Here is a 230,686-nt window from a genome sequence, read left to right as displayed (position 1 = left end):
GGTGACGTCCACTTCGTCGTGGTGGGTGACGTGTGGGGCCGTGTACTTCGAGCGCTCCATCGCCTTCGCGATCGTCCGACGGACGCCCTTGAACGGTTCGCGCGTTTCCCGGGGGCCGGTTTCTCCGCTCGCGAGCGCCGCAGCGTCGGCTTCCTGGGCGCGTTTCTGGGCTTCGGCGTACTCCATCACGGCTTCGGGCGTCACGAACGCTTCGCCCTCTCGTTGTTCGGTAGCAGGAACGGCGTTCAGGTCGACACCTTGCTCTTCGGCGAGCTTTCGGGTGGCCGGGGCAGCGAGGGTTCGGTCACGGTCGGCGGACTCGACGGGCGCGGGTGCCTGACCTGACGGGCTCGAGGCCGACGATCCAGCGTCTTCGGCCGGGGCCGTCTCGGTTGCCTCGGCCGACTCCGTCGTCGACTCGGTTACCGCTTCGCCCGCACCTGCGGCCGCCGTTACGTCGCCTTCGGTGATTCGGCCGCCGGGACCGCTGCCCTCGACGGTCGCAATGTCGACACCCTTCTCGCGTGCGAGCCTGCGCACGCGTGGGGGCGCAAAGACACGTCCTTCGGGCGTCTCGACCGCCTCGGAGTCGGGTGTCTCGGTTTCCTCACCCGAGGCTGCCGCCTCGCCCGTCTGGTCGGCCGAACTCGAGGCGTCGGTTCCCCCGTCATCCGTCTCACCGTCCACGTTGAACGTGATGATGACGTCCCCGACGGGCACCATTTCGCCTTCCTCGGCGAGCAGTTCGGCAACCGTGCCGTTGTACGGCGAGGGGACCTCGACGAGTGCCTTGTCCGTCTCGACCTCGGCGACTGGCTGGTCTTCCGTGACGGTGTCACCGGGTTCGACGAGCCACGAAACCAGTTCACCTTCGGCGACTCCTTCACCGACGTCGGGTAGTTTGAATTCCTCGACCATGTTAGAACTCCATCGTCTCTCGGATTCCCGTCTCGATGCGAGCCGGTTCTGGCAGGTAGTAGTCCTCGAGGGCGTACAGGGGGAACGGGGTATCGAAGCCACTGATTCGGTTGATCGGGGCTTCCTGGTACATCAGCGCCTCCTCCTGGATGGTGCTGGCGATTTCAGCCCCCATCCCGCCCGTCTTCGGGGCCTCGTGGACGACCGCACCGCGGCCGGTCTTTTTGAACGATTCGACGATCGTGTCGATGTCGAGCGGCGACAGGGTTCGCAGGTCGACGACCTCGACGTCGATTTCGCCCGCGAGGTTCTCCGCGGCCTCGAGCGTTGGCCGGGTCATCGCGCCGTACGTATAGACCGAGATATCGGACCCTTCGCGACGGACCGCCGCTTCACCGAGCGGGATCTCGTAGGGTTCGTTGGGTACTTCTTCGCGGAACGCCCGGTAGATGAGTTTCGGCTCGAGGAAGATGACCGGGTCGGGACTGCGAATCGCGCTGGTGAGCAGTCCCTTGGTCTCATACGGCGTCGAAGGGATGACGACGTTGAGGCCGGGTTGGTGGACGAACATCGCCTCGCTCGATTCGGAGTGGTGTTCGGGGGCGCGGATACCGCCACCGTAGGGGGCACGGATCACCATCGGGCAGGTGAACCGGCCGCGCGAGCGCGTCCGAAGGCGGGCGACGTGTGAGACGATCTGATCGTAGGCGGGATAGATGAATCCCAGGAACTGCATCTCCGGGACCGGGCGAAGGCCGTAGGCAGCCATTCCGACGGCCGTGCCGACGATACCCGATTCGGCCAGCGGTGTGTCGATGACGCGATCCTCGCCGAACTCCTCGTAGAGTCCTTCCGTGGCGCGGAAGACACCGCCGTTTTTCCCGACGTCTTCGCCCATGACGATGACGTCTTCGTCGCGTTCCATCTCCTGATGCAGTCCGTCACGGACTGCCTGTACGAGCGTGAGGTTTTCAGATTCTGCTGCCATAGTTAGTGCTCCAGTAGTGCGTCGTCGCCGTGTTGTTCGCGAATCCGTTCGAACCACTCGAGTTGCTCTTCGAGCCGTCGGGGCATCCCGTCGTAGACGTGTGCGAAGATTTCCTCGGGGTCCGGACGCGTGACCTGTTCTGCGGCATCGATAGCGTCTGCGACCTGTTCGGAGATCCGGTCTTCGATCGCATCGACGCGCTCGTCGTCGAGCATGCCGTTGTTGCGCAAGAACGTCTCCATGCGTGGAATCGGGTCCTTCTGTTTCCAGCGTTCGACTTCGTCGTCCTCCCGGTACACCGAGGGGTCGTCAGCCGTCGTGTGTGCGCCGAAACGATACTGAACCGCCTCGATGAGCGTCGGTCGTAATTCGTCCTCGCCGGGGTTTTTCGCCTTATCGAGTGCGTCTCGAGTGACCTGATACACGGCAAGCGGGTCCATCCCGTCGACCTGTACGCCTTCGAAGCCGTAGGCAGTCGCCTTCTGGGCGATGGTGTCACTCGCGGTCTGGCGCTCTCGCGGCACCGAAATCGCCCACTGGTTGTTGTTACAGAAGAAGATCGCGGGGACGTCGAAGACGCCGGCGAAGTTGAGCCCCTCGTGGAAGTCTCCCTCGCTGGTCGCACCGTCGCCGAAGTAACAGAGGAACGCCCTGTTCTCGCCTTTGAGTTTCGACGCCCACGCGGCTCCCGTAGCGTGTGGAACCTGGGTCGCGATCGGCACCGCGACGGTGAAGATGTTCGCGTCCTCGGGGATGGCGTTACCCGATTCGTGGCCCATCCAGTACAGTAGCGTCCGTTTTAGCGAGAGGCCGCGAACGAGTGCCGCCCCGTGTTCGCGGTAACTCGGGAACAGCCAGTCGTCGTCGGCGAGGGCGTGGGCACTCCCGATCTGGGCTGCCTCCTGGCCCGAGAGTGGCGGGTACGTCCCCATCCGACCCTGGCGCTGGAGGCTAACCGCTCGCTGATCGAAGTGGCGAGCGAGTTTCATCTGTTCGTATATTTCGACGAACTCGGCTTCGGACAGGTCCGGGACCGTCGCGCCCTCGAGGACCCGACCGTCGTCGTCGAGTACCTGTACTCGCTCTCTTGGGTCGTGTTGTAGCGTACTCACGGATATACCCACCTTGGCATATCCTAATGGTCTATCGCTCACGTTAAAGGAGTTTCGTAAATACGTTACTATCAGCATGATTCTTGCCATGCAGTAGCAAAGAGAACGGATGATTTCGGCAAAATGTGACCAAATGTCCGAATAAACTCGAGGATGTGCGAGAAGGGTTGCAATCATCACGAATTATGTGAAGGTTACTGGACGGACGGTCGTGCCGAAACGACGTGTCCGTTGCAAACCGTCGAGAAGTGTGTCAGAAGGAAAACTCGATTGGACGCTCTGAGTGGTTCGTCAAGCCTGCGCATGGAAGCCGAACCGATGGGTTCGGTTTACACGGCAACGTGTGACGGAGTACTGAGTGACTCGAGCGAAGGGCGTGTACTCTCGGATACGAACGTGATCGACCGGCAGACGATCGACCAGCCGTGAGCAGACCCACGACCGGACTCGAGCAGCGACTAACATTCTTCGGGCGGTTCGACGGTGAACGACTCGCCAAAGGAGTGGAGTCTCGAGGTCGATTCGATCGTCATCCCATCCTCTGCGGCCCGATAATCGGAACCGAGCAAAAACCCGGTATCGACGGCGATGTACACCTTCGTCTCGAGTTCGACGTCGTCATCGGCCTCGGCGAAGTCACTCCAGGCCATATCCTCGGTGTAGTCGAACTCGTAGACGTAGGCGTCGTAACCGTTGATCGTCGTTCGGCCGTCAGCGTTAGAGCCAGCCATTCGTGCCTGGTACTCGTCGTAGGATTGGAACGCGCCGTACGGTGAATGGGTGCGTTGCTGGCCGGTCACCGACGAACACTGCCCGTCGCTGCGAACGTAGGTCGTGTCGCCGATGTAGAACAGTTCTATCTCGCTCGAGGACTCCCCACTCGTCTCGGAGACGGCGTAGTAGGCGTCGCCGGATTCGGTCACGAAGCCGTGCATCGAGAACGAGTAGTTCATCCCGTCGTCGCTCTGGTGGGTCGATTCGGCTTCGAACGCGTAGGACATCGGTTCCGACGGTGTGACCGAATCAGTACTGTCGTCTCCCCCCATAGAGCCACGTTCAGACGAGTCCTCACCGTCGATTTCCGATTCGACACCACCACTGTCGCCCCCATCGTCACTCGGAACCTCACTCGACTCCGTATCGTCGTCACCACCCAGACAGCCTGCCACCATACTTCCGACAGCCAAGCCACACAGCCCGAGTAGCTGGCGACGGTTCGTTTGCCGCTGCATGCATTGCTGACGTCACACACCATCTTGAGTGCACGCTAAGGTTGAGGTATTCGCATAGGTTACCCAAAAGTAAGTCTTCACACCACCGGGACACCGCCAACCAGCTACGAGCGTTCTATGGTATCCTGGAGTTCCGCCGGCGTCTCGAGTTGCTCTTCGAGCGTCTCGATCTGGGTACCCATCGCCAAATACCGATCGTTCGACTCGAGGCGCTCCGTCGCGTACACCGACTGAAACAGCGAGCGTTTCGACTGCAGTGCGGCCAGTTCCCGATACGCTGGGGGCTCGCCCTGTCGCTCGAGCTGGAGATCGATCGCTTTGGACGCAGTCTCTTGCACGATCGGTTTTCGACGAACGTCATCACACGGTATCTCGAGGACGTCGAACCCTGGTCGACTCTCGACGAGGAGGATGGTGCGCCACGTCGATCCCGAGAGCTGTGAGCGGTCAACGTCGGCAAGTCCCGGCAGGTCGGCATCGATCACCATGACGTCGATTCGTTCTTCCTCAAGGATTTCGACGAGTTCCTCGCCGGTGTGAGCTCGGGTGAGTGTGTACTGGCCGTCGAGCCACTGGCGGTACATATCGGTGATCCGCCGGTCGCCATCGGCGAGCAGCACGCTCGGAATAGCCGTCTCGAGGTGAGCCTCACCCCAGCCCGAAAGCGCATCGAAGACGGCCTCGAACTCCGTTCCCGCCGTCGTCAGTTCGTATCGTACACGAAGCGGCGACTCGTTCAATACGGTTCGCTCGACGAGGCCGGCGTCCTGTAGCTTCCCCAGCGTGTCGGTCAACACCTTTCCGGAGATGTCGGGAATCGAGTTCAACAGCTCGTTAAAACCCATCGGTCCCCGGTCGTGTAAGACGGCGAGGACCACCGGATGCCACTTGTTCGAAAGAACTGCCAGCGCATCGAGCGCCGTCCGTGTCGACGTGGAAAGATCGACACCATCGTGGGCCATACCACCCGTTGGGAAGACGCTCCTATAGCTGTTCGGTCCAGTCGCCGACTGGGAGTGGAACTATCGAGGGGTTCGGGCGGTACCGTCTCAATTCGAGTGGCTCAAGGCTTCCACAAATCGCTATAACTCGAGCGGAATTCGGTGGGACGGTCCAGTTCGTCCCTCTCCTCTGATACGGTTTACTGTCGTCTCTTCCCGGTGATTTCCCATACCGGGTCGGCAATCACCGGTAAACAGTTACAGCAGACCGTATGAATGCCGTTTTCAGGCGACGGAAACAGTCACCTCGTCGCGAGTGAAAGAAACCGAAACACATAGTGTGAGTTACCAAAATATACCGATATGGATACCCCGGCCGGTGTGTCGCTTTTGCTCGTCGAAGACAACCCGGACGACGCCAGATACGTCAGGCGGTTGCTCCACGAGTACCAGGCAGACGTCGGATTGGAAGATACCGAGCCACTGCTCGATATCGAGGACGTCGTCCACGTCGACCGGCTGACCGCGGCTCTCGAGGAAAGTCGCACGGGCGACGTGGACGTTATTTTGCTCGATCTAATGCTCCCCGACAGCACCGGCCTCGAGACCGTCGACGCGATGGTCGAGGTCGCGCCTGCCACGCCGGTCGTCGTTCTCACCGGACAGAACGATGGCAACGTCGGCGTCGAAGCGATTCGGCGGGGTGCACAGGACTATCTGGTCAAAGGATCGATTACGGGCGAGTTGATCCACCGTGCGGTTCGCTACGCCATCGAGCGGGCGGAAACCTACCGACAGCTCCGAGACCGAAACGATCGGCTCGCGCTGCTCAACCGCCTCATCAGAACCGACATCCGAACCGACGTCAACATGATCGTCGGCTGGGGCGACCAGCTCAAAGGACGCGTCGGGGATGACGAGGAGCCAATCGTCGACGCCATCCTCCAGGCAGCTCACCACGGGCTCGAGTTGACCGACACTGCGGGGGAGCTCATGGACGCCATCGATGGCGAGGACGGCGTCGCCAGTTCCCCCTGTGACGTCACGTCAGTTCTCGAGCGCGAACTCGATCGAGTCGAAACCGAGTTCGACGGCCAACTCGAGCTGTCTCGCGACGGCGTCGACACCGACGAGGCAGTCCTCGTCTCGGGAACCCAGATGCTCGACTCCGTGTTCCGCCATCTGCTCACGAACGCCGCAACCCACACCGACCGGGACCCCCCGCGGATTGCCGTGGGCCTCGAAGAACGCCCCGAAACCGTCTCCGTGACCATCGCCGACGAAGGTGTTGGCCTCTCTGCCTCCCAGCGAGACACGCTCGCCGATCCCGAGCGCTCGCCCGAGGACCGAATCGGGATGGGCGTCGGCCTCTACCTGGTTACCACCGTCCTCGACGAAATCGGCGGTGATCTCACCCTCGAGGAGAACCGTCCGCAGGGTACGGTCGCGACAGTGACGCTAGACCGGACGACACCACTCGAGTAACGGGAAACGTGACGACACCACTCGAGTAACGGGAAACGTGACGACACCACTCGAGTAACGGGAAACGTGACGACACCGCTCGAGCGAACCCCGGACCGGCTGCTTTCGCTTCAACGGCCCCTGTCAAATAGGTCCCATTTCTATAGCATATGCTATGAAAAGCAAAGTAATGCGGTTCGGCACGGACCGTATCGATTCCGACCAGGTATCCAATCGCCTCGAGTGACGGAAGGCTACCCGGCTCGAGCCGCTGTCCGGGCTTCCTCCGGGCTCTTACCCTCCCGAAGGAGTGCGTCGACGAACAGTTCGCCGGCTTTGTAGGAAGAACGAACCATCGGACCGCTCGCACAGTACAGGAACTCGAGTTCCTCTTCGGCCACGCGACGCCAGGTGTCGTACTTGTCGGGGTGGTCGTAGCGTTTCACGTCGAGGTGGCTCAACGATGGCTGGAGGTACTGGCCGAGCGTGACGATATCGACGCCACGCTCGCGGAGGTCGGCCAGCGTCTGGTAGATTTCGTGGTCGTACTCGCCGTGTCCCAGCATGATCGACGATTTCGTGTAAATGTCCGACTCCCGGTCGACCTGCTCGAGTACGCTCAGACTCTGTTCGTAGCCCGCTCGACGGTCACGGACGGGGAACTGGAGGCGTTCGACCGTCTCGATGTTGTGGGCGATGACGTCCGGGCCCGCGTCGATAATCTTGCGCACGAGGTCGGGTTCGCCCTGGAAGTCGGGGATGAGGACTTCGACCAGAATTCCGGGATGGCGGCGCTTGATCTCTCGAATCGTCTGGGCGAAGTGTCCTGCCCCCTGGTCGGGGAGGTCGTCCCGGTCGACGCTCGTCAGGACCACGTAATCGAGACCGATCTCCGCGATGGCACGGCCGACGTTTTCCGGTTCCTCGGGGTCAAGCGGCTCCATTCCACCCGTTTCGACGTCACAGAAGTTACAGCCCCTCGAGCAGCGATGGCCCATCAACATGAACGTGGCCGTGCCGCCACCGTCGGCGCCGCGGCCGCTCCAGCACTCGCCCAGGTTCGGGCAGTTAGCCTCCTCACAGACGGTGTTGAGGTCGTAGCCGCGAAGCGTCTCCTTGATTCCCGTAAACTCCCGACCCGACGGTGGCCGCATCTTCAACCAGTCGGGCTTGCGCGAGCGGCTCATACCTGTATCGAGGGCCGGCGAGGTGAAAAATCGTGGTGGTTTCGGCGGGCCCGTATAGTAGCCAGTGAAAGTCATTGCACACCCTATCGCAAGACTGCATCGCGGTAGGTGTGTAAATCGTTTCACTGGCTACTATAGCAGTGTCCCCTGGCACACCGTCCGATAGCATCCATCAGTTCAGGCGTGAAGACTCACTCGCTCGAGCGAGTGGCCCAACACCACCACGGCTCGAGCGAGTGGCCAACGGCGGACGCGATCGGTTCAAAGGTTGGATTCGGAGCACAAACAATTATAACGACCCCGGATAGCTATGGGAGTAACTCACTCACAATGGTTGACGTGTCTCGCGAACAGATGACGGCCGGATCGATCCCGAAGGCCTTGCTCTTGCTGGCCGCGCCGCTCGTTGCCCAGAACCTCGTCCACGTCGCCAACCAGTTGATCGACGTCTTCTGGCTCGGCCGCCTCGGCGGCACCGAAGTCGCAGCCGTCGGCCTGAATTTCCCGATTATCGGCCTGCTGTTCACCGTCGCAATCGGCCTCTCCGTCGGAACCCAGGTGCTCGTCTCCCAGCGCGTCGGCGCGGAGAACCTCGAGGGTGCCCGTCGAACCATCGTCACTGGCGTCGGCCTGGGTCTCCTGGGTGGCACGGTACTCGGCCTCATAACCTTCGTGTTCGCTCGAGATGTCATGGGCCTGTTCGCGACCGATCCACAGGTGACGACGCTGGCGGGCGCGTACCTCGCCGTCATCGCCATCGGCCTCCCGCTGGCGACCGCGAGCGATTCCCTCGAGGCCGGCTTCGTCGGCTGGGGGGACGCCCGTGGCGCGCTGTACATCAATCTCGCGACGGTGCTGACGAACATCGCGCTCGACCCGTTTCTCATCTTCGGCTGGTGGCACTTCCCGGCACTGGGTGTCGAGGGTGCCGCCTACGCGACGATTCTGGGCTACACCGCCGGCTTCCTGCTCGCTGTCGGGCTCGCCGTTCGCGGACGAGGGGACTGTCGCCTCGGTCTCGAGCACCTCGAGGTGAGCCGGGAGGACGCACGCGAAATCGTCGACGTCGGCTGGCCCAACGCCGGCCAGTTCGTGGCGAGTCAGTCCGTTCGCGTCGCCATCGTCGGGATCGTCGCCGTCGCCGGTGGGGCCGCAGCAGTCGCCGCCTACACCATCGGCGCTCGAGTTGCCTCCGTCGCGTTCATCCCTGCACAGGGGCTTCAACAGGCCGCCCAGAGCGTCATCGGGCAAAACCTCGGTGCCGAAAACCCCGCTCGAGCGACCCGAACGACCTGGGTCGGCGTCGCCATCGCCGCCGGCGCACTCACCCTCATCGGGGCGATACAGTGGCTCATCCCGGAAACCCTGACGACACTGTTCGTCCCCGACGTGACCGCACTCGAACTCGAGTACACGGTGGCCTACCTCGAAATTCTGGCCTACGGCTACTGGGCTATCGGCGCGAGCTACCTGTTGATGGCCGGCTTCAACGGCGCTCGTCGGACCCGCACCAGTTTCGTCGCCACCGTCTGTCAGTACTGGGCCGTCAGGCTCCCAATCGCGATCCTCGGCGTCTACGCACTCAGGATGGGGCCCGAGGCCGTCTTCTGGGCGATCACCCTCTCGAACGTCGCGGTGGCCATCGGACTCGGGGCGTACTACCGGCAGGAAACCGGTTCAGGCATGAATCGCCGGGCCGTCGAGGTGGCGACCTCGAGTGCCGATTGACGGCCTCGAGAACTGGAAATCGCCGCACCATCCGTTCGCAAAAGTGGGCAAGATGTCGCCCCTAGCCAACCCCGATCAGCTATCGATCACGACGGTCGAACGATCGATTCGTGTCGCTCGTGTTCGATCTCCGTCGCCACCGCGGTCGCCACCGACTCGCCGAACGCTCGCTCGAGGTACCACAGCGCCAGGTCGATCCCCGAGGTGACCCCGCCCGCAGTGAGGATGTCTCCGTCATCGACGACCCGCGCGTCGGTCACGTCGGCGTAATCGGCCAGGTCCTCCAGGGCGACCTGATGGGTGATCGCCGGCCGTCCCTCGAGCACGCCCGCAGTAGCGAGCACCATCGCCCCCGTACAGACCGCCGCGAGCGTCCCACCGCGTTCGTGGTGGGCAGCGACGGCGTCGGCCAGTCGACCCTCGTTGACGACCCGTCGAACGCCGCCGTCCGCGCTCGTCCAGCCGCCGCCGGGAACGACCAGCAGGTCCGGTTCGTCGAGCACGCCGTCCGGTTCGACTCGCAGGCCGTGACTCGCCGTCACCGTCTCGGTCGGCTCGAGGGTTACCAACCGGGTTTCGAGGTCAGCCCCCGCTCGAGCGCCGTTTTTGAAGACCTCGAACGGGCCGATCGCGTCGAGTTCGTCGAAGCCGTCGAACAGTACGATTTCTGCGACCGTCGTGTCCATGCACGAGCCTTCGCCGGAGCGGCCAAACCTGTTTCGACGGAAGATCGGGACCCAGGTGAGCGGTGGCGAGGCACGACCGGGCACCTCGAGCGACGGGAGACACGCCGCCCGAAGCGCAAGCCAGTCGTCCCGTTTATTACCACTCGGGCGTGAACGTCGGGTATGTCTCAGGCGAAGGGTGACCGTCGGGAGCGCGAACTCGTCAACGCGCTCGACGAAGCCGGATTTGCCGTCATGCGAGCGCCCGCCAGCGGGTCGGCGACCGAACGCGAACTGCCCGACGTGCTCGCCGGCGACGGCGAGACGTTCTATGCGATCGAAGCCAAATCCAGCGCTGGGAACCCGATCTATCTCACCGGCGAAGAGGTCGAAGCGCTCATCTACTTCGCCCAGAACTTCGGCGCGAAACCCCGAATCGGGGTCCGGTTCGACCGCGAGGACTGGTACTTTTTCCATCCCGGCGACCTCCACGTGACCGACGGCGGGAACTACCGCGTCAAAAAGGAAACGGCAATCGCCGAGGGAACCGACTTCGAAGAGTTCGTCGGTATTTCGAAAAAAGTCACCCTCGAGGAAATCGGCGACGAGGACCCGGGTCCGGACCCCGAAATCGTGCGGATTCTGCAGGCCGTCGAGCAGGGCGTGATGGACGTCGAGGAAGCCGCCGAAATGCTCGAGTAGCGAGTTGCTCCCCCCTCGTGCCCCCGAATGCACAGTTCGGGCCAACGTCTTTTGCCTTGGTGTCGAACAACACGTATGGGAAACTACGTCGTTCCCGGACCGGACGGCCCGCCGATGGTCGGTGTCCTCCCCCGCTATGCTCGCGATCCGTTCGCGTTCGTGCGTGAGGTTCGTGAAGCCTACGGCGAGATTGCGGCCTTCGACCTCGGTCCGAACCGGACCTATTTCGTCACGACACCGGCGTTGATCGAGCAAGTACTCGTCAGCGACGCGGCTCACTTCTCGAAACCCGACTTCCAGGCTGACGCACTCGGACAACTGCTCGGCGAGGGACTCCTTACCAGCGAGGGCGACCACTGGCGCGACCGACGAGAGCTAGCGACGCCAGCGTTTGCACCTGGAAGAATCGCCAGTATGGCACCCATGATGGCACAGCGAGCACAGGCGATGGTCGACCGCTGGAGCGACGGGGCCACGCGAAACATCGAGTGGGAAATGACCCGAACCACCCTCGAGATTATCGTCGAAGCGATGTTCGGCGTCGACCTGCCGGTGGCGACGGCAAAGAAGACCGCCCACCTGCTCGAGCCAGTCGGTCGCCGTTTCGAACCGGACCCGGTTCGTGCCGTGATGCCGGAGTGGGTGCCGACACCGGAAAACCGGACGTTCGAACGTTCCGTCGAGAAACTCGAGGGGGTCGTCGACGACCTCGTCGAGATGCGGAAACGAACAGGAATCGACGACGAGGACGATGACCTGCTCGCGTTGCTCCTGGAAGCGAAGGCCGAGGCCAAGATCGATCAACAGGGAATCCGAGACGAACTCATGACGATGTTGCTCGCTGGACACGACACGACGGCGCTCGTACTCACCTACACCTTTGCCCTCCTTTCAGCACACCGCGCTATCGAACAGCGCGTTCACGAAGAAGTCGACACCGTCCTCGAGGGTGCACCGCCAACGGCTGCCGACGCCAGACGGCTCACCACGCTGCGAAACGTCTTGCAGGAGTCGATGCGACTGTATCCGCCGGTGTACGTGATGTTCAGACAGGCCGACCGAGACGTCACGATGGGCGGCTACGACGTCCCAGCAGACTCGCTTATCATGTGTTCTCAGTGGGCGACACACCGCGACCCCCGCTACTTCGAGAACCCGGATACCTTCGATCCGGACCGCTGGCTCGAGCCAACCCATCCCACCTACGCGTACTTCCCGTTCGGTGCGGGCCCCCGCAGTTGCATCGGCAAGGGGTTCACGATGCTCGAGGCACCGATCATCGCCGCCACGGTTGCACAACAGTATCGTCTCCGCCGGGTCGACGACGGCCCCATCGACCTCCGCGGTTCGCTGACGGCCCATCCCGAAGACGGGATGGAAATGCGACTCGAGCGTCGGTGAGCCGACGACAAGGGAGCTGAAACTCGAGCGCGGTACGCCTACGACGAAGCGGGCTCGAACTCGAGCGAAGATGGTTCGACTCGGGCGTAGCGAACGATCGGATCGAAATACTCGATGGCGAAGCGGTCGCCACTCGTAATCCCGCGAGCGGGCCGGTGGTCGAACTGCCGGTCGATAAACCGACGCGCGACGAGCGCGAGTCGTGCATCCGGTTGCCCCGTGTCACCCTCGAGCGCCCGCTGGGCGTCCTCGAGCAACACCGCAGCGGTAAACACGTCGAAGATGTAGTGGGTTAGCTCCTTGGCCTGCAACTGAGCGTACTCGGTGTCTTCGGTCGCGAGCGTCGCGAGCGCGTCCGTCAACTCGTGGAACTCGGCTTCGACCGTTTCGGCAGGCCCCTCGAGCAGCGGATGGGAAATCCTCTCGAGACGTGTCTGGACGGCCTCGATGAACGGCTCGTGGGCAGCTTCGCGCTCGAGGGCGCGCAAGACGTCGAGCGAGAGGATGTTCTCGGTGCCTTCCCAGATCGGTAACACCTGTGCGTCCCGAAGCAGTCGGTTGGTGACGAAGTCGTTGACGTAGCCGTTGCCACCCTGAATCTCCATCGCGTAGGAGGCAGTTTCGACGGCCATCCGCCCCGTTCGCGCCTTCGAGATGGGAATGAGCAATCGCATGAGCCGGTACGCGTCTTCGGCCTCGTCCTCGAGGGTCTCCCTATCCGTCCCGCTCTCGAGGGTCGCCCCGTCGGCCCCGACCTCGAGAAGGTTTCGATCAACTCCGTCTTCGAGCGAAATGTCCCCACGGGCAACGCGTTCGGCCCGCTCGCGAACCGAAAACAGCCGGGCGGCTTCCATCGTGAAGGCGGTCGCAGCCTCGTGGTCGACCGCCATATCAACCAGGTCCCGGCGCATGAGCGGGTACCGGTCGATGGTGTCCCCGAACGCCTCCCGGTTCGCGGCTTTGACCTTGCTCTCGAGGAGTGCCCGACCGATGAGGCCACACGAAGCCGCGGCGTTCGACAGGCGCTCGAGGTTGAGCATCTCGGCCATCTGCTTGAAGCCGGCTTCTTCCTCCCCGACGAGAAACGCCTTCGCCCCCTGCAGTTCGACCTCGCCCGTCGGCACCGCAATCGTCCCGAGTTTGTCCTTGAGCCGTCGGTACAGTTGGTCGTTCACCCCGTCCTCGAGTTCGTGAGGCACCAGAAACATCGAGAGTCCCTTCGTACCCTCGGGTGCGTCAGGCGTTCGGGCCAGTGCAAGCGTGCCCTGTGCGTCGATGTTCGAACAGAACCACTTCTCGCCCTCGAGGCGATAACAATCGGCGTCGTCGTCCCACCTGGCAATCGTTTCGGTTGCCCCGACGTCACTCCCACCTTGCTTTTCGGTGAGAAACATCGCTCCCTCGATGAGGTCGCCGTACTCACGGCTGGTGAGCCCCTCGTAGTAGGCCTCGAGGTCTTCGTCGCCGAACTTCTCGAGGACGAGTGCAGCCCCCGCCGTCATCGCGACGGGACAGTCAAAGCCCACGTCGGCGTACGAGAGCAGGTATTGCATCACGAGATTGTGGCTGAGCGGCATCGGCCGGTCCCGGCCCGGTGGCGCTTCGAAGGAATCCGCGACGATACCCCGCTCGTAGACCAGTCGCTCGTTCTCGAGTTGTTCGGCGGGATAGCGAACGCGGTTGACCACCTCGCCGTCTTTGTCGTAGGTCTCGAGTTCCGGGCCGTGGTCGTCGATGACGTCGGCGTTGTCGGCGATTGTGTGGCCGATTACGTCGCCGAACTCCTCGAGAATCGGGGCCGCCCACCTACATTCGTCGGGGGCGTAGATGCGCCGCACATTTCGCTGGAGCGTCCGGTCGAACGACCAGTAGTTGACGTGACGACCCTCCTCGAGATCGCCGTAATCGAATCCATCGCTCATGATCGCCTAGTCGGATTCGGAGCGGCTTAAAATGGCGCGAGAGCAACACGTAGTCGGTTCCCTCGAGTTTCTTCGAGCCTGGTTTTGATACCCGGCTTCGAAAGAATCAGGCCCGTCGATCACATATTGTCCGTCGTGAGTAGTCCCCCGTCGGTGCTCGTCTACGATGGCCGGAAACAGGTGTTTCACACGGCGGTCGACGCCTTTACCTACGGAATGGACGACCTCGTCGCCGTTCCCTGGGAGTCAGCACCGATACAGGCGTTTCTCGAGGCCCAGTTCGGCGGCCGCCCGTTCGTGTTCTTGCTCATCGAAGACGACACCGTGCACGCGGGGGAAGCGGCCGTCAAACGGGCGCTAACCGCCCGCGGCATCGGCCGACCGGCCGCCAGTGCGTTCGAGCGACTGTACGCCACCATCGGCGACCCGTTCGGGAAAGTCGTACACGGAGAAGCACCCGCCGACATTCATGGCACCTACGCACTCGAGCCGGGTGCCCGGGAACATCTCGAGGCGGTTCGAGCGGAGAAATCCGACGCGGATTGTGAAAAATGATGGTATCAGAACCGGCTTCAGACTTCCTCGAGCGCCGTCCGTACGGCCGACTCGATGGGCGTCCGTTCGATCGGGATAACGCGTTGTAAATCGTCCGCTTCGCTAACGGTCACCGGATTTCGCATGCTTTCGGCGAGCGCTCGAGCGACTGCATACTCTACTTCGGTCGTCAGCCGGAGCCAGTGTGAGGACAGTTCCGGCGTCATCACGGGGACCGCGATGATGTAGATGCGTTTGCCCTTCTGGTTCGCTGTCAGTCGAAGCAGTGATTCGTACGACCAGACCGTTGGGCCGCCGATGTCGTACGTTCGACTTCGCGTTTCCTCAGCGCCCAGGAGTTCGACCAGATAGGTGATGGTGTCCCGAATCGCGATCGGTTGACACGGCGTTCGGACCCACTGTGGAACCACCATCACCGGCAGCCGTTCGGTCAGGTCGTTGAGAATTCGAAAACTGGCGCTTTCGGCCCCGATAATCACGGCCGCCCGAAGAACAGTCAAATCGTACGACCCGTTCCCCAGAATCTCCTCGACCTCCCGGCGAGAGGCGAGGTGTGGCGAAAGGTCGCGTCCATCACCGCTAATCCCGCTGAGGTAGATTACGCGGTCGACACCGGCCTCGGTGGCCATATCACGAAACCGGGTTGCGTATCGCCGGTCGCGCTCGGCGAAATCAGCCGCCGTCAGCGAGTGAATCAGGTAGTAGGCCACATCGACGTCCGTACACAGATCCGTGAGCGTTTCGGGGTCGTCGAGGTTCCCGTCGAACGGTTCGACGCCATCCGGAAACGACGCGGTACTCGCGCTTCGGGAGAAGGCGACGACCTCGTGGCCTCGCTCCACGAGCGCGTGCACCAACCGAGTCCCGACGAATCCCGTCGCACCGACCACCAGAATGCGCATCGATAGCACGTACGTTCGATGGCGGCAAAACCGTTTGGTCGTGGGGGTGGCTCCTCGAGGGGACATCGACGGCTATCGGAGTGGATCGACACCGATCACGAGACGTTCGACTCCCCCAGCGGATTTCGAAGTTTCTCGAGGCGCGTCCGCGGGAAGACGTACACTCGCAGCGACTCGGGAGTCGGTCCCGTGGCATCGATTGTGGCGTGGGGATAGATCGCTCCCACGACGGGAACGGTTGGACTGTAGCGCCGGTTCGTGGGGTACCCTGCGACCGTCGTATCAGCCGCGTCGATCCGAACCGTCTCGGCCGGCCGCCGCGACTGCCCGACGACGACGAGTTCATCGTCGGTTTCTCGGTCGCGAACCCGATCACCCGGTCGAAGCCGGTGGCCCGGACAGTACGCTGGTTCCTCGGTCGGCGCTCGAGTTTCGTCGATAAAAGCCGGCTCCCCACAGTCGAAACAGGGGACTGCAACCTGCCCCGGTGGCGGGGTTCGACCCTCGGTAATCTCGATGGCAACCCGTCGAACGTGTTTACAACGTGCGTCCCGGAACGCGTGATCCGGACACGTACAGCGGCCAGCCTCGAGGTCGACCAGATACGTCGTCTCGTCGTCGGTTTCGACCTCGTAGAGGCCGCCGCCGAGTGCGAGGACGGACATGGGTTCGACTCGAGCGCGCCGGGACCGGTCCGGAAGCGAGGGGCCAGCAGGCAGCGAAAGCGAGGTTTTCGGGGAGGCGATGGTGTGCATGGTCGTGGTCGAATGGTATGGGTCGGATGGCCTGCAGTGAGTAACGGAAAATAGGGCCTCGAGAACCCTAAGGGGCTCGCCGATCAGAACGAGAAGTGATACGAAACGCTGGTGACAAGCGGTGTCAGGGAGTCACGACGACCAGTAGCAGACAGTGACCACGCCAGCCGTCAGTTCTTCGATCACGCAGTGACCACGCCAGCCGTCAGTTCTTCGAGAGTCGCCTCGAGTTCGTACTCCGGTGCCTCGAGGGCTAACACGGTATCGCGGTCGATTCCGGAAAACCGGACGGTGAGTTCGTAGGAGCCATCGGCTTGCACCTGGGTGATCTCACGCTGGGCACCGTCGACCGTCGACAGCCAGACGTACTCGTCGGCGTAGTCGGGACTCGAGCGGCCGACGATTTCGTAGGCATCGATCGAATCGGTCCCCTCCTCAGTCACGACGGAATGGCCGGCGTCCCGCCACGCTGGAAACCCATCATCGAGGGCGTAGACGTTCTCGAAGCCCGCCTGTCGCAGGCGACTCGCTCGCATCGCTGCAAGTGAGTGTGGACAGTCACAATAGGTAACGATTCGCGTGTCAAGATCCCAATCCTCAGTCGGGTCGTCTTCCTCGCCGTCAGGAGCCGAACTCAACACCGCCCCAGAAATGTGGGCACTGGCGTACTGGCCAGGTCCTCGAGTGTCCACGTACCGGGTGTCGTCGGCTTCGTACCACTCGAACGCGTCCTCGAGGGGAACCAGCGGGACGGTTACGTCCTCGTAGTCCATCGTGTCGTAACTCGAGGGCCAGTAGTTCGACGACTCGTCGTCACCGAGTGTACCCAGACACCCGGCGAGACTCCCGAGCGACAGCGAGCCAGCCACAGCCACCAGTTCGCGCCGGTTCATACCGATGACACGGGCCTCGAGCGTCTAAAGTTTCTGGTGTGGCAAGTGCTGTGAGAATGGGACGAGTGTACCACAAACCCCTTCATTTCCACTGGAGATCAGGAGACGTAGGTCTGGATTCGTTCGAGTTGAAATGTAAGAAGTAGACCCACCAGGATTCGAACCTGGGTCGAAGCCCCCAGAAGGCTTCAGGATTGGCCGCTACCCCATGGGTCTGCGTGCAGCGTGAGTTTGTTCGGGGTGTATTTATGATTGTCGGGTTCGGACCACTGCTCCGCCGGAGAGCGAAACGCTCGTGCTCGTTGGCCAGTCCCCGCCATAGCTACCCGTTCGCTGCTATTCCATCCGAATCGGCGGGTGTTCGAACTCACTCTCACAGCTTTCACACCTGACGACGGTCGCTCCGTCCCCACCTCGAGTGACGCGAAGTTCGTCGTGTCCACACTGGGGGCAGTCATCCGGAATGAACTCCCCGTCACACTCGGCACAGCGAAAGTCCACCTCCTGTCCACCGATTCGTAACTGGAGATTGCCGTGCCCACAGGCGGGACAGTCGACCGGAATCCGGATATCGTCCGTCTCACGAGGGGCACCGATCGCCAGGACGAGGAGGTCACGATCCCCCTCGTTTTTCCCGGACTGGTACTCGCCACGGCCGAATCGGATGGCCTCGCCTTCCTCGAGCGTGACCGTTCCCCCCATTGTTTCGAAGGTAACCGTCCCCGCGAGGACGTAGAACACCTCTTCCTGGTCCATGTGGGTGTGGAGCCCCCCGGGGAGGCCGTCCCCCGGAGCGATTCGGTACCGGTTGATCGCCACGTCCGTCGCCCCAAGGATCCCTGTGAGAGTGTGGCGTTGGCTGCCGTCCCCGAACTCGAGCGATTCCGGATCGCCGGCCCTGACCGTTTTCATGGCAAGTAATGACAACTAGACGCTATAAATCCCATGATGCCTTCGGCCCGCTCCATCGGAAGCCAGCGCCACAAGGGACAGACATGCATAGATCGATACCTATTTTCCCTCGAGATACGCACGAACGCGTATGTACATCGGACGCTTCGTCGTCGTCGGCCCGGACGTCGGTGCCTACCGCGTTTCCTCGAGATCGTTCCCCAACCGCCGGATTACCGCCCGTGAAGACGCCCTCACCGTCGGCCCGACCGAAGACGCCCCCGAGACGGACAACCCCTACGTCGCCTACAACTGTCTGCGCGTCGTCGACACGCCGACGAGCGAGACGGTCGCCTTCGGTAACGGCTCACACGTTGACCCCATCGCCGAAAAACTCGAGATGGGCTACCCGGCTCGAGACGCCCTGGCAACTGCGCTTCTCGCGCTCGATTTCGAGAAGGACGACTACGACACCCCCCGAATTGCCGCCACCATCGACGCCGACGGCGAGGCCCTGATCGCCACCGTCCGCCGCGACGCTCTGCTGGTCGAGACCGTCGACGAACCGACCCTCGTTGCGACCTACGAGAAAGACACCCCAGAGGCGTTCGACTTCGACGCCCCGAGTGCCGACGTCGCCGCCAGCGAAGCTCTCGAGAGCGAGTTCGAACACGCGGTCTGTGCTGCTGGGGTCGTTCGAACCGAGGACGGCTTCGAGACCGCTATCGACAACGGCGGTCAGTAGTCGACACTGCTTTCGCCCCGCGAGATTTCGCTCACCGCTAGATCCAATTCATCAGCGCCGTCAGTTACAAACATCTTGCAGCCGTCACCTCGAGCCATGCAGGTCGGACTCATTTCGGACATCCACGGGAACCTTCCCGCCCTCGAGGCCGTCCTCGAGGACTGTCCAGCGGTCGATGCAATCGTCTGTGCGGGCGACGTCGTCGGCTACAATCCCTGGCCGGGCGAGTGCGTGGATACGCTCCGGGAACTCGACGTACCGACAGTAATGGGCAATCACGACAGAGCCGTCGTCCGCGAAACCGGCTTCCGGTTCAATCGGATGGCGCAGGCCGGCGTCGAGTACGCGCTCGAGCACCTCGAGACGCCCCAGCGGGAGTGGCTGGCCGCGCTGCCGGACGAACGGACGTGTTTCGACGAGCGGATCAAACTGGTCCACGGTCATCCGGACGACCCCGACCGCTACACCTATCCGAAGGATTTCTCGCCGCGACTCCTCGAGGACGAATCGGTACTGGTGCTCGGCCACACCCACGTACAGCACGTCGAACGCTACGGGGGTGGCGTCGTCGTCAACCCAGGCAGCGTCGGCCAACCCCGCGACGGCGATTCGCGTGCCGCATATGCCGTGCTCGATCTCGCGGAACGGGACGTGACAACCAACCGTGTCGAATACGACATCGACCGCGTACAGACCGCCGTCACGACCGCCGGATTACCAGAACGAATCGGGACACGACTGGCTCGAGGCGAGTGAGAGTTGGTTTTTGCCACCAATCGACGGGATACGGACGCACTCGAGACTATATCGAGATGTTAACCTATTTTCACCCCTTTGATATGGTCCATATCCTTTAGTTTAAATAAAATACCGAGTGAAACAACTACCAATGGAGCGAAGCGACGTTCCCGATCCCGAACGCTGTCCCGAATGTGCTGGCCGTATTCGCGAGAAGAACGCCGAGCGACTCTGTGAACAATGCGGACTCATCTGTAGCGAAGACCGAATCGATCCCGGACCCGAATGGCGTTCGTTCGACGACTCGAACGGATCACAACGTCGTACCGGTGCCCCGCTCACCCGTTCTCGGCACGACCGTGGACTCTCCACCGAAATCGGGTACGGCTCGAGCAGTCGACTCACCGGGCGAAAACGTCGACAAATGCATCGACTCCGCCGAGAACACAACCGGGCTCGAATCCCGACGAAAGCCGATCGAAACCGCGTATACGGGTTCACCGAGATTCGGTCGCTCATCGGGCACCTCTCGTTACCCCGTTCGGTTCAGGAGCAGGCGTGCTCATTATATACATCCGCGCAGAAAGAAAATCTCTTTCAGGGCCGCTCACTCGAGGGCTTTGCCGCCGCAGCCATCTATGCAGTCTGTCGAATTCTCTCGATTCCACGAACAGTCGAAGAGATTGTCAGTGAGGCGAAAGCGACGACGGACGAACTCAAAGCCGCCTACGACGCCCTCAACAGGGAGCTCGGTCTCCCTGTGGGTCCAATAGACCCGAGCCAGTATCTCCCGCGATTTGCCTCCAAACTCGACCTCGATACGAGTATCGAACGACACGCCAAACAGTCGGTCCAAAGCCTGCTCGAGAACCGGCTCATCGGCGGCCGAAACCCCTGTGGCGTCGCCGCAGGCTGCCTGTACGCAGCCGCCCAGCATCTCGAGAGTTCGGTTTCGATCACGCAGGCTGAGGCTGCCAGCGTCGCAGACGTCACGCCAGCTACCGTTCGATCGACCGTCGAACTGCTTGGCGAGTGTTCGATGAAGTGAACTGCAATATACCCAACAGATCACTCGAGTAAGTATGAAGGATACGCTTCGAAGACGACGGCCGCTGAAAATACGCCCTCTTCACGTCGTCCGCAGATTGTTCGTACTCGGCTCGTACACCTCACCCTTCTGTTTGAGTTTCTCGATTTCGTGTTCGGCCTTCGACTCGTCCATCCCGATCTCCTCGGCCCGCTCTAACACCACGTCGATTGGGGCACCGTCGTCGTACTCCTCTTCGACGTCACTGATGAGTTGTTTGATGTTCTTGATCCGGTCACGCTGGGACTTTGACGTCCCCGCTTCGACGATATCCGCGTCGAACTCACCCGTCTCGGGATCGACACCGATATCCTGCAGACAGGACCGGACGATATCGATCACCCGCTCTGCGTCTTCGATTTCGACCGTATCGGAAATCCGAACGCGGGCGCTCGCCTCCGACAACCGGACCAGTCCCTCGAGTTTCCGGGCCGTCACCGGCACCGGGGCGTCCTCGTCGGCCCCCTTCGATCGCAAGTCCACGTAGAAATCCCGAATCGCCTCGCGGGCTTCCTCGGTCATCCGTGGATGACAGTTCTGTTTGGAGTAGGCGATGTACTTGCGTAACAGGTCGGCGTCGATCACCGGATCGACCTTCTCGGTCATCGCCTCGATTTCATCCGTCGAAACCTCGACCGACGACATCTGCTGCCGTTGGGTCGTCAACTCCCCCGCGTAGTTCGTATTCAGGATGTGCTCGGCCAGATTGCGGTCTTTCTCCTCGTCCGGTTGGTCGGTCACCGTAAAGATGAGGTCGAATCGCGAAATCAGCGCCGGCTCGAGTTCGATCTGCTCGCCGATCGGTTCGTACTGGTCGAACCGACCGTACTTGGGGTTCGCCGCGCCGAGCAGCGAACATCGGGACTTGAGCGTCGCGTTGATTCCCGCCTTGGAAACCGAGATTTTCTGTTGCTCGAGGGCTTCGTGCATAGCACTGCGGTCCTCTGAGTTGTGGACGACCATCCCGTTCGCGATGAAATTGTGCGTGCCCTCGACCGTGAGGTCATACACCTTCGGTTCGCTACGACGCTCAATCTCACTATAGAGCAGTTGAATTTGAGTACACTTCTCTTCGATAAGGTCGTCACAAACGGCGTGGACCGAGTCGAAGTTACCGATGTCGACTTTCCCCGAGAACCATCGAGAAATAGTGGAGCTATCGACGGCTAATTCTGTTGCGATATCTTGAAACGTGATTCCGTATCGATCTATTTCCTGTCGGAGTTTGCACCAATTCTCGATAGACTCATCGCGCTCGTTGAGAAGCGAGCTTGCAGCTTCGAGTGCGCAATCTGGGTCAGCCGTTCCAGTAACCTCAGCAAGTCGTTCTTTGAGAACCGAAATACGACCGTCAACGTGTTCTTGAGATTCGACTGGTGTCACGGAAGCGACACGCCGCCACTTGACATCACCCTCGATCAACTCTTCGAGCGGAGTGAGGTCGACAGTAGATGGTATCTTGAGCAGGGAACGGAGACGATTTCGAACACGTTCGCGAAGTTCGATCTGAGTTCCCCAACGAGCAGACAGTTGCTGTTGTGATATTGCCATTTCTGCAGCAAGTTCGGACTGCGAAATGTGGTATCGGTTCCGTAGTTCCTCGAGTCGGTCCCAGCTCGTCTCCGTTTTCAGTTCGTCAAAATCGGACTGTGCGTTTCGTTTGCGCCGTTTGAATGTCTCGATGATCGTCTTTGCAAGACGGAGCGACGTGTTGGCGTCCCCATTCTCAAAATTACAGTACGTCGCACTATTCCTGAGACCACACTCCGATTGATAGAGTCGAAGGCCACCTCGTGCTTGCTCGAATAGCGGACCGCATTCTGGCAGCACATCGAGTATCGTTCTCGTTCCAGCCGTTCGGTCGCACGCCTCTTCGAGTGCCTTCTGTTTTCGGTGGAGTGTGAATCCGATATCTCTGTTGAAGGCCTTGAGTGATATTTTGGATGTGATTGCGAGGACGTACAGATCGCGACCTCGAGGCCGTTCCCTTGTCTGAATCTGACTCGACACGCCGAATTCGAGGAGAAGCATCTTCGTCCCGAGTAACAACTCATAACTTGACGAGTAGATTTTCACCGCGCGTTTACCAACGGTAGCTTCAGAATCTGCAAGTGCCCGGATAAAAGCAGCTTTCGTCTCTTTCGATGATGCGCTTACCGCATCGGGTAATCGCTTACCGTCGTAAGTCTCGAGATTTGCCCCTGAATTGAGGAGTTTGTCAACATACGGTTTTCCGTGTAATCGAACCGTTTTGACCCCATCAGCACGCTGTTCACTTGGATGCCTTACAGGGGATTTACCGAGAGCTTCAACACATACTTCTTCAAAATGGCCGAGTAGCTGTTCTTCTTTATTGGTAAACCTGAAACCGTAGCACCCTTCTTGTCGGTTATAGAAGATGTTTCCGTCGCCAGCGAGATATCCGAGGATCGCGCCGAATGCAGGCTCAAGAGGGGACACTGATGATCGAGGTGACGAATTTTGTACTGGTAGCGTCGTCACTCCCCCGTCTGTTATCTCTGTGGGGATCGAATTCGGGACGTAGACCCAGTCACCCGTCGTAAGATTCTCTGCACTGACCTCCGTCCGTGATCCCTTCTCCAAAACAAAGAAGGGGTGATCAGCAGTTGTCATAATTTGCTCGCCACTCTCTAATTCGACCTGCCAGAGTTCATCCGGTGCCTCGTACTCGTGAACGGCAAGCACGTCCCGTTTGACGAGAGAACCGTCGTCGGTCATCGTCCAGACATTCGTATCAACATCCCTGATTGTCCGGCCGTTCTCGAGGTGCTCTACCGCCCCATTTAGGGCTGCTTCATGAGCAATCTCCCGTATCGGCTTGATTCCGTCCCCAGCCTGTACTAACGTATCACCGGTCACACACCGCATTTTATCGAGTTCGTCAACTGCCGCGATTCCCTGGTCAGCGAGAACGAGCGCTCCAGCCTCGAGCGTCCACTGCTGGCCGTCGCCGAAGTCATCTCTCACCGCGGCAGCAGTATTGTGAGTCACGATACCGTTTGCGACGAAGTTGTGCGTCTCCGGGACAGTAAGGTCGAATACTTCCTTCTCACCCGTGTCGACGGCAGCGGCAACCTCGTCCCAATAAAGCTGGGCGGTAGCGGCTTCCTCGACGAGCGGTTCGAGTGGCCCGAGATCAAGATCATCGACTATCCGCTTTGCACGACCTCGCCCTGGATGATCGCCGCGGTGGCAGTTCATATAGTACTCACCAGTCGCTCCTTCGACGGCGGCAAGTGCGCCGCCGATTGGGATCGAGGCGTCACGCCGCGCTGCATCCTCGGTGATTTCCTCGAGAGCAGCCTGCTTTCGCGGACAACCAAAGCCAACCATCGCTGCGAATCGATCGATGTCTTTCCCGTAACACTCGAGGTGGTACTGCACGTGTTTGGACTCGATTTCGTACCCGTTTTCGAGGACCGATACACCGCGCCGGTCCCGTTCTCGAACCCGTGCGTTGACGCCGTAGGTCTCGAGCATTAGCTGAACCTGTTTTGCTAACGGCTCGCTTATCGTCGAAAAGTGGATGCTTGACCCACCATTGGAGCGGTTCGAAACGGATCCGTCCGCATCTAAGAGCCCACGTAAGAATGCGTCGGCGTGCTCGCACGTAGTCAATCGTGAATCGATTTCGAGGTCGTTCTTCGGACATTCCATCCCGAGGTTCGCGAACAGACGGGCGACCGTGGCGCTGTTGAGTCGAATACAGGGGACGCGGTCGTCATGGTATTCGACTTCCACCTGCTTGTCAAATTTGGCATCGATGATGTCGGCGGCTCGCTCTAGGAGCAACTCGTCGCTGTTCGAAATCCGGACGAGTCCTCGATTGCCACCACGTCGTGAGACACTAATATCGCCATCGCCAACCACGAAACCAAAGAGGTAACAGAGATCCTCGTCAAATTCGTCCGGAATCCGAATGCTATCTCCGTGGCGAAGCATCGCTCGATCGATCGAGAGATCGGCCAGATCGGTATCGATCACCTCCAAAATCCGCTCGAGTCGCTCCAGCGGAACGTGCCGGTTTCGGATCGTGTCGTACACGAAATCCTCTGGCAACTCGAGTGTGGCAGCTGCCTCTCGAAGCGTTCCGAACTCCTCACAGAGGCGTTTTCGTATGTGAGCGATGGATTCCGGAGTCAGTTTGAGCTTTTCGTTGGTGAACTCGAGGAAATCCGCGATGGAGAGTGTGTCTCGCTCGATCGTGGTGTTGCCGGTTTCGTCTCCAACGGTGTTCTCGTTGTACGCCGGCATCGCCACGTGATCTCCCGGCTCAATGTCAGCAATTCGTATCCATTCGATGCCGTCGTCACCACAGGTCAGTACCGGCGTGTTCCTAGATGCCTCGAGTTCTTTGCCCCGCATCGTTTCGATCCGACGACACGGCTTTTTCGGCATCCGCCAGACGTGCGAGGAGGGTCGCATCTCGAGCGAACCCGAATCACGGTCGAAGGTATAGAGGTCGATCGCTCGTTCGGCACTAGTTTCGTCCGTAACTGGCTCGGGATGGGATTCGGTTGCGACGTCTCGAATCCGTCGAAAGCCCTCCGATGTGTGGACGAGTGTATCACCAGTGACACAGAGACCGGCCGAGGACGAACCCTTCCCGGACGTGTATACGGAGCGGGGGGCGATGTTCTGGATATACCCCAGCATCTGGGAATTGTGGGAGATGACTCCGTTCGAAACGTAATTGTGCGTACCTTCGATTTCCAGATCGTAGACCCAGTCATCGTCAGGTGTTACGGAATCGATCGATTCGATCTGGGCAGTTGTGGTGTATCGCACACCGCCGTCCGGAACCGTTGCTTCGACTCGTTTTCCGTTCGTGTCCGGTCGAGGGTTCGGGGCGGTTACGATCGTTTGACCAGGTTTCAGTTCCTCGGCTCGACGTGGAGAAAATCCGTTTGTAGACGGGACGAACAACGGATGCGACGGCGTCACCTCGAGTTCGCGACCGCTCGAGGTTCGAATTCGATACAGTTGGTCGGGTGCTTCGCGTTTCCAAACCTTGGTAGCTTGTTGATTCGAGATGGTACCGTCCTGTTGCAGTGAGGGGACCTCGAAATCGACATGGTCCCACCAGCCGTCATCGATCGGTTTTGGCTCATCAAGGTTTGACTCGACGAGGTCCTTGATAGGAACTTCACACCCGTCTCCGAGTAATACTCGAGTGTTGCCCGCTACACATTTACCCGTACCCGGATCCCCGATCAGCAGCATATGCAGGTCACCACGGATCCTCGAGCCGTCCGGAAGGTGCTTTGTCACCCCTGAGAACAGCTGTAACATCATCGCGAGTTTCTCCTCCTCGTAGCCGTAGATGGCGGGCGCGATCGAGCCGATCATCTGCTCGTAGACGTCGGGCTGTTGGGAGATTTCGTAGATTTTCTTTTTGTCCTCGTCGGTGATGTCCATGTCCTCGAACTGCTCTTCGTCGACCTGAACGGACATTCCCTCCATGTAGAAGTCAAAGATCGGTGACTTTTCTTGCTGGTTGCCCTGTTGCTCGAGGCGAAGCACACCCACCGCCGAAACGTGGTCCCCGGGGGTCACTTCCCCGGTAATGTCGTCTTCGATGTTGACGTCGATTGCCTGTGGCGTTTCCCCGCCACGCAGGCCTTCGGGGCTCTCCTGAATGCGCAGTTTCTGGGCGTCCACGAATTCGGACTGGTCGAAGTTGACCCGGAATGGACCCTGTCGTTCACAGCCCTGGCACTCATGTGGTTCCTGAAAGTCACCAGTCGATTGGGGGATTCGGTTGAGTGTCCCACAGAGCTGGCACTCGAAGGCAGCTTCCTCGATTTTGGGCCGAACGTCGGTTGCCTTCCGGACGATGCCGCGCACCTGCACGAGCGTGTTCATGTGTCGTGCGCGGATTTCTCGGATCTCCGGCGATTCGGTATCCGGCAGGTTCTGAATTCGGACGTGTGCCTGCCCGAGGCTGACGTCGATCGGTAAATCATACAGCCGGAGCGCTTCCTCGGCATATCGCTGGAGCTGTTCAGGCTGGCTCAGGTAGTCATCAGCGAGGTTCGGGTCGAATCGATAGAGATCCTGCCAGTCGATGTACAGCGAGCGCTGTTCGTTAGGGTAGCGCTGGGCGAGCTGTTTGATTTCGTTATCGTAGTAGTTGCGGAAGAACTGCTCGAACGCGTCGACGAGTTCGGAATTGCCCGCTTGCGCCATTGCACTGGTATACGGTCGTCATGGGGTATAAATGGTAGCAAACTGGCCCGAAAGTGAAGCCGACAACCTCTCGAGTTCACGATCGCCACGAGAGATTTCCACGAACAGCGCTCTGGACATCTGTTCGTCACTTAAGATGTGACGACAATAAGTGGGACCGCCCGGATTTGAACCGGGGTCACGGGCACCCAAGGCCCGAAGTATACCAGGCTAACCCACGGTCCCGCAAACACTCCTTTCGTGTGGAGCGGATAAAGGGTTTCGTTTGTCGTTTGCTATGTGCAACGCCACCGAGCCAGTCGCTCACAGGGTAGGGTTCTAGTCGGAATCGAAGCCACAGTGGACCAAACGATCAATCCTCGAGAACGCGGGCGACGTCATCGTCGGTGGCCTCCTGACCCACGGTTGGCTCAATAGTTGCCCACTCGGTTGGGTCATCCCACTCGCCAAGTAGTGCAGCGATATCTTCATCCGTTGCTTGCGGGACGTCGCTGTGGACGCTGTCGTCGACGACCACCTCGTCGAAAATCGACCCGAACGTGGAGACAATGCGATCTTCGTGTGCACCTGGGTCGAGGTGGAAGTGCGCGAGTGCGTCGACACTCGAGAGTCGGTTCGTGAGTACGTGGATGAATTGAAACACCGTCTTTGGCGGTGCGTGGTTCAAGAGCGCATCCAGTGATTGAAAACAGACTGTTAGTTGGTATTCACTTCCCCACTGTTCGCAAAATCGACTGACAGAGACGCCAATCGCGGAGAGATCGGTCGGATCAGTGATCGCATCGAAGACGACATCGCCGGTGAAATCCGGTTCTCCGTGTGTCCCACCCGTTGACCGTGCAGTCGTTGCACCACGAAGGACATCGCCAACCGAAATAGCACCTATTTTTGTCGGGTTGGCGGTTCCGTGTGGTGAGTTCTCGAGTGTATCACTCGAAAACGTCACCCTGAGTGCTGCCGTCTGAGAGCCTTTTTCGTGGTGACAGAGAGTCTGACAGGCGTCTGCAGTAGTGCTCGATCGATGGACGAGCAACACGTTCGACGGTGGCGAAACTGACTCGGGGATACTTTGGTCCATACACACGTGCGTCGCGTGACGCTACGTGAAATAACACGGTCACGTTTCTTTACTGTTCTGGCCCTTTTCGCCACTAGAGACGTTGGTCACGCAGTTCGATGTCGGCAACCAAATCGTACGGATGAGCGCCTTTTCGAATTCCGTCGATGATAGCGAACGCCTGGCCGGGCGAGAGGAAGTGTTCGGTCACCACGCGCCCGAGCGGCGTCGGGGTGAATCCGTCGATGAACTCGTACTCGAGGAGTTTACCGATAGCGTGGGTCGTCGGCACCTCGCCGAGCATTCGATCGTTGAGGGATTTGGCAGCTTTGCCGCTGACAGTGATGTTGGCCAGGGTTTCCTCGATGGCACCCGCTTCGTCGTACTGAGTCATCACCGGTTCCATCTCCCCTTTGAGGAGTTTGAACGCGACCTCGTCTTCGGTCATCTCCATCGAGTTGTGATAGCTACAGTCGGGTTCGACCAGGACGTACACGGTTCCTTTGTCGTGGTAGTCAGGTCGCCCGGCTCGGCCGAGCATTTGATGGAACTCCTGGACCGAAAGCCACTCGATACCCATCGCCAGTGAGTCGAAAATGACCTGTGAGGCCGGGAAGTCCACCCCCGCAGCGAGCGCTGCCGTGGTGACGACTGCCGCCAGTTCCTGGTCGGCAAACATCTGTTCGACCCGTTTGCGCCGCTTGTAATCGAGCCCCGCGTGATACGGAGCCGCGTTATACTCGAGTTTGCGCGAAATCTCGTGACAGCGTCGTCGAGAGTTAGTGAAGATAATCGTCTGTCCGCGATATCCCTTGGAAGATTCCGTATCGAACGCACGCCTGACGAGTTTGTTCTCGACGTTCACCTTCTCCCGGCCGTCAGCAAACGTGACGTGGCGTTCGATGGGGACCGGACGCTCTTCGAACTCGATGAGCGTCGCCTCGAGTGCGGCTCCCAGCTGTTCGGCGTTTCCGACGGTCGCCGAGAGATAGATCCACTGCGCTCCACCGTAGCTATCCCGCGCTTGCTGGCGTTTCTCGCAGGTGTATTTAAGCCTCGAGATGAGTCCATCGAGCCGGTGGCCTCGCTCGGGTTCTTTCAAGGTGTGGACTTCGTCGATGACGACGGTGCCGATGTCACCAAGGTCCTTTCCGGTCCGGAGGGCGTGGTCGATTCCCTCGTAGGTGCCCACGATGACGTCCGCGTTAGGGTCAAACTGGTTACCGGAGTCGGCAATCCGACTCGCCCCTACGCGAATCGAGACATTGACGAGGTGGCCGTATTCGTCCTGAAAGTCGTCGTATTTCTGGTTGGCCAGCGCGACGAGCGGGACGAGAAAGAGGAGTTTCCCCTTCCCGTTGAGGACGCGATTGAGTCCGGCGAGTTCCCCCACGAGCGTTTTCCCGGTCGCCGTTGCACTCACGACGAGTTGGTCGTCCCCGTCAAACAATCCGTTTTCGACCGACAGGCTCTGAACCGGAAGCAAGGTATCGAATCGATCCTCGAGGAGGTTCTGGAGACCGGGATGCAGGTTCAGGGTGTCGACGCCGACCGGGTCCACCTCGTCGGTGGTCGCCGAGATAGTGTCGAACTTGGTAAGATCGGGATCGAGGCGGCCCTTGAGTAGATTTGTGATTCGCTCGAGGTCTTGTACCTCGAGCATGAGTTCCTCGAGTCGATCCTTGGCGGCACCGGTGACGTTGCCGACGTAGGAGAGTTCACGCTCGAGTTCGCGAGAAGCACAGTCGGTACAGATCCAGTCGTCGTCGCTCTTGATCGCCGTCTCGGTCGTGATCGGTGAGTACCGGCCCGAGGACGCACAGTAGCGGCAGGTCCGGACGGCTTTTGCTTTGTCATCGAGTTGGTATCCCGCGAACATTTCCAGGAGAGCCTCTCGCCCGCTTTTTGAGGTCTGTTCGGAGATACGGATCCGGGAGGCGCGACGAGCCAGGTCGACGAACTCGTCGGGTTGGCGTGGTTCCTCGCTCGAGCCGCGTTTGACGCGGAATTTGGCCGGTCGCGGGCCCGCTGAGGTCTCCGAGAGGCCGAGTTTGGCGCGAAAGAGTCGTTTGCCATCTCGAGTGACGACGACGAGGTAGTCACTCCCAGTTTCGTGGCAAAAGAGCGTCTCGACCTCGGGGACCTGCTTTGACACGGGCGTGGATAACAGCGTGGGTTACTTGAGCGGTTCGAACTTCGACGCGTCAGGGAATACGGAATCTATGGGGAAGTATCAGCTGTCAGTCGGCGCTGTACTCTCGTTTCCGCGGTCGCTCCGTCGATCGTCGCTCATCGACTCGCCGACCCCGTCACCGACGATCTCCTGGGCGGTGTCTGCGATATCTGAGCCGCCGCGTTCTCCAGCCCGCTCTCGAAGCGATTCGATAGCATCAGTATCGACACCCGCTTCGGACAGGACATCCGCTGGAACTCCCCCAGCCACAGTGTCGGCAATTTCGGCCCGTCGCTCGATCGATCCCATCTCAGCGACGACCGTTGCGACCTCGGCGCGGTAGCGACCCTCGCTGATTGTCCCCTCGTCTCTGTCGTCCTGTAGCTCTTCGAGGCGGGTTTCGAGTTCTTCGAGACGAGTCTCGTCCGTTGCAACCCGTTCAGCGATGAGCGTGGCTTTGGCCTCGTCGGTTTCGGCATTGGCGACAGTGAGACCAAACGCTCGTTGGCTGACTTCGCCCTCGATTTCGGCGTTCTGCGCGCCGATAGTTGCTGCGAGCTGTTCACCCGGCGCGACCGATTCAGCCGCGACATCGGATTCAGACTCCACGGAGTCATCAGAAATAACACTCGCGGCAGCGAGCGGAACCGCCACCGCCACCACGAGCACCGCGATCATCAGCGTGATCGAGGAAGCATATCGGTTCATTAGTTCCCCATTGTACACGATCGGTGATATACCTTCGAGACGTTGTGACCGATTCAACGATCATCAACGCGGTTCAACGCTGTTTTCAATCACCGCTCAGTCTGTCGATTTTACGGTGCTACTCCTGCTCGCCGCCCTCGCCGCCCTCGCCGCCGACGTCGACATCCTCGGACGATCCACTCGCCTCGTCTGACTCCGGCAGCGACAGAACGTTTTCTCGACCGAGGCGGAACGACTCGAGTTCTCCAGACTCACGGAGCCCAGTAACCACCTTGCTCGTTTTGGCGTCGGTCCAGCCGAGTTCTTCGACCACAGTCTGTTGTTTCAGCCGTCCACCGCGTTCCTCGAGCAACCGGATAACTTGCTCTTCGTTACTGAGCAGGGTCGTATCAACTGCTGCAGCGTTGGGTGGTTCTGACCGATCTGTACCGGCTTCGGATTCACTTGTCGGTTTCTCGGCGTGATCCACTGATGGCTCCGCCTCGGTATCTGCTCGTGACGGATCGGACGCAGATTGCGTGCCTGAGTCCGTTCCAGGCACCTCACTGGGATCAACGCTCCGGTCGCGTCGACTGTACCACCAGACTCCGTAAACCCCGGCACCCACGACCGCGAGCGCGATGGCGACGAGGGGAGCCATTCCGAGCCAGCCAGTCCCCGTAGTGAGAACAACGCGAGGCTCTCCGGAGACGAAATCGGTGTCGCCACCCCGCCAGATAACCACTTGATCGCGTTCGTCGTCGGGTTCGGGAGCGGCCGTCTCGAGGTCGTATTCCTCGGGCCACTCGAAGAGCAACCGCGTGCCTTCGTCCAGGTAGATGCCCTCGATAGCGTCGCCCGCTCGGATCGTCTCATCGTCGACCACGGCGAACCCGTGCCAGTCGAAGGTGTACCGAACGATACCGTACTCGCGAGCGAGCGACTGGCGCTGTGTTTCCACCTCGAAGCTGTCGACACTCATCTCTCGATCCGTCGCGTCACTCGCAGTTGCGGCCGTCTCTCTCATCCGATCGGCCATCGTGGCGGTGTAGTTGTCAGGATCCGCCTGAATATCCGACTGCAACGATTCGAACGCCGTCTCGCTCTCGTCGTCGTCGAGACGAACCCAGAACTCGAGTGTCCACTCCGCAGTTCCATCGGCCCGGACGAAGACGTCCATCCGGACCTCGTCCGCGTCGATCTGGTCCTGCTGGAACGTGAACGATTCCGGCTGTGAAACGCCAGTTTCGGTCGCACCGTGAACGCCGGCAACCGGACCGATACTGGCGAAAACAAACAGCGTGACCAGCACTGTTACACCGACACGACCGTTCATACGCACTGGTACTTGCCACCTCGCTTAAAATGCACGGAACGGGTGATAAGGATCGAAATCGATTGAATCGGTAACTGACAACCGATTCGTCGAAGCCGGTGCAGCGACCGAACCATTTGTCTGCCGTCAACACCGTCAGCACTCGAGGCTAACGGATCGTCGGTAGGGGAAGGAGGAAGCGCCAGCGGGTGGTTATTCAGTCCCCTGATGGGGACGGGCGTGTGTCAGTGGCCAAAGCCGTTTGACGGTGCCTACGTGTCGGGTCCGTTCGACTGCTGATGGTCATCAGCAACATCGTCGCTGTTTTCGTGTGCATCTTCGCTGTTTTCGTGTGCGTCGTCACCGTTCTCGTCCGCACCCTCACCCGGCGTTACGTCGCTTACTGCATCACCGAGCGAGCCCTCGAGGCTTCCATCCAGGAAGGACATGATCGTGTCATGGATGGCCGAGACGTGATCGGGAACCTGCGAAGGGAGCTCAGCGTTTGGTCCCTGTGTCTGGACGTCAGCGGGGGAACCGTTTGCGTGAGCGTTCTGGGCACGGTCATCAGCGTTGCCAGCGTGGTCCTCTGCTGAAACCGGGGTGCTATTATCATCTGCGTCCACGGTTGGCGACGCGTTTCCGGGTGTTGCGGCGACGAAGCCGGTCGTTACGACAAGCACTGCCATGACGGCTGCGATGAGCGTTAGTCGTTTCATGATTCGCATCCGACCCTGGCCGTCGAACTCACTTGAAGGGGGTATTTGATAACTCCGGTTTGCGAGAATTTGAAGCCATTTGATGGACGTTTTCGTCGATTTGTCGCCGGATCAACGCGGTTCGAATCCAGTCGCTCGAGCGATTTCGGTTTCGGTACCCGAGCGAGGAGGAAACCGCGAGATCACTTGGGGTGCGCGGCTGAGATGGAGAACCAATCACCTGGTTGTTTGCCAGAGACTGATAGGGATTATCGTAGGAGTTCATAGTTTCCCAACGAAGAACCGAGATATAACGCCGAAGCCCGGACTTCGGGATCCCCGGATGGCTACGATAATCCCTATGAACGTTATTCGACCAGTTCGATGGCATCGTCACCGTTGGGAACGGCACAGAGGAACGCCCCCTGGTCGTCACCCTCGTTTCGATACCAGTGGGGGACGCCGGCCGGAATCAGGAGGCTATCCCCGGCTTCGACCGTGTGTTCGTCGTCGCCGATTCCGACCACGTACGATCCCTCGAGGACGTACTGTTCGTGTTCGACCGCGTTGGTGTGTTTGGGTACTTCCGAACCGGCTTCGAGGGTAAACCGGCGGATGGCGAAATTGGGGGCACCGTGTTCATCCGCGATAAGGACCCCTTTTTCGAGTCCATCGGCTGCCTCGACGGTTTCGTATTCGATTTCGTCTCCGCGGCGAATAACCGCTTCAGTTGGTGTCGAATGGGACATACTCGAGTCACTGTTGCGCGTGGAGGAAGGTAAATCCCATCCGGATTCGTTCGCCATCCCATTCACGTCCTCAATCTCGTCGACGGCCTCTTTCGAAATACACCGGTCTCTCGAGGGGAATCTCGAGTGGAACTCACTGGAAAGTTAGGGTTCGGGTTTCTCGAGGGTGGCCCAAACCGGGGTGTGAAGGGGCATAGTCGTGGTATGCGGGAACGGCCCCCTGTTTCAACTCGAGAGGAAATGGGGTCGAACCCAGAGCGAAGAGAGGAGAGTGGTTACTCGAGCGGTGGGGAAGTTGCCACTCGAGGGCGAGAATTAGTTTGAAAATCAATACCTCAGCGAATTCGCCTTACAGGCGCTCGACGTTCGTCGCGCGTGGGCCTTTGGGGGCCTGCTCGATGTCGAACTCGATCTCCTGTCCTTCTTCCAGGTCCGGGCCGCCAACGTCTTCCATGTGGAAGAAAACGTCGTCGTCCGCATCCTCAGTCTCGATGAATCCGTAGCCGCCAGTGTCGTTGAAGAAATCAACGGTTCCTTTCGCCATTGCCTTTGAATCGAGCGGCCCTGTACGGATAACCGTTCCGGTATTGGATTTCGCTGGTTTGTAGCCAGTCACTAGCAGTCATTCTTCGTCCTCGAGTTGCTGCGCGTAAATCGAGACGAAAAAGACCAGCATAAACAGTCCGAATCCGATCACGATACCGAGAAAACCACCCTGACCGATCTCGACAGGGGTCACCATAGTGACAGCAACGAGCGCGACGATGAAGACGATGATAGTGAGAATTCCCATCGCATAGTAGAAACCGGTGTCACTCTCGAGAACTCCCCAGAGTGAATCCCACAGTGGCGGTCGAGGCATGCTCGGGGGTTCGAACTGGATGAGCATAACGTCTGTCGGTGGCTCTGTACTCTTTTGTCGGTGGATCTGTTGTCTCCGAGAGCCGAGATACCACTCGAGTTTTGACAATGAGTAAATCAGTACAGGTGAGTAGATCAGTAGAGGAGACTTCGTGTGACGCCCGCGTGACCGTCGGGGAGCATCGCTTCGATTGCAGACGGCTTCGTCTCACCGTTGTAGTTGACGAGATACGCACGGCCCTGTCCATCACCGTACACACCGTGGAAATCGTAGACGAAGCCGAACGTGTCGACACCTTCTGGTACATCGTCTGATTCGGTTACAAACGAAATCTGATAGTCGACGTTGTACTCGACGAGCTGATTGATGATTTCGAACTCTTCGAGAGAGTCACCCGTGGTTTCGTCTTCGGTATCGACGAGATCACTCTCGAGCCCTTCTTCGATGACAGGGACGAGCATGTCGACCCACTTGCCAACACCGACCGGTTCCGGGAGATTGCCTCCAGTTGCAGCCTGATAGGCTGCGGTTACTGCGCCACAGCCAGTGTGGCCGACGACGGCAATCGCCTCCGTTCCCGCATAGTGGACGGGATAGAGGAGGCTCCCGTCGACGATTCGTTCGCCTTCGTGATCGTCCCATGCCTGATTGCCGATGTTACTGGGGGTGAACACTGCTCCCGGTCGATCGAGCGCCCACATCCCTTCCTGTGAGACTCTCGAATCCGAACAGCAGATCGACACCACATCAGGGCGTTGTTTCGACTGCAAACCGTCGAAGTAATCATCCTCGAGGCCCGCAACGTGTTGGTCGTTCCCTTCGAGCAACTCGAGCAGTGTCGAACTGACTTCGTCAGTCGAATCGTCCGCTGTAGAATCCTTCGGTGGACACATAGCTGCGCGTACGTACACAATCGGACCCAATGGGTGTACCGGATGTGGCTGATTTTCTCGAGCGAGAGCCGACGGTCAATGTACGTTCAATGGCTCACGAGTTCAGTTGTGGGCTCCTCCTTGCATCTCTGTGAGTACAAGAGGTGAGATATTACGAGAACCGGTGAGAGGATACGAGAACCGATGAGAGAATACGAGAGTCGCGTGACCGAAAACCAGCCGAACACGATGTCCAGGGATTGATAAAAAGAAGTGTACTGGGTGGTGAATGATGGATGTGGCTTGTTACCATAGAGGTTGCGAAGCCCCCCACCCCTTTGTTTCGAGTGGAGAGCAGTACGAAGGTGGGGGTGGGAGGGGGTGTTTGGAACTGGAAGGTTTTATTATAGATAAGAACAAATTGGTCCGTAGCCTCAACAAAAACAAGAAGTTACTAGGTGAACTGATTGTTGTTACTAGAGAGTACTAGAAAACTCTCTATAGACGCTTCCTGTTACTAGCGGTCTCTTACCGCCCGAATTCTCCCGTTATCCTCTTTCTCTCGGCCTCTCGAGCCCAAATCATCCCCTGATATCTCCCAATCCCCCTCTCTAACCACCAACACCCCACCCACCCTTGTTCCCTTCTCCACCCGAAACGAAGGGGTGGGGGTGTTTACAAATCTCAAAATCTAGGGGTTTTTCCTCCTTCCACTCTAGTAAATAGACGAAAATATCTAGTAACTCCTTCGAACACCCCTTCGTTTCCACTGGAACACATACGGAGATAGTTGCCGGTTCCTCGAGGGACTAGCACGATAGTGACCATGGTGGTTCACAGGAATGTAAGGAGGAAGCCCACGACTTTAGTCGTGAGTCGATGACATCATCTCTCTGGGGTCGGGCGTCCGACTCTCGGACGGTACATCTTTGCCGTCGGCCCGCAAAGCGCCGACTATACCATGAACGACGAACGCTCACGTGCGCTGTACGACCGGGCACTTTCCGTGATGCCCGGCGGCGTCAACTCTGCCGTTCGCGCCGCTATCGAGCCGTATCCGTTTTTCGTCCAGAAGGGTGATGGTGGTCATGTCATCGATGCGGACGGGAACCGACTCATCGACTGGGTGATGGGCCTCGGACCGCTCCTTCTCGGTCACGACCTCCCAGACACCGTCCAGGCAGCCATCCAGCGGACTGCCAGTGAGGGACCAATGTACGGCACCCCAACGGAAGTCGAAGTCGACCTCGCTGAGTTCGTCGCCCGCCACGTCCCCAGCGTCGAGAAGATTCGATTCGTCAACTCGGGAACCGAAGCCACGGTCTCCGCCGTCCGCCTCGCTCGAGGCGCCACCGGACGGAACAAAATCGTCATCATGCAGGGTGGATATCACGGGGCTCAGGAGTCGACGCTGGTCGAAGGCGACGCCGATACTCCTGCTCCGTCTTCTGCCGGGATTCCGACCGATTTCGCTAAACATACCCTGCCAGTCCCGTTCAATGACGAGGCGGCCGTCCAGTCCGTGTTCGACGAACATGGCGACGATATCGCTGGCGTCCTCGTCGAACCTATCCTCGCGAATTACGGCATCGTTCACCCTGTCGACGGCTACCTCGAGACGCTTCGCGAACTCACCGACGCACACGGCTCACTGCTGATCTTCGACGAAGTCATCACTGGCTTCCGTGTGGGTGGATTAGGCTGTGCCCAGAGTCGGTTCGGCATCACGCCGGATCTCACCACCTTCGGAAAGATCATCGGCGGTGGGTTTCCGGTGGGAGCAATCGGCGGCCGTGCCGACCTGATCGAACACTTCGCCCCAACTGGAGATGTCTTCCAGGCGGGAACCTTCTCCGGACATCCCGTGACAATGGCTGCGGGTCTGGAGACGCTCACGTTCGCGGCCGAAAACGATGTCTACGATCACGTTAACGGCCTCGGGGAACAGCTCCGTGGCGGACTGACGGATATTCTCGCCGACCAGGCACCGAACTACACCGTGGTCGGGACCGACAGCATGTTCAAAGTGGTCTTCACGCGCGATGGTCCCTCTCGAGAGGGCCTCGAGGGCCAGTGTGAGGCTGGCTGTACACAGAACCCGGAGTGTCCTCGATTCGATACCTGTCCGAAAAACGCGGGGGACGTCAAACGGGCCGAAACCGAGCGCTGGCGACGGATCTTCTGGGGCGAGATGCGAGAACAGGGCGTGTTCCTCTCACAGAATCAGTTCGAGAGCCAGTTCATCAGCTACGGACACACGACCGAAGACGTCGAGCGGACGCTCGAGGCGTATAAACATGCCCTCTAACGGTCACTCACACCACTTTTAAGCGAAATCGGTTCGGTTTTCTTCTCCCGTTTCATCGGCGGCCGAGGCGGATACCCCGACCCTTGCGGTCGGAGTTATTGACGCTGTCATCTCAGAACGTGCAATTTACCCATACATTCATATCTCGAGACACAACGATAGTACATGGCCACTGGGGTGGCCACAAGGGAATACAGGGACACGGCTGACCAGTGCGGTCAGTTCGTGACCGCTTCGAACAGTCCTCGAAGTTCGTGGGTTCTGGATGTACCGTGGCAGTCTGTTGTCGGTTCACTTCTCGAGTGCCATCCCACCCAGTACTTTACGAATGAAAGCGCGACAAGATCGGTCCGTCAACGCTATGGAGGACCGACAATGAGTACGGGCACGATGACGGACTGGCGTGCGGTGTTCGGTCACGACGAACCCTACGACGAGCAAGTCGACGGGATCGAAACCGCGATTGAGACTGCCAAAGAGGGTGGCTACACGGTTATCGAAGGAGCCTGCGGGACTGGCAAGACGATGATCGCGCTGACCGCAGGTATCGACCTCGTGCGGAATCCTGACACCGACTACGACCGGGTGTTCGTCCTGACGAGCGTGAAACAGCAACTGCGTCAGTTCGAAACCGATCTCGAGACGATCAACGCGAACCTCGCTGACGAATGGAATCCGGTATCTGGACTCACTCTCGTCGGAAAAGCTGACGTCTGTCCGTACAACCGGGAAAACCGCGGCGGTGTCACCGACGACAACGTCTACGACCGGTGTGAAACCCTGCGCGAGCGCACGCGAGACCTGACCGGAGAGAGTGGGTCGACGACCGCTGGCGCTCTCGTTGCCAACGCGAAAAGTCAACAGATCGGACTGGCCGATAGCGCCAACGCCTCATCTCCCGCTGGTTCCACTGGAAATGCACGGGGTGCCAGCTATCTCGAGACGGCTGACGAACCGACACCGTATCCACCCGACATGCCCGAGTACAATACGGGTGGACCGGCCGGCAGCGAGGTCGAGTACTGTCCGTTCTATGCGCAGTATCTCGAGGACCTCCCGGAGGAAGCGAGCGACGCGAGTCCACTCGAAGCAGTCCCGTTCGACGTCACTGAAACCGGCTTACTCACGCCAGAGGACCTGGTTGCACAGTCGGTTCGACACGGGACCTGCCCGCACTCGGTGATGGGGGCTGTCCTGGGAGATGTCGAGGTGGTGATCGGCAACTACTACCACGCGTTCGATCCGACGACGACGGCCGCATTCACCGGCGCACTGCTCGACTCGTCGACCTTCGTGGTCTGTGATGAAGCACACATGCTAGAGCCCCGCGTTCGCGACCTCGTAAGCGATGGGGTCGCCGATTCGACCCTCCGTGACGCGGAAACCGAACTGTCGCGGGTCCTCCAGCCGGTTCGATTCGAACAGGAGGGTCGGTCGACGCAGGGTGGGTCCAAAACTGCTGATGCCGACCTCGTTCGGGCCGAACTGAACGACACCGACGTTTCTATCGAGGAACTCGAGCGAACACTCGAGTTCGTACAGGATCTTCGTGGTGAACTCGATAGACGGATTCGGGCGCATCTGGAGCGAACCCACCGTGGGTGGCAGTCGGATCTGACTGACTTGACGGACGACGAAATCCCGTTGAGAGAGCCGACCGAACCGGCTGAAGACGAGCTGTCAGTGTGGGCCAGCGAAGCAGGCTACACCGATGCTGTCTGGGTGCGTGCCGAGTCGGTTGGCGCTATCGTCGAGCGGATCCTGAACGAGGCCGAAGACGAGGAGAAATCCCGGGCTATGCCCGCTGTCGGCCGGTTGCTGGGTGAGTGGTACCGTCGGGACCACACGACCAACTTTCGGGAGATCGAACTCGAGCGAACCTGGGACGAGATGGAGCCGGCCGATTCCTGGCGTCGGGCCTACACGGCTCGACTCGCCGTACACAACTGCGTGCCGAGCGATGCCATTGGGTCCAGGCTGTCGGCGTTCGGTGGGGGGATTTTGATGAGTGCGACTCTCGAACCCATGGACGCGTTTACCGAAGTGACGGGGCTCGAATATCTCGAGCGGGAAGAAAACCGACCGGTAGTCGAACGACAGTACGGGCTGCACTTTCCAGAACGAAACCGAGAGAGCTTCGCGGTCTCGCTGCCGAAATTCACGTATCAAAACCGTGGCAGTCCGGCCGAGGAGTCGCCGACGCGAACTGCCTACGCGGAGGCGCTCGCCCAGATTGCACGGCTTCCGGGAAACGTCCTGGTCGGGATGCCGAGTTACGGCGAGGCCGAATGGGCTGCCAGCACGCTCGAGGCACGACTCACTGAGAAGCCAGTTTTGCTCGATTCCTCGAGCAGCGACGACGCGACCCAATCGCTCAAAGACGAGTTCTTCGCCGGCGACGGGAAGATTCTCGTGACGAGTCTACGGGGGACGCTCACTGAGGGTGTCGATTATCACGGTGACCGGTTGAGTGCGGCCGCCGTCTGTGGCGTCCCGATCGTCAACACCTCGAGTCCGCGCACGAAAGCCGTTCGTCGAGCGTACGACGAGACGTTCGGTGACGGTTTTACCTACGCGCTCACTGTCCCGGCGGTTCGAAAGGCCAGACAGGCCATCGGGCGAGTTATCCGCAGTCCCGATGACGTGGGCGTCCGTATCCTCCTGGACGAACGGTACGCTCGCGATAGCTGGGATTCGGTACGCTCGTTTTTCCCCGATAATTCAGCGTTTCAACCGGTCAGCCCCGATATGCTCGAGTTCGGCCTCGAGCGGTTTCGGAAACGGCTCGAGGAAGATAGCTGAGAAGAGAAGGGACGGTAGTGGTGCTACCTGACTCAAGGAGAGAGTCCCGCCGTTCACCGCGAGGGGGATGTCATAGGCTTTCGAAGCAAATCGTTTTACTCAGAGGCTTCCCGGGTCGAACTCGAGCGCCCAGTCTTCGATCAACTCGGGGAGGTCGTCTCGTCGGGTTTCGTAGGAGAGCGTCACGATGTCTGCGGGTTCAATCGCGTGTTCGGCAAACACCCGTTGTCGCCGTTCGAGGTCGGTTTCCTCCGTTTCGTCAGTGTCTTCAGCATCATCGTCGACATCTACGGTATCATCATCAGTGTCCTGCGTGTCGTCCGAAGCACCGTCGTCCGTCTCATCGGTATCGTTGTCAGTGTCTGAACTGTCGTCCCCGGTTTGGTCGCCACTCGTGTCGTCCGTTTGGCTACCGTCATCGGTGTCGTCGCCGGTCGGTTCCGTCTCGTCGTCGGACCCTGTACTGTCGTCACCGTCGGTATCCTCATCATCGTCTGGAGCGACGTCGAGGCCCTCGAGTGGCAGTGCGGGGTACTGTCCGATTCGGGGTGCGATAGCGGCCTGAACGTCGGGTTCGAGAACGAACGAGACAAATTCGTAGGCCAGGTCGACCTGGATCGCCCCTTCGAAGATTCCGACCAGCCGCGGTTCGGCGTACCCGACGTTGCCCGGGTAGGAAATGCGATTGCGCTCGGGCGCATTCCCCTCGAGGATTCTGTCGAGTGCATCGGTGGCGAACGCCGGTAGTATCGCTCGTCCGTCGTCGTAGCTGGCGAGTGCATCGGCCCAGGTTTGTTCGACTGCGAGATCGTTTTCTCTGAGGGCTTGCCATTGCTCGAGATATCGATCTGGCCCGACGTCGTCGATGAGCCAGCTCAGGAAGCCACGGCCGCGGGGGTTGTACCGCGGTGAGGTCGTGACGACCGCGGATTCGTAGTCCGGCTCGGTGAGTGCTTCGATGGATGTGGGTGGGGAAACAGCGGTTTCGTCGACCAGTAAGGACACGTACTGGGTACTGACTGGGAGGATTCGGTCGGTCGGATCTTGGAGGTCGAGGCCGTCCCGAATCTCATCGATGGTGTCGATCCGGTCGCGGTTGAGTGACCGAAACAGGGGTCTGTTCTCGAGTTCGATGTCGGCCAGGGCGAGATCGGATGCCGTGAATCCGAGATAGACGTCGACATCGGGGAGGAAATCTCGACGGTCACGTTCGACGTAGTGTGCCATGCCTGCTTCGGGGAGAACCCAGTCGATTTCTGCGTCCTCGAAGCGTTCTTCAAAGGTCTTTTTGAGCCAGATCGCTGCTGACGCTTCGCCCTCGACGAACGGTTTCGTCGTTGCGATGCGTAGCGTCCCCTCTTCGACCGGTTCGTCCGGTTCGGCGTCTCCGTCCGCTGCAGGTGGCTCGGGTTCTGGATCGTCTTCTCGCCTCGCACAGCCGCTCAGTGCAGGGAGCGCTAGGGCTGTCGAACCCGCCAGTGCGTGGACGAACGTTCGCCGGTCCATCGTCTCGATATCGGGGCGAGGCGGCTTAAGGGCCACGTCGATTCGCAACGAGAACTCCTCGGCCAGTCGTATTTCCAACTCGCTAAGGATGTCACAGAACTAGTACGTATCAGACTCGAGGAACGGCCAGACAGGCGAACAGTTTTGCTGGTCGGGAACTACCATCCCGTGTGTCACCGGATCGTCGCTACGTGCTCGGGGGGATCGTCGTCTTACTCGGGTTCGTTACGGGTGCGATTTTACTCGAGGTGCTCGGAACAATCCTGTTCGCCTTGACTGTGGCGTACGTCCTGGTACCGGTGAGCAACTGGCTCGAGCGCCGAGGATTGACGCCGTGGTTTGCGGCTGTTGGGGCGACTATCGTTGGGTTTCTCGGTGCTTTTGCTGTTTTTGCACCAATCTTTGTGACCTTGTATCTGCGACGAGGCGAGTTGCTGGCGTTTATTCAAACGATTCCGGATGAAATTCTGATCGCCGTCCCCCTCCTCGATTCGACGATAACGCTCGAGTCGGCGGAGGTACAGCGACTGATCACCGCACAGGTACAGGATATCGCACTGAGTATGGGCGCAGCAGCGCCGGAACTCGCGATTAAATTAGCACTGTTCGTCTTGTTGTTGTTCGGCCTGTTGCTCAAAGGTGATGCCGCCGGGCAGGCGGCTATCGCTCCGGTTCCACACGAGTATCGAGACATCGTCGGCGCGCTCGACAAACGGGCACGCGAAACGCTGTACGCAATTTACGTCCTCCAGGCCGGGACGTCGGTGGCGACGTTGCTCATCGGCTATCCGCTCTTTTTGTTGCTCGGTTACGAGTCGGCTTTTACTATGGCGTTTATAGCAGCACTCTTGCAGTTCGTCCCGATTATCGGTCCGAGTTTGTTGATCGTTCCGCTGGCGGCGTTTCACGTGACGATGGGTGAAATCGGTGCGGCTATCCTTCTGACAGTGCTCGGTATCGGGTTAGTCGCCTGGTTCCCGGACGTAGCCGTCCGTCCACGCCTCGCGCGTCGTTCGGTTGGCCTTCCAGGGAGCCTCTATTTCGTCGGATTTACGGGCGGCCTGTTTACGCTCGGTGCAATTGGCATCGTCGTCGGGCCGCTGATCGTAGCGGTTTTCGTCGAGTCGGTCAATCTCCTTTCTGAAGAGGTCAACGCCGATGTCACTCTCAGCGATTTCCACGCTGTTGACGACGAGGGACCGGATACACTGACCGAACGAGGAGACGACACACTGGCCTACGAAGACGACGACTCCAGAGGCGTGGATTCGCCCTCGAGTGGAAGCGACGGCCTCTCGGCCAGCGTGACCGAAAGCGAACGAGCAGACGGTTATTCCGACGAGAACCGTACAGGCACGCCATCAACCGACAGCGACCGCTGAGGGAGGTCTGCCTTCGACTCGAGCGACTGAACGGTCATGAGAGGATAGGACTCGAGCGACTGAACAGTCATGTGAGGATAGGACTCGAGTGTCTGGGTGGTCAACCGTTGTCGGTATTGCAGACAACGACTCGAGAGTCACCGGAAGCCTGGTCTGTCCAAACGCGTCGCTACTCCTTCGTATTGAACTGTAAATGAAGCTTCGGGCGTCGCAGTTTTGCTAACCCACTGACTTTTTCCGTTTGCTATCGTAGTGCCGATATGAACAAGTCGACAGCAATACACGCGCTCATCGGTGCACTGGTTGGAGCGATCATCTCGTTTATCCCGTTTTCGACCGTGATAGGCGGTGCACTTGCTGGCTTCCTCGAGGGACCGGATAACACAGAAGGCTTTTTAGCTGGGCTGCTCGCCGGAATCTTCCTGTTTATACCAGGGCTCGGGTCGTTGCTGTTCGTTTTCGGATTCCTTGGATTCGGCTTCGGACTGGGTGGCCTCCCCTTCGAAGGTCTGGCGCTGTCTTTCGTCATCCTCAGCTTCATCGGGTTCGTCGTCGCCCTCTATACGATCGGGGCCGCCGCAGTCGGCGGATTTATGGGTGCGTGGGCCGCTCGAGAGTATCCAGAACAGCGCTATCGACTCAGGGATACGCTTGGTTTTTCGACCGACTCGATTTCGACCGACTCGACTGTCACCAGCGCGCCCGTGGACGCAGATCCTGCAGTCGATCCAATTGACTCGAGGAAGGCGGGGGACGTTCGAACTGAGACTCCGCGTTCGGAAACCGAAACGTCCGATTCACCCGACGAGCGCTGACGGCCTCGAGTGGAAACATCTCTCGACCGTCATCGGGTTCTCGGCCGTCATCGGGTGATCAACTCGGTCACTCATATCGGAGCGCGTCGATCGGGTCGGTCCGGGCCGCCCGCCAGGCGGGGTACAGGCCGGATACGACGCCGACACCGATGCCAGCACCGATCGCCAGGACGACGTACTCGTAGGGGTAGATCAGCGGCAGGTCGATGTACCATGCACCGAGATAGCCGACGGCTAATCCGAGCGCGGTGCCGAGTACCGCGCCGATCACGCCCAGGATGACGGCTTCGCTCAAAAAGAGCGTGAGAATATCTCGGTTCTGTGCACCGACAGCTTTCATGATCCCGATCTCGCGGGTTCGTTCGGTTACGGAGACGAGCATGATGTTGGCGATACCGATCGAGCCAACGACGAGCGAAATCGCGGCGATGCCGACGATAAAGTTCTGGAGCAAGCCGAGGATGTCCTCGAGTTGCTGGAGGAGTTCGGTGCTCGTCTGTAAGATGACGGCGAGATCGTCCCCGAGGAACTCGCTGGCGTCTGATTCGTCGCTCTCGAAGTACGTGATAGCTGCGTCTCGAGTGCGGTCGACGTCGTCCTGGTCGGCACTGCGTGCTTCGACGACGATGGCAAGGAATCTGACGCCACTGCCACCGTTATCTTCGCCCGCATTGCCGTTCCCTGCTGCGGGCCCAACGGCCTGTTCGACGTAGAACGGGTCGGTCGGGACGTAGATCCGTGGGGCGGCTTCGAACCCTTCGAACGGGCTCTGTCCTTCGGAAGAATCGGTGATCCCGACGACGGTGATCGTTTCCGTTCCACCAGTGATGATCGTTACCTCGAGTTCGTCGCCGACGCTCACGTTCTCCTCGAACTGGCCTGCAGCAGCGGGATTGATGACGGCTTCGCGTTCACCCATCTCGAACTGGCGACCCTCATCGAGTGAGTCATCGCGGATATACGAGGGCCCGGCGGCTATCAGTCCATCACCCTGTAACCGTGTCTCACCACCGTACGTTATCGACTGGGCGTCGATGGTCGCATAGCCGTAGGCGGCGTCAACTTCCTCGAGTTCGCTGACGCTATCTAGGTCGTTCTGACTGAAGATGAACTGGGCACCTGCCAGTGGTCCACCTTCTGTCTCGGGGTCGGCCGCCCAGCCGTAGAGGTTTCGTTGATCGTCGGGGCTGATATCGCCGATGATTCCTGCCTGAAGACTCGCGCCGAGACTGACGAAGGCGATGACGGCAGCGATACCGATGATCACGCCGAGGGTCGTCAGTGCCGACCGGAGGCGGTGCCCGCGGATCGACCGCCAGGACAGTCGCAGAGACTCGAGTGGCCGCATCATCGACCCCCGTTCTCGTCGGTAACGTTCGCACCGTTCTCGCGGTTTCTGTTCGCATCAACATCGTCGGTCGAACCCGCATCATCACCGTCGGTCGCATCCGCATCACAACCGTCGATCGCACCCGCATCACCACCCGTCTCAGACCCCTCCGTTTCACCTCGAGAATCGCTAGCAGAGACCGAGTCGTCATCGAGTGTTTCGATCCACTCGATTTCCCCGTCGAGCAAGTGAATAATTCGTTCGGCTCGCTCGGCCACGTGTCGTTCGTGGGTGACGACGATCATGGTGGTGCCGGCGTCGTGGAACTCCTCGAACAGATCGAGCACGTCGGCTTCGGTCTCGCTGTCGAGATTCCCGGTCGGTTCGTCGGCCAGGATAATCGCCGGGTCGTTCACCAGGGCTCGAGCCAGGGCGACGCGCTGGCGCTGGCCACCTGAGAGTTCGTTCGGTTGGTGGTCGATTCGGTCGCCGAGGCCCACGCGCTCGAGCAAGTCACGGGCACGGTCGTGACGGTCTTCGCGGTTGACGCCACGGAATAGTTGTGGGAGGGCGACGTTCTCGAGGGCGTTCAGTCGGGGCATGAGGTTGAACGTCTGGAACACGAACCCGACAGTGGTTCCCCGGAGCGTCGTTCGTTCGCGATCTGATAGCGCAGAAATCTCCTGTCCGTCGACGGAGACGGTGCCCGAGGTTGGCGTGTCGAGACAGCCAAGTAGATTCATCAGCGTCGACTTCCCGGACCCGCTCGGTCCCATGATTGCGGTGTACGAACCGCGCGGAATCGAGAGCGTGACTCCATCGAGTGCGTGTACCGGTTCACCGATGTGGTAGGTCTTGCGTACGTCCACCATCTCCACGGCGTCACCGACAGTTCCCATTACTGGGTTTACAGGTTCCCACGGGCAAAAACGTTCGTGAGGGGGTATGCTTTTCCCATCGGCCCGCGCTCGTGAACGTATGTGTGCGAAAACGACGGGTGGCTCCGCGGAAGCCAAACGCCGTGCGGGGGAACGGGCAGCGAAGGCGGTCGAAGACGGCATGGTCGTCGGTCTCGGTACGGGGTCGACCACCGCGTACGCCATCGAGGCCATCGGTCGGGCGGTCGCTGACGGGCTCGAGGTGCAGGGGGTTCCGACCTCGTTTCAGTCTCGCCAGCTCGCACTCGAGTGTGAGATACCCCTGACGGACCTCGATGCCGTCTCTGGGGTAGACCTGGCAATCGACGGGGCCGATCAGGTTGTCGATGGCGGCGACGACAGGGACGGGACAGCCCCCGGGCACGCTGGGCCCGATAGTGAGCACACCGACGATGAAGGTGAGCACACCGGAGCCGATGGCGACCTGATCAAGGGTGGGGGCGGGGCACACACACGCGAGAAACTGATCGCCGCGGCGGCCGACCGCTTTCTCGTCGTGGCCGACCCCACAAAGTGTACCCCCGTCCTCGAGCGCCCGGTTCCAGTCGAAGCGATCCCCGCCGCACACACCGTCGTTGCCGATCGCGTTCGCGACCTCGGTGGCGAACCAACCCTCCGGCTCGCCAGCCACAAAGACGGTCCGGTCGTCACCGACAACGGGAATTTCGTGCTCGACTGCGCGTTCGGCCCGATCGACGACGCGAAACCGCTCGAGCAGGCGCTATCCTCGACGCCGGGCGTCCTCGAGCACGGGCTGTTCCTCGAGATGGCCGACACCGTCTACATCGGGACCGAGGACGGTGTCGACGTGCGTCAGTACTAAGTTGTAACTCACTACCAAATTGGTTCTGTTATAATAGTATATTGATAACACAATTATAGTATGTTAATCCATCTACGATAGTAAATTAATCACTGGTTGGTAGTAAGGATGAATGGTTCAAACGATCTATTGGTCCTCGAGTGCCGCCTCCTCGTCACCACCGACCACTACCCACACGATGTAGGCAACACCAAGCACTCGAGTTAACGGGATGACCCACGGTTTCACCTCGATGTCGTCCGGATTCTCGTAGGCGGTGGCGAGTGCCAGACGGAGAACCACTCGAGGCGCTGTGAGCGCGACCAATCCACACACCGAAAGCGTTCGGGTGACGATGGGCATGCGCCACCGATTTCCGATCGCAAACCAGGCACAGACGAGTCCCTCGAGTCGGGCCATCGGAATCGTCCAGGGTCGTAACTCGGCCGTTTCGGGGTTTTCGAACGCCTGGCGCTCTCCCCAGTCGATGAGCCGGTCGGGAAAGAGGCTTTCGAGGATAGCAAGGGTGACGACGATTGGTCTGAACATACGTCTCGAGTCCACGAGTGTGCACAAATACCTGGGGCTTCGCTGCCGACGCGGGGGAATTGGGCGACAACCGCCCAAACCGTGGCCGGCCCGTCAGTCCATCCGTGCCAGCACCGAGATGCTGTTCACGCCGTACTTTTCACAGGCACCTGCTGCCTGGTCGGAGATGAACGCGTACTCGTCGTTTCGCCGTTTGGTCGCAACCTCGAGTCCCGACTCCTCGAGGGCGTCAGTATAGTTATCGACCTGCATCGCACCGCCGATGCAGGCTGCCCAGAGGTCTGCGCTGGTTTTGATCGATTCGGGCATCTGTTCCTCGCTGATGATATCGGACAGCGCTAACCGACCGTCAGATCCGAGAACCCGTCGAATCTCTTCGAAGACGCGCTCTTTCTCGGGAGAGAGGTTGATCACGCCGTTCGAGATGACGATATCGAACGTGCCGTCGTCGAACGGTAACGATTCGATGTACCCGTGTTCGAATCTGACGTTCTCGAAGCCGCCGTCATCGCGGAGTTGACGCGCCTTTTTTAGTTGTTCGTCGGTCATATCGAGGCCGACGACCTCGCCGGTTTCACCCGCGTGTATCGAAGCGACGAAGACGTCCATCCCGGAACCGCTACCGAGATCGAGCACTCGCTCACCGGGTTCGATAGCCGCGAGGTCGAAGTGATAGCCGACACCGGCAAAGGAATCGACGGCGGCCTGCGGTACCTGATCGAGGTTCGCGGGGTCGTATCCGAGTCGCTCTGCGAGCGGTCGCCCCATCTCGAAGTGAAAGTCCTCGTCGGGCGATTGCGCAACGTCCTGATACACCGCCTTGACTTTTGCCTCGAGTTTGTTCGTATCGAGTTGGTCTGTGTAGCTCATTTTTCGTATTCTCGTTTCGGTGTTGAGGGGTCCTCGTTTCAGTGTTCAGTGCCGACTGGCGAGGACCATGTTCGTCTCGAGAGGTACCGTGTTTCGGATCGAGTCGATCAGCGGTGAGGTGGCTTCGACCCGTTCGCGGAGTTCGGCCAGGTCCTCCTCTGAGGCGTTCGCGTCGACGTACGCGGTGCAGGTGATGCCCTCGTAGCCGGGTCGGACGTCTTCGTCGATGCCGAGGAAGCCCCTGAGGTCAACGTCGCCTTCCATCTCGAATTGGAGTTCCTCGAGTTCGATGCCCATCGCGGCGGCATTGGCGGCGTAGCCGACGCTGAGACAGGACCCAAGCGCTGCCAGCAGCAACTCGACGGCGTTCGGTGCGGTCCGTTCGCCCAGGATCTCTTCGGGTTCGTCGCCTTCGATGTGGAACTCGCGCGTCGAAACCCGTTCGCCCGCCTGATCGAACTCGTCGATCGTGGTCACACACCGGAGTGCGTCCTCCCACTCTGTCTCGGCCCGAAACGTGAATTCACCGGCGGCCGGTTCGGCACTGATCGCGTCTATCGCCTCACCTAAGGCTTCGACGTCGACTCCGTTCGTGGCGCTCATCGGTGGTCACCTCGAGTGCATCCGCTGTTGTATTGCATGTGGTATGACACCCTGCAACAGAGGGTACATGATACAACCAGTTGTAGGCATCTCATGGGAGTCGTGCACGGGATGACACCGTTGCAGGGTGTGCAATCAACGCCGAACTGCGGATATCCCGAATAATGGCGGATACGTCTCTCGAGACACGACAGACGCTACCAGTGGGGGTTCTGTGGGTACACGCTCACCAGGGAGGTGGCGGCGACCACGTCGGGACCTCGCCAGCTGCAGCCTCGAGTGGACGCAGCTCTCCATCTTCGAATGTCACTGGCTCTGCGTTGTCCCGAATCGTTTCGTAGGTCGATTCGACCCACTGGTAGACCGCGGGATTGTCGGTATCGAGCAGCGTCCGCACGGTTCCGGTATCGGGGACGTAAAAACAGAGTGCGGCTCGATGGTCGAACAGACTCAGGCCACACTGTGGTAACTTCTCCTGTAGAAAGACGGTGATGTTCCCGCTCTCGAGCGTTCGCCGTGAGAGGACCGGATACGTCGATCGGATATAGCTGGCGACAGCCGGTTGGTCGATGATGACGGCATCCATGCCGTCGATTATCTGTTCACAGAGGTCTTCGATACAGGGTTCGACTAAACCGAGTTCGAAGCCGACAAATCGGAGCGTCGTCGTCTCCTCGAGTAACGTGGCGAACCGGCTAATGGGTCGATACGGGTCGTCCACTGTGGCGCAGGTGATCGTTGCATCTACGACAGCCTCGAGTGAGATGGCGTCGTCCGGCAGACACCGCCACTCGGATCGAAGTTTTTGCTCCGTTTCGAGTCGGCCCAGGGTTTCCCTGATGGTGTCTGCGACGAACGAACCCAGTTCTGTGGCTTGGTAGCGATGGTCGATTCGTTCGACCCAGTGTCGGTCCTCGAATGCCCGCAACGTCCGGCTGATGGTGGAGGCTGACGCCCCGGTCTCTGTTTTGAGCTTCGACCGATCACGCGGCCCGGTAGCGAGTGCTGTCAGTATGTCGACCCGGTGAGGGGACCGAGTCAGAAACTCCACTTCCTCGAGCACCTCGGCCATGTATTTTGGTACCACATACCACGGCATAAAGCGTTCCCTTCGCTTCGAAGGGATACCTTTTCAACAGCGCCACCCAACGAGTGACCAGAGACGAAGCGATGCCCGAGACATCCGACCGAAAAGACGACCACATTCGTATCATCGAAGAAGAAGACGTCGAAACCTCGGGGACCGGGTTCGGCGATATCGACCTCGTGCACGAGGCACTCCCGGAGATTCACCGGGACGAAATCGACACGAGTATCGAGTTCCTTGGCGACGAGCTGGCAGCTCCAATCGTCATCGAGAGTATGACGGGGGGCCACCCGAACACGACCAAAATCAACCGGTCGCTCGCCGGAGCGGCCCAGGAAGTCGGCGTGGCCATGGGCGTCGGTAGCCAACGGGCTGGCCTCGAACTCGAGGACGATGGCGTGCTCGAGTCCTACACCGTCGTCCGCGAAGCGGCCCCGGACGCGTTCCTCTACGGTAACGTTGGTGCGGCCCAATTGCTCGAGTACGACGTCGACGCGGTCGAACGCGCCGTCGACATGATCGAGGCCGACGCGATGGCGATCCACCTCAACTTCCTGCAAGAAGCCGTCCAGCCCGAAGGCGACGTTGACGCTCGAGGCTGTCTCGAAGCGATCGAACGGGTTGCGAGTGCGCTCTCGGTACCGGTCATCGTCAAAGAGACCGGCAACGGGATCTCCCGGTCGACGGCCGAACGGCTGACCGACGCGGGTGTCGACGCCATCGACGTCGCCGGCAAGGGCGGAACCACGTGGTCGGGCATCGAATCCTATCGCGCGGCGGCTGTCGGCGCGCGACGACAGGAACAGGTCGGCCAACTGTTTCGTGCCTGGGGGGTCCCCACGGCCGTCAGCACGCTCGAGTCGAGTGGCGTCCACGAGACGGTGATCGCCAGCGGCGGCGTCCGGTCGGGGCTCGATATCGCGAAGGCGATTGCCCTGGGTGCGACCGCTGGCGGCCTCGCAAAACCGTTCCTCTCGCCCGCGGGACAGGGGCAGGATGCCGTCGTCGACACCCTCGAAACCCTGCTGCTCGAGCTCAAAACGGCGATGTTTGTCACGGGATCGGCCACGGTCGAGGAGCTACAGGAGACCGAGTACGTCGTGCTCGGACGGACGCGTGAGTACCTCGAAGGGTAGTACGAACGGTAGGTGTGATGCACTCGAGGGGTAGTGAGCTACTGTCGTTCATCGAGCAACCGGACCGCAAAACCGTAATCCCCCGGGTACGTAGCCACGGGTAATGCACCGGATCGCACTCGGAAACACGGTCTTCGAGGGAGCGAACAACGCCTATCTCCACGACGGCGAGTCGACGGTCTTGCTCGACACCGGCGTCGCTGTCGGGGAGACTCGAAACGAACTCGAGGCCGGTCTCGAGTCTCAGGGCGTGGAGTTTGCGGATATCGACGCCATCGTTTTGACCCACTATCACGCCGACCACACCGGGTTGGCGGGCGAGATTCAGGCGGCGAGCGGAGCGACCGTCTACGCCCACGCGGCTGACGCACCCCTGATTGCTGGCGAGCAAGCCGCCTGGGAGGAACTTGAGTCGATCCAACGTCGACTGTTCGACCAGTGGGGAATGCCCCCGGAATCACAGGACGAACTCGTCACCTTTCTCGAGGCAGGCGAAGGCGCGGGTATCTACGGCGATCCGGTCGACGTGACCCCGATCGAAGACGGACAGACGCTCAGGCTCGGCGATCTCACACTCGAGGTCGTACACGCGCCCGGCCACACATCCGGGCTGTGTTGTTTCGTCCCACTCGAGGGCGACGGCGAGCCTGGGACGGACGGTGAACGTGCAACGAGTGGCGAGGATGGCGAACGTGCAACGAGCCATCAGGTCTACACCGGCGATGCCCTCTTGCCTGAGTACACGCCCAACGTCGGCGGGGCTGACGTCCGACTCGACGGTGCGCTCGCGGCGTACGTTCGCACGCTCGAGTGGTTCATCGAACGCGATTTCGTCCGTGCCTGGCCCGGCCATCGAATGCCGATTGCAGAACCCGCGACGCGCGCTCGAGACATCCTCCTCCATCACGAGCAACGAGCCTACCGGGTGGCAGACGCGCTGGCGAAACCCGAAACGCGGGTCGAGGAAGATCTGTACTCCGAGCACGGGCCGGCCGACGCCTGGACGGTCAGTGCCCGACTGTTCGGCGACCTCTCGAATATCCACATCCTGCACGGCCCTGGTGAAGCGTACGCCCACCTCGAGCACTTGCGGGATGAGGGCGCGGTCCGGATGGACGACGGCGGACGCTATTCGCTGACCGAAACTGGGCGAGAACAGTTAGCGGCGTGTACCGATGGGCGGTGGCCGCTCTCGGAGTTACTGCGAGCATGAGCACTCCGCCCCGCGTCGACATGTGAGTCGAACCTAACAACTGCTATCGATTCGACTTGCCGGTTCAGGTTCGAGAACCCACTGAACGTCATCGTGGTGGGTTTGCACTGCTGTAGTGGATGTTGCCATCGTCGAGTAGTCGCTACTTCCACCGCTGGTTTGCCAGCTGATATGGATTTCACTCGAGGGTGTAGCGTCCGATAAAATGGGGGATCTACGCCTGCTTACAGGTCGCGAGGCTGGACCGTCTTCCGGTCGTTGGCCTCGGCGCGTCGGGCGGCGTCCTCGAGCAGTTCCGAAACTTCCTCGTCGAGTGCTTCGTAGAAGTCCGAAGCGACGTTTTTGTCATCGAGTGCTTCCTTTACGGCTGCTTTGACGATAAGATCTGCCATACAGGCTACTCGTTCCCGTTTCCATCTTATAAAGGTTCTGTTTACAACCCTCGAATTCGGCTCACAGCGGGCCGATACGGCGTGTTTACGGGCCTTCCCCACCGGAAAGTATATGTCGAATGACCTGCCGAGCGTGAATATTCCGGTCTGTATGGCCGGATCACCGCTCGCGCGCGCTCTCGACCGGGTTCCCGGGATTCTCCTTTTTCGGAATCTTTTTTATACGGAACTCAGCGCTCGGGCCCGAACTATAGTAGCCAGTGAAAGTCATTGCACACCCTCTCCCAAGCGGGCGTCCCGTTAGGTGTGTCCGTCGTTTCACTGGCTACTATACCAGATGGATGCTCGAGTGTTCGGCGAACTCGTCGGTAACCAACAGAATCCTATAGCCTCGAGACCGACTCCTCTGGTATGCGTGAACTGCTCGAGGCCGTGGCGGCCGGAGAAATCTCACCCGCCGAGGCCGAGGGACGACTCAACGGCTACGTGACCGAGGAGGCCGGCCGATTCGACGCGGCCAGACCTGCCCGACGCGGCATTCCCGAAGCCATTCTGGCCGAGGGTAAGTCGGTGTCGCAGGTACAGAGTTTGACTGTCACCTCACTCGAGACGACCGGTCGGGCACTACTGACGCGATTACGCGACGAACAGGTATCGCCACTGGAGACACACCTCGAACGGGAAGCCCCCGAGGCAACGGTCGACCGCCGTGGCTCGACGATGCTCGTCACCGCCGAGACGGACGACCGTCCGAGCGTTCCGGCGACGGTCGCTATCGTGACGGCCGGAACCGTCGATGGCCCGGTTGCTGACGAGGCGGAACTCGTCTGTGTCGACGGCGGCCTCGAGGTGGACCGGCTGGAGGACGTCGGCGTCGCGGCACTGGATCGGCTGCTAGATCAGGTCGAGCGGTTGCGAGCGGCCGACGTCTGCATCGTCGTTGCTGGCCGCGAGGGTGCGCTGGCGACCGTCGTCGCGGGGCTGGTGAACACTCCGGTGATCGGGGTGCCAGTCTCGAGCGGCTATGGCCACGGTGGCGATGGTGAGGCCGCACTTGCCGGAATGTTACAGTCCTGTACGGTACTCTCGGTCGTCAATATCGACGCAGGATTCGTCGCTGGCGCTCAGGCGACGTTGATCGGTCGGGCAGTGGCGGACGTTTCGTGAAGCAGATGACAGCCGTTTTCACTTCGTTCAACGTCGGGTTCAAAAGGCGAAGAAAATCTTCCTAACGACCAAAAGTTAACAGCGTTTGGCTAAGCCTATTTAACCATGTAGCGGTTACGATGTATTGCCGGACGAGAGCCGGCGTTACCATGCCCACGTGTAACCATTGCGGCGCGCATGTGTCCGAACGCTTTGCACGCGTCTTTGCGGACGCGAACGGCGAGATTCACGCGTGCATCAGCTGTTCGGCCAACGCAGGAATCGCCGAAGTCGCCAGAGAGCGCGCCAGAGGCACCTGATAGGGAACGGTCCCTACACCCCGCTGTATCGCTTGCAAGGAATAACTTGGCCCCGGTCAGGACGCTTTTTAAACCACCGTCCGTACGTCGAGACGATGGCCGCCCACGTCGTCTACGTGCTCGAGTGTGCTGATGGGTCACTGTATACGGGCTACACCACCGACCTCGAGCGACGGGTCGACGAACATAACCGCGGCGTCGGTGCGAAGTATACCCGCGGGCGAACACCCGTCGAGGTCGTCTACAGCGAGCGCTACGAGAGCAAATCTGCGGCGATGTCACGGGAGTACGCTATCAAGCAACTCACGCGCGTCCAGAAGGAACGGCTGGTCGGTCTCGAGGGAGGATAATCGCCTGCAGCGTGTTTTTTGGGAGCGTCTCGAACTCGAGGAAACCACCTCTCTACTCGAACCCGGGGTGGGAAACCACCTCTCTACTCGAACCCGGGGTGGGAAACCACCTCTCTACTCGAACCCGGGGTGGGAAACCACCTCTCTACTCGATCATGAGGATGTTCAGGTCTTCGTGGTTGTTGGGGCCTGTACTTTCACCCTCGAGGGTGTACCGATACTGATCGACATGCTTCGCGACCTTTCAACTCAAGGTTCGGTACATCCTGATCGACGAACGGCCCTTCACGGACTCGCTTTTTTGCTTGCGTCGACCCTCGTTCCGGGGACGGTCACCGCACAGGACGACACGGAGGAGGACGAAACGCAGGACGAACCCGACGAGGATCCGGAGGACGATGAACCTGTAGAGGAAGACGATGCTGCCCAGCCCGCCGACTCCGTCATCGTCGAACTGGTCGACTTCGCCTACGAGCCGGGGACAGCGAGCGACCTCGAGATCCCGCCCGGAACGCGGGTCGAGTTCGTGTGGATCACCGACAACCACAATATCGTCGTCGACGCTCAACCCGAAGCGGCTGACTGGGACGGGCACGAACCGATCGAGGACACCGGCTTCGAGTACGAGTACACGTTCGAAGTCGAGGGTACCTACGACTTTCACTGTACCCCACATATCGGGCTGGGCATGATCGCGACGATCGTGGTCGATCCCGAGGCAACACCCGACGACGATACCGTAATTCCGGAGGTCGTCCCGTTTTCGGCGTGGACGCTGGCGATCGCGACCGTCGTCTCGCTGATTGCGGTGCTGGCACTCACGTACATGTTCATGCGCTTTGGCGGGCCATCGGCGGAGTGATGCAGTTTGATGCGCTCTGTTTCGCGACCTCGAATCGATCTGAAATCAGATGCAGAGACTGGAGTCGATAGCGGGCCACCGATCTCGAGGAACAGCAGACCGTCTCAGTAGCCTCCCAAGCGTCGACCGATGCGTGAAACCGGACAACGCCCATCGGTTTCACGCATCCGTAAAGAGTGGGGAAGCCACCCAGACCCTCTCAGTCGTCCGTGGTCGGGATCTCTGGAGGCTGCCGGTCGTCGATGAAGGCGTACTCCACGAGCTGACGGCCGAGTTTCTCTACTCTGTCTTCGAGACTCGAGTCGATGAACGCGCGCTCGTCGATGGCGGCGGGGTCGTACTCGAACTTGTCAGAGGCGTTTCGAATCCCAACCTGGTGGGGTAACACCCAGGCGTGGACGCCTCGCATCGTACTTCGCAGGTGATCGAGGGTCGGGCCGTAGGAGCCGCCGCCGGCGGTCGCCAGCAGGCCGACGGTGGTGTCCTCGAACTCGTCCCAGCCACAGTAATCGTGGAAGTTCTTGAACGCACCCGAGAACGTGCCATGGTAGACCGGCGTGCCGATGGCGATTGCGTCGGCCTCACGGGCAAGCTTCAGTACTGCAGCGCCATCGCCTTGATCGTCAATATCGGGGTTGTACACCGGAAGATCGTACGCACCCAGGTCGAGTAACGTCGTCTCGGCTCCGGCATCTTCAGCTGCCTCGAGGACGTATTTCAGGGCTGTGCGCGTGTAACTCTCCGCCCGGAGGCTCGAGGAGACAGCGAGGACCTGTGGGGGACGGCTCATACAGGAGTCACGGGCGAGGCAGATAAAACAATCTCGACTTCTGGACTGTCGACGCCGTAGCATTTCCGAGCGTTCGGGCCGCTGACAGTTCTCTCGTTGGCGCTCGTGTTGGATGATCAGCGGTTTTTTCGGGACCGGCCTCGAGGGACGCGTATGGAGCAGATCGCGTTCGGAACTGACGGCTGGCGAGCGCCGCTCGAGACGTTCACGCCGGTTCGTGTTCGGATGGTCGCCCAGGGTATCGCATCGACGCTTCAGGCGGAGGGACACGACCAACCGGTCGTCGTCGGCTACGACGCTCGAGAGGGATCTCGAGGGTTTGCCGAAGAGGTGTCGCGGGTCCTCTGTGCGAACGGATTCGACGTCCTGCTCAGCGAGCGTGACCGACCGACGCCGCTGTATGCGTACACGGTCGTCGACCGCGAGTGTGCTGGGGCCGTCGTAATCACGGCATCGCACAACCCGCCATCGGACAACGGTATCAAGTTCATTCCGAGCGACGGCGCACCGGCGCTGCCGCCGGTGATGGACGCGATTGCCGACTCGCTAGGCGAACCAATAGCGCTCCCTGCTGATGAACACGGATCGGTCCGGGAGTTCGACCCGCTCGAGGATCACGCCAGCCACTGTCTCGAACTCGCGGAATCGATCCTCGAGGATGCTTCCGGGTCCGAGGACGCGGACGTTCACGCACACCTCGAGGGTCTCACCGTCGCCTACGACGCGATGCACGGCAGCGGTCGGGAGGCCACGGACGCACTTCTCGAACGGGCCGGTGCCGGGGTCGAACGACTGCGGTGTACGCGCGACCCCGAGTTCGGCGGTGGCGCGCCAGAACCGGCGGCGGAGACGCTCGAGGAACTGGTCGAGGTCGTCACCTCGGGGGCGGCCGACCTGGGTATCGCGAACGACGGGGACGCCGACCGTATCGCCGTCGTCACGCCCGAACGCGGATATCTGGACGAAAACCTACTCTTTGGGGCGCTTTTCGACTGGCTGCTCGAGTCCCGCTCGGGCCCGGCAATCAGAACGGTATCGACCACCTCGCTGCTCGACCGCATCGGCGAGGCACACGGCGAGTCTGTCCACGAAGTTCCCGTCGGATTCAAGTGGATTGCCCGGGGGATGGCCGAGCACGACGCCCTCGTCGGCGGCGAGGAATCGGGCGGGTTCAGCGTCCGTGGGCACGTCCGCGAGAAAGACGGTGTGCTCATGGGACTGCTCACCGCGTGCATGCACGCGGCCGAACCGATCGACGACCGGGTCGACCGGCTGCTCGAGACCCACGGGCACATCGTCCAGCGAAAGACGAGCGTTCCCTGTCCCGACGAGGAGAAAGTGGCCCGCCTCGAGGCGCTCGCTGACGACGTTCCGGACGTCGTCGCGGGGGCCGCCGTCGACTCGGTGAATACGGCTGACGGCTACAAACTGGCTCTCGAGGACGGCTCGTGGTTGCTCGTTCGGCCGAGCGGAACCGAACCCGTGTTGCGAGTGTACGCCGAAGCCGGGACGCTCGAGCGAGTGGAGACACTGCTCGAGGCGGGTGAACGATTGCTCGAGTCGGTGGCGTGACGCCGGATTCTGGTAGCCAGATCCTACAGTATGGTACCGACGCCAATATTTTTGCTCCTGGTCGGTGGCGGTGGCCTATGGGCGACAAAACCACCGCTAGTGAGCAACACTCGAGAGAAGAAACGGCTGACCTTCTGCAAGCGCTGGCAAGCCAACTCCGCGGGGAGGGAACGGCCGACGTCACCGTCGGCAACAAAGTCGTGACGCTGACGCCGAGTGAAACGGTCGAGTACGAAATTACCGTCGAGGAACGGTCACCGATGCTCGGCCGACGTCGGGAAGAGATTTCGATCTCACTCGAGTGGGGTGTCGAGACGGAATCGTAGTGGCTGTTTCCTCGAGTTGGGGCCCCAAACTGGTCTTGCTATCGGGTGTCGACGTCACCGACTTCCGTCACCGGAGGGATCCGGCGTTGGCTGGGTGACGAACTCGAGGAGGTCCTCGTCGTCGATCTCGAGACCCTGTCGTCGGAAAAAGGAGGCGACGTTGTGACAATCACGCTCGAGGAACCCTCGGCTGTTGGGATGGTGAACGGTGACGGCCTGTCCGAGATCGATAACCACGAGGTGGCCGTCGTGAAAGACGACGTTGTACTCGCTGAGGTCGCCGTGAATGAGGCCCGCCGAATACAGCCGACGCATGTACTCTCGCAGCACTTCGTAGGCCGTCTGTGGGTTCTCGACGTGGACTTCCCCAAGCCGTTTAGCTCGGCCGTCTTCGTCACCGAAGTACTCCATGACGAGGACGTTGCGTTCGGTGGCGATCGCCTCCGGAACCCTGACACCCGCACGTCTCGCTCGTTGGAGGTTGGCGAACTCCTTTTTCACCCAGGCGAGGACGACGTCTTTTTTCTTCCCGCCGAGTCCCTCGAACCGAGGGTCACCCTCGAGATAGTCACGCATCTGGCGGAAGTTGGAGGCGTTGATGCGGTAGACTTTGACGGCGACTTCGCGGTCGTCACCCAGGGCGTGGTAGACGTTGGCCTCTTTGCCCGTCGATATCGGCCCACCGAAGGCCTCGACGTGGCCGTCCTGTACGAGCTTGTACAGCGCGGCGAAGGTGGCGTCGTCGAACACTGACTGTTCGACTTTGAACTGGTCTGCGTCCTTGATTCGTTTCTCGAATTGCTCGAACGACCGATCCCGTTTCCGGGCGATACGGTCCGCTTCGGTGTCGGTGACGTCGATTTCTTCCCACTCGTCACCGGGGGTGTCCGTCTCCTCGAGGTCGACCAGTTCGAACTCCGTTGGCATCTACAATCACCTAGCGGTCCAGACGGGTAAAACCGCGGGTCCAGCACTACGAACAGACAGTTCGCACTCGGGGTTCCGAAACTGGGCTTCCAGGCGCGAACGTGCAGGTTTAACGGGGTGGATTCCCAACCCACGGCCAATGACTGACGCCATCGAAGACAACCCGTATCTTCGTGATCCGCCGACGGAGTTCGAGCCCGTTGACTCGCTCGAACCTGAGCGAGCCGAACGCCAGGTCGAGGCGCTCCGGGCGGCTATTCGCGAACACGACCGACGCTACTACGTCGAGAACGACCCGATAATTGCTGACCGGGCCTACGACCGGCTGTTCTCCCGCTTGCAGGAACTCGAGGACGCGTTCGACCTGGCCCATCTGGACAGCCCGACCCGCGGGGTGGGCGGCGAACCACTCGAGGCGTTCGAGACCGTCGAACACGTCGCCCCGATGCTCTCGATCGACCAGAGCGGCGAGGCCGACGACGTTCGCGCGTTCGACGACCGCGTTCGACGCGAACTCGAGGCGGCGGGCTACGACGGGGAAATCGCCTACGTCTGTGAGCCGAAATTCGACGGCGTTTCGATGGCCTTTACGTACAACGAGGGGAGCCTCGAGCGGGCGGTTACCCGCGGAGACGGTCGCGAGGGTGACGATGTGACGCGAAACGCCCGAACAATCGGTTCTGTTCCACAGCGGTTACACGACGACCCGCCCGAGTTTCTGGCGGTCCGGGGTGAGGTCTACATGCCCAAAGACGCCTTCCGGGAACACAACCGCGAGCGAATCGAACGCGGGGAGGAGCCGTTTGCCAACCCGCGAAACGCGACGGCCGGGACGATTCGCCAACTGGACCCGTCGGTCGTCGCCAACCGCCCCCTCGAGGTCTTTTACTTCGACGTACTCGAGGCGAGTTCCCTCGAAGATACCCATCTCGAAGCACTCGAGGCGTTTCCCGACTACGGGTTGCGGGTCAACGACCGGGTCGAACGCGTCGAGGACATCGATGGAGCCATCGAGTATCGGGACCGGTTGCTCGAGGAACGCGACGGGTTGGACTACGAAATCGACGGCGTCGTGATCAAGGTCGATTCCCGGGAAGCCCGTGAGGAACTCGGACAGACCGCCCGCCACGACCGCTGGGCCTTCGCCTACAAGTTCCCCGCGCGAGCGGAGGTGACGACCATCGGTGACGTGGCGGTACAGGTGGGTCGAACCGGCCGCGTCACGCCCGTCGCGTTGCTCGACCCCGTCGACGTCGGCGGCGTCACCGTCTCGCGAGCGAGTCTGCACAACCCCGAGGAGATCGCCGAAAAGAACGTCAACGTCGGCGATACGGTTCGCGTCCAGCGCGCTGGCGACGTTATTCCCTACGTCGAGGAAGTCGTCGAGAAAGGGAGCGAGGGCCACTACGAACTCCCCGAGCACTGCCCGATCTGTGACAGTGTTATCGAACGAGACGGCCCGCTCGCGTACTGTACCGGTGGGTTGGCCTGTGACGCCCAGCTTCGGCGCTCCATCGAGTACTACGCGGGCGACGACGGTCTCGACCTCGAGGGCCTGGGCGAGAAGACGGTCCGCCAACTGCTCGAGGCTGGGCTCCTCGAGAGCGTCGCCGACCTCTATGCGTTGCCCGAACGACGCGAGAAACTGCTCGCCCTCGAGGGCTGGGGTGAAACGAGCGTGGAGAATCTCGTGGCCGAAATCGAGGCGAGTTGCGAACCCGCCTTGGCTGACTTTCTCTCGGCGCTCGGCATTCCACACGTCGGCCCGACGACCGCACGAGAACTGGCCCGAGAGTTCGGCACCTTCGAGGCGTTCCGTACGACGGCCGAGGATACTCCAGCGGAACTCGAGGGTGTTGACGACGTCGGTGAGACGGTCGCACAGACCATCCACGAGTTCTTCGCCAGCGACGCGAACGCGGCTGCCGTTGACGCTATCCTCGAGGCCGTCGACCCACAGGAGTCGGCCCTCGAGTCTGGTGGCGACGCCCTCGAGGGACTGACGTTCGTGTTCACGGGGGCACTCGAGGACGTCACTCGCGATGAAGCCCAGGCGTTCGTCGAAACCCATGGTGCGAACGCAACGAGCAGCGTCTCGGGCAACACCGACTATCTGGTCGTCGGCTCGCGACCCGGGTCGACGAAACTCGAGGACGCCGAGGCGAACGACGTTCCGGTGCTCGAGGAGGACGACTTTTTCGCGTTGCTCGAGTCAGAAGGGCTGGCCCTCGAGTAGAGACACAGCCCTTATGCCCACGTCGCCTGTACTGGCAGGCGATGTACGTCATCGGAACCGTCGGACTGCCGGGAAGCGGCAAAGGCGAAGCCGCGACCGTGGCTCGAGAGCAGGGCATCCCGGTCGTCACGATGGGCGACGTTGTTCGTCAGGAGACCGCCGACCGCGGCCTCGACCCAACCAAGGACCACGGGACGGTCGCCAAAGCGCTTCGGGAAGAGAACGGTCCGGCCGCCATCGCCGAGCGCTCGCTGCCGATGCTCGAGGACCGACTCGAGAATCACGAGGGCGTCCTCGTCGATGGCATCCGGTCGGGTACCGAAGTCGACGTCTTCGAGGAGCGATTCGAGGATGCGTTCACCCTCATCTGTATCGACGCCCCGTTCGATGTTCGCAACGAGCGCATCACCGTTCGCGGGCGCGATGCGGGCGCTGGTGACGGTGGTGAACCCCTCGAGGCGCGAGACGAGCGCGAACGATCGTTCGGGATGGACGAGGCGATTGACCGGGCCGACGTCACCATCGACAACACCGATACGCTCGAGGCGTTCCGCGAGCGCATCGAAACGGTGCTCGAGGCGGCCAGAGACGGACGAATCGGTGCCATCGATACCGCGAGCATTACGCTCGAGTCAGAACCATGAGTGTCTACCGCGTTACCGCAGAGATCACCGCCCCCGTCTACGATACGGAGGTGACCAGTCGCGTCGAAGATGCGATTACGAACCTGTTCCCCAACGCCGACCTCGAATCACGGTTTGGCGAGGTTACTGGCACGGTTCACTCGCTCGAGCACTTCTCGGAGTGTCTCCATCGCCAGGAAATTCTCGACACCGCTCGCGGGGAGTTTTTCGAAAACCGTGAGGGACAGACGTTCGAGTTCGCCTTGAAAAAGCAAGCAGCGTTCGAAGGCCGGGTGAACTTCGCGGTCGGCGAACCGGACGAACTCGGCGAGATTTCCGTCCGCGTGCGAGTGGACGAGCCGGGCCTCGAGGAGTACGTGGATACCATCGCGCCACCGACCGAGGACGGTCGCCCGCTCGAGTCCTGATACGGTCTGTTGGAAGGTTTTATCCGCGACAGTTTTCGGCCCGCTCGAGTGCATCCTCGGCGTCGGCTTCGGCCGCTTCGGCCCCGTCGGGGTCGTCGTCTCTGGCGGCACTCGCGGCTTCGGCGAACGCGAGTGCGGCGTCCTCGAGGTTGGTCGCCTGACAGCCGAGCGTTTCGAAGTACGTCAGGAGGCCGTCTGGGGCCGTTGACTCGCCTTCCGCGAGTACCACTGCCGTCTCGTCGTACGTGTCGGCTGCCCCTTCGAACGCGTCTATCGCGTCGTCGTAGGCTTCGGCTTCGAGGTGGTCGCGGCCTGCTTCGAGCGCGGAGTGTGCGTCGACGAAGGTGACCGTCGACGCCGAAAGCGTCGCGAGCGAGTCCACGACATCCTCGAGGATGGCGGCCCCCTCTTCGACGTCCTCGAGAGCGGTGATCGCGAGGGAATCGAGCCGGTCGGCGTCGAGTTCCTCGAGCGTATCACGGGCGTCCTCGAGGCGGTCGCTGGCAGCACCGAACGTCTCGGAAAGGTCCGTCGCGACGGCACGTGCGGCCTCGAAGTCCGTCTCGTCGACGGCGTCGTTGATTTCGTCGATTCGACCCTCGAGCGTGTCGTCGGTAACGGTCGACGTGACGGCGATCAGTTCCTCGAGCACCGAGGCGTAGGCGGCGAGTTCCTCGATATCGGCTTCCTGTTCGGCCGTCGGATCCGCGTCCCGAGCGGTTTCGAGTGCCTCGATTCCCGTCTCGAGGAACTCCTTGGGTTCGTCCGGATCGTAGTCGCTATTTTCGGGGTCCTCGAGTTCACCCTGGGACTCCCTGAGGGAGGCACCGGAACGGTTGAGTTGCCCGGCCGCAGTGCGTATCTGACGGTCTGCCTCGCGGCTTTCTTCGGTTTCCTCGCCGTTTTCGCTCGAGCCGTTTCCGTCACTGTCTCCGTTCCCGTCACCCGTCCCGTTCCCCAGATCGGTCGTCTCCGAGAGGTCGCTCAGACAGCCGGCGAGGGCCGAGGCCGAAAGCCCCGTGCCGAGCGTCAGAAGATAGTGACGTCTGTTCATACAGACTGTCAGTTACTCGTGACGCTTGAACGTGGCGGCCAATTCTCTGGAGGGTTGCCCGTACCCGCAAACTCCCGTCCACAGGAGTTCATACGGTTTACTGTAACTCTTCACCGGTATTTGGCCTCACGACGCCGGCAATCATCGACAAGAGACTACAGTAAACCGTATCAGTCGTGGGTCGATGACAGAGCTATCGCGTTCGCTCGAGGTTCGAAAAAAGACGCGAGGGATCAACGAGTACGCGGATTCAGAACGGGCCGCCGCCACCGCCCATTCCGCCCATACCGCCACCGCCTTGCTGTTGCATCTGTTGCATCATACGCTGCATCTCCTTGTCCGACCCCATCCCCTGGAACTGCTTGAGGGTCTTTTCCATCATCTTGTACTGCTGGAGCAGTTCACGGACGCTCTCCTCGCTGGTGCCCGACCCGCGAGCGATACGGCGAATCTGGCTCGCACCGATTGCACGCGGATACTCCTTTTCGGCTTCGGTCATCGAATCCATAATGAACTCGAAGGTGCGCATCCGATCCTGGGTGACGTCCATCGCGTCGTCGGGCAACTGGTCTTTGATCCCGCCGCCGAAGCCGGGGATCATGTCCAGCACCTGATCGAGCGGCCCCATGTTGTTCATCGCCTCCATCTGCTTTTGCATGTCCTTCAGCGTGAACTGGCCCTCGAGCATGTCCTCGGGGTCCCAGTCTTCGTCCTCGACGCCCGTCTGCTCCATCGCACGTTCGACGCGTTCGGTGAGTTGGGCGAGGTCGCCCATCCCGAGCAGTCGGGAGATGAAGCCGTTGGGTTCGAAGCGCTCGATGTCCTGGACTTCCTCGCCAGTACCGAGGAACGCGATTGAGGAGTCGGTCTGGTCGACGGCTGTCAGCGCGCCACCACCCTTTGCAGTCCCGTCGAGTTTCGTGATGACGACACCGTCGATGCCCACTGACTCGTCGAACTGCTGTGCCTGGTCTTTGGCTCCCTGACCGATGGCAGCGTCGAGAACCAGCAAGCCCACGTCTGGATCGACGACCGACTCGATGTCTTCGATCTCGTCGATCAGGTCCTCCTCGAGCGCGTGACGACCGGCCGTGTCCACGATGTGGACGTCGGCCTCGCTCGTGGCCTCGAGGCCGTCGCGGGCGATCTGGACGGGGTCGTCCGCGTCGGGGTCGCCGTAGAAGTCGACCTCTGCACGGCGACACATCTCTTTGGCCTGGTCGTAGGCACCGGGTCGGAAGGTGTCGGTTTGGATGACTGCGGGTCGCAGTCCTTTGGTCGAGAACCACCAGGCCATCTTCGCGGACGTGGTCGTCTTCCCCGACCCCTGTAGGCCGGCGAGCAGGATTGTCTGTTCTTCGAGCGGGAGCTCTGTCGACTCGCCGATGAGGCCCACCAGTTCCTCGTAGACGATGTGGAGAACGAAATCCCGTGCGGGGGTTCCGGCCGGTGGCTCTTCCTCGAGCGAGCGGGTTTTGATGTTGTCTGAGAGCTCCATCACGAGCGAGACGTCGACGTCAGCAGAGAGCAGCGAGCGCTGAATCTCTTTGACGACTTCCTCGACGTCCTCCTCGGAGATGCGTGACTTGCCGCGGAGTTTGTCGAGGGTGCCTCGGAGGGAGCTTCCGAGATCGTCGAGTACCATTTGGGTGTCGATAGGCGACGATACGGTTAAAGCCTTGTCCGTTAGGTTCTTCCAAACGGCATCCAATCGCTCGAGGCCGAACTCCACCGCTCGAGGCAGGACTTTATCGCTCGAGAGGGCGAACTCCATCGCTCGAGTTGACTGCCCGAGAGGCCACCAGCTGTCCGGGCGTTGTGCTGTGCGGACTGCTCTTTGCATCGTTCGGAACCGTCAAATGGGCCAATCTTCTGGAACTCCATATGGAGGTACTGCTCCGGTTGCTGGCGCTGCTTGGACTCTTGCTCGTCGGCACGGGGCTTCGGAGCGTTGGGATTCTCGACGCTACCCGAACGAAACGACTGAACGCCGCTGCCTACTACGTCGCGCTGCCAGCCCTCGTCTTCGTCGCAACCTACGACCAGGCGATTTCCTCGATCGTCTCACTCGAGCTGTTCGTCGGGGTGATCGCCGTCCTGCTCGGGACCGCGGCGGTAGCCTGGTTTATCCATCGAAACCGGGCCTCGAGCGCCCGTCGCAGCGTTGCTGTCGTGCAGTCCTATCACTCGAATCTGGGCTACCTCGGCGTCCCGCTCATCGCTGCGACGTTCGACGATGGGGTAACCGCCATCGCCAGCGTGATCCTCGGTCTCGGGGCGCTGATCCAGGTGCCACTGACCGTGTCAATTCTCGTGTTGGTCAACGGGACCTCGACCCGAATCCGCGACCAGGTTCACAACCTGGCGACGAACCCAGTGTTACTCGCCCTGATTGCAGGGATGGCTATCGGTTCAGTCGGTGTTCCCGTCCACGGAACAGTCGTCGTCGGCCTCGATGCCCTCGCTGGGCTGGCGCTCCCGCTCGCACTGCTCTGTGTCGGTGCCTCACTCGACCTCGATCTTCCCGACCTCGACCCGTTTGCGACCGGTTCGGTGACGGCGGTCAAAATCGCCGCCATGCCGGTGCTCGCCTGGCTGGTCTTCTCGCTGCTGGCGGTCGATTCGGACACGTTCACCGCAGCCGTAATCATGCTCGCGATGCCGACGGCCGTCTCGACGTACGTGTTCTCGAGTGAACTCGGCGGCGACGAACGCTTTGCCTCCCTGAACGTGTTTGTGACGACGGTGGCGTCGGTCGCGTCGCTGTTCGTGCTGATTGCTCTCCTTGGCTAGTCCTCCGCCAACGCGTGACGAAGCGCTCGTCCACGCCCGGAGCGCCGACAGCGTCGCACACACCACCGTTTCACCTCGAGCCCGCCGCGCCCGAACGTTCTTGTACGTTCCGGGAGCCAACACGGGTATGCAAGTTGGCATCATCGCCGATACCCACGACAACGTCGAGGCAGCCGAACGGGCAACCGATCTCTTCGCCGAGGAAGGCGTCGAGCTGATTATCCACTGCGGCGACTTCATCGCTCCGCCGTTGCTCTCGAGTTTCGAGGGATTCGAACTGCACGGCGTGCTCGGCAACAACGACGGGGAAATATCGGGTCTCGAGGCCACCTTCGAGAGTCTCGGTAACGAGAGCGAACTCCACGGTCGGTTCGGTACGCTCGAACTCGACGGCCTCTCGGTCGCGGTGCTTCACGGCGAATCGCTCGCGGAAGTCGACGCCATCGCCGAAAGCGAGACGTTCGACCTGGTCTGTCACGGCCATCACCACGAGCGTAAACTCACGGAGGTGGGTCGGACGATGGTTCTCAACCCCGGTGCCCACTTTCCGACGGTGCCCGAGGAACACCGCACGGTCGCCATCGTCGACACGCTCTCGGAAACAGTTCGCTTTCGGTCGGTCCTCGAGTGAATCACGCGACGTGGAGATCGAAAGCAGGGCCACACGCTCGAACACTCTCGGCCGGAGAAACCGATAACGGCTGAATCTCGGCGGGGGAAAACCACAACGGCTGAATCCCTCCAGAGAATAGGTCGGATATGCTCTCTCGAGAGAACCGCGTCCTGATGGGGGCGATGGCACTCGTCGTCATCGTCTTTCTAGTCCTCGAGTGGCTGTCGACCTCGGTGGGAATCGAGGGATTGGCGGGTCCACTCGCTGGCTTCTTCCTCATCGTCGGACTCGGCGTCGCCGCTCCACAGCTGTACCTCGCGAAAACGGACTCGAGTCGGGAGCCAGTGACGCGGCTCCGAATCGTCGTCTTTCTCACCGTCGTCTTCGCGTTCGTGTTCGTGTTGGGCGCGAGTTCGTTCGAACAGCTAGTCATTCTGGGGTTGACTGGCCTGCTCGTCGTCGGCTGGTTCGGTTACGAACTGAAGCTGGCACTTGAGGCCGCTCGCGAGCGCGGTGATTTGCCGGAACTCGACGCCGAATAAGCAAGCATACCCGTCCGGAGACCGAAACCCGACTATGAGCGAGCCGACCGATTCGACGACTGCGGGCGACTCCACCTCGGACGACCCGCTCGAGGACCCGGACGCCTACCGAAACGCACTCCAGGCGAAACGCGAGGAGAAAGACCGCTTCTTTGCCGACCACCCACAGTCACCGATTCCACCCGAGGAACGCGAGGACTTTTCGGGGCTGACGTACTTCCCGCCTGACCCTACGTATCGGGTGACAGCGACGGTATCACTCGAGGACGACCCCGATTCGAACCCGGTGGCGATGGATACCTCGAGCGGTCGGGAAGTACGCTATCTCCGCATCGCGACGCTCACGTTCGATCTCGAGCGCGACGACCCGGATCTCGAAGATGGAACCTACGAACTGACGGCCTACAGCCAGGACGGTTCCTCGGACACGCTGTTCGTTCCGTTCCGGGACAAGACGACGGGCCAGCAGAGTTACCGCGGGGGGCGATATATGGAACTCGACGTGGCCGGCGACCTCGAGGACGGCCAGGAACTCATCGTGGATTTCAATCTGGCGTACTCGCCGTTCTGTGCCTTCAGTGAAACGTTCGACTGTCCGCTCCCGCCAGAGGAGAACTGGCTCGAGGTGGCGATTGCGGCGGGCGAGCAAGAGTATTGACTGACAACCTCAGGGCGCGACGCCCACGGTCAACAGTGTCCCGAACGTGCGATAGCGCTCGACCATCGCCTCGCGGGTTTCCCAGTTGTCGGTCGGGAACGCTTCGGCGTCGGGAATCTCGGTTTCGCGATCCGGAATGCTGTCCTGTTCGGCGACGTACAACCCGGCGTCTCGGAAGGCTTCTCGGTACTCGTCTCGAGACCAGCGGGTCATCTCGACGCTGATGTTGTCCTGCCAGTCGTGGGAGTGGACGTTCTCCTCATAGTAGTTGACCGCACAGTAGAAGGTGCCGCCGGGCCGCAGGACGCGTCGGACCTCCTCGAGGGCGGCGTGGGGATCACTCGCGTAGTAAAACGCCTCCATCGTCCAGACGTGGTCGATACTGTCGTCGGCGAATGGAAGTGAGCCGAAATCGCCGATGACGTAGCCGACTCGGGGGTCGTCGGTGTAGCCCGCGGCGTTGTGTGCCATCTCGGGTGCGCCATCCAGTCCGTACACCCTTCCGGCGTCGTTCGTCTCTCGGATTGCGCGGCCTGCGTAGCCGCTGCCACAGCCGAGGTCGAGGACGGTGTCGCCGGCCTCGACGGGCATCCGTGCCAGGGCGTGTTTCGCCGTGTGCCAGTGGCGCGTTTCCATCCCTTTGTCGCGGCCGTCGGCCGCCCACGCGTCGAACTCTTCGCGAACGCTCATACACGTTCACTCGAGCGCATCGGGAAAGGAAGTTTCGTTCGCTACGGCCGGGGACCGGTAGTTATTTTAGGTCTGCCTAAAAAGTGATGAGTGGAGGCCAGCACGCATCCGTGGGCATCGGAGCATCTGGCCCCATAGCACTCCATAGCTTTTCGGCGTCGACATCCTCGAGAGTTCCACGAGGTAACCGTGTCTCGGGCGTCGATCGTCTCAACTGACGTCGTACCCTTCCTGTCGAAGGAGCAGCAACATCGAGAGTCCCGAGATGAGGATCAACAACAGCGCGGGAATAGCGGCGAACCGGTAGGCGAGGGAGCGTTGTGCGCCCCAGATAATAATGACCAGCGTGTCCAATCCGGCCGGCTGTAACATCAGCGTCATCGGCAACTCCTTCATCGTGGTCAGAAACACGAGTGCCGCACCGACGACGACGCCGGGGGCGATCAGTGGGAGGGTGACGCGTCGAAACGTCTCGAGTCGGCCGGCGTTGAGCGTTCGGGCGGCCTCGAGGGTCCGTGCGTCGATCTGTAAAACCGAGGAGCGAACCGCGCCGACCGCCTGGGGGAGAAACCGGACGACGTAGGCGAAGACGAGCAGCCAGACGCCCTGTCGGTACAGCGAGGGGAGGGTTCTGGTTCCGAGAAACACCAGTGCGAGCCCGATAACGACACCCGGAACGGCAAAGCCCAGGTAGGTCGCTCGCTCGAACAGCCGCGAGAGCAGCGAGTGACGCCGGCCGGAGTAGTAGGCGACGGGAAGGGCGAACGCGCTGGCGGCGAGTGCGGCGAGCACGGCGAGGTAGACGGAGTTGTAGGCGAACTCCCACTGGAACTCGAGGGAGGGGATGGGGTCACCCTGGCTGATGAGCAGCCACCGTGTGAAGATGGCCACGGGGACGACGAGTGCAAGTGTTCCGATGAGGGTGATTGCGCCCATCGCGGGCCACTTCCAGCCGCCGAGACGGATGGTCGTTCCCTGACCGGTTGCACCGCTCGCGTCTTCGTCTCGACCGATACCGGCCTCGATGACGAGGATCACGGCGACGAGGGCGATCAACTGTAAGGCGAGTAAGGCCGAATATTCGACGTTGTAGCTGCGAAATTCAGTATAAATCGTACTCGTAAAGACGTTCACTTGCATGAACGCGGGGGTACCGAAATCGGAGACCGCATACAGGGCTGCGAGCAGCGCACCCGCAGCGATACCCGGTCTGATCTGGGGTAAGGTTACCCGACGAAACGCGCTCAGCCGGCTGTGGTTGAGCGTCCGGGCGGCGTCGACCAGTGAGCTGTCCATCGACAACAGGGCCGCTCGAGTCGTCAGGAAGACGTAGGGGTAGGTGTATAACGTGATGATGAACGCCGCCCCACGAAGGCCGTCGACTCGAGGGATAGTCACGCCAAGGAGGCTGTCGATTTCGCCACCGGAACCGAACATCGCAACGAACGCTATCGCGCCGATGTAGCTCGGAATAACGAGCGGGAGCGCGGCGACGATGGTCCAAAACCGGGGATAGGGGAGGTCCGTTCGCGTCGTCAACACGGCCAGTGGAACGCCGAGTCCGATCGAGGCGACGGTCACTCCCAGCATCAACAGGAGACTGTTGAACGTCACCGACGCCGTCTGACTCGAGGTAAACATATCGAAGGCCCGAGACGGGTCGACGGTCCATGCTTGCCAGAGCAACCAGAACATCGGCGAGACCACGAGGAAGGCGACGATCGCGCTGAGCAGCGCCAGGGCCGCCGTCGACTGGGTGGCGTTGCTCGGTGACAGTCGACTCGTGTCAAGATCGTCGAGATAGGTGGTCGGTGATTTCATCGGTGCTCGGGGTGTACCGCTGTGTCGTTAGGGCTGTTTTGCGCTCAGTTCGCTTGAACCCACTGATAGCGCGCTCACCGCCAGGTCGGTCAATCGCAGCCGGTTGGTCACAGCCGACGTCACTCGAGTGTCTCGACAGGTCCACGATGCACAGACACGCAAGGCGGAAGCCCCGACTGGAGTCGTGGGTGAGTGACTACCGGTTCGTTGAAATCGTTTCGGCCGGTCACATCCGAAAATGCAAAAAACGTCCCGCCATGGCGATATTTTGGTTGAAACTGCTCCTGTCTAGACCGTCATGCCCTCTTCGTTGAGGAGGTCCTGTGCTTCGCGCAGGTCCATGTCGAAGTTACTGAGATCGAAGGTCGGTGGGTTGATATCCTCGAGGTTGGGTAGGTCATCGACGTAGTCGACGCCTTCGACGACCGGATATTCGCCGTTGGCATCCATCATGAACTCCTGCCCCTCTGCGGCCAGCAGGTGACGGATGAACTCGGCGACGAGTTCGGGGTCGTCGACGTCGTTCATGACGCCGACGCCAGCAACGCTGAACAGACAGCCGGGGTCGTTTTCGGTGAACGCGACGCTGATTGGTGCGTCGGGATCCTCGTTGAGGATGCGCGCTGCGTAGTAGCTGTTGCCCAGGCCGACGATCGGGTCGTCGTCGCCCCCGCGGTTGACCGCTTCTGCCTGGCTGGAACCGCCCGAGAACAGTTGTGCGTTCTGGTCGTTGACCATCCCACGCACCCATTCCCGAGTTTCGTCCTCGCCCTCGAGTTCGACCATCGCCTGGATGAACCCGCGGAACGTCCCGGAGTTCGGGCGGGTCGAAATGATGTCCTGGAAGCGATCGTCGGTTGCGTACGAGAAGATGTCTGTCGGCAGCTCATCCCAGCTGTCGAAGTCGGTCTCGCCCAGTCGGTCACTGTTGTACATAATCGACCGAACGCGGCCCGTGACGCCAGTCCAGAAACCGTCGGGATCGCGGTAGCTTTCGGGTACGGCATCGACGACGTCCTGGGGAAGCGCCTGCAGCGCACCGTTTCGCTCGAGTTCTCCGAGTGCACCAGGGTCCTGTGAGTACATCAGGTCGGCTGGAGCTGCATCACCCTCCTGGAGAATCTGGTTGACGTACACGTCGTTATCGTCGTAGAAGACGTTGAGATCGAGGTCGTCGTAGCGTTCGTCGATGGCGACGAACACGGGGTCGATCTGATCTCGAGTTCGACCGGAGTAAATCGTCAGTTCACCCTCGAGGTCACCGAGATCGTCCCACTGTAGTGCCTGTCCGTCGACGGGTGAGCCGAGCGGTTCGGCGTCGGCGACGGCAGTGTCCGATCCCTCGCCGTTGCCGCCATTATCGCCGACATCGCCGAGACAGCCAGCGAGGCCGACCAGTCCAGCAGCGGTGAAACCAGTCGTTGCGAGCAACCGTCGCCGTGTCTGTTTCGTCATCTATCTAGTTTTAGGCTGCCCTAAATGACTTATACCTTCCGAATTTGGTAGACCAAAAACCCTCGATTTCTCCATCTATGGGCACTACACGCGCGCAATCCGCTCACATCTTTCGTTTGCACTGCCGCGTGGAGACCGTCACGAGATGGGGTCACGTGGTTGCTCGAGTCCTCGAGCGTTTCACTATGTTTTAGGAAGGCCTAAATCCTAGGCGCCCATACTCCTGTGCAACTCGTGGTACCGACGTTGATACGAGAACGGACGATGACACGGAGACAGAACGCTCGACGGAGCGGATTCGCCGCTCACGGAGCGCCATCTCACCTGTCGTCTCGCAGTTTCGCCCGCTCAGCCGTCGATCACCCACTGGAGGCTACCTATGTCTGCTGAACAGGAACGAACGATCACACAGGCGCCACAGTCCGTCGTCGAACACTCCGAATCGTCGGTCTCGGAGACGCCGATTCTCGAGATCGAAGGCGTCTCTAAACACTTTGCAAACGAATGTGCCGTCGAAACGCTATCACTCGAGGTGCAGGAAGGAGAACTCCTGACCCTGCTCGGCCCCTCCGGCTGTGGCAAAACCACCACATTGAGGCTTCTCGCCGGCCTCGAGCGCCCAACGACGGGGACGATTCGAATCGACGGGGAGCCCGTCTCGGTCGCTGATGACGACACCTTCGTCCCCGCCGAAAAGCGAGACGTCGGCGTCGTCTTTCAGGACTTTGCCCTGTTCCCACACATGACGGCCGCCGAAAACGTCGCGTTCGGGATCAGCGACTGGCCCGCTGGCGAGCGCAAACGTCGAGTCACGAACTTACTCGAGTTAGTCGGCCTCGGCGACCAGGGCGAGTCCTCGCCCGAACAGCTCTCCGGTGGACAAAAGCAACGAGTCGCCCTCGCGCGCTCTCTCGCACCGGAACCCGAAATCCTGCTGCTCGACGAACCCTTCTCGAACCTCGACGTCGACCTCCGGGTCGAGATGCGCGAGGAGGTTCGTCGCATCCTGAAAGAGACGGGTGTCACCGCGATTTCGGTCACCCACGATCAGGAGGAAGCACTCTCGATCAGCGACCGCGTTGCGGTGATGGCCGACGGCCAACTCAAACAGGTCGACACGCCCGAACAGATCTTCCAGCAGCCGAAATCACGGTTCGTCGCGGGCTTTCTGGGCCACGCGAGTTTCATCTCGGGGCGTGTCCGGGGCGACATCGTCCACACCCAACTCGGTCCAATCGGCAGAGACCGCATCCACGGACTCGCCCTCGAGTACGACCAAACCGACATCGACGTCTTGCTTCGTCCCGACGACGTCCTCGCGAGGCAGACGACCGAGAGAGACGCCAACGGCCGTGTGACCTACCGTCGATATCTCGGTCCGACGATTTTGTACCGTATCGAACTCGAGTCAGGCGACGTCGTCGAAGCGATGCACAACCACTCCGATCAGATCGAACTGAACGAACCCGTGTCGGTCGAACTGGCCGCAACCCACGACCTGGCCTGGTTCCCGACGACTGACGACCGGCCAACGGGCTGAGTGGTTCATCAAGCTTGAACGGGTGAGCCGAACCGATAGCGGATGTCGCGTTCGATTTACACGTCGACGTGTGACGGAGTACTGCGTCGCTTCCCAAACTGCAGTTATGCGTGAAATCCCGCAGTACGTTTCGATTTCATCGGCGGTCGAGGCGGATACCCCGAGGCTTGACCTCGGGGAGGAAGCCGACACTTGGGAATATAACCACGCATCACAGCACGGCCAACTCTCCCATGCTGCCAAACACTATCTATTACTACCACTTCTTATGAAGTATGGCAGAGGTGGTCAGGAACATCCAAGTCAAACTCAACATCCCCGAGTCACAACACTCGGCTGTTGACCAGACTTTTGAAGAGTTCCGTCAAGCCGCCCAACACGTCGCAGACCACGGATGGAGCGACGACCCAGACCACCTTGTCAAAGCCAAAAACAAACTCCACAAAGCCACGTACACCGACGTCCGCGAACAGACCAATCTCCAAGCCAGTCTCGTCCAATCCGCGAGAAACCTCGCCGCCGACGCCTTGTCGAACTGCCACGACTTGCTCGAAGATGATACGAACACGAGCAAACCAGAGTTCCGGGGTACTGTCATCGTGTACAACGGGCGCACCATCACGTACAACGACGACCACGTGACACTCTCCACCGTGGAAGGTCGCGTGAAAGCCGAGTACGTCTTCCCATACCACGACGAGGGAACACCGTTCGAGGAGTACTGGAACGAGGACAAGTGGGAGAAGCGAGAAGCCACGCTCCACAAGCGCAACGGAGAATACTACCTCCACGTTGCCGTTGAGAATGACGTTGACCCAGTTTCTACCGACGAGAAGACCGAGAACGGAGTGGTTCTCGGTGTCGATTTGAACGTGGACGGCTACCTCGCCGTTACCAGCACCGGAGCGTTTCTTGGAAACGCGGACGAACTCAACCACAAACGCGACGAGTACGAACGTTGTCGTGGACACTTGCAACAGACTGGGACGCGCTCGGCACACCTCACCATCCAATCACTCGGAGGCAGGTTTGCCGAGTGGAGTCGCCATCGCCTGCACGATGTGTCGAACGGTGTCGTTCGAGAGGCCGTTGAGAACGAGTGCACGCATATCGCGTTCGAGCGATTGACGTGGATTTGGACGCGCATCTCGAACGCGTCTAAGTTCCAGCAGTGGGCGTTCCGAGAGATTCAGCGACAGGTCGAGTATAAGGCCGAAGCGCACGGTATCGAAGTGGATACCGTGGCTCCACAGTACACGTCACAGCGGTGTAGCCACGGTGAGTGTGGGTTTACGCACGAGGATAATCGTGATGGTGACGAGTTCGAGTGTCTAAAGTGCGGGAAGGAACTGCACGCTGATTACAATGCTGCCCGGAACGTGGCGTGGCGTCTTGTCCAGAACTGGCTCAAGTCTGGGTCTGGACGGGCTACCAGTCAACTAGCCCTGAAGTCAGGAACGGTGAACGCGAACGGCGATTTCAACGCCTCCGCTGTCTAGCGGCAGAGCGGGAGTTCACTGACAAGCCCCGACCCTTGAGGTCGGGGTTGTTGACTAACGGGTCGACGTCTGGGAGGTGGCGAGCGGAGACTCGAGGCTGCCAGATATCCGCATACTTAAGTCGATGCCGAAAGTTGTTCCCGCTAATCATGACACTCGAGTACGCCCTCGAAATCGAGGGAACACCAGAAACCGTACCCGGTGGCACCGGTATTCTCCTGTTGCACCCCTCCACGGGCGAAACCGACCGAATCGACACCGACTTTCTGAAAACTGACACCGACTCTTTCCTCGTGGTTTCGACGCGAACGACCGCCCGCGAAGTCTCCCAGAAACTCGAGTACTACGACGTCGACGAATCTCGCGCCGTCATCCTCGACACCCTGAGCATCGAACGTGGCTACTCCCGACGCTCGGGTGAGGGCGTCCACTACGTCGCTGCCCCCGACGACGTCGACGGCATCGTCGCCCAGGTCGAGCGCTTCCTCGAAAACCACGACGGAAAGGTTCGCCTGAGTTTCGACTCGGTGACCGAACTGGCCTACTACGCTGGCGACGACGCAGCCCTCGAGACGGTCGAGCGACTGGTCACCCTGCTCGAAGAACACGACGCGGTCGGCCTCTTTCACCTATCCGAAGAAGTTCACGACGACGATGTCGTCGAGCAGTTCCGCGCGCTGTTCGATGGCGTCGTCGACCTCGACGAAGACGGAAACGTGAGCACGGCGTTCTGAAACTTCTTGGCGGTCCTATTCGAGCGGGACGACACTACTCCTCTGCCAGAGCTGCGAACGTCTTTTCGGCCCATCGAACCGCGTACGACGAGCCGTGCTCGCGGTAGGCGTCCGTATCGAGGGCCGCGAACGGGGCCGGCAACTCGAGCCCGTGTTTGACGGCAGCACAGGCGAGTTCGGTTCCATCCCCGAAGCTCGTCTCCCCGCGGGCGACCGCCCCTGGGAGTCCGCTGACGCGTCCCTCGAGGCGATTGCCGGCGTCTTCCCACGCGTCGAACAGCGCTGGGTGTGTCGACTCCCAGGCTTCGAACACGGGTCGGGTCCGAATGCCAACCCAGGCGTCGTACAGCGCGGCGGCGATCTGGTAGGTGTCGGCCGGGTCGAGGGGAACGGCCTCGTCGAGCGCACGATAGTCCGCTTCGAAAAACCCCAGGAAGTGTTCGGGGACCTCGAGCGAACAGGTAACGATCGCTTCGGCAAGCAAGAAGTCAATGAACGACTCGGGTGAGCCCTGTACGCGCGGTTTGACGAGGACGACGGGCGGCTCCGTCTGACGAGTCCAGACCACGCTCCCGTCACCGGGCATCCCGATCGTGAAGTCACTGCCGGCGTACCGGACCAGGAGCTGGGGGGCGTCCACTGGCAGCCAGTCGTCGGGGTAGCTCGCTGGCTCGAGGCCCTCGACGAAGAGGCCGAGATCGGTGGCCTGGGCTGGCGGGAGCGTTTCGAAGTCCTGTCCGACGTCGAAAACGCGGACGTCGGGTGCATAGGTCTCTCGAACGGCGTCGACCGCCGAAGAGAGCTGGCGTTCCTCGAACATCAGGCAGCGACGATCGATTGGGCGATAAGCAACAGCGCCAGCAATGCCGAGACAACGATCGTACTTACGACGACCTTCGTTGCAGTGCTCATACCCGCACGTCGTCGGTCAGGTCGCTTAAATCCATCTGTATCGACTATCGGCCTGGCTGACGACTGCGGTGTGAAAACTGTCTCGGGCCCCTCGAGTCGTTCTCTCGGGTTCAAGGATCATGTGCCGCGGGCCAACCTCTATTTCCACTGGAACACTTATCCCAAAGTAAAACCACATATTTGTTCATGAATGGGTGTCTGCACTCGAAACACAGGGGTATGTGAACAACTCTCGTTAACGGGGTAAATCGTGTTCTTCTACTCGTCCCGCCAGGAATCCGGGACGTCGATGACGTAGCGACCGTCTTCCTGCAAGGAGACGATGTACTCCTCGCGGTTGTACAGCTCCATCAGGTTCAGTTCGTACTCGCCCGGGCGGACGATTTTAATGCTCTCGAACTGCTCGTTGAGTTCCTCGCGCAACTCCTCGAGCGACGGTCGCTCATCGTTCGAGTCGGGTTCGCTGACGACGCGGCCGTCGCTCGAGTCCGGTTCACTCGGTGTGTCGGTCACTGGTGGGAGTTCGTCACTCGAGACGATATCGCTCCGGGCACTGGCCTGCGCCGTGTCTTCTTGTTCGGGCTGGTCGTGTTCGCGTCCAACAGGCCCATCGAGAACTGACTGATCGCTCGATGACTCTGGTCGCCGATCCTTCGATTCACGTTCACGCTGGTCCCCTGGCTCACGTGCTCGTTGGTCGCCCGAATCCGGTTCCTGAATCCGATCGGGTGCTGCGTGTTCAGCTACCGTCTTCTCCCGGTCAGGTGCCCGCCCATCGGCCCCGCTTCGGTCTTCCGGACGCCTGGCCGAATCCGGCCATTCTGGAAACGCAGTCTCGCTCTGACTGGAATCAGCCCCCGCCGCCGTCGACTCCGCTGGGGGCCCGTCGGTGATTCCACGCGAACGCTCGTCGGTACTCGATTTCGGTTGTGACTGTGTCGTCACTCCGCCTGCACTCGAGGACTGGGCTGGCGCGAACTGGAACTTGTTCCCGCCGCAGTCGGGACAGCCCGACAGCATCTCCTTGGAGCCGTCGGGAAACGTTCGGTCGCAGTTGGTACACTGGTGTGGCATTCGTCTGACTAACTCCGCGAGACAAGCGCACTGATGAGGTTCTCGTCTTTGTGCAAGGTTTCGATCTGGTTTGCCGGCCCGATCACGGTCAGCTTTTTCGGCGTCTCGTCGTTGCCCATGATCCGACCCAGCAACGAGGAATCTCGCGTGCTCGATTTCGGGTACGTCTCGATTTCGATGCCGTTGAACTCGTCCGGGCTGATCTCGGCCATCGTCACCTCGATCAGTTTGCTCTCTTCGTCCGGCGTCAGTCCCTCCTCGAGGATCACGATGTTGCCGTCGTGAACGCCGTCGAGGATCATCCGAATCTTTTCCATACTGGCCATGCCGTCCATTCGCTCCCCGCTGATGAGGTCGATCTGGACGCCGTCACGGCGGTCGTCGTCTGCGTTAGTAGCTTCAGGCATGGTTCACCCGAAGTACTCCGCGATGTTTTCGTACACTTCGTCCATGTTGTCTCCCTCTTTGGCCGATAGCGGCACCGTCTTGTGCTGGGGGAAGGCGTCTTCGATTCGCTTGACGCTCGACCCCTCGAGGTCGATCTTGTTCGCGAAGATCAACACGGGCAGGTCCCGCGATTCGATGATGCCGATTAGCATGGTGTTGACCTGCGTGATCGGGTCCTCAGCGCTGTCGAGTACGTAGATCACGCCGTCGACGTCCTCGCGGAGCCAGTGCATGGCCTCGGCAACCCCTTCGGTCGCCTCTCGAGAGCGTCTGATTGCGTCGTCTTTGTCCATCTCGTCGGTGAACTCCTCGTAGTCGACTTTGGTCGTCACACCGGGGGTGTCGACGATGTCGATGGTCACCGATTTGCCGTTGCGTTCGATTTCGACGTTTTCCTTCCGGCGCGCCCGTCGTGTTTCGTGGGGAATGTGACTTTCCGTCCCGATGGCGTCGCCCGTCCAGTCACGTGCGATTCGATTGGCTAACGTCGTGTTGTGGACGACCAGTCCCTCACTCGAGGCGAACGTGTGGTTGTCCGCAACCGTCAGATCGTAAATGTAGCCGTCGTAGTCGACCGTCTCGATGGACACGACTTCGTCCCACTCGAGCGTCGAGTCGGCGATGTGATGTACGAGTTCGGTTTCATCGACAGCCGGGAGTGTTTCGGCCATCGTTTCGAGTCGATCGACCGAGATGCTGTTCCGGCGTCGCATTCTGGCAACGTGTTTATTGTCGCCGTAAAACGCTCCCTGGGTCATTCCGAGGGCGTCGCGTGCGTCCTCGAGTTCCTCCATCAGTGGGAGGGTATGGACGTTTGGACTCGAACCGGCCGCACACAGTTTCTCGAGTCGATCCGCTTTCGCTTCCGAATCGAAGCCGATCGTCTCCTGGAACCGCCGGTGCTGGTCACTGCGTCCGATACAGAATTCGTAGTAGTCCGTTCCGTCGTGACGTTTCTCGCGGATTTTGCCAACGATACCAAAGCGCAACAGCAGGATCTGGATCCCGACGATGAGCTCACGGCTCGCACTCGAGATGGTAACATACCGGCCTCGGGCATCCGTCTCTGCTCCTTGGACGCTTCCTTCACAGTCGAACATGGCTCGCAAGAACGCCGCGACGGTTTCGTCGTCGGCCAGGAGGATCGACTGTGGAACCCGTTTTTCGGCCGAACAAGCCGGTTCACAGTCGAGTTTTTTGAGATACTCGACGAGCGAACGGCTGTTGGCTTTGACGATGGGTGTTTTGTCGTCGTACTCGTAGGCCGTCGTTTCGATGCCGAACCGCTGAGCGGTTGCTTCGAACTCGGCTCTGAGTTCCGGGTCATCGTTCGCAAAGGCGATCGACCGGGCATCGTGTTGTGCTTCCGCAATCGTCAGTGCGAGGAATCGCCCGACTGCCGGGTCGAGTTCCAGCGGTGTGACCGGTTTGGGATTGTGGTAGGTCGATTCGTAGACGACGGCTCCGCCATCTGCGTACAGAGCGTCGTTCGGTTTGAGCGAATAGTTCGCGCTCGTTGGCGTGTACTCGCCGAGCGTCGCCACCGCCGTCCCCTCGGAGAGGTCCTCGGCAGGGAGTTCGGTTACTCCCTCCGCGGTCATCGAGATGAACGGATGCTCGGGGCTAACGGTGAGTTCACGGCCGAGGCGGGTCTTGATTCGGTACATCGGGCCGGTGTACCGCTGTCTGAAGACGTGTGACACTTCCTTCGGCTCGACTGTAAGGTCATCGCGCACAGACGGGACGGTAATCGTCGTCTCGTTGCACTCGAGCCAGCGTTCGTGAGGTTCGTCGCTGACGTCGACTGGGTCGCTTTCTTCTCGTGCAACCCGCTCGTAGAGCGATTCGATCGGTTCGTACGTCCCGTCAGCGAGGAGCACGTCCTCGCCTTCTGCCAGACATTTTCCCGCGTTTGGCGGCCCGTAGATGCCGATTCGCTTTGGCTCCTGATCCGAAAACAGCCGGTCCGTGACGCGAGAGATACTATCTTTGAGTCCTGTAAACAATCCCATCCTGGGGTCCTCCGCACACCAGTGAGTGTGTCTGCGCGTACTACTGAACCGGATTCACTTAAGTCTACGTCAGACAGTGTGTTTGTCTCACACGTTGATCGGTTTCGTCTCCCGATTTTCACTCGAACAATCACGATTCTTTCCTCGAGTATCGGTGCTCCTTTTCTCGAGTATCAGTACCGCTTTCCTCGAGTTTCAGCGACCGCTCATACCCGTGAATACGAATGTACTATCAAATACTACGAAAGCAATACTATGACTTCGTTTTCCATCTTTCGAGTACTACTCACACGGAACCGGCTTGCTCGAGACCGATATTTGTGAGTCATATCGTCGAACAGTCTCGCCGATTCGTCGGGTAAACCGGGACACCTATTCAGGTTGGCACCAACCACTCGAGGGAACCCTTCGATGGTCAACCGAGACGAGTCCCAGAATAGTGAAAACGGGTCCCCGGCTGACGAAAACGAATCCTCGGTAGGCGAAACGATGTCGTCGGAAGCGGAGACGAGCGTCATCCAGCGAGAGTCGCCGGTCACGTTCTCTCTCGAGGGACTGCGCGTCGGCTTTCTGACGTGCATCCCCGTCGCTCTCGGCGTCGCCGGCTACGGCATCGCCTTCGGCGTCATCGCCAACCAGGCTGGGCTGAGCGTTGCGGAGGCGACACTGATGAGCGCCACGGTCGTCGCCGGCGCCTCACAGCTGATCGCGGTCGAACTCTGGGCAGATCCGATCCCGATCGCTGCCATCCTCTTTGCGACCGTCGCCGTCAACCTGCGATACTCGTTGATGGGGGCGGCACTCGAGCCCTGGTTTCGACACCTGTCGCCGACGAAGGTGTACGGCAGCCTGTTCGTGATGGCCGACGAAAACTGGGCGCTCACGATTCGCGACCTCCAGGCGGGCACCGGCCGGGGTGCGTTCTTGCTGGGAAGTGGTATTGCCATCTGGTCGTTCTGGGTCCTCTCGACGGTCGTCGGTGCACTTGCGGGTGACGCTGTCGGCGACCCTGCCCGTTTTGGCTTCGATTTCATCCTCGCGGCCGTCTTCCTCGCGCTGGCGGTCGACCTCTGGGACGGCCGCTCGACGCTGGTCCCGTGGCTGGTCGCGCTCGCGACGGCGCTGGTTGCCTCGGCATACGTCCCCGGTCGGTGGTACATCCTGCTCGGCGGGCTGACGGCCGCACTGCTCGAGGTGATCCGCTTTGATTCCTGAGGATGCTTTCGCCCTCGACGGACTGGTCGTCGCCGTCATCCTCGGGATGGCCGTCCTGACCTACCTGACCAAGGTTGGCGGCCTCTGGATTCTGAGCCGTCTCGAGGTGAGTGAGCGTCTCGAGGCCGGCCTTTCGGTGTTGCCGGGAGCCATCGTCATCGCGATTCTCGGACCGGAACTCGCAGCAGGGGGTCCCGCCGAGTGGGGAGCTGCTGCGGTCGTCGTGGTGATCGCCTGGCGAACCGATAACATCTTGCTGGCGCTCTGTGGTGGGGTGCTCGCCGTTGTGGTGTTTCGGGGTTTCTGACTCGAGGGCTTGCTGGCCTGCCCTGGGGGTTTGCCGTTGCCTATCGCTCTCTCGCTACAGCACGCCGAATCCGCCGAGAAGCAACCGAACACCGATGATCGTGAGCAAACCGAACACGAAGCGGCGGCGATACCCCTCGGAGAGACGATGTCGAAGCTGCGAACCGAGCACCACACCACCCACTGCTGGCACGGTGGCTGCCAGTGAGAGCGAGGCGACTTGCACTTCGTACAGCCCGAGCGCCGCGGCGGCGACGACCCGAATACCGTTGAGTCCGACGAACACCATCGCGATCACGCCGACGAACAACCCGTGTGAGAGGTTGCAACTGCGCAGGTAGGCGACCAGCTGGACGCCGACGTTGGTCGCTCCAAACACCAGTCCCGAGAGCCCGCCGACGACCGTCATCCATCGAGTCGACTCGACGAAACAGCGGTCTTTCACCCCGGCGACTCCCGGCATCGCCACGACTCGCTGGTTCGTCGCGACGAACGCCAGCGTCACCAGGCCGAGGCCGACCCGCAACGGCGAGGCGGGCAGCCACTCGAGCGCCCACATCCCGACGAGCGTCCCGGCGGTTGCGGCCAGCAGCAGGGGTCCAAACCGTCGCCCACACGTGCGTACCTCCGAGGCCGAGAGCTCGCGCACCAGCGAGAGGTTCACCGCGAGGATGGGAGCGATCATGAACACGACGGCTGTCGCTGGCTCGAGGACGGTCGACAGCGCCATGGTTCCGACGAGGGCAAAGCCGAAGCCAGCGACTCCGTTGACCGCTCCCGCGAGGAGCACGACGAGTGCGATCACGACGAGGGTGGACGCGCTAAATGGCTCGCGCGGAGACCAGTGATGCATACATGCTCTGTATTCATCACGAGGAGCGAAAAGTATCACCGCTTGAGGGTTTCAACAAGACCAGCTATCCCTTACTCTTCGACGGCCGCGGCCTCGAGGTCGGACTCACCGACGGTTTCGTCCTCGAGTGGGTCCTCCTCAATGTACTTCTCTTTCCAGGTGCCGCGGGTGAACCAGGCGACGCCGACGATGGCGCCGAGGACGTTCCCCAGCGCCATCCCGATCCAGACGCCGGTCGCGCCTAGGCCGAACGTCGACAGCGTGAGGCCCACGCCGGGTACCGTGACCGACCAGGAGAAGGCCAATACGAGCACGCTCCCGACGCGACCGATCCAGAGGGTGAGCATCGAGATGACCATCGCCGTCTTCGTGTTTCCAGCGCCGCGGAACGCACCCAGTATCACCTGGGAGACGCCGATAAAGGCGAACTCGACCGACCGAATCCTGACGTACTCGACCCCGTAGGCGATGGTCGCCGGCGCGTCGGGGACGTCCCCGAGGAAGACGCTCACGATGGGCTCGGTGAAGGCGACGGCGATGACCGCGACGACGAGCATGACGCCCGCTCCGGTCGAGGCGGCCAGCCAGACCGACCGCGCGGCACGGTCGGCCCGGTCGGCACCCAGGTTCTGGCCAACCATCGTATCGATAGCCCGCCCCAGCCCCATCGCGGGTAAGAACACGAGCGATATCAGGCGATTGCCGAGGCCGTAGGCGGCGACGACGGGCGGGGAGAACGTAACTACCATCGCCGTCAGGGTGATCATCGCCATCGCGCTCGTGGTCTGTTCGACGGTGCTCGGAACGCCGAGGCGAACGATATCCTCGATAAACTCGAAATCGGGCCACAGATGCGAAACCGTGACGTCGGGCCCACGGTCAGTCGCGAACAGCAGCCAGATGCCGAGCCCCGTTGCAACCCCTCGAGCGAGGATAGTCGCCAGTGCAGCTCCCTGGATACCGTAGCCGTCGAAGCTCACTCCAGCGTGGAGGGTTGCCTCGAGTCCCTCGAGGCCGAGCCAGACGAACAGCGGATTGTTCGAAAAGCCGAAGATGAGGAACGGGTCGAGAACGACGTTGAGCACGACCGAGACGATCATGACGACCATAGGGGTGCGGGTGTCGCCGTAGCCGCGCATCAGCGCTGAAAAGACGAAAAAGCCGAACATCAGGGGGATGCCGAGAAAGATAATCTCCATGTAGTCGGCCGCCAGCGGGATGACGGTCGCGGCCGTGTCTGGGTCGCTCGGGAGCAACTCGAGGGCTGGCCGGGTGTAAAAGTAGCCTCCGACGGCGATAAACACCGAGAGGATGGCGACGAACGAGAGCGTCTGACCGGCGACCAGTCCCGCCGAGCGATCGCCTTCGGCACCGGTGTACTGGGCGACTAAGATTGCGCCGGCCGTCGTAAATCCGCCTGCCACGGCTATCAGGAGAAAAATCAGGGGAAAGGCGAGGCTGATCGCGCCGACGGCTTCAGCCGATAGGCGGCCGAGATACAGCGTGTCGACGACGTTGTACGTTACCTGCAACAGCTGAATAACGACGATCGGCCAGGCGAGATGAAAGAGCGGACGAACCAGGCTGCCTTCCGTGATCGAATCGCGCGTATCAGTATCGGAGTCACTCTCGGCCCCATGATTGACAGTGTCGCTCTCCTCCTCTGGGTTGCCCTCGTCCTTTGGCACTCTCGAGTCGCCCGAATCGTCGCTCACTGCCCTCGACAATGCGTGTCTGCTCAATCAACCTTCTGAAACCGGGCCGCGTTTGCTGATTCTGAGAAACGTCGTGCTGTGGATTTCAGGCGTGTCGAAAAAGGGTCGATCGTCACCAGGCCAGCTGTCGAATCGCTATTGACGCTTTTCGTCGATGAACGACTGAATCTCGTCTTCGTATTCGACGTAGACGAAGTAGCCGACGCCAGCGAGCACTGCCAACAGGATGAGGACGAGCACTATCGTCAGCCACGAAGTGCCGTCATCCTCTTCGACGGTGGCGAGCTCTGTCGATATCGCCACGTCCTGGCCATCGACGGTGATGTCCTGGGTCATCTCTTCATAGCCATCTGCGGTGATCGTCGCGGTGTACTCGCCGTCTTCGAGTTCGACGGTGATGACGCCGTTCTCGTCGGTGGTGTACGTCTCGCCGTCGATCTCGACGGTGGCACCGGCGATCGGCTCGCCGTCACTGTCGGTGACGACGATCTCGGTCTCGTAGGTTTCATCTTCCGGTGGATCCACTGGTGGATCGTCATCTTCTTCTTCGACGGTCAGCGTTTCAGTCACCGTGTCACTGTTGCCAGCGTCGTTCGTGACCGTCAGTTCGACCTCGTAGGTGCCTTCCTCGAGGGTCTGTTCGACCTCGGGTTCGTCGCTCAGGTACTCGCCGTCGAGTCGCCACTCGTACTCGTCGATCTCACCACTCCCTGGGTCGGAGTAGGTTGCGGACAACGTCTGGGTTTCTCCCGCTTCGACCGTGGTGTCCGGCGAGACGTCGATGACGGCAGTCGGTGAACGCGTTTCAGCGACGGCAAAGTACGAGAACCGTGGCGTGTCGGCTTCGACCGTCACACGGTCGTCAGTTACCTCGAGCACGGTCGTCTCGAGTGGTTCCCACGTCTGGGTGTCCTCGTCGAATCGGTAGGCAGTCAGTGCCTCCTCCTCGAGGGCGGCGCTACTGAACGCATCAGCGGGTTGGGTGAACCTGATCGTTCCTTCGGTCAGTTCGTATCCCGGCGAGAGGGCGATTCGCTGCAGTGAGATCTGAGCGCCCGGCGTTCGTGGCAGCTCCTTTGGTGGGTTCTGCGCATCGAACTCCTGGACGAGGACCTCGACCGGGTCGGCTGTGTCGAGCGTGACGTCGCTCACTGGCGAGTCCTGGATGAACGTGACGACCATCCGCTCGGCTTTCTCATCGAATTCGGCTACCGCACGCTCGCTGTAGACATCACCGGGGACTTCTTCTGGTGGACCCGGTTCTGGTGGGTCATCCGGTGGGCCCGGTGGAGCAGGTGGTCCTATCGGTGGCGGCGATGGATCGTCCACCGTCAGCGTTATGGAATCGGACGCCTCGGCGGCAGTAACCGTCACCGTGTACTCGCCTTCATCCGAACGCGTGACATCGAATTCGACGGTCTCGGTTTCATCGACGTCGAGGTCGACAGTCGTGTCCGATTCGAAGTCACCGTCGACGGTCAACTCGACAGGGGTTTCGGCGGGCAGATCGCCGACGTTGGTCACGTTCGCGACGATCGTTGCCGTTTCGTCGGTCTCGACTTCGGTCGTCGAGGCGTCCTCGTCGATCTTCACGTCGAAGGCCGTCTCGCCGAGCGAGATCGTTCCCGTACTCGTCTGGAACTCGTCGCTCGAGTCACCGCTGGCGACGTGAACCCAGCGATACTCACCAGGCGTCCAGTTCCCGTACGTTTCGACGTCGATGGTCGCCGACGGTCCGACGTTTGCCAGCGCGGTCGAGGACGCGTTCAACACGACGTCGTCAGTAGCGATCGAGGTTGGGCCCTCGAGGTCTTCGCCGGCGGCGTCACCGGCCTCGCTGGTGACGAAATCGATGACGTCACCGAGGTGTGTCTGTCCGGAAACCGACTGTGCACCGAGCGTCTGCCCCATGACAGTCACATCGCTCTCGAGTTCGTGGACGCCGTTGACGGTCGCGATGTCGTGTTCGATCTGGATATCCGATTCGGAGAAGTCCTCGTCGATCTCTTCGGTGATGTTGATCACGAGGTCGTTGTCGACGGAGGTGAGCGTCTCTTCGTCGTACAGGACGACGGCGTGGTCGATGTCGCCATCGAGTTCACCTGCGGTGGCATTGAAGCTCACGGTGTCACCCGGCAGGAGGTCGTCGTCGTCGACGGTCACGTCGGATGGCTTTTCCTGGGCGGCCAGCGATTCGGCGCCGACGATGGTCGTGTCACCGACGATTTCGAGGTTGCCGTTATCTTCGTCGAGCCCGTCGCCGGTTGCAACGACGACCGTGTATAGTCCAGCACGATCGGCCGTGAACTCGTGTTCGAGTTCGCCGTTCGAATCGAGTGTTGCGTCCTCGAGTGAGAAGGTAACGTTCTCGTTGAGGTTGTCGAGGTTCTCCTGGGTCAGCTCGTCTGCCAGGTCGTCAGCCGACGTCGGCAGCATGCTCAGGTTGACGTCGTCGGCCGTGACGTCCTCATTGAGTTCGGCGGTGAGTATCTGCACCTCCTCACCGGCGAGGTCACCCGTGTCGGTCTGGGCCCCGAAGTTGACCGTTACAGTTTCGCCCGCTTTGTAGACGGACAGTTCCTCTCGGAATTCTGTAACTGTCCTGTCATCCGGGTCGTTCAGGTCGACGAAGAAGTCGACGCTGACAGGGTCTCCTGTCGTGGGGTCCGCTCGCAGGGTCAGTGCAGAGCGTTCCCAGACGGAGATGTTATCGGTTACCGAATACAGTTCATCGTCATCCAAACTGGTTGTTTGGGACGATTGTGTTCCAGTGTTCGCCCCAGCTGTTGCACCGGCGATGCCAGCGATCGGCGCAAGCGTCACCATTGCAACAACGGTGAGGAGAACAATCAGACGACAGCGACACTTCATACGCTACGATTAAACTCTCTATTCTTAGTCTTTCCGGACATTTCATTCTACTCGGAGGAATCGTGCGTATCGAGCCCTCCGGTCTCGGTTCTATGGTACAGGAACCCAGGGAGTGAACGGCTATGCTCGTGGGGGCGACCACTCGAGGCTATGACCTTCGGGAAAACCCTCTCTTTCCAGACACAAATGTGAGTCACCGAGTGCGTGTCCGATTCACTCGAGCGAGCAGGACTGCTCCCAGAACGCCGAGTGCGCCGAGCACGCCGAGTGCAGGGCTTGCGAGGGCGTCGTCACTTTCGTCAGCCGTCGTCTCGTTACGGTCGATAACCGTCGGTCCATCGTCCTCGGAATCGGTTTCCCCACTCGAGTCATCGGCTGGCCCCTCGTCGTCATCGCTTTCGGTGGCGTCGTCCGTCCCGTCATCGACATCGTCAGCGTCGTCGCTATCGTCCGTGGTTCCGTCAGACTCGGTGTCATCAGTATCGTCTTCCCGCTCTTCGCCGTCGCTTTCATCGCCGTTATCGACATCGTCATCCGCGTCGTCGCTTGAGTCGTCCTCAGTGTCCGATTCGTCGCCGGACCCGTCATCATCACTCTCTTCACTCTCATCGCTCGAGTCGTCACCGTCTGCGTCGTCACCCGCTTCATCGTCACTCGAGTCGTCGTCAGCTGCATCATCGTCGTCCGAGCCATCCGGATCGTCACCGTTTGCGTCGTCGTCATCTGCGTCATCGTCGCTCGAGTCGTCGTCATCCGCCGGTTCCTCGACCGTTAGCGCCCCGCCGTTCGCTACGGCCTGTGCCGTCCGGTAGTCGCCGCCCGAATCCTCGGAGACGCCACCGTAGACGTTGTAGGAGCCGGGTTCGAGCGAACCTGACTCGAGAATTGCGCTGTAGTGACCGTCACCATCGTGGTCCAGTTGCACTTCGGTGACGTCTGTCCCATCCCAGATGGCGACCTGGACGGTCTCGGGCTCGTCCAACTCGGCGATCGGCTCGACGGTTGCCGTGATCTCGATGTTCTCGTCTGCCTCCACCGTTGTCGGATACGACAGGGTCAGATCATAGCCCATGACGACGATCGGATACACGGCCTGTCGTCCCTCGCCACGGGGCTCGAGTGAGAGCAAATACGTTCCAGCCTCGAGTTCGTCCGTATCGAGATCGTCGTCATCGGTACCGATCGTGACGCGTTCGGTATCGCTCGTCCAGCCCGCGTTGAACTCGCTTTCTTCATCCTGATTGTACAGGAACAGCCGGTAATCCTCGCTCGAGTCGACGGTGATCGAGATCGAGTCCCCAGGCTCGACGACACCGATGCCGTCGATTTCGTAGCTCGAGCCCTCGATCTCGACCGTCTGTTCCGGAACCGCAATCGAATCGTCGACGGCGAGTCCGTAACTGCCGCTTGCGAGTACCGTCGCGGCGAACAGTACGCCGACGACAGCGACAGTGAGTCCGAACGCGTACCCGCGGTGCATACATCGAAGTGTCCGACACAGCGTAAAAAACCTCCGTTGCGATGAATGTCAACGGAACTCAGGTGTTGCCGACTGCGACCCTCTTGACGATCGATTGATTCGCATCCGAGGAGTGGCCCTCGCTCGAGGCTGCGATGGAGGTGTACCAATCACAACGCTGGAGGGACTTTTCGCGGCTTGTTCCCGCTGACTTCTAAATAAAAATATATTATATATCCCGGTGCCGTATACTCGTTGGAAACCGATATAGCAAGCCGAAAGAATAAGGTCTGTTGAATGGATTCCTGTGCGTATGCACACATCTTCGGCTATCGTTCTCGCGGCTGGGGAGGGTCGCCGACTGCGACCGCTGACGAAGTATCGGCCGAAACCGATGCTTCCCGCCGCGAACAAGCCGATTCTCGCCCACGTATTCGACGCACTGATCGAAGCCGGCATCAGGGACATCACCGTCGTCGTTGGCTACCGCCAAAATCGGGTACAATCGCACTTCGGCCCACGCTACCGAAACGTGCCGATCACCTACGTGACACAGTCGAAACAACTCGGCAGCGGCCACGCTCTACTGGCTGCGGAGTCCACGTTCGACGAACCCACACTCGTCGTCTACGGGGACCAACTCGTCGACAGCAATATCATTTCTGACGTTCTCGAGGGCCACGACCCAGAGACGACCCTCGCAACCCTCGGCCTGATTCCGACCACCGACGTCACGGAGTACGGTGGCGTCATCTGTCGCGATGGAACGGTGACCGAAATCGTCGAAAACCCGGTCGATGACCGAGATTACTACCTCAACGCCGGTGTGTACGTGTTTTCGCCTGCTATCTTCGAGACGATTCGGGCGGTCGATCCCCGGGCCGGCGAGCACTCGCTCATCGACGCCCTCTCGAGCGTGATCGAGGGCGATGACACCGTCGGGGGTGTCATCTCTGACGGCGTCTGGGTGGACGCAACCTACCCGTGGGACTTACTCGCCATCGCCGACGACTTGCTCGAGGCTGACGCCGAAAACGGGACGATCGCGGAGACGGCACAGATTCACGAGACGGCAACCGTCGTCGAACCGGTGGCTATCGCTGACGACTGCGTCGTCGGCCCCGGTGCGGTCGTCGGGCCGAACGTCTGTCTCGGTGAGAACGTCACGGTCGGTGCAAACGGGACCATCACGCGGTCCGTCATCGATGCCGATACCCGGCTCGGCGATGGGGTAACCCTCCGTGAGTGTGTCTCCGGCCGCGGCGTCAACATGGGTCCAGGCTCGACCGTCGTTGGCGGGCCCGGCGACGTCATCGTCGACGATAGCGTCCATCGGGACGTTGCGTTCGGTGCCCTCCTCGCCGACCAGACGCGAGACGAAGGTGGCGTCACGTACTGTCCGGGGACGATCGTCGGCGCGGACGCACACGTCCAGGCAGGCTCGACCGTCCGTGGGACCGTCGACAACGACGTGGAGGTGCGTGGCTAATGTGTGGCATCATCGGCTACGTCGGCAACGGTGACGGAAGTGACGCTCTAGACGTACTGCTCTCGGGCCTCTCCGGGCTCGAGTACCGGGGCTACGATTCGGCCGGCATTGCCCTGAGCAACGGCGAACTCGACGTCCACAAACGAGAGGGTGAACTGTCCGCGCTGGAATCGGCGCTCGAGTCTGCCGATCCAGTGTCGGGGGCCGACGCAGTCGGCATCGGCCACACGCGCTGGAGTACACACGGCCCACCGTCGGATGCCAACGCCCACCCACACACGGACGCGGACAGTCACGTCGCGGTCGTTCACAACGGCATCATCGAGAACTACCAGTCGCTTCGCAGCTCCCTCGCCGAGGACGGCGTCTCCTTCGAGAGCGATACCGACACCGAAGTGGTCCCACACCTGATCGCCAGCTATCTCGAGGCCGGCCTCGAGCACGAAGGGGCGTTTCGTCGCGCCGTGAGGCAACTCGAAGGGAGCTACGCGATCGCCGCAGTCTTCGAAGGCAGTGACACCATCTACGCTGCCAGACACGAATCCCCGCTCGTGCTCGGCATCGGCGACGACGGTCACTACCTCGCCAGCGACGTCCCTGCCTTCATCGAACACACAGACCGCGTCATCTACCTCGAGGATGGCGAATTCGCTACTCTGACACCCGAGACGGTGACGGTCACGGACCATGATGGAACGAGCGTCGAAACCTCGATCGAGACGATCGAGTGGGACGCCGAGGACGCAGGCAAAAGCGGCTACGACCACTACATGCTCAAAGAGATTCACGAGCAGCCATCCGGCATTCGTGAGTGTCTGCGCGGCCGACTCAGCGAACTCACCGGCCGAGTCACCCTCGACCTCCTCGAAGGGACGGACTGGGACGAACCGGTGACGCTCGTCGCCTGTGGAACGTCCTATCACGCCGCGCTGTTCGGTGCGGCGTTGTTGCGACGCTGGGGCATCAACGCACAGGCCATCCTGGCGAGTCAGTTCCACGCCGACCAGCTCCCGCTCACGTCGTCTTCGCTCGTCCTCGGCGTCACCCAGAGCGGCGAAACCGCCGACACGCTCCGTGCGCTCAGAGAGGCACAGCGTGCCGGCGCAACCACGCTCGCACTGACGAACGTCGTCGGCAGTTCGGCCGCCAGAGAGTGTGACCACGTCTGTTACATCCGTGCCGGCCCCGAGATCAGCGTCGCCGCGACGAAGAGCTTTGCCAGCCAGCAAGTCGCGCTCACCATGGTCGCCGCCCTGCTGAGCGATCACCGGTCTCGAGAGCTGATCGAATCGCTTCGGTCGATCCCCGACGCCATCCAACAGGTCCTCGACACTACCCAGGCACGAACCGTCGCCGAAACCTACCGCGACGCCGAATCGTACTTCTTCATCGGTCGCGACCTGCACTACCCGGTCGCCCTCGAGGGCGCCCTCAAGATGAAAGAGATCACCTACAAACACGCCGAGGGATTCGCCGCCGGCGAACTCAAACACGGCCCGCTGGCACTCGTCGGCGAACAGACCCCCGTTTTCGCCCTGGTTACCGGCGAGGGCCGCGCCGCCAACAAAACGATCGGCAACATCAAAGAGGTCGAAGCCCGCGGCGTCCCGATCGTCGCCATCACCGACGGCCGCGCCGATGTCGAACGCTACGCCGACCACGTCCTCTCGGTCCCCGACCTCGAGCCGATCGCGAGCAGCGTGGTCGCGAACGTCCAGTTACAGCTGGTCGCATACTGGGTCGCCAACGAACTCGGTCGCTCGATCGACAAACCTCGACACCTTGCCAAAAGCGTTACCGTCGAGTGAGGTGACTCGAGCAGGGATGTCGGCTTTTGAAATCTGATTCACGTTTTCTCGTTATTCACTTCGTCTTCTATTTCGCCGTCATGGGCCGATTCGTGAGGAGCCACTACTCCGAACCTTCGGCCACGGCGCGTTTCCCGCGACGTAACAGCGCTTCGTGTGCATTAACTGGACCTGCTTCTCTAACCCGTGCCATCGCGTTTTCGAACGAGACCGATTCGTGTCGCGCGTATGCCGCTGCTGTTACACAGGTCGACCGACTCCGTCCTGCCGAACAGTGAACTAACACAGTATATTCCTGTTCGAGCAATTCGACCGCTTTGGACACTGCGCCGCAAAATACAGTTTCGTCGTTCCGCGGTCCATCCATCATCGAAAACGTATGTACCGAAACGTCGTCCGGATACCCGGCTTCCGGGCTCTCGTACGTGAGCTGAATCACGTGATCGATGTCCCGACGTAGATCTGTCCCTGCTGCCTCAAGGCCACCGTAGTACAGCCTCTCGCTGACTTCGTACATATATCCAAATGAAATGCGGGGGATACACTAACTTAATGATACGAACGATGTGATCTCCTCGAGTGCCCCGATAGTTCCAAGAACCATCACACTCCATTTTCACCAGCATGGCGCGCTATCTCGTCTCCGACCTCCATCTCGACCACGCAAACATCATCGAGCACTGCGATCGGCCGTTCGATAGCGTCACCGAAATGAATCGGGCCCTCATCGATAACTGGAATACGACCGTTTCTGCCGATGATATCGTCTTCTTTCTCGGTGATCTGGGCCATTTTGCAGACGAGGCTGCCCTTCGGGCGTGGTTTGACGAACTCAATGGTCGCATCGTCTTTATCGAGGGAAATCACGATTCACCGAGCAGATATGTCGATGGCGTTCACACCCACCAGTACTATTTTCTCACCCAGGGCGATCGGGAATTTTGTTGTACACACCGTCCGGAAAACGCTCCTCGATTCTGGGATGGGTGGGTAATCCATGGACACCACCACAACACCCATCCGGAAGCGTATCCACTGGTGAACCCAGCGACCAATTGTGTCAACGTTTCTGTCGAGTTACTGGATTACAAACCGGTTCTCGTCGACACCGTCGTTGAGCTAATTGAACGGGATGAACGGATCACCACCCTACGTTCGGTGGTTTGAACGACATGCGGAATTATCGTATCCTTCGAATTGAGTGGTGGATTTTTCGCTTGTGTATTGCCTATGAAATCGAAGCGAGTAGTTCTCGTAAGTCGGACACTCGTTCACGCAACGTTCTGGGTGAGAGTTCACTCGGTTCAAGCACGATCGCTATCTCGTGATCGATGGCATACTCGAGAACAGCTTCGAATATCGGGGAGGGCTTGTGGCCGGTCGGGTCAGGAACGGCGTCGGTCAGTGGATCGTTGAGGTGAATCTCTTTTGTTCGATCACCGCTCAGACAGAGGGTACGCAACACTGGCCCATACGGCATGTCAGTGCTGTCTTCGAGTTCGTCCTGTCCTGGCAGGTACGACTCGAGTGCCTGCAGTCGTCGATCGATTCGCTCTCGAAAGTCTGTCGGTACTTCGAGTCCGTCCGCTGCTAAGCGAGCTTCGAGGGTGGAAATGGCGTCATGATCAGCCGATTGTACCGAAGCCGTCGTTCCATCTGTGGGGAGGTGAGCGCTATCGATCGTGAGGTACAACCCGGAAAGTCGTTCGTAGCGTTCGCCGACGTACCCAAAGAAGGCGATCGTTTCCGGCGCATACCAGTCTGAGGGCACCGATGTATTCTCGACGGCGATCTCTCGACCAGTAAGTTCGAGAACGGTTGCAATCAACTCCAGTTGGTCGCTGTATACGAACTGCTTCGGCGGATGCACGACCAGATGGGCATTCGGGACGACACCGAGTTGTTCGTGGACGAACGCGCTAATCGTTCCTCGATTGTGTGTCGTCAGTGCCATCTCGAGGTCGGTCCGACCTCGGCCTATCCCCGGTGGAAGATGGATGCTACAAATCCGTTCGGGATCGACATCGACACTTTGCAGATGGGTCTCGAGATTGACCTCGCCACGTAAGAGTGCCGTATGCTCCCAGTCAAATTTCAGCTCGATACTCACGTCCAAACCCCGTATTGACTCGAGTTCGTCAGGGCCTCGAGAGACTACGATGTCGCCATCCATCCCGAAATCACCACTCTCCTATGAACATGCACCTAATCATATTATCTTTCTGGAAAATCGCTGTCCGTTCACGCCGTGATCTTGGCTTCTAGAACCAACATATTAGTCTGTCTACTGACTGGTATCGCGTATGTACGTCGGTATTCTCTCAGACGTCCACGGGAACTTGCCCGCACTCGAGGCGGTACTCGAGGACATGCCAGCGGTCGATTCGGTAGTGTGCGTCGGTGACGTTGTCGGGTACAACCCGTGGCCGGCGGCCTGTGTCGACCGTGTGATGAACATAGCCGATGATATCGTGCAGGGGAACCACGATCGGATGGTGCACACTCCCCACGTCTACTCCAACCCGTTGGCCAGAGCCGGACTCGAGTTTGCAAAGCGTCAGCTCTCTCACGAGCAACTTCGGTGGTTGGAACAGCTCCCTCGAAAATCGACGGTTGCCGAGGACCAGTTTTTACTCGTGCATGACCACCCAAACATCCAAGACAGATACGTTTTCCCGCCCGAATTCGAGACGCTCACGAAGTATCTCGAGGATCGACGTGGACTCATCCTCGGTCACACGCACGTCCAACACGCGGCGACGATCGATGACAAATTACTCATCAATCCGGGTAGCGTCGGACAACCTCGAGATGACGATCCGCGAGCAGCGTACGCAGTACTCGACACTGATGAACAATCTGTGGAACTTAGACGCACGCGATATGATGTCGACGCCGTCATTTCGAAAGTAGAGAACACGGAGTTGCCAATCGAAATTGGGACGCGGCTTTTGGACGGGTCGTAGGTACTTTCGTTGGGACTGGATACGGGTCTGGTGACTCGAGTCGAGAGGAAAGTCCGTGATTTGGTTCGCTGCTACCCAGCAAATTTTGGTACGTGGTTTTATACATTTCGACTGAAAAGAAATCGTATGACGACGCCGACGATTACGACTGATGCGACAGGGACTGCTGAAGCCCTTCCGACGAAAGCTACCGTGGACCTCGAGGCCCGAGGAACGGCGACAGTCCCGAGTGTGGCCACCGCTACTGCTGAAGATTGTGCCGAAACGATCAGGCAGGCGTTAGTAGATGCAGGAATATCGGACGATCATATTCGACTTGTGAAAGTACGACTTGCCGACCCTAGCAACCAGTTCGGTTCAGAGGGAGACGACACGTTTCGCGCAACGAGACGGCTGCAAGTCGATTGTGCACCGGCAACTGCTTCTAAAATCGCGGAAACAGCTATCGATGCCGGAGCAACGACTGTCGACGTCCGATTTGCTTTAGGTGAGGAGAAAACACAGCAACTGCGCAGCCAAGCGGTGGCGACCGCAACCGAGAGGGCCCGTTCCCTCGCTGCACATATTGCAGAATGTGAGGGTGTCTCTATCGGACCCGTGCGTACCGTTACGACAACCACATCGGAGCAAGGGTTTCAGAGTCTCGTTGACGAGGCCCTGGAATTTGATCCCGAGAGTGATTTCCAGCCATCACCGATTCGTATTAGCGAGCGCGTCGAGGCCGTGTTCGAAATTAGTGATGAGTGATTCGGGGATTGAAATGAACCCGGGAAGAGTGGAAACGTATTTCTATATCTATTGACAATTGGCGACCGGAGGAACCATGATTTGTGACCGGTGTGAGAACCGACAGTCTCAGACGCATCAACTTTGGCACCGCGACGCCGAATACCCACAAGAAAAACCGGCGTATATCGGTCTCTGTGACGAGTGTTACACGAAATTCAGACGCTTCCTCGAGGGGAAAAACCCCGACAAGGCAGTCCCCATCGAAGATTTTCGGTCAAAAAAAGGTGAAGCCGGACTCGACCGGGTCGGGTAACGACAGAAGGCGACTCACTCGATTGGTACTGATTCGGTGATGAAGGTACCGTTCGCGTCCACTTCGAGGGTGGCCACTCCCGGAGCGCCAGGGTTGTAGAGATACGTATATCCGTTCGACGTTTCCGTTCCGGTTAATCCCTCCTGATGCGTATGTCCTGAGATTACGCCAAGTGGTGCCGTCTCGAGAATCGCCAGTTTGAGTGCCAGCGACCCGAAGTGATACTGTCCATCGTGTGCGTGTTTGGATCGTTTGTCGAACGGGACGCCGTACGGTGAGACGTGAGAGCAAAGCACCACTCGATTTTGGGCCTGATTCATGATCTCACACACCGTTTCAAACCGTTCCTCGAGCAGTTCGATGCGCTCGGTGAATAGCTGGAGAGTGGTCGAGTTGCCAGTTGGTGTCTCGATGAATGCCGCCTCGAGCGTTTCGAAATCGTCGATTCCAGCGAGATACCTGGCCGTTCTCGTCTCGATATAGGTGGCGATCTCCCCTGGGGTAACCTCATGCGAATCGAACTGTGCCGGTGCTATCGTTGGATACTCCGGTGCTGGAATTGCTGGTGTGAAATCGAACGTCTCACAGCCCCAACCTGCTATTGTGAGTCTGTCCTCGGTACCGGTTATCGTTTCGGGCACCTCGTAGGTCGTCTTGTGTAACACTTCGATGTTGGACAATCCCTCAGTGAGTCGTTCAGTACATGCGAGCGGGTCGTGATTGCCGGGCACAGCAACAACCGGTTTCCCTCGTTCGTTTAATGCCTCGAAGAAGGCTCGCCCTTTCGTTTCGTACCTCTCGCCTGCTTCAGCTGATTTGGCATGATCGATGTTTTCGTCGATAACGTCTCCAATCGCGATCACGATATCGTAGCCGTCGACTGGAAGGTCATCAACCACAATATTACGGCCAGTCGTCCGAAGGTGAATATCACCGATGATGAGTGCTTTCATTGTTAAATATACTCGAGGGAGATCTTGCTCGTAACAGTCTACCGAGCATCGCTACCATGCTTCTCCAGTGACCGTTCCTCAACAACGGTCGCCTGTATGATTTTCACCCGATACTATACTATAATTCTATTCAACTGATAAAATAATGCCGGCACGTAGCTCCCGTCTTTCCCACTCCGCGCACCAATCATTCATATACGTTGCTCGATTTTTCTCCTTAATGGGTGAACCCTCACTTCCCGCCCTACAGACAGCCGTCCTTGACATCCTCGAGGATTCAATCAAAACGCCAGGTGTCATCTACGAGGAGACAGCAGCAAGGATATGCCGAGGAGTCTTCTCGGTCCGATATCGTTGCACTGTTGGAGTTAATGCGCCAGCGTGGCTACGTGGAACTGGCACATGGTGAATGGCGCGAATACACCGCCTCTACAGACGAACAAGTCGAGTACCTCGGGGCGTGACCCCAAGTAATTCACTCTTCTCCAAATATCACCAACAGTACGCTAAACTCCTCGAGAAACAATTCATCAGATGTGCCTGTCACCACCCAGCGGTTTTTCGGTATCGTTTGTGAGGCGTACTGGTCTTTCAGATGCTCTTCGACTATTTCGAATTCGCGGAGTTCGAACGGTGAGCCGAACCGAACGAAACCAAACGCTCCGTCTGCACGCTCCAGCCGACCGTCTGAAAGCCAGCCACTGGTCTCACCGTCAATGACTGTCGCTGGTAACTCACCGCGATGTCCGGCCCCGTAATACAGCCGACAGTGTCCTCGGTCAGTGAACAGTTCGTGCAGGGCAGCGAGATCAGTCCCGATGGGAAGCGGTCCGTGGAGTGTTCTTACGAACGCGTCGATTAGTGCGACCATGACCTGCTCACCTGGATCCAAAGGGGACGATCGTTTCGTTTCCAGCAACCGGTTGGGATTGCAAATCTCGGTCGCATGCGATTCATCGATTGGGATGATGTTTTCTGCAGCCTCGTTCAACCCGGGGTACTGTTCGATAGAGTTTGTCTCCGGGCGAAGTACGATTACAACCGATTGCTGATCCTCGTCGATTTTCTCGCACACCTGTTTTGCGAGTTCGGTGCTGGCTGGCGTCTCCGAACAAGCGGTTACGATGACGAAATCGGCAGGTTCGAGCACACCCTCGAGCTGGATCTCTGCATCCCGGTCTAAACTGGCCACATGTGTGTTACCTACGTTTTCAATCGTGTGGTCGACATCTACCGATTCCACTGTGTCTACTGACCCAACCGCTACGGTCATTGGTTCAGTCTCGAGCCTCGAGAGCGGAGTACTTCCTTTGGGTCCACACCCGATAACCACACACTCGGGTTGACCAAACTCACTCGCTGAATCTGGTTCGGGAGTGTCTTTCGTCTCCGCATACTCCAAGGCTGCTTCGACCAGATCGTCCATATGGAAACGTTTCAGTCCAGTCGTAGAAAACTATCGAACAAACGGATAATCTACCGTCTTACACGATAGTAGCTTACGCCGAGAAGCGCCAACACCGCACCAAACACTGTGAAGCCTGTCGCGAGTCCATCAACTCCTGTCATTGATTGTGGTACGTCGTCGCCGTCGCCATCGTTCGTCGTCTCGTCAGCGTCGTCCCCATGTTCCGAGGAGATGCCGTTAATATCTGCTCCGGTATCATCGTCACCTGAGCCAGTCTCGGTATCATTGTCTCCTTCGTCTGCTTCATCGTCTGCAACCGAGATCGTCATTTTGTGCTCATCGTCAAACGTGGATAGGGTGAGATTCTGGTCACCAATCGTCATATCCGAAAGCTCGACCGAGAAATCAACCGTCGCTGTTTCTCCAGGCTCAATGCTAACCGCTTCAGTTTTAAGTGTGGTTTCGTTGTCGCGCAAGTCAACTCTGAGGTTACCTGAACCACCTTGATTAACTAACTTTGCCGAAATCACAATCTCCTCGCCCTGAACCGCGTTCGACTCTTTAATTGTGGCGTCATCGATGACAGCTACTGGTGGCAGGTATTGTTCGAAGGGCTCTTCAGTACTCCAGTAGAGATCAGGGCTCAAGTTCTCCCAGTTACCCGCCGTATCGATGAACACTGAGTCTCGATCAGGAACCGTTCCTTCAAACACCGGTTCCTCGGCATCGATAACGTTGACCGAGTCGAGAGTTCGGTCGTCTAAATCATTTATTTCAGGTATTAGTGGACTGTTGGTCCCGACGATTGTCGTTTCTCGGATCTCGAGGCTGTGGTAAGGATTGAACGTATCAATAACGTCAAGATTTGTAAGCGTCGATCCGACGATTATAATCGATCCACGAGGTGCGCTTCCACCAACCGTCTCGACATCATGAACCAGTGTGTTTTGAATGATTAGTTCTCTACTCGCGCTAAGTCCACCAGTGTGGCGAATCTCGCTGTCAGTGACCGTCAATTCCCGTGCATCAAAGGCATAGTCTTGTGTGTGATCCACGAATACATTCGTAGCCGTAATCGTTTCGGCTCGAACGGTTTCAACATTGACCAGATGGGAACGTTTCAGGGTTGCCGACGCATCGGCGTAGCCAGCCAGACTCGGCTGCAATGCATCTGCCTCCTTGAGTGTGGAGTTGACGACCGTCAGTTCGTCGTAGCCATAAATCGAATTCGACTGACTTGACGTTGCCTCAGTAATTTGGGTGTCCTCGATTCGGAGGTGGCTCCCGGCAACCACGGCACCACCGTTGTACCTAGCATGGGCATTATTGATAATGCTGTCTCGAATTGTGGCGTCTTCACTGGCACTGATCGCTCCCCCGCTTGAAGCCCGGACATCGGTGATCGTAACTTGATCAGCAACGACGTTTTCACCGGCGAGTCCACTATCACCAGTGATGTCGCTTAGCGTTACATCTTGGGCGTCGACTGTGCCACCGGCCTTGATTCCCCCACTGCTCGCGTTCTTGATAACCGACGAGCGGATGGTCACGTCACCTGCCGCTTCGATTGGTCGCTCTGCTAGAATAAACTCGCTATCTTCAACTTCGACATCATCGCCCGAATCAATCAGCGAGACGCGGTACGTCTCCTCGAAGACATCAGTCGGGTAGGCAGCGGTGTGAATTGTATCCCTAATTGTCACATTCTGCAACTTTACTGCTCCCTCGCTCTCGATCAACGCAGTATCGGGGCCGTCCGCAGCGGCACCTTCCAGAGTGAGCTCGTCCAGCATTAAATTGGCTTCCTCCTCGCTGACGTCGACTGTGGGCGCTTGAAGTCCCTCGAGAGTCACATCTCCCTTGAGAATTAACGGTACTGAGTTATCGTAAACGATCGTATCGTCTCGTGCTTCTGTGAGGTTGAGGTCAGTGTTGAAGACGACCACTACGTGACCACTGCCTGTTTGATCCTCCCAGCCGCGGCTGTTATAGTAGTCAAACTCATCCATGGAATCAATCTCGTAGTCTGCCTCAGATGAATACTCGAGGGTGTGTTGTTCACTGACTTCTTGGGATATCGCCCCTGACGCACCTGAAAATAGGAATAACCCACCTACCACACATACGAGTAAAACAGCCCAGTATATCTCTCGCATAGTATAGTTAGTATGTGCAAGTATAGATATTTATGATATTTGGGTTGAGTGGTGTCTCTCTGACAATGGCTGCAATAGACCTGTTCATTAATTACCAGCACACAACCCACCACCAGGCCGATCGACTGTGGTTCCGTGTTCGGTTTGAGATGTAGTCCCTCTCTCGAGAGTGGTTTGGTGAGTGTTGTGAATAGTTACGCGAGAACGCCAACTGTCTCTGATTTGCTTGAAATAGCGTTCTATATATAGTCTTCTCCCGGGATGAGTAGTCACGTTCAGTACATGAGGCGATCCCTTTTGTAATGCAACGAACCGTCACCAGACCTCTCGCATAAAGACGTAGTAACTCCGCAAATACGTTTGTGCCACCCTCGAGCGGTAGAACTAGGCTTGGGGGGAGTGGATGGGAGACCTCTCGAGTCGAGGGAAGCGTTGAGCGGTCGTATGGGTGTGAGATGTGGTCGGGTGAGTTTGGGAGACTCGAGTGGGGGTGCAAAAGCGGTTGTTGCGGAGTTCATAATCGGCCTTCGGCTATCGGTTTTGGGTGGCTCTTCGTGAGAATGTCTCGAGGAAGCGAACCTCAAGCTTGACCGGAGTGGACTCCTCGAGAAACGACGTCTCGACTCTTCTACGGTGTGATTAGAGTGTACTAATAATCGAAACTATTGAGTCCTCAATAGACTGTCTTGTTTTCCATAATCGGCCTCTGTCTATCGATTTTATGGTTCGAAAGTGAATTTGTTTCCTAAATTCGGGGGTGATATTTGGTCAAATGGAGGTTTCATCGATGAATGGGATTGCTCGAGTCTGTTTGTGCCTCCAACTGAGTACTCGAATTCTGGAGTTTCTCCCTAACTGAATTGTTTCTCGTGCCTCGAGCGAGTTTTCAGGCCTCTCGACACCCCATATACGGCCTCACACGTCCTTTGTGGCTCTGAGGGATTTGGTCGAGGCTCCTGGTCATCTCGATATCGATGGAACGACGCGTTCAGAATGCGGCCTCGAGTTTCTCGAGTGTCTCCAATAGGTTGTACACCAGAGACAGTAGCTACAAGTTCACCAGAAAGAGCAACCCGATCAGGATGACTGTGACTCTGGGCCCCCATTCTACCGATGGGGACCACGACCAGGACGAGTATAATTATTGGAATCTTGTACGGTGCCTCACGAGTTTTCGATGATCAGGTACTTTGCTCGAGGTATCGATTCCGACTCTCGAGTGTGACTCGAGACGTTGATACACTGATTGAAGCAGCACTCGAGATGTTTTTCCTTACCCTTGAGAGTCCTAGTTTACCCTGACACAAATTTTCACACACTACTTGCGGCCGCGGTCGACGATTATGCATTCCGGAGACAAACCCTTGTCAATTCAGGACCTCCCTCGAGGGGTGTTTGTAGAATAGTTGTGTGTTGGTATGTGGTCCAGTCGACTTTGTTGAAATCTTCGCTAGATGAAAAGTGTTGGCTGCTGGATATAGAGCTTGGATGATGCAAATAGACTTCGCTTGCTCCGAGTGATCTGCGTCGGATTGGCAGACCTATCTCTCACTGACTAGGTTTCTTTCAACCTCTGCAAATCCGTCATCAGTTGCACCTATGTGATTAGTTCGCATAGTGCTCTATTGGGTGAGAAGCCACATGACTGAAGTAACAGAGTCCGATGAAGGCAAAGAGATAGCGACAGTGACGTCCACAGATGGGACTGAAATCGTGTACGAGCGGTCGGGGAGTGGGCCGCCGTCCGTCCTTGTTCATGGGTCCGTCACTGATCGTGCGGTCTGGGAAGTCGGCGATGTCCGTTCGAAGTTCGCAGAACACACTACGGTCCATGCCATGGACCGACGGTATCACGGTGACAGCGGCTCCCCTGACGAGTACAGTGGGACAGCAGAACCACAGTTCGACGACGTGGTCGCGGTTGTCGAGTCGATCGACAACGCAGTGACGCTCATCGGCCATTCCTATGGCGCTCTCGTTGCACTGGGTGCGGCCCCGCGAATCGACAATCTACGGAGTGTGATCCTATACGAGCCTCCCATCATCTCCGAGGAGCGTTTAGCCCGCATAGAGGAGACGGTCGGAGAGATGATGGCGTTGTTAGAGGCGGGGCAGAACGAGCAGGCACTCATACTCTTCCTCGACGATATAGCCAAATTCGAGTCGGACGAACTCGACGCGATTCGCTCGGGACCGATGTGGGGCCGGTACGTGGAGACATTCCAACAAACACTCTTGCCCGAGTTAGAAGCGGGTGCGGAGAGGCGGGAGTATGATCTCACACCGTTCGAAGACTTATCCACGCCGACGTTACTTCCCACAGGGAGCGAGAGCGGGTGGCTCAAAGAGAGCGCTGAGGAACTCCACGACACGTTACCGAACAGTCGCCTCGCTACCTTCGATGGGCACGGACACGCGGCACATTTCGTCGCACCAGACCGCTTCACCGACGAGGTGCTGTCCTTCATCAGCGACGCGGACTAAGCGGCAATTTTTCACACTATCCCTGTGATGCATTCGAATCGCCCGAAAAGCGAAGCGCCATTTTTTAGAGATGGCTGATAGCTCGATTGCAGTTCCGGTAACTACGTTCCCCCATTCTGAGCGATCACCACTTTCGTCGATCGAGCCGAATCTTGTGCTGTATACGCGCTGTGTATCTTCCATACCTCGTTCTATCTGTCCGGTAGCTGGCAGAAAACACGTGCAACATCCAGAGGAAGGACTCACCACCAGTACTCCCTTTAATTGTAACTGTAACTGGTGAGAACCGAACGACAGTCCGGAACACACGTGTGAAAATCGACGAACAATTGTTTGTAAATTGGTGGCGTTTGCCAATCCATGGTGTTATCATTTCGTCAAGAGTCAGATGAAACGGATCGATTACTCGCGTTGAGCGACGGCGTCATCGCTATCGCCATCACGTTGTTGGTGCTCGAAATCACTGTTCCGGACATTCCGGTGGGAAGCCAGATTTCGGTTCTCCCTGATCTCATCCTCGAGCAATGGCACGAGTTCTTCGGCTTCGTCCTGAGCTTCCTTGTCATTGCGTCATACTGGGTCAACCACCGTCGCGTCTTCGTCCACATCGTGAAACACGACAGGGGAGTAGTGTGGCTCAATCTCTTGTTTCTCCTCATGGTCGCGTTCGTCCCGTTCGCCTCGAGCGTCTTTGCGACGTACCCAGGTCAGCTCGGAATCATGTTTCTGTCGGGCACGCTCGCACTTACCGGGTTCACTCTTGCACTCCTCTGGTCGTACGCGTCGTGGAAACAACTCGTTGAAGAAGGACTTGCGTCTCGAGCTGTGAAGATTCAAGCAGCTAGGTATCTCGCGTCCCCGTTTGTGTTTCTCCTGGCGATAATCGTCGCGGCGTTCGATCCCAGCTTCGGGATTCTGACGTGGCTCCTTTTGATTCCGATAAACGCCGCGCTCCAGTCACGACTTGCGGCGAATCTCGAAGAAGATGGCGTTTAATTGGACTTGGGCGCTACGCCCCTGCCTAAGGAGCGAACGGAGCAAGCCGTGGGCGAGTACGGTGAGGTAGTTCGTTGCCTCCAACGAGGTCGGTCAGCCTCGAGAATGTAGCCAGATGACTACACTGTTCAGTACTGGTCTCTGAGCCACTCAGCCGGATAGACCGCAGTCAACCCAGGTGTGTCAATGCGGAACTGCTGGGGTGGTGTCGTTTTCGCATACGTTTTGGTGACTCGAGGCGGCCCCTCGGGTGGATTGTTAAGCGCAGAGAGGACTTTGTGTCCATCGGCCTGCTTCATAACGATCCAGATGGCTTCTTCGGGTTCACAGGCAGCCATCTTATCGAAATCGGCGGGGACGGCACGGTGGACGTCGTTGTTGATCCGTTCGACTTCTGCTGTGATGACGATCTCTCCATCGCCATCAACACCAGCGAGGTCGAGACGATGGTTGCCATCGATGTCATAATAGGGGATAATCTCAGTCACCGTCGAATCAGGGTCATCAACGTAGGTGGCCTCGAGGTACTGTCGGGTAACTTCGATGCCGAAGACGTGTTGTGAGGACTCTTCGAGGTCGCCTTCTCCATGCCCGTAATCGACGCCCTGTCGGTAGCTCTCGCCAATGACTGTTCGTCCTTCAGGCGAGACGGAGTAGAGGCGATGAGGGTGATCTGCATCGTGGCGAAGGACGTCTGCTTCCAGCAGTGGGGCAATCGCTTCGGTATCGATTCCGACGTACTCCTGGAGGCGGATCATCGAGTCACGAAGCAAGTCGTACTCGAGTGGGTCACATCGGAGTTGCTGGGCGTTGTAGACCGTCTGTAAGAACAGTAGCTGTCGGTCGGTCCACGGGGATTCTTCTCGCTCTTCGGTCGTGAGTTTGAGGTTGATTTCACAGACGGGGATATCTGCAGGGTCGACTTCCTCGAGGGTGTGACAACAGGTAATTGCGCGTTTTATTCCCTCGATTGTGGGATCATAGCGGTTCCGACAGGATCGACAACAAAGGGCATGAATCTCCTCGTTGTAGTATACACACTCAGGCAATCGCTTTGAGTGTGGTAATAACGAGTCAACGCGCAGAGACTGGTCTTCTTCGGGCGTTTCATCATCGGTTGCAGTACCATCGGTCTGGTCGGCGAGAACCGGGTCTGATTCGTATGCCAGCCCTGCGTTGTCCCAGGTCTCGATAGACATGAGGTCGAACGCCGCTTTGAACGACTGGTACTGTTTGCCTTCAAGGGGTTGATCGCTTACTGGGTGGCCGGCCGGTGGGGTGAGTGAGCGTCCGAGGAATGGACGAGGTGCAGGTTCCCCGAACTCGGCGGCTGGGCGGACCAGCCACTCACCGTGACGCATTGCTGCAAGCCGTCGAGCAACTTTTTCGGGTGGCACATCGTCGGTAGCCAGCGCCTTTGGGAGGTCTGCTTCAATACTCACGTTGCCGACGACGAACGTGCCGATCTCGTTGAGCGCCTCTTCGTACGTCTGATTCGATGGATCGGCCGAACGGAGTTGGCCCGGAAACTGCACGCCCAACATGAGAGAGAGGCCGAACGAACGCCCCTGTGACAACAGTGTATCGACCAACTGTGTCGTTGCGACGTCTTTCGCTTCCTCGAGATACAGGTTGACTTGTGGTGATTCTCGAGTTTCGTCGCCGTCGCTTTCCTCAGTGCGTGCTTTAAGCGCAATCCAGAGATTCGAGAGCAACACCATCGTCAGGGCACGCTTTACTCGCTCTTCCATCCCACCAAAATCGAAGACGATTATGACATCTTCGTCGATAATCTCGGTAAAATCGAAGTAGGGGTCACGCTCTTCATCAGACTTGCCGATATCTTCGATCGAGATTTCACGCCCCACCCGAGGCTCCAGTTCGTTGGTCTCTCGAGCGTCGCCCGTGTGTTCTCCGTTTGTGACGTCTGTTTGTACAGACTCGTGGCCTCTGTGGTCTTCGTCGTCCCGGTCTGTTTGTGTGGTTTCTCGAGTAGCGTCTGTTTGGTTTTGAGGAGCGTCTCGGTCTGCGATTTGTGCGTCTGCCGTTTCCTCCTCTTCGGGAACGTAGACGTGATCGAACAACGGTGCGAGTCGGTCATCGGTGGCAATGGTCTCGACTCGAGCGACAGCCCCACCCAATACCATATTGAAGACGTCTCGATCACGCTCGAGTAAGCCCGCAAAATACGCGCTAAGGCGCTCATCGGATGTCGATGGTGGTGTCCGGTCACTCAGCGTCAGTTGCAATGCATCGTAGAGGTCTTTGTGAGAGACCGTCTCTGTGCCGTGAATCGGGTCGAATAACGCCCGGAGGTGATTTCGAATCGCCTTCGTGGACTCCGTTGCGCTATAATACTGTTCTTCACCCATCAACCCCGACAGAATCTCTTCATAATGGCCGGCGATGCGTGACCGCGCTTCCTCACGAGAGAGCCCTGCCTCGAGCAATGGTCTGATGGTGAATATCGAGAGTGCAGGAAGGGTCTTTGTCAGGTCGAAATACTGGACGTCACCGAGGCCCCCACGCCGCGCGTAGTGGGCCTCGAGCAATTCAGTGGCCGTTCCCCCACCTTTGTAATCGAACAGGATCTCTGGGCCTGTTGTGGCCTCGACGTTCGAAAGGAGGGCAGTCGTTGTGAGGACGGACTTTCCAGAGCCCGTATCGCCGATGACGATCAGATGTCGATCCTGGAGCGCAGGTGGCAACACAAACGGTTGTGAGTGGGGCTGGCGATCATCGGTCAACGGAACGCACAGTGCTTGCCCAACTCCAGAATAGCGGTCCAATATCTGTGGTGGTGGCAATGGAAGTCCCGTCCGCTCTGAGTGTCGTGCCTCGAGTGCCCGTTGGCCATGGCCAGTCAATCCAACGCCATCGAGTAAGCAAACAGTAGGGAGTTCTGCAGTCGACATAACCAATCCCCGGCTCTCGTATGCTCTCCATGGTGGTCGGTTTTTGAGTGTATCGTAGGTTATCTCGTTACAAACCCGGTCAGTGAGTTGCTTGTATATCGTGCTGCCAGGTGGCAGAGATTGGTTGTGGAGATCATCATCAGTAACGACGTGGCCGTAAATCTCGTGAAACGCCCCACTGAGGTGATCGAACGCCCCGGAGAGTTGGTGGGCGGTTTCTTTTGCTCTCTGTGGATTCTCCCTCGAGAGTGTAACCGCTCGAATTGATACCTGAAACGGATGTCGGTGATCCCGACGCGTGAGTGACTCGAGTCGATCTCGATAGGCCGGTGTGGGTTCGACTGTCTCAGGGTCTTTTGGCTCCGTACCCGAAAACATGAAATCGGCTATCTTGTCCCCTGTCGTGACTATCCCGCCCTCGAGTTCGATCTGATAGGAATCGGCCGTTGACTGAACAGAGCCTGCAGGACGACAGATAACCTGATACATAACCGGCACAGCCGCCTCACACAACGTCTCTATGAGCGTCGCCAGTGGCACCCGTCGCGACTCGTGTGTATGTTGTTCAGGCTGGGCTGTCTCCATCCCTGTGGGCAATACCTCTTCGAACGTCTTGAACGAAGTCAGCCAATCTCGACCCAGGTGGGCATGCCCGCGATATTCGACGCCAGCTACGTATGGTGGATCTTCGTCTCTATCTGGGTCTATCGTGGGTTCGCTACTGGAACGTGAGCTCGAGGCCGGCCTCGATTTTGGTTGGTCCAATGTTGCTTCCAGGGCGTCTTCGAGACACCGTGGATGCCACTGCACCTGCATGAGTTCATACGAATTCGGCAGGCACGTCCGACAAATCGCCTCGAGATCATCGAGAAACGCTTCGTCTGTCGTCCCGACAAGATAGCGAATACTCGTATCTGATCTCCCATCAGCAACGAGCAGCCACTCGACAAGCGGTGCCTTAGCCCTCCCTCGAAGTGTATTCCAGAGCCCGCTCTTTGTGGCTGCTTCCAATCGACTGTAAAGCAACTCCATCGCCTGTGCCACCGCCGATACATTGAGCGCCTTCGTCGACGGCCGTATCTCGAGATACGTTCGCAACTCTGTGTCGGATTTGGACGTCGATTCTGGCGTATCCAGTAGTTCGGGATCGCTTTCGGCCTGCTTTGTTTGGCTCTTTGAATTGTCCTCAGTCAACAACGTATCCGTCGTCTTCGAGTCTGTCTCTCCTTTCGAGACCGATTTTCTCGCTACAGCTACATTTGCATCTGTCTCGATCTCTGTATCCGCAGACGGAGAAGTCGATTCACTATCTGGTGGCGGTGTGTGTTTTTCTGTCGCCATTGATACTCAAATACGGAGACCCAAAGCGACTGCATCACCACTCACGAGAGCGAGATCGCCTCACTCGAGGAACTCCAATATACCGTAACTAGAGTCCTTCGTAATAAGTGTCTATTCGACTCCATTGAACTGTCTTAACTCTCGACAGACGCGCTGAAGCGTGTGCTATGTGGGCATGCTATGAGGTTTATTATTTGATGGATTGTCGGGTAGAGTTACAGGCTTGCTCGAGTCAATTCGTTTGAAAGCCCTCGACCGCTCAACTCGCGCGGCCCACGCTGTGCGCTTCGTCTCACTTCGTTCGACTGCAGTGCTTCCGGAGCCGGGCTTCGCCCACCGGTCGGCCCCTTTCGATCCCACAGTTGACATTCTGGCCAATTCTTTGATTTCAGACGTATCTACTTGTTTTTCTCGCTGATGCTGAGTTATGGGTAAGAGACAGGACTTCAGGCGCGGGAGGAGGTCAACTGCCTGTAGAATACGACGAAAGCCCCTGGTACCCTCGAGCCCCGCGACTCGCCCCCATCTATGCACAAGCTATGTGCATGAGTCGAAAACGTTATTGGCCTGTGTGCAGAACTTGCACATACAATGAGCACAAGTGACGGGCCTCGACGTGTCCATTTCCAGTCTCCGGAGTACCTCGTTGAGCGATTGGATGCTGTCGCTAGCCTTTTCGATAAAGACCGAACGGACCTACTCGTGGAAGCCATCCGCGAGTATCTGGAGGATACAGCGGAGAGTGAAACGTTCCAAGATCTAGTTGCCGAGCGGTACTACGACGACCAACTTGAGTTCGAGACAGTCAAACAGCTAGTCGGCGCAGAAACCGCACAGCGCCTTCGCCTCCTCAAAGCAGACTTAGAGAGTGAACCGTTCGATCTTGCGCCACCGGATGATTTCGACATCTATGCTGGTGATACCACAACAGTAGATCCTACGAGCGCGTCTGACACGTCTAGTGAGCAATGAGCGGCGGGTTACGACTTCGAACAGTAGTCGCCGATACCAGCACCCTTGTGAGTCTCGCTGTTCCTCGTGCCGATGAACGATACGATACAGATACGTCACCGGATCCACTCCAGTATCTGCTTACCTCGTGTGAGGTTCTCGTTCCACCAGAAGTCGTTTCAGAACTCCGTGATCTCGCTCAGTACCACGATATTCACGGAGCGGCAGCGACGAACGTTCTCGCTGCTCGAGACTATTACACTGTCGAGGACCCGTACGAACGATCGGACACGCCTGAGTCACGTCCAACGTTTGGGCTCGATGATGGCGAAACGGACGGTATTGTGCTTGCGAACGCGGTTGCGGCCGATGGCTTCCTGACTGACGAGTTCGGCGGGACGAACTTCGCGCTCGTGCACGCCGTACTCACCGGCCCACGAATCATCCCTACACCCCGGCTCATCTGTGACTATGCCCGCAACGGGTATATGAGCCATACAGAGGCACGAACGCTTATCGAGTCAATCAGTCCGCATCGAAGCTGGGAAAACAGTCCCTATGTGAATCAACTTCTTACTCTGCTAGAGTGAACCGCCTCGGGGTCGAGCCCCGAGGCACTCGCCTTGCCTATCTGTAGATCTTCTCAGCCGCACACTATACTGCTGACAGAAAACCCCTGGCGCCCTCGAGTCCCGCGTCTGGCGAGACGCAAGCGTCTCGATGGCCTTCGCTCGTTGACTCGCGAATATCTCGCTGTGTGCCTCACTCCGTTGCGGTGCTTGCGTCATCGGGGTTCCTCGAGCAACGGAAGACGCTTCGCGACTTCCGAGCATCGCGAACGCAAACGTTCGCTCAGCGCGTCAGCCCCCTTTCGATCCCACCCACGTGGACTAATCAGCTGGCTGTCGAAGGAGGTTGTTCCCTGCTCAATGACGGCACGTCCCGCTCGCCGCTTCTGTCCTCCACTCACTCTCGCTCTTCGGGTGCCAGTATTAAGCGCGCTTTCGGTCATCGCTCGCGCTCAGACGCGAAAACGGCTTAAAACTGGCCGCTCGCTCCGATTGAAGCGCCGCGCGTTACTGGTTGGATCTGTCATCGGCGCGTCTCGCTCGCGCCCTGACGGGCGCTTGCGAAGGCGCGAGCGAGACGCGTGTGATGGATGAGTTGGACAGCGAGAGAGCCAGGGCTGGAGAGTCGTGGTGTCGGAAAGACGCCGAGTGAGCGCCTTTGGACGTATAATCCAATGTCTAGTAAGCAATCAGTTAATAAGGTCGTTTCGGTCGATGAACAGGCGTACGAGCAGGAAGCGGGTCAAGCGGAGCATGAGGACATCGTCGACGAGACTCCGGAGTTCCGGGCTACGGTGGAGATGGAGATTCAGGCGAAGGTCGATGCAAACCACCCAGAGGGGATGGTCGACACGAGCGAAGATCGGATCTATGGCGTGACCCTGGCCCAGGAAGAGCGCATTCGAGCCAGAGAGGAAGAACTCGAGCGAATCAGTGTACAGGCAGCGTTCGGTCGACAGGAGGGACGAGCAGAGCGAACGAGAGCAGTGGTTGAACAGAGGTATCGTGATCAGCGGCCAGTCAAGGAAGTCGATCCTCGGGAGAAACTCGAGAGGGGGCAGTTGGGCCAGGTCAATCGGCAGGCACAGCGGTTGGCAGCGGACGTCAACGGTGGGTACACGAGAGCGGTCATCGGAAAGCGGATTGCCAGTCGGTTTCTCGAGGGCGCGGACATGTTCGAGGCGGTGATGGATACGAAAGAAGAGATGCAGCATGAGGCTGGGACGATCGTGCCGATTGGGAGACTCGAGTCGATCAGGCGAGGCGAGGTCAGTGTCGAGGGTCGTGTGATCGAGTTGTGGGAACCCTCGAGTCCAGCGATTCAACAGGTTGGGTTGCTTGAAGACGAAACTGGGCGAACGAAGTTTACGATCTGGGCGAAGAGCAATCAGACGATGGTGCAGGAAGGTGAGTGGGTGCGGTTCAGGGCGGCAGCGAAGAACTGGTACAATGGACGGTGCTCGATTGCGTTGACCCATTGGTCGGAAATCGTATTCCCAGAGCGCGGCCGCTGGTGGGAATAGGCCCGTAGCGGACTCTTTTTATTGGTGCCCGATCACCCACTACCCACTGCCCCACCCACCTCCACGTTCCGGGCTGCTCACGGCCTACGGCCGTTTTCGTTCGAAAGAGCGAGCTCTTTCGTGACTGAGCGAAGCGGAGCTTCGCGATGTCCGCGAAACTGGATGTTTCACTTGATGACGAAAATCAGAGATTTTCGAACCACGCTGCCGGGCTTTCGCTCCTGTCTTCTGGCAGCGCTAGACTCAAAAATATAGTTCTTTAGCAAAAAGCTATATTTGTCTCCTCTCCGTATATATTGTGTGAGTACAATGAATAGTAGAGAAAGGTTTTGGGAGGGCAATCTCAACGAGGCAGTCGTTGAGGAGTGGAAAGAAGAGACATCCCCGTTTGATAGGGTCAAAGAGGTGTTGATGACGACGACCCAATATCAGTATGCGAAATCAATCGCTGAGCGTGCTCGAGTCAGTGAACCAAGTGCACGCAAACACCTGAATACACTCACCGAAGCTGGCTTCGCCCAGAGTGATGACACTGGACAGGGAACGAGATACAAACGCTCTCGAGAAACCGTTGCGATGGGGCGAATCCAAGAGCTACATTCGGAATTAACAAAAGAAGAGCTCGTCGAGGGAATTCGAAATCTGAAATCGGACATCAAGCACTACAGAAACGAATATGACGTGATGGATCCGGACGATCTTGCACTAGAACTCGACGCTGACGATGGTGACGGATGGATCGCAATCTCACAGTGGCGGGCCCTCGAAGAAAACTTGAAACTCGCACAGGCAGCCCTCTCACTGTACGACTTTAACCCAGATGGTGAAGAGGTAGACTCTGGAGGGAACTCTCGAGGGGCATTTGCGAACGCCACGGGAAATATTCCGGTGTAATTGATGGAAGAAGACGATGTTGTTGGTATCCCTCCAGAGGAGTGTGCATCTGATCTTGGAAAACCCGATGTGACGTCGATGCGAATGATTCGGGATTTGTTTCTTCGGGAAGAACCACTCGTTGAAGTGGCCGACTTTGACAGTGTTCTTCGTCCACAAGAGCTTCGTATTTGGTTCAAAGATGGAATCGGTAACGCAGACTGGTGCCGACTTGATTGCACATGGTACTCCTCAGGAGCCTACCGTTTCCACTCTGTTGACGAGGATGATGTGAACTGGCGATTCGACATGCATCCAAACCCTCATTCGCCAGACCAACACTTTCACGAGCCGCCCAAGGCGTCTTCTGAAACGGCAGTACAATCTTGTATTCAGGTCACAGAACCGCGATTGGTCGCTCGAGCAATATTGAAGATTTGGCGACGTGGGTACGAAACAGGTGATCTTGCTACGCTCAATGCAGCTACGGATCCTCCATGATACATAGTGTGAGCGCATACCCGCGTCTTCAGGTGCTGGAGGAGATAGGAACTATCTGTGGAACGAGTGAGCGATAGTTCTATGTGTACCACGCGGGTACCACGATACATGAGTACGGACGCGGGCGAGAACAACGGCGAGATGGTCAAGCTCAACGTCAAAGTCCCCAAACGACTTCTGGAAGAACTCGACGAACTCGCAGAGGAGTTGAATTACACCAATCGGTCGGAATTCATTCGAGAGGTACTGCGCGACACGACGGAGCCGATTCTGACGCCCGGTGCGCAGGAGGGCCTCTCCCAGGGGTACGCGGACGTGGCAGCGGGACGCACGATGTCGATCTCGGAAGCAAAGGATCGACTCGGCCTCGAAGACGCCAAGGAGGAATAAGGGCCGACAAGTGGCGAATAACGTCGTTCTGACAGAGACCTTCTTCTCGACGGTTGAGCAGTTCGAGACAGAAGACGCAAAGCGCGTCATCAACAAACTCGAAGACATCGGCGACTTCCCAAATCACTTTCTCGACCGCCTGAAGAACCACCCCGGGTACAAGCTCCGAGTCGGTGATTTCCGCGTACTGGTTGACTGGGACAAGGACAACGAGATGATCTACGCCATCGACGTCTTCGAGCGGAAGAAGGAATACCGCGAACTCGGGAACTACCGCGAGGTCTGGGTCTCTTGGCGCGACGACGAATAACGGATCCAACTGACGGGACAGGACAGTTTCTCGAAGCGATGAGAGAGTACGTCGAGAAGGGTGGAGAGAGCGAGTTCTACCAGACGAAGGTCACCCAGGCGCTGATCGACACGGGGGCGGACTTCGTGATGCCAGAGAGGAAGAACTCGAGCGAATTAGCGTACAGGCAGCATTCGGTCAACAAGAGGGACGAGCGGAGCGAACGAGAGCTGTAGTTGAACAGACGTGTCGTGATCGGCGGCCAATCAAGGAAGTCGATCCCCGAGAGAAACTTGGACGAGCGAAGTTGGGCCAGGTCAATCGGCAGGCACAACGGTTGGCAGCGGACGTCAACGGTGGGTATACGCGACCGGTCATCGGAAAGCGGATCGCCAGTCGAGTTCGGTCTCGGCCACACCGAACGGCTGCGCCTCGAAGTACGCGGCCGTCCCAAGTGGGACGGCAAGCCCGGTCGGTTGGAACTGTACTACGACGAGTTGGAAGACCGATTCAGAGCCATTCAGCCTGTCACAACGGACAATTCTCGACAGGATTCACCACTGGCGGACGAAACCGCCGCTCTGGATATCGGTGCAAACAACATCGTCGCCTGTACGACTACAACCGGCCAGCAGTATCTGTACGAAGGGCGCGACCTCTTCGAGCGGCTGTACGACCAGGGCGTCTCAACGGTGTACGTCGGCGACCTCACGGACGTACTGGAGACGCACTGGTCGGTCCGGGCGAACCAGAAGACGCACAACTTCTGGGCGTTCCGGGCGTTCATCGACCGGCTGGCGTGTACTGCCGAGGAGTTCGGTATCACCGTCGAAGTTCGCCCCGAAGCGTGGACCAGCCAAGAGTGCCCGCAGTGCGGTTCAACCGACCTGACGACTCGCCACCAAGACACGCTCACCTGTCCGTGTGGCTTCGAGGGCCACGCGGACCTCACGGCGTCGGAGACGTTCCTCCGTCGTCATCAGAACTCGGAGAGTTCTGATTGGCGAACGAGACATCTCGTGTCTCGTCAACGCCACAAAGCAGACGTACCACGGCCGATGGCACGGCCCGTATGCCTCAAGTGGGACGACCACCGATGGTCGGCGTCACCACGCGCTTACCGTCCCAACGAGGAGCATACAGACCAGAGTATCCTACGGTCGGCGTAGGAGAAAGTTGCCTCCGTGGGGGCTGGTGCTGATGCCAGACCCCCCAACGCGAGGAATCCCACGACTTCAGTCGTGTGGAGGATGTCAAGCCGTCTCAGCACGTGACGATTTACAGCTCTTCACTCTCGAGGACGTTGTTCAAAAACAAAACTCGTAGCCCGGTGATACGGCTGCAGCCTCGAGGGCTTCGTGTTCGTTGCCACGATCGTAGAAGGTCATACCCCTAATAATCATTACCGCGATAATGACCTATAACCACTCTCATGAGAGAATTGAGTTGAGGTTACTGAGGTCGAAGAACAACCACTTCTCATTGTCTTCTACGTCCTGTTCGAGTCCGTCGACAAAACCGGATTTCGAGAAAAGCGCATACTGCTCACTTCGTGTTCCCGGGCCCCACCTGACGTTTTCAGCTTTATCTCGGAGGTCGTTGACGAGCGAGTACCCGACCGGTTCGTTCGTCCACTTACATTCGGCGAACAGGATCCGGTCAGTGTTCGGTGCCAAGCCCACGATATCAATTTCGTGTTCGCCATACCACCAGCGGCCAACTTCGGAGTAGGGCTCGATTTCGCTACTACGAATCGCTTCCCAGATTGCTTCCCGACAGATATCCTCAAACGTCGGTGCAACGTGGTTGGGAAGGTCTGGCTGGATAGTGCCTTCTAAGACGATGTCGGGTGCTTCCTCAATACTCGAGCGGTTCGGCTCGACATATCGAAACCAGAAGCGGAGGAATTCGTCCGCGATGTGATAGCGCGATCGCTTCGACTTCTTCCTAGATTCCGTGATGGGCACCTCACGATCAAGGAGGCGAAGCCGGCGAAGTGTCTGCAGGTATTTCGACAGTGGCCCAACGTCAATACCGGTCCCTCCCGAAATTTCATTCGGCGTTGTGTGTCCTAACGCGACCGCTTCGAGGATACTCATGTATCGCGAAGGATTTCGCAATTCAGTGCGCAAGAGGAACTCCGGTTCGTTGTAGAGGATCCCCGTTGGAGATAGGATATGCGTTCGGATATTGTCATTGAGTGAACACTCATAATCAAAGCGAGTGAGATACATCGGCGTACCACCGGTGACTGCGTACGATTGGATTGCTTCTTCGAACTCGTATGCAATCGCCTCTCGGGCTTGTTTGAACGAGAACGGCTGTAGATCGATCTGACCCGTACGACGGCCGTGCAGGGGACTCTTGTGACCGAGAACTTCTGACTCCATCGTACTCACGCTCGAGCCACAGAGGACGAGCATCGAATCTGTGTCCTGGAGTCGTTCGTCGACAAACGACTGCACATACGATGGTAGGGAGTCGTTTTCTTCGATCAGATACGGAAATTCATCGATGACAACCACAATCTGTTCGTCAGCGATCTTTTCTCCGAGATAGTCGAACGCATCGTCCCACCCCTCGATTCGGGGGATACGATCATCGAAGTAGTCGGCAACTTGCTCGATAAACTTCTCACGCTGGCGGTGTTCTGACTCCTGAGCAGCGAGGAAATAGATATGTGGTCGATCAGCACAAAAGGTTTTGAGCAATTCGGTCTTCCCGACGCGACGTCGGCCATAGACCACATAAAACTCATAGTCCGGTGATGCAGCTGCAGTCTCGAGGGCCTCGAGTTCGTTGCACCGATCATAGAAGGTCATACTCTAGATAATGATTATCGCAATAATGACTTAGCTGTTCCCCCTGTGGAAAGGCCAATATACCGTTCAGCTACAGGAAGAATTCGACTTCTCCACTTCTTCCCAGAGGGCCTCGATTCGGTTGTACACCCAGGATGTCACCACCTGTGAAATCACGGTCAACAATTCACGTGGATAATCTCGGCTTTCGCCATCTGCGTGTTGTGCATCCGGAGGTGCATGAAAGTGATCTCGAGTATAGTCTGGGCTTTCATGCCGATCCCATCTACATACCCAGTCAACCCCGTGATGATCTTCGAAATAGGTAATGTGGAAATCGCCGTTCGTGTATGATTGAATCTCGACATAGATCTCTGCAATGTGCTCGGGCGGGTAATACTGAGAAACGGGAAATATGACAATTGATTCGGGGCGGTTCGATGGAAAGACAGAAATCTGTGCAATCCATGATTCATCCGCGAGCAAAGAGGCTATTTCGCGTAGAAGTGCATGGTTCGTGTCTCGGTCGTGCGTTCCATGATCCACGCTCAGACTACCCCTTCATCGACCGCTCCGTTTTCTTGTGATCGACGGAGGTCACGAATCGACGTCTGGATTGCCGCCCAATTGTTCAGATCCAACCAAACGCGTTCGGGATCTCCGTACTCGAGCGGGTCGATCTCACCTGGTTTCTCAGCATCATATTTCTCTCGATAGGCATCATTTTCGGAGAGGAGTTCCCCAAGCCGACTTTTGTACTCCTCTTCACTCAACTGGGCGAGTCGGTTGAGTCGACGCCATTCGAAATAGGATTCATTCCGCTCAAATGCCTCAGGATTGTTCATAACGCGGGTCAACAGTCCGATATCGGTTAAGCGGTTCAGGTGACGGCGTGCAGCGTTCTTTGAACACTCAGCACGTGATGCGATCTCGGATACTCGAGTGGGCTCATACAGTTCGAGAGCGACTCGATATACCCGTTCATCAGTTGGTGCAGAACGAAGACGGTCGTCGAGTTCCTCCGAAAAGTCCGATGGTGGCGGACCGTGTTCATCGTCTCGGTTACCCATGTGTAGAAATATGATCGAGTGCGCAATATAATTATCGCATATTCAGGGAACATTTGACAATTGCTCTTTGAGTTCCTCAGCCGTAGTCCAGGAAAAACACTGGTTTAATGAGCTGAGGTGAACGAGAGAATCAGTTATGACTCCGCTATATGACGGAGTTCGACCACCGAGTTCAGACTGCAAATACGCTTTAAGATCTTGCACCGAAATGTCCAGCCCGTGGTTACGAGCGCATTCAGCGAGTGTAGAAAGTTCCCTGTCGAGATCATCAGCATGATATGCTAGCTCGACGGCCCGAGCATGTATCGCATCTTGTGTTGTGAGGAGGGAGTCATCTTTATAATGTTCCTCCTGCGCCCGAGGGAAGAGATACGTACGGTCGAGCAGCCATGGGCGTTCAACACGCCCAAATTCGACGACTGCCCCACCTGTATCGTGTTCAAGGACCAGTGGGATCGAATCTGCGTAGAGGGCGTGTAAAAAGAATTTTACTTTGAGATCCGGAATGTCGTCTGACACCTCGAGATCGGGCTGCGTCGCGAGCAAATACGCGTAGGCATCGTGGCGATGGTTCAGTACATCAAGCGCTTCGTCGAGACGATATTTGAACGGTGGTTCGTAGCTACCCAACACAAAATACGTCGAATGTGGGCCAAAGAGGTGCTCATGCCGCTCTTGCATATACAATAGAAGTTGTTCACTGTCTACTGGATCGAGTTCGAGGCCATAGAGAAGATCGTTCAGGATAAAATCTGTGAGTTCTTCGGTGTTCTCCGGTATTCTGTCCATACTAACCAGTATGGTCAGAAACCAATTTAACCATATTGGTCTGACTATGTTAAGTCAACCCATTGTATTTATGTGGCCTGATAACGTAACTTCAGTTGACAATGGCCGACATCTCCACGTTCTCCACAGGCGAGCACGCAGAAAATCCCTTAGAGCGTCAGCGTGAACTGATGGCGCTGCTGTCACAGGAAACTCGACACAGCATTATTCAGGCGCTCGTGGGGCACCCGAAAATCCTCGCGTCAGCCGATGAAATTAACCATTTCATTCCGAGCAAATCAAAAAAGACTGTGCAAGAGCAACTGGACGTGCTGGTTGAAGCAGACCTGCTTGCAATCTACGAGCATCCCCCAAACAAAGAAAAGCGCGGCTTGCCATGGAAATTTTACGGCTTTACTGAATACGGTGTCGACATCCTTGGGGACTTCAACTATCTTAAGGGCGTCCCAGTGGCGCGAGCCGTCCACCAGAAAACGCGAAAGCACGAGAAAATTGAACGGCACGAAATGGCTCCACGACCACCACTCCCAGAATCAGTACGTGCAACGTTCCGACTTGACGAAGAAACAGATTGACATCCCCGCCCTAACCGAGTGCGCAATATATTTTGTTTCGACGTTGAAGAGCTGTTTCTCGAGTGCACATCCTCTTCCTAGATCCGCTAGTTTCCATCGGTCGCCTTCTGACTGTCCGTAAGACTCTCAGCGAAATATATCCTAATAATTCCACAGTTTAAAACTAGAAAGATATTTAATCAACCTATGGATAATGAGATTCACCACAAAATGAATGTGATTACTGGTTATTTATGACTTTGCGGATGTGCATTTGTTGCAGGTCTCTCGGTCTGGATACCAGTTGAAACAGACGACAGTGTGATCTCGCTCCGGAGTAGCGATTCTCTCCCTTGTTTGTGCGTTCATTTGCTGGCGTGATACATAGTGCGAGCGCATACCCTCGTCTTCAGGCGCGGGTCGAGCGGTAGGCATAGTACGTCCGATCCGCGTTGCTACGAACCGCTGGATTTCCCACGCCATTAGGTAGTTTTAAGCTAGTACTAGCCATAGTATACAGTACGGATGAAGACCACACGGCACGCGACTTACAACCTTAGCTACCACATAGTGTGGTTGCCCAAGTACCGCAACTCGGTACTGGGTAACGAGGTCGAAGACCGTGTGCGTCGAATCCTCCACGAAATCGCCGACGAAAAAGGATTGGACATAATCGACCTTACCGTCCAACCCGACCACGTTCACCTGTTCGTGAGTAGTCCACCGAAGCACGCGCCGTCGCTGCTCGCCAACTGGTTCAAAGGCATCAGTTCGCGGAAATACAACCACCGCTACGCCGACCACGACGGCGAGAAAATCAAGTGGGCGCGTGGCTACTACGCGGGAACAGCAGGGCACGTCTCAAGCGAAACGGTTCAAGACTATATCCAGCGTCAGGAGGAGGGGGATACGTGACCGAACTCACCGAGACGCTGGAACTCAAGCTTGTGGAACCGAACGCCCACAAGCACCGAAAACTCTGTGAGACGAAACAGGCGTACCAAGACGCCCTTGAAGCCGCGTTCAACGCGAATTGCACCTCACAGTCGGCGGCCAACGACGTGGTGGTCAACTACGACCTGAGCGGGTACGCGAAGAACGCGCTCAAAAAGTACGTCCCACAACTTTGTGGCGGGAGTTACGACGCTAAGGAACTTCACGACGACCACCCTGTCCGGTTCACGAACGAAGGCCCAAAACTCGACCACAAGCCACAGAACGCCATCGAGTGGTACGTCAAAATCCCGCATCACAACGACTACCATCTCTGGTTGCCTGCCCAACCGAATCCCGAACAGCGAGAGTGGCTGGAAGCGTTGCACGCGGGGGACGCAAAGATGGGCGAGTGTCGGCTGTTCGACCGCGATGGTGTGTGGTACTTCCACATCGTCGCCACACGGGACGTGGAGGAACGAGCCAGTTCGGCGTCTGAAACGCCGATTGGGGTAGACATCGGGGAAGCCTCTTTGATAACGGTGTGTCACCGTAACGAGCGCGACTCCCCGACTGAACCCAACCTCTGGAACGACGAAGGTAAGCGAGTTCGACAACTTCGTGAGACGTATTTCACGGCGACTCGACGTCTTCAGCAACGCAGAAGCGAACGTATCGTAGAGTCCTACGGGGATACACTCTGGCGACAGATAGACGACATTCTTCACACGGTCACGTCGGAGGCCGTCGCCTACGCCGACCAGTTCGAGAACCCCGTGTTAGTTCTGGAAGACTTGACGCACATCCGTGAGAACATGGACTACGGCGCGTTCATGAACCGCCGACTTCACGGATGGGGCTTTGCGAAGATGCACGCCCAACTCCGCTACAAGGCGGCTGAGAAAGGAATTCGTGTGGCGACGGTTAATCCCGCGTACACCTCGAAGACGTGCCACTGTTGTGGGGAACAGGGCTACCGCCCTGATCAAGCGACGTTCACGTGTTCCAACTCGGCGTGTTGGGTCTCGGAGTACCACGCGGACGTCAACGCCGCACTCAATATAGCAGATCGCCACCTCAGCGGAGAGAGCCATTCAAGAGAACACATGAGTGGCGATGACTCGGCTGAGGAAGGGGGCCGTTTGACCGGCCCGCAAGACAGCCACGCCGATGCTGACACCCAGCAAGTGACGCGTGGAACGCATGCGTCTTGAAACCTTAGGGCCGCGCTCGGCCTGAAATTCCATGGTGGGATTCCCGCGACTTCAGGTGCGGGAGGAGGTCAAAGCACCTATGCAATCTTCGGACTCCTCCACAATCGACTTCGACCGAACCGATACCCAGACAACCGGAACTCGAGTCACTCGACAGGCACTCACGATAACAGCGCTCCTCTCGTTGGTTGCCGTTGATCCAGTACTCGCACAGGACAGCGTTGTCTGTGAAGCTGAAGCCCTCCCTGGAATGATCTCTGGATTCTTCCAGATTACGACCGCGCTCGGGATAATGGGCCTGGTTGTTGTGTGGCAGGCTGACTCGCTCGTCGAGATGTTCACGATGAATGTTGATCAGAAACGTGACCTCAAACAACACAAACATACGGCGTTGAAGTCAGCCGTAATTCTGGTCGTACTTGGCCCGCTGTATACCGTTGCTGGCTCGGTTATGGGGCTCCCGCTCGCAGACTGTGTAAATCTCGTTCCGTGGTAAGGAACACACCTTTAGGCGAGTCTCCCATGGCCCTCCCTGCTCGAACGGCTGCAGTCATCGTGGCACTGGTAGCTGTGGCTGTGTTTCTCAGCTTCACCACGTTACCGACGGCGAGTGCTGGCGAGGGCGGACACACAGCCAAACTCAGTCACGATGTGCAACTAGATGAGAACGAGACAGCGACCCTGTGGTCAAAAGAGCCGAATGAGTGTCTCAGCGTTGGTGAATACGAAGAACGCTTTGGCACCACCCCGACGGCGATGCAGGAACTGGCTTCCTGTACCGACATCACGTTCAGCGAGCCACCGGATACCGCTGCACGCTGGACGAGTGCAGAATTTCCTCACCTCGAGGCTGGGGATACCGATACATCCGTCTACCCCTCACATGCAGAGCGAGTCGATTCGGTGGCCATTGCTGATGCACACGCGACGATCTTTGCGATACTTCCCTCGACGAAAGCGCACTTAGACCCGACAGATTCTGTGTACTACGTTGCACCAACCGGTGAGGTCCGTGGATTTGTCGACTATCGAGTTCGCCTCGAGAATTCGCGCCAGCCGCTTCATGAAAATCAGACGGTCGAACGCTCACTTACGAGCACGTCTATTCAGGAAGTCCGGCTAAAACGCGATGGGGACGTACACGTACGGGCTGATGGGACACATACGCCACTGCTCGAGTACGATTTTGAACGTGGTGGGCCAGCAACGCTGACCCTCGAGGCGGATATCGAGACGGCACTCGAGGAAGTTACCACGACGATCGACAACGATAGCGAGCAGACCGAGACCCGAACAATCGAAGAAACGGTCACGGTCACGCACGATATCGACGTCGTCGTGTATGACTTACGGGCATCGGTCTACCAAGCAAGGTACCCAGATGGTGACGCTGGCGTTGCCATCTATACCTCACAGCCGTGGCATGGCTACACGCTTACTTCCGATGGGGAGGTAAACGTCCGCGGCATCTGGCGATATTATACCGCTCGAGACACAGACTGGGACGAACTCACTCAGGGGACTCGACACGGTGAGGAAGTATTCAACTCCAGTGTACGGCCGGTATTCGTCCATGCGTATCCTTCTGCGATTGGCCCACGGGTTGAACCGATACGCGATGGCCCGGATATTCTCGAGGTCTGGGGTCGAGAGCGTGATTCTCCTGAACCTGCGATTCACGAAAACGTCGAGATTGACGTTGTTTCTGGCACGTACACGGATTCGTCTGGTCTCGCCCTCCGGTATGATACGATTGACCGAGACGAAATCGCGGTGGCTGGAATCGTCCGTGGCGTTCATGCGGACCTCATTGAACCGGATGGGAGCACCGAACGCGAGATCCGCGAGAGTGAACTCACCATCGAACGTCTCGACTCGAGTGCGGAAACGGCCACGTTCCTGATCGAACTCCGTGATGTCGAAACGGGGTCGCCAATTACCCTCGAGAACTGGGCTGATGACCCTCGGTTATCGGTCATTGGGCAGGATTCCCGATCGGGGTACATCACTGTCGGTAACGAGATCGTGCGGACGGATCTCTCTGGCCGTGTCGAAGTTACGGTGACCCAACCAGGGATCTACACCGCAACCTATCACCCAGGCTCGTGGCGGTCACACCAGCCTGCCTATATCGGCGATACAGCAACCGAAACGTGGCACCCGCTGGGAACGGCAACTGGCTGGTTCGTTCTGCTGGTTGACGTCATCCGGTATGCCCTCCCGTTTGCTGTCGCCCTTTACGCTGCACAACGCGTCGGCACCTTCCTGAAAATCAAAGATACACCATGACGATAGAACAGACTATTTGCAGACGAACCGCCCTCACTGGAGTAACAACTGGAATCGTGGCTGCCCTTGCTGGATGCACAGGAAGCAATGATTCGGAGGATCGAGATGGGAACACAGATTCGACCTTCGAGGATGACGAACGTGGCCCGATTCAATCAATTACCCTCGATGAAACACAGTTAGTCATCGACCTCGAGCGCGATGTAGCCACTCGATTGAACGTCATTGATCCCACTGGTGAACTGTTTGCCTGGCGCCAAATCGATGCTGGGGTCTCCCGGACAAGAATCGACCTTGGCTTTGCATACACGCCCGGTGACTACGAGTTCATCGCCCTCGACGATGATGAGACCCTTGGTTCGGTTGTGATGGCCTTCGAACCGAACCTCGAGTTTATCGATCTTCGCCTGGCTCGAGATTACCCTGAGGAGATGTACGAGGGGGCAAACAGGTTTGCTATGGAGGGGGATGCGATCCTCTATGTTACTAACTCCGGGTCTGGGCCGACAGCCATCACCACGCTTCGATTCAGGGGTGATGTCCCGTACCCAACTCGCGATAGCTACGATGAGACTGGTGTCAGTGGTATCTACGATCTGGAGAACGACTTTAGTAGGGATGCTGATGAGGTCATAATCCCACCCGGAAAGGCCGTTCGCATCTACAGTAATAATGTACCCTTCTCTCCTTCCAGAATCTATAATCGATGTGAAACGGTTGGCGAGGAAGGGCAGTTTAGTGTCGAATTTACTTCGACACATTCCGCTAAAATTCATCTGACAGAATATCATGTTCATTATCTTACTTCGGATTTGGGTGAGTGTCAAGTCGAAATCGAGGGTCCTGCGTAATGCTTGCTTGGTCGCTCTCTGATGTCGGGATCAAATGGTTTGAGGACGCAATTGACAAGCTCATCCAATGGTTTCAAGAAGGATTGATAGATGGATACAATGCCATCACTGCACAGATATTTGGAACGACAACCCCAGAGACGGACGGCACGTTCGTGTTTGGCCAACCAAGCAACGCTCCCTGGGAACAAATCTATGGGTCGCTTGTGACCGGCGACATCATGATCATCTCTTTGCTGTTGCTGGTGATGTGTGTCCAGGGCCGACACGCGATCCGGATCTTCAATATTGGAAGTGTATACGAATCTCGAAAAGCCACCCGTAGCGCGTGGACGGGTGCGTTCTTGATTGTTACGTGGTACTGGATTGCTGTCCTGGCGCTCTACCTTGTCGACGGCTTCACTATAGCGTTGATTCCGGATGTCTCTGCGGTTACGTCTGCAATGAAGTCTCTTCTTAGTGCTGCCGTATCCAACCCGATCCTTGCGTTATTCTTAGCCGGCGTTGGAGCCACCGCGATGTGGGTTCTCCAGGCATTGTTTTTCCTCCGAGAGATTTTGCTGTACATCTTCGTCTACGCAATGCCGATCGGAATCGCCCTAGCGTATGGGAATATCCCTGTCGTCTCTGATATAGCCCGGACGGTTTGCATGAAGTTCGTCCCGTTGGCTGTGATGCCGATTCCTGTTTCATTGTTGTTCAGGGGATACGACTTGTTGTTCGGCGAAGGCTCGAGCGGTGCCATCGTCCCTGGAAGTGACTTCTTGAGCTATCTCATCGCCGTTACACTCCCTATTTTGTCGATCATCATCGTTTGGAAGCTGTTCAAGTATGCGACGCCGATGACGACGAAGATTATCGGTGGCACGACGAAGGCCACACTCACTGCTGGGGCCGTTGTCGGCGCAGGTGCGATTGCTGGGCCTGCTGCAGCCTCCTCTGCTGCACTCTGGGGCCCAAAAGCCGCGGCTGGATACACGGTCGCCTCAAAGATGCGTGACCGAGGAGTCTCTTCGAATACAGCCTCGAGTGCTGGTGGGAGCCAGACGTCTCACGATAACGTTGCGACTGACGCCTACGGGCAAGAGGGTGTCAAGGCGTATCGACGAACCGAGAACGATCCGGGGTACTACTGAAAATGTCTCAAGAAAACGATGCGGCTGGGCGGCGTATTATGGACGAATTGGGGGAGCAGAGTCGGATTCCACTGCTGAACATCGCAGAAGGGGATGTCTACGTTCTGCTTGGATTTCCCATTGTTGGACTCCTCGTCGGTGGGTTTACCGGCCTCGATGGTGTTGTCCTTCCGTTTGTCTTCTTCGGCATTATTGTTGGCGCGGCTATCGTCTATGCCTCTCCAAGTCATCTCCCTGCCTCGACGTGGCTGGCAGATGTCTATCGCCACTACTGCAAGCGCCCACGATTCACCTACAGTTCGGAGACAGGTGATGCCTCGAGTGAGCCGACCACTGGGGGCGGTCTCGTGAGCTACACGCCGTTTCGCCCCGATGAGCGTACGCAAGACCTCACCAGCATCGAACGTGCCTGGCCGGGCGCTGGAGCCATAGAGCGATCTGATGGCTCGATGGAGGCCTTCCTCGAGATCGATCCTGGAAACATGGACTTTGCTATGTCTGGTGATTGGGCACAGATCCAGCGTCTGGGTGAAGAGTTCGCGAACAGAGAACTCGATTTCCCACTCACGTTCCACGCAACGACACGACCGTTTCCAGTGGAGACGATGATCGACCAGATCGATGACCGACTGACCGATGAGGACGTCGAGCAAAATCCAGTGTTCGAATCATTGCTCGAGGAGTATCGAGAGAAACGCCCTCGTGAACTCGCCGGGACTCACCAGTTACGCTACTTTATCGGCGTCGAAGTCACCCCGCTCGAGGTATATAATCGGTATCAGGACGAACTATCCCCAGCAGAGAAACTCACCTCGTTTCCGGTGATCGGCTTTCTGTTCAATCCGTTCGTGACTCGCCGAGAGAATATGGCTGATGCTGAGGTTCGGGCAGCGATGTTTGACAAACTCGAGAATCGATGTCGAACGATTCAGGCCGAGTTCATCCAGAAAGTTCCCGGTTGGAGTGCTCGACGAATAAGTACAGTCGAGTTGTTCATCCTTGCAACCGAGTTCTGGAACGGCGAGAAACACGCGTACGATGAGACAGCAAATGCGGTTCGTGAACAACCACTACTCAGCCACCAACGGAGGGAAGATAAGTGATCTCTGGTGTTTCGTTTCTTGGGTCCCTATTGGAGGTTTCATCGACGCTCCCGGATCCATCGACGCAGTCGGGATTGGCCCTCTATCTCGGTGTCACTGCGCTGGTGACGCTGGTCGTGAAAATTGGCTGGGATCGATTGCAAACGGACGATATTGAGGAAGTCAGTCTCACCGAGTTACTCGAGGAATCAACGCTGAACGAAGGGGCTGAAGAGGAAGCGGCCCTCGACGATATCGCTGAGCGTCATCAGAATCTCGTTGCCCCTGCTGCGATCGAGTGGGGTACACGGACGGCCCGTGTTGGCGAGCAGTGGACGTCGACGCTGTACATCGCAGAGTATCCTGATTACCCGAAAGACGGGTACCTAAACGAACTGTTCGAGCTGACTAGTGTCGAGTTCGACCTCACTGTCCATCTCAGACCGCGAAATCAAGAGCAGGCTCGAGATGAACTCCAGCGGATTGCCGATGATCTGCAGGCTGATGCGGACCTCGAGCGAAGCGTTCGTGGCTCGTATTTACAGGATCGAGCAATCGAGGCGATGTCGACGTACAAAAGCGTCGAGAACGGCAGCCGTGTGTTCGAACAGGCACTGTTCATCACCGTACGCGCTGATACGCGCGATGAACTTCGAGAGGGCGTCCGCACGATTCGGAGTCGCCTTCGCGAACAACCTGCCGGACTCTCACCGAAGACGGCCATCTGTAAGCAAGATCTTGCGATCCAGGCAACATCACCAATCGGAACCAATCCGTTCGGCCGTGAAGCAACTGCACTCGGCGGAGCTGTCGGTGCACTGTTTGCTTCAGCTCACAATGCAACGATTCTCGAAGATGATGGCGTCGAATTCGGTTCGCACTGGAAAAACCAAAGCCCGGTCGTCATCGACCCCTTTGCTCGAGAAAACGGGTATGCAATGTTCACCATTGGCGATCCTGGGTCCGGCAAGTCCTTTGGCTCGAAGCAAAACTTTATCCGGTCGATCGAACAGAGCGAAGACCGGATCGGCATTATCCTCGAACCGTTGAATAACTGGGCCGGTGTTGCTGAGGGCTTAGGTGGCGAACGGATCACCATCGGCGGGAATATGGGTCTCAATCCGCTCGAGTTGAAGCCAACGCCAGAGCGCGTTCAGCGAGCAATGGGTGAAGACGCAAGCCCATATCGAGAGAAACTCGATAGCGTCATGAGTTTCTTGACGAACTACTTCGCCCACCGGGGGATCCAACTGGGTGATCGACGCACAACACTCGAGTTAGCGATCGAGAAAGCCTATTCACAGAAGGGTATCACCGACGATATCGCGACACACGACAACGAGAGCCCGACGATGCGTGACGTCCTCGATATTCTCGTTGAGATGGTCGAAGACCCGCTAGCGTACGTTGTTCGGACGCACAAGGAATCGATCAAGATTGGTAATGATGCAACCTGGTTAATCGACCAACTCCGTCCGTTTACAGCGAGTGGGCGATATGAAAACCTCGGCCGAGAGACCGAATTCGATATTCGCGATGAGAAGGTGATCTACCTCGATTTGGCTCAACAGGAAGGCAGCCTCGGTGGCAGTACGAGCTTGATCATGCAGCTATTGATATCGCTGGTGTATGAGCGAGCCAAGGAAACGGACAAAGAGGTCGTCTTCGTCATCGACGAAGCCAGGTACATCATGCAAGATGCAGCGAGTCTCGAGTACCTCGAGGTCGTGTTTCGCCACCATCGCCACCATAATCTTTCAATCAGGCTCGTGACCCAGACCGTCGACGAGTTCTTCCAACACCCCGAATCAGAAGCGATTATTGACCAGTGTGCGATCAAGCAATTCCACCACCTCGATGGGATGGACACCGGTTGGGCTGAAGAGTTTGGCCTCAACTCCGCGCAGATGCGCTTCGTCCAGGAGGCGATGCCCGGGAATGAGCGAACAGGCTACGCGGAAGCCCTTGTAGGGGTCGATGGCGAGTGGCGAGGTATCGAGGTCCGGGCGATGGAAAATGAAACTGCCGTCATCGACTTCGACCCGAAATCAAGGGGTCGTGAGTCTCTCTCACATCGGGCTGAGGAGACGGTGGATTCTATCGCTGACCGTCCCGGGGGCGACGGTCAGCAGAACAATGCGTTCTCTGATTGATTGAGATGATAGACAAAATAGCAATTCCAGAAGCGATGCGAGCTCGAGATCAGTGGCTTTGTTGGCGCAATGAGAAACGTAACGGGAAGTCTACCAAAGTCCCGATCGACCCACAGACTAGGTCATTTGGCTCCTCGACAGATGATAGTACGTGGAGTGATTTCGACAGTGCCCTCGAGTATTTCCAATCGGGTGGGTGTGATGGAATCGGATTTGTGTTCACCGACGATGATCCCTACGTCGGGATCGATCTGGATGACTGTCGCGATCCTGAGACAGGACGTCCAGATCCTGAGATGAAGTCGATTGTACAACAGCTTGATTCGTATACCGAAATCTCTCCATCGGGTACTGGGTATCACGTTATCGTCAACGGTGAACTCCCTCAAGGCAGGAATCGGCGCGGAAATATCGAACTCTACGAACGTGCTCGATACTTCACGGTGACCGGTGAGCACGTTCCCGGACTTCCAACTGAAATCGAGCCCAGACAGGCAGAACTCGAGAACGTACACCGTGAGTACGTTGACCAGAATTCGAGTGGTGGGGGAACCTCGAGTGGTCACGATAGAGGGTCAAGCACGCTCTCAAACGAAGCGGTACTCGAGAAAGCTCGAGCAGCTTCCAACGGTGAGAAGTTCAACCGACTCTGGAGTGGGTCGACTGTTGGGTATGATAGTCACTCAGAAGCCGATATCGCCCTCTGTTGCTTGCTGGCGTTTTGGACCGGTGGCAATCACAACCAGATGGACCAGCTATTTCGTCAGTCCGGGCTTGCTCGAGCCAAGTGGGATGACGTTCACTACGGGGATGGTGCAACGTATGGTGAACGGACACTCGAGCGTTCGATCGAGCACACGAGTGCGTACTACGAGCCACACGACGAACCGCGAGAGGATTCGAGGAAAGCAAGCCAAAAAGCCGGAGAACAACACCTAAGAACGCGAAAGGTGCAGTATCTCGAGCGAAAAAACGCGATTCTCGAACGTCGAGTTACAGATCTGGAAGCGACTCTTGAGGAGAAGAACAACCACATTCGGCACTTGGAGACGACCATCAAAGAGTACGAAGAAGGCCGGGTGTCGAGGTCTAGGGAATCTGGCGATACCGCTGAGCCACACTCAACTCGCTCACGTTCGATTTGGACGAGGGTACGACGAGTGATTGGCTCTCGAGATGACTAGTTTGTCCTTGAGGAGAGAAACCAATTAGCCGATAGGTCGGCATCAAATCACGGTTAGTAAAATCGTAATTAGTAAAATCAGGATTTAGATAATTGGCAGGATTATGGGGTGAGCAGGCGCAAAACCTCGCCGTTTACGGCGGGGATACGCGCCGTCACTGGATGACACCCTCCACCGATGGCTGCACGGCTGGATATTCCACGCTCAACCACCATCTTTAATACGGAACATTCCATAAATGATTATGAACACAGTCTGATGCTGGAGACAACCCGCACCTATCGAGCGAGAATCGTCAACCACTCCCAAGTGAGTGACGACCTCGACCAGTGCGGGCACTCAGCCTCGAAACTGTGGAACGTTGCCCGCTATCACACCCAACAAGAGTGGGATGAAACCGGCGAGATACCATCCGAAGCCGACCTCAAGCGCGAATTAAAAGACCACGAACGATACAGTGACCTACATTCTCAGTCAAGTCAGCGAGTTCTAGAAGAGCTTGCTGAGTCGTTCAACGGCTGGTTCAAAAAGCGCAAGAACGGCGACACAGATGCAAATCCACCCGGCTACCGAAAGCGAGGCGACAACCACCCACGCTCCACCGTCACGTGGAAACAGATGGGTATCAAGCACGATTCCAAACACAATCAACTCCGCCTATCCAAAGGCTTCAACCTCAAACAGCACCGCTCAGACTTCATCCTCGCCGAATACGAGACACGACCGGATGTAACCGTGGAGAACATCCAACAAGTACGCGCCGTATGGAACGGCGACCGCTGGAAACTCCACCTCGTCTGCAAGGTCGAAATTCCCGTCGAAGACGCACCCGGTGACAACACCGCAGGAATCGACCTCGGTATCAAGAACTACCTCGCCATCGCCTACGACGACGGTGATGCGGAGTTGTATCCGGGGAACGTGTTGAAACAGGACAAACACTACTTCACCCGCGACGAGTACGACACCGAAGGCGAGAACGGCCCGTCACGCCGTGCGCTCCGCGCCCGACAGAAACTCTCGCGTCGGAAAGGCCACTTCCTGCACGCCCTCGCCAAGCATATCGTTAGGCAGTGCATCAACCACGCGGTCGGTCGCATCGCCATAGGCGACTTGAGCAAGATTCGTGAAGACGAGAACGGCGACTCACGGAACTGGGGTAAACGTGGGAACAAGAAACTCCACGGTTGGGAGTTCGACCGCTTCACCCGCTTGCTCGAATACAAGGCCGAAGAAAACGGCATCCTCGTAGACCGCACGAGCGAGCGCGACACGTCGAAGACGTGTTCGTGCTGTGGCCGGAAGCGTGACGCGAATCGCGTGGAGCGTGGGTTGTACGTTTGCGAGTCGTGTGGTGTGACGATGAACGCGGATGTGAATGGTGCGGTGAACATTCGCAGAAAGATAACTCAGAATCCCCCTACGAGGGATATGAGTAACGGTCGTTTGGCACGGCCAGTAGCCTACCTGTTCAATCAAACCTCGGGGCATTTCGCACCGAGCGAACAGGTGGGTTGCAAACCTTAATATCCCAACGCTCGGGAATCCTCGCCCTTCAGGGCGGGGAGGATGTCAACTCAGTGGTTCACATACACAGACTATGGCTCACACTCGTTTCGTCAACCGAGAAGCGGAACTCGAGGTGCTAGAATCTGCATTTAGCTGAAAGAGAGGGCGCTAAGCCCCCGTTCTCAAGGAGCGAACGAACCAACGTGCAGTGAGTGAGTAAGGCGGGGATACAGCGCCCGCACACATATCAAACGAATCTAATCAAAGCGCTTAACTAACCACAACCACTAGCAGGAGAAGAGTCACATGGTGTACAGTCCAAAATACCGACTCTTCCCGGCGAGCGAACAGCGGGAGAGACTCGACTGGACTCGTAACACCGTGCGACAAGTGTACAACCACGCACTCCACGAATTCAACAAGCTACCAGAAGACGACGGCACGCTTCGACAGCGCGTCTGGCAAGTCCGAGACGACCTCCCCAGACTCAAACAACAGTGGAGCGACCTGAAACAAGTCTACTCCACCGTGTTACAGAAAGCCGTCGAACGCATCCGAACCAACATCAACAACCTCGGCAAACTGAAAGCCAAGGGATACAGCGTTGGCTCGTTGAACTGGAAGAAACCGCGTGAGTACCGGAGTTTCACGTATCGGCAATCGGGCTTCGAACTCGACACGAAGAGTGGCCCGAGAGACCGAGCAATTCTGCGACTCAAAAAGGTTCGCGGTGAAACCCTCGAAATTCCAATCCGACTCCACCGAAACCTGCCAGAGCACGACGCTATCAAAGAGGTCACGGTGAAGAAAGAGCCGACAGGAGCGTGGTATGCCTCGTTCTGCATCAGCACCGATGAACCAGAGAAACCAGACCCAGAAGCCATCGATGCAGAGGACACGGTTGGTCTCGACCTCGGTGTGCTCAACTTCGTTCACGATTCTGATGGGCTTTCCATTGGGCGACTCGACTTATCAGATGAGCGAGAGCGACTCGAACGCGAGCAACGCTCGCTCTCTCGCAAGCAATATGAGTCGAACAACTGGGAGAAACAGCGCCGTCGAGTGGCCGAGGTTCACGCTCGGATGTCGAACAAAAAGCGCGATTACAAGCACAAGCTCGCGCACTTTTACGCGACAGCGTACGACGCTGTGTTCGTTGAGAACCTCGACGTGAAGTCGATGCTCGAATCCGAGGGGAACGCTCGGAACAAATCCGAGGTCGGATGGAGCGATTTCCGTTCGATTCTTGAACACCACTGTGACAAGCACGGCACACACTACGTGGAAGTGACTGCTCGCGGCACGACGAAAGAGTGTGCGTGTTGTGGGGTAGAGACTGCGAAGCCGCTGTGGGTTCGCGAACACTCGTGCCCATCGTGTGGGTTCGAGTTGGATAGAGATTGGAACGCCGCATTGAACGTGAAATCGCGTGGTCTGGAGAAACTAGGAGTGGTTCACTCCAAAGGTACGCCTGTGAAGACTGCGACCGTCCTCAGAACCGAAGGTTCTGATGGGCCACACGAGAACGGAGTTCTCGTGGACGCTGTGGACGCTCGTTCTGTGTCTGCAAGTCGTGTCGTTGAAACAGGAAGCTCCTGCCTCAAGGAAGCCGTGTAAGCGGCAGAGTAGGCAGGAGTAGTTCACTTCCAAAAGCGTACCGTGGAATCGGTTACTGGTGGCACCAGCAACACGAAGTCGATGTTGTTGGTCTCGCAAGCGACGGGACACTTGTCGTTGGTGAATGTAAATTTACCTCGAGAACGATGACGGAAGGCGATTTGGCTGCTCTCGAGCGGTCTGCAGACCAGATACGGTGGACACCACCACAAGATACCGAACTCGAGTATCATTACTGTTGTTTCTCTCGATCCGGGTTTTCTGCCGATTTAAAACAGAGAGCATCCGCTCGAGATAACGTCTCTCTTTTCACTCCTGATGATATCGTGAACGTGGCAGTATCCGAGGGGTAGTCCATTCAATCGAATCCCCGAAGGAGTGGGTGATCTCGATCCAGATCGGTCACGAACTCGGCGAGCCGTTGACCGCCGAATCGCCGGGGGCAGGCCTCGCGATGGTCGATGCTCAAGGGCTGGCCGGTTACCCTAGAGTAATCTAGGAGATTACGTTACAGTTAGCTGAACATTATAGGTGTTAGTTACGCATCCCGAGTATGTTACGGAAATCAAACCAGCCGCAGACAGAAATATGGGCCAGTGCACTTACCCGAACCACCCGGAACCCGACAAGCGTGCTCCCGACGGAGACGGAGGGAGGATCGATACGCGACCAGCGCTTCGGCACGAATTGCGTGATAGACGTCGAGTCCCCCCTCGAAACGTTCGAGGATGTGACCGCTGGTGAATCAACGGAGATGAGTGCGGATGAGTGAGGAAAACCCTGCAGGAACCGATCCATCGGCCAGCGCAGACATCGAACGTACTCACAACCAAACTATGGAACCCACTCCCTCACAACCGGATGCAGCAATCGATGACAGACTCGAGCGGCTCGAAGCGCTCGTCGCAGATCAACAAGCGACTATCGAACGCCAGAACTCCCGGCTCGAGGAACTCGCTGAGCGGTCGACGACGGGGACGTCCAGTGGTGGGAGTTCGGTACCAGTAACCCGCCGACGTGCGTTACAGGCCGGTGGCGCGCTCGCGTTGCTCGGACTCGGTGCCGGATCTGTGAGCGCACAGCCACAGCCTCACGGACAGGTCGGTACCGAGGATCGCCCACTCAATGCGTTGTACACGATCGATCTCGAGGCCACCGAGATCACCTCAGAAACCGACATCGACGCCGACGGCACGACCGCAATCGAAGGGCGGTCGACGGCGGCGCTCGGTGAAACGTACGGGATTTCGGGCATCACGGACTCCGAAAGTCAAGACGCGTACGGGGTCAGAGGAACGGCGACCGCCGACAGTGGCTCGGCAATAGGGGTCGGCGGGACAACAGCTGGGGACACTGACGGGGCGACCGGTGTCAAGGGTCACGCGACCGCAGATACCGTCACAGCAGAAACCAAGGGTGTCGAAGGGAGAACTGATGCGGACGCAGACAATACAGGGACTCCTGAGATCGTTCCTGCTGGCGTAGAAGGGAGAGCCACCGGTGAGAATACCACCCATGGAGTGCGGGGGATCACGGAATCCAAAACCGGGCGGGGCGTAACCGGGATGGTCGTCTCCGACGACTACGATCACGATTCGTTCATCAGTTCGGGCATCGGTGTCTCTGGCATTACGGATCGGAGCGGTGAAGACGAGGGCGTGTCGGACGCCGGAGGCGTCTTCGGGCTAGCAACAGCCGATAGCGGCACGGCGTACGGAGTCCTGGGTCGAAACCACTCACCGGAAGGGTGGGGTGTTCGCGGGATGGACATGTCGGGAGCCGGCCACGGGGTGTACTCTCAGGGTGACAGCAAAACCGATGGCGATCACGAGACCACCGGCGATACCGTTCTCGGTGGGACGCTCGCCTTTGCAGACGAGACGCCACAACGAACCGCCGGCCCGATCGCAAAGGGGTGGATCAACTCCGATGGGACGGTCGAAAACGCCGTCAACGTTAGCAGTGCCGAATGGAATAGCACTGAGGAGCGCTACCGAATCAGTATCGAGCACGAGAACTACTTTTACGACCAGTACGTGACGGTGGTCACGCCGTTGACGAACGTCAACCCCCGAACCACGAGTAACTCTAGTGATCTCGTCGTTGAATTGCTAGACGATGACGGGGACACCGTCCAATCCGGATTCCAGTTCGTGACGTTCGACCTACCGAGTGGTGAAGAGACGACAGTAATGACTTCTGACAGCGGAGACGGTGACGTAACTGTCACTGATGGAACTGACGACGAGCAGGCTTCGTCGGCCGCGGTACCAACATCCGATTCCCATGAGTGATCGGCGGTTCAGCGGAACTCGACCGGCGGCGGTGTTCCTCGCCGTCGTGATCGTTCTTGGGCTCGTCGTCGCCGTTCCGGGAACGGTAACGGCCGATTCGAATCTCGTCGACATCGAGTGCACCGCTGGCGACGGTGGCGGCCCAGTCTACGTCACCGACAGCGGCCTCGAGCTCGAGGACAACGCTACCGCCGCCGACGAGGGCTATCCCGTGTTTCCCGATAACGAGACTGTCGAACTTCGTGGGATCAACGACACTAACGTCTCGTTCAGTGCCGCCGGCGAGGCACAGCTTCGACTCGAAGATCATAAACCGGGGCGAACCTGTTTCGCGGCCATCAACGCGAGCACCCACCCCGTCACGATCACGCCTGAAAACGGCACCGTCGTGACCGTCAACGGCACGGTCAATGGACTGGCCATCGGTGACGGCGACCTTGAGGACGGGCAAATGGATGTCGTCTCGAACGCCAGCGAGTCCTTCATGCTCACGATCCACGACACCGGGCTCGAAGAGGGCGATACGGTGGTGACTGACGGTGACGCAACTCTCGAAGCCGAGGTTGACGGTGACGGCGCAGTCACCTTCGAAATCCCCGCTGGTGAGGTCGCCCTATCCGCGTCAGTAGAAGTCGACGACGACGGCGGCTCCTCACCCCCACCACCGCCGATGCCAGCGCCATCGCCGCCCGACCCCGCCGAACCGGCCGCGTTCGAGATCCACAACGAATCGGTCGATCCGACGAAACTCGAGGTCGGCGAACCGTTATCGGTGATCGTGAGCATCGAAAATGTCGGCGACGAAGCCGGGACGGAGACGATCGAATTGCTCGTCGACGGTTCGGTAGTCGATGAAACGAACGTGACGCTCGAAGGCGGTGAGGAGACGACCCTCGAGTTCGTCCACGCATTCGACGCCGAGGGCGAGTTCGATGTCGGCATCGAAACGGTCACCACCGTCTCCGTCGTCGCTGTGGAGCCACCGGAAGACGATGACGGGGCCGAGACGAGCGACGACGATGAGGGGGCTGAGACGAGCGACGACGATGACGCTGATACGACAAGCGACGACACGGCAGATGTCGGAGGGGGCGAATCTAGCGATGACGACTCCAGCGACGCCGGAGACGGCGATAGTACTGAGATAGAGGGTGAGACGGAAGACGACGATCCATCAGGGGTCGGCTTCGGCACGATCGTCGGCTTCGTCGTGGCAATCGGCGCTCTCGGCGGGATCGGTTACGTGCTCCGAGAGCGACTCTAGAGGCGGAATTCTCTCATATTGTTGAATCAACACTACTCGAAGCCGGGGATATTGACGATTCGAGAGTTCAGCCAAACCGGCTCAGACGTCCAAGGTCGTATCGTCTCCGATGGAACTACGGCTAGTCTACAGCTTTGATTTCGTCGGCGACCTCATACGCACGCTTGACGATATCTTTGATCCAGATGTACTCGTACGTGCTCGTGCGACCCAGGGTGAATAGATTTTCGTACGACGAGAGCTGGGCCTGCAGCCGCTCGAATGTTTCGAGTTCCTCAGCGAGTGGAAGCGGGTACGCCCGTGGGGCACGTCTGATCTCAGCGGCGATCACTTCGACGTTGATTCCTTGCGCTTCGAGAAATTCCACGAGGTAGTGTTCGAACCAATCGTCCGGGTGTGCCCAGCGGTCGTCGTCTATGAAACAGGGGAACTCTGCCGTCAGGATGTACTCGCCGTCCGGAAGCGACTGTGGGGTGAATCCGTAATCGGTGAGTCGGGTGAACGCGTAGTCGTTCGGAAAGTATCCCCAGTCAACGTGGGGCGGAAACGGGCGTTCGTCGGCCACAATGTGGACACCAAGGATAACCATACTCCGGTAGCGAAGTTGGTCGCCCGAATCGACCAAGATACTTGGATCGATGGTGCTCACGTAGTTGTCCCCAGTGACCACGTCACCGCTTTCGGTTCGGACGCCCTCGACTTGGTCGTCGTCTGTGATCAGCCCTGTTGCCCCTTTGAAAACGACCTCACAGTCTGTGATCATCTCGGCGAGTACGTCTGCGTACGTTGCATCTGGGTAGTAAGCCCCGTTGCCGAAGAAATCACGTTCTGTTTCGGGGAAGTTGATCTTGAAGTCGAACCAGTCGCCGACAATCTGTTCTGGGTCGATTCCCCAGTGTTTCTCGGTATAATTGCGATAGTACCGCTCGTATAGTGTCGGGCCGACCTGGTCGAGCACGTACTCCTCGAAGTGTTCGGCATCGGATTGACCGGGTGCGGAAGCGAGTTCTTTACGTATCTCTTCGGCATCGGTCCACCGGTCGATGTTTTCTTCGCTCACCGGGTAGTGATGGGGTTCATTCAGTGTCCCCTGTGGGTACGTCGCAGCGTAGAAGTCGTGGTGGGTCAGGTCGGTAAGTTGTGAGAAGAGTTCGCCCACCTCGGGTTCGTTTTCTTCATCGTAAAACAACAGATGTGGTGCCGAGTCGCAATAGTATCCGCTGTCAAACTCAATCTCACGGAGGAGCCCACCGATCTCTCCTTTCTCGAGCAGTGTCACGGCCACCCCTCGCTGCTCGAGGAGGTACGCGAGCGAACAGCCTGCGACACCGCCACCGATGATGACGGTGTCTGTGTGTGACATATACGTTGCAACGAGCCTATGAGGTAGTAAGCGTTCGGGAAAATTCATTGTTTCTTTAATCTTCAACCCTGGCTCGAGCATCTTCCCTGATCCGCTACCGGAGTGGGAGCCCACGAGTTTACAGGAATTCGAAGAAAATACCCTCGAGTTCAATCATTTGAGAAGTCACCCGTGGGTACTGACAATCGAGGAAATTGGTGGTCTCTTCCTGTGTTTTGTGCCTGTGGGTACTGTATTGAGATTTTGAATCTCATGTGTGTCAGCATAATCACAATTTATTATGTATGAGTTACAATGACCGCCATGGCCAGAATATTTATTACTGGCATTGGGGGGTTTCTTGGAAGCCATCTTGCCGAATGGTTCCTCGAGCGAGGCCACGAGGTGGCGGGCAATGACACCCTAGTGGGGGGCTACATGGAGAACGTCCCTGAGGGGGCAGCGTTTCATCGCGTAGACTGCACTGACGTCGAGGCAATGAAAACGGCGATTGGGGGTCCGATGTCGTATACCACACAGCAGGGCTCTCGTATGAGGGCGCAAGCGTGTTCGCTCCTGCAGCCATCACCGAGAGTATTTACCAGGCAACATCTGCAACGCTCGCTGCGACGGCAGCCGAGGGCGTTGACCGGTTCGTCTACTGCTCGAGTATGTCGCGCTATGGCGAGAACGAACTTCCGTTTAGAGAGGAGATGGAGCCGAGACCGCAAGATCCCTACGCGGCCAGCAAGGTTGCCGCCGAGGAACTGACGAGGGTTATGGCTGAGTGTCACGGGTTCGAGTATGTGGTCGTTGTTCCTCACAACATCATCGGGCCCCGACAGCGCTACGATGACCCCTTCCGGAACGTTGCATCTATTTTTATCAACCGGATGCTCCAGGGACAACAGCCAATCATCTACGGCGATGGCGAGCAAAAGCGGTGTTTTTCGTATGTGGCCGATGTCGTTCGCCCGCTCGCGAAACTCGCTTTCCGGGAAGACGTTTGTGGCGAGACGATCAACGTCGGCCCCGACGATGAGTTCGTGTCAATCAACTCCCTGGCGGAGACGATTGCCGACATAATCGATTTCGACCTGGATCCTGTCTACGTTCGTGATCGGCCTCAGGAAGTGAAACTCGCGAACTGTTCAGCTGATAAGGCGCGTGAGTTGCTCGGGTACCGTCCACAGTACACTCTCCGAGATGGACTCGTCGAGATGGTCGACTGGATCGACGAACAGGGAACTAGAGAGTTTGAGTACCACCTTGACCTCGAGATCGTCACCGACGAGACGCCCGAAACGTGGAAAAACCAGCTGATATGAGAGATCTGAGTGTGGTACGGTCTCAGAATTTACGGGGATGGACACGCAGTGAGGAACGAAATCGAGCAAGCGTCCGAACAGTCGCTCACAAGGAGCCCACATTCGGACACTCACCGAATGCTATCAGAGAACGAACTCTGCTGGAGGCACTCCCGTGAGAAACGTCGTTTTGCTCTGTCTCGATACTGTTCGCAAGGATTATTTCGACGAGTTTGCGCCTCGACTGACTGAACGGGCTGAGGTAGTGTACCACCAGTGTCGCGCCGCCAGCGGATGGAGCGTACCGAGCCACGCGAGTATGTTCACTGGCGAACTCCCGCACGTCCACGGCGTTCACACTCACGCTCGAGACTTTACGCGTATTGACCTGACGGAGACGTTTCTCGAGGACTTGCCCGATCACGCTCGAATCGGCGTCAGTACGAACGCATATGCCAGTCGGTACTATGGGTTCGATTCCTTCTTCGAAGAGTTTTCGCAGGTACCCCACGCAGGTGCTCTTCAGTTCGATCACGCTCTCTCCCCGAGAGATCCTGACCTCTGGGACGTTGGCCACCTCGAGTATGTCAGACGGGCGCTGCAGGACGCTCATCCAATCCGCAGCCTCACCAACGGTGTGCTAGCGAAAGTGAATCCGTACGACCTCTTGTTTTCCGGCTGGCCATGGCCCGAAATCCAGGATAAGGGCACAAAAAAGGCTCTCTCGGAAGCGACATCCAGAATTCTCACTACAGAGTGCACCGACCGTCCGGTGTTCGCGTTTCTCAATCTGATGGATGCGCACGTTCCAATGTACCATCATCGGGGATTGAACCGCGAACTCCACTCGGTTCCAAACTCGTGGACGTCGAAAGGTGGGCCATCAGCCAAAGAGGTCAACCGTAATCCGGGACAGCATCACGAGTACGTCCGAAATTACGAACAACTGTACTCGGCATCGATCGAGTACCTCGATCGGCAGGTGGATGCATGGATCGACGAAATCCAGCGGCGAACCGAACATCCGACTACGATTGTCATCACCGCAGATCACGGCGAAAACCTCGGGTCGGCGGCCGATGAGGAGCGTTTCGAGCACCACTCGAGTCTCAGTGAGGCAATTCTTCATGTCCCGCTCGTTCTCATCAATCCGCCCGATGGGTATCCGTATACGGAGTCGAAACTGGTCAGCCACCTCGAACTCGGGGAGTTACTCGTACGCCTCGCTCACGGTGAGAGGTACTCCTTCGGCGACGAGCCGATTACTGGCGAAGTGATCGGCCATACGGGCGAGGACGCAGGCGGTGCCTACTGGGATCGACTGATCAGGTGTGCGTATACCGATCAACGGAAGATCCGCTGGGACAGCCTCGGCAGGACGGCAGTATTCGACCTCGATCTCGACACCGAGACTCGAGTAAAGCGAACGACGGCCGATGAGTTGGAGGGGTTTCCAATCGAAGATACCACGCTTTTCGAATCAGATATCCTCGCGAGCAAACGGATGGCGCTCGAGTGCGAACCACAGGCAGAACAGGTAGTCAATGGGGAACGAAAACGACAGCTTGCACAGATGGGGTATCTGTAACATGGCTCCAGATTTCCTCGAGCGGGCGCGGTATAAGTATCGCAAGGATGGGGTACTGGGGTTGGGCCTCGCGGGCGCGAAGGAGCCCTTTCGCCGGCGCCTTCTGGTTGAGGAGGACGATGCGGTGTATTCTCGTGCGTCAGATGTCATCCGCGTTGAAGAGGGTGCTAAATCACAGTTCCGATACGATGGCTTGCACGACCCCCCACACCCTGCTTTCATACCAGCCGTCGATGGCCAGGCAATCGCCACCCCACGGGATGTTTGTGAGTTTCAGGATGCGGTGCTGATTGGATCCGAGCCGATCATCAATCTCGATGGGCGATACATCTCGCCATCGGCGATCGGGACGGCAAAAGCACGTCAGGACGGGTGGAAAGAACGCGAGACGTTCGCCGCTAACGTCTCACTTACCGATGCAATCTTGGGATCGTATGCTCGAACCAGGCCCACGTCAACGGTCGACTCGGGGTTCTTGCTCACGGGTTTTTTCACCGGATTCGGCCACTGGACGTTCGAAGTCCTCCCGAAGCTCTGGGCCTACGAAGCCTACATGAGAGAAACGGGTGAAGAGCCGACACTCATCATCAGAGGGGAGTTGAGTAGCTGGCAGCGAGAGTCCCTGTCGCTGCTGGGGTATCCACTTGAGTCTCTCCAGCAGACGGGGAGCGATCCGGTTCACGTCCAGCAGTTGTTGGTCCCATCACACCGTTTTCTGACCTGGAGTCAGATACCTACGTACCCGTCCATGCGTGATCTCCAGTGGGTTCGCAATCGTATGCGACAAAATGTATCACCTGGATCGGGCTCGTTTGGCGACCGAATCTTCATTTCACGGGCCGATGCTCCACGGCGACGTCTCCACAACCGACGTGAGGTACTCGAGGTCCTCGAGGAGTATGCGTTCGAAGTCTACGAACCCGGCCGGCTATCATTTAGCGACCAGGTTCGTCTCTTTTCAAATGCGGAGATGGTTGTCGGCCCCTATGGTGCTGGCCTCTCGAACGTTATCTTTGGCGAGGATCCGACACTCCTCGAGATGGTTCTCGACGCCGAGGAAAACATTCACCACTACGTCCTGGCGAACCTGCTGGATATCGACTACGAGTACGTCTCCTGTCTCCCCCACGCCCAAGCAGGCGGCGAATTTCGACACAGCGACCTCGAGGTTGACACTGACAGGTTGCGTGAGGTTCTCGAGTCGATTCTTTGAGCGTCCATGGAGGTACTTGAGGTTCTACGGTTGAGTACTTGACCTCCTCCACGCCCTGAAGGACGTGGAATCCGTCCATCGGATTTCCGCCGAGTGTGGCGTTCGAGGTTCCAAACCGCACTCAAGGAGAACCGGTAGCATACCGGAGGAACTCTCGTTTATTAGTCGACGTTTTGAGTACTCGAGGGCGTTCTTTGTTCAGTATGTTTGTGGTGGCTGTTCGAGAATCTCGAAGATTTCCCTTGCACGGTATTCTCGGTTCCGTTCTTTCCCAGTCGTTTCCTCGAGGACACCCGCTTCCTCGAGTTTGTTGATCGCTCGATAAGCGGTCGGAGCCGTGACACCGAGCAACTCCTGGACAACGCCTGCGGTTAGATACGGCTGCTCGAAGAGCTTACACGCCAACCGAGCAGAGGTAGTTGAGATGTCGACGTATTCGTCTTCGTACTCCTTTTGCAAGGTGTGTAACTCTCGGGAGCGAAGCAAGGCTTCCTCGGCCTGATGCCGGAGGCCCGTTACGAAGAACTCGAGCCAAGCGTCCCACTCTCCGTGCTTGCGGACAGCGTTCATTCGATCGACATACGTCTCTTTGTGGCGATTGAAATATTCGCTCAGATACAGGATTGGCTGCTCGAGGTACGCTTGATCATACAGTTGTAATGTGATGAGTAGACGCCCGAGTCGGCCGTTACCATCTCCGTATGGATGAACTGTCTCGAACTGATAATGCGTGAGTGCAATATCGATCAGCGGATGGTAACTTCCACCTGTTCGGATATACGTCATTAACGCATCCATTAGCCCGTCAACTGCGCTCGGAACGGGTGGGACGAACTCTCCTAAGTGATTCGGGACTGTCTTGAACTCACCGATGGTGTCTGTATCTCGGCGAGTTTCTGGAACATCGAAAAGGAGCATTTCATGGAGGGTATGCAACAGTTCGATGGAGATTCCCTCACCCTGGTCAAGTGCGTTGATCCCGCTTTTGAGTGCTCGTTCGTAGTTGAGGACTTCTTGCACATCTTTCGTTTCATCCGAAGCTGTCGCTTGCTCGTCGACTGAACCATCACCGTCCAGCGATCGAGTCTCGAAACTATACAACGCGTTGTAATCGATATTTGCCCCCTCGATTTCGGACGATTCTATCGCTTCTTTACGAAGCAAAGACGTGTACAACACTGGTGCGAAATCAGTCTGTAGACTGAACCCGCTGAGCTTTCCGAGCCAGAACGTCGCCTCCGACAGGATCTCATAGAATTCTTTCTCGAGTTGAAATCCGCCCTCAGGTGGGAGTGGGTCGGGTTTATAATATGGTCGCTGATCATATGGTATAAGTCGCCCAGGTGCCTCTTCGGATAACTCCCTGAAGTACATTTGTTACTATAAGGGCATACTCACCACTGTTAGTTAAATCTGGCCTCTCTAATTTAAAGAGAACTGCGAGAATTCCACGGGTCACTGTATACCACGGGGAGGATGTCACGCCGTGAAACACTGTAGTGTGCCGTAACATGAAGGCGGTATCGTCGCAAGTATTGGTGAACTCGAGCCAGGGCTAGTCCGTTGGCATCGCCGTCGCCGGTCGAACTGGACGCGCTGGCACGTGGACGAAACTATGACTGTTATTCCACCTTTACAAGAACGGTTTGGCACGGATCGGTCGATTGACTGCCTCGATACGAACTCCCTTCAACGTACGCGAAGGAGGTCCAAGACCCATTCGGGACAGACGGGCGGTCGCTGGAAGCATTGTTCGTCTGTTCGATTACGCCCGTCTCGCCGACGGAGAACTCGAGCCAGTGTAGGCTGTGCCTCGTGTGACCGTCCAGAATCTCGTTCCGTTAGACGGGGTGGTCGCCGATGACTGATCGACGCCACTCAGAGCCGAGGCAGCGTTCAATGGAAACAGACGACCCGTCTCTCGAAGACCGGATCGACACTCTCGAGTCAGTACTCGAGAGCCAACGGGAGACGATCGAACGGCAAGCAGACCGACTCGAGGCACAGCGGGCGAAACTCGAACAACTCGATGGGGATACTCCCGACGAGGTCTGTGATAAACCAGCGGGAGGCCCGTCTGTCAGTCGCCGTTCGGCGCTGACTGGGATCGGCCTTGCCGGCCTGGTTGGTCTAGGTGTGACATCGGCCTCGGCGAGTCAGGTGGAGTCACAGGGACAACTCGGGACCGAAGACCGGCCGCTCGATGAGCTGTATACAACGTCGATTACGGGTGTCTCCGAAACCGATTCGAACGTGTTCGAACTCGCCGTCCAGGACGCCGACGATCCGAGCGAGGCCGGAAATATCGTCGCTGGCCACCCGAACAACAGCGTCGGGGACGTCAGCGGGGCGACGATATCTGGCGGTGGCGGTGACTTCGGCAGCGACGATGGCAACGAGGTTACGGGCATCTACGGGACGGTCGGCGGCGGGTTGACGAACAAAGTCCACGGAAATTCCGCGACAATCTCCGGGGGTGGTGACAACACCGCGGAGGGAGAGTTTGCGACGGTCGCCGGTGGGGCGGATAACGCGGCTGGAACCGACTACGCGTCGATTGGTGGCGGGGAAAATAATGCGACCAACAATCATCACGCGACAGTTGGCGGCGGTCAGGAAAACGTGGCGGATGAGCTCTGGTCGACGGTTGGCGGCGGTGTTCAGAACAACGCTTCCCAGCCGTTTTCGACGATATCGGGTGGCGCCGACAATGCAACGATGACGTCGAACATGCCTGGTATCCCCATGTACGGAACGATCGGTGGCGGCCATCGGAATGAGGTAAACTCGAGGTTCGCAACCATTCCCGGTGGGGATGAGGCCAAAGCCGATATGCACGGCCAGTTCGCCTACGCGAGTGGCAGTTTCGAAACGGCTGGCGATGCACAAGCATCGACGTACGTCCTCCGGAACGAGACCTCGGCCAGTAACCAGCAGGTTGAGTTGTTCCTCGACGGCGAGGAAGAACGAATCGAGGTACCTGTCGACTGCTCGATAGCGTTCACCGCACAGATCCTTGGACGAACGCTCTTCCACGAGGGGGCGTCCTGGCACATCGATGGATCCGTGACGAACGACGGAACGATGTCGACGATCCATACCAGAATCGTCAGCGAATTTGAAGACGAGGAGCTGGGAAGCGTCGATATTGGCTTCGACGATAGCAACGATTCTCTCGAGGTTTCGATCACGTCGGGCGTCGATAACAGTCGAGACACTCGATGGGTAGCGACGATACGGACGACCAAAACCGAATTCTCGAACGGGGGGCCATGACGTGGCATCGAACTCGATACGTGACCGAGAATTGGCGAACGCGAGCCGATCGAGGCGGCTCTTCGTGGCCCTGCTCGTCTGCTTGCTCGCAGTCGGCGCTTTGACGGTCGGGCTGGCTGGTCCGACACTTGCGGCCGACCAGTCTCTCGAGTGTGCCGACGGGTCCGGCGGCGGCCCGGTGTACGTGACCGATAGCGGTCTCGAAGTCACTGACAACGCCACCGGTGCCGATGAGGCATATCCCACGTTCCCGGACAACGAGACCGTCTCGCTCGAGGGCGCGGATATTGCGAACGTCTCATTTGTGGCGGCTGGTGCGGCCGAACTCCGGCTGGAAGAACGTGATAACGACCGCACCTGTGTCGCGGCAGTCAACGCATCGGCGAACGACGTCCTGATCGATCCCGCGGACACCCCAGGGATGACGATCAACGGCTCGCTCGAGGCACTCTTATTCGGAGATATTGACTTCGAGGTCGACGACGTGGCAGACCTGGCGTACGAGGCAAACGACTCCGTCACGTTAACCATCCACGACACCGGTCTCGAGGAGGGCGATTCGATCTCGATCGAGAGCCTGGATTCGGACGCCATTGACGAGGAGGTCGACGCCAGCTCGAACGGCACGCTTGTAATCACTCTCCCGGCCGGTGACCACCGCCTGTCGCTTTCGACGGCCTCGAGTGACGACGACTCCTCGAGTCCCCCACCAGCACCGCCAGCGCCACCATCGCCGCCGGACGATGATGACCCCGCCGCGTTCGAACTCTCCGAACTCGCGCTCGAGCCGACCGAGATCGAGGTAGGCGAGGAGATCACGGTGTCAGGGACCGTGACGAACGTTGGTGACGAGACGGGCTCGTACGAAGTGAAACTGCTCGTCGATGGCGAGGAGGTGGACAACGAGAGCGTTTCCCTCGCCGGCGGAAGTTCCGAGACGGTCGTATTCGACGCCGCGCTTTATCACCCAGGAACGGTACCCATCTCGCTGGACGACGAGTCAGTGGGTACGGTGACCGTCACCGAGGTGGAATCCGGTTCGGACGACGATGCAGACGAGGCCGATTCGGGGGCTGACGACGATTCAAGTGGGACCGACTCGGGAGCCGACGATGATTCGGGCGACACCGACTCGGGGTCTGACGACGCCGAGGGTCCAGGAGCTGACGCAGATTCAGGCGACACCGACTCTGGAGTCGACGATGCTGAAGGCTCGGAAGCCGATGACGGCGAACAAACGCCGGATCCGGAATCCACCATCGACGAGGAAAGCGGGACGCCCTGGCTCTTGATTTCGATCGGACTGGTTGCAACCGTGGCCGCAGGCGTCGCCGTGGTGTATTCCCAAGGGTACCTAGACCCGTATATCCCGGAGTGAATATTGGCATCTCGAGCAAAGGTAGCAGGCACCATCGAGCCCGTGAACAGTCGTCATCTTCGGAGACCAGTCTGAGGGTGTCCCGTTGTACGACTGCCGAGGACTGCTCGAGTGACCCACCCTCCAGTAGCCAACCCACCAACAGACCGTTCGACTTTTTATAATCTGCCGGCGTTCGGTGTACTCGAGACCGTTCTTTCGCTCGGTGCGCTTGCGAACCGCAAGGCAATGGTCCGACAGTTCGAGGAGGGGACGTGCCGAACTGTTTTATCTATTGACTTCGTGTATATTGCCATGGGAGTCTACGCTGATGACGTCACTGAGTTCACTCAGTCAAAGGAAATCAATGAAGATCGCCCACCATTAGGCGACCGTCTTCGCGGACTGGCTAACGAACTTGACATTGACTCCGTTGAGGAAGTCCGGCGTCTTCGCGAGCGGACATGAGGATTTTTCTAGATACCAATCTCTTCGTCGCCATTGTCACCGATGAGCCGGAGAGCGGTGAGATTGCCGCGGAACTTTTGAACACTGAACATGAGTTTTTAACATCAACACTCAATCTCATGGAACTCCGAACCGTTCTTACCAAGAAAAATCGGCTCGAACTCCCTGCTGCCCAGTCCATCCAAGACGAGATTACTCAAGATGTCAGTATCGTCATCCCAGATGCGTCTGATATGATGGATGCAAACCGCTTGCAGCAAGAGACCTTACTGTATCCACTTGACTGTCTTATCCTCGCGTGTGCACAAGGTCACGACGCTGAGCTTGTTTCATTTGATGGGGAACTCCAGGAAGCTGGTGCTCTCTCACCCACCGATTTGTTGTGATAATATCCGTAGACAACCGTCGTCCTCGGTGACCGGTCTGAGGGTGTCCCGTTGTACGACTGCCGAGGACTGCTCGAGCGATCCACTATCCAGTACCCAACCCACTAACAGACCGCTCGAGTGCGTGGTTCAGGTATTCGTGTGAGAGATGGGTCCTCTCTCGAGGGAGGGTATTTCGGGGTGTCCAGGGTCACTCGAGGATGTCAGCTGTCTCTGGTGGTGTGGTCTCACTCGAGTTTTCTGCCTCGCGGGGGATCTCTGCATCTACCGGGATGACCAACCGGTGTTCGGTGTACCCACGGGCGTTCGTTCGATGCGTTTGCGAACCGCGAGGCGATGCTTCGAGAACTCGAGGATGGGGATCCACTCCGATTCTGCCTCTCACAAAAACAGATAAACGAACGCAACCCGACTAGAGCACTATGACGATCGTCGCCGATGAAGACATCCTTGGCGGGGAACCTCGGATCGAGGGAACCCGGATTGGCGTCCGACACATCGCCGGGAAAGTGGTCGGTGGTGGGCAGACCCCAGCGTATGTCGCTGACCAGTACGATATCTCGCTGGCGTCCGTCTATGAAGCCCTTTCATATTATTATGCCAATATCGAGGAAATGAAAGGCTTCGAGCGGGAAAACGCGGAGGCGTTTGAGCGCGTGCACGACGATGGCTTGCAGCCGAAAGAGCCGGTCTCGTGACCGAGAGTATTCATCTCTTGCTCGACGAGCACGTCGGGCGGGTTTTCGAGCATCTCCTTCGAGAACGTGGGTATGTGAGCAATCCCATTAGGAACTTCAGCTATTTTCTGCTGACGAGTGTTCAAGGACGTCTTTTATTTCCCGGAGGTACCGAACAAACCACTCGAGTTCAGTTTGCAGGTGCCGATAGACGGCTGTATCGTCGATATCAGACCCGTAGTTATGGGCAAGGACGTTCCGAAATCCTGCAGCTTGTCGCATCAGTTCACTGGTTTCGTGTGAGAGGAGATCTAGCTCGTAGAGGGTAGTAAACCGGCCAGCATACGTTTCGGGCATTGGTGCGTCTGCACCAACAATGAGGATACCCGCAATGTCGAGACACGCCTCAATAGCTGTCTGGAATTCGCGTTCGACGATAGCTCGTTCTTCTCGATTATTTTGATAGGTCTCTGCATCGAGTGCTTGTTTTCGGGCCAACACCGTCAGTGCCTCTTCGATGTAGGCAGCTTTTTCAAGAATGCGAATTTCCTCTCGGGAGGAGACGTTCACACCTGGCCCTCCAACCGGTTCAGCAGCGAATCAAACCGACGCATGCGCTCCTCATGGGTTTCCTCCGCTTCTGGATACGAGTTCTCATAGTCTTCTTTGAGACGTTCACGGAGGGTGGGATTTTCGATAATCACGTAGCCGTTTTCGAGCGCCGCCAGGCCAACACCAGGGTGGATTGCCTCGAGGTCAGCAACATCAATGGCGTCGGTTCCAAGCGAATCAGTGAGTGACACGGTGAGGGAGATGCGTTGCTCGAGTCGTTCATCTGGGCCGAGATCAGCCTCAAACGCGACGGCAATATCGATATCGCTTTGGTCAGTAGCCGTCCCGTGAACTGTCGAGCCGAACAGAACCGCGAGGCGAACCGGGTACCTCTCGAGTACACGGGTGAGACGTTCGAGATCGATCTCACTCTCGAGAGGTGTGTTCGTGCCGTGATCTGAAGGCGGTGTCGACCCCATTACCTCGAATGTACACAGGGAATCGTTAAAATCGTTTGTCTCGGGTGGGGATGGCATTTCCAGATCTGCTTGGATTTCCGTGGGCAGTCGTCTTCGGTTGTTGGTTTGGGTATCTCGTCGTGTGACTGCCACAGACTTCTCGAGCGGGCCACCCTCCAGTACCCAACCCACCAACAGACCGCTCGAGTGCATGTTTCAGGTATTCGAGTGAGATGTTGATCCTCTCTCGAGAGAGGTTATTCGGGGGTGTCCATGGTCACCCGAGGACGCCAGGTGTCCGGGGGCTGTGTCCTCGAGGGACCTGTCTCGCCGGGGATTTCCACATCGTCGGGGATGATCAATCGGCGTTCGGTGTACTCGAGGGCGTTCGTTCGCATGACTGCGGGAGAATCCTGCTGTTCACAGCTAGACCCTCCCCAGCGTAGCAGGCCGAGTGCCTCGGAGACTTGACCCCCCGAAGCGGTTCACCCAGTTACTCGCGAGCCACTCAATCCGTTCGAGAGCGTGCCTCGTCACACTGGCATTCGTATGCCTGCTGGCTGGAACCGCTTTACGTGATCATGCATTGCTACTGCGAGCGCAAACATCGTCTCTGCTTGCCCTTTTGTCGCAACTGTACTCCGATAGTACGCTGCAGACCGATTGTCGAGATACAGCGTTTTGAGCCGGTGTGCCGTCTCGTCGGTGAGAACACCGAGTGCCGCAGCTCGATCGTACGCTCGCTTGTGGTTTTGGAAATTGTTGACTGTGTCGTTCGAAGCCAACAACGCATAGAACTCGAGGGTACGCTCGATGGCAGCAAAGGACATCTCGATCACGCTCGTGTGGTAGCCGTTGTGTTCACGGAGCGTTCGACAGGCTTCAAGCAGCCGGCACGCTTTCCGAAGCTGGATCGCCGGTGGTTGGTTTGCCTCTGGATTAAGGCCAGTTTCGTATGTGGGTTCGCCGGCAGGATAGCCAGAAAAAGCGTCCTCGGCCCGATCGAGCGTCTCGAGAATCGAGCCCGCATCTTCAGCCACTGGTCAACACCTCGCGTTTGAGCGCCTCGAGCGCCTCCGTTTCGTACAGTGTGATGGCGTCTGTGAAGATCTCTGAAAGCTGATCAGCATAGCCTCTTGCAGAATCAAGGGTTTCGACGAGTACTTGGAAGGTATACCGGTCGCCGTCGAACGGGCGCTGACTCAGCTCCTTTGCAATCTCGTTTCCCCGGTGTCGTTCCGCTTGAGAACCAGCCACGAGAACCCAGAGGTCGATATCACTTTGGCGGTCGGCCTGGCCTCGAGCGACACTTCCAAACACGAGGATGCCTCGGACGTCATCCAGTTCCGATCGAAGTTTTTCAATCGCCGCTTGGACTGGATGGTGAAACTCCGGCTGTGGGATCTGCAGGACAGGATCGTCCGGTTTGGACAGGAGATCGCGGTTAATTCCTACTGGGCGTCGGTTCCCTTCAGCCGGTGCACTGACAAGACCGTTCGCCTCCAGGACATCGACGGCGCTCTTCGTCGAATACGTCGAGTGATCGGTGAGTCGACTCAATTCACGGATCGTGAACGTCTCATATGGGTTATCGACGAGTAGCCGAAGGATATCATTCGTCGCTTTGTGCCGAAACAACTCCGGGTGTTGGGCTGGTATAGGGAGGGCAAGTGTTGCGGTATCGTCTGCTGACTGTGAATGTTTTGTCATACCTAACACGTTTGCTCTTACAACACAGTATTCCAAATAGTTTCTGGAGGATCACCGTTCTCTGGAGTGGCTCGATAGCTCGTGGACAACCGTCGTCTTCGGTGCCCGGTCCCGAGATGTCCGCTTGAAAGACTGCCGAGGACTGCTCGAGTGACCCACCCTCCAGTAGCCAACCCACCAACAGATCGCTCGAGTACGTGGTTCAGTTTTTCGTGTGAGAGATGGTGGTCCTCTCTCGAGGGAGGTTATTCGGTGGTGTCGTGGTCACCCGAGGACGTCAGCTGTCTCCGGGGGCTGTGTGTGCTCGCTCGAGCCCCCAGTCTCACCGGGGATCTCCACATCGGTTGGAATAATCAACCGGCGTTTGGATGGCCGCTGTGCGAGGTGGTGTCGCTCCCAAGGGGGCCTATGTAAGCCTGTATTTTTGTACAATGTGTGAACGACAACGGAGTGTTTTTCGGGAACAAGTCGTATCGGCTGATAGCTGACCAACAGAAGAGCTATTACGAATAGCGTATAATTCATAATCAAGATGTCTCAATCAACGACCCCTCCTGAGACGCCACCAATTGAGCAACTCAGAACGCTCATTGACCTCCTGGAGAATCCCTCGCTGGCCCAGATATACGTCTACGTGCTTCAGTCGGATGGGGCAACCGTCGAGAACCTCATCACTGACCTCGAGATCCCCCAGGGAACTGCCTACGAGTACGTTCGAAAACTCGAGGACGCGGGTCTCGTAACGAAGACGCGTGAGGAGCGCCCATACGAGTTTGGCACTGAACCGCTTTCGATCACACTCAGCACAAATGGCGAAACACGTGTGATCACGGCCGAACTCGTCGACGCAGTTGGTCGTCGTGAGACTGATGGAGACATCGATGTCTATCTCGACCGACATGGGATCGACGGCCTTGCAACCGCCCTCGAGTACGCTCACGAGTACGTCGATGGCACTGTCAACCACCGAATCATGGCCCGCGAACTCGACCTGTCTCCGCTTGAGGCGGAAATTATTCTCCAGGCACTCGAAGCAGTGGTTCTCGAGCACCGTTACGACGAATGAGGAGAGCGTACATCGTTGAATAAGGTGTCCTGACCGCTCCACAATCGAGATTGTCATAATCGAGAAATCGCAAAAGGCCGTTCACTAACAATGGGTTTCACAAGAGTGTTGAATTAATTGGGTATTCATTCTCTTTCTGTTTGCAACCACTGGGCAACTTCCTGTTGAAACTGCTCAAACCATTGGAGATCGTCTTGCAGAACATCGTAGACGACATCGTGGTCAATTTCACCGTACCGATGGGCGAGGAGATTTCGAAATCCAACAGCCTCCTCGAGTTTCTTTCCTGTTGGCTCAGTTAGTATCTCTGCTTGGACTACTGCATCGATCTCATCTCGCGAGGTTTCTGCAGATGTGTGGCTGTTGTCAGCCCGAATATGGGCTGCCAGGTCAATACACGATTGGATTACATTCATCAGCGAACGTTCCACAGCCCGTTGGAGGACAAAATCATCGAGGTACTCTTTTCGAGAGACACCACGCATTTGTTTCAATTCGTTCGTATACTGGTTCACCTGTTCCAGTTTCGTGATGATGACGTCCTCGTCGACCATTAAACGTCACCTTCAGCGAGGCGATCAACGAACGATCGCCGTTCTTCGATGCGAGATGCTTCCGAGTCCTCGAGGCGATTTTTGAGGCGGCGCTGATCGGTGGCTTTGACCGTCTCATCACCATAGAGAATCGTCCCCTTCTCGAGAGCGTTCAGTGCGATTTCGTCCGGCAACGCTTGGAGATCGCTGACGTCGACGAACGCCTCTGCGCACCGCTGAAGATGTGCATCGATGCGGTTTCGCTGGCGAAATCGCTCGTGTCGAGTCCAGTCATCGGGGAAGCGAACACAAATATCGACATCAGAGCTTTCTGTTGGGTTCCCGCTCGCATACGATCCGAACAAAACCGCATAGGTAACTCCCGTGGTTCGGAGATGATCACGAACTGCCTCGAGATCCACGGTGGCCTGTCCCATGAATCCCCATTTGTCCGGAACTGGCTTATATTATTCCACGTGGGTGAGCATTGATCGCTCGAGATTCTGGCCGTGTCTCTGCCGTGGACAGTCGTCGTCTTCGGGACACAGTATGGTGGTGTCCCGTTGTATGACTGCCGCGGACTGCTCGAGTGACCCACTATCCAGTAACCAACCCACCAACAGACCGCTCGAGTGCGTGGTTCAGTTTTTCGTGTGAGATGTGGGTCCTCTCTCGAGGGATCTCAGTTAGGGGTGTCCATGGTCATCCGAGGACGTCAGCTGTCTCCGGTGGCTGTGGACTCGAGCCCCCAGTCTCACCGGGGATCTCCGCATCGGTTGGGATGATCAGCCGGCGTTCGGTATACTCGAGGCCGTTCTTTCGCTCGGTGCGTTTGCGGATGGCCACGCGATTGTTCGAGAGGTCGAGGAGGGCGTCGATGGTCCTCGAGACGAGCTTTTTGGCATACGAATCACTGACACCACGCTCCTGGCGACGAATCCAGTGTTTGAGATCACTCGCTTTGACGTACTCTTTGATCGATTTGCAGCCGTTCTCCCAGGGGTTGTCACCGACACTCGAGTCTACGCGTGCTTTCCAGAGGTTTGCGGCGAGTCGCGTGGGCAGGGCGTTGGTGGTCGAGCGGAGCATCTCATCGTCCATGCGGGCGAGTTGCTGGATCGGGAGGAGATCACCGTGAGTGAGCGTTGGCGAGCCACCACGCTCGAGCGGGTCCTCGTGTTCGGGGAGTCTCACGTACGTTCGACCGTCCTCTTTGGTGAATCGCTCGAGGTGGTCACCCTCGATGTCCAATTCCCCGGGGTCGACACCCTCGGCGAGCAGGTGGGCTCCTTTCTCGAGTTCGCGTGCCTGGAGTTCCTCGATACGGCGCTTGTTCGAGCCCGTCCGTTTGGCTGTGGCCTCGGCGAGGGCTTTCGTCCCCGTGGTTTCTGCCTCACACGCCTCGAGGCGGTCTCGCAATCGCTCGTTTTCGGCCTCTATCTCCATAATCCGTTCTGACTCGAGTGCAGCCATCTGTTTTGGCTCGAGGGCCGTCCGTGTCTGCTCGAGTGTGTTTGCTGTTCGCTCGAGTTTCGTCTCCGTCTGTTCGAGTTTCGTCTCTGTTCGCTCGAGTTTCCGCTCCGTCTCCTGGAGGTCCGTTTCGAGGGTTTCGACCCCATCCGATAGTCGGCGGTTATCCGCCTCGAGTGCAGTGAGTCGCTCGCGAAGCGCCTCGAGACCCTCAGTCATCGTCTTCGACCTCCGTTGTCGCTGGACGCGAAGCGGGTTGGTTATCGGTGGGTGTGACTGGGAGCCCCTCTCCATCCGCACTCGAGAGGGTGACTGACTCGAGACACTCACAGCCAACGGCGCGCCAGGTGCCATCCCGACGTTCGTATTCGACTCGTGCCCACGGGCAGTCTGCGTTGGGCTGGTGTTCGAACACGAGTTTTCGTGAGCGGCCACCGTGTGGCGTCCACTCGAGGACCAGGTCGGTCACTGTCCCACCTCCTCGAGGAGCCTGCAGTACGCCTGCTCGAGGTCGCCGGGGGTAACGGGATGCTCGAACTCGAGGGTGATCCGGGTGACTCGCCTCGAGGACTTCATCGGCTCACCTCGCTGGGGTGGGCGATCGAGGCGTCGATCAGCAGTGGTGGCTTCGTCCACCCGCGTTTCTGGTCGACATAGGCAACCCAGTCACGGACTGCTCGTGGAGGAAGTGATTCGACGTGCTCGAGGACTCCCTGAACGCGGAACCAGTAGATTGGGGCGTTGGAGGGGAGGTACCGTTCCGGTGGCTGGTCGGTCACGTAGATCGTCGAGGATCGTTCCTCGAGGTGATGGTGCCCGCCTTCAGTGTCCTCTCCGAGGTAGGTGTACTGGGAGCCTGGTAGCTCGAGTGGGATGTTCGTTCGTGGTTCAGCCGAAATGGTTTCGTGCGTGGTCGTAGTAGTTGTCATTGCCTTAATCCAAGGCACAGGTCTGGTGTCTCTAGCACCAGGCCACAGATTTTGGTGGCGTCCTGTGCTATCTGTAGAGAAACGAGATGAGGTATTAAAACTTGTGCAGTCTGCACATGCTTATTAACTGTTTGATAAGACAAGTCTAAGTGCGTACGATTGGGATATATGCATATGGCGGTTGCACAACAGCACGTATCGATGGATGCTGACGACCTTCGGCCAGCTGATCAGGAGATTCTTGATGAGTTACAGCATGGTCGGGCGACGAAGGGGGCGCTCGTCGACTGGACCAGTTACTCGAGAAACACCATTTACAATCGCCTCGAGGTACTCGAAGCAGCTGGCTACGTCGAGTGTGTCCATGAGGGAACGCGTTTATTCGAACTCGTTGAAGATCCGCGCGAACACGAAGATAGTACCAACTGAGCCGCTATAATTGCTTTTTACAAATTGATTGAGTGAGGGTTACAGACCACTCGAGGCTTCTGACTCACTCCAATACCGTCGTCCAGCCCAGAGAGCCACGGCGATGGTGCCGGCCACCAGGGCGGGCCACCGATCGCTGCTGAGATAGAGCCCACTCGAGGGCGGCCGGTAGCTCGAGAGCGGCCAGAATACGGCGTAAGCCTCACCCGTGGGTGTCAAGAGGGCGATGTCGAGGACGAGGTGAGTGACAACGCCGATAGCCAGCAGGATGATCGCCTGTTTCCGATATCTGGGGGCCAGCAGAAGTGATATGAGGAGGATGACGATCACGGTGCCGAAGAGGGTGTGCAATGGCGACCACGAGAACGGCACTCCGAGCAGGTGGGCGACGCGCCAGTCTGGAACGAAGAGCCCGATCTTCACGAAGTCGGGAGCGAGCGCACCGAGCATTACCAGCGTCACCTGTTCCGTTTTGATCCAGTCATACCGGAAACTGAGGCTGACGCCGACGATGTAGCCTACCAGGACGTGTGTGAGGACGTCAGCCATTAGCGATCACCTCGTTTTGTGGTCCGATCTGCTTCTGTTGTGTTGGATTCGTGCGCCCCCTCGAGGTCGGTTTCGTCGAAGGAGAGTGACTCTGTGTTCGTGTCTGGCGAGTCGTTGTCGCCTTGAGGTTTCGAGTGCGCTCGAGGGACGAATGCGAGTGTCTCCCGGTCGAATCGCCACCCCGTGAGAAACCGGCCGGCGACCCAGAGCCCGCCGAGGAATGAGACGAGGAACATGTAGCTCCTGTCGTCCGGACTCTGGGTTAACCCGTGCTCGACGACGAGGGTGTTCTCGTCCTCGAGCGTTCCAAAGATGGTCACGTGGTCGCCCGTTTGGAGCGAGCCCTCGAGATTTCGTACCTCGGTATTCGCGTCGACGAGGGTGAACCGACCGTAGCCGCTGGCGCGTGTTGCGATTGTCACCGGGTCTGTATCGACGATACGACCACCGAGGACGACCTGCTCACCGACGTACGTTTCTGGGGTTGGGGTGACTTCGACATCGGTGGGGTACTGGTGCTCGAGTGGATCGTTTGCTGTAGTTCCGGCAACGAACAGCATTCCGATCAATAGGGTGAATAGCAGCACTCCGGCCAACAGTCGTCCATGTTGTCCGAACGGTTCACTTGCAGCCATCTCTCAGAGGCTGGTTATGGCGAGGTATAGGGTTTCTGAATCCGTGATTACTTGGGATTCGTTCGCTCTCGAACCACTCACGGTTTGCTCGAGTCCTTCACGACGGGAGACGGTTGGTAGCCGAGATCAGCTTTGAGTCTGGTGATGCTGGCTTCGCTAATATGGGGATAACCGACGCGTTTGTCGAGGTAGGTAATGTTCGGTTCGGGTAGCTCGAGCAAGGGAGGTATAATGTCTCTCAAGTAACCAATCAAAATCAATCGCCTATTATGAGTCGGCTTTTAACTCGGAGTCTGACGTTGCCATTGAAACAATTGTATGATCTGATTGAAACGGACTGTCTATACCAAGAGGGCCACTGGTGTACGAGCGTTTGACCTCACAAGGGTGAGGGTAGAACCTATGACAGAAAATAACGTTCCGATAGCCGACAGTGTATCACGACGCTCCGTATTGCGAAAAGGAGGAGCAGCAACAGGCGCACTCGTCGTTGCGGGGACGGTAGCGAGCGGGAGTGCATCAGCACAAAGCGGGGGCGTTGGATTCATAACATCACGTGGAAGCGAAGGAGTGCACACCATCAGTGGGACAAACGAGTGGTCAGTCGAACGCACCCCCGACTGTAATGACCAGGGTAATACCCAGCGTTACCCGGGATACGAAACTGGCCCCTTCACAATCTTCTCTGGAACGGATTTGGAGCCAGGGGAGGTCGAATTACACAATATTAGAGAGTGTGGTCACGGGGATCTTTATTATCAGGGGGAGCCCGTAGATAACCGTCAGGATGAGCGTATGTGGCGTGTAAACATTCGGCCTGTCGAATAGTTCTATATTTGACTTAACACTGCTCACATCTATTTTCTAATCTGTGGAGGTTTGGACATAGAACCTACAAGGGGGAACGCTGAATTCATGCTCTACACTTAGCTACCAACTTCTAACGTTCACTTAGGGTCTGAACAAGGCCAAAAGACGGTGTCTTCTCGCTACCAACGGTTGCACGCCGTACAACCCATATCACCCAAAATAACTATATGGCTGATTTGGATGTATCTCGTATGGCTTTCGTCGCTCTCTTCGGCATTGGCAGCACCAATTTTCACGCTACTATCGGCACGCCGAACGGCGATTTTGTCTCTGACGTCTCGAGCGAACCGACCCAGCCCCACCGACTCGAGACCCAATTGCTCGAGCGACTCGAGGAAATGCAGTCTCTCAGATCGCTCGATGCGGTTGCCATCTCTGCCCCGGGGCTGGTGGATGCTGAGGCAGGTCACATCCGAAAGTTCGATACGCCCGCGGGTGACCTAATCGAACACATTGATCTGCGGACGCCGATCGAATCTCGCTTTGATTTGCCGGTGTACCTCGAGAACGACTGTACGGCCTCTGCACTCGGCGAGTGGTACTTCGGACGACGGGAGGATCACGACTCGCTGATTCACCTCACCTTCGGGACGGGAATCGGCGGTGGCGTCGTCGATCGCGGTCATCCCCTTCGGGGCGAGTCAGCCCAGGCCGGGGAGTTCGGGTTGCTGTCGGTGGCTCCAGAGAGCGAGCTCTCGAGTACCGGCGTCACCGGTGCCTGGGAGGCGTTCTGTTCGGGCCGGGGGATTCCAGAGTACGTGGCTCACCGACTCGAGACCGATGACGAGTGGTCTGCAGATGAGAGTGTGTTCACGCGGAGGGTGGCGGAGGATGCGGAGCTCAGTGCGCCTGTCGTTTTCGAGGACGCCAAGTCGGGCGATGCGTTCGCTCAATCGTGTTTAGCCCAGATCAGTCGCTACAACGCTGCCGGCGTCGGCACGCTCTGTAACGCGTTCAACCCGGGGCTTGTGACTCTCGGTGGTGGTGTGGCGTTGAACAATGAGGAGTGGCTACTCGAGGGGCTCGAGCGCCACCTCGAGGAGTTCTGTTTCGTCGATCAGCCGACGCTTGCCCTGTCGCCGCTTGGTGAGAACATTGGGTTGTACGGGGCGTTGGGAACGTATCGTGATCGAACCGGGAGGCAGCCGGGTGTGGAGGTTCCGCAGTCGGCCTCGAGTACGACGGACTAAGCGAACCTGCCGGTCAGTTGTGCTCGTTTCGATACCACTCGATGGTTTGCTCGAGTCCGTCTCGGAGCGAGACGGTCGGCTCGTACTCGAGTTGATTTTCGGCTTTCGAGATATCTGCCTCGGAGTGTTCGATGTCACCCGAACGGCCGTCCGTGTGGACGATATCCGAGTTCGTATCGGTGATGTCCTGAATGAGTTCGGCTAACTCGCGGATCGTGATCGACTGGCCAGTGCCGATGTTGTAGGCTTCGCCGACTGCATCGGTGGTCGCCGCCTTGCAGTTAGCCTGGACGACGTCGTCGACGTAGACGAAATCGCGGGTCTGGTTCCCTTCCCCGTGGACGGTGATGTCATCACCCGAGAGCGCCTGATCGATGAAGACGCTTATCACGCCGCTGTAGTCACCCGCAACCTGTCCCGGCCCGTAGACGTTGAAATACCGAAGGGCGACGGCCTCGAGGCCGTAGAGGTCGTTGTATAGTCGAGCGTAGTGGTCGATCGTGAGCTTGTTGAGCCCGTACGGAGAGGTCGGCTCTTTGGGGTCGGTCTCCGTGACGGGGACTGATTCAGGGTGGCCGTAGATCGCTGCACTCGAGGCGAGGACGACCCGGGCGTCTTCCTGTCGGGCAGCCTCGAGTAACGAAAGGGTCGCTGCTGTGTTGATCTCGTGGCTCGTCTGTGGCTCCTCGACCGAGCGGGCCACGCTCACGAGGGCGGCCTCGTGGAAGATCAGGTCAACTTCGGCGATTGCTTTAGCGAGTTCCGCTTTCTGGCGGATATCTGCCTCGAAGAACGTGGCATCTGGCGGCACGTTCGACTCGCTGCCGGTCGTCAACGCATCATATATTCGAACGTCGTTGTCCTCGAGCAACGTGCTCGAGAGGTGACTGCCGATGAATCCCGCACCACCCGTGATCAGCACCGTCCGGTCACATGGCCACCCAGTGGTCATATCATAGCATGTCTGTCGTGTCTGTATGAGTCTGCTGGTCTTTCTCCACCATTACAACTGGCGAAAACCAAGGCTCTGGGTTTGGTAGCCAACAACGAACGCTTGGAACTGTATTCCGACGAGGTTATAACCGACTATGGACGAACACTGTACAATTACATACCAATATGTCATCTTCTGACTCCGAAGGCGTTTCACGAGGTGCAAAACTCGAGGCGCTCCTCGACGTCGCTCACTACAATCCCAAGTTTGCCGGCGTGATCGTTGTGCTCGGGCTCGTAGCGGCCGTCCTCGAGGGGGTCGGCCTGAGTTTTATCCTGCCGATCATCGAACTCGTCCAACTAGACGATCCGACTACAGAGGCAGATGGACTGATGGCGGTGTTCGTGACTGCCTACGAGGCCGTTGGGATTCCGTTCACGCTTGGCTGGGTCGTCGTGGGCGTGGCAACGGTGATGATCGTTCGGTACACCATAAGTTTCGTCGTCGCCTGGTTTCGAGAAATGCTGCGGACGTACTACATTCGGGATCTGCAGCTTCGGGCCTACGATAACGCACTGGATGCTCGAGTCTCTTATTTCGACGAGGAAGGGTCGGACGATATCCTGAACGCGATTGTGACCCAGACGAACTATGCTGGACGGGTTATTCAGCGCGTTGTCCGGTTGCTCGAGATGGTCTTTCTCTCGCTGGCGTATCTCATCATCGCGCTGATCATATCGCCACTACTGACGCTGTTCGCTGCAGGCGTGCTTGGCTTCCTGACTGTCTTTCTTCGGCGCGTGGTCGAGCCAGGGTATACGATCGGTGACAGAGTGGCCGATGCGAACGAGCGTCGACAGGAAGCTGCCCAGGCCGGTACCCAGGGCATTCGTGACGTGCGACTGTTCGGGCTTGCTCAGGAGTTGCGACAGGATTTCAGTGACGCAATCGACCAGTTTACGACCGCTCGTATCACCCTTCGGCGGAATGAAGCGGCGATCAACAATTTCTACAACCTGGGCGTTGCGGTTTCGGTATTCGTTCTGATCTATCTTGCACTGACATTCGCTGACTTGTCGGTGGGTGCACTCGGTGTCTTCCTCTTTGCGATGTTCCAGCTCGGACCGAAAGTGAGCCAGGTCAATCGGTTGTTCTATCAGGTCGAAAACGACCTGCCGCATCTGGTTCGAACACAGCAGTTCATCGAGGAACTCGAGTCCCGAAAAGAGCCAAACGAGGCGACTCGAGAAGTCCCTGATGTCGTTGACGAGGTCGAGTTCGACGACGTACACTTCTCGTACGACGATGAGGAGCAGGTCCTTCGGGGCATCGATTTCTCGGTCGAGAAAGGCGAGTTCATCGCCTTCGTCGGCCAATCCGGGGCGGGGAAATCGACCATCGTCTCCGTGTTGGCTCGCCTGTACGAACTGGATCGTGGTGAAATCCGGGCTAACGGCATTCCAGTCGACGAGATGGATATTGGCGAGTGGCGTGATCGGATCGCCGTCGTTCGCCAGGACCCGTTCATCTTCAACGATACTCTCGAGTACAATCTCACCATCGGGAATCGGGACGTCACTCGTGGGGAACTTGATCGCGCCTGTGAAATCTCGAAAGTAGACGAGTTCTTTGGAGAGTTGCCAAACGGGTACGACACGATGCTCGGCGACGACGGGGTTCGGTTATCTGGCGGGCAAAAACAGCGGGTTGCGCTGGCTCGAGCGCTGTTGCAGGATGCCGACCTCCTGGTGTTGGACGAAGCGACCAGTGACCTAGATTCGAATCTCGAGCAAGAAGTTCAGGCTGCTATCGAGGAGATGGACCGGGACTATGCCATGATCGCGATTGCGCACCGTCTGTCGACCGTTGAAAACGCCGATCGGATCTATACGGTTGATGCTGGGAAGATCGTGGAGACAGGTGCACACGGCGACCTGATCGACAACGGTGGGCAGTACGCGAATCTGTATGCGATTCAGTCTCGAGGGTGAATAACAAGTATTGCTTTGGTGAATTCATCGTGTTTAGTTACTTGACTTCGCACGTTAGACGAACATGCCTTCGATCTGGTGCATTAGCTCGTCGGTGCTACGGTTTGGGCTGTTGAGCGCCCAGGACAGGAGGTTTTCAACGCTTTCGCGGAAGGATCGCTTAATTTCGTTGCGCAGCGAGGTTGCTCGTTCGAGGATTGTTCCAAGGGCGCTGTGTGCAGCACCGAGCTTGAGGAGGCTGTAGGCCAGCATCAGCAGGTGCCAGTGGCGACTGGCACCTGCGGCATGCCGGAGCTCGCAATCTCCAAAACCAAGATCCTGCTTGGTGTCCCTGAAGAACGTCTCTACGCGCCATCGCATCGCGTACAACGCGATGAGATGGCTCGCTGGCGCATCGATTTTGTTCGACACGATGTACTTCACGCTCAGTTCGTCATCCTCGTCGCTAGATTCTTTCGTCGTAATCAGGAGTTTCACCTCTCCGAGACGGCTCACGTCGCGTTTTTGCGTCCAGATGTGGTAGGTTTCGCCGTCGATCGTACGTGGAACAGTGTCGATGCGCTCGGCCAGCGCATCGACGCGGATTCGTTCACCACCGTACAAGACACGTGCGTCGCTTTTGACGGCTGAAACCCACTCTTTGCCGTAGGTTTCGAGGTGGCTGACGAACTCTTGGGAACAGTAGCTCATGTCGAAGAGATAGGTGTCCGCCGGGACACCTATCTCGATGAGTTCGTCGACGAGTTCAATAGCCAACTCAACCCGCCGCTGTGCGTCTTTTTCGTAGAGACGAAAGCCGAGTGGGTAGGTGGTTTTCTCGTCGGCGTAGAGTGCGTAAACCAGATTCTGGCCCCAGATATAGCCGCGAATCGTGTGGTCGTAGAATTTTCCGGCGTTCGGGATGTTCTCGCCGGTTTTGTGCGTGAAGGTGTCGTCAATGATGACGACACCGTCACTGCTCCACTTCGTGTCGTTCGTCTGTTGGAGAAGCGCGAGACGTTCTTTGTTGAGCTGGTCTTCGTCCCAGTTGTACTCGGTGAGGAACTTGTTCAGGGCGCGCTCACTTTTGGCCGGTAGAACGTGGTTCGAGATGCCTTGGACGGTCTTGTTGCTGGCCGCAACAAGACCTGTGACGTACGTCTTGGCGTGGTGTTTCTGCCTCGTCGAGAAACACTCCAACTGGTCGATTGGCTCAGTACATGACAGAAACGACGTAACAGGGAGCATTGGCGTTCAATGCTAGTTCTACGCGTTCTACCAGCATAAGGTGCGAAGTCAAGTAGTTACGCGAGTTCCACCAGACGGCGAAGGCTTGTAGCCACGTTTCGGCGGTTGTTGGATCGACGTGGCTGAAGCTATTACTAAACGATGAAGTACGTCGTTTTACCTCGCGAAAGACACGTTCGACGGCGTTCCGATTTCCATGTTGTTCGGGTCGAAATCGGAGCCCGGTTCGCTGGAGTGCAGCCGCTAGATGCTGGGCGTGATCGACGAGAAACACAGCTTTTTCGACGTCATGTTTCTCGCGAAGTTCTTGCAAGAATCGTTGCGTTAATGCGGTTGTAGTCGTCGTATACAGCCGCAAGTGCAAGAATTCGTTTGTCTTGGGATCGACAGCGGCGTACAGCCAGAACTGTTTACCGTTGATTCGGATCGCCGTCTCGTCAAGCGCAACGTGATCCGGATTCGCGTTGTTGGCGGGCTGTAGCCCGGCCTTATGAACCCAGTCGTGGACGGCTTTCCGCGAGCGTTCGACACCGAACTTCTCTAATTCTCGAACGGTATTCGAAAGCGATAGTCCAGCAAGATGCAGTCGAATACCGAGCTCCATCAGCTGGCGGGGTGTCCGCTCTCGCTCCACAAAATCCAAGTCGATCCAGTCGCTACAACCGTTGAGGCGGGCGATTTTCGCCATGAATCAGCTGAAAATCACTCTGCCTCATCCTTCAGCCTTAACTAAACACGACCAAAACACAAGAGCGAAGAATTAATTAGTACGCTGTGGGTAGATTCCATCTGAAATGCAACAGTATAGGGGTTGTTTAAATCCAGCCTTGTCTTATTTGACCGCAACACATCAACTCCATGAATAATGAGTTTGTTATTCTACACAGCAGCTAATAAGGAATATGAAGCATTCGCCCCGATATACATATATTTTGCACTGAACAACAACCCCAATTCATACATTGAAATAGGTGTCGAAGATGCTAATTCATATCGGTCAAATAACAAGGAACAAATCGACATACTAAGGCGTCTATTTGGAGATAGATTCAAATTCACATCAGTCAATTTTAATGGCATTTTGCCAGGTGCAGTTCGTTTTATTACAAAACCCACATTAGCAAGGAATTGTGACTACGTGTATATCGGGGATATTGACATACTGTTATTTGATGATGATATTAAGGAGCAGCACCTAAAGAATATGCGAAGACATAATGTCTCATATTCCAATATTATCAGAGGACCGGCTCATACTGAGGGTGATAATTACAGACTATCAGGGCTACATTTTGCTCCCACAGATGTACAATACCCCCTACCCGACTTATCCAATATCAATTATTCTATCCACAATACAATCAGGGGCGCTGATGAACATGTATTATATCAAATTATGAAAGAAAAGGACGAACTAGTTCCTGAAAATATGAAATTCAGACCAGAGCATGGAATCCACATTCGAACTAATAATTACCCATTTGGGGAAAGGGGAAAATATAGGCCAAAATCCTCTTTTGATGAGATAGCAAATGGGAACCAAAATACGGCATGGAGTGGTCTGGAAGTTTCGCACTATCGAGAAGCTTTTTTACAGAGTTTAATGAGCAAAGAGTTTCAAGAACTGTATTTTACATTAGATATGAATGTTAAGAACATGTTAATTGTGCTAGAAAATGCATGCAGGGGCCGGTTCGACCAATTTGAAAAAGAGGCTTTTACGTATATGATTGCGGAGTCGCACTACGAATCACTTCTCCGTCAAGGGTTGCGATCTCTTTATGATGATGGTTTATCCACCACATTATACAAAATAATGAAATACCTATATTAGAAATGTATTCATATAAACAAATCCAAAAAGGTATTAATAACCCAGGGTCTATTAAACAAGAAATAATATGGAAGTTAAAAAGTCATTGGAAATATCACTATGCTGTCAATGGGGCCTACTGGACAGGCAATGTTGGAGATCGAGCAATAGCCCATAGTATTAAAAATCATTTATCAAAAGAAGGGAAGGGTGTAGAACTATTCCCTAAAAATATTGGAGCGACTAGATCCAATGTGCATATTTTGGGTGGAGGTGGTGTGCTACGAGATTGCCGTGCAGCAATGAACGAAAGCGACCCAGAAATTTTGAAGCGCCGATTGGATTGGGTTACAAGTTCGAAAAAAAGTGCAATCTTGGGAGTAGGAGTTCCCGGGTTTAAGACAACTGAAGCGCAGGAACTCATAGAAACCCGATTAGCAAATGTTGATTTGATTACTGTGCGAGATAAATGGTCACAGAATAAACTCAGAGATTACTTTGATGGAGAAATACATACCACAGCATGCCCAGCCTTCCTATTGAATGACCCAAAGAGTCCATCAACAGATGCTACTGGAGTGAATTTTCGGCCTTGGCCAAATTATCAACCGGATGTAATGTCGTATCACTTTGATTTTGATGAAGGGATGGATATACCCAAATCAAGACAAATCTATATCAAAAATGCACAAAGAATTTGTGGCGAGATTGAAAATCCAGTATTTATTCCTTTTGCCAAAGAAGATGAAGAGTTTGCGAAAAAATACTTAGATGTGAAAATATTACCCTACAAATTTTCAGTTCAAACAACTTTAGAGCGAATCAGTGGTGTAAATAAGATGGTTTCAATGCGGTACCATTCATTACTGTTTAGTGCCATTACCGACACACCTGTTCTGGCTATAGCATATCAACCAAAAGTATCATTTTTAGCTGAGAGAATTGGTATCCAATCTTACGAGCCGGACAAGGAAGAATTTCCGATTACATTCGAATCTCCGGAGAATGTGAATGAGCTAAAAAAGAAAGCAAAAGATAATTTCGATTTATTGCAGGATGTATGACCCATCAACTCGCCTGATATTATTTCTGGTTGAATTTTATGGAGTGGGTGGTTATTATAGAATTGATTATAAGGCTGTATTTATATCTAATGGGCTATTTCAGTATGATTAGACACTGATAAAGGTATAATCATATAACTGTAGATACAGAGTCGCAATATGGATGATGCTGGAGTATTTTATATTGCAACCGGAGAACAATTTGTTGATGAGGCAGAAGTTTCAGCACGATCTGTCCGTAATGTCATGCCTGACATACCAATTGCAATTGCAACGGATGTTGAACCCAGGTTCAAATTTGATTATGTGATTGACATACCCAATCCAAAACATGGTTTTGTAGATCAAATAGAAAACCTACATCGCTCCCCGTTTGACAAAACCCTACATCTCGATACAGATATATATGTGAATGATTGTGTGAATGAATTATTTGAACTATTAAATCAATTTGCTATTGGCGTTGCACACAACCATAATAGAGAGGTATACGATCCACCTGGAGTGCCTGATAGCTTCCCGGAGTACAATACGGGGGTCGTCGCTTACAGAAATGATGACAAATTCAGGCAGTTTACGAAAACATGGGGAGAAAACTACGCTGGCCTAATAAATGAAAATGGTACTCAAAACCAGCCCTCGTTCCGTAAAACATTATATGAGTCTGACCTTCGGATTGCTACTCTTACTCCGGAATATAATTGCATGGTGCGATATCCTGGACACGTCCGAAATAGGGTTAAAATCGCCCATTCCAGGCTATTAGATATTCAGACACCTGGTGCTACTAAATCGGTCGAGGTTATGGAGGCGATAAATAATCTCAATAGTTGTTCCGGACATCGGTTATACGTTCCAAATAGTGAAAATGGAGTCACCATTCTGTATAATAGTCTTGATAGTGATGCACCAGTGCATGAAAAGGTGATGAATATGATACGGGTACATGGTATTAGATACACTGTAAAAAGATTAAAATCTGAATTTATTAACCAAGTTTCCAATCGTAAATAGCTGAGAACTGTGCGTTCATAGGTTCACCAACACCAATAACAATATTAGATCTATATTTGGAAATAATAAAGACTGAATCTTTTGTTTTTATGATACAATGGGAACTTATCAAAGAAGTACATGAGTGCAGAGGGTATCATAGAATACGTCGCACACGAAAGGGCAGGGTTGAGAAGCCGTGTCCAGCAGCACTTAAACCCTGCACGATGAGCCTTGGATAGACGAGTTCTTTAATCTCGTGGCTGTCGAGACACTTCCGCTCTTCGAGTACCTCGACTTTGACTTTCTCAGCGAGTATGACGTGTTCGCCCCCGCTCGCCGGGGGCGAACACGAGATCATCACCCGCCAGAACTGTTCAAAGGCTTTCTTCACTGCTTCTACAAGGGAATCTACGGGCCTCGTCCTGTCACCCGAGAACTCCAGAACACGGCCGTCTGGACCAGCTGTAGCTTCGATCGACCGCCGTCGAGAGACGCGGTCGATCGCTTCCTCACTGACCTCGGACTGGTCGTTGACAACGTATTCCGCCGCCTCGTCGAGCAGGCCGCTATCCGCGGCCTGCTCGACTCTACCTTCCCATCGATTCAACCGATCTCGAAGCCCCTGCGTGGAACGATGACGCGTCGTGGAATACGATCCAACGGCCGAAGCCTACTACTACGGGTTCGGTCTCACGATTGTTTCGGCAGGGCCAAAGATTCCGATTGCAGCGGAGTTTACGCAGGCGAAACAGGCCTCGAAGGAGACGGCGATGCGCGTCACACGTGACGCGCTCGCCGTCAAACAGCCGATCTGGATGCTTGGAGACAGTGGCTACGACATCCTCGATTGGCACGACTTCCTGCTGGAAGCAGGAGTCGTGCCGATCGCCCCGTACAACCCACGAAACACCAGCGAACCGCTCGATATCGAATACCGTGTCGAAAACCGAATCAGCGAATTCACCGAGGATGTGACGCTCAAGCGTTCGATCCTCGCTGATACATACAAGCGACGAACGCAAGTTGAGCGAACGTTTGGAGCGTGTTCAGACTGCGGCCTCGGGACGCTGCGCGCCCGAGGCGCGTCCATGCGCGAGTACACAGCGTATCTTGGACTGTGTCTCCGAGTGATCGTCGCCATCACGAACCACGAACAGGGCGAAAATCTGGGCCGAACCAAGCTCGTGGTATGAGATGAATTGTATGACACCCTCTGGGTGCAGGTAAGTAACGGTGGCATGCTACCAATCCGTCTGAAGATGTTAATTTTTGCTGATATTGCTTCAAATATTTATGCGTGATTAGATATCAGATGCCGCTGAGGTCGTGCGTTGCCTTTGACCCAACAAATGATAGTTAAACAGTCCCAACAACACCCTAATAAGGAAGACCTACGTAGTTTTTCGAAATGAACTGGCCTTATCAAAATTGGCATTGCCTACAGGTCGCTCAACTGCAATATCTATCTCGATAAAGATATGTATAAGAACGCAGCCACTCATGTTATTGTCGGAAGACATGAATATGATTATAATATCCCTCATAGAGAACAGCGATTGGCAAACTATCTAGTTCACAAGCAGGAAACAGAAAAAGTATATTGGGTTTATCCAGATACTGTATCCAAATTGTGTGAAAATGTAAAAGACAACGGAATAAGAGAGGTCAAAGTACCGACACAGTACCTATCATTCACTGTTCCCGAACCACTTTTAGATGTGTTTCCATTTAACCATCAAGTAAAAAACATGATTTGCAGTAAATTTGGACCGTTTAAATCTACAAAATCAATTTTATGGTATTACTCGCCACACCTAACATCCCTTTCTCAGATCAATGGTTTATGGGATAAAATTATTTACGATTGTAGCGATGATCACACAACGATCGGTTGGGAACAAAAAGAAGAGTTAAGCAAAACGGAATATACTAGGAAATCTATTGGAGCAAAGCTGAAAACTCGAAGTGAAAACCAGCTATTAGAGAGAACAGATTTGAATTTTGTATCGTCTGAACATCTTCACAATAAGATAGGAAAAAAATACAGTACAACAACATATTTAGAGGAGACTGGAGTCGACTTTGACAAATTTGAAAAAGACGGAAGTTCACCAATATTAGATAAAATAGGGGAACCACGTCTCGGATTTATAGGTAAATTAAAGAAAAAGGTGGATATGGATCTATTAAATGGGGTGGCGAAAAAGAACAAATCATGGAATATTATCCTTGTGGGTCCTAAAAGAAATGAAAATGTTGAATATATATTCAACAACCCAAACGTTTACTGGTTTGAACCAGTTAATCCAGAAGAAGTTCCGTTGTTGATGAATAGTCTAGATATTGGTTTAATGCCTTATAAAGATATTAAATATAATAAATCTGTATTTCCACTGAAATTTAATGAGTACTTAGCTTCTGGTTTGCCTGTTGTTGGTTGTGGGCTCCCCTCCACAAGAAAATACGTCCAAAAGGGAGTATACCAACATACAAATAATAGTATAAGAGATTTTTCGAAAGCGTGTTCTGAGGTATTATCATGGGAAGAAGGAGTGAAAGATAGAAAGGAAATAGCAAAACACGCAGATTGGAACTCCAAATTTGATCGAATTTACCATCGAGTAACCGGGTGTAACTACTAAATTTCTGTGCAAGATCCATACAGTCAATTTGAGGAACAGTCAACATACAGTCAATTTGAGGAACAGTCAATTATTAGGAGACTTTGAATGATATTTGCAGAGATGCTCGCCAGGTTTCACGAGAAATTTACGGCACGCGGTGTGCCATTCCAGGTACTTAAATCCGCCCTCGCCTCGACAAATCCATCGAGATGGCGAAAACAATTCAACACCAGACACAGTCATTTCCGGAACAAGATCTTAGCCGAGACTGGAGCCAGTCACCCACGATTGCGAGCGACTTTTACTCGCTGCTCGACGCAGTCGACAGCGAGTTCATCGCCGATCAGTTCGGAATTGGCACCTACACCAACACGCACGATTTCGCAAACCATCTCAGAGTCGGTATTTTCGTGGGCATAAACCCGTCTGACTCACTCGCTGAACTCGCTGCAAAGACCGGAACGCATGCACAGATGGAGGAGATGGCTGCCTCGACTTTCTCCCGGCATACGAACGACCGCGACTACCGCGCGGTCGTTCGTGTCTTCTTCGAACTGCTCCATTCACCCCAACTGTATCATCAACGCAGTGTTCAGCGAAAGCGCCTCGAATGGCTCGATCGAGCAGTCGTTGCTCTCGACAAAACAAATCTCGCACTCACCAGGTCAGTCGCTGTCCTGAGCGAATTGTATGATGGTGAGACCGTTGACGAGATCAAACCAGGTGACCGTGGTCTCAAATTCAACCTGGCCGCACGCGTGGACGGACACGCCAAGCAACCTGTTGGCGTGTCCGTCACAGCAGGCGAGACACGCGAACCAACACAGTTTGACGATCTCCAGGGCGATGTCGATGTCTTCGCAGACCTCGACTCTCCAATTCGCGTGTTCGATCGTGGCTATCTCGACTATGACCGCTTCTGTACGTTGAAAGAGCGCGAAGAGGACTTCGTGTGTTTGTTACAGGCGGATTCTCGGGTCGATGTCCTGGAGCAAATCCAGGACATCGACATCACTGACGAAGCAGGAACGCGCCACGTACGTGACGACGTGATTGAACTCGCCGAGACCGGTGAAACGTTTCGACGAATCGTGTTCGAGGACGTGGACGGAGAGAAGATCGCGTATCTGACGACGCTTTCTCCTGTGGATTATGATCCTGTGGACGTGATGAACATCTACACACTTCGGACACTCATCGAGATCCTATTTCGGGAGTTGAAGCAGTATACGAACATCGAGAGCTTCCATTCACAATCGGTGAACGGTGTCTTGTTCGAGTTATTTTGTACGTTGATTGGCTATGTGTTGGTCAACTGGTTCCGGCACTGCCACCCACTTCGGGGTGGCGTGCCGGAAGCGATCCGTCTGATCCGAACACGGTGGAATCAGTCGCGTCGGGCCTACGGATGAGGGACTCGAAGACACGAGGAGAGCGCCGCCGCAGGAGCGGCGGCACTCTTCCCTGGGAGGGAGAATATACCATTAAACCTGTGTTTGAGCACACCCAACTGGTCGAGTACGTCTTCTTCTGATTTTCACGCCGTCGATCAGCTCGCGATCTGATGGATTGCTACTTCCCTGTGGTTTCTCACTCGGTAGTCTTATCAAGTCGAAATAGGACAGTTTTCGATGAGGTTTCGGTCGATATAGTCAACCCGACCGCTCAATCTAACCGAGCAGGGCAGTCCGATAGTCAAATTGATCGACGAGAAACACCGCCTCGAAGAGATCATGTTTCTCGCGGAGTTCATGCAGGAATACAGCCGCCGGATCGGTGCCGTGGCGGCCGAACAACTGAGCATCAAGAGTCAACTTTGTATCGAGGTTTATTGCAGCGTACAACCAAGACCATTCGCCGTTTATTTTGACAGCGGTCTCGTCAACCACGACCCGCGAGGGCTTCGCCCTCGGCGGGTCGGGAACGCTGTCAGCCAGCCGATGTACCCAATTCCAAACTGCACCATGAGAGCGTTCAACGCCTAATTCAGCGAGGATAGTTGTTGCCTCACAAAGCGAACATCCAGTCGCATGGAGGCGGACGGCAACACCCGCAAGGGTTCGCCGTCCGCTCACACTCCCAAGTTCATCAAATTCCACCGCGTATGACACGCTGAGCAGGTCTGCGAGCTGCATGTTCAAACCAACTCTACGACCTGCTCACTTCTCAAACCACGCTAACTAGACGGTGCCTATTAGTCAATCAAGTCATAACTCAATAAATAATTGTTTGAATGAGGTCGCACATTCTATAGGTGATATCAGATGCGCTGCTCTCTCTAAACTTCTTTACTGGATATTTATAATTCTTTTTATCATTATATTCTGCTTTGAAAGGGCTGCGGTCTAAGTATCGGATATACTCATCTCCATACTCTGGTGAATGATGGTATTTCCAAGGTTTCCTATGTGTTGTGAAATGAACTATCCGTGGATCTATCTGCCCCCCTCCAGATAGTAGTTGTTTGGACCAATCATAGGTATAATTATACTCTGGATCAATAAGTTGAATATTGTTTTGTAGAACTGTATTAATTGTATTTTGGATGGGAAGCCTGAAACCTGTTTGATTCTCTTTAATATAGGTCAAACACTCTTTACCAATCTCTTCTTCCCTCCACGCATCAATATCTATAAGTAATACACCTGTGTTAATATAGTCTGCCGTAATTGGGAGATCATACTTGTAACCCTCTCTTTTCACATGTGGCACACCAGCAATTATATTTCCGTCCAAGTCCACGTCGCGAATCGTGGAAATATCTCTTCTGATGATAGTGTCGCAATCTATATATAGGGCCTTTTTAACTTCGCTAGGTAAGATATCATCGAGAAAAAGCCGGTAATATGTAGCATCAGAAAAATGCTTAGGAGTATTGAACTCTGGGAAATTTTTCTTCTCAAAATTTAAATGATTAATAGAAAAACCCGCTTCTTCTAACTCAAAATCATTCATATGTTTGTAAAACTTCTCACTCTTCTCGTCAGAAACAATGTACACATGGATATTCAAATCTTTATTATTGTTTAAAATTGACATTATTGAAACAAAAGCATGACGCCAATATTCCCCATCAGGAGTGTAAACGATTCTGATTGGGTCGGGTAAATTCACACTTGAGAGTCAGTTTATGGGATTATATATCTGACGGGATAAACTGACTCTATATTGTCCGGAATCAAACAAAACGTGTTACAAAAGCCTACTTTCCAATATCCAACAATCTGGTCTTTGGCATATCTATTCGGTTCCAGCGTATTAAATAGGAATATCTGGATGTGATTGGTTGATCTTTTCACTATCTGTCTCATTTTTATACTTTTTTTCTCTTCGGGCAATCCATTCCATGTGTCTGAGTAAAATTACAACTGGGATATAATCAACATCTAATAATTTAGCAATACATAAACGGTGATATCCATCCCTAAATAAATACTCTCCGTTTGCTGCAATATCAACTTTCACTTCGTCATATTGTTTATTAAGATAGTTTTTTCGTCTACTATTGGCCATGGGGTCATCCCTTTCTGATACTTCTACTGATCTCTTGTATCCGTTCTTATCGACTCTATCATACAGCTGGTCTAGTCGATCGTACCGTTCCAACAGTTCGGATTTTGTTCTACAACCTTCTCTGACAATTCCGTTATCGATATCTTCAATCGCTTGAGAAACATATTTTGTGTTCTCCCAAACAATTCCCTGTTCAAAATGGTTTTTAAAGCACTGGTATATCTCAGTATCTGTAAAACTTTGATAATTGCCATCATTCCATCTTCTTATTTCCCCCACATCCCCCCAATAATAGTCGAAAGGACTTATTTGTTGAATCCTGTCTGGTGATATCTCCTGAATTGAGATGTAATCAATAGGGGGCGATACATTACGATATTTTATACTGTGGATTTTACCATCAAACAATTCACATAAGTTGGACATCGGAGTCCCATATTTTCCATATATATACACTTTTCGAGCAACACTCTTAAGCCCCCTTTTTCGGATATCCTGTATCGTTCTTTGAACTTCCCTCGATAAGGCCATATTTATACAATCAACAGGTAACCTTACATAAATTTCTGTCTGAACCTCTTTTGGAGATGTTCCAAGCCCACAAGAGAACAGCATGGATAGAAACTCTACTCACTCAATGCCACAAGGCATTTCTGAGATAAATTTCTGTAAGTGATCACAAACTAATTGTTATAACGTTTTTATTGTTGATTGATACATGGCGATGGCAGGAATGACAGGCTGTTCATCTTGATTAGCTTATTAATCTCAATACCTCACAAAGTTCGGTACTGAAACCGCAACCACAACTGCAAGCGACCGCCGCTGATCGTGAAGAGTGATGGTGAGTGCCGTCCCAAACAAACGACGACTGGTGAGTAGTTTCGAGTCGGCGGCTGACTGCCGCCGACGTGACCGTGTTGCCACTGGTCAATAGGGCATCCTCGGTCACTGGTTACCGGTGGAAGCGATCATCCGGTGGCCGATTTGCGGGGACGGCCCGACCCACCGAAAGGGCCGTCCCCGCTGTCCGAGTCACCATGCCAATGAACTCCTCGAAGGGCCACCACCAGAGGCGACGCCCGCCTCGGCGTGGCGTCGCCACATACTCCCAGCGCAAGTACCGCCAAACGTTCTGAATCAGTAGGCTGAGCACGACGAACAACAGCCGTCTCACCGGATCTTGTGTCGTCGTCGAGATTATCGTTGATTCAGAGAGGCGGTAGCTCGCTTCGATCCCGAAGCGTTTGCTGTAGTGGGATCGAGCCTGTCGTGGTTCATCGATGAACGGCGCGTCGACGGTGTAGCCGTGACGCGCCACTCCATGCTCATCGTATCGGCCATTCTTGTAGGAACAGTCGATCATTACCGGGAATTCGACGATCCACTCGTGACTGCCTTAGGATGTCGTGAGATCATGTGAGATCTCACGACTCCACCCTTGGCCGAGTTCAGTCTTGATCTTGTTGCCCCACTTGATGACCGAACGATGTACGCGAAATTGTGCGCCTGGAGGAACGTGAGATACTTGCAGTCGTAGAAGCCGCTCTCGAGAAAGACCGCTTTAACGTCGAGATTGAAGTTGTTGAGGAGTCCAAGGAACTCGACGAGGATGTCGCTGGCGGTGTCGCTGCCGGTGAGACAAGGTGTATCGCTTGTTGTTCACGCGCGGGTAGAGCGTAGCGTAGGCGTGGAACGCAGTCGTTCCTGTTTTGGCCTCGTTGTAGTAGAGGCCGTCTGTCTCATCTTCGTCACCGTAGTAGGGCCGCAGGTGGAGGTCGTTGCAGACCTCCACCTGTTCTGGGAGCGTTTCGAGGACATCTTGCTGGAGAAGCGTATTGCCGGTTAATTCGACGGTTTCGAGGTCGAACTTGGTGCGCAAGTGATAGAGAATGTCGTTGCCAGAGGGTGCGCTTTCACTCTTCTCGCAGAGTGAAGAGATAGAGATCCCGTCAGCGGTCGCGCCGACGAGGACCTCTAAGATATCCTCTGGGCCGATTTCTGCGTTTTCACCAAGTCTAGCGTGAACGCGCGGGTGATAACGTTGACGAGAAAGTTAAGGACCTGGTCTTCGTGGATTTCACTGTCCGCTTGTTGCTGATTGTTGGACACAATTCAGCAAGCGGACTTCTCAACTAACGGCTTTGTAAAGTACTGAATCTTGATTAGCTTATTAAAAAATCGGTGATATACGTGGATCGACGAGAATGGTGCCTATTTCATAAGTTAATCTAAAATAATAAGGTTGGTGGCAACATTAGATTGGAATGGAACGGTCACGTCCTTCAATTAGAAGGCAAGTGGATCTACGGTGCCTTCGATGAGGCAGAGTTACCTAATACCGAGCATCACTAATTATTCACTCCAGCCACAACATGCCCTCTATAAATATGGTTGGTGTCACTTGAATATATTTTATTATTTTTTTCCAACTCTATAACTATCTCCCATTGTAACCGCCATGTTGATCCAGTAGATGCCCGATAAACATACCTATCCTCTCGGTAGATCGCAGAATGATTAGATAGAGATATACTACCGTTCAATATTGAATTGGGATACGATATAAATCGGTTTTGCCTATCTGGTCCTTCACTAGTAACTATCTCTGAATGAGGGCTTTGAGCAATCAATCCGTGGTCAGCATATGTGCTACCATTGATATGATTATTGTGAAACTGAATTACCTGCTTATCTTTTTCTGTGAGATAGTCGGTATTCTGTCGATCAATATCGGGGAGGGCCGAACCTGCAAATACCTGTGATAATAATAGGAAGAGAATAAGCATATGTGTAAGTCTTTTATATGATGGAAATTCATACAACGCTATTCCAATGAGGATAATTACTAGAGGTTCAGCCATATAAAGGAGTCTATGTGGGTTGATTGTTGAGGAAAGATAAGAAAATATTGTGAAAGCAACAGTTACTGCACTAGAGTATAATAAAAAATAAGTATGGGTGTTATTTTCAACAGGTTCAAATAGAATAGACATTAAAACAATGGCCCAGGCAAACCCACCAATAGCTAATAAGATGATTATATGTCCGCCATACAAAGCTTGAGTGAATAAAAGTGACTCGTTACTGATTGCCATTACCGGAGTGTATGATTGTACATCAGATGAGGAAAAAAACAATCCAGCGAGAATTCGATTTAGACCTCGACTAGCATAGCCTGTGACCTGGAACCATTGTAAAAAGAATAATGCAGCTATAATCATAGATACAATGGGGATCTTTGAAGGCGAACCTGAATCAATAATCAATATCCAATGAAGAGCCACGAGTAGAAAAATTGAGAAGATTATAAATAGGGTGACTTTGTGACTAAACATTATAGCGTGACTAATAACCATTAAAAGTATAAAATATCGAATATCCCAACCCGACATGTATTTAAAGATGATAAATACAATAAATATGAAATATATGAAAGAGGCAGTTTGGCCAATTGGGTTGGTTGAGTAAGTGACCACACTCGCTGATAGGGGTAATAGAACTAATATTGGAATATAATGTTTTTCAGGGATATGTGTAGGTAGGATGTCAAACATTGATTTGGCCAGAATCGGAAGGCAAATTCCGATTATGATGGAGAATAAATATAGGGATTGGTAAGAAAATATCCCAGATACCGTGGAAGTCATTGCGGAATGCAATAACATGAAAGGCGCATCGGAATAGAAAGCGGATCCAATGGCTTCCCGTTCGCCTATATTGATTACCTGCTGTACCCAGATGGCGAACCGATCAGGATCGTTACCTAATAGGCTAGGTGTTATTACATGGATCAATAATGGATACAGAGCACCGTATGTACAAATTATTATAAGAGAAATTTTGACCCTGACGTTTTTAGCATATATGAGTAATAAGAAAACGAAAACGGAAGAGATAGGAAAGTAGGGATATATTGACCTCTCCACATACTGGGTGGCGACTAGTATCGAAATAATTCCGCAATAAATTATTAGTACGAATTTCTCTGTTTTATTCATATTCAAATCTCATCAAATACTTTAAAATCTAAATCGGAGACCCCTAGATACGCTCCATAAAGTATCGTGGCAATATGCGTTGTATTTGTTATTTTACCATTTTGCAAATGTTTCACAGCACTATTGTAGTCTCTCAATGCAAGATATTGTGACAGCAAAAACACATTCTGTGAACTACGTATATTATAGCCTTGTTTTTCATATTGGTTAATAATGTCGGAAAGAGCAATCTGGAATTTGTATACTGAGTTAATTTCCACTTCTGGATCGGCAGCCCCGGTATCATGTAGAGTTACTAGCTTTCTATCTAAGAACCTGAGTTTACCGTAGTCCAAGCATCTAATAACAAATTCTACCTCCTCGAGTCTATTTAAATCTGTATTAAATCCACCTACCTTGTCACAAACAGATTTCTTCAGCAGTAATGTGGACCCTGCATGAATAAAACCATTTAATTTAAGTTGTTGAACTATTAGCGCATTCTGATTATCTGGCTGTTTCGGGTCTAAAAGTAGGGAGCTAGCTATCTCTTTTAAAGCCGATTCTCTTACGATATTTACGTCGGTGTATGAGCCGATGCAATCTTCGTTGCAACTTTTAGTATATTTTAATTGTACTTCTAATTTATTACTTTTCCACTCGTCATCAGAGTCAAGGAAACAAATGTATTCTCCAGACGCAATATCAAGCCCAGTATTTCTAGCTTCTGCAACACCCTTATTTTTTGAATGTTTCTCATATACTATCTTCCTATCCGAAAAAGAACCGACCAATTCTTCCGTATTATCTGTTGATCCATCATCAATAATTATGAGTTCATAATTTGTATGTGTTTGTGATAATACACTAATTATCGCATTCCCTAATCTTTTTGCCCGGTTATATGTTGGTATGATAATACTGACTTTCTCGCTCATATTTTATGTTACAGTGCCATTCCGCTCTTTTAATAAGGTTACACGAGTAGTTGATTCCACATTAGCTATGTCCATACCAATACCACTGAACATAACTCTGTATACCAACTCCATTATAATAAACTCTTGTAGATCCCAAGAGTCTCACTCACGGTGTTATTCCAAGAATAATGGTTCTTGACACGCGACCGCCCTACACGCCCCATTTCATTTTGTAGCTCTGCATCATTTAATAACTTCTTGATAGCGGCCTGAAATTTGTCTGGGCTTTCACTCGGAACGGTAAAGCCGGCATTATTAACAATCGGAATTAATTGGTCGAGATCAGACGTGACAACTGGAACTTCACATGCCATTGCTTCTAAGACTGTTCTCGGAACCCCTTCATTTAAACTCGGAAGCACAAACACCTCACTTTCAGCGTAAACTTCACCAATTTCATTATTTTCAATCTGACCTGCAAATTCGATGTGGGTTGAAATATTACACTCATGGGCCATCTCAACTAAGTCGTCTAGTAGAGGTCCGTTACCGACAATTTTCAGACTGTATTCCGGAAAATCGGCGGTAAGCTGCTCAAATGCAGTAAGAAGGGTTTGGACCCCCTTCCCGGGCTTAAGCCGCCCGACAAACAAAATCTGCTTTTTTGATTCATCACTTTGTTCAGGCGAAAACCGGTCGCAGTCGATTCCATTATTGATTATCGAAATTGAACTATCGATTCCTCGCTCCCGAAGTCGACATTTGTCCGTTTCAGTATAACATAAAACCTCGTCAGCAGCATTCAAGGTGAACTTTGCGACCGTTGGGATGAAGGCCTTCTGTAGCCATCTCGGAGCTGTCTGCGATATTAACCCATGATTCGTAATGACCAACGGTGTGTCGAGCGTTCGACTCAACGCGGCGGTAGCGTTTGTTGAGAAGAACAGGTGCGAGTGAGCGTGAATGACATCATAGTCATCAGCCATCCTCCGTATCGTCTGGACGATTCCAGGAATAATGGTATTATCCAAGGGACTGGCAATCTCTCGGTGACGAATTAGTTCGTACCCCGATCGCTCCTCTTTTGAGGGAAGATTTCGATCACCATGATCGGACGTCAACACGGTCACGTCATGACCCCATTCTGCCTGCAACCGTGACATTTCGTGGACGTGGAGGCTAAGGCCCCCCATTACATCCGGATAAACATCACTTGCGACTCGAAGTATCTTTAGAGAGGCTGCTTTGTTCGCCGGATCCTCTTCTAGCTTTGATGTGTCGATATGAGATTCGGTCTCAGTTTTGGATTCCAGTGGGGCCTCTTTTGAACTAAAAGAGTCCTCTTGATCATCGATAGAGTGTTTGGTTTGTTGACTTTCAGACATAAATCCTAGTTATTGAGGGGGTTTCCGTGATAGTAGCCATTTTAAAAATCCTATTTATACTGTTTCCTTTTTCAACTCTCGAATCATATTCGACATTCGATTAAGCACCAGCCCACAGAACACGCCGAGGCTGCCGATCACCGTGAGCAACAGACTGACCATCGTCTGACCTGGCGCAAATGTGCCCTGGCTGTTAAAGAGCAACACCGCATCGATCCCGAGGACGATTCCCACACCTGCGATCAACACGCCGGGTAATCCGAAGAACATCAAGGGGTGGCGATCCCGGATTAGTTTCAAAAGGAAGGTCGCGACACCCAGTCCGTGGTGTAACGGATTCAGCGTCTGTCCATCGATTCCCTCATAGCGGACATCGATGGGAACTTCTTCCATCTCGAGATCTGCGTCCTGAGCCGTCGAAATCATCTCGCTTTCGACACCCATCCCATCAGTTCGGATAGACAACTTATCAACCGCATCCGGCGAAAACGCACGGAAGCCACTCTGGGTGTCCGTGAGTTTGGTCCCGCTCGAGCCAAACGTCAGGTAATCTAATACCTGCTGACCGACTCGCCGATGAAATGGTGTCTCTTCGCCGGTTCCGTCCTCGAGATAGCGACTGCCGACAACGAGATCGGACTTGCCGTTCTCAACAGGTTCGATCACTGCTGGAATGTCTTCGGGCAAATGCTGACCATCGCCATCGAGGACGACGAACGAGTCGTGCTCAGTCTCACGGGCGTATGCGAAAAACGTCTGTAATGCCCGCCCCTTCCCCTGGTTGGTTCCGTGTTCGATAACCGTTGCCCCTGTCTGTTTGGCGATTGCAACCGTGTCATCGGAACTCCCGTCATCAATAATAACGACTTCCTCGGCGTACTGTTGGGCACGCAAAATCACGCTCCCAATTCCGACTGATTCATTGTAGGCGGGAATCCCGATCAACCGACCTGAGCTCGATGGACTGGCCAGGGAATCAGTCGAAATCGCAAACGGACCTGATATCTTGAGGACGCGTTTGGCGACGTCGAAATCGAGTGTAGAACCCCCGTTCCAAAACACGATCCCCTCGAGGTCTCGTTCTTTGGCCGCTGAAATCAACTGGTCTCGAGATCCTTTATCCGGGGTATCTGGATCTACCACGGTTACATTCGGATGGTGCCGAATATCCGTCGCAAGTGTTTCACCCAGATCCTCTGTCAAAAGGACCTGAAACCCTGCCTTTACTGCTCGAGTTCCGATATCGGGACCACCTTCGGATGTCTCTTCACCCCCAAGAATGCCCAGAGCGAATGGAACATCCTGTGCAGTAATTTCTGTGTACTGAAATTCCTGGACTTTACTCATCTAGATACCTCATCGTTCGAACCTCTAGACCGGACGCTTCGGTTATGCCTTCTACCGACATCCCCCCGGCTTTGTATTGTCGGAAATACTGTTTTTTCGGGCATACCCGACGTCTATGGTTGTTCATTGAATCTATCTATTCTCTCCGTGTGGCTCTTCCGAAAGCTGGTAACACAATGGAACGGGAATTTGAAGGACTGGATGAACAATCCCGTTTTACTATTGTAGCAGATTCACTCCAAATGCCACCCCCTCTCGAAACCCTCACCAATACTAATCAGACATCTTTTTTGACAGCGTAACCATATATCTAACGGCTTTACAGTGAATGTCGATATCATGACACTCGAGCAGGCTACCGACATAACCGGGCCTTCTCTCACGATAAATAATAATGGAACTGTGGCACTTTACTCGAGACCTGCTTACACACTCTACAAACCCCCTCATTCAAATCTGACCATCGACGTGACTCAAACACCCCCAATCAGTAACCAGTGGAAACCCAATCGTTTTTGTGACTGACTAGACCAGTATCTGTCCATGCAGATTCTCGTCACTGGCGGTGGGGGATTCATCGGCGGGCACATCGCCGAAGATCTCACCAGAGCCGGCCACGACGTAACCGTTCTCGACAACCTCGAGCCGTACTATGACCTCGGAATAAAGGAACACAATATCGACGCGGCGAAAAAAGCCGCCACGAAAGCCAACACGACCTACGAGTTCGTCGAGGGTTCAATAACCGACGAACAACTTGTCGACGACCTCGTCGCCAACACCGATGTCGTCTACCATCAGGCAGCTCAGGCAGGCGTCCGAAAGAGCGTCGAGGAACCGAAGAAGGTCAACGCCTACAACGTTGATGGGACGATCAACGTCCTCGAGGCTTCCCGCACGCACGACGTCGACCGAGTAGTCGTCGCCTCTTCGTCCTCGGTGTACGGCAAGCCGGAGTACCTCCCCTACGACGAGGATCATCTCACGACGCCAGTCTCACCGTATGGCGTTTCCAAACTCGCCACCGAACAGTACACACGCGTCTACAACGAAATCTACGGTCTTCCGACGGTCGCCTTGCGATACTTCACCGTCTACGGCCCGCGTATGCGCCCAAACATGGCCATGACGAACTTCGTCTCGCGCTGTCTCCATGGCGAACCCCCAGTAATTTATGGCGATGGTGAGCAAACCCGTGATTTCACCTATATCGATGATATTCTCACCGTCAACAAACACCTCCTCGAGGACGACCGGGCCGACGGTGAGATCATGAACGTCGGCTCTACCGACAACATCGATATCCTCACTCTTGCGGAAGTCATCCGCGACGAAATCGATCCGAGCCTCGAGATTGAATTCGATGACGCGAGAGAAGGCGACGCCGAACACACCCACGCGAATATCGAGAAGGCCAACGAGTTGCTCGATTACGAGCCTACCACGGATATCCGCGAAGGCGTTGCAAAATTCATCGACTGGTATCGAGAGAACGAAGACTGGTACGATCCACTGGTCAGAAACTCCTAACGCTCTTTGAGAAAACCACTTGTCTAACACTCCTCGAACAACCGACTCACCTAACGCTCCTCGAGCAAACGACCTGCCCGCTCGAGATCTTCTTCCGTGTTAACGTTCACTCGGGGACCAGCTATCTCAACGGGCTCCACAACTGACCCAGCGGAAACTAAAAGGCCAACTGCCTCGCTGAGTTCGTACTCCCCACGATCAGATGGCTGTGCCAGCGCAAGCGCATCGAATATTGCTTCGGGGAGCACGTAACAGCCAGTGGTCACCAGCGTCGACGGCGGCTTTTCGGGCTTCTCGACGATACCGGTAACGCGCCCTGCAGAAACCTCGAGCACCCCAGTGTCTCTTGCCTGTTCTCGGTCGAGTGACTCGACGGCCAACACGGCATCCACGTCGGGCTCAGACATTCGCTCAAGAACGTGCTCAATCCCGTCCACGAAGACGTTGTCTCCGTTCAACACCACGAACGGTCCCGAGACGTGGGGCTCAGTCAGGGACACGGCATGGCCGAGGCCCCGTTGTTCGCGTTGGTGGACGTACGTGATCGGCACCTCTCGAAAGCCATCACCGTAGTACTCGATGATCTGATCGGCGAGATGCCCAACGACGACAACTAACTCGTCGACACCTGCCTCGAGCAACGTCTCGAAGACATGAGTGAGCAGCGGCTGACCGTTCACCGGAACGAGTCCCTTCGGTCGTTGCTCAGTCATCGGCCGAAGCCTGGTCCCTTCACCGGCTGCTGGCACAACACCCTGCATACTCGAGGGGTTCACCTCGAGTCGTAAAAACCGCTTGTACAGTTCTAGTCGTCCGAAGCGAGGGCAACTTCGCCTTCAACCCCCTCCTGCAACCGCTTTTCAGCCTCATCCCGATCCTCGGGATAGCCAACGTCGATCCGCCAGCCGTCGATGCCGATTGCATCGATGGTGCGCCCACTCTGAATCAACAGGTCGATGGCCTCGCTGATCTCATACTCACCGCGATTGCTGGGCTGCACCAGATGACAGGCGTGGAAGATCGCGGGCGAGAACGTATAGAAGCCGGTCATCACGAGATTCGATGGGGGCTCTTCTGGTTTCTCGACCACGTCGGTGATCTCACCGTATTTGTTCGTATCACAGACTCCATACCGCGAAGCGTCTTCCCAGGGTACCTCCTCGACCAAAAACGCTGCATCTGCACGCTCTTCACGTTGTCGACGAACCACATCGCCCAGATTCGCGTCGAAGATGTTGTCCCCCAGGATCAACATGAAGTCGTCGTCGATGTGTTCTTCGACGGTCAACAGCGCGTGTGCCAGCCCCTTCTGTTCGCGCTGGTGGCAGTACTGGATCGGGACGCCCTCATACTCGTCCCCGTAGTGGTCAATAATCCGCTCTTTGAGATAGCCCACGACCACGACTAATTCATCGGCTCCCAACTCGAGTAACTGGTCGAAACAGTGGGTCAAAATAGGCTCGTCGTCGACCTCGACCATCCCTTTTGGTTTGTCGTCAGTGAGTGGTCGAAGTCGTGTTCCTTTCCCCCCGGCGAGTACGACTGCTTTCATCAGATAATATCTGTTAACTCACCATACAATAACTTTCTGGCTTATCAATGTATCATCACCTGTATGAATACCAAAACGTTCATCGCACCACAGCAACACGACGCACCCAATGCACATTACGGTCATAGGAAGCGGCTATGTTGGGACGACAATGGCGGCCTGTTTTGCTGATCTCGGCCACGAAGTCACGGCCATCGATATCGACGAGACCATCGTCGAGTCGATCAATAACGGCACCGCCCCCATCGACGAACCTGGATTAGACACCCTCCTCGAGATTCACACCCAACACGCACTCGAGGCCACAACGTCCTATGACCCGATCCCGGACTCTGACGTGACGTTTCTCGCCATCGGCACACCCTCGAACTCCGATGGGAGCATCGATTTGAGCGCATTCGAGGCGGCCGCCGAAGCAACGGGCTAAGCCCTCTCCGACAAAGCCAACCGGCATCTCGTGATCATCAAGAGTACGGTGACGCCGATGAGCATCGAAGATACACTCGAGCCAGCGCTCCAACGCGGTGCAAACAACGACCAGGTTGAAATGGGCATGAACCCCGAGTTCCTCCGGGAGGGAAGCGCCGTCGCAGACTTCCAGAATCCGGACAAACTGGTCTTTGGGACGAACTCTGAGTGGGCAACCGAACAACTCCAGTTGGTCTTCGAGCCCCTGCTCGAGGAACAATCGATACCAATAGTCGAGACCGATCCAGCGACTGCCTCGATGATCAAGTACGCCAACAACGCCTTTCTTGCCTCGAAGATCAGCCTGGTCAACGACCTCGGGAACATCTGTAAGGAGTTTGGTCTCGACGCCTACGAGGTGATGGACGCCATCGGTCTCGATGATCGCATCTCAGAACAGTTCCTGCGGAGCGGCGTCGGCTGGGGCGGTTCCTGTTTCCCGAAAGATGTCGCGGCCATCATCGCCGCTGCCACCCAGCACGGGTACGACCCAGCCCTGCTCGAGGCCGCTGTCGAGATCAACGAGCGCCAACCCGAACGCTTGCTCAATCTCCTCGAGAGCCACGTCGACCTCGAAGGTGCGCGAATCGCAGTCCTTGGACTGGCGTTCAAACCACGGACAGACGATATCAGGAACTCGCGAGCAATCCCGATCCTCGAATCCCTCCAGAAAGCAGGTGCAGACGTCGTCGCCTACGACCCGGTCGCTACCGAGCCGATGCGTGAGCGCTTTCCGGACGTAGAATACACTAACTCCGCCGAAGCCGCCCTCGAGGGTAGCGAAGGCGCACTCGTCGTCACGGATTGGGACGAGTTCTCCACTCTGGACAACGAATTCGACGCGATGGCCACCCCGATCATCGTCGATGGGCGACGAATCGTCGAGCCTCGAGACGGAATTATCTACGAAGGGTTGACCTGGTAACGACCATAGGGCGGTGTCTCGAGCACCCTTCCCAACAAAACTATCTAAACCACTGCGAAGGGCCATACAACCGCTGGTGCATCAAAAAACACGTGTACCGATCACGACTCGTTCTCCTGATCGGTAGCAGAACTCATTCGTCGTTTGAGCAGATAGCCAACTCCAGCGATCCCTGCGAGGGCACTTCCGAATCCAAATCCGGTCTGGTCGTCTGCCTCGGAAACATCCCGAGAACCGCTGTCATCATCCTGGGTCACGCTGTCGTCTGGCCTGGTCACACTGTCATCGTACGACGTCTCCGCATCGTCGTCACTGGTGTCTTGAACCTCAAACGTGCGTGTATAGTCGTCATCGTCCGTTTCGACGGTGAGTTCGTACTCCCCAATTGAGAGTTCTGCCGTGTCGAGGAAGAACGTCCGCTCGAGGTACTCGCCACTCTCGAGTGAGGCTTCAATCAGCCTGTCGCTCAGTACGGTGTCTCCCGAGTCGTCGGTCACCCTGACGACGACTGCTTGCTCATCAGCTACCCCCAGGTTCCGAATCGTCACTGAGAGGGATGGCTCGGTATCTTTCTCGACGGATTCGAGGAAGGCAACGTCGGTGAGTTCGAACACTGGGCTATCCGCGTCGATGAGGGTGACGCTGGCCGTGCGGTGGGCCACGCCGTACTCGTGTACGCCTCTCTCGAGGCCGTCGGTATCGGCTTCGAACTCGAGGGTAGTCGACTCGTCTGCATCCAACGAGATCGGTCGGCGCTCGACGACCTCGCCAGCGAACCGGAACTCGAGGGTTTCTTCAATCGCCGTTGGCCCGGTGTTGGCCACGGTGACCGTCACCTCAACTGGTTCGCCGACGACGTGTGTATCCAACTCCGAAAGTTGTTGGATTGAGAAGGCATGCTCCCATGCAAGTACGGGATACTCGTCGGTCACCGCCCACGTTTCTTCGAAGTCAAAGCCCGACAGCGTAGTCACGACATCGTCACCGGTCATCTCCTCAGTGCGCAACCCCGTGGCACCGCCATCAGAGATCGATATTCCTGTCGCGTCGACGTCCCAGTAGGAGTCGGTGACGCTGCCCTCCGGATTATTCGCGACGAGTCCCCCGCCATCACCCTCGAGTGTGGCGCTGGCGTAAGACGTGCTGACAACCCCGCCGAAGACGTTGAGTCCGAGCACGCCGGCGACGTCGCGATGTCCACTGACCGAACCACTCGCATAGGAGTTCGTGATGCGGTCACCGGAGGATTGACCCATGATGCCCCCAACCTTTCGTTCTCCCTGCACACTCGCGTCCGAAGCGGTCTCGGAGATGACGACGTCTTCGCCGTCCTCGCCGGTGGAGGTCCCGCCGATGATCCCGCCGACGTTGTCCCCGCCGACGACGGTTCCGGAGACGGTGACGCGGGAAATCTCTGCGGGTGCCTGGGCCATCCCGACGGCGCCGCCGACGAAATCGTCACCGGTCACGTGTACGTCTACGAGGTGGACGTTTTCGATCGAGCCCCCAATGAGGTTGCCGAACAGCCCGATCCCTTCGAACTGATCGACGGATTCCTCGATATGGACTCCGGTGATCTCGTGTTGTCGGCCATCGAAGGTTCCGGAAAACGGCTCTCGAAGACTCCCGATCCGAACGAACCGCTCGAATCCGGAGAGGTCGATATCTTCGGCGAGTTCGAAGTGGGCGGAAAGATCGAAGTCAACGTACGCGAGTTCGGTTCCGTCGGTGATCCGGTATGGATCACCAGCGCTTCCGTCCCCATTTGCGGGCTGAGTGGCGAGGATAACCGTCTCCTCGTCGGTCGTTTCTCCCCAGGTGGCGCTGACCGTCAGTTCGTCTCGGTCGTATCCATCGGTGGGAACGCTGAGAGCGATCGTTTCCGTCTCCCCGACCGATGGTGAGACCGTCACCGTGTCGACGACATCGCCCTCAACCGCACACTCGATCGGAAGATCAGTCAGGTCGTCCGAATCGCCCCCGATCACCCGAACAGCGATCTCGACAGTAACAGCCTCACCAGCCAGCACGGCCCGCTCGACGTCAACATCGATCGACAGCGCTGGCTCGGCTGGTGCCCCGATCGTTCTCGTGTCGGTCGCCACCGGATCGAGACCCTGTGGGTCGGCATCGACGATTGTTGCAGTCACCTCCCGTCCTTGCTCGAGCGGGACCCCGTGTTCGTCTGCCTCGAGAGGGAGGGTGACCGTCTCGTTGGTACCTGGCTCGAGTGCTGTCAGCTCGCTTGCTCCGCCCTGTTCGGTGTCGAGACGGAGCGTTGCCTGCTCTCGAACCGGATACACCGTCGAGAGATCGTACGCTATCGTCACCGTCTCGTCTCCGGCGACCGGCGTCTCGACGAACGCTACCTTCCCGTGGACGGTGGCGGTCTCCGACGCTAGCGCTGCCCCCTGATTGGCACTCCCGGGCTCGAACAGGCCGACGGTCACGTCTTCGCCGTCAGCGAGCGGCGTCGCCAACTGGACTTGCACGTGGTCGTCCACAGCAGGGTCGAATTCCCGCACAGCATCTGTGAGTTCGCCGCGTTCGTCACTGAAAACGCGCAGTTCGTACGCCTGGGTATCCTGGGCTCGTGCGAGAACGGTTACCGTCTCCTCGCCGATCGCCGGCGGCTCGGCGAACCCGACGAACTGGGGGACGACGTGTTTCCGGTGGAACGCGATGAGTTCCTCGGTGACGGGGCGGTGCCCAATATTGGGGTAGACCTCGACCCGACCGGTCGCACCAGCCTCTTCGTAGACCGACTTGCAGTAGGGCATCCGGTCGTTTTGCATGTGCTCGCCGTACACCTCGAGGGCGATCTCGCGTTGGCCCGAATTCCAGGCATCGTCGTAGGGGATCGTATCGTTCTCGTCGTCCCCACCCATGTAGACCAGTTGGTCGACGGCCTGCCACTGGTCACGGTCGAACGCCTCGCCGGTGAGTGACTCGAGGTCGGCGATACCGATTGGGAAATCTACCGTCCGTCCCGCAGCCTCCTCGAGGGGCAAGGTTGCGGTGCCGTTGATACCGCCGGCAGTCACCGACCGGACGCGATCGGGATGGAGGGCGGTGAAGCGATTGACGAAGGTCCCCGACGCCGAAAAGCCGTTCATGATCATGTCTTCGCCGACGGGATAGGACCGTTCTGAAAGGCGTTCTCGCGCGTGCTCGACCATGCGCAAGAGCTGTTCGTCTACGCGCTCGAGATCGCCGGAATCGATCTGCATCGTCTCGGCATCGAGCGCATGGACGTAGTGTTGCCAATCGACCGGACTCGAGGACGGGCGCGGAAAGACCGGAACGAGAACCGGCACACGAAGTTCGTCACCGATCCGCCTGGGGGTCCCGTGTTCGATCAATCGCTCAGCAGACTCACGGTGTGCGTCGAAGTTGTTCGTGGATCTCCCGGTGTTGTTCGGCTCGACGAGAATCGGTCGGTCGAACGCGTCTTCCACGGCAGGCGCGTACAGATAGTACGGATAGTTGAATCCAAAATCGCCATCAGCCGGGATCAAGGTGACATCCATCCCCGTGCTACCAGCCGATTCGGTGCCGGTAGCCGTTCCGATCACACCGCTGGCCGCGCCGACGGTCCCCAGAAGACCTGATCGTAACACGTCTCGACGGCTGAGATCGACCCCAATCATCGACCCCTCCGAGTGTTTCGCTCGAGTACGTATTCACCGTCGGGTCCTCTCGCATTATGCGCCTCTGTGAGAGCCTCGCCAGAAATAGACAAATTACTAACCATTGAACAACGGTTCGCTCGCCGTCACTTAATTGTGGTGGTCTGCTAGTATTTTCCCAATCGATTGGCTCTGGATGGCGAACTCGAGCCAAAACATCAACCATACCTGTCTCGAGACCTAAAAACCAGTCTTCGCTAAGGCCAATTCAGCAAACCGTCAGGCCCAGTGTGAATACGTTATTTTCACGGCATCTGTGGTAGCCTCGAGTATGCGTCGGAGAGACCTCATGGAAGCGGGGGCGAGCCTGTTGGCTGTGGGTGTCACGGCACGAGGGCGTCACGCAGTTGCTTCCCAGGACGGTGTCGAACAGATCCTTGAAGACACGCACGACGAACCGGGGCTCACCACCGGAGTCTCGACATTAGGGGATATCGTGGTGTACGGATTCGACGACGGAAACGTGATGGTCTACGATGACGAGCGCGACGGCCAGCTAATCCCGCTCATCGTCGATCGCTCCATCAGTCATCTGCTCGTTCGCGAGCCCGAAACCGTCATCGTCGCCTGGATGGATGCCGACGTGTTCGGTCCGCTGGATCTCGAGACTGGCGATGGCCCGCTCATCGAACATCCCGGCCTCTGGGATATCGATGCGACGTCCGATGGGACCGCGATGGCGTCGGTCACATATCCCCACGACACCGTCGGCAGTGTCGGCGTTGCGGACGACGAGGGAACCGTACTGTGGTCGTCGGTGCTCGAGGATGCAGTCGGGTATGCGGTTGCAATCGCTGAGGAATACGTCGCGGTCGCCACAGCCCACTACTGGGAAGAAGGAACCGAACCCACGGGCCAACCAGGTGTCCGACTGTTCGACGACAGTGGGGCCGAACTGTGGCGTTACGACTACGATGAAGACGTCCTTTCGGTAGACATCTCCCTCGAGCACGAAATCGTGGTTGCGGGCACGGACGACGGCCGGACGATCGTCCTCGATCTCGAGGGAAACCCCATCTGGGAGACGGACGACTACGGCGGGTGGGTCGAACTGTCCAGAGATGGGGAGACGATCGTCACTTCGGGTGCCGATGGAACACTGTCCGCGCTCGAGTCGATGACGGGCGAAGTGCGCTGGGAGACTGATATCGGCATGTGGGCTGCAGCGGATCTCAGCGTCTCGTATGATGGGATGCGGGTTTTCGTTGCCAATCGCTCTGACAGTGAGTTTGCGGTTATCGACGACGGGGAAATCATCTGGACCGAATCACAAGACGTCGGCCCCGGTTGGGGGGCACTCGCCAGCGATGGCAGCACCTGGAGTACCATCGTGACCGACCTCGAGGCAGAACGGAGTTTGCTCGCAGCTTATCGCGACCCTGAGGCGACAGCAGAAGCCACGAATGGAGACGCAGCCACGGAAGATCCGGAAACGGAAACGCCCGTCTCACTCGAGCTCGTCGATTATTCCCTTCTCGGTGATGACCCACAGGAGGAATACATCACGCTACGCAACACTGGTGAACAACCACTCGACCTCACCGGCTGGCGGATCGAAGACGAGCATGGGATCCCTGCCAGCAATATATCTCCGTTCGACTTTCCGAGCGGATTCACCCTCGAGCCAGGGGCGGACGTGACAATTGTCACGGGCCAGGGTACCAATACGGCCGACACCCTGTACTGGGGATACCAGCGACAGGTGTGGAACGAAGAGGGTGATACTGTCTTCGTGTTCGATTCGGCGGGAACCCTTCAGCTCGAGTCATCGATCGCTGCAGCGACCGAGAACGGAAGTGAGGCCGAAAACGGAAACGAGAACGACGAGGCCAACAACGGATCTCCCGATGGCGAACTCACGGTCGTCATCGATCAGACGAACGCCCCGGTCGAGGCTGGTGAACAGCTGCTGGTAGTGGCGAATCTAGCCAACAACGCGACGACGGAGCAGACGGACACCCTCGAACTGGTTGTCGGCGGTGAGGTGGTCGATTCTCAGTCGGTGACGGTCGCTGGAGAGGCAACGCAACTCGTCGAACTGGGATATACAACCTATCCCGTTGAACAAGATGTGTCGTTCGAGGTTACGGTCAGAACGAGCGATGACAGCGCCTCAACGACGGTTTCGGTGTTTGCCACGGATGACAACGGAGATGATGAACTCGAGCCTGAGGACGAAGATACCGACCCGAATGATGAACCCGACGAGCCTGGGGATCAAGATGAGGGAGACACAGAAGACCCTTCGGATTCGAACGGGCAAGATGATTCGGACGACACAGAGGAACCCACGGATCCGAACGGATCGGATGAACAAGAAGATACAGACGAGTCGTCGGATAGCGCAGACGATTCGGATGATCCCGACGAAGAATCGGATCCCGGCCCAGAAGGTGGTGAAGAGTCATCTGCAGACGCTGGAAACGGGGATGAGACGGAAGAAAACAATAGCGAGTGACCTCCTTCCCCATCACAATGAATGATACAAACGGTCGAATCGATAGTCGACTACCCTCGAACCCGGATGGAAACCGATCTGCCCGTCCTCGAGGCAAGCGAAAGCACACTCGTCGTCACCAACTGCGACGAGTTCGCCTTCATGGTCGAAGCATTCGACGCGATGTCCACCCCTGTCATCGATAGCCGACGAATCCTCGAGACCAAACCACCCACGAAAGCTGCCCTGCTACTACATTACCCAGAGGTAACTACGCACTGACTTTCTACTCACCTTTCAGTATAAATATGATATCTTCAATGACATTCACATGTCTCTACCAAAGGGGAACGACACGGATTCGTCTCCTCGAGAAACACGAAATCGACACTTCTCGAGGCGGGCGACCCTCTCGACGATTGGGGTTGGACTGACGGGTCTGTTCGTGGGTGTGAGCCGGCTCACTCGAGCGGACACCAGTGGCGGCGATGGAAGTGAAGACAATCCGTACGAGATCGAGACGTGGGCAGATCTCGATAGCGTTCGGTCGGATCCGGACAGTGCGTTCGTACTGACGACAACGTTGGATTCGGATACGGTGGACTACGACGAGTACGCATCCGAGACGGCGAACGACGGGGAAGGGTGGGATCCGATCAGTGATTTCAGTGGGACGCTCGATGGAAGCGGACACGAGATCGCAGATATGGTCATCGAACGAACCGACGCGGGTAACGAGTTCGATATCGGCGTGTTCGGCTCTGCCGACGGCGAGATCAAAAATCTCGGTGTCACTGATGCCGACATTGACGCGACGGTTGACGTGGGAGCGCTCGTTGGTCGCTCGAGTGGCGATATCGTGAACTGCTATGCGAGTGGGACGATCGAGATCGATACGGCGGATTCGCGCCAGTTCGATTCCGAACGTGTCGGTGGACTCGTCGGTCAAAACGACGGGACGATTTCGGATTCATACTCGTCGATGAGCGTCAACTGCGGACACCACGTGGGTGGGCTGGTCGGCCGAAACACTGGGACGATCACGAGATCGTATGCCGATGGCTTCTCCGTCTCGGGCGGTGGTTCGTCCATCGGTGGCCTGGTAGGAACCAACACTGGCGAGATCACGTACGCCTACAGCGATGTCTACAGTACGGGTGACAGAGCAAACACCAGGGATTGGGCATCCGGTTTCGGTGGGCTAGTCGGCGTCAATACGGATTTGGGCCTGATCGAGAAATCCTTCGCGCTCTCACCTGCATTTCGCAACACCAACAACGACGATGTCTACGTTGGGGCGCTGGTGGGCGAAAACACGGGGGACGCTGAGATCAAACAGGCGTATTCTGCGGGCCAGGCAGACGACTTCCCGTTCGACGGTGGCGGGGTTGCCGGGCTCAATACCTCGAGTATCGTCAACGTGTACTACAACGCTTGGAGCAACGACCAGGGCATCGGTGACGAAGACGGTGGCTCGAGCACGGTGTACGGTGTCGACCAGCCGGATATGCAAGGCGCCTCAGCGGAGTTCGAGATGGTAGAACTAGATTTCACGGAGACGTGGGCCACGGTGCTCGCACCCGACGGCGATTATCCAATCTTGCAAGTCTTCGACACCCGGCCCGATCCGATCGGGCCGTTTGAAAAGCCACCTAACGATCTGAACGGGGATGGCCTTTTCGAGGACATTAACGGGGACGGACGGGCAACCGTCGTCGACGTGCAGGCGATGCACCAACATCTCGACGACGAGGTGTTCACCGCACACTCCGAGAAGTTCAATTTCTCGGGTGGAGATCCCGACGACGTAACGCAGGCGGACGTCGAAGCGCTGTACGCTCTGGTCACGGGGGGGCGAGTAAAATGAGCCAGTCACGACATTACCTGGCGAGTCTGACGCTCATTCTTCTCGTGGTGATCGGGTGTACAGCCCTGCTGGCGAGCGGGGCGTTCGCCGCTTCCGAGGACGAAATCGCCGTGAACGTCTCGGTCGACGAGACGCGTGTCGACGTCGGAGAGACCGTCGACTACGAAATAGTCGTGGAAAATGCTGATAGTGTCGGGGCGTACGCGCTGGAGATCGACCTCTCGAACACCGAGACCACAGCGCTCCTCGAGGTCGAACCGGCCGGCGAACCGTTGTACGAAACCGAGGAGCCGGTGATAGACGACGGAACCGGTACCCTGGATATCGTGTACGGTGATGACGTGCTCACGGCGACTGAGGACGAAATCGTCATCGCGACCGGCACGCTCGAGGTCACTGACGAAGGGCTCTCGAACCTCGAGGTGACGGTTCAGTCGATCGGTGACGAAGATGGGGCCAGTTACGAGGGCGAAGGACTGACAGACGCCGTCGAACTCAATTCCGAGCCATTGCACGCGTCGTTCGATGTCACCCCCACAGCTCCAGTTGAAGGCGAGCCGGTAACGCTGGATGCGAGTGCATCGACACCCGCGGACGTCACCTATCAGTGGAACTCGACGGGTGATCCGTCGATCAATACAACGACGACCGACCCCGAACTCGCCCATGTCTTCGATGCGGCTGGCGAGTACGACGTGACGCTGACGGTCATCGAGCCGGATGGCACAACCGATACGACGACCCAGACAATCGATGTCGAATTCCCGTACGTGTACGAACCCCTGCCAACGGAGCCGGGCGCTGAGTTGTGGAACTTCTCCGCCGATGGATCGGTCGTTGCCGCACCCACGGTCGTCGATGGGGTTGCCTACATCGGGAGCTATGGAGCCCACACCAGCGAAGGATACGTGTACGCGGTGGACACTACCGACGGATCGGAGCTGTGGCGCTTCACCGACATCGGCGGCCCAGTAGGCGATGCACCGACGGTCGTCGACGGCACGGTCTACTTTGGCAGCGACGACGACAACCTGTACGCTGTCGATGCGGCCGATGGAACCGAGCAGTGGAACTATACGACTGACGGCTCAGTCACCTCGCCGACGGTCGAAGATGGAGTCGTCTACGCTGCTAGTCGCGATGAGCACATTTACGCGGTCTATGCGGACAATGGGACGGAGAAGTGGAACGTCTCCACGGATAGAGAGTTCAGAAACACCGCGCCGGCCGTGGTAGATGGCACGGTCTACATCGGCAACTACGACGGGAAGATCTTTGCACTCGAGGCGGAGACGGGCACCGAGCAGTGGAATTACACGACGGGGAGTCTTGTCACGTCGGTTCCGACCGTCGTCGATGAAACCGTCTACGTTGCAAGCTGGGACGACCATCTGTATGCCCTGAACGCCAGCACTGGAGAGCGAGAGTGGCGATTCAAGACGGGGGGCCTGATCAGTTCATCGCCGACGGTGGCCAATGGAACGGTCTTCCTCGGTGGCTACGACGATACCCTGTACGCGATCGATCCAGAAACTGGTGAAGAAAAATGGAGTACGACGACACACGGCTCTGTCACCTCGCCAACGGTGATGGGCGAGATGGTGTATGTCGGGAGCTACGACGGAAACGCAAACACCGGCGCAGTCCACGGAATTTCCGCCGACGACGGAACCATCGCGTGGACGTTCGAACCCGACCACGAGGTTCGCTCCGCACCGACGGTCGTCGATGGCGTCGTATACGTCGGAAGTAACGACGATCACCTGTACGCACTGTACGCCGCACCGGCGGGCTCGAGTACCGATTCACGTGTCTTACAGCAGGCGTTGGGTCACCACGAATACGACACGGTGGTCCCCTCCTTCGCTATCGAACCGATGCCTCCGAGACCGGGCGAGCCGTTCACCGTCGATGGGGGCTACTCGACGGCAACCGACGACATTGTCGAGTATCGCTGGGATTTCACCGGTGACGGCACCGTCGACGAAACGACGACCGATCCCAAGGCAAGCCACTCGTTCGACGAGCGGGGCAACTACGACGTGACGCTGAAGGTCGAAGACGAGAGCGGACACACTGCTCAGACAACGAGACCGATCGCCATCCACGAGAACGGGACGATCACTGGGACGGTAACCGACCCGAGCGGTGAACTCGCGCTCGACGGCGCAACCGTCCAGCTCCTCGAGGGCGATGAGCTCGTCGCCACAACCGAAACCGACGCGGATGGAACCTATCACCTCGAGGCTCGAGCAGGAGTGTATCACCTGCGTGCGAATGCGGACGGGTACGGGGCGGTGACGGAGACTGATGTGGAAATCGGCGTTGATGGGCAAGAGACCACCCAGTCGGTTGCGTTGCAGACAGATATGTGGCAGTTCACGACGGACGAGCGCGTGTTCTCTTCACCGACGGTGGTCGATGGCGTTGCCTACGTGGGCAGCGATGACGACACCATCTATGCGATCGATACGGACACCGAAACGGAACTATGGAGCTTCGAGACCAACGAATCGGTTCAATCGTCGCCGGCCGTCGTGGATGGGACGGTCTATATCGGGAGTTTCGACGGGAACATCTACGCGCTAAACGCCACTAACGGGACGGAAGCGTGGCGCTTTGAGACGGATGGCGTCGTGTTTACGTCACCGTCGGTCGCAGACGGGATCGTCGTTGCCGGAAGTAACGATGGCAACCTGTATGCGCTCGATGCCGAGACGGGAACCGAACTGTGGCGCTTCCAGACCGATGGCGACCTGATCAGTCCGTCGCCGACGATCGACGACGGGACGATCTACGCCGGTGCCCATGGATACGACCACAACGCTGGTGAGGCGACCGAGAACTGGTATGCCATCGATCTCGAGACCGGCGTCGAACAGTGGCACCAGGATTTCGACGGACTTGGCTGGTACTCGGAGGGGTCGGCAACGGTTGCGGATGGCACCGTCTACGTCGGGAGTTACGACGGTTCCGTGTACGCGCTCGACGCCGACGACGGGAGGGAACTATGGGACGTGATGACGGATGGCTCGGTCTATTCGACCCCGACGGTTGCCGAGGGCACCGTCTACGTCGGGAGTTACGACGGCACCGTCTACGCACTCGATGCCGACGATGGATCCGACGTGTGGGACTATACGACGGATTCCTGGTTCTACTCGTCAGCGACGGTCGCCGATGACACCCTCTATGTCGGCGGCGGGGATGGAACTGTCTACGCCCTGGACGCCGCTGACGGTTCCGACATCTGGAACTACACAACGGACTCCTCGATCTACTCGTCACCGACGGTCGCTGATGGGACCGTCTATATCGGCAGTGATGATGGGAACCTGTACGCTCTGAAAGCAGGCGTGAGTGGTTCCAGCGTGGATTCACGGGTCCAACTCGGCACCCTTGGACACATCGCGGTGGAACACGAGGACGACCCCGTCGCGTTCGAAGTGAGCGGCCTGTCAACGTCAATCGAGATCGACGAACCGGGCGACGAGGTCAGCATTTCAGCAACCGTCGAGAACGTCGCCAGCGAATCGAGCACTAGAACGGTCGAGATTCACTTTGACGGCACCGTTCTCGAGAGCCAAGAAGTCACCCTCGGCCCAGGGGAAACCTACGACGTGGCCGTGACGCTCGAGACCGACGATCTCGAGCACGGCGAACAGTACCTCTATGAAGTCATTGCCGGGAACGACAGCTCGACCGGCATGGTGTCAGTTGCCTCGACGTTCAGCGATCCAAGCCCCGAAGCCCCGGATGACGTGGATGCGGTTCTCGATGCTATGGATGGCGACGGGACTCCCGAAGACCCCTACGTCATCAAGGACGATCACGACTTGCAAGCGATGAACGCCGATCCCGACGCCCACTATGTCCTGGGGAGCGACATCGGTGCCAGTCTCACCGGGCAGTGGAACGATGGCGACGGATTCGAACCGGTCGGCGATTCCTTCGACGGCTTCACCGGTCACTTCGACGGGGCTGGCCATACGATCAACGGGCTCACAATCGACGGCTCGATGGACGTCGGCCTGTTCTCCCAGAACGGCGGGATGATCGAGAACGTCCACCTCGAGGACGTCGACATCACCGGATCGACTCCGACGGGCGCACTTGCGGGTCGGAACACGGACACCGGTGAGATACACCGAGCGTCTTCGAGTGGAGACGTTACCGGGACGACCAACCGTGCAGGAGGATTGGTCGGGAGCAATCAGGGGAACGTAACCCAATCGTTCTCGAGTGCCGACGTCTTCCTCCAATCTAACGTCTTCAACGGTGGCGGACTCGCCGGGCAAAACGACGGTACCATCAGCCAGTCGTACGCGACGGGTGACGTTACCGGCGCCTGGGGCTCACAAGGGCTCGGCGGCCTCGTGGGCCAGAACGGCGGTGACGTAATCAATTCCTACGCGACCGGGACCGTCGACGGCTCGAGCGACAACGGGGGACTCGTTGCCTATCAGATCGGTTCGGTGACCGGGTCGTACTGGGATATCGACGCCACTGGACAATCGACCGCGAGTAGCGACGGTGATTACGACGGAGTTACCGGCCTCGAGACGACCGAAATGATCGGTGACGCCGCTGGGGAAAACATGTCTGCGCTCGATTTCGAGACGACGTGGCTGCTAACTGAATCGTATCCCGAACTCGAGTGGCAATCGGCGGTGGGTGACGGCGATGAGGACGACAGCGACGAGGATGACAGCGATGAGGACGACAGCGACGAGGATGACAGCGATGAGGACGACAGCGACGAGGATGACAGCGATGAGGACGACAGCGACGAGGATGACAGCGATGAGGACGACAGCGACGAGGATGACAGCGATGAGGACGACAGCGACGAGGATGACAGCGATGAGGACGACAGCGACGAGGACGACAGCGACGAGGACGACAGCGACGAAGATGATAGCGATGAGGACGATAGCGATGAGGACGACGCGGATGAAGATGACAGCGATGAGGACGACGCAGATGACGAGGACGACAGCGACGAGGACGACAGCGACGAGGACGACAGCGATGAGGACGACGCAGATGATGATGATGACGGAGATGGCGATGACGCCGTTGAGGGCGAGAGCGACGAAGACGACGAAATGGCTACCAGCGATGACGACGATGGTGGAAGCTCCGACAGCTTGCCCGGGTTCGGTTTCATCACCGCAGTACTCGCCCTTCTGGCAGCTGGCATGTTAGGTCTCCGTAAAAGGGAGTGAGCAAATCTCACTAACAGGCACTGTTACCGCTTCTTGAATGGTGAAAACGAAAGCACTCGTTCACGCGTGAATAAAAAAGCGGTAGAACCGTTATTTAAATCGAGGGCCATTAACGAAGCTCCTCACATCAATGTAACTCACCAGTGGGTAACCTATGCGATAACCCCTCGGTAAGCGCGGATATTTGTCCGGCCAACGGACATATATCTCATGAAGTCGCGACAGTCACAAAGGTCGGTACATATTCGCGTTCTTGCAGTCCTTTTTTCGGTGCTGATGATCACGTCGGTCATCGCACCGGCCGCAGCAGCGAGCGGCGTCGGGGTGGACGAGCCAGCGCCAACGGAATCTGCGTTGGGCTCGCTGACGGACACGTCGATAACGCAGGCGAGCACGGATGACGACTCGAGTTCCACGGATAGTGAGGGAGGGGACGACTCGAGTTCGTCGGACACTGACTCGAGTGAGTCCACAGGGGGGTCGACAATAACAGCCAGCGATGCGTCGTGTGACGTGACCGTCGAATCCGGAGAGTCTATTCAGTCGGCGATCGCCAACGCCACCTGGAGTGAGACAGTTTGTGTCGAGTCCGGAACCTACGAGGAGGATCTGTGGATCGATACCGGCGGGCTGACGCTGGTCGCAAACGGGGACGTGACGCTGGTTCCCGACGATGAGACGTGGACCGGTGTCTTCGTTAATTCCAGTGCCGTCACGCTCGAGGGCTTCGAGATTCGGGATTTCACTCGAGGGGTGCACGTGGCGTCCGAGACGAGCAACGTCGAAATCCGGGACAACCATTTGACGGCGAACGACATCGGTGTTCATCTCAGCGAAGTCACCGGGACGGTAATCGACGGGAACACGATTACCGCGAACAACGAGAACGGAATCGTCTTCCACAGGTTCTCATCCCAGGAGAATGTCGAGATTACGAACAATACGATCACCCACAACGAGTATCACGGGATTCGGGCGACCACTGACCGCTCATCGGGTTCGTCGAGCGGAACGCTGGTATCGAGCAACACCATTGCGAACAATATCGGTAACAGTGACCCGGAGACGCTCGGGAGTGGGTCACCGGCGATCCATTTCAGGGGTTCGAGTGACATAACCGTCGTCGACAACGACGTCCAGCACGACGGGCATGCGATCGACTTCCGCGAATCATCGAACGCCGTAGCCGAACGGAATAGGATCACAAACGCCTCTCGAGGTGTTCACTTCGGCGAGGTTTGGTCAGGCACGATTCGTGACAACGACATTGAAGGGATGACGGGGACCGGAATCTGGATGCGCGACTCGAGTTCGATCGACATCGTCGACAATCGACTTGACGGTAACCACTATGGTATCTACGCCTCGGGCCTCGATACCCCGCTCATCGAGAATAACACGGTCTCGAGCGCACGAGCGGATCTCAGACTTGCTTCGACGGTCGACGCGACGGTACACGACAACACATTTGAAACTGGCCTACTAGTGACGGGTGGTACCGATCCGGAGCCTGTGTACTTCCTCCACGATGTCGATGGGAATACTGTAGACGGCAACCCGATCGTGTACGTCACAAACGAGGATAACCCGAGTATCAACCCGGACGCTGGTCAAATATTCGTCGTAAATTCCACGAACGCGGACATCTCTGGGTTCGACCTCAGTGGGGTGCCGGTAGGAATACACATTGCATACAGCGACGGTGCAGAAGTGACTGATAACACGGTTACGTATGGGTTGGAAGGCGGCAATGGTGGAATCGTAATTACAGAATCTACAGGAGGATTAGTCGACGACAACGAGTTACAGAACGTTCGATACGGTATCCAGATCGTCGGCGGCACCGGGTCAACTGTCAGCAACAACGACGTGAGTAACACCATGACTGCCGGTGGCAGTGAGATGATGATGGGGGTGTTAGTAGAACGAGACGGCCAGAATCATCTCGTTCGTGAGAACACCATCACAGGTGTGGAAGAAGACGGTATCCACGTCCGTTACGGTGTAGAGAACACGCACATCGAGGCAAACACGGTCGAGAACAACGATCGAGACGGGATCCACGTCCGGTGGGGCTCAGTGAACGCGAGCGTCGTGGAGAACACGATCTCGAACAACGGCGACCGAGGTGTGTACGTTGACGCAGAAGATGTCACGCTCCGGAACAACAGCATCGTCGGCAACCCTACCGGTGTGAGAAGCAACGGTGACGAGGTCGATGCCCGCTGGAACTGGTGGGGTGACGAGAACGGACCGAGCGGATTCGTCAGCGACCCAGTGACTGGAACGACGGCGAACGGTGACGGCGACAGCGTGAGCTCGAACGTCCGATTCGATCCGTGGACGACGGTCGATCCCAACGCCGAACCGTTCTTTGCGGTAACCATCGACTCGACGAACGCGCCGGTTGAGGTCGGCGAGACGATTACGGTCGACGTGACCGTGCGTAACGAGGGAACCGAGGGAACCCAGACCATCGAACTCGAGGACACCGACGGAACGGTCGTCGACACGGCCACTGACATCACCCTCGACAGCGGAGAACAGACGACAACACAGCTGTCGTGGTCGACCGATGAGAGCGACGTGGGTCTTGGCGACGTAACCGTGAGAAGCGACGATGACGTCGACAGCGCACCAGTCGCAATCCAATCGGGTGACGCTACCGAACTCGAGGAGTGTGCGGTGATTCACTTCCCGGGCACCTACACGCTTGCGGGTGACCTCATCGGGAACCAGACATGTATCGAGATCGCCGCAGACGATGTGGTGCTCGACGGGATGGGCCACACCATCGAGGGCATCGACGTGGACGACGACGGGACCCAGTACGGGATCCACGTCAACGATGCGGACAACGTCACAATCAGTGACGTGACGATCGACGGCTGGGACACCGGCCTGCGTTTCGCCGGGAGTGACGGTGTGGTTACGGACGTACTCGTCGAGAACGGAGGCACCGGAGCCACGTTCGGTAACGCATACGACAACGAGGTGACGAACCTTACGGTCAGGTACACCGAGAACCGCGCGCTCACCGTGGGTGGATCCACACACGCCCCGGCCAGCGGTAACACGTTCACGAACGTCACCGCGTACGACACCGAGCGGGGTGGCGGTGGGTTCAATCCGGGCGCGATCAATCTCAGATGGGCGGCGAGCAACAACGAGTTCGTCGGAGTGAACGCCTCCAAGAACAGCGCCGGTATCCGCACGGCCAGCGGTTCGTCATCGAACACACTCGTGGACATCGAAGCTCACGACAACGACCGATATGGACTGAGTCTTGAATCGTCGAACGGCGACATCTTCGACGGCGTCGAGGTCTCTGGCAACGGCTGGCATGGAATTCGAATCAACGGCGACTGGAACTCGTTGTCCAACGTGACGGCGACGGAAAATGACGGAACCGCGATCTACCTCACCGCCGCCAGTTATAATGAACTTGAGTCGGTGACCGTCGAAGACACGGACGGAAACGGAATCGGACTCAGCAACGCCGTGGGAACTGAGTTCACCGACGTCACCATCATCAACAGCACTGGTAACGCTGTCGACATGGGAAGTGAAGCGAATCACAACACGTTCACCGGTCTTTCAATATACGGTGGCGAATCTAACGCTCTCTACCTCGATCCAGGTCAGTACGATAACAACGACGACAACGAGTTCGTCGACGTCAGCGTCTCTGGTAGCCAGAACGGGCTCGCAATATGGGCCGACCGTACGACCGTCACGAACCTGACCGTCGAAGACGTACCCGGAACGGCCCTCAGCGTCTCCGGCTCAGCCGCCGACAGCGTCGTTTCTGAGGTCACGGTCAGCAACGTATCGACGGGCGTGGGAATGGTAGGGACACCGACGAACAACGAGGTATCCAACGTCTCCATCACGGATGCCGGAACTGGTCTCTTCGTCTACGGGGTCGATAACCACGTGTCGAACGTGACGGTAACTAACAGCGCCACCGACGTTTCGGTCGGGCCCACGACGGACACCTCCTTCGAGCGAATCCACCTCGAGGGATCGACGCTCTCGTTTGACGCCCAGGACGTCACTATCGACGGAACGTCGGCTCCGGAGACGATGCCGGATACGGGCTATCCGATCGACGCGTACGTGAACGTGACGGCGAACGGCGACTCGCCTCTCTTGACAGAACTCGGGTTCCACTACGACGAAGGGGCTGTAGACGGTCTCGATGAGGCCACACTCGAGCTCTGGCGATATGACGAAAGCGGCACCTGGGAGTCGCCGAGTGAGGCGTCCTACGATGTCGGCGTCGATACGGACGGGCGGTTCGTCTACGCGACGAACGTCACCGAGTTCTCGGCGTTCGGCGTCTTCGCGGACACCTCGCCCCAGGCGTCGATCACCCACCCGTCGCTGTCGACCGACGAGGTCGTGCAGGGCGAGTCGGTCACGGTCACCGCACAGGTGACGAACGTCGGGCTTGCCGACGGGGAGCTCACGATCCCGCTCGAGGTGAACGGCGAGGCCGTGGCGAACGAGACGGTCACGCTCGACGTCAACGAGTCCGAAACGGTCTCGATCACGCACGAGCTTGACGAACCGGGTGAGTTCGACGTGTCCATCGACGGCGTGGCGGTGGGAACCGTCACCGTCCTCGCGAGCGCCGACGTGTTTATCTACGGAGCGGACGCGGACGAGACGTCTGTGACGCTCGGAGACACCCTCACCGTTACCGCCGACCTGTACAACGGCGGCGACGTACCGGACGAGGACTACACGGTCAACCTGACCGCCGACGGCGGCGTCGTCGACGGGGCGACCGTCACCGTCGATCCGGGTGCCAACCCCGGTCTCGTAGAACTCGAGTGGACACCGACGGCTTCGGATCTGCCATCGGGCGAAGATAGCGCCGAGTTCGACCTGGGACTCGACGGCTTCTTCGTCGGCTCGGTGACGGTCGTGGACCAGTACTCGGACATCCAGGTAATCGCGGCGTCGACTGCTGACACCGAACTAATCGAGGGTGAGGAGACGTACGTGATCGGGTCGATCTACCAGGCAGGGAACGTGGGGGGAACTGAAGAGATCGAACTGACGGCAACGCACAACGAGACGGGCGAGACGGAGGTTATCGGCAGCCAGGAAGTCACGCTCGAGCCAGGCTTCTACCACCTCGGGGCGATCAACATCACGTTCACACCGGACGAACCGGGTCACTACGACCTCGAACTCGATGGCCGGAACGCCGGCTCGGTTGACGTCGAACCCGCGGAGTCCGATATTCAGGTGATTGCAGCGTCCACCGCTGACACCGAACTGATCGAGGGTGAGGAGACGTACGTGATCGGGTCGATCTACCAGGCGGGGAACGTGGGAGGAACCCAAGAAATCGAACTCACGGCGACGCACAACGTGACGGGCGAGACCAAAGTGGTGGGAACCCAGAACGTGACGCTCGAGCCGGGATACTACCACCTCGGGGCGATCAACATCACCTTCACGCCGGACGAACCCGGTCACTATGATCTCGAACTCGATGGCCGGAATGCCGGCTGGGTGGACGTCGAACCTGCCGAGTCCGATATCCAGGTGATTGCGGCGTCCACCGCTGACATCGAACTGATTGAGGGCGAGGAGACGTACGTAATCGGCTCGATCTACCAGGCAGGGAACGTGGGAGGAACCCAAGAAATCGAACTCACGGCGACGCACAACGTGACGGGCGAGACAAAGGTCGTCGGCACCCAGGAGGTCACACTCGAGCCGGGATACTACCACCTGGGAGCGATCAACATCACCTTCACCCCAGACGAGCCGGGCCACTACGACCTGCAACTGGGTGATCGGAACGCCGGCTCGGTGGACGTCGAACCTGCCGAGTCCGATATCCAGGTAATTGCGGCGTCCACCGCTGACATCGAACTGATCGAGGGCGAGGAGACCTACGTAATCGGCTCGATCTACCAGGCAGGGAACGTGGGAGGAACCCAAGAAATCGAACTCACGGCGACGCACAACGTGACGGGCGAGACAAAGGTCGTCGGCACGCAGAATGTGACGCTCGAGCCGGGATACTATCACCTGGGTGCACTGAACGTCACGTTCACCCCAGACGAACCGGGCCACTACGACCTCGAACTCGATGGCCGGAACGCCGGCTCGGTGGACGTCGAACCTGCCGTAACGGACATTCAGGTGATCGCGGCATCTACTGCTGACGTTGAACTGATCGAGGGTGAGGAGACGTACGTGATCGGGTCGATCTACCAGGCAGGGAACGTGGAGGGAACTGAAGAGATCGAACTGACGGCGACGCACAACGAGACGGGCGAGACGGAGGTCGTCGGCACCCAGAACGTGACGCTCGAGCCGGGATACTACCACTTGGGAGCGATTAACATCACCTTCACACCGGACGATCCAGGCCACTACGACCTCGAACTCGATGGCCGGAACGCCGGCTCGGTGGACGTTGAGGAAGCCGTCACCGACATTCAGGTGATCGCGGCGTCGACTGCTGACGTCGAGATTTCCGAGAACGAGGAGACCTATGTGATCGGGTCGGTCTACCAGGCTGGCAATATCGAAGGGACCGAAGAGATCGAGCTGACGGCGACCCACGAGGACGGAACGGAGACGGTCGTGGGAACCCAGGACGTGACACTCGAGCCGGGATACTATCACCTGGGCGCATTGAACGTGACGTTCGAGCCCGAGCAGACCGGCAACTACACCCTCGAACTCGGTGGCACGTACGCGGGGACGGTCTACGTCGAGGAGGTCGTCACCGATATCCAGGTCATCGCGGCATCTACTGCTGACGTCGAACTGATCGAGGGCGAGGAGACGCACGTGATCGGCAGCATCTACCAGAACGGGAGCGACACGGCGACCGAGGAGATCGAGCTGACCGCGACCAATCAGGAGACGAACGAGACGCACGTCGTTGGAAGCCAGGAGGTGACGGCGGAACCGGGTACATACTACCTGAGTGCGATAAATATCACCTTCACGCCGGACGAGCCAGGGACGTACGACCTCGAGTTAGGTGGTCGGAACGCCGGCTGGGTGGAGGTAGAACCAGCGGTCTCGGATATTCAGGTAATCGCGGCCTCGACTGCTGACGTCGAACTGATCGAAGGCGAGGAGACGTACGTAATCGGCAGCATTTACCAAGCGGGCAATATCGAAGGGACCGAAGAAATCGAACTGACGGCGACGCACAACGAGACGGGCGAGACCGAAGTGGTTGGAACCCAGCAAGTCACGCTCGAGCCGGGATACTACCACCTGGGAGCGATCAACATCACCTTCACCCCAGACGAACCGGGTCACTACGACCTCGAACTCGATGGTCGGAACGCCGGCTGGGTGGAGGTAGAACCAGCCGTCTCGGATATTCAGGTGATTGCAGCGTCGACTGCTGACGTCGAACTGATCGAGGGCGAGGAGACGTACGTGATCGGGTCGATCTACCAGGCAGGGAACGTGGGGGGAACTGAAGAGATCGAACTGACGGCGACGCACAACGAGACGGGCGAGACGGAGGTCGTCGGCACACAAAATGTGACGCTCGAGCCGGGATACTACCACCTGGGTGCGCTCAACATCACCTTCACCCCGGACGAACCGGGCCACTACGACCTCGAACTCGATGGCCGGAACGCCGGCTCGGTGGATGTCGAACCTGCCGAGTCCGATATCCGGGTGATTGCGGCGTCCACCGCTGACGTCGAACTGATCGAGGGCGAGGAGACGTACGTAATCGGGTCAATCTATCAGGCGGGCAATATCGAAGGAACCGAAGAAATCGAACTGACGGCGACGCACAACGAAACAGGCGAGACGGCGGTTATCGGCACACAAAATGTGACGCTCGAGCCGGGATACTATCACCTGGGTGCACTGAATATCTCCTTCACACCGGACGAACCGGGTCACTACGATCTCGAACTCGATGGCAGGAACGCCGGCTCGGTGGACGTCGAACCTGCCGAATCCGATATCCAGGTGATTGCGGCAGCTGCCACCGAGAGCGAGATTGCCTACGGCCAGGAGACGCACGTGGTCGGGTCTATCTACCAGGCGGGCAATATCGAAGGGACCGAAGAGATCGAACTGACGGCGACACACGACGAGACGGGTGAGACCGAAGTGGTGGGAACCCAGAACGTGACGCTTTCGCCCGGGTTCTACCACCTGGGAGCGATCAACATCACGTTCACCCCGGACGAGCCTGGTCACTACGACCTCCAACTCGGTGGCATGAACGCCGGGTGGATCGACGTTTCCGATCCAGTGGTCGAACCGACTATCGTCGATGTCGACGGCTACTCGACAGAGACCGACCCCGCAACTGGAAACGACGTGGTGTACGCGAACGACGACGCCAGCGTGACGATCGACGTCGAGGCCGATCTCGACCTCGAGAGGGTGACGCTGTTGATCGACTCGCTCGAGACGACGTACGTCGTCCCCGCGGACGCGACCCACGACGCCGGGGACACCTGGATTGCCGACGTTCCGTTCCAGAACCTCCCTGACGACGGCGAGTACGCGCTGTCGGTCATCGCGGTTGACGAACTCGATCACGCAGGAACGGTCGACGCCGACGAGACGCTCGTGATCGACCGCGAGGATCCAACGCTGTCGGTCAGCCTCGAGGATGTCACGGGCGACGACGCCACCATCATCGTCGAGAGTGACGAACCGCTCGTTGACGAACCCGAGATCGAAGTGACCGTCGAGGACATCTCCACGAGCGCGTCCACGATGGACGACGATCCGTCGGTGACGATCGACTCGAGCAACGCTGACAACACGACCTTCACGGGAGCGCTCAAATTCGGCAATGAGTCGGGCGAGCACACCGTCGACGTGACCGGAATCGACCGCGCCGGTAACGAGGGCAACGCCTCCTCGTCCGTGGTCCACTACCCGTTCACGCTCGAGGATGACGTCATCGAGATCGAAGGACTCGACGTACAGATCATCCTCGATGTGGTCGATGACGTCAATGCGGCCGTCCAGGCTGAGAACCTGGCGCTAGCACTCGCCGAGAGTGAAACCAACGCGAACCTCGAGGACGGCGCTCACGGCGTCGGCTTCTTGCAGACCGAACTCCCCGGACTGCTCGACACCCACCTCGAGGGAGCCGAGATCGCAATGGCGATCGACGAGGATGAACTCCCGGCCGGTTTCGATGCGACCGACGTGGACCTGGCTCACTACGACTCGACAACCGGTGAGTGGACGGCGATCGAGGACACCTCAGTGGATTACGGAATCGGCGATGATCCGTATCTCGTCGGCAGCGTGTCGGGCTTCTCGACGTACGGGGCCGTAATCACCGACACGACCGCTCCGACAATCGATTCGATCGGACCCGCTGACGGCCACGAGTTCGACGCGGGAACCGAGACCGTGACCCTCGAGTTCACCTACGAAGACGATCTCTCGGGCATCGACGTGAGCTCGATCGAGTTGGTCGTCGACGGCGAGTCACAGACCGATTCCGAGCAGACGTCGATCGACTCGAGTGGAACGACTCACACACACCAGGTTGCCGACGGCGGAAGCTACGACGTGACATTCCACGTCGCCGACGAAGCCGGTAACGAAGCAACTGAGACGCTGACGTTCTCGGTTGCCGATTCGGATGAGGACGATGCTGACGATGACGATAGCGACGAGGATGACGCCGATGGTGGGTATGGCTCGGGTGGCTCAGACGACGCGGACGACTCGGACGGCGAAGATGATTCGCAGGATGACGCGGACGACGATGATGCCGACGACTCGGACGCAACTGATAACGATAGCGACGAAGACGATGCCGATGACGCTGATGAAGACGATAGCGACGAAGATGATGCCGATGAGGACGACACAGACGATGCTGATGAAGACGATAGCGACGAAGATGACACCGACGCGGATGACAGCGATGAAGACGACACGGATGATTCGCAGGACGACGACACGCAGGTCGATGACGGTTCCGTTGACGACGATGGTCCTGCAGACGCAGTCGACACCGAGGGATCCGACGACGACAGTATCCCAGGTTTCGGCGTGCTTGCCGCCGTCCTCGCTGTCCTCCTCTTCGCACTGTCGACCCGATTCCGGGGAGTGCGAAGAGACGTCTGATTGACAGCCCCGCCGTCGACTATGGCGTTCTGACCGTCTACTTTGAAAATGGTTGTTCGATTTTCTAACACCTCGAGTTCGGCCGGTCCATCCAAGATGAGCGCTTGAACGGAGAGGTCATAACGGGGATTGACGCCGTTTGTCCCCATAGACGACGCTCGAGAGTGCTCACTGGCTGCGTTCACCTATCGACTCAGACATCAATCTTCACCTTCGACAATCCACTTGTCGACCGGGACGTCAGGTGAGGCACGGATCGCCGCCGAAAAAACGCGGGTGGAGTTAGGCTGGATTCGAGCGATCGAACGTCGTCGTGACGATTGTTCCTCGGGGATCGTTATCTTCGATCTCGAGGTCAGCGCCGAACTCTTCGAGGAGTGTGGTCACGATGTAGAGGCCCAGGCCCATGCCGGAGAGATTATCGAATCTAGCCATCGGGTCGGTGAGCCGCTCTTTTTGCACATCCGGAATTCCGACCCCGTCATCAGCGATGGCCACTCGGACTCGATCATCGCCAACTGTAGTAGTCACGGTGATTTGTGGCGTCTCGCGATCGGTGTGGATCACCGCGTTCTCGAAGAGGTGTTTGAAGGCGATCTCGAGCATCGAGGTAGCTTCGACGAAAACCGGTTCGTCCTCTGGATTCGGGCTCGATCGCTTAAGGGTGATATCGGCGTCGGTCTCGTGGCTCACGCGTTCTATCTCTCCTTCCAACATCGACGAAAGGTTGGTCGGCTCGAGATCGTGTTCGCGTGTCTCGAGTACGTCCAGGAAATCCGCTGCGGCGTCGGTTCGGTCGAGCAAGTGTCGGCTCGTATCGAGCAGTCGTTCGATGACGGGTTGATCAGCGCGGTCGACGCGGTCTTCCAGATGGTCGCTCCACCCCATTATCATGTTTGCGTCGGTTCGAACGTCCGTTCTGACGAATTGGTGTAAGAGTGCGAGGTGGTGATTCTGTTCTCTGAGCTCGTGCTGGGTGTGGGCACGTTCGATGGCGTACCTGAGTGTTCGAACGAGCAACTCCGCAGTGAGCGTTCCTTTGACGAGATAATCCTGTGCACCTCGTCGGATCGCCTCGACACCGATATCGACGTCGCTCTGTCCGGTCAGGACGACGATCGGAACTGTCGGTGCACGCTCAACCACGGCGTCTACGGTATCGATTCCGGCACTGTCCGGAAGCATGAGATCGAGAAGCACGGCGTCTGGGGATCTTTCTTCGAGTGCCTCCAGCGCGTCCGCCAGCCGATCCGCGTGTTCGACCCTCACGTCACCGTTACGTCCACTACCGGTGGCTCCACGATCGAGCCCCTGGGACCGCGTGAACAATCGTTGGACAGTGCGGGCGTCTTCGAGATCGTCTTCGACCAGGAGAAGATCGACGGGACCCGCCACGTTCATGTCTCTGGTTTCTTTCAGCCAATAGTATCTGTTTCGGTACCTGTTGAAACACGTCGGCTCGCGTACAGACGCCCTCGATAATGAATTGATACCGAAGAACTTTGCTATCTCGGCCACACCGAACTGCATGGATCATTCCGAGGACGGCGTATCACGCGAGCAAGCCGCGATCCTCGAAGTTCTTTCACTGCTCTCGAAGAAGTGGCAACCGGTTGTCCTTCTTACGCTCATGGAGGACGGCCCCCTCGGATTCAATGAACTCCTCAAAGCGCTACCGAATATTTCGGGGAACGTGCTCTCAAAGACACTTGACGAACTCTGTGAGGTGAACCTCGTCGAACGACGAATCGTGAGCGAGTCACCCCTTCGGGTCGAATACGACCTCACCACCGCAGGGGCCGATATGGAGACGATCTTCGAGGCGGCCGTGACATGGTCAATGAGCCACCTCGAGCCATCGACGCCGACGATCCTCTTCGCAGATGGTGACCGTCGAGTGACGGACATGTATCGGCAGTGGCTGAACGACCGTTACCGTACGGTGGGAGCACACAACGTCGACGAACTCGAGTCCCTCGTCGACGCTGGCGCTGATGTCGTGCTGGTAGACGAGGGGGTTCCAGGTGTCGATCCAACCGATCTCACCAGTATCGTCGGTGATTCTTGTCGAACCATTGTCTTTGTGGACGACCGGCCTGGAGTCGACCTGTACAGGGTAGACGCCGACGACATTCGACGGAAGCCGATCATGCAATCGACCGCGACCGAAGCCATTGAATCCCAGCTTCGTCGACTGGACGAGGACGCGGTGGAACGCGAACGAGCAGCCCTGACAGCGAAACGGTCGATCCTCGAATCATGTTTCTCGCCCGACCACCTTGAGGCCGACGAGCGGTACCTCGAGTTGTGCGAACGCATCGACGCACTCGAAGAATCTCACTGATCCCTCGAGACTGACTCTTGGCGTTGCTTACTCGACAGTGTCGACGCCAGTGATCTCGAAGCGAGCTCCACCCTGTGCGCTTTCTGTGGCACAGACCGACCATCCGTGTGCGCCAGCGATGTGGCTAACAATGCTGAGGCCAAGTCCCGTTCCGTCCTCGGAGGTGGAATACCCGCGTTCGAAGACGCGCTCGCGTAGTTCCACTGGGATTCCTGTGCCATTGTCCTCGATGAAGAAGCCGTCGACGAGCGATCCGATGCGGACACGCACCCCATTGGCCGTGGCGTCACCGACTTCCTTTGACTCGTCCGCTCCCGTCATCGTTTGACCGTTGGCTGCGTTGGAGTGATCCACTGCCAGTGGTCGATCCCCTATCTGTGGCCGATCGTCCACAGAGGCATGTTCGACGCTGTTTCGAAAGATGTTCTCCAGTAACTGCTGTAACCGATCGGGATCTGCGAGTACGGTCTGGTCGTTCTCGACGACGAGCTCGGCCTCGGGAGTCCACACGCAGCCCCAGGCGGTATTGGCCAGATCAGCGAACTCGACCGGCTCGAGGTCGTCTAGTTGGTGGCCCGTCCGTGCAAGGTCGAGCAGGTCGTCGACAAGTCGACGCATTCGGTCAGTTGCATCGAGCACGGAGTCCAGACTCGAGACGTCGTTCGTTCTTCGTGCGAGATCCGTGTTCAGGCGAATTTGCATCAACGGTCCCTGCATATCGTGTGAGACGATGCCAGCGAACTCGTCGAGATACTCGTTTTGCTTGATGAGCTGTTGTTCGCGTCGCTTGATCCCCGTGACATCGCGTGCGACGATCACTCGGCCAAGGGGTTCGAACGCATCGCCTTCGACGGGATCGATCGACACCAACGCGTATCGTCGTCGTCCGTCCCGCTCGAAGGTAATCTCTGCTTCGGCTCGCTCCGTCTCTACGAGCACCTCGAGCGTTTCAGATGACACAGGGTGGAAAAACGCCTCAGTTGCCATCCCAGCAACTGGGCCACCGACGTCGAAAAGCTCGAGTGCAGCACGATTCCAGTCGACGACTCGGTTCCGATCGTCGATGATAATCACGGCGTCGGCCATTCGCTCGACGACGGTTTGCCTGGCAATCGGAGTGACGTCGAGGAACTCCGCTCGGTACAGTGCCCAACCCATGAGCACAACGCCGACGATGACGCCGATCGGCGTCGGATCAAACCCGAGGAGGCCGACGTCGAGCAGCAACAGCAAGTTTGCGCCTACTCCAACGGCAGGAGTCATTGCCAGAATGGCTGCCTGTCGGCGACGGAGGCCACTGGAACTCGCCCATTGTGAGACGTAGAGCGTCGTCGAGAGGAACACCAGAACGTACATAGAGACGATATGAACCCAATATAGCGGCCCGCCAGCGATTCGGATGCCACCAGTGTCGTCAACCCACGCATTAGACCGGTAGGCAAGGTCGTGTACCCAGAAGAAGTTGGTCCAGAGCACGATGAAATGGACGATGGCGAGTGCCGCAAGAAAGAGGACGAGCGACTTGGCCGGGCGTCGACCCGTCGCGAACTCGACGGCGACGAGAAACCAGCTGATGAAACAAATTGTAATCACAAACTGGACGGTAGTGTACAGGATCAACGAGCCAGTCAAACTGTGAACAAAGTAGTAGAGTCCTACACAGCCGAGCCAGAGCGAGGTCGCGACGATTGTCACCGCGAACCACTTGCTTCCGGGCCGATTGGGGTAGCGCAACGGCCGTCGGAGCAAGAACAAGACACCGACCGCTGCAACGAGGTATGCGACTCGGAAGTGGACCTCCTCAAGAACCATGGTCGGATTGCTATGCGTTGAAAGTCACACATTCTGATATAATTACCGATATTTCGCCCGATAGAGAGGACCAACATTGGTGACTGTAGACGCTATCTCAAACGAGCCGATTCGGATCCAACATCGATGTAGGTTAGCTCGAGCTAACCTACGAGATACTGTCGAAGTCAGATAACGCTCATATTCGGGAAAAATCGTTTGCACGTATGGACGTGACAAGCGGTGGGCTCGCGAGGCAAGCCGACGACGGGAGGCCGTCGTTAGGGCGACCTCGAGGGACGTGGGTTGAATGTAGTAGGAACGCGATTCAATCGATCGCGTCGGTTGAGCAGAACGTGGGAGAGGTGGCGTGTGACGGGTGAACGTTTCGGCGTCGAGTCGTCTCGACGGTATTTACTCGTGGCAGGACTTGTACTTATTCTCCTCGTCGTGTCCAGCGGTGTCGTGCACGCTGCGACCGGGGAAATTGACGATACAGCTGTTGCAAGTCTTTCGGAGTCACCCGCAATCAGCAACGAACACGCGACGAACCTCCAGTCGTTGGCGAAGAATGATACCCAAGACGATGAATCGACCCCAGCAGTTCGTATCAACAATACTGTCCGAGGGGAAAACGATAATTTCGGAAGTGATGGGGTCGCGACATCGGGAGACACCGCCTACGTCATGGAGGGATCGGATCGGCTCGTAGCGGTCGATCCCTCCGGTGAGACGCAGTGGGTTGCGGACCTCCCGGGATCTTCCACGTCCCCTCCAACAGTCGCTGACGGGCGTGTCTACGTGACAGTAAGTGAATTCGCCGCGGGTGAACTCGTCGCCTACGATGCGGTGGACGGAACCGAACTGTGGAGCACATCGGACGCGGGCGTCAGTCTCAGTAGCGGGACTCCAGCCGTCGTTGGGGAGCACGTGTACGTCTATGAGTTCACGTCACCGCGGACGCTCCACGCCTTCGATCCCGAGGACGGATCGCTCATCTGGAGTGAGGGTGTCTCAGATGACCTGTTCACGTTTGACGCGGACGACGAGACGGTATACTACGTCACCGACGATGTCGTCGGTGCGCTGAATGGTTCCACGGGCGACCTCGAGTGGGAGATCGACGATGTCCTCACCGGGGACGTCGTCGCTGGACCGACCGTCCAAGACAGCCTCCTGTACGTGTCGGTCGAGAGCGGGTGGGTCGACGGCATCAACAATCCCCCGTCGCTCCTCGCTATCGATGTCGAAGATGGAACCCTGCACTGGCGAACTCAGTTCGAGGGTGATAGCGACCTCGAACCGGTCTTCGTCGATGGGACTGCGTTCGTCGCGAACGATCAATCCCTCTACGCGATCGATCCTGACACGGGCGTAGTGCTCGCCCAGTCCCTCGCTAGTGAGGAAATCAAGGATATCGCCGTCGACGGCGACGAGCTCATCGTCCCGACCGCCGACGGGTTACTCCGCTCGCTCGACACTGACTTCTCAGTGAACTGGACACTCGACGTTCCACCCGACACGGGTGACATGTCGGATGTGGGCTGGGCGGATGCCGTCGCACCCGTGGGTGAGACTACGTTTGTAGTGGCGCGAACGCACTGGGAGCTCGGTAATACGAACGCCGACTACGTGATGTACACAACTGAACCGACATCGATTGCCGTCTCCGCTGTCGAGGTCTCGACAGTGGAGGCCGAACCTGGTGACATCATCACGGCCGAAGCGACCGTGACGAACGTCGGGGATGTAACGGATACGTCGTCTATCGTCTTCGAGGTGTACGGGCCGCTATCCCCGATACAGCCTGAAGAGCACGTGAGTAACGTGACGCTCGATCCTGGTGAGGATCGGACGATCGACATTTCATTCGAGGTAACGTCGACGGGTGAGTACGAGATCACTACGCTGGAAGCCGGAACGGGCGAGCTCCTGCCAGATCCCCGCCCCGAGTCGGCGGTCGTCTCGGTGAGTCACCCAGATCCGAACCACGACTGGGGCCACGAGCATTTCGACGCGGCGGGAGCGAACAACAACCCGTACACGAACGCACCCGGCGGGCCGCTCCAGGAGGTCTGGACTCTCGAGTTCGACGGCGGTATGAATCCACCGCTGGTCGGCGATGGTTTCGTCATCGTTCACAACGAGACGGCGATTCAGTCAATCGATCTCGAGACGGGCGAGGTCAAGTGGGAGTACGCGCCAGAGGTCGCAGACGAGGACGGCCAGGATCAGTTGAGTATCGAGCGGCATGTTGTCGTCGACGGGGTCGTCTACTTCACGACCGAGCACTACACCGGTGATCTCGCGTTGGGGGACGAGACGTATCACGTGCGACTATACGCACTCGACGTCGAGACAGGAACGGCCGTCTGGGAGAACGATTATAGTACGTTCCCCGAAAATTACCGACTCAATGGAAACTTCCTCCTTGTCGACGAGGAAGGAGTGCTCCTGGAGCTCCGCGAATACTTCAGGGAGAGTCCCGACGTCCCCATGATCGACGGTGACACGTTGCTCTCGATTGATCGCGATACCGGCAACCTCCACGAGTCCACCCCGACACTAGACGCGCCGATCCAGCACGGCGTCTCCACCGACGACCACATCGTCTTTGAGGCGAATCGAACGTTGTACTCACTGGAGCGTGATTCGCTGAACGACGTGAGCAGTCGGTCGCTGAACACGTACACAGCCGAACTCGCCTCGAACGGCGAGGACGTCTTCGTCGCCACTCGATACTACCACGGCGGAGACAACCCCACGCCGAGTGAGCTTCGCGACGTGGGCGACATCTACGCGCTGAATCCAGCGAACCTATCGGATGAGCGTTGGCACGCGGCGCCGGACACCATCTACACCGAGATCGGCGAGTACGATCGTCACTATGATCTCGTCGTGACAGACGAGACGCTCGTCAGTGCGGCGTACTATCCGGATCCTTTGACAGTCCACTATGCATTCGATCTGGAAACAGGCGAACTCATGTGGGAGCAACGCTACGACTCTCCGGGGAGAGAGAAGCGCGATCTCACCGCAGGCGATGGAGTGCTCTATGCCCCCCACACCGGTTTGTCGCCGTATACCAGCACGCTCGACCTAGCGACGGGCGAACCGGTAGCCGAATCGAGTCTGGCGGGGCGGTACCACACCACTGTTTCGAACGGGACCGTTCTCATTACAGATACCGGAGGTGTCTCCGCGCTTCGGGAGTCTCGCGCCCCCGAAGTGGTGGATCTGTCGCTATCGAAGACCGAGGTACGACAGGGTGACACGATCGAGGTCGACGTTACTGTCCACAATCCAGCCGACGTCGTCGTCAACGTGGCGCTCGAACTGGACTGGGGGGAACCCGTTGACGACGTGACCGACGACTTTGAACTCCAGCCCGGTGAAACGCAGACGCTGAACTACGAGTTCGACGCATGGTTCGGTGACAACTCTGCGTATGTTGTCGTCGAGAACTCTGGTCTCAGAGACCACGTGCGAACCACGTCGATGTACGTTCCCTACACCGGGCAGCGCAACCCGCTGGCGACATTCGAGTTCGCGCCAGCAGAGCCCGTCGCCGGGCAGTCGATCACCTTCGACGCTGGCGAGTCAAACCCGCGACATGGTGACGTCGAGGAGTACCGCTGGGACTTCACTGGAGACGGGACGATTGACACAACGACTGCAAACGTCGAGACCACTTGGACATTCGAGGAACCCGGTATGCACCCCGTGACCTTGGTGATCGTCGATGAAAGTGGTTTCCAGGGATTCCAGACCATCCCCGTTGACGTCCAGGGCGAGGTCGTCCCGATCGAGCGAACAGCGCTGGAGAACGCGCGCGATGCGTTCGATGAACTGGCCGACGCCTACGATAGTACCGCGGCTGAGGCACTCGTCGCCGAGGTAGATGCGGGCCTCGACGAGGGTGCATACGAGGACGAGTCCGAGTATGCCTCGCTGCTCGAGGATGTCTACCCCCACACCGAAGCGGTTATCGACGACCTCGAGGGCCACGTATCAACGGCGAGCTTCGGCGCGTACGGCGACGCCGTCTCATCGCTGGAAACGGCCCTCGAGGAGGATGCCGACGCAGAGACCCTCGCTCTCGAACTGGATGCGCTGAACGACGCGGCAGCGGAACTCGAGGGCTGGTACTTCGCGGTCGAACTCCAGGCAGTCGATACGGAGGTTGTTGTCGGGGAGACACTAACGCTCCCCTACGAAGTGACGAATACGGGGATCGAATCGGGAACGCAGCAAGTCGACCTCCTCGTGAACGGATCGACCGTTGCTACGGAGACGCACACGGTAGACGCCTCGACGTCCCTCGAGGGCGAGTTCACGTACGAGACGACACAAGCCGACGCGCCGTCGATCGAAGTTGTCGTCCAGAGTCCGGACGACACCGACGTGACGTTCGTCGCCATCGAAGAGCAGGAAGAAACACTCGATCCGGTAGCGAAGACGGCCCTGGAGAACGCAAGCACCAGCTTCGAAGGGGTTTCCGAGGAGTTCGACAGCCCTGCAGCAGGGACGATCGTGGAAGAATTCGACCAGGCCCTCGAGGGTGAAATCTACGACGACAACGGAGATTTCGCCCTCTTTATCGACAACGTCACGTCACTTCTGGAGGAGGTATCCGACGAGATCGACGGCCAGGTGACAGACTCGAGTCTGGCCGACTACGACGAGGCGGTAACAGAGTTGCACGACCTTGTGGAATCGCAGTCGTCACCCGAAGCGCTGGCTGCGGGACTAGACGCGGTGAGCGAGTCGGCGGATGCCCTCGAGCCTTCGTCATCGCCAGGGCCGGGTGATGACGAGTCCGGGGACGACGAGGACGACAGTGACGAAGACGACGCAGATGAAGATGACAGTGACGAGGACGACAGTGACGAGGACGACAGTGACGAAGACGACGCAGATGAAGACGACAGTGACGAAGGTGATGCCGATGAGGACGACAGTGACGAAGGCGACGCAGATGAAGATGACAGCGACGAAGATGATGTCGACGAGGGTGATGCCGATGAGGACGACAGTGACGGAGACGACGCAGATGAAGTCGAGAGCGACGAGGATGACGTCGATGAGAACGGCAGCGACGAAGACGACGCAGATGATGATGACGGAGATGACGATGACGCCGTTGAGGGCGAGAGCGACGAAGACGACGAAATGGCTACCAGCGATGACGACGATGGTGGAAGCTCCGACAGCTTGCCCGGGTTCGGTTTCATCACCGCAGTACTCGCCCTTCTGGCAGCTGGTATGTTAGGCCTCCGTAAAAGGGCGTGAACAAACCTCACTCTCTGGCACTATTACCCAGCACGTGTAAATCTCCCATCTTTTATCACCTCGAGACTGGTAACGATCGCTCCGTCACCAGTGTCTCGATCGACGTTGCGGCTGACTCGAATGACGGTGATGGGGAGGAGAGTACTGGCGAAAGCGACACTGACGATGGGGGCAGTGCTGACGACGAAAGTGACGCTCATGATGCTCCCGAGTTCGAGTTCGACGATGATGTTCCCGGCTTCGGTATCGGGGCTGCCATCGGTGCCCTCCTCGTGATCGCGTTGGCTCGAGCGCGCGTTCGCTAACGGATTCGACGCTCAATTCTCCCAAATCGAGCACCAGTTCCATCCAGCCGGATTGGTCCTGTTTCATCATGATGCCGAGAGGTTTACATACCAGCCGACCACTCACTCGAGTAGATGCCAACGACGCGTCGCCAGCGGTTTATCCACGGACAGCTCGCCTGGATGCTGGCGACGGCGCTCGTACTCGCGTTACTCGGTTCGTTATCCTACGAGCTGTTTTTCGTGCTGTCGCTGATCGGGCTGTTGATCGTCACGGAACTCACGGCACCGCTGAACGTGACGCCCGGCTGGCGTCGCCGACTGTTCTGGCTCATCGCCATCGGATTGGTCGGCTTCGGGGTCATCGTCGTCCGACGAATCCTCGAGATATTGCCGCCGGAGGTGCTCCCAATATGACGTCCTCGAAAGGTACCTCCCATATGCTGACGCTGGAGGGGTCCCCACGATGACAGCCGATTCCGACCGCTCGAGTTCCGACGCCCCAGCCGTCCTCGAGTCGCTGACGTCCTCACGACTCTCCTGGCCGACGGTGCTCCTCGCGGTCCTCGTACTGGTCACCCTCGGCGCGTTGGTCGTGGGAGGTTCTACATCGACGACAGCGTTCGGCCCGTACAACCCGTCGTGGGACGGGGCCAGTAATTTCCAGTCGGCGCTCGACGACGACCCCGAGGTCGAGGCTAGCCTCATCCAGGACACGAGCAGGTACGCCGACCTCGAGCCTGAAAACACGGTTGCGTTCGTCATCGCTCCTGAGGAGACGTACGACGACGAATCCGCAGCCGATGTCGCGCGATTCGTCGAGGCAGGGGGAACGCTCGTCGTCCTCGAGAACTTCGAACCACAGGGGAACGCCTTGCTCGAGGACGTTGGTGCGAGTGCCCGCGTCGATGGCCAGGTCATCCGTGACGACGAGTATTACTTCAGGGGGCCGACGATGCCGGTCGCCACCGGGGTGGAAAATCACACGCTGACGGCAGACGTCGAGCAGCTCACGCTGAATTACGCGACTGCCGTCGAACCGAGTAACGCTACAACATTAGTCACGACCAGTGATTTCGCCTACCGTGTCGACGACCCGGACGAAGAACTGGACGACGACAAAGAACTCGAGCGCCTGCCCGTGGCGACGATCGAATCGGTCGAAGACGGGCGTGTGGTCGTCATCGGCGATCCCTCGATCACGACCAACGCGATGCGAGACGAACCGGACAACGAGGTGTTTCTGACGGCGCTCGCTCGCGAGGGGAACACCGCGGTCGTCGACGTGAGTCACAGCGATGGGATCCCACCGCTGACTGCCGCACTGTTGGTCCTTCGTGGGTCGGTCTTCTTGCAGGCGCTGCTCGGCTTCGTGGGCATCGGGCTGATCGCACTCTTCTCGAGCGGCCGCCTCACACGTGAGCGACTTCCTGTCGGCCGTCGTCGACGAAGCGTCCAGGCCGCTGAGGAATCGACGCCGACGCTCTCGGATGTCGAGCGAGCCACGCTCCTCCGTGAGCGCCATCCCGACTGGGATGACGAGCGCATCGAGCGCATGATAACAGTGTTTAACCAGCGTGACTCGAAAGGTGGACAACATGAGCGAGACTGAATCGGGGCTGGTGACGGCTGGGGACCCCGAGGCCATCGCCGAGGCTATTCAGACCGAAGTCGAGCAGGTACTCGTCGGCAACGAGGGGACCGTCGAACACCTCACGATCGCCCTGTTGACTCGCGGGCACCTCCTCCTCGAGGGTGTCCCTGGGGTCGCCAAGACGACGATTGCAAATCTCTTCGCGCGGGCATCAGGACTGGGATTCCGACGGATTCAGATGACGCCTGATATTCTCCCCGCAGACATCACTGGCACGAACGTGTATCGACAGAACACGGGGGAGTTCGAACTCCAGCGTGGACCGGTGTTCGCCAACCTCGTCGTCGCCGACGAGATCAACCGAGCAACGCCGAAAACCCAGAGCGCACTCCTCGAGGCGATGCAAGAGCGTCAGGTGACGATCGAAGGCGAGACGCTCTCCCTCCCGGAGCCGTTCATGGTCGTTGCGACGCAGAACCCCATCGAGATGGAGGGTGTGTTCGAACTGCCAGAAGCCCAGCGTGACCGCTTCCAGTTCAAACTCACCGTCGACCTTCCAGACCGTGACGACGAAGCCGAACTCCTCGAGCGGTTCGATACGAATCCGAATCTCGGGCCGGACACGGTCGAACAGGTGGTCACGGAAGACGCACTGCTCGAAGCACGGACGCAAGTCACGAACACGTACGTCGCGCCGCCGGTCAAATCCTACGTTCTCGATCTGGTTGGGGCGACACGCAGCCACCCGGATGTCAGACACGGTGCCTCACCACGGGCGACGATCACGTTCATCGACGGAGCGAAAGCCAGAGCCGCCGTACACGGTCGATCGTACGTCATCCCGGACGACGTCAAGGCGCTGGCGCCCGCTATTCTTGCCCATCGCCTCGTGTTGGAGACCGACGCCGAACTGAGCGACGTGACGCCACAGGCTATCGTCGAAGACGTCCTCGAGGAGACGGCGATTCCGGACGTCGAACCGAGCGAGATGGCGACGCCCAAAGAAGCGTAGTCAACACTGCTACTCCGCGGATTCGAACCGACAGGTGACCAGCCAGTCGGCTCGCTCGTCGCCTGGCGTGACCTCGAGCGTGACCGGTCGCTCGAGGCCCGTCGCGAGACCGGCTGCCAGAAACGACGGAATTGGGTGGTCGAAGCGATCGACGGCACCGAACGCGCTGCCAGTGACCGCAATCGTCACGCGGCCATCTTCTCCATCGACGTCCGGGGTTGCACGCGTCGCGAGTTCGAACTGTTCGACGAGTCCATCACAGAGTTGCTGTGCAAGGGGTGTGGGACTCGAGGCGAGCGAACCCGAGAGGGTCTGCTCGAACGACCGAAAGAGTCGATCACCGGCCGTCTCCAGTAACACCCCTCGCTGGTCTTCCTCGAGGACGAACGGGCCGTGTGCGTTCTCGGGGACTTCAGCGTCGGCGTGTAAGGGGACGAAGACGTAGACGGTATCGCGTATCTGCACGTAGTACTGTTCAGGGCGAAGCCCGAGGTGTTCCGTGATCGATGCCTGATTCGCGGCGGCTGCCGCGTACACGCGTTCGCCGACGTCTGCGGCAACGAACCGTTCAGGTGTGAGGTAGTAGGTGAGCAGGCCCCCAAAGAGGCCGATCGCACCGAGGATGAACAACACGTCTCGAGCGCCGGGAAATAGCAGGCCACCGGCGACTGCAACCACGCCGATCGCACCCATTCCAGCGGCCGTTCGCCGATAGGCACTGGTTCGAGCACGCGCGTACTCCGCTCGCAGCCGACGGTTTTCGGCCGTCAGCACCTCGAGTTGTGCTTTGTATTCACTCACCGTCTCCGAATCGTCAGTCGTCGGCGTGTCGTCGTTCATCTCGTCGTAGTCGATTACCGTACTCATTGTGTTCTCCCCTCGGTTGCCGTCTCGCGTGCAGTTCGGTCCCGGTCATCCCTGACGAGCCCCAGACGCACGAGCTCGAGGCGGTGGATTCCGTAACTCACGATCACCAGGAAGCCGAGGACCAGCAGGACGGTCACTGACAGGGACAGCTGGCTGGTCCCGACCCAGACCAACGCACTCCCGGCGAGGACGACTGTCAGGGCGACCCCAATCGCACGCACTCGAGCGTGGTGGCGAACGAGCGGCGCGAGGAGCAACGCCACGAACGGCACTTCGAGGAGGGCGAGCATGAGCGGGTCGATGCCATCGCTGAACGCGACGACGATACCGACGTGTCCGACGGCAAACGCGTAGGGTGTTCCCAGTGCGTACCAGACGGCTGCGGTCAGGAGACCCACCAGAACACCGACCGGTCCTGCAGTGAGTCCGAAGACGACTAGCAGGGCCGTCAGAGCGAGCGCTTCCGGCCAGCAGTCGATTGCCCCCTCGCCGAGTAGCGGGCTGGCCTCGAGATGGCTCCCTGGAAGGAATCGGCTCATTGTGTCACCCCTCGCCGGCTTCGTCCAACCGAAAGCACCGTCGTCAACGTCTCGTCGGGTGCGACTTCGAGTGCGGTGACGCGATCGAGTCGATCGAGGCTCCGACGGAACTCCTCGAACTCCAGGTACCGTTCGTAGGCCGCCTCGAGGTCGACGAGTTCGCCGGGTTCGAACAGGACGGTCGGTGTCAACAACACCAGCACGTCGCTTTCGGCCTCCCGTGCTCGGCGGACGCTCCGACGGACTGCCGACGGGTTGGTGTCGTTCGTCAACAGAACGACCCACGCACTCGAGCGCTGCTGGCTCAGGGCTTTTTGCACGGCTTTGGACAGTGCCGGTCCACTCGTCTCGAAGCGCTCGTTCCCAGTGCGTGCGCCGATGTAGGGCTCGAGCGTCGCCGTCAACGAATCGTCGCCACCGCGACGAAGTTCTCTGAATGCCGCCGTCGGATCGCCGCTTCCAGCCGACTGCTGTCGAGGCGTTCGTGTCCCCTCGGATGCGGCCTCGAGGTCGAGCAAGCGGCGTCGAATCCGTTTGATCGGCCCGGTCGAAGGCGGGTACTGTGACGTGATGGCCGACTCGTCGACCGTCCAGAGCCCGACCGGGTCGCCGAGGCCGTGTGCGCTTTCGGCCAGCAAGAGGGCGACTTCTCGCAGATAGTCGAGCTGTGTCTCGCCATCGGGACCAGTCGCGAGCGTACTGGAGTGATCGACCACCAACACCGTCAGTCGGTCCGTTTCGGCGTCGTACGTTCGGACGTGGGGTGTCACCAGCCTGGCCGTGGCTTTCCAGTCGATTCGGGCGGCCGTTTCGCCGGGCATGTACTCTCTGAGTTCTGCTGGAATGAGACCGGAGCCACTCTTCCCGGCTGGATGATTCCCCTGACGAACGGGAACGCGGTTCCCACCCGAGCCGACGTGTATCGACCGAGGCCCGCGTGGTTGGACCGTCACGGTCGGTGTCGAACCCAGCGTGAGCGTTTCGGTGAACAGCCCGTCACTCGCGGTGACGCGTGCGGGCTCGAATTCGTGTCGACCGGCAACCGGCCAACTCACCTCCATGGTGCGGGTCGCTTCTCGTTTTTCGGGCTCGAGAGTCAGCGTCGAGTCGGCTTCGGTGACGGTGCTCACAGGCAAACCCGCCTCGATCGACAGTGAGAGCGAACTTGGGCGCTCGAGCGTTGCGCCGATCGTTACCGTCGTCGACTCTCCCGTTTTGAGGCCCGTCAGGGCTGGTGTCTGTCGAAGTTCGAGGACATTGGTCGCTCTCACCAGTTCACGATAAAACAGATACTGTCGGACACAGAGCCACGCGCCGATCCCCACGGCCCCCACGAGGGGCGCTGGATGGGCAAAGAGGACGGCAAGTGCTGTGAAAAAGGCGACAAGCCCACCCACAGCCAGTGTTCGGCGCGTTGGTCGCATAGTTCACAAATTTTCCGAGGGCGTGTTGAAGTTACTGGTTATCGGTGCCACCCTCGAGCAGACAGACTTTTGGGTTTTCCGACGAATCTTCCTCCGTGAACGACAGGTCCGGGCGCGTGCTGATTCTCGTGTGTGTGTTGTGCCTCGTGGCGCTGCCAGTGAGCGGTGTGGCACTCGGCGCATCCGACCCTATCGAGCCACAACCGACACCGGCCATCAGCACCGTCGTCGCTGACGAAGACGACGAGGGCAACGAGACCCCCCGACACCAGAACCCGGATGGATACGACGAAGACGGTGACGGCGCCGCTGGCTGGCTCGAAAACCGGCTTGCTGAGCAATTGGGCGACGGCGCGATTTCCTTGAGCGAGGGCGAGTACGACTTCGCCAAGGACTACGTCGGCGAGGAGTACCGGGAGCGACTCGGCCAGTACGTCGAGGTCGCTGGTGAGACCGACGAAGACACGGCCGATGACGACGACGAGGAAGAGGAGAAAACCACCGAGGAGGCCTTCGAAGAGGCCGCCGAGAAGCAAGAACGGCTCGCAACCCTCCTCGAGGAATACGAGGAACTCTTTGCCGACTACGAGGCGGCGATCGAAGCCGGTGACGAAGAGCGAGCACGAGAAATCGCCCGCGAACTCGAGGTACTCGCCGACGAGATTGCCGTTCTGGCTGACGAACTCGACGAAACGTACGACCTCATCAGCGTTCGAACGGATATCGACTTTACGGATGCCAAAGACTCGATCTCCCAGGTGAACGAATCGACCCAACAACAACAGACCGAGGTACGTGACGCGGTTTTCGTCCAGACACGGCTTTCGGTCGAAGCCGACGCTGAAAACGTCTCGTATGTCGATCCGTTACAGGCCACTGGTACCATCGAGACGGCGGACAACTCCACGATTGCTAACGAAACGATCCGACTCCTCATCGACGGCGAACCCCAGACCGTCGAAACCGACGCCAACGGCTCCTTCACCTTCGACTACCAGCCAGCGGCGGACAAACCGCTCTCGACCGAGACGGTTCCAGTCCAGTACGAACCCGCGAGGAACTCGACCTATCTGGGCAGTTCGGCGTCGCTTCCCGTTTCGATACATCAACTCGGGCCGACGATTTCGGCCCTCGAGACGACTGATAGCGTCGCGTACGACGACCAGCTGTCGGTCAGCGCCGACGTGCTCGTTGCGGGCGAACCAGTCGACGGCGTCCCGGTCACCATCACCCTGGGCGACCAAACGCTGGGCGAACTGCCGGTCGAAAACGGTACCGTCGATGGGACGGTTCCCGTCCCCGCATCGGTTCCAGCGGGTGAACACACCCTCGAAGTCTCGTTACCCATGGAAGACCGGGCGCTCGCCAATGTGAGTGCCAGCACCGACGTTACCGTGACCGAAACCGAAACGGCGCTCTCTCTCGAGGGCAGCCACGATGGAGAGACCCTTTCACTCGAGGGCGAACTCGAGACGATCGATGGAGCGGGTCTCGAGGGATACACCGTCACGATCATGATCGACGGCGAGCCATTCGAAACCGTCACGACGGAAGAAGACGGTGTACTGTCGGCGGAGATTCCACTCGAGACGACGGCCGCCGGAACCGTCACGGTGGGTGCACTCTTCGAGGGTGACGGGACGAACCTTGCCGAGACGACCGGGACGACGGATGTGCAACTTACGGCCAGCGCACAACCGGCCACCGATGGGGACCCACTCTGGACGTCACCGCTCCTGTGGGTCGGCGTCGGCGTCCTCACGCTGTTGGCACTCGGAACCGGTGTCTGGTGGTGGCGTCGTAACCCTGAGGCAGATTCCACGGGCCAACCGGCACACACGCCGACGTCGGAGGATACCTCCACTGACCACGACGAATCCGTTGTCGTGAGTCGAACTCTCCTCGCCGACGCCCGTTCGCACCTGACAAACGGTCGTCCGGACGAAGCGGTCGCCACCGGCTACGGGGCTGTCAGACGCGCGCTCGCCGATACCGATTCGTCGACGCAACTGACCCACTGGGAATTCTTCAATCACTACCGCGGGGACCCGACTGACGAACCCCTACAGACGATGACGGAAACCTACGAACAGGCGGTTTATACGCCTGAGGGCGTGCCAGTTGAGAAGGCAAAGCGCGCCCTCGAGTGTGCCCGAAAACTCTGTGGCGTGGCCAGCGAGACCGAGTCGCCGGTTTCGGCCGACGATTGATCTTTCCGGCTCTGTTGAACCCCTCACGACCTGATAAGAGGGGGTGCTGCGTACAGAGCATGAGTTCAGCACAGTGGCACTGTTTATTTCATACACTCAAGACGAAACCAACCGCTACATAGGTCTGCGTATTGATCGCTAAAGAATCTGCCAGTCAGTACAGATCATGAGGACGGATTGCTGAATACACACGGGTATGAAGCGGTTGGTAAGTAATAATTTATAACTCGTGTAAAAACTGCTCTCGAGTGTCAGCTCACGCCATGACTATGACTAGTAACTTCATGACAAACAAAAAGCCGATAAACAAGACTACACCCATGACAAACAAGAATCCGATAATAAAGAGCAAACCTAGCACACTCTCATATCCCGAATTACCAGAGTGCATCACGGTATTTTCTACAGCATTCACAGTTGCGCTATTCACGACAATGTTCTCTACAGCATTTACAGTAATCATTGTCATTGCCTATGGTCGGTTAGATCACATATAAGTTCAGTAACACCTACCCCAGTGAGGATGTTTCGTCGCTTCATATCTATTTTCTTGGAGTCACCAGCAAGTACTTTCTGGTGAGCTAACAATATTACACTCTAAATTGGCACAGTAATGGCCCCTCGGTTATACAGATTCAAAGTAAAAGATCCGATTCAGTAGTGCTAAACTCCTTCTCTGTATGCAGCAGCCGTATTCTGACAGCATTCAGGAATATCGATAATCGCTCCGGTAACTGCTCCATCTGTACTGAGCATTCGACCTCCCGCGTTAATCGCTTCTCAAGTCGTGCCACATTCGCGCTATGGATTCAGCAGCGGCTGAACCTTTTACTCGAATCCTGTCAAGAACTGCGTCCGAGATACAGAGGATGGGTGCAGCACCACGAACGTAGTTATTCTCACCATTCAGAACCCAATGACAATCTTCATCCAGTCAGGACTGGTCCTTTGATCCGCGACCACATAGAGGGACGTATGGCTGTCTATGCCGAATACAAAATCCCAGCAGACGGGTTCAGAATCGGCCGAGCATTCCGTCAGTTGTCCGACGTGGAGGTGGAACTAGAACGGGTCGTACCAACTGGAGATGCGGTGATTCCGTATGTTTGGGTCCAAGGTGCTGACCCGAGTGACGTCCTACGAGTCACAAAGGAGGAACGGGCTGTAGAGCAGATCAATATTCTCAGCAAGGAGACGGATAGTTCAGTCCTGTACCGCGTCGTTTGGAACCGAGATTTCCGTGATACAGCAGTCGGTATCGCCGAAGCAAATATTACGCTCTTGTCAGGAAGAGGGACCTCAGACGCGTGGCGGTTCGAGTTTCGGGCATCGAACAAACAACCACTCTCCGACTTTCAGGAAGACCTACAAGCGGATGGAATCCGGGCGTCACTGATGAAACTTTATGAGATGGAGGCAAGCCACGAACACGCCCTCAGCCAACTGACCAGCTCACAACTCGAGGCGTTGCGACTTGCATTGAAGCGTGGTTATTTCAATGAGCCACGAGGATGTAGCTTGGATGAACTTGCTGCGGAGGTTGGAATCACCCGCCAAGCGTTCGGTGGCCGCCTCAGGCGCGGGATCCGAACTCTCCTGACAGAGGAGTTCGCTGACGCCACAGCGTGATTTGCATCTTACATGGGTAAGACCAAGCGTCTTGCGGAGACAGCGCCTGTCCACGTGTATGGGAAGACACGAACAGATGAATGCGACGAGCCGAAAGTCCACGTCACTAACAATCGTCTCTGAAGTTGCGAAACGCGAGGGTGTTCCCGAGAAGGAACTCCAACCACCGTTGTTCGAGGTCATCGACCCCGACGCCCTCGATGCGTTGTTCACAAACGAATCGTCCACGGAGAACATGGTATCCGTATCATTCGACTACGCTGGCTATCGCATCACCGTAGACTCGGACCAGACAGTCACGGTGAAGTGACTCTATAGCCGTTCCCGTGTCACGATTCCTGTGGTGGAACGTCAGTGGGCACGACTGATCAGTTCGGGTGTTGCTTATGGAATCCGCCAGGTATTCTGACCGAGGAGTGTGATGCATTCGCGTTGTGTATGCAGCACGGTTGCTGAGACCTATCACTGATTGAGGATTTCAACAAGGCCAACTTTCCGATCCAGTGTACGGATTTCACCAATTTCGAGATTTCGACGGAGAATAGCGCCATCACTCGAGGCGCCATTCTTTCTCTCCACAGAACGCCCTTTCCAGGTATTGACATTTTACCGTCCTATTATGATGAAATAAGGCTGGAAAAATCTCTTTTACTGCCAATATGCTTTTACGCAACCGTCGCATGCTGTTGACGACATGGTCGCTGTAGATGACGTGTTTTCGTTGCTCAACTCCCCCCGTCGACGATTTGCCCTCTACTATCTCGAGCAAGCAGATGAACCGGTGGCAATCGAGGAGTTGGCGGAGGCCGTCGCGGAAATGGAAACGGAGCCTGAAACAAATACTGAACCGACAGGCATCGAAACCGATGTCGCGATTTCCCTCCATCATAATCACCTGGAAAAAGCTGATTCGTATGAGTTCATCGAGTACGATCGGCAATCCGGTGAAATCAGACTCCTCGATTCGCCACCGACGTTCGACCTGATACTCACAGTTGCACAGGTTCTCGAGCAGCCAGAGTGAAGACAACGAATCCGCTCACTCGAGGCCGTTCGCACTCGTTACTCAGTTGCTACCCTGTCAGAATCTTCGGTTTCCGCTGTCCGGCTATCGACTGACTTTTAGGGCATAGTGCTAATGTACGGATAAATGGTTGATCGACGGGCGCTCTGGTTACTCCTCCCCGAACCAGTTCGACGGCTTCCCGCCGATCTCGCGGCGATGCTCGTGGTGACTGCGCTGGTCAACATCGCCGTCTTCGTCCCGATCATTAGGGACACACCGCTTCGCGTCCCGCTCGGCTTGCTTTTCGTGCTCTTCGTTCCTGGCTACGTTTTCATCGCGGCGCTCTTTCCCGAGGCAGGCGAGCCTCCTGCCGATGCGGATTCCCTCGAGGAATCCACAGCGGATGATGACGCCGACGACGCATCACTGTTCGAGACACACGACCGGTCGGGAATCGACGGCATCGAACGCGTCGCACTCTCGTTCGGTCTGAGTATCGCTATCGTCCCGTTGATCGGGCTGGTGTTGAACTTCACGCCGTGGGGTATTCGGCTGGGGCCGATCATGGTTGCCGTGACTGGCTTCGTCCTCGCGTCGACAGTCGTTGCGGCCGTTCGTCGCTGGCAACTCCCGGCCGACGAACGGTTCGCTGTCCCGTACCGGACGTGGTACGAACAGGCACACAGTGAGGTCTTCGAACCCGACACGCGACTCGATGGCGCGTTGAACGTGTTGTTGGCTCTCTCGATCCTCCTCGCCATCGGGACGGTTTCGTTTGCGATACTCGTTCCGCCGGACGGTGAGCAGTTCTCGGCCGTCTACATCCTGACGGAGGACGATGACGGCGAGTACGTCGCCGCAAACTATCCCCCGGAACTCGTCCACGGTGAGGCAGCAGACATCGTCGTCGGCGTGGACAACAACGAGCACCGAACGGTCGAGTATTCGGTGGTGGTCGTCGAACAACAGATCGAGTTCGAGGGGAACCAGACGACAGTCACCGACCAACGAGAGTTAGCACACTTCCAGCCGGAACTCGCACACAACGAATCCTGGCTGCACTCACACGAAATCTCACCCACTTTCACCGGAGAGGACATTCGGGTCGTGTGGCTCTTGTTCCCCGATGGGGACGTCCCAGACGAACCGTCGATGGACGATACCGACTATAGCGTTCACCTGTGGATCGATGTGCTCGAGGCTGCGGAAGGCGAGTCCGAATGAGTTGTGCTCGAGGCTGGGGAAGACGAATCTGAATGAGTTGTGCTCGAGACCGCGGAAGGCAAGTCCGAATGAAATGAACCGGGACAGTTAATTGGCTCTAGAGGTGTCTTTCGCTAATGGATTCCGGCTCGACTCGAGCGACCGATACCGACGACTCGAGTCCAATCGTCCGTGCGGAGGGCGTGACGAAACGGTATACGCGCGGGACGACACCGGGTTTTTTCGGCCGACTTCTCGGCCGTCGTGAACCGCCGACGGTCACTGCTCTCGAGGACGTCTCGCTCAGTATCGACGCCGGTGAAATCGTCGCTATTAGCGGGCCGAGCGGCAGCGGGAAATCGACGCTGTTACACCACCTGGCTGGCCTCGAAGTCCCGGATACGGGCACTGTGACGATCCGTGGCCAGTCGACCAGTTCGCTCTCTCGAAAACGACGAACGCGCCTCCGACTCGAACAGGTCGGGATCGTTTTCCAGCACTTCCATCTCGTCGAGTCGCTCTCAGCGCGGGCGAACGTTGCCCTTCCACTGGTCGAACTCGGGGTGCCCGCGAGCGAACGCAGGCGTCGAGCGACCGAACTCCTCGAACGGGTCGAACTCGGCGACCGACTCGATCACCGCCCTGGTGAACTCAGCGGCGGCGAACAACAGCGGGTGGCTATCGCCCGCGCGTTGGTCACCGACCCCGCGCTCGTCATCGCCGACGAACCGACCGGCGAACTCGATTCGGAAACCGGACAACGCGTCCTCGAGACGTTTCAGGGGCTTACGGCCGACCACGCCGTCGTGCTCGCCTCACACGACCAGTCGGCGCTGGCGATCGGCGATCGGCGCATTCGATTACAGGACGGATCGATCGTCGAGGGAACCGACACGGCCGAAACTCACGACCAGCAGACCCAGGCGAAGGTAGAGTGATCGAAAGTGCGTGACTCGAGACTCCGAGCGATGTTTACGCGATGGCGGGGATACGGGGCGGTCGCCTTCTCACAACTCTGGTCACAACTGACCGGTACCGGTCGAAAGCGCGTCTTACTCAGCATTCTCGGCGTTGCGGTGGCAATCAGTCTCCTCGTCGTGGTCACCGCTGTCGGCGTCGGGTTGGCGACGAGCACCTCGGTGTACGATGATGACGTCGATTACTGGATCGTCCCGGAGACCGACGGCGGGAGCTCTCCACTGATTGCAACTGACGGGCCGTCCTTCGGAGGTGCACACGAAACGGCCGCCGAACTCGACTCCCATCCGGACATCGAGTACGTCTCGCCGGTCAAGACCGAGGTGGTCCGGATCGAACACGGCGACCGCTCGGAGTACGTGCTGGTTATCGGCGTCATTTCGACACCCGGTATCGGTGAGATCGCCGGGCTCGATGCCGAATTACTCTCTCCCAACGACCCCTACTACACCCGGGATGAGTGGACCGGCGAGGTCG

General features: G+C 57.4%; 182 protein-coding genes, 2 tRNA genes and 14 pseudogenes (2 of these 198 only partly in view). 104 read left to right on the top strand and 94 right to left on the bottom strand.

Features of this window, described 5'->3' with window-relative positions:
- The 3 genes in view from NLK60_RS11740 to pdhA are tightly spaced (at most 2 nt apart) and all read right to left on the bottom strand, a layout consistent with a single transcriptional unit that may run on beyond the window.
- Nucleotides 1–918, bottom strand: the 5' portion of a protein-coding gene (locus tag NLK60_RS11740; RefSeq protein ID WP_254807968.1) for a 2-oxo acid dehydrogenase subunit E2. The gene continues 600 nt to the left of window position 1, outside the view; 918 of the gene's 1,518 nt are visible here — the first part of the coding sequence; the start codon lies at nucleotides 916–918; the stop codon falls past the left edge of the window.
- Nucleotide 919: 1 nt separating this feature from the next.
- Nucleotides 920–1,906 (bottom strand): alpha-ketoacid dehydrogenase subunit beta, encoded by a 987-nt coding sequence (locus NLK60_RS11735; protein WP_254807967.1) that lies wholly within the window; start codon nucleotides 1,904–1,906, stop codon nucleotides 920–922.
- Between the two features lie 2 nt (nucleotides 1,907–1,908).
- Nucleotides 1,909–3,018 carry a pyruvate dehydrogenase (acetyl-transferring) E1 component subunit alpha gene (gene pdhA, locus NLK60_RS11730; RefSeq protein ID WP_254807966.1) on the bottom strand — a complete coding sequence of 370 codons (1,110 nt, stop codon included), beginning with the start codon at nucleotides 3,016–3,018 and terminating at the stop codon, nucleotides 1,909–1,911.
- A gap of 303 nt (nucleotides 3,019–3,321) precedes the next feature.
- On the opposite strand from pdhA, the gene NLK60_RS19535 reads away from it, so the two are divergent.
- Nucleotides 3,322–3,447 carry a hypothetical protein gene (locus NLK60_RS19535; protein ID WP_256530372.1) on the top strand — a complete coding sequence of 42 codons (126 nt, stop codon included), beginning with the start codon at nucleotides 3,322–3,324 and terminating at the stop codon, nucleotides 3,445–3,447.
- Nucleotides 3,448–3,476: 29 nt separating this feature from the next.
- On the opposite strand, the gene NLK60_RS11725 is transcribed toward NLK60_RS19535, so the two are convergent.
- Nucleotides 3,477–4,250: a hypothetical protein gene (locus NLK60_RS11725; RefSeq protein WP_254807965.1), complete on the bottom strand. Its 774-nt coding sequence runs from the start codon at nucleotides 4,248–4,250 to the stop codon at nucleotides 3,477–3,479.
- A gap of 104 nt (nucleotides 4,251–4,354) precedes the next feature.
- A complete protein-coding gene (locus NLK60_RS11720; protein ID WP_254807964.1) occupies nucleotides 4,355–5,212 on the bottom strand; it encodes a winged helix-turn-helix transcriptional regulator in 858 nt (285 codons plus the stop codon).
- 342 nt (nucleotides 5,213–5,554) lie between these two features.
- On the opposite strand from NLK60_RS11720, the gene NLK60_RS11715 reads away from it, so the two are divergent.
- A complete protein-coding gene (locus NLK60_RS11715) occupies nucleotides 5,555–6,676 on the top strand; it encodes a hybrid sensor histidine kinase/response regulator (RefSeq protein WP_254807963.1) in 1,122 nt (373 codons plus the stop codon).
- A gap of 233 nt (nucleotides 6,677–6,909) precedes the next feature.
- Here NLK60_RS11715 and lipA read toward each other — a convergent pair whose 3' ends face one another.
- Nucleotides 6,910–7,842, bottom strand: coding sequence for a lipoyl synthase (gene lipA / locus NLK60_RS11710; RefSeq protein ID WP_254807962.1), 933 nt, complete (start codon nucleotides 7,840–7,842; stop codon nucleotides 6,910–6,912).
- Nucleotides 7,843–8,172: 330 nt separating this feature from the next.
- On the opposite strand from lipA, the gene NLK60_RS11705 reads away from it, so the two are divergent.
- On the top strand, nucleotides 8,173–9,570 hold the full coding sequence (locus NLK60_RS11705; RefSeq protein WP_254807961.1) for an MATE family efflux transporter: 1,398 nt from the start codon (nucleotides 8,173–8,175) through the stop codon (nucleotides 9,568–9,570).
- An 86-nt stretch (nucleotides 9,571–9,656) separates the two neighbouring features.
- Here NLK60_RS11705 and NLK60_RS11700 read toward each other — a convergent pair whose 3' ends face one another.
- A complete protein-coding gene (locus NLK60_RS11700) occupies nucleotides 9,657–10,256 on the bottom strand; it encodes a DJ-1/PfpI family protein (protein ID WP_254807960.1) in 600 nt (199 codons plus the stop codon).
- A gap of 162 nt (nucleotides 10,257–10,418) precedes the next feature.
- Here NLK60_RS11700 and hjc point away from each other — a divergent pair, with 162 nt between their 5' ends.
- Both hjc and NLK60_RS11690 read left to right on the top strand, forming a co-directional pair.
- Nucleotides 10,419–10,937, top strand: a complete 519-nt coding sequence (hjc, locus tag NLK60_RS11695) for a Holliday junction resolvase Hjc (protein ID WP_254807959.1) — start codon at nucleotides 10,419–10,421, stop codon at nucleotides 10,935–10,937.
- 75 nt (nucleotides 10,938–11,012) lie between these two features.
- On the top strand, nucleotides 11,013–12,338 hold the full coding sequence (locus tag NLK60_RS11690; protein WP_254807958.1) for a cytochrome P450: 1,326 nt from the start codon (nucleotides 11,013–11,015) through the stop codon (nucleotides 12,336–12,338).
- A gap of 38 nt (nucleotides 12,339–12,376) precedes the next feature.
- On the opposite strand, the gene NLK60_RS11685 is transcribed toward NLK60_RS11690, so the two are convergent.
- Entirely contained in the window at nucleotides 12,377–14,260 is a 1,884-nt protein-coding gene (locus NLK60_RS11685; protein ID WP_254807957.1) for an acyl-CoA dehydrogenase family protein, read from the bottom strand.
- 135 nt (nucleotides 14,261–14,395) lie between these two features.
- Here NLK60_RS11685 and NLK60_RS11680 point away from each other — a divergent pair, with 135 nt between their 5' ends.
- Nucleotides 14,396–14,815: a hypothetical protein gene (locus tag NLK60_RS11680; protein WP_254807956.1), complete on the top strand. Its 420-nt coding sequence runs from the start codon at nucleotides 14,396–14,398 to the stop codon at nucleotides 14,813–14,815.
- 17 nt (nucleotides 14,816–14,832) lie between these two features.
- Here the strand turns inward: NLK60_RS11680 and NLK60_RS11675 are convergent, their stop codons facing one another.
- The 5 genes from NLK60_RS11675 to NLK60_RS11655 form a co-directional block, all read right to left on the bottom strand.
- Complete coding sequence (locus tag NLK60_RS11675; protein ID WP_254807955.1) at nucleotides 14,833–15,717, bottom strand: NAD(P)H-binding protein; 885 nt, start codon at nucleotides 15,715–15,717, stop codon at nucleotides 14,833–14,835.
- Between the two features lie 95 nt (nucleotides 15,718–15,812).
- Nucleotides 15,813–16,472, bottom strand: a complete 660-nt coding sequence (locus tag NLK60_RS11670; protein ID WP_254807954.1) for an SWIM zinc finger family protein — start codon at nucleotides 16,470–16,472, stop codon at nucleotides 15,813–15,815.
- A 182-nt stretch (nucleotides 16,473–16,654) separates the two neighbouring features.
- Nucleotides 16,655–17,365 (bottom strand): rhodanese-like domain-containing protein, encoded by a 711-nt coding sequence (locus tag NLK60_RS11665; RefSeq protein ID WP_254807953.1) that lies wholly within the window; start codon nucleotides 17,363–17,365, stop codon nucleotides 16,655–16,657.
- Nucleotides 17,366–17,508: 143 nt separating this feature from the next.
- Nucleotides 17,509–17,581, bottom strand: a tRNA-Gln gene (locus tag NLK60_RS11660).
- 120 nt (nucleotides 17,582–17,701) lie between these two features.
- Nucleotides 17,702–18,277: a cupin domain-containing protein gene (locus NLK60_RS11655; protein ID WP_254807952.1), complete on the bottom strand. Its 576-nt coding sequence runs from the start codon at nucleotides 18,275–18,277 to the stop codon at nucleotides 17,702–17,704.
- A gap of 130 nt (nucleotides 18,278–18,407) precedes the next feature.
- Here NLK60_RS11655 and NLK60_RS11650 point away from each other — a divergent pair, with 130 nt between their 5' ends.
- The 3 genes from NLK60_RS11650 to NLK60_RS11640 all read left to right on the top strand — a co-directional run bounded on the left by NLK60_RS11650 (nucleotide 18,408) and on the right by NLK60_RS11640 (nucleotide 20,787).
- The gene (locus NLK60_RS11650; protein ID WP_254807951.1) at nucleotides 18,408–19,001 is read left to right on the top strand and encodes an IMP cyclohydrolase; all 594 of its coding nucleotides are present in this window, start codon (nucleotides 18,408–18,410) and stop codon (nucleotides 18,999–19,001) included.
- 96 nt (nucleotides 19,002–19,097) lie between these two features.
- Nucleotides 19,098–19,757, top strand: a complete 660-nt coding sequence (locus NLK60_RS11645; protein WP_254807950.1) for a metallophosphoesterase family protein — start codon at nucleotides 19,098–19,100, stop codon at nucleotides 19,755–19,757.
- 133 nt (nucleotides 19,758–19,890) lie between these two features.
- Nucleotides 19,891–20,787, top strand: a complete 897-nt coding sequence (locus NLK60_RS11640) for a transcription initiation factor IIB (protein WP_254807949.1) — start codon at nucleotides 19,891–19,893, stop codon at nucleotides 20,785–20,787.
- Nucleotides 20,788–20,868: 81 nt separating this feature from the next.
- On the opposite strand, the gene NLK60_RS11635 is transcribed toward NLK60_RS11640, so the two are convergent.
- The 11 genes from NLK60_RS11635 to NLK60_RS11585 all read right to left on the bottom strand — a co-directional run bounded on the left by NLK60_RS11635 (nucleotide 20,869) and on the right by NLK60_RS11585 (nucleotide 35,470).
- A complete protein-coding gene (locus NLK60_RS11635) occupies nucleotides 20,869–27,036 on the bottom strand; it encodes an LAGLIDADG family homing endonuclease (RefSeq protein ID WP_254807948.1) in 6,168 nt (2,055 codons plus the stop codon).
- Nucleotides 27,037–27,188: 152 nt separating this feature from the next.
- Nucleotides 27,189–27,261: transfer RNA gene (locus NLK60_RS11630), tRNA-Pro, on the bottom strand.
- Between the two features lie 127 nt (nucleotides 27,262–27,388).
- On the bottom strand, nucleotides 27,389–28,114 hold the full coding sequence (locus NLK60_RS11625) for a DUF7504 family protein (protein ID WP_254807947.1): 726 nt from the start codon (nucleotides 28,112–28,114) through the stop codon (nucleotides 27,389–27,391).
- Nucleotides 28,115–28,187: 73 nt separating this feature from the next.
- Nucleotides 28,188–30,248 (bottom strand): DEAD/DEAH box helicase, encoded by a 2,061-nt coding sequence (locus NLK60_RS11620; protein ID WP_254807946.1) that lies wholly within the window; start codon nucleotides 30,246–30,248, stop codon nucleotides 28,188–28,190.
- Between the two features lie 78 nt (nucleotides 30,249–30,326).
- A complete protein-coding gene (locus tag NLK60_RS11615; RefSeq protein WP_254807945.1) occupies nucleotides 30,327–30,974 on the bottom strand; it encodes a hypothetical protein in 648 nt (215 codons plus the stop codon).
- A 118-nt stretch (nucleotides 30,975–31,092) separates the two neighbouring features.
- A complete protein-coding gene (locus NLK60_RS11610) occupies nucleotides 31,093–32,289 on the bottom strand; it encodes a helix-turn-helix transcriptional regulator (protein ID WP_254807944.1) in 1,197 nt (398 codons plus the stop codon).
- 251 nt (nucleotides 32,290–32,540) lie between these two features.
- Nucleotides 32,541–32,987 carry a hypothetical protein gene (locus NLK60_RS11605; RefSeq protein WP_254807943.1) on the bottom strand — a complete coding sequence of 149 codons (447 nt, stop codon included), beginning with the start codon at nucleotides 32,985–32,987 and terminating at the stop codon, nucleotides 32,541–32,543.
- Between the two features lie 347 nt (nucleotides 32,988–33,334).
- The gene (locus NLK60_RS11600) at nucleotides 33,335–33,715 is read right to left on the bottom strand and encodes a cupin domain-containing protein (RefSeq protein ID WP_254807942.1); all 381 of its coding nucleotides are present in this window, start codon (nucleotides 33,713–33,715) and stop codon (nucleotides 33,335–33,337) included.
- A gap of 349 nt (nucleotides 33,716–34,064) precedes the next feature.
- The gene (locus NLK60_RS11595; protein ID WP_252701219.1) at nucleotides 34,065–34,259 is read right to left on the bottom strand and encodes a cold-shock protein; all 195 of its coding nucleotides are present in this window, start codon (nucleotides 34,257–34,259) and stop codon (nucleotides 34,065–34,067) included.
- Nucleotides 34,260–34,337: 78 nt separating this feature from the next.
- Nucleotides 34,338–34,577, bottom strand: a complete 240-nt coding sequence (locus tag NLK60_RS11590) for a hypothetical protein (RefSeq protein ID WP_254807941.1) — start codon at nucleotides 34,575–34,577, stop codon at nucleotides 34,338–34,340.
- Between the two features lie 134 nt (nucleotides 34,578–34,711).
- Nucleotides 34,712–35,470, bottom strand: coding sequence for a carbonic anhydrase (locus tag NLK60_RS11585; RefSeq protein ID WP_254807940.1), 759 nt, complete (start codon nucleotides 35,468–35,470; stop codon nucleotides 34,712–34,714).
- Between the two features lie 940 nt (nucleotides 35,471–36,410).
- Here NLK60_RS11585 and hemL point away from each other — a divergent pair.
- Complete coding sequence (gene hemL, locus NLK60_RS11580) at nucleotides 36,411–37,757, top strand: glutamate-1-semialdehyde 2,1-aminomutase (RefSeq protein WP_254807939.1); 1,347 nt, start codon at nucleotides 36,411–36,413, stop codon at nucleotides 37,755–37,757.
- A gap of 390 nt (nucleotides 37,758–38,147) precedes the next feature.
- A complete protein-coding gene (locus NLK60_RS11575) occupies nucleotides 38,148–40,559 on the top strand; it encodes an ATP-dependent DNA helicase (RefSeq protein ID WP_254810477.1) in 2,412 nt (803 codons plus the stop codon).
- 99 nt (nucleotides 40,560–40,658) lie between these two features.
- Here NLK60_RS11575 and NLK60_RS11570 read toward each other — a convergent pair whose 3' ends face one another.
- Nucleotides 40,659–42,065: an ABC transporter substrate-binding protein gene (locus NLK60_RS11570; RefSeq protein ID WP_254807938.1), complete on the bottom strand. Its 1,407-nt coding sequence runs from the start codon at nucleotides 42,063–42,065 to the stop codon at nucleotides 40,659–40,661.
- Nucleotides 42,066–42,235: 170 nt separating this feature from the next.
- Between NLK60_RS11570 and NLK60_RS11565 the strand changes: the two genes are divergently transcribed.
- Nucleotides 42,236–43,447, top strand: coding sequence for an AI-2E family transporter (locus NLK60_RS11565; RefSeq protein WP_254807937.1), 1,212 nt, complete (start codon nucleotides 42,236–42,238; stop codon nucleotides 43,445–43,447).
- Nucleotides 43,448–43,707: 260 nt separating this feature from the next.
- On the top strand, nucleotides 43,708–44,262 hold the full coding sequence (locus tag NLK60_RS11560; protein WP_254807936.1) for a DUF5518 domain-containing protein: 555 nt from the start codon (nucleotides 43,708–43,710) through the stop codon (nucleotides 44,260–44,262).
- A gap of 67 nt (nucleotides 44,263–44,329) precedes the next feature.
- Here the strand turns inward: NLK60_RS11560 and NLK60_RS11555 are convergent, their stop codons facing one another.
- Both NLK60_RS11555 and NLK60_RS11550 read right to left on the bottom strand, forming a co-directional pair.
- The gene (locus tag NLK60_RS11555; protein WP_254810476.1) at nucleotides 44,330–45,610 is read right to left on the bottom strand and encodes an ABC transporter permease; all 1,281 of its coding nucleotides are present in this window, start codon (nucleotides 45,608–45,610) and stop codon (nucleotides 44,330–44,332) included.
- Nucleotides 45,610–46,491, bottom strand: a complete 882-nt coding sequence (locus tag NLK60_RS11550; protein ID WP_254807935.1) for an ABC transporter ATP-binding protein — start codon at nucleotides 46,489–46,491, stop codon at nucleotides 45,610–45,612. The genes NLK60_RS11555 and NLK60_RS11550 overlap by 1 nt, the downstream gene beginning before the upstream one ends.
- A 79-nt stretch (nucleotides 46,492–46,570) precedes the next feature.
- Here NLK60_RS11550 and rpiA point away from each other — a divergent pair, with 79 nt between their 5' ends.
- A complete protein-coding gene (gene rpiA / locus NLK60_RS11545; RefSeq protein ID WP_254807934.1) occupies nucleotides 46,571–47,353 on the top strand; it encodes a ribose 5-phosphate isomerase A in 783 nt (260 codons plus the stop codon).
- A 126-nt stretch (nucleotides 47,354–47,479) separates the two neighbouring features.
- Here the strand turns inward: rpiA and NLK60_RS11540 are convergent, their stop codons facing one another.
- From NLK60_RS11540 to NLK60_RS11525, 4 genes are all read right to left on the bottom strand, one after another.
- On the bottom strand, nucleotides 47,480–47,881 hold the full coding sequence (locus NLK60_RS11540) for a hypothetical protein (protein ID WP_254807933.1): 402 nt from the start codon (nucleotides 47,879–47,881) through the stop codon (nucleotides 47,480–47,482).
- Between the two features lie 93 nt (nucleotides 47,882–47,974).
- A complete protein-coding gene (locus NLK60_RS11535; protein ID WP_254807932.1) occupies nucleotides 47,975–48,751 on the bottom strand; it encodes a methyltransferase domain-containing protein in 777 nt (258 codons plus the stop codon).
- Between the two features lie 45 nt (nucleotides 48,752–48,796).
- Nucleotides 48,797–49,354: an OsmC family protein gene (locus NLK60_RS11530; RefSeq protein WP_254807931.1), complete on the bottom strand. Its 558-nt coding sequence runs from the start codon at nucleotides 49,352–49,354 to the stop codon at nucleotides 48,797–48,799.
- 226 nt (nucleotides 49,355–49,580) lie between these two features.
- Nucleotides 49,581–50,426 (bottom strand): helix-turn-helix transcriptional regulator, encoded by an 846-nt coding sequence (locus tag NLK60_RS11525; RefSeq protein ID WP_254807930.1) that lies wholly within the window; start codon nucleotides 50,424–50,426, stop codon nucleotides 49,581–49,583.
- Between the two features lie 98 nt (nucleotides 50,427–50,524).
- Between NLK60_RS11525 and fni the strand changes: the two genes are divergently transcribed.
- Both fni and NLK60_RS11515 read left to right on the top strand, forming a co-directional pair.
- Entirely contained in the window at nucleotides 50,525–51,577 is a 1,053-nt protein-coding gene (gene fni / locus NLK60_RS11520; protein WP_254810475.1) for a type 2 isopentenyl-diphosphate Delta-isomerase, read from the top strand.
- 103 nt (nucleotides 51,578–51,680) lie between these two features.
- Nucleotides 51,681–52,790 (top strand): MBL fold metallo-hydrolase, encoded by a 1,110-nt coding sequence (locus tag NLK60_RS11515; RefSeq protein ID WP_254807929.1) that lies wholly within the window; start codon nucleotides 51,681–51,683, stop codon nucleotides 52,788–52,790.
- A 224-nt stretch (nucleotides 52,791–53,014) separates the two neighbouring features.
- On the opposite strand, the gene NLK60_RS11510 is transcribed toward NLK60_RS11515, so the two are convergent.
- Complete coding sequence (locus tag NLK60_RS11510) at nucleotides 53,015–53,182, bottom strand: DUF1931 family protein (protein ID WP_254807928.1); 168 nt, start codon at nucleotides 53,180–53,182, stop codon at nucleotides 53,015–53,017.
- 411 nt (nucleotides 53,183–53,593) lie between these two features.
- On the opposite strand from NLK60_RS11510, the gene larB reads away from it, so the two are divergent.
- The 4 genes from larB (at nucleotide 53,594) to NLK60_RS11495 (ending at nucleotide 55,860) form a co-directional block, all read left to right on the top strand.
- Nucleotides 53,594–54,349: a nickel pincer cofactor biosynthesis protein LarB gene (gene larB / locus NLK60_RS11505; protein WP_254807927.1), complete on the top strand. Its 756-nt coding sequence runs from the start codon at nucleotides 53,594–53,596 to the stop codon at nucleotides 54,347–54,349.
- A gap of 149 nt (nucleotides 54,350–54,498) precedes the next feature.
- Entirely contained in the window at nucleotides 54,499–54,648 is a 150-nt protein-coding gene (locus NLK60_RS19700; protein WP_425461936.1) for a DUF7563 family protein, read from the top strand.
- Nucleotides 54,649–54,743: 95 nt separating this feature from the next.
- Nucleotides 54,744–54,998, top strand: a complete 255-nt coding sequence (locus NLK60_RS11500) for a GIY-YIG nuclease family protein (protein WP_254807926.1) — start codon at nucleotides 54,744–54,746, stop codon at nucleotides 54,996–54,998.
- A 175-nt stretch (nucleotides 54,999–55,173) separates the two neighbouring features.
- The gene (locus NLK60_RS11495) at nucleotides 55,174–55,860 is read left to right on the top strand and encodes a plastocyanin/azurin family copper-binding protein (RefSeq protein WP_254807925.1); all 687 of its coding nucleotides are present in this window, start codon (nucleotides 55,174–55,176) and stop codon (nucleotides 55,858–55,860) included.
- Nucleotides 55,861–56,059: 199 nt separating this feature from the next.
- On the opposite strand, the gene NLK60_RS11490 is transcribed toward NLK60_RS11495, so the two are convergent.
- Complete coding sequence (locus NLK60_RS11490; protein WP_254807924.1) at nucleotides 56,060–56,650, bottom strand: NADPH-dependent FMN reductase; 591 nt, start codon at nucleotides 56,648–56,650, stop codon at nucleotides 56,060–56,062.
- Nucleotides 56,651–56,803: 153 nt separating this feature from the next.
- Here NLK60_RS11490 and NLK60_RS11485 point away from each other — a divergent pair, with 153 nt between their 5' ends.
- A complete protein-coding gene (locus NLK60_RS11485) occupies nucleotides 56,804–58,222 on the top strand; it encodes a phosphoglucomutase/phosphomannomutase family protein (protein ID WP_254807923.1) in 1,419 nt (472 codons plus the stop codon).
- A gap of 77 nt (nucleotides 58,223–58,299) precedes the next feature.
- Nucleotides 58,300–58,548 carry an amphi-Trp domain-containing protein gene (locus NLK60_RS11480; protein ID WP_254807922.1) on the top strand — a complete coding sequence of 83 codons (249 nt, stop codon included), beginning with the start codon at nucleotides 58,300–58,302 and terminating at the stop codon, nucleotides 58,546–58,548.
- Nucleotides 58,549–58,602: 54 nt separating this feature from the next.
- Here the strand turns inward: NLK60_RS11480 and rio1 are convergent, their stop codons facing one another.
- Nucleotides 58,603–59,475, bottom strand: coding sequence for a serine/threonine-protein kinase Rio1 (gene rio1, locus NLK60_RS11475; protein ID WP_254807921.1), 873 nt, complete (start codon nucleotides 59,473–59,475; stop codon nucleotides 58,603–58,605).
- A gap of 139 nt (nucleotides 59,476–59,614) precedes the next feature.
- Here rio1 and ligA point away from each other — a divergent pair, with 139 nt between their 5' ends.
- Genes ligA through NLK60_RS11460 form a run of 3 tightly spaced genes read left to right on the top strand, consistent with a single transcriptional unit; the run spans nucleotide 59,615 to nucleotide 62,762 of the window.
- Complete coding sequence (ligA, locus tag NLK60_RS11470) at nucleotides 59,615–61,711, top strand: NAD-dependent DNA ligase LigA (RefSeq protein WP_254807920.1); 2,097 nt, start codon at nucleotides 59,615–59,617, stop codon at nucleotides 61,709–61,711.
- Nucleotides 61,712–61,752: 41 nt separating this feature from the next.
- A complete protein-coding gene (locus NLK60_RS11465) occupies nucleotides 61,753–62,355 on the top strand; it encodes a nucleoside monophosphate kinase (protein ID WP_254807919.1) in 603 nt (200 codons plus the stop codon).
- The gene (locus tag NLK60_RS11460) at nucleotides 62,352–62,762 is read left to right on the top strand and encodes an RNA-binding domain-containing protein (protein ID WP_254807918.1); all 411 of its coding nucleotides are present in this window, start codon (nucleotides 62,352–62,354) and stop codon (nucleotides 62,760–62,762) included. The genes NLK60_RS11465 and NLK60_RS11460 overlap by 4 nt, the downstream gene beginning before the upstream one ends.
- A 19-nt stretch (nucleotides 62,763–62,781) precedes the next feature.
- Here NLK60_RS11460 and NLK60_RS11455 read toward each other — a convergent pair whose 3' ends face one another.
- Nucleotides 62,782–63,816, bottom strand: coding sequence for a hypothetical protein (locus tag NLK60_RS11455; protein ID WP_254807917.1), 1,035 nt, complete (start codon nucleotides 63,814–63,816; stop codon nucleotides 62,782–62,784).
- A gap of 250 nt (nucleotides 63,817–64,066) precedes the next feature.
- On the bottom strand, nucleotides 64,067–65,461 hold the full coding sequence (locus NLK60_RS11450; RefSeq protein ID WP_254807916.1) for a signal recognition particle protein Srp54: 1,395 nt from the start codon (nucleotides 65,459–65,461) through the stop codon (nucleotides 64,067–64,069).
- A gap of 239 nt (nucleotides 65,462–65,700) precedes the next feature.
- Here NLK60_RS11450 and NLK60_RS11445 point away from each other — a divergent pair, with 239 nt between their 5' ends.
- From NLK60_RS11445 to NLK60_RS11430, 4 genes are all read left to right on the top strand, one after another.
- Nucleotides 65,701–66,609, top strand: a complete 909-nt coding sequence (locus tag NLK60_RS11445; protein WP_254807915.1) for an AEC family transporter — start codon at nucleotides 65,701–65,703, stop codon at nucleotides 66,607–66,609.
- Between the two features lie 127 nt (nucleotides 66,610–66,736).
- Nucleotides 66,737–67,240, top strand: a complete 504-nt coding sequence (locus NLK60_RS11440) for a metallophosphoesterase (protein ID WP_254810474.1) — start codon at nucleotides 66,737–66,739, stop codon at nucleotides 67,238–67,240.
- A gap of 128 nt (nucleotides 67,241–67,368) precedes the next feature.
- Nucleotides 67,369–67,764 (top strand): hypothetical protein, encoded by a 396-nt coding sequence (locus NLK60_RS11435; RefSeq protein ID WP_254807914.1) that lies wholly within the window; start codon nucleotides 67,369–67,371, stop codon nucleotides 67,762–67,764.
- A 34-nt stretch (nucleotides 67,765–67,798) separates the two neighbouring features.
- Nucleotides 67,799–68,422, top strand: coding sequence for a DUF1684 domain-containing protein (locus NLK60_RS11430; RefSeq protein ID WP_254807913.1), 624 nt, complete (start codon nucleotides 67,799–67,801; stop codon nucleotides 68,420–68,422).
- 9 nt (nucleotides 68,423–68,431) lie between these two features.
- On the opposite strand, the gene NLK60_RS11425 is transcribed toward NLK60_RS11430, so the two are convergent.
- From NLK60_RS11425 to NLK60_RS11415, 3 genes are all read right to left on the bottom strand, one after another.
- The gene (locus tag NLK60_RS11425) at nucleotides 68,432–69,112 is read right to left on the bottom strand and encodes a class I SAM-dependent methyltransferase (RefSeq protein ID WP_254807912.1); all 681 of its coding nucleotides are present in this window, start codon (nucleotides 69,110–69,112) and stop codon (nucleotides 68,432–68,434) included.
- A 210-nt stretch (nucleotides 69,113–69,322) separates the two neighbouring features.
- A complete protein-coding gene (locus tag NLK60_RS11420; RefSeq protein WP_254807911.1) occupies nucleotides 69,323–70,933 on the bottom strand; it encodes an ABC transporter permease in 1,611 nt (536 codons plus the stop codon).
- A gap of 288 nt (nucleotides 70,934–71,221) precedes the next feature.
- Nucleotides 71,222–72,388, bottom strand: a complete 1,167-nt coding sequence (locus NLK60_RS11415; RefSeq protein WP_254807910.1) for an extracellular solute-binding protein — start codon at nucleotides 72,386–72,388, stop codon at nucleotides 71,222–71,224.
- Nucleotides 72,389–72,767: 379 nt separating this feature from the next.
- On the opposite strand from NLK60_RS11415, the gene NLK60_RS11410 reads away from it, so the two are divergent.
- The 3 genes from NLK60_RS11410 to NLK60_RS11400 all read left to right on the top strand — a co-directional run bounded on the left by NLK60_RS11410 (nucleotide 72,768) and on the right by NLK60_RS11400 (nucleotide 76,161).
- Nucleotides 72,768–73,928 (top strand): ABC transporter ATP-binding protein, encoded by a 1,161-nt coding sequence (locus NLK60_RS11410; RefSeq protein ID WP_254807909.1) that lies wholly within the window; start codon nucleotides 72,768–72,770, stop codon nucleotides 73,926–73,928.
- 275 nt (nucleotides 73,929–74,203) lie between these two features.
- Nucleotides 74,204–75,427 (top strand): RNA-guided endonuclease InsQ/TnpB family protein, encoded by a 1,224-nt coding sequence (locus NLK60_RS11405; protein ID WP_254807908.1) that lies wholly within the window; start codon nucleotides 74,204–74,206, stop codon nucleotides 75,425–75,427.
- A 149-nt stretch (nucleotides 75,428–75,576) separates the two neighbouring features.
- Entirely contained in the window at nucleotides 75,577–76,161 is a 585-nt protein-coding gene (locus NLK60_RS11400) for a DUF7090 family protein (protein WP_254807907.1), read from the top strand.
- Between the two features lie 34 nt (nucleotides 76,162–76,195).
- Here the strand turns inward: NLK60_RS11400 and NLK60_RS11395 are convergent, their stop codons facing one another.
- The 6 genes and pseudogenes from NLK60_RS11395 to NLK60_RS11370 form a co-directional block, all read right to left on the bottom strand.
- A complete protein-coding gene (locus NLK60_RS11395) occupies nucleotides 76,196–76,981 on the bottom strand; it encodes a DUF7089 family protein (protein ID WP_254807906.1) in 786 nt (261 codons plus the stop codon).
- A 350-nt stretch (nucleotides 76,982–77,331) separates the two neighbouring features.
- Nucleotides 77,332–78,147, bottom strand: a complete 816-nt coding sequence (locus NLK60_RS11390) for an OapC/ArvC family zinc-ribbon domain-containing protein (protein ID WP_254807905.1) — start codon at nucleotides 78,145–78,147, stop codon at nucleotides 77,332–77,334.
- A gap of 8 nt (nucleotides 78,148–78,155) precedes the next feature.
- On the bottom strand, nucleotides 78,156–78,554 hold the full coding sequence (locus NLK60_RS11385; protein ID WP_254807904.1) for a DUF2073 domain-containing protein: 399 nt from the start codon (nucleotides 78,552–78,554) through the stop codon (nucleotides 78,156–78,158).
- 3 nt (nucleotides 78,555–78,557) lie between these two features.
- Nucleotides 78,558–79,085 (bottom strand): annotated as a pseudogene (locus NLK60_RS11380) (GTP-binding protein); the annotation flags it as partial.
- A gap of 6 nt (nucleotides 79,086–79,091) precedes the next feature.
- Nucleotides 79,092–80,492, bottom strand: a pseudogene (locus NLK60_RS11375) (LAGLIDADG family homing endonuclease); the annotation flags it as partial.
- A gap of 3 nt (nucleotides 80,493–80,495) precedes the next feature.
- Nucleotides 80,496–80,606, bottom strand: a pseudogene (locus NLK60_RS11370) (GTP-binding protein); the annotation flags it as partial.
- A 489-nt stretch (nucleotides 80,607–81,095) separates the two neighbouring features.
- Here NLK60_RS11370 and NLK60_RS11365 point away from each other — a divergent pair.
- The gene (locus NLK60_RS11365) at nucleotides 81,096–81,821 is read left to right on the top strand and encodes an AzlC family ABC transporter permease (protein WP_254810473.1); all 726 of its coding nucleotides are present in this window, start codon (nucleotides 81,096–81,098) and stop codon (nucleotides 81,819–81,821) included.
- Nucleotides 81,814–82,128 carry an AzlD family protein gene (locus NLK60_RS11360; protein WP_254810472.1) on the top strand — a complete coding sequence of 105 codons (315 nt, stop codon included), beginning with the start codon at nucleotides 81,814–81,816 and terminating at the stop codon, nucleotides 82,126–82,128. Before NLK60_RS11365 ends, NLK60_RS11360 begins: the two co-directional genes overlap by 8 nt.
- A 54-nt stretch (nucleotides 82,129–82,182) precedes the next feature.
- Here NLK60_RS11360 and NLK60_RS11355 read toward each other — a convergent pair whose 3' ends face one another.
- The 4 genes from NLK60_RS11355 to NLK60_RS11340 all read right to left on the bottom strand — a co-directional run bounded on the left by NLK60_RS11355 (nucleotide 82,183) and on the right by NLK60_RS11340 (nucleotide 89,046).
- The gene (locus NLK60_RS11355; protein ID WP_254807903.1) at nucleotides 82,183–82,980 is read right to left on the bottom strand and encodes a sulfite exporter TauE/SafE family protein; all 798 of its coding nucleotides are present in this window, start codon (nucleotides 82,978–82,980) and stop codon (nucleotides 82,183–82,185) included.
- A gap of 71 nt (nucleotides 82,981–83,051) precedes the next feature.
- Nucleotides 83,052–84,695, bottom strand: coding sequence for an MATE family efflux transporter (locus NLK60_RS11350; RefSeq protein WP_425499047.1), 1,644 nt, complete (start codon nucleotides 84,693–84,695; stop codon nucleotides 83,052–83,054).
- A 135-nt stretch (nucleotides 84,696–84,830) separates the two neighbouring features.
- On the bottom strand, nucleotides 84,831–87,566 hold the full coding sequence (locus NLK60_RS11345) for a carboxypeptidase regulatory-like domain-containing protein (RefSeq protein ID WP_254807902.1): 2,736 nt from the start codon (nucleotides 87,564–87,566) through the stop codon (nucleotides 84,831–84,833).
- Between the two features lie 193 nt (nucleotides 87,567–87,759).
- Nucleotides 87,760–89,046, bottom strand: coding sequence for a hypothetical protein (locus NLK60_RS11340; RefSeq protein WP_254807901.1), 1,287 nt, complete (start codon nucleotides 89,044–89,046; stop codon nucleotides 87,760–87,762).
- Between the two features lie 292 nt (nucleotides 89,047–89,338).
- On the opposite strand from NLK60_RS11340, the gene NLK60_RS11335 reads away from it, so the two are divergent.
- Both NLK60_RS11335 and glmS read left to right on the top strand, forming a co-directional pair.
- Nucleotides 89,339–90,514 carry a sugar phosphate nucleotidyltransferase gene (locus tag NLK60_RS11335; protein WP_254807900.1) on the top strand — a complete coding sequence of 392 codons (1,176 nt, stop codon included), beginning with the start codon at nucleotides 89,339–89,341 and terminating at the stop codon, nucleotides 90,512–90,514.
- Nucleotides 90,514–92,322 carry a glutamine--fructose-6-phosphate transaminase (isomerizing) gene (gene glmS, locus NLK60_RS11330; RefSeq protein ID WP_254807899.1) on the top strand — a complete coding sequence of 603 codons (1,809 nt, stop codon included), beginning with the start codon at nucleotides 90,514–90,516 and terminating at the stop codon, nucleotides 92,320–92,322. The genes NLK60_RS11335 and glmS overlap by 1 nt, the downstream gene beginning before the upstream one ends.
- Nucleotides 92,323–92,425: 103 nt before the next feature.
- Here glmS and NLK60_RS11325 read toward each other — a convergent pair whose 3' ends face one another.
- Nucleotides 92,426–92,839, bottom strand: coding sequence for a dual specificity protein phosphatase family protein (locus tag NLK60_RS11325; RefSeq protein WP_254807898.1), 414 nt, complete (start codon nucleotides 92,837–92,839; stop codon nucleotides 92,426–92,428).
- A 107-nt stretch (nucleotides 92,840–92,946) separates the two neighbouring features.
- Here NLK60_RS11325 and NLK60_RS11320 point away from each other — a divergent pair, with 107 nt between their 5' ends.
- Nucleotides 92,947–93,489: a hypothetical protein gene (locus NLK60_RS11320; RefSeq protein ID WP_254807897.1), complete on the top strand. Its 543-nt coding sequence runs from the start codon at nucleotides 92,947–92,949 to the stop codon at nucleotides 93,487–93,489.
- Between the two features lie 61 nt (nucleotides 93,490–93,550).
- Here the strand turns inward: NLK60_RS11320 and NLK60_RS11315 are convergent, their stop codons facing one another.
- Nucleotides 93,551–94,495, bottom strand: coding sequence for a hypothetical protein (locus NLK60_RS11315; RefSeq protein WP_254807896.1), 945 nt, complete (start codon nucleotides 94,493–94,495; stop codon nucleotides 93,551–93,553).
- A gap of 130 nt (nucleotides 94,496–94,625) precedes the next feature.
- On the opposite strand from NLK60_RS11315, the gene NLK60_RS11310 reads away from it, so the two are divergent.
- Nucleotides 94,626–95,288: a metallophosphoesterase family protein gene (locus NLK60_RS11310; protein ID WP_254807895.1), complete on the top strand. Its 663-nt coding sequence runs from the start codon at nucleotides 94,626–94,628 to the stop codon at nucleotides 95,286–95,288.
- 126 nt (nucleotides 95,289–95,414) lie between these two features.
- Nucleotides 95,415–96,035: an SIMPL domain-containing protein gene (locus NLK60_RS11305; protein WP_254807894.1), complete on the top strand. Its 621-nt coding sequence runs from the start codon at nucleotides 95,415–95,417 to the stop codon at nucleotides 96,033–96,035.
- Nucleotides 96,036–96,344: 309 nt separating this feature from the next.
- Here the strand turns inward: NLK60_RS11305 and NLK60_RS11300 are convergent, their stop codons facing one another.
- The 3 genes from NLK60_RS11300 to NLK60_RS11290 form a co-directional block, all read right to left on the bottom strand.
- The gene (locus NLK60_RS11300) at nucleotides 96,345–97,283 is read right to left on the bottom strand and encodes a metallophosphoesterase family protein (RefSeq protein ID WP_254807893.1); all 939 of its coding nucleotides are present in this window, start codon (nucleotides 97,281–97,283) and stop codon (nucleotides 96,345–96,347) included.
- A gap of 475 nt (nucleotides 97,284–97,758) precedes the next feature.
- Nucleotides 97,759–98,475 carry a hypothetical protein gene (locus NLK60_RS11295; RefSeq protein ID WP_254807892.1) on the bottom strand — a complete coding sequence of 239 codons (717 nt, stop codon included), beginning with the start codon at nucleotides 98,473–98,475 and terminating at the stop codon, nucleotides 97,759–97,761.
- Between the two features lie 284 nt (nucleotides 98,476–98,759).
- Nucleotides 98,760–100,847: a hypothetical protein gene (locus NLK60_RS11290; RefSeq protein ID WP_254807891.1), complete on the bottom strand. Its 2,088-nt coding sequence runs from the start codon at nucleotides 100,845–100,847 to the stop codon at nucleotides 98,760–98,762.
- Nucleotides 100,848–102,488: 1,641 nt separating this feature from the next.
- Here NLK60_RS11290 and NLK60_RS11285 point away from each other — a divergent pair.
- Together NLK60_RS11285 and NLK60_RS11280 are read left to right on the top strand one after the other, a co-directional pair.
- Nucleotides 102,489–103,331 (top strand): alpha/beta fold hydrolase, encoded by an 843-nt coding sequence (locus NLK60_RS11285; RefSeq protein ID WP_254807890.1) that lies wholly within the window; start codon nucleotides 102,489–102,491, stop codon nucleotides 103,329–103,331.
- A gap of 360 nt (nucleotides 103,332–103,691) precedes the next feature.
- Nucleotides 103,692–104,327, top strand: coding sequence for a TMEM175 family protein (locus NLK60_RS11280; RefSeq protein ID WP_254807889.1), 636 nt, complete (start codon nucleotides 103,692–103,694; stop codon nucleotides 104,325–104,327).
- 128 nt (nucleotides 104,328–104,455) lie between these two features.
- Here NLK60_RS11280 and NLK60_RS11275 read toward each other — a convergent pair whose 3' ends face one another.
- Nucleotides 104,456–108,583 (bottom strand): ATP-binding protein, encoded by a 4,128-nt coding sequence (locus tag NLK60_RS11275; protein WP_254807888.1) that lies wholly within the window; start codon nucleotides 108,581–108,583, stop codon nucleotides 104,456–104,458.
- 591 nt (nucleotides 108,584–109,174) lie between these two features.
- Between NLK60_RS11275 and NLK60_RS11270 the strand changes: the two genes are divergently transcribed.
- From NLK60_RS11270 to NLK60_RS11225, 10 genes and pseudogenes are all read left to right on the top strand, one after another.
- A complete protein-coding gene (locus tag NLK60_RS11270) occupies nucleotides 109,175–109,555 on the top strand; it encodes a hypothetical protein (protein ID WP_254807887.1) in 381 nt (126 codons plus the stop codon).
- Nucleotides 109,552–110,124, top strand: coding sequence for a hypothetical protein (locus NLK60_RS11265; RefSeq protein ID WP_254807886.1), 573 nt, complete (start codon nucleotides 109,552–109,554; stop codon nucleotides 110,122–110,124). The genes NLK60_RS11270 and NLK60_RS11265 overlap by 4 nt, the downstream gene beginning before the upstream one ends.
- A gap of 653 nt (nucleotides 110,125–110,777) precedes the next feature.
- On the top strand, nucleotides 110,778–111,626 hold the full coding sequence (locus NLK60_RS11260; RefSeq protein WP_254807885.1) for a DNA-binding protein: 849 nt from the start codon (nucleotides 110,778–110,780) through the stop codon (nucleotides 111,624–111,626).
- A gap of 309 nt (nucleotides 111,627–111,935) precedes the next feature.
- Nucleotides 111,936–112,520: a winged helix-turn-helix domain-containing protein gene (locus NLK60_RS11255; protein ID WP_425499078.1), complete on the top strand. Its 585-nt coding sequence runs from the start codon at nucleotides 111,936–111,938 to the stop codon at nucleotides 112,518–112,520.
- Nucleotides 112,521–112,523: 3 nt separating this feature from the next.
- Nucleotides 112,524–113,000: a toxin-antitoxin system TumE family protein gene (locus tag NLK60_RS11250; protein ID WP_254807883.1), complete on the top strand. Its 477-nt coding sequence runs from the start codon at nucleotides 112,524–112,526 to the stop codon at nucleotides 112,998–113,000.
- Between the two features lie 108 nt (nucleotides 113,001–113,108).
- Nucleotides 113,109–113,390 carry a ribbon-helix-helix protein, CopG family gene (locus NLK60_RS11245; protein ID WP_254807882.1) on the top strand — a complete coding sequence of 94 codons (282 nt, stop codon included), beginning with the start codon at nucleotides 113,109–113,111 and terminating at the stop codon, nucleotides 113,388–113,390.
- 10 nt (nucleotides 113,391–113,400) lie between these two features.
- Nucleotides 113,401–113,700, top strand: coding sequence for a type II toxin-antitoxin system RelE family toxin (locus NLK60_RS11240; protein WP_254807881.1), 300 nt, complete (start codon nucleotides 113,401–113,403; stop codon nucleotides 113,698–113,700).
- Nucleotides 113,701–113,738: 38 nt separating this feature from the next.
- Nucleotides 113,739–113,915 (top strand): hypothetical protein, encoded by a 177-nt coding sequence (locus tag NLK60_RS11235; RefSeq protein WP_254807880.1) that lies wholly within the window; start codon nucleotides 113,739–113,741, stop codon nucleotides 113,913–113,915.
- Nucleotides 113,831–114,082, top strand: a pseudogene (locus NLK60_RS11230) (DNA-binding protein); the annotation flags it as partial. The gene NLK60_RS11235 and the pseudogene NLK60_RS11230, both read left to right, overlap by 85 nt.
- Nucleotides 114,078–114,848: pseudogene (locus NLK60_RS11225) on the top strand (zinc ribbon domain-containing protein); the annotation flags it as partial. The pseudogenes NLK60_RS11230 and NLK60_RS11225, both read left to right, overlap by 5 nt.
- A 261-nt stretch (nucleotides 114,849–115,109) precedes the next feature.
- Here NLK60_RS11225 and NLK60_RS11220 read toward each other — a convergent pair.
- The 4 genes from NLK60_RS11220 to NLK60_RS11210 form a co-directional block, all read right to left on the bottom strand.
- Entirely contained in the window at nucleotides 115,110–116,501 is a 1,392-nt protein-coding gene (locus NLK60_RS11220; protein ID WP_254807879.1) for an ATP-binding protein, read from the bottom strand.
- Between the two features lie 66 nt (nucleotides 116,502–116,567).
- Nucleotides 116,568–117,026 carry a toxin-antitoxin system TumE family protein gene (locus NLK60_RS19805; RefSeq protein ID WP_484555222.1) on the bottom strand — a complete coding sequence of 153 codons (459 nt, stop codon included), beginning with the start codon at nucleotides 117,024–117,026 and terminating at the stop codon, nucleotides 116,568–116,570.
- Nucleotides 117,027–117,028: 2 nt separating this feature from the next.
- Nucleotides 117,029–117,550, bottom strand: coding sequence for a DUF7342 family protein (locus tag NLK60_RS19695; RefSeq protein WP_425499046.1), 522 nt, complete (start codon nucleotides 117,548–117,550; stop codon nucleotides 117,029–117,031).
- A 42-nt stretch (nucleotides 117,551–117,592) separates the two neighbouring features.
- Nucleotides 117,593–118,339 (bottom strand): DUF8170 family protein, encoded by a 747-nt coding sequence (locus tag NLK60_RS11210; RefSeq protein WP_254807877.1) that lies wholly within the window; start codon nucleotides 118,337–118,339, stop codon nucleotides 117,593–117,595.
- A gap of 101 nt (nucleotides 118,340–118,440) precedes the next feature.
- Between NLK60_RS11210 and NLK60_RS11205 the strand changes: the two genes are divergently transcribed.
- The 15 genes and pseudogenes from NLK60_RS11205 (at nucleotide 118,441) to NLK60_RS11135 (ending at nucleotide 136,419) form a co-directional block, all read left to right on the top strand.
- A complete protein-coding gene (locus NLK60_RS11205; RefSeq protein WP_254807876.1) occupies nucleotides 118,441–118,914 on the top strand; it encodes an ArsR family transcriptional regulator in 474 nt (157 codons plus the stop codon).
- A 504-nt stretch (nucleotides 118,915–119,418) separates the two neighbouring features.
- The gene (gene tnpA / locus NLK60_RS11200; protein WP_254807875.1) at nucleotides 119,419–119,808 is read left to right on the top strand and encodes an IS200/IS605 family transposase; all 390 of its coding nucleotides are present in this window, start codon (nucleotides 119,419–119,421) and stop codon (nucleotides 119,806–119,808) included.
- Nucleotides 119,805–121,040 carry an RNA-guided endonuclease InsQ/TnpB family protein gene (locus NLK60_RS11195; protein WP_254807874.1) on the top strand — a complete coding sequence of 412 codons (1,236 nt, stop codon included), beginning with the start codon at nucleotides 119,805–119,807 and terminating at the stop codon, nucleotides 121,038–121,040. The genes tnpA and NLK60_RS11195 overlap by 4 nt, the downstream gene beginning before the upstream one ends.
- Nucleotides 121,041–121,119: 79 nt before the next feature.
- Nucleotides 121,120–121,536 (top strand): DUF7985 family protein, encoded by a 417-nt coding sequence (locus NLK60_RS11190; RefSeq protein WP_254807873.1) that lies wholly within the window; start codon nucleotides 121,120–121,122, stop codon nucleotides 121,534–121,536.
- Nucleotides 121,537–121,562: 26 nt separating this feature from the next.
- Entirely contained in the window at nucleotides 121,563–123,329 is a 1,767-nt protein-coding gene (locus NLK60_RS11185; protein WP_254807872.1) for a DUF8186 domain-containing protein, read from the top strand.
- A complete protein-coding gene (locus NLK60_RS11180; RefSeq protein WP_254807871.1) occupies nucleotides 123,326–124,180 on the top strand; it encodes a hypothetical protein in 855 nt (284 codons plus the stop codon). The genes NLK60_RS11185 and NLK60_RS11180 overlap by 4 nt, the downstream gene beginning before the upstream one ends.
- The gene (locus NLK60_RS11175) at nucleotides 124,180–125,316 is read left to right on the top strand and encodes a TrbL/VirB6 family protein (RefSeq protein WP_254807870.1); all 1,137 of its coding nucleotides are present in this window, start codon (nucleotides 124,180–124,182) and stop codon (nucleotides 125,314–125,316) included. The genes NLK60_RS11180 and NLK60_RS11175 overlap by 1 nt, the downstream gene beginning before the upstream one ends.
- Before the next feature lie 2 nt (nucleotides 125,317–125,318).
- Nucleotides 125,319–126,419 (top strand): TraC-like domain-containing protein, encoded by a 1,101-nt coding sequence (locus NLK60_RS11170; protein ID WP_254807869.1) that lies wholly within the window; start codon nucleotides 125,319–125,321, stop codon nucleotides 126,417–126,419.
- Nucleotides 126,420–126,448: 29 nt separating this feature from the next.
- Nucleotides 126,449–128,551, top strand: coding sequence for a VirB4 family type IV secretion system protein (locus tag NLK60_RS11165; RefSeq protein WP_254807868.1), 2,103 nt, complete (start codon nucleotides 126,449–126,451; stop codon nucleotides 128,549–128,551).
- Nucleotides 128,552–128,556: 5 nt separating this feature from the next.
- On the top strand, nucleotides 128,557–129,735 hold the full coding sequence (locus NLK60_RS11160; RefSeq protein ID WP_484555221.1) for a phage NrS-1 polymerase family protein: 1,179 nt from the start codon (nucleotides 128,557–128,559) through the stop codon (nucleotides 129,733–129,735).
- A 258-nt stretch (nucleotides 129,736–129,993) separates the two neighbouring features.
- Nucleotides 129,994–131,262 (top strand): RNA-guided endonuclease InsQ/TnpB family protein, encoded by a 1,269-nt coding sequence (locus tag NLK60_RS11155; RefSeq protein ID WP_254807866.1) that lies wholly within the window; start codon nucleotides 129,994–129,996, stop codon nucleotides 131,260–131,262.
- A gap of 288 nt (nucleotides 131,263–131,550) precedes the next feature.
- A complete protein-coding gene (locus NLK60_RS11150; protein ID WP_254807865.1) occupies nucleotides 131,551–132,861 on the top strand; it encodes an RNA-guided endonuclease InsQ/TnpB family protein in 1,311 nt (436 codons plus the stop codon).
- A gap of 20 nt (nucleotides 132,862–132,881) precedes the next feature.
- Nucleotides 132,882–133,214 (top strand): annotated as a pseudogene (locus NLK60_RS11145) (DUF234 domain-containing protein); the annotation flags it as partial.
- A 411-nt stretch (nucleotides 133,215–133,625) separates the two neighbouring features.
- Nucleotides 133,626–135,155 carry a hypothetical protein gene (locus tag NLK60_RS11140; RefSeq protein WP_254807864.1) on the top strand — a complete coding sequence of 510 codons (1,530 nt, stop codon included), beginning with the start codon at nucleotides 133,626–133,628 and terminating at the stop codon, nucleotides 135,153–135,155.
- Nucleotides 135,148–136,419, top strand: coding sequence for a CARDB domain-containing protein (locus NLK60_RS11135; protein ID WP_254807863.1), 1,272 nt, complete (start codon nucleotides 135,148–135,150; stop codon nucleotides 136,417–136,419). Before NLK60_RS11140 ends, NLK60_RS11135 begins: the two co-directional genes overlap by 8 nt.
- 121 nt (nucleotides 136,420–136,540) lie before the next feature.
- On the opposite strand, the gene NLK60_RS11130 is transcribed toward NLK60_RS11135, so the two are convergent.
- Nucleotides 136,541–137,782: a protoporphyrinogen/coproporphyrinogen oxidase gene (locus NLK60_RS11130; RefSeq protein WP_254807862.1), complete on the bottom strand. Its 1,242-nt coding sequence runs from the start codon at nucleotides 137,780–137,782 to the stop codon at nucleotides 136,541–136,543.
- A gap of 294 nt (nucleotides 137,783–138,076) precedes the next feature.
- On the opposite strand from NLK60_RS11130, the pseudogene NLK60_RS19630 reads away from it, so the two are divergent.
- The 4 genes and pseudogenes from NLK60_RS19630 to NLK60_RS11115 all read left to right on the top strand — a co-directional run.
- A pseudogene (locus NLK60_RS19630) lies at nucleotides 138,077–138,214 on the top strand (NAD-dependent epimerase/dehydratase family protein); the annotation flags it as partial.
- Between the two features lie 113 nt (nucleotides 138,215–138,327).
- On the top strand, nucleotides 138,328–139,089 hold the full coding sequence (locus NLK60_RS11125) for an NAD-dependent epimerase/dehydratase family protein (RefSeq protein WP_254807861.1): 762 nt from the start codon (nucleotides 138,328–138,330) through the stop codon (nucleotides 139,087–139,089).
- A 154-nt stretch (nucleotides 139,090–139,243) separates the two neighbouring features.
- The gene (locus tag NLK60_RS11120; RefSeq protein WP_254807860.1) at nucleotides 139,244–140,656 is read left to right on the top strand and encodes a sulfatase-like hydrolase/transferase; all 1,413 of its coding nucleotides are present in this window, start codon (nucleotides 139,244–139,246) and stop codon (nucleotides 140,654–140,656) included.
- Nucleotide 140,657: 1 nt separating this feature from the next.
- Complete coding sequence (locus NLK60_RS11115; protein ID WP_254807859.1) at nucleotides 140,658–141,869, top strand: glycosyltransferase family 61 protein; 1,212 nt, start codon at nucleotides 140,658–140,660, stop codon at nucleotides 141,867–141,869.
- Between the two features lie 198 nt (nucleotides 141,870–142,067).
- Here the strand turns inward: NLK60_RS11115 and NLK60_RS11110 are convergent, their stop codons facing one another.
- Nucleotides 142,068–143,243, bottom strand: coding sequence for a Fic family protein (locus tag NLK60_RS11110; protein WP_254807858.1), 1,176 nt, complete (start codon nucleotides 143,241–143,243; stop codon nucleotides 142,068–142,070).
- 525 nt (nucleotides 143,244–143,768) lie between these two features.
- Here NLK60_RS11110 and NLK60_RS11105 point away from each other — a divergent pair.
- The gene (locus NLK60_RS11105) at nucleotides 143,769–145,145 is read left to right on the top strand and encodes a hypothetical protein (RefSeq protein WP_254807857.1); all 1,377 of its coding nucleotides are present in this window, start codon (nucleotides 143,769–143,771) and stop codon (nucleotides 145,143–145,145) included.
- Nucleotides 145,146–145,209: 64 nt separating this feature from the next.
- Complete coding sequence (locus NLK60_RS11100; RefSeq protein WP_254807856.1) at nucleotides 145,210–146,523, top strand: CARDB domain-containing protein; 1,314 nt, start codon at nucleotides 145,210–145,212, stop codon at nucleotides 146,521–146,523.
- 159 nt (nucleotides 146,524–146,682) lie between these two features.
- Here NLK60_RS11100 and NLK60_RS19800 read toward each other — a convergent pair.
- Nucleotides 146,683–146,772, bottom strand: a pseudogene (locus NLK60_RS19800) (DUF8008 family protein); the annotation flags it as partial.
- Nucleotides 146,773–146,966: 194 nt separating this feature from the next.
- Here NLK60_RS19800 and NLK60_RS11095 point away from each other — a divergent pair.
- On the top strand, nucleotides 146,967–147,356 hold the full coding sequence (locus NLK60_RS11095) for a type II toxin-antitoxin system VapC family toxin (protein WP_254807855.1): 390 nt from the start codon (nucleotides 146,967–146,969) through the stop codon (nucleotides 147,354–147,356).
- 190 nt (nucleotides 147,357–147,546) lie between these two features.
- Here NLK60_RS11095 and NLK60_RS19795 read toward each other — a convergent pair whose 3' ends face one another.
- Entirely contained in the window at nucleotides 147,547–147,723 is a 177-nt protein-coding gene (locus NLK60_RS19795) for a DUF8008 family protein (protein ID WP_484555220.1), read from the bottom strand.
- A 55-nt stretch (nucleotides 147,724–147,778) separates the two neighbouring features.
- Between NLK60_RS19795 and NLK60_RS11090 the strand changes: the two genes are divergently transcribed.
- Nucleotides 147,779–148,054 carry a DUF433 domain-containing protein gene (locus tag NLK60_RS11090; protein ID WP_254807854.1) on the top strand — a complete coding sequence of 92 codons (276 nt, stop codon included), beginning with the start codon at nucleotides 147,779–147,781 and terminating at the stop codon, nucleotides 148,052–148,054.
- A gap of 96 nt (nucleotides 148,055–148,150) precedes the next feature.
- Here the strand turns inward: NLK60_RS11090 and hepT (NLK60_RS11085) are convergent, their stop codons facing one another.
- The 5 genes and pseudogenes from hepT (NLK60_RS11085) to NLK60_RS11065 form a co-directional block, all read right to left on the bottom strand.
- Nucleotides 148,151–148,603, bottom strand: coding sequence for a type VII toxin-antitoxin system HepT family RNase toxin (gene hepT / locus NLK60_RS11085; protein WP_254807853.1), 453 nt, complete (start codon nucleotides 148,601–148,603; stop codon nucleotides 148,151–148,153).
- Nucleotides 148,600–149,064 carry a type VII toxin-antitoxin system MntA family adenylyltransferase antitoxin gene (gene mntA, locus NLK60_RS11080; protein ID WP_254807852.1) on the bottom strand — a complete coding sequence of 155 codons (465 nt, stop codon included), beginning with the start codon at nucleotides 149,062–149,064 and terminating at the stop codon, nucleotides 148,600–148,602. Before mntA (NLK60_RS11080) ends, hepT (NLK60_RS11085) begins: the two co-directional genes overlap by 4 nt.
- Before the next feature lie 236 nt (nucleotides 149,065–149,300).
- A pseudogene (locus NLK60_RS11075) lies at nucleotides 149,301–149,438 on the bottom strand (DUF8008 family protein); the annotation flags it as partial.
- 138 nt (nucleotides 149,439–149,576) lie between these two features.
- On the bottom strand, nucleotides 149,577–150,083 hold the full coding sequence (locus NLK60_RS11070) for a DUF8154 family protein (protein ID WP_254807851.1): 507 nt from the start codon (nucleotides 150,081–150,083) through the stop codon (nucleotides 149,577–149,579).
- On the bottom strand, nucleotides 150,076–150,753 hold the full coding sequence (locus NLK60_RS11065; protein WP_254807850.1) for a nucleotidyltransferase domain-containing protein: 678 nt from the start codon (nucleotides 150,751–150,753) through the stop codon (nucleotides 150,076–150,078). Before NLK60_RS11065 ends, NLK60_RS11070 begins: the two co-directional genes overlap by 8 nt.
- A gap of 532 nt (nucleotides 150,754–151,285) precedes the next feature.
- Here NLK60_RS11065 and NLK60_RS11060 point away from each other — a divergent pair.
- Nucleotides 151,286–151,819 (top strand): DUF7437 domain-containing protein, encoded by a 534-nt coding sequence (locus tag NLK60_RS11060; protein ID WP_254807849.1) that lies wholly within the window; start codon nucleotides 151,286–151,288, stop codon nucleotides 151,817–151,819.
- 125 nt (nucleotides 151,820–151,944) lie between these two features.
- Here NLK60_RS11060 and hepT (NLK60_RS11055) read toward each other — a convergent pair whose 3' ends face one another.
- The 5 genes from hepT (NLK60_RS11055) to NLK60_RS11035 form a co-directional block, all read right to left on the bottom strand.
- Nucleotides 151,945–152,373 carry a type VII toxin-antitoxin system HepT family RNase toxin gene (hepT, locus tag NLK60_RS11055; RefSeq protein WP_254807848.1) on the bottom strand — a complete coding sequence of 143 codons (429 nt, stop codon included), beginning with the start codon at nucleotides 152,371–152,373 and terminating at the stop codon, nucleotides 151,945–151,947.
- Complete coding sequence (gene mntA / locus NLK60_RS11050) at nucleotides 152,373–152,789, bottom strand: type VII toxin-antitoxin system MntA family adenylyltransferase antitoxin (protein WP_254807847.1); 417 nt, start codon at nucleotides 152,787–152,789, stop codon at nucleotides 152,373–152,375. Before mntA (NLK60_RS11050) ends, hepT (NLK60_RS11055) begins: the two co-directional genes overlap by 1 nt.
- Before the next feature lie 265 nt (nucleotides 152,790–153,054).
- Nucleotides 153,055–154,041, bottom strand: a complete 987-nt coding sequence (locus NLK60_RS11045) for a DUF8008 family protein (RefSeq protein WP_254807846.1) — start codon at nucleotides 154,039–154,041, stop codon at nucleotides 153,055–153,057.
- The gene (locus NLK60_RS11040) at nucleotides 154,034–154,291 is read right to left on the bottom strand and encodes a hypothetical protein (RefSeq protein WP_254807845.1); all 258 of its coding nucleotides are present in this window, start codon (nucleotides 154,289–154,291) and stop codon (nucleotides 154,034–154,036) included. The genes NLK60_RS11045 and NLK60_RS11040 overlap by 8 nt, the downstream gene beginning before the upstream one ends.
- A 103-nt stretch (nucleotides 154,292–154,394) precedes the next feature.
- On the bottom strand, nucleotides 154,395–154,751 hold the full coding sequence (locus NLK60_RS11035; protein ID WP_254807844.1) for a hypothetical protein: 357 nt from the start codon (nucleotides 154,749–154,751) through the stop codon (nucleotides 154,395–154,397).
- Nucleotides 154,752–154,925: 174 nt separating this feature from the next.
- Here NLK60_RS11035 and NLK60_RS11030 point away from each other — a divergent pair, with 174 nt between their 5' ends.
- Nucleotides 154,926–155,180 carry a helix-turn-helix transcriptional regulator gene (locus NLK60_RS11030; protein WP_254807843.1) on the top strand — a complete coding sequence of 85 codons (255 nt, stop codon included), beginning with the start codon at nucleotides 154,926–154,928 and terminating at the stop codon, nucleotides 155,178–155,180.
- Nucleotides 155,181–155,219: 39 nt separating this feature from the next.
- Here the strand turns inward: NLK60_RS11030 and NLK60_RS11025 are convergent, their stop codons facing one another.
- Together NLK60_RS11025 and NLK60_RS11020 are read right to left on the bottom strand one after the other, a co-directional pair.
- Nucleotides 155,220–155,729 carry a metal-dependent hydrolase gene (locus tag NLK60_RS11025; protein ID WP_254807842.1) on the bottom strand — a complete coding sequence of 170 codons (510 nt, stop codon included), beginning with the start codon at nucleotides 155,727–155,729 and terminating at the stop codon, nucleotides 155,220–155,222.
- A complete protein-coding gene (locus tag NLK60_RS11020; protein WP_254807841.1) occupies nucleotides 155,729–156,364 on the bottom strand; it encodes a Slp family lipoprotein in 636 nt (211 codons plus the stop codon). Before NLK60_RS11020 ends, NLK60_RS11025 begins: the two co-directional genes overlap by 1 nt.
- Before the next feature lie 1,061 nt (nucleotides 156,365–157,425).
- Between NLK60_RS11020 and NLK60_RS11015 the strand changes: the two genes are divergently transcribed.
- Entirely contained in the window at nucleotides 157,426–158,424 is a 999-nt protein-coding gene (locus NLK60_RS11015; protein ID WP_254807840.1) for an ROK family protein, read from the top strand.
- Between the two features lie 13 nt (nucleotides 158,425–158,437).
- On the opposite strand, the gene NLK60_RS11010 is transcribed toward NLK60_RS11015, so the two are convergent.
- Nucleotides 158,438–159,376, bottom strand: coding sequence for an NAD-dependent epimerase/dehydratase family protein (locus tag NLK60_RS11010; protein WP_254807839.1), 939 nt, complete (start codon nucleotides 159,374–159,376; stop codon nucleotides 158,438–158,440).
- Nucleotides 159,377–159,543: 167 nt separating this feature from the next.
- Between NLK60_RS11010 and NLK60_RS11005 the strand changes: the two genes are divergently transcribed.
- On the top strand, nucleotides 159,544–161,349 hold the full coding sequence (locus tag NLK60_RS11005) for an ABC transporter ATP-binding protein (protein ID WP_254807838.1): 1,806 nt from the start codon (nucleotides 159,544–159,546) through the stop codon (nucleotides 161,347–161,349).
- 54 nt (nucleotides 161,350–161,403) lie between these two features.
- Here the strand turns inward: NLK60_RS11005 and NLK60_RS11000 are convergent, their stop codons facing one another.
- Both NLK60_RS11000 and NLK60_RS10995 read right to left on the bottom strand, forming a co-directional pair.
- Nucleotides 161,404–162,576: an IS701 family transposase gene (locus tag NLK60_RS11000; protein WP_254807837.1), complete on the bottom strand. Its 1,173-nt coding sequence runs from the start codon at nucleotides 162,574–162,576 to the stop codon at nucleotides 161,404–161,406.
- Between the two features lie 55 nt (nucleotides 162,577–162,631).
- Nucleotides 162,632–163,264, bottom strand: a pseudogene (locus tag NLK60_RS10995) (IS6 family transposase); the annotation flags it as partial.
- 177 nt (nucleotides 163,265–163,441) lie between these two features.
- On the opposite strand from NLK60_RS10995, the gene NLK60_RS10990 reads away from it, so the two are divergent.
- The 6 genes and pseudogenes from NLK60_RS10990 to NLK60_RS10965 all read left to right on the top strand — a co-directional run bounded on the left by NLK60_RS10990 (nucleotide 163,442) and on the right by NLK60_RS10965 (nucleotide 170,485).
- A complete protein-coding gene (locus NLK60_RS10990; RefSeq protein ID WP_254807836.1) occupies nucleotides 163,442–164,410 on the top strand; it encodes a hypothetical protein in 969 nt (322 codons plus the stop codon).
- A gap of 2 nt (nucleotides 164,411–164,412) precedes the next feature.
- Nucleotides 164,413–165,453, top strand: coding sequence for a polysaccharide pyruvyl transferase family protein (locus NLK60_RS10985; RefSeq protein WP_254807835.1), 1,041 nt, complete (start codon nucleotides 164,413–164,415; stop codon nucleotides 165,451–165,453).
- Nucleotides 165,454–165,612: 159 nt separating this feature from the next.
- Complete coding sequence (locus NLK60_RS10980; RefSeq protein ID WP_254807834.1) at nucleotides 165,613–166,467, top strand: hypothetical protein; 855 nt, start codon at nucleotides 165,613–165,615, stop codon at nucleotides 166,465–166,467.
- A 199-nt stretch (nucleotides 166,468–166,666) separates the two neighbouring features.
- Nucleotides 166,667–167,642 (top strand): annotated as a pseudogene (locus NLK60_RS10975) (transposase).
- 285 nt (nucleotides 167,643–167,927) lie between these two features.
- Nucleotides 167,928–169,091, top strand: a complete 1,164-nt coding sequence (locus tag NLK60_RS10970; RefSeq protein WP_254807833.1) for a glycosyltransferase — start codon at nucleotides 167,928–167,930, stop codon at nucleotides 169,089–169,091.
- Nucleotides 169,092–169,282: 191 nt separating this feature from the next.
- Nucleotides 169,283–170,485 (top strand): IS4 family transposase, encoded by a 1,203-nt coding sequence (locus NLK60_RS10965; protein ID WP_254807832.1) that lies wholly within the window; start codon nucleotides 169,283–169,285, stop codon nucleotides 170,483–170,485.
- Between the two features lie 215 nt (nucleotides 170,486–170,700).
- On the opposite strand, the pseudogene NLK60_RS10960 reads toward NLK60_RS10965, so the two are convergent.
- The 8 genes and pseudogenes from NLK60_RS10960 to NLK60_RS10925 form a co-directional block, all read right to left on the bottom strand.
- A pseudogene (locus NLK60_RS10960) lies at nucleotides 170,701–171,208 on the bottom strand (IS6 family transposase); the annotation flags it as partial.
- A gap of 79 nt (nucleotides 171,209–171,287) precedes the next feature.
- A complete protein-coding gene (locus tag NLK60_RS10955; protein ID WP_254807831.1) occupies nucleotides 171,288–172,187 on the bottom strand; it encodes a glycosyltransferase family 8 protein in 900 nt (299 codons plus the stop codon).
- Between the two features lie 144 nt (nucleotides 172,188–172,331).
- On the bottom strand, nucleotides 172,332–173,201 hold the full coding sequence (locus NLK60_RS10950; RefSeq protein WP_254807830.1) for a ParB N-terminal domain-containing protein: 870 nt from the start codon (nucleotides 173,199–173,201) through the stop codon (nucleotides 172,332–172,334).
- Between the two features lie 340 nt (nucleotides 173,202–173,541).
- A pseudogene (locus NLK60_RS10945) lies at nucleotides 173,542–174,698 on the bottom strand (ISH3 family transposase).
- Nucleotides 174,699–174,937: 239 nt separating this feature from the next.
- Nucleotides 174,938–176,587, bottom strand: a complete 1,650-nt coding sequence (locus tag NLK60_RS10940) for a hypothetical protein (RefSeq protein WP_254807829.1) — start codon at nucleotides 176,585–176,587, stop codon at nucleotides 174,938–174,940.
- A gap of 2 nt (nucleotides 176,588–176,589) precedes the next feature.
- Nucleotides 176,590–177,504, bottom strand: coding sequence for a glycosyltransferase family 2 protein (locus NLK60_RS10935; protein WP_254807828.1), 915 nt, complete (start codon nucleotides 177,502–177,504; stop codon nucleotides 176,590–176,592).
- Between the two features lie 113 nt (nucleotides 177,505–177,617).
- Nucleotides 177,618–178,871, bottom strand: a complete 1,254-nt coding sequence (locus NLK60_RS10930; protein ID WP_254807827.1) for a glycosyltransferase family 4 protein — start codon at nucleotides 178,869–178,871, stop codon at nucleotides 177,618–177,620.
- 54 nt (nucleotides 178,872–178,925) lie between these two features.
- A complete protein-coding gene (locus NLK60_RS10925) occupies nucleotides 178,926–180,218 on the bottom strand; it encodes a glycosyltransferase family 2 protein (RefSeq protein ID WP_254807826.1) in 1,293 nt (430 codons plus the stop codon).
- A 543-nt stretch (nucleotides 180,219–180,761) separates the two neighbouring features.
- Between NLK60_RS10925 and NLK60_RS10920 the strand changes: the two genes are divergently transcribed.
- Nucleotides 180,762–181,748 carry a GDP-mannose 4,6-dehydratase gene (locus tag NLK60_RS10920; RefSeq protein ID WP_254807825.1) on the top strand — a complete coding sequence of 329 codons (987 nt, stop codon included), beginning with the start codon at nucleotides 180,762–180,764 and terminating at the stop codon, nucleotides 181,746–181,748.
- 50 nt (nucleotides 181,749–181,798) lie between these two features.
- On the opposite strand, the gene NLK60_RS10915 is transcribed toward NLK60_RS10920, so the two are convergent.
- Together NLK60_RS10915 and aglF are read right to left on the bottom strand one after the other, a co-directional pair.
- On the bottom strand, nucleotides 181,799–182,509 hold the full coding sequence (locus NLK60_RS10915) for a sugar phosphate nucleotidyltransferase (protein ID WP_254807824.1): 711 nt from the start codon (nucleotides 182,507–182,509) through the stop codon (nucleotides 181,799–181,801).
- A gap of 44 nt (nucleotides 182,510–182,553) precedes the next feature.
- The gene (aglF, locus tag NLK60_RS10910; protein WP_254807823.1) at nucleotides 182,554–183,300 is read right to left on the bottom strand and encodes a UTP--glucose-1-phosphate uridylyltransferase AglF; all 747 of its coding nucleotides are present in this window, start codon (nucleotides 183,298–183,300) and stop codon (nucleotides 182,554–182,556) included.
- Between the two features lie 109 nt (nucleotides 183,301–183,409).
- On the opposite strand from aglF, the pseudogene aglM reads away from it, so the two are divergent.
- Nucleotides 183,410–184,693: pseudogene (gene aglM / locus NLK60_RS10905) on the top strand (UDP-glucose 6-dehydrogenase AglM).
- Nucleotides 184,694–184,794: 101 nt separating this feature from the next.
- Here aglM and NLK60_RS10900 read toward each other — a convergent pair.
- On the bottom strand, nucleotides 184,795–188,343 hold the full coding sequence (locus NLK60_RS10900; RefSeq protein ID WP_254807822.1) for a CARDB domain-containing protein: 3,549 nt from the start codon (nucleotides 188,341–188,343) through the stop codon (nucleotides 184,795–184,797).
- Between the two features lie 310 nt (nucleotides 188,344–188,653).
- Here NLK60_RS10900 and NLK60_RS10895 point away from each other — a divergent pair, with 310 nt between their 5' ends.
- From NLK60_RS10895 to NLK60_RS10875, 5 genes are all read left to right on the top strand, one after another.
- Nucleotides 188,654–190,840, top strand: a complete 2,187-nt coding sequence (locus tag NLK60_RS10895; protein WP_254807821.1) for a lamin tail domain-containing protein — start codon at nucleotides 188,654–188,656, stop codon at nucleotides 190,838–190,840.
- Between the two features lie 21 nt (nucleotides 190,841–190,861).
- Entirely contained in the window at nucleotides 190,862–191,101 is a 240-nt protein-coding gene (locus tag NLK60_RS10890) for a hypothetical protein (RefSeq protein ID WP_254807820.1), read from the top strand.
- Nucleotides 191,102–191,150: 49 nt separating this feature from the next.
- Nucleotides 191,151–192,686 (top strand): GLUG motif-containing protein, encoded by a 1,536-nt coding sequence (locus NLK60_RS10885; protein ID WP_254807819.1) that lies wholly within the window; start codon nucleotides 191,151–191,153, stop codon nucleotides 192,684–192,686.
- A complete protein-coding gene (locus tag NLK60_RS10880) occupies nucleotides 192,683–197,914 on the top strand; it encodes an outer membrane protein assembly factor BamB family protein (RefSeq protein ID WP_254807818.1) in 5,232 nt (1,743 codons plus the stop codon). The genes NLK60_RS10885 and NLK60_RS10880 overlap by 4 nt, the downstream gene beginning before the upstream one ends.
- Nucleotides 197,915–198,190: 276 nt before the next feature.
- Nucleotides 198,191–208,036: a right-handed parallel beta-helix repeat-containing protein gene (locus NLK60_RS10875; protein ID WP_254807817.1), complete on the top strand. Its 9,846-nt coding sequence runs from the start codon at nucleotides 198,191–198,193 to the stop codon at nucleotides 208,034–208,036.
- Nucleotides 208,037–208,318: 282 nt separating this feature from the next.
- Here the strand turns inward: NLK60_RS10875 and NLK60_RS10870 are convergent, their stop codons facing one another.
- A complete protein-coding gene (locus tag NLK60_RS10870; RefSeq protein WP_254807816.1) occupies nucleotides 208,319–209,437 on the bottom strand; it encodes a hybrid sensor histidine kinase/response regulator in 1,119 nt (372 codons plus the stop codon).
- A gap of 127 nt (nucleotides 209,438–209,564) precedes the next feature.
- Here NLK60_RS10870 and NLK60_RS10865 point away from each other — a divergent pair, with 127 nt between their 5' ends.
- The gene (locus NLK60_RS10865) at nucleotides 209,565–210,380 is read left to right on the top strand and encodes a winged helix-turn-helix transcriptional regulator (RefSeq protein WP_254807815.1); all 816 of its coding nucleotides are present in this window, start codon (nucleotides 209,565–209,567) and stop codon (nucleotides 210,378–210,380) included.
- A gap of 27 nt (nucleotides 210,381–210,407) precedes the next feature.
- On the opposite strand, the gene NLK60_RS10860 is transcribed toward NLK60_RS10865, so the two are convergent.
- On the bottom strand, nucleotides 210,408–212,192 hold the full coding sequence (locus NLK60_RS10860) for a histidine kinase N-terminal 7TM domain-containing protein (protein ID WP_254807814.1): 1,785 nt from the start codon (nucleotides 212,190–212,192) through the stop codon (nucleotides 210,408–210,410).
- 444 nt (nucleotides 212,193–212,636) lie between these two features.
- Here NLK60_RS10860 and NLK60_RS10855 point away from each other — a divergent pair, with 444 nt between their 5' ends.
- From NLK60_RS10855 to NLK60_RS10835, 5 genes are all read left to right on the top strand, one after another.
- Nucleotides 212,637–217,463: an outer membrane protein assembly factor BamB family protein gene (locus tag NLK60_RS10855; protein ID WP_254807813.1), complete on the top strand. Its 4,827-nt coding sequence runs from the start codon at nucleotides 212,637–212,639 to the stop codon at nucleotides 217,461–217,463.
- Entirely contained in the window at nucleotides 217,460–217,768 is a 309-nt protein-coding gene (locus tag NLK60_RS10850; RefSeq protein WP_254807812.1) for a hypothetical protein, read from the top strand. Before NLK60_RS10855 ends, NLK60_RS10850 begins: the two co-directional genes overlap by 4 nt.
- 114 nt (nucleotides 217,769–217,882) lie before the next feature.
- Nucleotides 217,883–218,164 (top strand): DUF8044 family membrane protein, encoded by a 282-nt coding sequence (locus NLK60_RS10845; RefSeq protein WP_254807811.1) that lies wholly within the window; start codon nucleotides 217,883–217,885, stop codon nucleotides 218,162–218,164.
- A 49-nt stretch (nucleotides 218,165–218,213) separates the two neighbouring features.
- The gene (locus tag NLK60_RS10840) at nucleotides 218,214–219,359 is read left to right on the top strand and encodes a DUF4350 domain-containing protein (protein WP_254807810.1); all 1,146 of its coding nucleotides are present in this window, start codon (nucleotides 218,214–218,216) and stop codon (nucleotides 219,357–219,359) included.
- The gene (locus NLK60_RS10835) at nucleotides 219,346–220,353 is read left to right on the top strand and encodes an AAA family ATPase (RefSeq protein ID WP_254807809.1); all 1,008 of its coding nucleotides are present in this window, start codon (nucleotides 219,346–219,348) and stop codon (nucleotides 220,351–220,353) included. Before NLK60_RS10840 ends, NLK60_RS10835 begins: the two co-directional genes overlap by 14 nt.
- 9 nt (nucleotides 220,354–220,362) lie before the next feature.
- Here the strand turns inward: NLK60_RS10835 and NLK60_RS10830 are convergent, their stop codons facing one another.
- The 3 genes from NLK60_RS10830 to NLK60_RS10820 are packed head-to-tail and all read right to left on the bottom strand — an operon-like array spanning nucleotide 220,363 to nucleotide 223,183.
- Entirely contained in the window at nucleotides 220,363–221,220 is an 858-nt protein-coding gene (locus NLK60_RS10830; RefSeq protein WP_254807808.1) for a DUF7982 domain-containing protein, read from the bottom strand.
- A complete protein-coding gene (locus NLK60_RS10825) occupies nucleotides 221,217–221,759 on the bottom strand; it encodes a DUF8163 family membrane protein (RefSeq protein ID WP_254807807.1) in 543 nt (180 codons plus the stop codon). The genes NLK60_RS10830 and NLK60_RS10825 overlap by 4 nt, the downstream gene beginning before the upstream one ends.
- Nucleotides 221,756–223,183 (bottom strand): DUF58 domain-containing protein, encoded by a 1,428-nt coding sequence (locus NLK60_RS10820; protein WP_254807806.1) that lies wholly within the window; start codon nucleotides 223,181–223,183, stop codon nucleotides 221,756–221,758. The genes NLK60_RS10825 and NLK60_RS10820 overlap by 4 nt, the downstream gene beginning before the upstream one ends.
- A gap of 95 nt (nucleotides 223,184–223,278) precedes the next feature.
- Between NLK60_RS10820 and NLK60_RS10815 the strand changes: the two genes are divergently transcribed.
- The 7 genes from NLK60_RS10815 to NLK60_RS10785 all read left to right on the top strand — a co-directional run.
- The gene (locus NLK60_RS10815) at nucleotides 223,279–225,393 is read left to right on the top strand and encodes an Ig-like domain-containing protein (RefSeq protein WP_254807805.1); all 2,115 of its coding nucleotides are present in this window, start codon (nucleotides 223,279–223,281) and stop codon (nucleotides 225,391–225,393) included.
- A gap of 1,050 nt (nucleotides 225,394–226,443) precedes the next feature.
- The gene (locus NLK60_RS10810; protein ID WP_254810469.1) at nucleotides 226,444–227,022 is read left to right on the top strand and encodes a helix-turn-helix domain-containing protein; all 579 of its coding nucleotides are present in this window, start codon (nucleotides 226,444–226,446) and stop codon (nucleotides 227,020–227,022) included.
- Between the two features lie 58 nt (nucleotides 227,023–227,080).
- Nucleotides 227,081–227,332 carry a DdfA family disk-determining factor gene (ddfA, locus tag NLK60_RS10805; RefSeq protein WP_254807804.1) on the top strand — a complete coding sequence of 84 codons (252 nt, stop codon included), beginning with the start codon at nucleotides 227,081–227,083 and terminating at the stop codon, nucleotides 227,330–227,332.
- A gap of 384 nt (nucleotides 227,333–227,716) precedes the next feature.
- Nucleotides 227,717–228,046, top strand: a complete 330-nt coding sequence (locus tag NLK60_RS10800) for a DUF7344 domain-containing protein (RefSeq protein ID WP_254807803.1) — start codon at nucleotides 227,717–227,719, stop codon at nucleotides 228,044–228,046.
- 126 nt (nucleotides 228,047–228,172) lie between these two features.
- Complete coding sequence (locus NLK60_RS10795; protein ID WP_254807802.1) at nucleotides 228,173–229,252, top strand: DUF1616 domain-containing protein; 1,080 nt, start codon at nucleotides 228,173–228,175, stop codon at nucleotides 229,250–229,252.
- A 116-nt stretch (nucleotides 229,253–229,368) separates the two neighbouring features.
- Complete coding sequence (locus NLK60_RS10790; protein ID WP_254807801.1) at nucleotides 229,369–230,169, top strand: ABC transporter ATP-binding protein; 801 nt, start codon at nucleotides 229,369–229,371, stop codon at nucleotides 230,167–230,169.
- 30 nt (nucleotides 230,170–230,199) lie between these two features.
- A protein-coding gene (locus tag NLK60_RS10785; protein ID WP_254807800.1) for an ABC transporter permease crosses the window boundary here: on the top strand, nucleotides 230,200–230,686 show its start. 698 nt of this gene lie beyond the right edge of the window; the window shows 487 of its 1,185 coding nt (coding positions 1–487); it begins with the start codon at nucleotides 230,200–230,202; its stop codon lies off the right edge, out of view.

This window comes from Natronosalvus amylolyticus (assembly GCF_024298845.1).
GTDB classification, from domain to species: domain Archaea; phylum Halobacteriota; class Halobacteria; order Halobacteriales; family Natrialbaceae; genus Natronosalvus; species Natronosalvus amylolyticus.
The sequence above is the reverse complement of the archived record's forward strand: the minus strand, read 5'-3'. Positions and strand labels throughout refer to the sequence as shown.

What these genes read in the sequence shown, in the direction of transcription:
- NLK60_RS11615 (WP_254807945.1), bottom strand. Translation starts at nt 30,974, where the DNA reads ATGAACCGATATGCTTCCTCGATCACGCTGATGATCGCGGTGCTCGTG.
- fni (WP_254810475.1), top strand. Translation starts at nt 50,525, where the DNA reads ATGCCCGAGACATCCGACCGAAAAGACGACCACATTCGTATCATCGAA.
- NLK60_RS11480 (WP_254807922.1), top strand. Translation starts at nt 58,300, where the DNA reads ATGGGCGACAAAACCACCGCTAGTGAGCAACACTCGAGAGAAGAAACG.
- NLK60_RS11010 (WP_254807839.1), bottom strand. Translation starts at nt 159,376, where the DNA reads ATGACCACTGGGTGGCCATGTGACCGGACGGTGCTGATCACGGGTGGT.
- NLK60_RS11000 (WP_254807837.1), bottom strand. Translation starts at nt 162,576, where the DNA reads ATGCTCCCTGTTACGTCGTTTCTGTCATGTACTGAGCCAATCGACCAG.
- NLK60_RS11045 (WP_254807846.1), bottom strand. Translation starts at nt 154,041, where the DNA reads ATGACTGAGGGTCTCGAGGCGCTTCGCGAGCGACTCACTGCACTCGAG.
- NLK60_RS11265 (WP_254807886.1), top strand. Translation starts at nt 109,552, where the DNA reads ATGAGCGGCGGGTTACGACTTCGAACAGTAGTCGCCGATACCAGCACC.
- NLK60_RS11405 (WP_254807908.1), top strand. Translation starts at nt 74,204, where the DNA reads ATGGCAGAGGTGGTCAGGAACATCCAAGTCAAACTCAACATCCCCGAG.
- NLK60_RS10965 (WP_254807832.1), top strand. Translation starts at nt 169,283, where the DNA reads ATGGCGAAAACAATTCAACACCAGACACAGTCATTTCCGGAACAAGAT.
- NLK60_RS11260 (WP_254807885.1), top strand. Translation starts at nt 110,778, where the DNA reads ATGTCTAGTAAGCAATCAGTTAATAAGGTCGTTTCGGTCGATGAACAG.
- rio1 (WP_254807921.1), bottom strand. Translation starts at nt 59,475, where the DNA reads ATGCCAACGGAGTTCGAACTGGTCGACCTCGAGGAGACGGACACCCCC.
- NLK60_RS11035 (WP_254807844.1), bottom strand. Translation starts at nt 154,751, where the DNA reads ATGACAACTACTACGACCACGCACGAAACCATTTCGGCTGAACCACGA.
- NLK60_RS11140 (WP_254807864.1), top strand. Translation starts at nt 133,626, where the DNA reads ATGAGTGAGGAAAACCCTGCAGGAACCGATCCATCGGCCAGCGCAGAC.
- NLK60_RS11355 (WP_254807903.1), bottom strand. Translation starts at nt 82,980, where the DNA reads ATGCATCACTGGTCTCCGCGCGAGCCATTTAGCGCGTCCACCCTCGTC.
- NLK60_RS11560 (WP_254807936.1), top strand. Translation starts at nt 43,708, where the DNA reads ATGAACAAGTCGACAGCAATACACGCGCTCATCGGTGCACTGGTTGGA.
- NLK60_RS11285 (WP_254807890.1), top strand. Translation starts at nt 102,489, where the DNA reads ATGACTGAAGTAACAGAGTCCGATGAAGGCAAAGAGATAGCGACAGTG.
- NLK60_RS11005 (WP_254807838.1), top strand. Translation starts at nt 159,544, where the DNA reads ATGTCATCTTCTGACTCCGAAGGCGTTTCACGAGGTGCAAAACTCGAG.
- NLK60_RS11445 (WP_254807915.1), top strand. Translation starts at nt 65,701, where the DNA reads ATGGAGGTACTGCTCCGGTTGCTGGCGCTGCTTGGACTCTTGCTCGTC.
- NLK60_RS11420 (WP_254807911.1), bottom strand. Translation starts at nt 70,933, where the DNA reads ATGAAATCACCGACCACCTATCTCGACGATCTTGACACGAGTCGACTG.
- NLK60_RS11250 (WP_254807883.1), top strand. Translation starts at nt 112,524, where the DNA reads ATGGAAGAAGACGATGTTGTTGGTATCCCTCCAGAGGAGTGTGCATCT.
- NLK60_RS11705 (WP_254807961.1), top strand. Translation starts at nt 8,173, where the DNA reads ATGGTTGACGTGTCTCGCGAACAGATGACGGCCGGATCGATCCCGAAG.
- NLK60_RS10795 (WP_254807802.1), top strand. Translation starts at nt 228,173, where the DNA reads ATGGTTGATCGACGGGCGCTCTGGTTACTCCTCCCCGAACCAGTTCGA.
- NLK60_RS11635 (WP_254807948.1), bottom strand. Translation starts at nt 27,036, where the DNA reads ATGGCGCAAGCGGGCAATTCCGAACTCGTCGACGCGTTCGAGCAGTTC.
- NLK60_RS11570 (WP_254807938.1), bottom strand. Translation starts at nt 42,065, where the DNA reads ATGGACCGGCGAACGTTCGTCCACGCACTGGCGGGTTCGACAGCCCTA.
- NLK60_RS11605 (WP_254807943.1), bottom strand. Translation starts at nt 32,987, where the DNA reads ATGAAACGACTAACGCTCATCGCAGCCGTCATGGCAGTGCTTGTCGTA.
- NLK60_RS10895 (WP_254807821.1), top strand. Translation starts at nt 188,654, where the DNA reads ATGCGTCGGAGAGACCTCATGGAAGCGGGGGCGAGCCTGTTGGCTGTG.
- NLK60_RS11220 (WP_254807879.1), bottom strand. Translation starts at nt 116,501, where the DNA reads ATGACCTTCTATGATCGGTGCAACGAACTCGAGGCCCTCGAGACTGCA.
- NLK60_RS11450 (WP_254807916.1), bottom strand. Translation starts at nt 65,461, where the DNA reads ATGGTACTCGACGATCTCGGAAGCTCCCTCCGAGGCACCCTCGACAAA.
- NLK60_RS11385 (WP_254807904.1), bottom strand. Translation starts at nt 78,554, where the DNA reads ATGCCTGAAGCTACTAACGCAGACGACGACCGCCGTGACGGCGTCCAG.
- NLK60_RS10820 (WP_254807806.1), bottom strand. Translation starts at nt 223,183, where the DNA reads ATGCGACCAACGCGCCGAACACTGGCTGTGGGTGGGCTTGTCGCCTTT.
- NLK60_RS10990 (WP_254807836.1), top strand. Translation starts at nt 163,442, where the DNA reads ATGAGTTTGTTATTCTACACAGCAGCTAATAAGGAATATGAAGCATTC.
- NLK60_RS10950 (WP_254807830.1), bottom strand. Translation starts at nt 173,201, where the DNA reads ATGCTGTTCTCTTGTGGGCTTGGAACATCTCCAAAAGAGGTTCAGACA.
- NLK60_RS11255 (WP_425499078.1), top strand. Translation starts at nt 111,936, where the DNA reads ATGAATAGTAGAGAAAGGTTTTGGGAGGGCAATCTCAACGAGGCAGTC.
- NLK60_RS11105 (WP_254807857.1), top strand. Translation starts at nt 143,769, where the DNA reads ATGGAAACAGACGACCCGTCTCTCGAAGACCGGATCGACACTCTCGAG.
- NLK60_RS11650 (WP_254807951.1), top strand. Translation starts at nt 18,408, where the DNA reads ATGTACATCGGACGCTTCGTCGTCGTCGGCCCGGACGTCGGTGCCTAC.
- NLK60_RS11675 (WP_254807955.1), bottom strand. Translation starts at nt 15,717, where the DNA reads ATGCGCATTCTGGTGGTCGGTGCGACGGGATTCGTCGGGACTCGGTTG.
- NLK60_RS10880 (WP_254807818.1), top strand. Translation starts at nt 192,683, where the DNA reads ATGAGCCAGTCACGACATTACCTGGCGAGTCTGACGCTCATTCTTCTC.
- NLK60_RS11540 (WP_254807933.1), bottom strand. Translation starts at nt 47,881, where the DNA reads ATGTTCAGACCAATCGTCGTCACCCTTGCTATCCTCGAAAGCCTCTTT.
- NLK60_RS11400 (WP_254807907.1), top strand. Translation starts at nt 75,577, where the DNA reads ATGACACTCGAGTACGCCCTCGAAATCGAGGGAACACCAGAAACCGTA.
- NLK60_RS11430 (WP_254807913.1), top strand. Translation starts at nt 67,799, where the DNA reads ATGAGCGAGCCGACCGATTCGACGACTGCGGGCGACTCCACCTCGGAC.
- NLK60_RS11590 (WP_254807941.1), bottom strand. Translation starts at nt 34,577, where the DNA reads ATGCCTCGACCGCCACTGTGGGATTCACTCTGGGGAGTTCTCGAGAGT.
- glmS (WP_254807899.1), top strand. Translation starts at nt 90,514, where the DNA reads ATGTGTGGCATCATCGGCTACGTCGGCAACGGTGACGGAAGTGACGCT.
- NLK60_RS11020 (WP_254807841.1), bottom strand. Translation starts at nt 156,364, where the DNA reads ATGGCTGCAAGTGAACCGTTCGGACAACATGGACGACTGTTGGCCGGA.
- NLK60_RS11535 (WP_254807932.1), bottom strand. Translation starts at nt 48,751, where the DNA reads ATGAGCTACACAGACCAACTCGATACGAACAAACTCGAGGCAAAAGTC.
- NLK60_RS10915 (WP_254807824.1), bottom strand. Translation starts at nt 182,509, where the DNA reads ATGCAGGGTGTTGTGCCAGCAGCCGGTGAAGGGACCAGGCTTCGGCCG.
- NLK60_RS11510 (WP_254807928.1), bottom strand. Translation starts at nt 53,182, where the DNA reads ATGGCAGATCTTATCGTCAAAGCAGCCGTAAAGGAAGCACTCGATGAC.
- NLK60_RS10835 (WP_254807809.1), top strand. Translation starts at nt 219,346, where the DNA reads ATGAGCGAGACTGAATCGGGGCTGGTGACGGCTGGGGACCCCGAGGCC.
- NLK60_RS10860 (WP_254807814.1), bottom strand. Translation starts at nt 212,192, where the DNA reads ATGGTTCTTGAGGAGGTCCACTTCCGAGTCGCATACCTCGTTGCAGCG.
- NLK60_RS11625 (WP_254807947.1), bottom strand. Translation starts at nt 28,114, where the DNA reads ATGGACCAAAGTATCCCCGAGTCAGTTTCGCCACCGTCGAACGTGTTG.
- NLK60_RS10980 (WP_254807834.1), top strand. Translation starts at nt 165,613, where the DNA reads ATGGATGATGCTGGAGTATTTTATATTGCAACCGGAGAACAATTTGTT.
- NLK60_RS11690 (WP_254807958.1), top strand. Translation starts at nt 11,013, where the DNA reads ATGGGAAACTACGTCGTTCCCGGACCGGACGGCCCGCCGATGGTCGGT.
- lipA (WP_254807962.1), bottom strand. Translation starts at nt 7,842, where the DNA reads ATGAGCCGCTCGCGCAAGCCCGACTGGTTGAAGATGCGGCCACCGTCG.
- NLK60_RS11320 (WP_254807897.1), top strand. Translation starts at nt 92,947, where the DNA reads ATGGCGCGCTATCTCGTCTCCGACCTCCATCTCGACCACGCAAACATC.
- NLK60_RS11310 (WP_254807895.1), top strand. Translation starts at nt 94,626, where the DNA reads ATGTACGTCGGTATTCTCTCAGACGTCCACGGGAACTTGCCCGCACTC.
- NLK60_RS11725 (WP_254807965.1), bottom strand. Translation starts at nt 4,250, where the DNA reads ATGCAGCGGCAAACGAACCGTCGCCAGCTACTCGGGCTGTGTGGCTTG.
- NLK60_RS11500 (WP_254807926.1), top strand. Translation starts at nt 54,744, where the DNA reads ATGGCCGCCCACGTCGTCTACGTGCTCGAGTGTGCTGATGGGTCACTG.
- NLK60_RS11550 (WP_254807935.1), bottom strand. Translation starts at nt 46,491, where the DNA reads ATGGGAACTGTCGGTGACGCCGTGGAGATGGTGGACGTACGCAAGACC.
- NLK60_RS11490 (WP_254807924.1), bottom strand. Translation starts at nt 56,650, where the DNA reads ATGAGCCGTCCCCCACAGGTCCTCGCTGTCTCCTCGAGCCTCCGGGCG.
- NLK60_RS10985 (WP_254807835.1), top strand. Translation starts at nt 164,413, where the DNA reads ATGTATTCATATAAACAAATCCAAAAAGGTATTAATAACCCAGGGTCT.
- aglF (WP_254807823.1), bottom strand. Translation starts at nt 183,300, where the DNA reads ATGAAAGCAGTCGTACTCGCCGGGGGGAAAGGAACACGACTTCGACCA.
- NLK60_RS11395 (WP_254807906.1), bottom strand. Translation starts at nt 76,981, where the DNA reads ATGTTCGAGGAACGCCAGCTCTCTTCGGCGGTCGACGCCGTTCGAGAG.
- NLK60_RS19535 (WP_256530372.1), top strand. Translation starts at nt 3,322, where the DNA reads ATGGAAGCCGAACCGATGGGTTCGGTTTACACGGCAACGTGTGACGGA.
- NLK60_RS11110 (WP_254807858.1), bottom strand. Translation starts at nt 143,243, where the DNA reads ATGTACTTCAGGGAGTTATCCGAAGAGGCACCTGGGCGACTTATACCA.
- NLK60_RS11585 (WP_254807940.1), bottom strand. Translation starts at nt 35,470, where the DNA reads ATGTGTCCACCGAAGGATTCTACAGCGGACGATTCGACTGACGAAGTC.
- NLK60_RS11670 (WP_254807954.1), bottom strand. Translation starts at nt 16,472, where the DNA reads ATGCACACCATCGCCTCCCCGAAAACCTCGCTTTCGCTGCCTGCTGGC.
- NLK60_RS11245 (WP_254807882.1), top strand. Translation starts at nt 113,109, where the DNA reads ATGAGTACGGACGCGGGCGAGAACAACGGCGAGATGGTCAAGCTCAAC.
- NLK60_RS10920 (WP_254807825.1), top strand. Translation starts at nt 180,762, where the DNA reads ATGCAGATTCTCGTCACTGGCGGTGGGGGATTCATCGGCGGGCACATC.
- NLK60_RS11065 (WP_254807850.1), bottom strand. Translation starts at nt 150,753, where the DNA reads ATGACAAAACATTCACAGTCAGCAGACGATACCGCAACACTTGCCCTC.
- mntA (WP_254807847.1), bottom strand. Translation starts at nt 152,789, where the DNA reads ATGGGACAGGCCACCGTGGATCTCGAGGCAGTTCGTGATCATCTCCGA.
- NLK60_RS11460 (WP_254807918.1), top strand. Translation starts at nt 62,352, where the DNA reads ATGAGTGTCTACCGCGTTACCGCAGAGATCACCGCCCCCGTCTACGAT.
- NLK60_RS11015 (WP_254807840.1), top strand. Translation starts at nt 157,426, where the DNA reads ATGGCTTTCGTCGCTCTCTTCGGCATTGGCAGCACCAATTTTCACGCT.
- NLK60_RS11515 (WP_254807929.1), top strand. Translation starts at nt 51,681, where the DNA reads ATGCACCGGATCGCACTCGGAAACACGGTCTTCGAGGGAGCGAACAAC.
- NLK60_RS11410 (WP_254807909.1), top strand. Translation starts at nt 72,768, where the DNA reads ATGTCTGCTGAACAGGAACGAACGATCACACAGGCGCCACAGTCCGTC.
- NLK60_RS10875 (WP_254807817.1), top strand. Translation starts at nt 198,191, where the DNA reads ATGATCACGTCGGTCATCGCACCGGCCGCAGCAGCGAGCGGCGTCGGG.
- NLK60_RS11640 (WP_254807949.1), top strand. Translation starts at nt 19,891, where the DNA reads ATGGAGCGAAGCGACGTTCCCGATCCCGAACGCTGTCCCGAATGTGCT.
- NLK60_RS11555 (WP_254810476.1), bottom strand. Translation starts at nt 45,610, where the DNA reads ATGCGGCCACTCGAGTCTCTGCGACTGTCCTGGCGGTCGATCCGCGGG.
- NLK60_RS11530 (WP_254807931.1), bottom strand. Translation starts at nt 49,354, where the DNA reads ATGAGCGCCACGAACGGAGTCGACGTCGAAGCCTTAGGTGAGGCGATA.
- NLK60_RS11600 (WP_254807942.1), bottom strand. Translation starts at nt 33,715, where the DNA reads ATGTCCCATTCGACACCAACTGAAGCGGTTATTCGCCGCGGAGACGAA.
- NLK60_RS11290 (WP_254807891.1), bottom strand. Translation starts at nt 100,847, where the DNA reads ATGCGAGAGATATACTGGGCTGTTTTACTCGTATGTGTGGTAGGTGGG.
- NLK60_RS11655 (WP_254807952.1), bottom strand. Translation starts at nt 18,277, where the DNA reads ATGAAAACGGTCAGGGCCGGCGATCCGGAATCGCTCGAGTTCGGGGAC.
- NLK60_RS11365 (WP_254810473.1), top strand. Translation starts at nt 81,096, where the DNA reads ATGTCGTCGGAAGCGGAGACGAGCGTCATCCAGCGAGAGTCGCCGGTC.
- NLK60_RS11275 (WP_254807888.1), bottom strand. Translation starts at nt 108,583, where the DNA reads ATGGCGACAGAAAAACACACACCGCCACCAGATAGTGAATCGACTTCT.
- NLK60_RS11525 (WP_254807930.1), bottom strand. Translation starts at nt 50,426, where the DNA reads ATGGCCGAGGTGCTCGAGGAAGTGGAGTTTCTGACTCGGTCCCCTCAC.
- NLK60_RS11090 (WP_254807854.1), top strand. Translation starts at nt 147,779, where the DNA reads ATGACGATCGTCGCCGATGAAGACATCCTTGGCGGGGAACCTCGGATC.
- NLK60_RS11735 (WP_254807967.1), bottom strand. Translation starts at nt 1,906, where the DNA reads ATGGCAGCAGAATCTGAAAACCTCACGCTCGTACAGGCAGTCCGTGAC.
- larB (WP_254807927.1), top strand. Translation starts at nt 53,594, where the DNA reads ATGCGTGAACTGCTCGAGGCCGTGGCGGCCGGAGAAATCTCACCCGCC.
- NLK60_RS10870 (WP_254807816.1), bottom strand. Translation starts at nt 209,437, where the DNA reads ATGAACGTGGCGGGTCCCGTCGATCTTCTCCTGGTCGAAGACGATCTC.
- NLK60_RS10935 (WP_254807828.1), bottom strand. Translation starts at nt 177,504, where the DNA reads ATGAGCGAGAAAGTCAGTATTATCATACCAACATATAACCGGGCAAAA.
- NLK60_RS11390 (WP_254807905.1), bottom strand. Translation starts at nt 78,147, where the DNA reads ATGCCACACCAGTGTACCAACTGCGACCGAACGTTTCCCGACGGCTCC.
- NLK60_RS11155 (WP_254807866.1), top strand. Translation starts at nt 129,994, where the DNA reads ATGCTGGAGACAACCCGCACCTATCGAGCGAGAATCGTCAACCACTCC.
- hepT (WP_254807848.1), bottom strand. Translation starts at nt 152,373, where the DNA reads ATGGTCGACGAGGACGTCATCATCACGAAACTGGAACAGGTGAACCAG.
- NLK60_RS11700 (WP_254807960.1), bottom strand. Translation starts at nt 10,256, where the DNA reads ATGGACACGACGGTCGCAGAAATCGTACTGTTCGACGGCTTCGACGAA.
- mntA (WP_254807852.1), bottom strand. Translation starts at nt 149,064, where the DNA reads ATGGGGTCGACACCGCCTTCAGATCACGGCACGAACACACCTCTCGAG.
- tnpA (WP_254807875.1), top strand. Translation starts at nt 119,419, where the DNA reads ATGAAGACCACACGGCACGCGACTTACAACCTTAGCTACCACATAGTG.
- NLK60_RS11115 (WP_254807859.1), top strand. Translation starts at nt 140,658, where the DNA reads ATGGCTCCAGATTTCCTCGAGCGGGCGCGGTATAAGTATCGCAAGGAT.
- ligA (WP_254807920.1), top strand. Translation starts at nt 59,615, where the DNA reads ATGACTGACGCCATCGAAGACAACCCGTATCTTCGTGATCCGCCGACG.
- NLK60_RS11435 (WP_254807914.1), top strand. Translation starts at nt 67,369, where the DNA reads ATGCTCTCTCGAGAGAACCGCGTCCTGATGGGGGCGATGGCACTCGTC.
- NLK60_RS11150 (WP_254807865.1), top strand. Translation starts at nt 131,551, where the DNA reads ATGGTGTACAGTCCAAAATACCGACTCTTCCCGGCGAGCGAACAGCGG.
- NLK60_RS11305 (WP_254807894.1), top strand. Translation starts at nt 95,415, where the DNA reads ATGACGACGCCGACGATTACGACTGATGCGACAGGGACTGCTGAAGCC.
- NLK60_RS10800 (WP_254807803.1), top strand. Translation starts at nt 227,717, where the DNA reads ATGGTCGCTGTAGATGACGTGTTTTCGTTGCTCAACTCCCCCCGTCGA.
- NLK60_RS11205 (WP_254807876.1), top strand. Translation starts at nt 118,441, where the DNA reads ATGGCCGACATCTCCACGTTCTCCACAGGCGAGCACGCAGAAAATCCC.
- NLK60_RS11235 (WP_254807880.1), top strand. Translation starts at nt 113,739, where the DNA reads ATGAGAGAGTACGTCGAGAAGGGTGGAGAGAGCGAGTTCTACCAGACG.
- NLK60_RS10970 (WP_254807833.1), top strand. Translation starts at nt 167,928, where the DNA reads ATGTATAAGAACGCAGCCACTCATGTTATTGTCGGAAGACATGAATAT.
- NLK60_RS11455 (WP_254807917.1), bottom strand. Translation starts at nt 63,816, where the DNA reads ATGAACAGACGTCACTATCTTCTGACGCTCGGCACGGGGCTTTCGGCC.
- rpiA (WP_254807934.1), top strand. Translation starts at nt 46,571, where the DNA reads ATGTGTGCGAAAACGACGGGTGGCTCCGCGGAAGCCAAACGCCGTGCG.
- NLK60_RS10900 (WP_254807822.1), bottom strand. Translation starts at nt 188,343, where the DNA reads ATGATTGGGGTCGATCTCAGCCGTCGAGACGTGTTACGATCAGGTCTT.
- NLK60_RS19700 (WP_425461936.1), top strand. Translation starts at nt 54,499, where the DNA reads ATGCCCACGTGTAACCATTGCGGCGCGCATGTGTCCGAACGCTTTGCA.
- NLK60_RS11325 (WP_254807898.1), bottom strand. Translation starts at nt 92,839, where the DNA reads ATGTACGAAGTCAGCGAGAGGCTGTACTACGGTGGCCTTGAGGCAGCA.
- NLK60_RS10925 (WP_254807826.1), bottom strand. Translation starts at nt 180,218, where the DNA reads ATGAGTAAAGTCCAGGAATTTCAGTACACAGAAATTACTGCACAGGAT.
- NLK60_RS19695 (WP_425499046.1), bottom strand. Translation starts at nt 117,550, where the DNA reads ATGGGTAACCGAGACGATGAACACGGTCCGCCACCATCGGACTTTTCG.
- NLK60_RS11440 (WP_254810474.1), top strand. Translation starts at nt 66,737, where the DNA reads ATGCAAGTTGGCATCATCGCCGATACCCACGACAACGTCGAGGCAGCC.
- NLK60_RS10885 (WP_254807819.1), top strand. Translation starts at nt 191,151, where the DNA reads ATGTCTCTACCAAAGGGGAACGACACGGATTCGTCTCCTCGAGAAACA.
- NLK60_RS11575 (WP_254810477.1), top strand. Translation starts at nt 38,148, where the DNA reads ATGACGGACTGGCGTGCGGTGTTCGGTCACGACGAACCCTACGACGAG.
- NLK60_RS11485 (WP_254807923.1), top strand. Translation starts at nt 56,804, where the DNA reads ATGGAGCAGATCGCGTTCGGAACTGACGGCTGGCGAGCGCCGCTCGAG.
- NLK60_RS11645 (WP_254807950.1), top strand. Translation starts at nt 19,098, where the DNA reads ATGCAGGTCGGACTCATTTCGGACATCCACGGGAACCTTCCCGCCCTC.
- NLK60_RS10845 (WP_254807811.1), top strand. Translation starts at nt 217,883, where the DNA reads ATGCCAACGACGCGTCGCCAGCGGTTTATCCACGGACAGCTCGCCTGG.
- NLK60_RS11030 (WP_254807843.1), top strand. Translation starts at nt 154,926, where the DNA reads ATGGCGGTTGCACAACAGCACGTATCGATGGATGCTGACGACCTTCGG.
- NLK60_RS11300 (WP_254807893.1), bottom strand. Translation starts at nt 97,283, where the DNA reads ATGAAAGCACTCATCATCGGTGATATTCACCTTCGGACGACTGGCCGT.
- NLK60_RS11280 (WP_254807889.1), top strand. Translation starts at nt 103,692, where the DNA reads ATGGTGTTATCATTTCGTCAAGAGTCAGATGAAACGGATCGATTACTC.
- NLK60_RS10930 (WP_254807827.1), bottom strand. Translation starts at nt 178,871, where the DNA reads ATGTCTGAAAGTCAACAAACCAAACACTCTATCGATGATCAAGAGGAC.
- NLK60_RS11340 (WP_254807901.1), bottom strand. Translation starts at nt 89,046, where the DNA reads ATGCACCGCGGGTACGCGTTCGGACTCACTGTCGCTGTCGTCGGCGTA.
- NLK60_RS11685 (WP_254807957.1), bottom strand. Translation starts at nt 14,260, where the DNA reads ATGAGCGATGGATTCGATTACGGCGATCTCGAGGAGGGTCGTCACGTC.
- NLK60_RS11185 (WP_254807872.1), top strand. Translation starts at nt 121,563, where the DNA reads ATGGCCCTCCCTGCTCGAACGGCTGCAGTCATCGTGGCACTGGTAGCT.
- NLK60_RS11060 (WP_254807849.1), top strand. Translation starts at nt 151,286, where the DNA reads ATGTCTCAATCAACGACCCCTCCTGAGACGCCACCAATTGAGCAACTC.
- NLK60_RS11665 (WP_254807953.1), bottom strand. Translation starts at nt 17,365, where the DNA reads ATGAACCGGCGCGAACTGGTGGCTGTGGCTGGCTCGCTGTCGCTCGGG.
- NLK60_RS10890 (WP_254807820.1), top strand. Translation starts at nt 190,862, where the DNA reads ATGATACAAACGGTCGAATCGATAGTCGACTACCCTCGAACCCGGATG.
- NLK60_RS11170 (WP_254807869.1), top strand. Translation starts at nt 125,319, where the DNA reads ATGTCTCAAGAAAACGATGCGGCTGGGCGGCGTATTATGGACGAATTG.
- NLK60_RS11425 (WP_254807912.1), bottom strand. Translation starts at nt 69,112, where the DNA reads ATGAGCGTTCGCGAAGAGTTCGACGCGTGGGCGGCCGACGGCCGCGAC.
- NLK60_RS10830 (WP_254807808.1), bottom strand. Translation starts at nt 221,220, where the DNA reads ATGAGTACGGTAATCGACTACGACGAGATGAACGACGACACGCCGACG.
- NLK60_RS11095 (WP_254807855.1), top strand. Translation starts at nt 146,967, where the DNA reads ATGAGGATTTTTCTAGATACCAATCTCTTCGTCGCCATTGTCACCGAT.
- NLK60_RS10840 (WP_254807810.1), top strand. Translation starts at nt 218,214, where the DNA reads ATGACAGCCGATTCCGACCGCTCGAGTTCCGACGCCCCAGCCGTCCTC.
- NLK60_RS11270 (WP_254807887.1), top strand. Translation starts at nt 109,175, where the DNA reads ATGAGCACAAGTGACGGGCCTCGACGTGTCCATTTCCAGTCTCCGGAG.
- NLK60_RS11345 (WP_254807902.1), bottom strand. Translation starts at nt 87,566, where the DNA reads ATGAAGTGTCGCTGTCGTCTGATTGTTCTCCTCACCGTTGTTGCAATG.
- NLK60_RS11160 (WP_484555221.1), top strand. Translation starts at nt 128,557, where the DNA reads ATGATAGACAAAATAGCAATTCCAGAAGCGATGCGAGCTCGAGATCAG.
- NLK60_RS11715 (WP_254807963.1), top strand. Translation starts at nt 5,555, where the DNA reads ATGGATACCCCGGCCGGTGTGTCGCTTTTGCTCGTCGAAGACAACCCG.
- NLK60_RS11190 (WP_254807873.1), top strand. Translation starts at nt 121,120, where the DNA reads ATGCAATCTTCGGACTCCTCCACAATCGACTTCGACCGAACCGATACC.
- NLK60_RS11210 (WP_254807877.1), bottom strand. Translation starts at nt 118,339, where the DNA reads ATGGACAGAATACCGGAGAACACCGAAGAACTCACAGATTTTATCCTG.
- NLK60_RS11720 (WP_254807964.1), bottom strand. Translation starts at nt 5,212, where the DNA reads ATGGCCCACGATGGTGTCGATCTTTCCACGTCGACACGGACGGCGCTC.
- ddfA (WP_254807804.1), top strand. Translation starts at nt 227,081, where the DNA reads ATGGGAAGACACGAACAGATGAATGCGACGAGCCGAAAGTCCACGTCA.
- NLK60_RS11465 (WP_254807919.1), top strand. Translation starts at nt 61,753, where the DNA reads ATGTACGTCATCGGAACCGTCGGACTGCCGGGAAGCGGCAAAGGCGAA.
- NLK60_RS11610 (WP_254807944.1), bottom strand. Translation starts at nt 32,289, where the DNA reads ATGAACGGTCGTGTCGGTGTAACAGTGCTGGTCACGCTGTTTGTTTTC.
- NLK60_RS10825 (WP_254807807.1), bottom strand. Translation starts at nt 221,759, where the DNA reads ATGAGCCGATTCCTTCCAGGGAGCCATCTCGAGGCCAGCCCGCTACTC.
- NLK60_RS11025 (WP_254807842.1), bottom strand. Translation starts at nt 155,729, where the DNA reads ATGGCTGACGTCCTCACACACGTCCTGGTAGGCTACATCGTCGGCGTC.
- NLK60_RS11135 (WP_254807863.1), top strand. Translation starts at nt 135,148, where the DNA reads ATGAGTGATCGGCGGTTCAGCGGAACTCGACCGGCGGCGGTGTTCCTC.
- NLK60_RS11315 (WP_254807896.1), bottom strand. Translation starts at nt 94,495, where the DNA reads ATGGATGGCGACATCGTAGTCTCTCGAGGCCCTGACGAACTCGAGTCA.
- NLK60_RS11415 (WP_254807910.1), bottom strand. Translation starts at nt 72,388, where the DNA reads ATGACGAAACAGACACGGCGACGGTTGCTCGCAACGACTGGTTTCACC.
- NLK60_RS10790 (WP_254807801.1), top strand. Translation starts at nt 229,369, where the DNA reads ATGGATTCCGGCTCGACTCGAGCGACCGATACCGACGACTCGAGTCCA.
- NLK60_RS10940 (WP_254807829.1), bottom strand. Translation starts at nt 176,587, where the DNA reads ATGAATAAAACAGAGAAATTCGTACTAATAATTTATTGCGGAATTATT.
- NLK60_RS10865 (WP_254807815.1), top strand. Translation starts at nt 209,565, where the DNA reads ATGGATCATTCCGAGGACGGCGTATCACGCGAGCAAGCCGCGATCCTC.
- hjc (WP_254807959.1), top strand. Translation starts at nt 10,419, where the DNA reads ATGTCTCAGGCGAAGGGTGACCGTCGGGAGCGCGAACTCGTCAACGCG.
- NLK60_RS11130 (WP_254807862.1), bottom strand. Translation starts at nt 137,782, where the DNA reads ATGTCACACACAGACACCGTCATCATCGGTGGCGGTGTCGCAGGCTGT.
- NLK60_RS11595 (WP_252701219.1), bottom strand. Translation starts at nt 34,259, where the DNA reads ATGGCGAAAGGAACCGTTGATTTCTTCAACGACACTGGCGGCTACGGA.
- hemL (WP_254807939.1), top strand. Translation starts at nt 36,411, where the DNA reads ATGAACGACGAACGCTCACGTGCGCTGTACGACCGGGCACTTTCCGTG.
- NLK60_RS11335 (WP_254807900.1), top strand. Translation starts at nt 89,339, where the DNA reads ATGCACACATCTTCGGCTATCGTTCTCGCGGCTGGGGAGGGTCGCCGA.
- NLK60_RS11175 (WP_254807870.1), top strand. Translation starts at nt 124,180, where the DNA reads ATGCTTGCTTGGTCGCTCTCTGATGTCGGGATCAAATGGTTTGAGGAC.
- NLK60_RS11180 (WP_254807871.1), top strand. Translation starts at nt 123,326, where the DNA reads ATGACGATAGAACAGACTATTTGCAGACGAACCGCCCTCACTGGAGTA.